Below are 230686 nucleotides of genomic sequence, written 5' to 3' on the forward strand. Positions count from 1 at the left end.
TGGAGTCGAAGGCGAACTTGCCGAAGGTCTTCGACCACAGATCGGTCGCCTCGGCCGTGGTGTCCCAGAAGAACGCCATCGGGTCCGGGTGGTTCGGGTCGCGCCCGACCAGCTTCGGGTCCACCGCGACCGTCTCGGGGATCCCGCCGGGCGTCTTACCGGTCTTGAACTGCCACTGGCCGATGTCCGCGGTGGCCAGGTAGGTGGCCATCGGGTACTTCTCGTCCCAGACCCAGGTCGACCTCTCGCCCTCGGTCCGCTGGGAGACCAGCCGCCCGTTCGCGATCACCGACCGGTCCTTGGGGACGGTGACACGGAACGTGAAGGAGGCCTTGTCGCTCGGGTGGTCGTTGCTGGGGAACCAGGTCGAGGCGGCGTTGGGCTCGTCGCCCATGAAGGCGCCGTCGTCGGTGTGCACGAACCCGTACGGGGAGCCGAACACCACCGGCGAGCCGACGATCGTCTGGGGCACGCCGCCGTACGTCACGGCCACGACGAACCGCGCGCCCCGCCGGATGCCCTTGCGAGGAGTGATCTGCAGCTCCTGGCCGTCACGGGTGAACGCGGCGGGCCGCCCGTCGACGGTGACCTTGCCGACGTCGAGCTGCTGCAGGTCCAGATCGAAGCGGGAGAGGTTCTGCGTCGCCCGCGCGGTCACCGAGGTCGTGCCGTCGAGCCGGTGCGTCGCCGGGTCGTAGGAGAAGGCGACGTCGTAGTGCTGGGCGTCGTATCCTCCGTTGCCCTCCTGCGGGAAGTACGGGTCGCCGATGCCGATGGCGCCGGGGGTGAACTGGGGTCGCGTGTTCGCGAGCGCCGCCGGGGTGAGCGCGACCAGGCTTGCGGTCGTCGTGGCGATGGCCAGCAGCGCGCGTTTTTTGCGCATGTCGGTCCCTAGGTGCAGAGGATCAACCGGAAAGGGCAACTTCTACCGCCTTGTGCCCTCTGTCGGAAACTTTGACACAAAGTAGCGTTAGTCGGAAAGTTCCCGAACAAAAAGGATCCCCCGGACCGAGCCGGGGGATCCTCCACGACCTGGACGCCTGACCGTCGTCAGTGAGCCCTAACGAACTGCTCCTCTTCGGTGGAGCCCTTCAGCGCGACCGTCGAGGAGTCCGGCGAGATCGCCGTGCTGACCAGGTCGAAGTAACCGGTACCGACCTCGCGCTGGTGCTTGGTCGCGGTGTAGCCGGACGCCTCGTCGGCGAACTCCGCCTCCTGTAGCTCCACGTAGGACGTCATGCCATCCTCGGCGTAGCCCTTGGCGAGGTGGAACATCGAATGGTTGAGCGAGTGGAAGCCGGCCAGCGTGATGAACTGGAACTTGTACCCCATGTGCCCCAGCTCCCGCTGGAACTTGGCGATCGTCGCGTCGTCGAGGTGCTTCTTCCAGTTGAACGACGGCGAGCAGTTGTAGGCGAGCATCTGGTCGGGGTACTCCGCCTTGATCGCCTCGGCGAACTGCTGGGCGACGTCGAGGTCCGGCGTGCCGGTCTCCATCCAGAGCAGGTCGGAGTACGGCGCGTAGGCCAGGCCCCGGGCGATGCAGGACGAGATGCCGTTCCGCACCCGGTAGAAGCCCTCGGCGGTGCGCTCCCCGGTGATGAACCGCTGGTCGCGCTCGTCCACGTCGCTCGTGATCAGCGTCGCGGCCTGGGCGTCGGTCCGCGCGACGATCAGCGAGGGAACGCCGGACACGTCGGCCGCGAGGCGGGCGGCGTTCAGCGTCTTGATGTGCTGGCCGGTCGGGATGAGCACCTTGCCGCCCAGGTGGCCGCACTTCTTCTCCGAGGCGAGCTGGTCCTCCCAGTGCACACCGGCGGCGCCTGCCGCGATCATGCCCTTCATCAGCTCGAAGGCGTTGAGCACACCGCCGAAGCCGGCCTCGGCGTCGGCCACGATCGGAGCGAGCCAGTACGGAGCCTTCTCGTCGCCCTCCGACCAGGAGATCTGGTCGGCACGCATGAGGGCGTTGTTGATGCGGCGCACGACGGCGGGGACCGAGTTGGCCGGGTACAGGCTCTGGTCCGGGTAGGTCTGCCCGCCGAGGTTGGCGTCGGCGGCCACCTGCCAGCCGGACAGGTAGATCGCCTTCAGGCCCGCGCGCACCTGCTGGACCGCCTGGTTCCCGGTCAGCGCGCCGAGCGCGTTGATGTACTCGTCCTCGTGCAGGAGCCGCCAGAGCCGCTCGGCGCCCAGGCGGGCCAGCGTGTGCTCCTCCTGCACCGAGCCACGCAACCGGACGACGTCCTCGGCGGTGTAGTCACGATCGATGTTCGCCCAGCGCGGGTCGGTCTCCCACTGATGCTGCAGCTCCTCGGCTGCGCCCTTGAGGCGACGGTCACTCATGTCGATGCCCTCCTATGTCGTCCCCTGGGTGCGTATGCCTCAAGTGTCTGGCCGAGGCCGGTCGTAGTGAACCGAGGAGTAACAAGAAGAACTATGAAAATTCTGTTAGGGTGAAGCTGTGACGGGCTTTCATAAAGAAGAAACGCTGAACTTGACGAATGGTCTAGACCTTGTGACGTTCGGCCAGCGGATGCGCCATCTTCGCAAGGTTCGCGGTTACACCCTCTCCGACCTGGGTGAACGCGTGGGCCGGGCGCCCTCACAGCTCTCACTCCTGGAGAACGGCCGGCGTGAGCCGAAGCTGTCACTGCTCCAGGCGCTCGCCACCGCCCTCGAGGTTCCGATCGAGGAACTTCTCCGCAAACAGCCTCCGAACCGGCGCGCCCAGCTCGAGATCGCGATCGAGGAGGCTCAGCGCGACCCGCTGTACCAGAGCCTGGGGCTGCCCCATCTCAAGATCGGTAAGCGGGTGCCCAACGACGTCCTCGAACACCTGCTCGCCATGTACGAGGAGGTCAAGCGGAGCCGCACCAAGCCGACCGCGAGCCCGGAGGACGCGCGGAAGGCCAACGCCGAGCTGCGCCGGCAGATGCACGACCGGGGCAACTACTTCGGCGAGATCGAGGAGGTCGCCGCCAAGACCCTGGAGGCCGTCGGCTACCGGGCGGGCGCGCTCTCCCAGGGGATGCTGCTCTCGCTCGTCACCAACTTCGGCTTCAGCCTCCGCTACGTGCAGGACCTGCCGCGGTCCGTACGGTCCGTCACCGACCTGCGCAACCGGAGGATCTACCTCGAACGCCAGCAGCTCGGCATGCACACGCCCCGCACGATCCTGCTGCAGACGCTCGGGCACATCGCCCTCGGGCACGCGGTGCCCAAGGACTTCGCCGACTTCCTCCGCCAGCGGGTCGAGGCCAACTACTACGCCGCCGCCACGCTCCTGCCCGAGCGGTCGGTCGTGCCGTACCTCCAGGAGGCCAAGGCCGACCGGGAGCTGTCCATCGAGGACCTGTGCGACGTCTTCTCGGTGTCGTACGAGATGGCCGCCCACCGGTTCACCAACCTGGCCACGCACCACCTCGATCTCCCGGTCCACTTCACCAAGAACGACCAGAGCGGCACGATCTACAAGGCCTACGCCAACGACGGGCTGGTCTTCCCCTCCGACGAGCACGGCGCGATCGAGGGGCAGCGGATGTGCCGTCAGTGGGCCGGGCGGCACGTCTTCAACGCCGACGACCGCTTCTCGATCTACTACCAGTACACCGACACGCCCACCGGCACGTACTGGTGCCTCTCCCACATCGACCCCAGCCACGAGAAGGAGTTCGCGATCACGCTCGGCGTGCCGTTCGAGCACTCCCGCTGGTTCCGCGGCCGCGACACCAAGCGCCGGGTGACCTCGGCCTGCCCCGACGGCGACTGCTGCCAGCTGCCCCCGGCCGCGCTGGCCCAGCGCTGGCAGGGCTACGCCTGGCCCTCGGCCCGCGCGCACTCCCACGTGCTGTCCGTCCTGCCGCCGGGCGCCTTCCCCGGCGTGGACGAGGTGGACGTCTACGAGTTCCTCGACCAGCACGCGTCCGGCTGACGTCACGGCACCGTGGCGGCCCGTGACCGCGGCGGCGGACGACCTCGGCTCGGCCGGCTGATCAGGGAGTGCTCGGCGGCGAGAGGATGCCGCCGAAGGTCGGGTCGGGGTTGGTGGAGCTCTTGGAGCTCGGGCTCCGGCCCTGCGCCGGTGCGTTGCCGCCGTACGCGTCCGCGGGCGGCGGGACGACGTCGTAGTGCGTCGTCGCCGTCGTCAACCCGGACAGATCCAGGCCGAGACTGTTGAGCGGCACGCCGAGGGCGTTGAGCGGCTTGAGCAGCGCCTCGCACTGCTTGGGCGGCGCGCCGAGGGAGTAGGCCAGCGAGCACAGCCACATGGCGATGTTCTGCGACTGCTGCAGGTTGAGGCGCGCGTGCAGCGTGCCGTCCTGCGGGTCGTAGACGTTGACCGCGTTGGAGGCGGCCACCGGCGCCTTGTCCAGGAACTGCTGCAGCGCGGCCTTCTCCTTGACCAGGACACCGGTGATCTGCGCGAGTCCCTGGACGTTCGCGGCGATCTCGGTCTTGTTCTGCTTGACGAAGCTCGCGACCTCCCGCAGCGCCACCGACAGGCTGCTGACCGCAGCCCGCAGCTCGGCCTTCTCGCCGTTGAGGGTGCTCGACACCGAGGCGAGGTTCTGGGAGAAGGAGCGGATCTGCCGGTCGCTCGCGGCCATCGCCTGGGTGATCTTGGCGAGGTTCTGCACCGTCTGGGTGGCGTTGCCGCGGTTGTCGGACAGGATCCGGCTGACGTCGGACAGGTCCTGAAGGGTCTGCTTGAAGCTCTCACCCTGCCCGTCGAGGGTCTGCGCGCTCGACTTGAGCAGCCGGGACAGCGAGCCGTTGGCGTTGGCGCCCTGCGGGCCGAGGGCCTTGGTCAGCTCGTTGACCGCCTGGTTGGCATCGTCCAGCTCGACCGGTACGGCCGTACTCGACAGCGAGAGCGTGGCGCCGTCCTTGAGTGCCGCGCCGCCGCGGTACACCGGGGTGAACTGGATGTAGCGGTCGGCGACCAGCGACGGCACGATGATCACGGCCTGGGCACTGGCCGGAATCTTGCGCTTGGCGTCGTAGGCCATCTTGACCTCGACCATGTTGCCCTTGGGCGTGACCTTGGTGACCTTGCCGACCTTCACCCCGAGGACGCGGACCTCCGTGCCGGGGTAGACACCCGTGGCGCGCTCGAAGTAGGCGGTGACATGGGTCTTGGGCCCGCCGGGCCACAGCACCGCCACGAGCGAGGCGGCCACGATGACGACGAGCAGGAGTGCGCCGTACGCGAGTACGGGAGTGCGGGCATTCCGACGACGGCCGGAGCGGAGCAGACCCACGCAAGCTCCCATTCTTCTGGAGTGACCTGGGCGGAGCGCGAAATAAGTTACCTCTTACCGCAGGCCGGGGGTACCGGTTGTTACAGCCTCGTGACTCCTCATGCACGAAGTCAACGGTCTTCTGCCGCGATTGTGACACTGGCCACGATGTTACCGGCGGTAACGTCGTCGGGTCTAGGCTTAAGAGACACCGAGTCCAATAGTCCGGCCTTTGGCCGCCCCGAGACGGAGGAAACATGTCGGACGACGGCGCCCCGGCCTTCTCGCTCGAACTGCCCGAGGACATCCAGCAGGTCAAGGAGTGGGTGCACGAGTTCGCCAAGGACGTCATCCGGCCCGCGGGCGAGGAGTGGGACGAGCGGGAGGAGACGCCGTGGCCGATCCTCCAGGAGGCGGCCAAGATCGGCCTGTACTCGCTCGACTTCTTCGCCCAGCAGTGGTTCGAGGAGTCCGGTCTCGGCATCCCGGTCGCCTTCGAGGAGCTGTTCTGGGGTGACGCGGGCATCGGCCTGTCCCTGGTCGGTTCCGGCCTGGCCGCCGTGTCGGTCGCGGCCACCGGCACGCCCGAGCAGACGGGGGAGTGGGTGCCCCAGATGTTCGGCACGCCGGACGACGTGAAGCTCGGCGCCTTCTGCGCCTCCGAGCCCGACGCCGGCTCCGACGTCGGCTCGATCCGTACCCGCGCGGAGTACGACGAGGCCAAGGACGAGTGGGTGATCAACGGCACGAAGACCTGGGCGACGAACGGCGGCATCGCGAACGTGCACGTCGTCGTCGCGTCGGTCGACCCGTCACTCGGCGCGCGCGGCCAGGCGAGCTTCATCGTCCCGCCCGGCACTCCCGGCCTGTCGCAGGGCCAGAAGTTCCGCAAGCACGGCATCCGCGCCTCCCACACCGCCGAGGTCATCCTGGACGGCGTACGCGTGCCGGGTGCGTGCCTCGTCGGCGGCAAGGAGAAACTCGACGAACGCCTCGCCCGGGTGCGCGAGGGCAAGCGCGCGGCCGGCCAGGCGGCGATGCGCACGTTCGAGGCCTCCCGTCCGACCGTCGGCGCCATGGCCGTCGGCATCGCCCGCGCCGCGTACGAGTACGCCCTGGACTACGCCCGCGACCGCGAGCAGTTCGGCCGCAAGATCGGTGACTTCCAGGCGATCGCCTTCAAGCTGGCCGACATGAAGACCTCGATCGACGCCGCCCGCCTGCTGGTCTGGCGCGCCGCGTGGATGGCCCGCAACGGCAAGGACTTCGGCAGCGCGGAGGGCTCGATGGCCAAGCTGTACGCGGGCGAGACGGCGGTGAAGGTGACCGAGGAGGCCATCCAGATCCTCGGCGGCAACGGCTACACCCGCGACTACCCGGTCGAGCGCTGGCACCGCGACAGCAAGATCTTCACCATCTTCGAGGGCACGTCGGAGATCCAGCGCCTCGTCATCGGGCGCACGGTGACGGGGCTGCCGGTTCGGTAGCGTCTCCGCAGGTCGCAAGCATCGTCTAGTGGCCGTCTCTCGCTGGTTGCGTCCGTGAAAGCGGCGTAAGGGTTTCCAGCCTGACTCTGTCGGGAATTTTGGGGATCGGCCAGTTCCATGTCCAGGGCGTATTTGAAGTCGACGTGGCAGCGGGCCCCTCGGTAGCTTGTCGGTCGCCTACCGGTCGCCTTACGTGGCGCGCCGACGATCCCAAGATTCCCGACAGAGTCAAGCCAGGTGTCGGGTTCGCCGACTCGATAGCTCTCGACGTGATCGATGGCCATATTCAACGCCAGCTCCATCAGCCCGGTGTCACGCGCGGCCTTTGCAAGGAGATAGCCGCCTTGAAGTGTCGCGATCAGGCCCGTGGCGAGTGTTTCTGGATCAACTTCCATAGAGAGGGTGCCGCCATCCTGCATTCGTCGGAAGCCGTCCGCGAGTAGCTTCTCCCAATCCTTGAATGCTTGGGAAAGAATGACTCTCGCCTTTTCGTCTCGGCTCGCGTACTCGCTGGTCATGGCACCCAAAGCACAGCCATACCTGCCGCTTTGTAGCGAATTGAGTTGCATCAATGCCTTGGCCCATCGCCGTAGGCCGGCGAGAGAATCGAGTCGCTTCAGGTACTTCTGTTCGCGATTCATTGTCATTCGTACCTGTAGCGCAATGATGTCACGCACTAGGGCATCCCTGTCGCTGAAGTAATGGTAAAGCTGCGATTCGCTGCTCTTGTTCGACCGCATAGACCCTTAATGTAGATTAAGATCGGCGGCAGCTCGGATAATGCGAACCTTCGTCGCCATCCCGTACGAGGCCGGCTGAGGTGGTCGTAGCTCGCTCGGCGGCCTGTCGTCCATCGCCGCTTTCTTGAGGAGCGTGTCCCAGATATTGGACTATATGGTCCTATCTTACCATGCTCCGCGCAGGCCTGTACGGCGCGTTGCCCACTGGGCCACCGTGCTCGTTGATGTCCACGTGAACCCTGCGCTGCTGACAGACCGCCGGCCGGGCGGTGAGATGAGAGCGAAGAATGGGAGCTGACTCAGGCCTGCCGGGGGACGATCACCACGGCGTCGATGACGGAACGTCGGTGCAGGTGAGCGGCCGGCCGGCAGCGGCGGGTGACGACACCGCCGGAGATGCGAACCATGTGCGGTCTGGCATGCCTGGTTCTCGGTAGATCCGCCTGCACCTGATCCGCAATGACGGTCCTCGGCCACGCGACCGCCGATGTCACCTGTGATGTGGTCATCGTACGAGGTCGGCTGCTGGAGAAGCGTCCTCGGAAGCTTACGGTGCCGGTGCGCCATGTGCGCTTCTCCAGGCGTCCTACTCGACGAGGTGAGCCTTGATATGGCTCAACGCCATATCAAGCGCAACTTCCATGGGCTTCATGTCACGAGTCGTCTGGGTGAGCAGATATCCGCCTTGTAGCGCCGCGATGAGGCCTATGGCAAGGTGATCCGCGTCGGCGTCCGGCTTGAGCTTGCCGTTCTCCTGCATGCGTCGGAGCCCGTTCGCGATCAGCTGCTGCCATCGCGCGAAGCCGGCCGCGACGATCGCCCGTGCTTCTTCGTCATGGTCGGCGACCTCGTTCGCCATGGAGCCGAGAGCGCACCCGTACCGGCCGTTCTGCACACTGTTGAGTTGAACCAGTACGCTACGCCAACGCTGAAGTCCACTGAACGAGTTCAGGCGTTCTAGATGTTGCTCTTCACGGTCGAGAACTCGCCTTGCCCACAATCCAACAACGGCACGGACAAGTGCATCTTTATCAGCAAAATGATGGTACAGCTGTGACTTGCTGGTGCCGCTGGCCGCTCGTACGTCATCAAGAGTGGTCGCATTGACACCTCTGATGTACATGAGGTTTGCGGCCGCCTCGACGATTCGGGTCCTCGTCGCCGCGCCACGCGCCGTCAGGCGTGGTGTCTGGGAGGTCCTCTTCATCTCGGCCACAGCACAACACTACCTTGGTGTCCATCGCTTGCTGCTACCCAGGCGAAGATCTTTCGCTGTGCGCGCGCATGTCACCCAGTCATCCGCAGGGTGTCAAATCTCGTCCAGTCCCCGTCGCGCTGACCTCACGGGAAGTCGGCAGGTCGATCGTCTGCGCCAATGGTCAGGACGCAATGCTGTCATCTGCTCACCGGACTGGCGGCGTGGACCAGCGCGGCGCCTGCCGGCGGAGCGGTGTAGGCGACCGATGTGACCGTCGGTTCGCCGACCGTGCCCGCGTCGCGGCAGAAGACGGCCGCCGGGAGAAGACGTTGATCGATATCCATGGATGACGCTGCCCGTGTAACACGAATGCCGTGAGGCAAAGGAGATTGGAGGTACCGACGACTGGCCGGCGAGGAGCGTCGGTACTTGTGCGATCTGGTTTCCATGTCTCTCAATTGACGCTTCGCCGGTAGTGTCTATTGGAAATTGCGGTGGTGCCAGGCTCTCGACGTCCGAGAGAGCCGCCGATGGCGCGGGACCGCCCTCGAAGGAACGGGTACCGGTTAGAAGTCGGGGAAGGCCGGTTCGCCGTGTTCGGCGATGATGCGGTCGAGCCGCGGGCGGGCGGCCGGCACGGAGATCTGCTGGCCGATGATCGCGCGGACCGAGATCTCGAAGCCGTCTGCGGCGCCACGCGAGCACAAGCCGGGGCGGGTGGTGACCAGGCGGGCGAGCGCGGGGTCGGTGTCGAGGCCGTGTCGATGACCGGCGGGTCGGCGTCCGGGTCAAGAAGGCGCCGGATCTTCTCGGGGTGCGCGCCTCGCTCAGGATTCTGTCGTCGAGAGCGTTCTGTAGCCCGCTCATCCGGCCGCCGTGCGTGCCAAGGTGTGGCTTGCTTGCTCACTCAATGGACCCTATAGTCCACTGCGTCCGAAGTTCGGTAGACGACGAGAGGTTCCCGATGGATAACGGCCACGTCACGCCCTCGATTCGAGGAGTGATCAGCCGGGTCACCACATCGGGCCACCTCATTTCGCGTCGCGACGGCCTCAGCGGACATTCCATCCCTCCGTGTCGGTCCGTGTCCTGTTCCGGATCTATCCGTGTTCCGCCGTCACAGTGAGAGGGCTGGGTAGCGCAAGGGCCATCCGCTTGCTCCCGGGCGGGGATCCCCGCGGTGGTCGCGCGCCGGGCCCCGCGCGCCGCCGCCGGCCGCTCGGGCGGCGGCGCGGCGCGTTGTACGACCACTGTGACACCGACTCTGCCGCTCGAATCTAGGAGCCTTCGCGTGAACTCCGACCAGCAGGACATCATCGCGTCCACCCGCGCGACGCTGCGAGAAACCAGCCGGCTCGTCACCGAACTGGCCACGCGCCAGTTCAGCCTGATCGCTGACGAGCCGCACAACGACTTGCCCGGCGATGGCCCAACGCCTACCGAGTACCTCCTCATGGCGCTGGCCTCCTGCACCGCACAGACCCTCCGCGGCTACACCGATCGCAAGTACGACTACCCCGGCGATATCACGGTGGAGGTGAGCTACCACGAACCGCGGGAAGAAGGCGCCGCACGCTATCTGCAGCGCACGATCTCTCTTTCCGAGGACGTCCCGCCCGAGCATCTGCAGTCCATGATGGAGATCGCCGAACGTACGCCGGTGACGCTTCTGCTGGCCTTCGCCTGGAGCGTCCGGACGGAGTTCGTGAACGCCGATGTCCGGTGACCAAGGAGGAGCGAGCCGCCCTCGTCTGTGAGCATCCCAACGGCGATCGTGATGGTGCTGAGCAGTTCCCGAGTCGGAAGGTGGGTGCGAAAGCTCGCCCCCCGAATGTTCCACGACGATCGGCCCGGTCATCGCGGGCACCGGCATGGGGCTGTCGCTCCTGGTGCGCAGCGACTTCAACTACTGGTGGCGGCTTCTGTCCGGAGTCGTCGTGTTCGGTATCGGTCTCGTGCTGGCGGTCAGCCCGCTGACCTCCGGCGTACTTTTGACACCCGAATCCTTGGCCACCGCTGAGGGCGTACCAACAGCATGACAACGGTCACCGGGCGCACCGGGCACGGGCCTGCGGCCATCGGACCGATCATCGCCAGCGTGGTCCGGATGGTCCAGGGACACATCTGACCCAGCGCCGCCGCCTGGTGGATGGACTGATCGACGAGCAAAGAGTCACCAGATAGGTGACGAAACTCCAGCTCAGCAGCTGAAACCGAGTATCCGGATCCCGTGGGTCGCGCATGGCTCTTTGGACTGTATAGTCCTTCTCGTACGGTGCTTCCGTGCGAAGAGATCTGGAACTCGGCGCCGAGGGAGTCATCCCTCGCAATGCAGGTCACCAGGCGCCCGGCGCAACCGGCGCCATCGGCCGGGCTCCGGACACAGCGCAGGTAAGGCCTGCGACGGTGCTCCGAAGCACTCAGAGCCCGGCTTGGGCTCGACGACGACCACTCACACCCCGACCGGAGGTCGATTCACTGTGTCACGGCTGAACGTTCCGCCTCCTGAGGAAGTACCCGCCGACTCGCAGCGGATTCTCGACAGCGTCGGTGCGCAGCTCGGCTTCGTCCCGAACATGTTCAAGACCATCGCGTCGAACCCCGCCGTTCTCGAGGTCGTCGCGACCCTGCAAGGCACCTTGAGCCGGGTTCTGGACGCGAGAACCCGGCACAGCATCGCGCTCGCCGTGTCGCAAGCCAACGGTTGCGATTACTGCCTGGCGATACACACCCACGTCGCGACCAAGTTCGCCGGCATGTCAGCCGACGACATCGAGCTCGGCCGCGTCGGGAACTCGGTCGATCCCAAGCGTGCCGCGGCCGCTCGCTTCGCGCAACGGGTGGTCGACAGCCGCGGGCAGGTGAGTGACGCCGACCTGGCGGCTGTGCGAGGTGCCGGGTACACCGACCCCCAGATCCTGGCGATCGTCGCGCTGGCGGTGCGCTTCCTGTTGACCAACTTCATCAACAACGTCAACCAGACCGACACCGACCTCCCCGCCGTCAGCTCGGTCGGTACGCCGGGATGAGCGTCGGCGTCCTCGTCGAGGCGGCGTACCTGGCCGCTCGATCCGTCACTGTCTCCAACGATCAACCGGGAAAGGTGCCTCATGCCGGGCTGCGAACTCTATGAGCGATTCATGGCACTGCACACCCGCGACGGTGGCCTCGTCATGCCGAACGCATGGGACGGCCTCTCGGCGCTGATGCTGGCCGACGCCGGCTTCGAGGCGATCGCGACATCGTCGGCGGCGCTCGCCGCCACGCTCGGCCGGTCCGACGGGCGTCACGAAGTCACCCGTGGCGAGCACCTGGAGCATGCGCGGCTGCTCGGTCGGCTCACCGGGCTGCCCGTCAACGGAGACTTCGAGGACGGCTACGGCGACACGCCCGAAGACGTCGCCGCGACCGTCGAAGCCGCCGTCGAGTTCGGCCTGGCCGGCATCGGGATCGAGGACACCTCGGGCAATCCCGATCAACCGATCCGCGACTTCGACGACGCCGTCAACCGCATGCGCAGCGCCGTCAACGCGGCCAAGAAACGCATCGTCGTCACCGGCCGCACCGACAACTTCATCCAGGGGCGGCCCGATCTCGACGACACCATCCGGCGTCTGACGGCCTTCGCCGAGGCCGGCGCGGATGTGCTCTACGCCCCTTACCCACCCGACCTCGACGCACTCGCCGCGATCGTCACCGCCGTCGCACCGACACCGGTCAACGTCCTCATCTCCCCGGCGGACAAGGTACTGACCGTCGCCGAACTACAGAAGGCCGGCGTCAAGCGCATCAGCTTGGGTCCGTTCCTCTACACCCACGCAATGGGGGCACTCGAACAGGCCACCAAGGCGCTCCTCAGGGGCGACCTCGCCTCGGCGTCGACAGGCATCAGCTTCGAGCGCATTAGCGAACTGCTCGCCCGCGGCACGAACTAGCCCAACCCTACGAACTACCGCCGCTCACCTACTGGTCGCAAGAAGAAAGCAGGTTGACATGGATCTCGACAAGCTCATGAGCAAGCACCTCACCAGGGCTTTCGACCCGAGCAAGACCATCCCGGCAGAAACCCTTCAACAGCTGCTGAGATTTCTGCGGTCCACGCCGTCGTCGACGAACATTCAGCCCAACCACTTCTATGTCCTCGCCACGGCCGAAGGCAAAGAGCGCCTCGTGGCCAACCTGGGCGAACGGTTCCAGGACAACGGCGAGAAGATCCTGAACGCCTCGCACACCATCATCCTCACCACCCGGGCGGATCTGCCCGACAGCCACATCGAAGAGGTGTTCAGCAAGGAGACCGCCGACGGTCGGTTCCCCGACCCGGCAAAGCGCGCGCTGTGGCAGTCAATGACCCGCGACTTCCTCAATCTGCGCAAGTACGGCTACAAGGACCTGAACCACTGGATGGAAAAACAGACCTACATGGCGCTGGGCATGACCATGATGGCGGCCGCCGAACTCGGCGTTGACGCCACGCCGCTGGAGGGGTTCGACCCGACCAGCGTCGACAAGGCGTTCAAGATCCGCGAAACCGGACACACCACGACCGTGCTGCTGGCCCTCGGCTACCCCGACCCGGAGAAGGCGTACACCGGCCCGACCTCGCGATTCGACGCCGACCAGCTGTTCACCTTCCTCTGAACATCCCCGGCATCGGAGCGACCGCGGCCGAAGTACGCAGGCCGCGGACGGGAGGTGGGAGAGGCCGTCATCCGCGTTCGTCCCTAAACCACCCGGCGCACCCAAACCAAGAATGAGCGGCCCCGGCCGGGAAACCAACAACCAACGAACGGACCCTCCATGACCGATCCGACTGAGCCGGCCCGATACGCCTTCGGACACCCGGACGAGGCCGGACGCCCCGACCGGAACGGCACGCTCAGTAAGGACCAGATCGTCCTTATCGACGAGGTAATCGACGATCCCCCCGTTCCTGCGTTGGACTTCGCAGTCGTCAACGACGAGAAGGCCGGCATCTACGAGGCCATCGCCGGCGACCGCGAGATCGCCGGCCTGACCTACAACGTCGCGGGCGACGACCGACTCGTGTTGCTGGCCATCTTGGTCTTTCCCGAGTTCCGCAAACAGGGCGTCGCCACCGAGCTGATAAGACGTGTTCTCGACGACGTGCGCGCGCTCGGCAAGACGGTCACCATCGTGTGCCCGATCGTGCGCACCTTCATCGAGCACAACCCCGAGTACGCCGACCTCATCGACCCTTATCACCCGGGAGTGACCAAAGGCCACCGATGACCTTGGTACTCCGTACCTGCCCGTGGTCGGCGCGCAGGCGTCGAGGACGAGCGAAATCACGACGCTGCAGTGAGACTGCGCGACGAACCGGCACAAGTCAGGTGCACGGAGGTCACTATTCGTTTGGCCTTCTCGTTTGCCGGCCGCGTGGGTCACTGTTTGACCCATTCGCGAGCTGGCTTAGTTCAGAACAAGAGAAAGATGCAGAACGTAACACCTGCGATCAACCGGGCCGGCCGGGGCGGAACGTTCCGGCCGGCGTTCCTGTCCGCGGTGACATCCCTGGCGGCCGCGTTTGTCGCGGTGGGCTCGACGATCCCGCTTTTCAACATCTACCGGGCCGAGGAGGGATTTAGTAACGCCGATATCTCGATGACCGTCGTCGCCTACTCCGCCGCCACCCTCACCACACTGTTGGTGATGGGACGGCTGTCCAATTACCTCGGCCGCCGGCCCACCTCGATCGCGAGCCTCGGACTGCTTGTGCTGGGCTGTCTGCTGCTGCTGAACGTGCACGACATCGGCACGCTGATCGCCGGTCGGCTCCTGATGGGCCTCGGGGCCGGGCTTGCCAGCACCAGCCTCACCTCCTACATCGTCGATGCCGCGCCGGCCAGGCCGGCCTGGTTGGCCTCCGTCGCCTCCAGCCAGACCGTCATGTTCGGCCTTGCCGTCGGCGCCATCGCCTCCGGAGCCTTGGTTCAGTTCGGCCCCTGGCCGCGTGAGCTCATCTACCTGGTTGCCGCCGGCCTCCTTCTCCTGTCTGCCGTGCTCATCGCCATCAGCCCGGAGACCGAAACTCCATCGCCGGGCGCTTGGCGATCACTGCGACCCCACGTCCGCGTACCGGCCCGAGCCAGGCGTCTCCTCCCTGTCGCTGCCGCGGTGTTCCTGGCCACCTGGGCGACCGGGGCCTTCTATCAAGCCTTCGTGCCCGCACTGGTCGAAGACCAACTCCACACCCGCAGCCCACTCGTTCTCGGACTGGTGTTCGCCGCCTACATGGCACCCAGCGCTCTCGGTGCTCCCCTCGAGGGCCGGTTCAGGTCCGCGGCGGCCCAGCGCATCGGCATGATCATCTTCCTGGCCGGATGGATCGGCATCATCACCGCGATCGCCACCGGCACACTGGCGCTGTTCGTCGCGGCGACCGTCGTCGCCGGCGGCGGTCAAGGCATCGGTCTCAGCGCGGCCACCCGCGGCCTGCTCTACGGCAGCGCCCTGGCCGACCGGGCACCGATCTTCAGCGTCGTTTACCTTATCTGCTACAGCGCCGCCACCTTCCCCAGCCTCATCTCCGGCCGGCTTTCCAATACCTTCTCGCTACCGCAGATCGCCCTCGGATACGGCGCACTCGCCCTTCTCGCGGCGCTGTTCACTGTTGTCGCTGCACGTGATCCGCGCGCCGAAACGACAGCGGGTCGGTAACCGCCGTGCTGGCCTGGTGCTGACTCAGCTCGCCCCGATACCGCGTTCGGAAACTGCTGTGGACAGCAAGATCTTCACCATCTTCGATCCTTTCAGGGGATCGAGTGGTGTGTCCCGGCTGTAGTGGAGGCTGTTTGCTGGATTCTTGTGCTACTCGATCTTGAAGGAGTGGCATGGGAAGACGCGGCTACCCGCCGGAGTTCCGGCGTAAGGTGCTGGACCTGATCGACGCAGGCCGGAAAGTCGCTGATGTGGCCCGGGATCTGGGGATCAGTGATCAGTCGATCTATACCTGGCGGCGGCAGGACCGCATCGACCGTGGCCTGGAACCGGGGCTGACCAGCGGCGAGAAGAGCGAGCTCGCAGCGGCCAAACGCCGGATCGCCGAGTTGGAGACCGAGCTGGCGGCAAGCCGGCGCGCGGTCGAGCTGGTGCGAGAGGTGGTGCCCCCAAAAGGAGGTTCGAGGCGGTCAAAGTAATGGCCGGCGAGGGCATCCCGGTGGAGGTGGCCTGCCGTGTGCTGGATGTGTCGGTGTCGGGCTACTACGCCTGGCTGTCACGACCGCCGTCGGCGCGCGCGATCCGTCACGCCTGGCTGACCGACCTCATCACCGACGTCCACCAGGCCTCCCGAGGGATCTACGGTGCGCGGCGGGTGCACGCGGAGCTCAGGCTCGCCCGCGGCATCCTCGTCGGGCACGGCGCGGTGGAGCTGTTGATGCGCCGTGCCGGGCTGCGCGGTGCCATGGGCCGGCCGAAATGGCGCCGCGCCAAACCGGACCAGATCGCCAAAGACCTGGTCGACCGCCAGTTCAGCCGCACCGGCCCGAACCAGTTGTGGGTCACCGACATCACTGAACATCCCACCCGGGAAGGCAAGGTGTACTGCGCCGTTGTCCTGGACGCCTACTCCCGTCGAGTGGTCGGCTGGTCCATCGACTCCTCACCCACCGCAGCGCTGGTGACCAACGCGCTCGGCATGACCATCGATGACAACGCGATGATGGAGTCCTTCTGGTCACGGATGCAGGTCGAACTGCTCGACCGGCACCGCTGGCGCACCCGCGTCGAACTCGCCAACGCCATCTTCGAGTACCTGGAGATCTGGCATAACCGCCAACGACGACACAGCAGCATCGGCATGCTCACACCGATACAGTTCGAAAACACCCCCACCGTGGCATGAGATCCAACAACGTGGCTCCACCGAACCCGGGGAAGACCAGAGCCTCCATCGGACCCGGCGCACTTTCACCGGTCATGCCAGGGCCTCGCTCAGACCGTTACCTGTCCCGCGTTGTATGGGCGATGTCACGGGAGCATCGGAATGCGGAGGACCGGAGACGATCAGCCGAATACGCGGCGCTGGATCTCCCGGCGATAGTCCTCGAGCGTGTTGTCCAGATGCACGGCGGCGGCATGGGCCGCGCCATCCGGATCGCCGTCTCGGATCGCCTGGTAGATCGCCGTGTGTTCCTGGACCGCCTCCTCGGCGTGGCCGCCGACGGTGCCGCGCAGTCCGATCGTGCTGGACTGGTGTTGCAGGCGGCGGGCCTCGCGGACCGCCGCGAGGAGGAAGGGGTTGTGGGAGGCGGTCGCGATGCCGAGGTGGAAATCGTCGTCGCCTTGGTCGAACAGCGCGGCCTGTCCGGTCACATGGCCCTGTCTACAGGTCTCGGCTGCGGCCTCGATGGCCCGGAGCTCGGTGGGCGTCGCTCGGGTCGCGGCGAGCCGGCTGGCCGCGGTCTCCTGCACGCGGCGGAACTCGAAGAGCATGTACACGTGGTCGAGGTCGGTCGGCAGGAAGAACCCCTCCCACCGCGACGAGCCGAGCATGCCCTCGTCGTCGGCCACATAGAGTCCGCGTCCCTTCTGCGCGCGCACCCGTCCGATCGCGGAGAGGATCTTGATGGCCTCCCGTACCACCGTCCGGCTCGTCCCCAGCCGTGCGGCCAGATCGTTCTCGGTGGGCATCCGGTCGCCCGGCTGCAACCGGAGTTCGGCGATGAGCTGGAGTATCTGCTCAGCCACCAGCTCATAACCGGGGCGGTATGGGCCGGTCCGTTGCGCGCCGTCTCGTTCCTGTGCCGGCGCGTCGCCCGCGGCCCGTACGGGAGTGCCATCCACCGGCTTGCCTCCTTCGTCGAGCTCCACACCGGAGAGTATGACCGATCTCCAGAGCCCTGATGAGCCTATCCAACCGTCGACGGTCCAGCCGATATGGATACTACTCATCTATGCGAAGGTCGACGCCACGCTGAGGGCGACCAGGCGAAATGTCCGCAGCGCTCAGCTCATATGCAACATGGTGGCAAAAATAGGCATACTCATCCTCTTGACTCTGTACCGCCCCGGCGCTCTGATGAAGGGCGACCAAGTCGTCCACTTCGCGGTGGTCGGAGGGTGATCGTGGCGGGCCTGTGCGCGACATGACACCGTCCGGATGGCCTCCGAAATGAGTCATACACAGACTGCACACCTTCGCCCGCCGAGTCCTCGATCGGCGGGTGCCACGACCTCAGTGGAGCAGCTCATGACAGCGAAGGTCCGCGCCGACGGCGCGAGGAGATCAGGCAAGGTCCGCGGACGCGCGGCGTTCGCCCTCGGCGGCGTTATCGCCCTCGCGGCCCTCACGGCCTGTGGTAACGGCGGCGGGACCTCGGGCACACCTCAGAGCTTCCAGCGAGCACGCCAGACGGGCGGCCCGGTGACGGTGTGGGTGGACTCCACGCGTCTGGCCGCCGCCCAGACGTACCAGAAGCAGCATCCCTCGGTGAAGATGAACATCGTCACCTACGACGGGGACGCCAACGGCTCGAACTACCTCCAGACCAAGGTGAGCCTGTTCAACCGGACCCGCAAGGGCTGGCCGGACGTGGTCTTCAGCTCCCAGAACAACGAGGTCACCTGGGCGGTGGAATCGGGCTTCACGGCGCCGTTGAACAAAGGACTGATCCCGAAGTCGACCCTGGACGGCTGGGCGCCGGGCGCCAACAGCCCGTGCACGGTGAACGGCACGCTTTACTGCCTTCGCAATGACCTGGCCCAGACCGTGCTCTGGTACAACGCGGCGCTGATGAAGAAGTGGGGCTACAAGGTCCCGGCCACCTGGCAGGACTACCAGGCCCTGGGACAAAGGGTGGCCACCGAGCATCCCGGCTACCTGGTCGGGTCGGCGGGTGACAACTTCGCCCCGGAGATCTACATGTGGGCGAGCAAATGCGGTGCCAACCAGATCACCGGCCCGAAAGCGGTCACCGTCCACACGACCGGTCCGAACTGCACCCGGATGGCCTCCCTGCTGGACGCCCTGGTCGAGAACCACAGCATGTCCACGAGCAGCGTCCTCAGCTCCGACTTCGACAAGAACCAGGCGGACAAGGTCCTCATGCTGCCCGGACCCTCGTGGTTCGGCGGCGCGCTGTTCCAGGGCACGTTCAAGACTCCCGCCCATCAGATCGCGGTCGCTCCGATGCCCCAGTGGCCGGGCGAGGCCCCCGCGGCCGGGAACGTCGGCGGCGGCACCTGGCTGCTGTCGGCGCACAGCACGAACCTGAAGGCCGCCACGGACTTCCTCACCTGGGTGACCACGGCGAGCGACTACCAGGGCGAGATCGCGCCCGGCTATCCCGCCTACGCGCCGGCGGCAAAGACCTGGCTGGCGAAACAGACCTCCTCCGGGTACTACGCCAACGACATCACCGGGCCGCTCCAGGCGGCCGCCGGTCAGGTGTGGTCCGGCTGGGGCTATGGACAGTTCAGCCAGGAGGCCATCTGGGCCGCCAAGGTCACGCCCGGCATGACCTCGGGTAAGACCATCGTCTCGATGCTCCCGGCGTGGCAGGACGCGATCACGAACTACGCGCGGTCCGACGGCTACAAGGTCAGCCAGTGAACACGCCGTCCGACGCCGGTGGCCGAGCCGGGGCGCTGCGACGCGCGCTCTGGTCCGGCCGGGCCGGCTACGGGTTCGTCGCCGCGTACGTGGTGCTGCTGCTCGCGTTCGGCGTCGTGCCGACCGTCTACGCGATCTACTTCGCCTTCACCGACACGGACGCCCGGTTCGCCGGCTTTTCGAACTTCACGGCCGCGGCGGCGGACTTCCGGTTCGCGTCGGCCGTCGGGCATGTGGCGCTGTACCTCCTGATCTGGCTCGTCGCTCTGGTGGTCCTGGTGGTAGGGCTCGCGCTGCTGCTGCACCGGCTGACCGCTTCCGCGGTCAGCAGATCCCTGCGGTTCCTGTACTACATACCGGGCGCCCTGGCCGGCGCGGCGAGCGCGATGGTCTGGCTGTTCATGCTCGACCCGACGGTCAGCCCGGCGGGCTTCCTCCTGCGCGCCGCGGGGCTCGGCACCTTCGGCCGAGTGATCGAGCCCGGTCATCTGGCGGTACTGCTCGCCCTCATCGCGTTCTGGACCGGCGCGGGCGGCTGGATCGTGGTGATGTACGGAGCGCTGAACACCATCTCCTCCGACGTGATCGAGGCGGCGCGGATCGACGGCGCGGGTCCCTGGCAGATCGCGCGGCACATCCAGATCCCGCTGCTGCGCAAGTGGATCGTCTACATGGTGATCCTCGCGTTCGCCGCCGGCACCCAGCTGTTCGTCGAGCCGCAGCTGCTGTCCCAGGCGAGCAACGGGGTGGCCGGGCGGGACTACTCGCTCAACCAGCTCTCGTACGACTTCGCCTTCCAGAACAACAACGTCAACACCGCGGCGGCCATCTCCGTGGAGCTGCTGGTGGTGGGACTCGTCGTCGCGGGGCTTTTCGTCGCCCGATCGGGGTTCTTCGATGCCGACTGACACCCGCCGGGCCGCCACGCCCGCTCGTGCCGGAGCCCCCCGGAGGCCTGCGGCCTCGGCACGGTCGGGCCGCACTTCGCGCCGCAGACCGCCGAACCCGTTGCACGCCCTGGTGCTCGTGATCTTCCTGCTCTTCTTCGTGGTCCCGGTGTTGTGGCTCGTGCTGGCCGCCACCAAGACCGACGAGCAGCTCGTCCACGACAACCCGCTGTCACCCGGGTCCTGGACCGCGCTGCGGCACAACTGGGACGCGCTCACGGCGTACCAGGGCGATGCGATCTTCCAGTGGCTGGGAAACTCCGCGCTGTACTCGTTCGTCGCGCTCGCGATCACCTTGTGCGTGACCATCCCGGCCGGTTACGCGCTCGCGATGACGGAGTTCCGCGGCCGGCGCACCCTCCTGGTGGCCACGCTCATCGTCATGCTGATGCCCAACGCGACGCTGGTGGTCCCGCTCTTCCTGGAGGTCAACGCGGTCCACCTGATCGGCTCGATGTGGTCGATCATCCTGCCGTACTCGTTCTACCCGTTCGGGGTGTACCTGACCTACATCTACTTCAGCACCGCGCTGCCCAAAGACCTCCTGGCCGCGGCCAAGATCGACGGCTGCTCGGAGTTCGGTGTCTTCCGCCGGATCGCGCTGCCGCTGGCCGCGCCGGTCGTCGCGCTGGTGGGGTTCTTCAGCTTCGTGGCCAACTGGACCAACTACTTCCTTCCCTACGTCCTGATGCCCGACAGCCGCCAGTTCCCGGTCCAGGTGGGCCTCGGCACGCTGCTGAACAACGTCCCGCAGTTCAACCCGACCGCCGGAACGGTCGAGGTGCAGCGCCCCGAACTCGCACTGGCCACGCTGCTGGCGATCATCCCCGTGCTCGCCGTCTTCCTCTTCTCCCAGCGTTTCCTCGTCACCGGAATGCTCGCCGGCGCGACCAAGGAGTGACCGGCGTCATCCGCCCACGGCGACCCACCCACGCATCGGCCCCGCCCCCGCCGGGCGCGGCCGCGCCCTGAAATGGAGAACTCCCGGATGTACCCCGTCATCACGGCCTCGGTGCCGCTACTCGAGCCGCCGGGCTGGGCGATAGCGCAGCGCGAGCTGTTCGACCTGCTCGACCACGCCTGGCGCCGGTTCGCCCGCGACTTCACCGAGCCGGACGGGCGCCTCACGTACCGGTACCCGCTCACCTCGCGTGATGGTGTGGACGACTTCTATGAGACCTTCTTCAACTGGCCCCAGCTGTACCTGCTCGGCGGCGCCGACGACCTGCTCGCCGCGTCCGAACGGCACTGGGAGGGCGTCACCCGGCAACTCACCGAGCTCGGCATGCTCCAGCAGGAGTACGAGCGCGGTTACGACTGGTTCCACCAGGGCGAGAGCCTCCTGCTGTTCTACTTCCTCTGCATGGCGGCCCCGGAGCGCTGGGCCGTCCGGGCCCTGAGGTTCGCTGACCTCTACGTCGACCCGGCGCACGGCAACTACGACCCCGAACATCGCATCATCCGCCGGGCGCACAACGGCAGCGACCCCCGGCGGGAAGGGCTTTTCGACGGCGAGTCCTATCCGTGGCTGCCCGAAGAAGCCCGGATGTACGGCTTTCCGCTGGACTGGGTGCTGCCGCCCGACAGCGGCGACCCCGCCCCCGGGCGCGACCCGCGACTGGGCGAGGAGATGCGCCGCAGGATGGGGACCGGTGATACGGCCGTCAACCTGGCCGCCTCCGGGCTCGTGCTCAACGCCCTGATCCTGTCCGGCGAGCAGCGCTACCGGGACTGGATCGCCGCGTACGTCGGCGCGTGGCGGGAGCGCGCCGCCGCCAACGGCGGCATCCTGCCGGACAACGTCGCTCCCGACGGCACGGTCGGCGGATTGCTGGAGGGCCGCTGGTACGGCGGGCACTACGGCTGGTCGTGGCCGCACGGCTGGTACAGCGTGGGGCATGCCGCGATGGTCGGGGCCCTGGCGGGGGCCGCCGCCACCGGCGACGACTCCTTCCTGGACCTGGTGCGTCCGGCGCTGGATGAGGTCATCGCCCACGGCAAGGTCATGGCCTTCACCGAGGCGGACTCCAGCCTGCGGTCCAAATGGACCGTTCAACTGGCCGAGGACGTGCACACACCGACCGTCCACTACCCGTTCCGGCACGGCGACCGGGGATGGTTCGACTACAACCCGATGCTCATGGGGGTGCCCATCGCCCTGTGGCATCACTCCGCCTCCAGCGCCGACCGGCAGCGGATCGACCGGCTGCGCGCGGCCGGCGGCCATGACTGGCGCACCGTACGGGCGTTCCGCAGCAAGGAGGAGGCCGGCCACGAGGAGCCCTGGTTCGCCTTCCTCGCCGGGGACGACCCGGGTTATCCCGAACGGATCCTCGCCGCCGCGCAGGCCCAGGTCCGGCACCGTCTGGCTCGTATGGAACGCCATCGCGGCCGGGATGTGCCGGAGGCCGACATCCACCTGTGGCAGCAGTCGAACCCGGTGGTCACCGAGGCGCTGGTCCAGCTCACGTGGGGCGGCCCGCAGGTCATCTACAACGGCGGTCTTCAGCAGGCGCGCGTTCGCCACTACGACGCCGACGCCCGGCGGCCCGGCCTCCCGCCCTCGGTGGCCGCCCTCGTCTCCGGCATCGATCCCGAAGCGACCGTCGTCGACCTGGTCAACCTCGATCCCCAGGCGGTACGCCGGGTCATCGTGCAGGCCGGGGCGTTCGCCGAGCACACCGTCCGCGAGGTCCGCCATACCGTCTGCCCCGACCCCTCATGGATCGGCGACCTGTACGACTACGGGCACGGCCGACCGGCCGTGACGTCGGAAACGACATCGGCCGACGGCCCCTGGCTCCTCGTGGAGCTTCCGGCCTCGACCAGGGTGCGCCTCACGCTACGCCTCGACCTGCGCACGCGTCCGCCGTCGTACCGCACACCGTTCGCCGCAACGTCCGCCCACGGTGGCCAGGACGTCCTCGACGCACACTCCTGAGGTGTCGAACCGATTCGTACCACGCTGGCCGGATGTCGGCGGGGAGGGGTGGGCGGCGGTGTTCACGCGCCCGAGATCCGAGATCTAAGCATTGACGCCCGTATGAGCCAGTCCTAGGGTGTGGCGAACCGATTCGCGGAATCGGTTCGACAGGGCGGATCGCCTTAGTCCTTGGAGGGAACAGCGCCATGAAAAGACCCTTGAGTCGGCGCCTGATCGCCGTGGTCGTGACCGCCGCCACTCTCGGCACCGGCGTCGCCGCGTGCGCCTCGTCAAGCCGGGGGAGCGGCGGCGCGGGGTCCGGCACGTACACGATCTGGGATCCGTACCCGCAGTTCGATGCGGACTCGGCGTGGGTGCAGCTGCTCGCGAAGTGCGGCACGACGGCGGGGGTCAAGGTCAAGCGGACCGCCTTCGACACCACCGACCTGACCAACAAGGTGCTGTTGGCGGCCCAGCAGCGCAATGCGCCCGACGTACTCATCGTCGACAACCCCGTGGTGTCGACACTGGCCGAGGCCGAACTTCTCACCACCACGACCGACGCCAAGCTGGACACCTCGGCGATCGAGCCGAACCTGCTGGCCGCCGGGCAGGAGGGCGGGAAGACCTACGGAGTGCCGATCGGTGCGAACACGCTGGCTCTCTTCTACAACAAGGCGGTGCTCAAGTCCGCCGGCGTGGACATCGCCTCGGTCAAGGACTGGGCGTCGCTGACCGCCGCGCTGGGCAAGGCCAAAGCGGCCGGCAAGAAGGGCATCACGTTCTCGGCCATCGGCACCGAGGAGGGCAGCTTCCAGTTCCTGCCGTGGTTCTGGGGATCGAGCGCACAGCTCACCCGGATCGACTCCCCGCAGGCCGTTTCCGCGCTCACGCTGTGGAAGGACTGGCTGAACAGGGGATACGCGCCGAACTCGGTGATCAACAACACCCAGACCACCAGCTGGCAGGAGTTCGCGACCGGGCAGTACGCCTTCGCTGAGAACGGTACCTGGCAGCTCGCCAACGCCGAGAAGGCCGGGTTCGACTACGGCATCATCCCGATCCCCGCGCAGAGCGGCGGTACCGCGCCGGCCCCCACCGGGGGGGAGTTCGTCACGATCCCGGTCCAGGGCAAGACCGCCCGCTACGGCGTTTCGGCCAAGCTCGCGTCCTGTCTGATCAGCGCCGACAACCTCTACAACACCGACACCACGCTGTCGTACGTCGCGCCGACCGAGGCGGTGCAGACCAAACAGGTCGCCGCCACCCCCGGTCTGAAGGTGTGGGTGGAGGCGGTGAAGGCGGCCAAGGGCCGCACCAGCGACAACCTCGGCACCAGGTATCCGAAGATCTCCCAGCAGCTGTGGACCGCGGTCCAGTCCACCCTCAGCGGATCGAAGTCACCGCAGTCGGCTCTGTCGGCGGCCCAGAACGCCGTGAAGTGACATGGTCCGAACATCGCAACGCCCCGTTCGGCAGGCCGCGGGCGAGGACCGAGCGCCGGCGGTCCTGGCCCGCGAACGACGGCGATCAGACCAGCTGGCCGCCTGGGGCTTCCTGGCCCCGGTAACGGTGTATCTCGCGGTCTTCTACGCCTATCCCCTCTACCGCAACCTCGATCTGAGCCTGCGCGACTACGGAGTCGCCTCGTTCGTGCACGGCGGCGCGCCGTTCACCGGCGTGAAGAACTACCAGACGGTCGTGCACGACCCGACGTTCGGGCCCGCGCTGGTCCATACGGTCGTGTTCACCGGCGTGTCGCTGGCCGCGCAATACTCGATCGGGCTGGCGCTGGCGGTGTTCTTCAGCAGGAACTTTCGGCTGTCGGTCACGCTGCGCGCGCTGTTCCTGGTGCCGTGGCTGTTGCCGCTCATCGTGTCGGCTTCCACGTGGTCGTGGATGCTCAACACAGAGTCCGGGGTGGTCAATGCCGGCCTGCACTGGTTCGGGGTCGGCCCGGTCGACTGGCTGACCTCGCCGGCCTGGTCGCTGGCCTCGGTGACCATCGCCAACATCTGGATCGGTGTGCCGTTCAACCTCGTGGTGCTCTACAGCGGGCTGCAGGCGATCCCCGCCAGCCTGCATGAGGCGGCCGCGCTGGACGGAGCCGGATCCTGGCAGCGGTTCTGGCGGGTCACGTTCCCGCTGCTGCGCCCGGTGTCGGCCGTCACGCTGCTGCTCGGGCTGGTTTACACCCTGAAGGTCTTCGACATCATCTGGATCATGACAAGGGGCGGCCCCGCCGACTCTTCGACGACCTTCGCCACCTGGTCCTACCGGCTCGGCTTCGGCACCCTGCTGCCGTCCTTCGGTCCCGGTGCCGCCGTGGGCAACCTGCTGGTCGTCGTCGCCCTGATCTTCGGCTTGGTGTACGTACGGACGCAGCGGAGGCGGCTGAGCCCATGAAGCGCTTGAAGGGAACGCTGCGGACGACCGTGGGCCTGGCCCTGACCGCGGTGATGCTGTTTCCCGTCTACTGGATGGTCAACGCCTCCTTCACCCGGGACCAGGACCTGCGCAAGAGCCCCCCGGCCTGGTTTCCCGTCCACGGCACGCTCGAGGGCTACCGGGCCGTGTTGCATCAGCAGCTGCCCTACCTGGGCGTGAGCCTGGTCGTGGGGCTGGGCACCGTGGCGCTGACCGTCGCGCTGTCGGCCCCGGCCGGGTACGCGCTGGCCAAGCTGCGGCCGCGCGGCGGGGGAGTGCTGTGGTTCCTGCTGCTGGTCGCCCAGATGATCCCGGGGATCATCATGGCGATGGGCTTCTACGCCATCTATCTCAGTCTGGGATTCCTCCAGTCGCTGCCCGGCCTGATCGTGGCGGACTCGACCATCGCCGTGCCGTTCGCGGTTCTGATCTTCACCGCCTTCATGTCCGGCATCCCCGAGGAACTCCTGGACGCCGCCCGTACCGACGGGGCGGGCCGGTTGCGCACCTTCTGGTCCGTCGTGCTCCCGGTCAGCCGCAACGCCGTCGTGACGGTGTCGCTGTTCGCGTTCCTGTGGGCGTGGTCGGACTTCGTCTTCGCCAGCACGCTGGACGGGGGCGGCGTCCACCAGCCGATCACCTTGGGCATCTACCACTACATCGGCAACAACAATCAGCAGTGGAACGCGATCACGGCCACCGCCGTCGTCGCCTCGCTGCCCGCCGCTCTGATCCTCGTCCTCGCCCAGCGCTACATCGCCGCCGGCGTGACGGCCGGTGCCGTCAAGGACTGAAACCCCGCGCAGAAACGAGACCTTCCTTCATGTCCCATGCCGCGACCTTCAACGTCCGCGACATCCCGTTCAGCACCTTCGGCTCCTGGCTCGACATCTCCCCGGTCATCGCCCAGAACGCCTACGCCGACGACCTGCACCTGGTCTCCCATCAGGGCGGCATGCACCCCGTGCTGTGCTTCGCCCCGCTCGGGCCGGCCACCCGCGCCGGCGTCGTGGTGCAGGCCACGCCGAGTCTGCTGAGCTGGCGGTATCCGCAGGGCAATGCCGAGGCCACCTACGAGTCGCCGGACACCATCCGGGTCCGCGGCGCCGGGCTGGAACTCCAGATCACCGCGGCGGCGTCCCGGCTGACTCCGTTCAGCGGCAGCTACTTCCACCGTGACCCCGTCGACGGCGCGTACGTCTTCACCACCTACGAGACCGGCCGCCGGTATCGCGTCAGCATCCTGAGCGGCACGGTCAGGTCCCTGGGCGACCAGGCGCTGGGAGAGGCGGAGCGGGGGCTGGTCCTCGGGGGAGGCACATGGGAGGTGGCGATCGAGGAGTACGAGAGCGCGCGTGCCCCCTATGCCGCGGCCGGTACGTTCGAGGAGACGGCCGCCGCGACCGCCGCCGCGTTCACGCGCTTCGCCGACGCCGTCGCACCGTGGCGCTCCGAACGTACGCCGGCGGCGGAGCTCGCCTGCTACGTCCTGTGGTCGGCGACGGTACGGCCGGCCGGGTTCCTGGCGCGGCCCGCGGTCCTGATGTCCAAGCACTGGATGGACAAGGTCTGGAGCTGGGACCACTGCTTCAACGCGCTCGCGCTCGCCGCCGGAGAACCGGACCTCGCCTGGGACCAGTACAAGCTGATCTTCGACCACCAGGACCCGATGGGCGGCCTCCCCGATTCCGTCACCCACTCGGAGGTGCTCTACAACTTCGTCAAACCGCCCATTCACGGCTGGGCGCTCCGCAAGCTGCGCGCCATCGTCGACCTGTCGCCCGAGCAGCTCAAAGAGACCTACGACCAACTCGCGCGCTGGACCGCATTCTGGATGGACACCCGCCGGGGCGACCGGGAAGCCCTGCCGCACTATCAGCACGGCAACGACAGCGGCTGGGACAACGCCACCCCGTTCGACACCGAACGCGTCGCGCAGACCGCCGACCTGCCCGCCTTCCTGGTCCTGCAGATGCGCGAACTCGCCGAGCTGGCGGCCCTGCTCGGCGAGCACGAGACGGCCGAGGACTGGACCAAGAACGCCGACCGGCTCCGCGACGACCTGCTCGACCAACTCTGGACGACCGACCGCTTCGCCACCCGGTCGCCCCGCAGCGGAGCGACCTGGACCAGCGCCAGCCTGCTCGACCTCATGCCCATCGTGCTGGGCGCCGAGCTGCCCGGCGAGATCACCTCCGCTCTCGCCGGCCGCATCGCCGGTCACCTCACCGCGCACGGCCTGGCCACCGAACGGCCCGACTCGCCGCGGTACCAGAGCGACGGCTACTGGCGAGGACCTGTCTGGGCCCCGGCGACCGTGCTGATCGAGGACGGGTTGCGGCGGGCCGGCCACAGCACGCTCGCCGACGACATCAGCGCCCGGTTCCGCACCTTGTGCGAGACCTCCGGTTTCGCCGAGAACTTCGACGCCCTCACCGGCGCGGGTCTGCGCGACCGCGCCTACACCTGGACCGCCAGCGGCTACCTGCTGCTCGCCGCCGCCCACGAGCGGCGGTGCTCACGATGAATCCGTCCGCCATATCGCCCGCCGGCGGCCACGACGATCAAGACGAACCCGGCGTGCGCCGCCAGAGGCCGGCATCGGACCAGCGCCTGGCGAGCGATCGAATCGGTTCGCCTCAGAACAGGCCGGTATGCTTCCCACGTCAATGGCGCGCGGAGAAGCGTCGCCGTAACCCAGGGCCGGTCCTCCGTGCGATCGATTCGACCTACGATGTGCGTGTCGGTCAGACCAGGGAGGAGCGCCGGTGAACATCGGAGAGATCGCCAGGCGGTCGGGCGTGGCGCGCAGCACCGTCTCCTACGCTCTGAGCGGCAAGCGTCCGGTGTCGGAGGCGACCCGGCAGCGCATCCAGGCCGTCATCGACGAGCTCGGCTATCGGCCCAACGCCGTCGCCCGGGCGTTGAAAGAGGGGCGGACCCGCACCATCGGCCTGGTCATCCCGCCCGCCAGCAGGCGCCTGACCGACATGCAACTCGGCTTCGTGGCCAGCGTCGTCGACGCCGCCGCACGTGCCGACCTGGACGTCCTCCTCTCACCGTCGGGCGGGGAGCACGATCGCTCGTTCGAGCGCCTGGTCGGCGGCCGGCGTGTGGACGGCGTGATCCTCATGGAGATCCGCCTGGAGGACGACCGGGTCACCCGCCTGCGCCAGAGCGGGCTGCCCTTCGTCTGCATCGGCCGTACACACCGTCCAGACGAGATGTCCTGGGTGGACATCGACTACGAAACGCTGATCGCGAACTGCCTGCATCATCTCGCGGACCTCGGCCACCGCCGCGTCGCGCTCGTCAACCGTTCCGCGGAACTGGTCGCCGCCGGTTACGGCCCGAGCCACCGGACCCGCGCCGGTTTCACCCGTACGCTGGCCGAGCGGGACCTCGACGGCGTGCACGTGTGCTGCGCCGACGACGCCCAATCCGGCGTCTCATGCGTCGCGCAGCTCCTCGCCGAGCATCCCGGCCTGACCGCCATCGCCACCATCAACGAGGCCGCGATTCCCGGCATGTACCGCGCGCTGACCCACGCGGGCCTGGCCGTGCCCGGAGACTTCTCCGTCGTCGGTGTCGCCGCCCGGCACTGGGCCGAGAATCTGCACCCGCCGTTCACCGCCGCCGACGTCCCGGCGGACGAACTCGGCGCGTGCGCCGTCGACATGCTCATCCAGCGCATCGCCGATCCCGAGGCAGCGCACCGCCACGTACTCGTCGCCCCACCCGTTTCCCTGCGTGGGACGACCGGGCCCGCACGGCCCCGCGACGGGCTCGCCTGACGGCCGCGCTCCGACGCATCGCCGCGTCAGGCGAGTCTGGATCGAGGTGGCCGATGCGTCAGCGCGCGCTTCCCGGTCAGCGGCGATCGAGGTCGGCTTCGGGGCCGCTCATGACGATGCGGACCCGGTAGGCGCCCGTGCCCGAGGCGAACCGGCCTTGACCGGTTTGACTGTGAGCGCTAACAATGACCCCATCACGGAGCGGAGGGCAATGTCGCGGACCGAGGAGAGGGCTCGGCCTCCCACCATGGCGGACGTCGCCCATCTCGCGGGCGTGTCGCACCAGACCGTCTCACGCGTCCTGAGCGCCCATCCCAACGTACGCGCCTCCACCCGGGCCGCGGTCCTCCAGGCGATCGACACGCTGGGCTACCGGCGCAACTCCTCGGCCCGTGCCCTCGTCACCCGGCGCACCCTGACCCTCGGCGTGGTCGCCTCCAACCCCACGCTGTTCGGCCCCGCGAGCACGCTCTCCGGGCTGGAGGCCGCCGCGCGCGAAGCGGGCTACATGGTCTCCACGGTCATGATGCGCCGCTACACCGCGGCGGCGCTGGAGGACGCCATCGACCACCTCAGCAACGGCGGGGTCGAGGGCATCGTCGTGATCGTGCCGCAGCGCGAGACGGTGACCGCACTGGCCGGGTTGCGGCTGCCGTTCCCGGTGGTGACGGTGGAGGGCGGGCACGACCTGCCGATTCCCAGCGTCTCCGTGGACCAGGAACTCGGCGCGCGTTTGGTCACCGACCATCTCCTCGCGGCCGGGCACCGCACCGTGTGGCACGTCGCGGGGCCGCCGGACTGGCTGGAGGCCGAGGCCCGCGTACGCGGCTGGACTGCCGCACTGGAAGAGGCCGGCGCAGAGGTGCCGCCGCCGCTGGTGGGCGACTGGACCCCCCTGTCCGGCTACCGCGCCGGACAGGAGCTCGCCGGCCGGGTCGCGTCGGGCTCGGCGCGCCGCCGTTCTGGCCAGGTGACCGCGGTGTTCGTGGCCAATGACCAGATGGCGCTGGGCGTGATGCGGGCTCTCCGTGAGGCCGGGCTGTCGATGCCGGGGCAGGTGGCCATCGCCGGGTTCGACGACATCCCCGAGGCGGACTTCTTCACCCCGCCGCTCACCACGATCCGCCAGGATTTCGCGGCGGTCGGCCAGGCCAGCATCCGGCTCCTGGTGAGCCGGCTGGAGGCCCCGGCGACGGTGGCGACGGAGAACGAGCGCGTGGTGATAGAACCGCGGCTGATCGTACGCGGCAGCAGCACGTCGTCCTGATACCCGGGACGTGCCGGCTCAGGGCGGCCGGACCGCGAGGCCCGGCCGCCCGAGGCGCCGGAGGTCCTCAGGTGCGGGACCACTTCTGGTTGCTCTGCCCGTTGCAGGTCCACAGCTCCACGCCCGTGCCGTTGGCGGTGCCCTGGCCGGTGACGTCCAGGCAGAGGCCCGACTCGATTCCGGTGACCGTGCCGTCGGAGTTCAGCCGCCACTGCTGGTTCGTCCCGCCGTTGCAGGTCCAGATCTCCACCCGGGTGCCCGAGGCCGTCGCGTGACCGGGCACGTCGAGGCACTTGGTGCCGCCGTACACGGTCAACTGCCCGGCCGACGTCAGCGTCCACTGCTGGTTCGCGTTGCCGCCGCAGTCCCAGATCTGCAGGAAAGTGCCGTCGGTCTGGCTCGCGTTCGGGACGTCCAGGCATCGGTCGGAGCCGGCGCCCCGGAGCACGCCGGTGGACCCCGAGCCCCCGCCCGACCGGATGCCCGCGGCCGCGATCACCGACTGTGCGCCCGACGGCCAGTTGCCGTTGCCGACGGCGACGTTTCCGGAGACGGTGTTACCGCGGTCCCCGTTGGAGATGTTGGTCCCGCCGTTGCCGTACCAGTTGCCGGTCAGCGTGATGGTGCCGGTGTTGTTGCCGGCGCTGGCGTTCTCGACGGCCCAGGTGCCGCCGGTGGAGGAGAACACGTTGCCGGTGGCGGTGTAGTACCGGGAGCCCTCGTCGAAGTACAGGCCGAAGTAGCCGTTGGTGCGCAGGCAGTAGTTGCCGCTGATGTTCCCGTTCGGGTTCGCCGACAGGGTGTAGATGCACCCGCCGTCGTTCATCTGCCGCATGACGTCGTGCACGTAGTTGCCGGTGACCCTGTCGCCCGACTCGGTCGTGGCGGTGCTGTAGCGCGGCTGGTAGTCGTACAGGCCGCGGTTCGCGTAGTCGTTGCTGCCGCCGGCGTCGTTGGCGCCCCAGCCATAGCCCACCGCGATGCCGGAGTACGGCATGTCGTAGACCTCGTTGTGGCTGATCGTGGCGTTGGTGACGTAGGTGGTCAGGAACGACACGATGCCCCGGTAGTCCAGGCCGACGTCGTGGACCAGGTTGTCGCTGATGGTGATGTCGTGGTCGATCATGCGCTGGTCGCCGGGGTGGTGCGCGTCGGCCTGCACGCCGCCGGCCACGATCGCGCCGGCGGCGTCGCCGGTGAAGGTGGATCCGGTGACGGTGATGGAACTCGCGCCCAGGCCGACGCCGGTGGCATGGGCGTTGGCGTCATTGCCGATGCCCAGCGCGGTCTGGCCGAGGTTGACGAACCGGTCGCCGCTGAAGGTGATGCGGGCGGCCGCGGAGACCTGTACGGCTGCGGGCATCTGGTTCCAGTGCGGCCGGGCGGCCTCGAACTGGGAGCAACCGGATTGGCAGGAGCCGAACGAGGGCCAGGACCAGTTCCCGCTGAGATAGGCGCCGGTCTGCTGGTCGGCGTACCCCTGGGAGCCGCTGGGGCCCAACCAGCTCGTCCCGGTGAAGGTGATGCCGGAGAAGGAGATGTCGTGCGCGGGGGAGTCGTAGGTGCCGCCGACGTCCACGAGGGACTGGAGCAGCGGGAACTCCACGTCGGTGCTGCTCATGTTCTGCCCGGACCGCGGGATGTAGTACAAGGCGCCGGTGGAGGTGTCGTCGTACCACTCGCCGGGCGAGTCGAGGAACTCGTAGGCGTTCTCCAGGTACAGGGGACCGGCACGGAACGGGCTGGTGAGGGTGTCGTACCCGAACGCGTTGTTGTCCCAGGCCGGTTGCTGCATCGTCAGCAGGCCGTTGCCGATGCTCTGCACCGGTGAGTACCGGTCGGTGAACGAGCCGACGCCCTCGATCTCGACGCGGTTCTGGTGCGCCAGGTTGTTCAGGTAGTTCAGGGAGGAGTCGGTGAACCTCAGCCCGGTGGCGCCGGCCGTGAAGTCCGAACGGTTCACGGTGGTACGGGCCCGCGTGGCCTCGACGCCGCCGACGTAGAGCTGCCGGGTGTCGACCCCGGCGCCGATGCTCGCCTTCCAGATGTTCTTGGAGGAGTCGGCGAGGCTCCATCCGGTGACCGCCTTCGCGCCCGTGATCACCGGATGCGCCGATGGGGCGGCCTGCCAGCTGACGGTGTGACCGCCCGAGCCGGAGTCGGCCGAGGTGAACTTGAGCGGTGCGGCCGGCCGGTACACGCCGTCGGCCAGCTGCACGATGATGTCACCGGACATCGAGGCGACCTGCGAGCGTACCGCCGCCTGCGCCGCCGACAGTGAGCACGGCTGCGCGGACGAGCAGGCGCTGCCGGTGCCGGACGGGGACGCGTAGATCGTGGTGACGGCCGCCGACGCGGAGGCCGCCGGAACGACGATGGCGGAACCGGCGGCCAGGACGACCGCGGCGGCCCGGGCCGCCGCGAGCAGCCGGTGGCCGCCGAACCGGGATGAGGACCAGGACATGGACGGGGACCTCCCTGACGGGAACGGGCGGTGTCCGTCGACCCTCCGGAGGCGATGTCGAATCGGTTCGCCCATTTCGAGCGGATGTTACGACCGGGGATGCGGACGGTCAATGTTCGCCCGTGGACGGCCTCGCCAACGCGAAGCTGTGAACGCTGTCTCTCCTGGTCATGCTGGTGCCGCCGCTCCAGGTGCCGTTGCCGTGGCACATCCGGTGTTTTCATGGCGTCGGCGTCGAATCGATTCCTAGCGAAGGGCGGCGCCGGAGCACGGCACGGGCGCCCGGTCACCTGACGGCGCCATTGGTGATCCCCGAGATGATCCTTCGCTGGGCGACGGTGAACACGGCGACCAGCGGCAGGCTCATCAGGATCACGTAGGCGAAGATGAGATGCCAGTTGTTGAGGTAGAGGCCCGCACTGGCGACCTGGAACAGGTTGAGTGGCAGCGTGTCGAGCCGCCCGCCCACGATGAAGAACGCGTAGAAGACGTCGTTCCAGACGTACAGGCAGATCAGGATCGTCGCGGTCGCCAGCACCGGCCGCAGCAGGGGGAGCACCACCCGGACGAACACGCGTACCGGCCCTGCGCCGTCGATCTGCGCGGCCTCCTCCAGCGACGGCGGGATCGTACGGACGAACCCGGTAACGAAGAAGATCACGGTGGACAGGTAGATGCCCATGTACACGCAGATCATCCCGATCGCGCTTCCGGCGAGGCCGAGTTGCCGCAGCAGCAGGACCAGCGTGACGATGGCCGGGGGCAGCACGATGCCGCTGATGGCCAGGGCGTACAGCGTCGCGGTGAGCCGGGACCTGCGGCGCGCGAGGATCCAGGCGGCCATGGACCCCACGACGAGGACCCCGATCACCGCCGGGACGACGATCAGCAGGCTGCCGAAGAACGCGGCCGGTACCCGGCCCTGGCGCCAGACCTCCTCGAGGTTGGCGAGCAGCCGCCAGTGACTCGGTGGCGACAGGTCGGGCGTCAGGGCCTCACCCCGCGACTTCCCGGCGGTCGCGACCACCAGCCACAGCGGGATGCCGATCAGGATCACGACGAGCGTCCCCGCGCAGAAGGGCTGCAGCCGGCGCCAGATCGGCGCGTCGCTGAGTCCGGTCGAGCGGGCCGGGTGCCGGCGGGACGAGGACGAGGCAGCGTTCACAGGATCTCCTCACGCTTGCGCAGGACGGTGATGACCGGGAAGGCCAGGAGGAGCACGACGAGGAAGAGCACGAGGCTCATGGTGGTGGCCTGCGCGAACAGGCCCTGGCCGAACGTCCGGTAGATGAAGACGTTGAGGATCTCGGTCGTACGGGCCGGGCCGCCGGCCGTGGTGGCCTGCACGATGTCGAACCCGTTCATCGAGCCCAGCAGGGCGGTCGCGACGTTGAAGGTGATCGCGGGGGCGAGGAACGGGAACCGTACCGACCAGAACATGCGCCAGCGGGAGGCGCCGTCGATGCGTGCCGCCTCGGTGATGTCCTCGGGCACCGTCTTGAGCCCGGCGAGGTAGATGAGCATCGACAGGCCCATCCACTTCCAGGCGTGGATCACCGCGACCGTGACGATCGTCCAGGTCGTGTCGCCGAGCCAGGCGTAGCCGACGTGGTGCCGGAGCACGGCGCTCAGCAGCCCGTTCAGGCTGCCCTCCGGCTTGAGGAGTGCCTGGAAGATGTAGCCGACCGCGAGCGCGGACATCATCACCGGGATGAGGAAGAACACCCGCGCGATCCGGTTCACGACCGTGTCGCGTTCGAGCAGGACGGCCAGGAGGAAGCCGAAGACGTTCTGGAAGGCGGCCACCAGGACCGCGTAGACGACGGTGATGCGGAGTGAGCGGAGCAGGGTGCCGTCGGAGATCAGGCTCCGGAAGTTGTCCAGACCGACCGGGTGGATCGCGCTCTTGAAGCCGGACCAGTCGGTGAAGGCGTAGATGAAGTTGAACAGAGTCGGTACGAAAAAGAAGATCAACAGCAGGATGTACGCGGGCGCCATGAACCACATCGGGTGTGTGCGGCGGTCGTTGCCGCGCCGGAGCCTTCCGGCGCGTGTCCCCGCCGGCCGCGCCGGCCGCGCCGGCCGCATGGCCCGTCCTCGCTCCGCGCTCGCTTCCACTGTGTTCACGGCCGTCTTCACCACGTGCACGTGTCGGGCTCCTTCGCGGGAGGGGCGCCGGAGTGGGGCTCCGGTGCCGCGCTCGGAGGGACGATGATCAGAATCCGGAGGCCCCGGCGGCCTTGGCGAGCTGCGCGAACTGGTGCTGGGTGGTCGAGGCCACCTTCGGCGGCGCCATCTTCCCGGCGATCATGTCGGAGAGGTTGAGATAGAGGTCGGGGTTGGCCACGGCGAGCACCTGCATCGAGCCGACCGAGGTCGCCAGGGAGGCGTGCACGGCCCGCAGTGCCTGCGGAACGCCGGGCGGGCTGGGCACCGAGGGCTCCAGCGACACGGTGTCGCGGTCGGCGATGAAGGCCCCATAGTCGGGGCCCATCCAGAACGCGAGCAACTGCCGGGCGGCGGCCTCGCGCCTGGCGTCCCCGGTCCGGAAGGCGACCAGGGCGTTGGACTGGTCGGGGATGTAGGTGCCGATGTTGCCGGACGGCGAGATCGGGAAGAACCCGATCTTCTTGTCGAGGGTCGCGGTGTCGGCACTGGCCTGCAGCTCGCCGAAGAAGGAGTTCACCTGGAGGGCCATGGCGGCCTTGCCGTCGAGCAGCGCCCTGCCCTGGTCCTCGAACGTCGCGGTCTTGATGTCGGAGTTGAACAGGCCTTCGTCGATCAGCGACTTGTACGTCTTGATGGCGTTCAGCACCACCGGACTGGAGAACGTCTCCTGGTGCTTGTTGATCTTGTCCCAGAGGCCGTTCTTCGCGGCGTCGGCCAGCTGGACCTGCACCCACCACTGGGTGGCCCACCGGTCGCCGCCCATCTCGAAGAACGGCGTGACGCCCTTTCCCTTGAGCCGGCGGGCCAGCGCCACCATGTCGCCGAAGTTCTTCGGCGGCCGGGTGATGCCGTTCGCGGCGAAGACCTGCTTGTTGTAGTAGACGCCCTCGACCGCCGGGCTGGTGATCAGCGCGGCGTAGCGGGTGCTCCCGAGGAGCCCGGTCATGTCCTTCAGCCGGGGATCGAGCTTCGGCAGCCAGGGGGCCCCGGTGAGCTGCTGGAGGTTGGCCCTGGCGTTGATCGCCGTCAGCATGGACGCGGTCGGCTGCCAGAAGGCCAGATCCGGTTTGTCGCCGGTGGCGACCTTGGTCTGCACGCCCTGCTCGTACGGGTCGGGGATGGTCACCACCTTGACGGTCGCGCCCGTCGCCCGGTGAAAGGCGTCGATCACCTGCTTGGGCACGGTGTTGCTGTTCTGGGCGGCCCAGATGGTCAGGTCGACGCCGTCGAGCTTGGCCGCAGGGTCCGCCCAGGTCGTCCGGGTGCCGTCGGCCGACGCGCCGGAGCCGGGATCGCTGCAGCCGGTGACGGTCAGGCTGACGGCGAGCGTCGCGGCCGCGCCGAGGAGGGTCCTTCGCTTCATCGGTGCTCCTTTTCGGGAGGGACCGCTCGGCCCGGGGCGGCAGAGCGGCCGGTCAACGGTTCAGAGGCTGTCCTTGCGGATGGAGCGGACGCGGAAGAGGCGGGCGGCGACCGTCTCCGGGTCCGGGCGCAGGACGGTCAGCCGCCCGGCGTCCGGGTCGAAGCGGTGGCCGAAGGGCGGGAGGTGCCGCGGGTAGAGCGTGTCGATCTCCACTTCGGCACCGGTCAGATGGGGCAGTGACAGGACGGCATCGCCGGTGGTCCCGCCGCGGTGCCAGACCGTGACGTACGTCGTGTCACCCACCCGCAGGGCCAGGCTGAGCCAGGGGTCCGACCAGCCCGGCAGGCCCAGTGGCCACAGCGGCGTGGCCGAGACGAGGCCGGCCCGCATGTCGCGGTGGACGTTGACCGCGTCCCGTACGGCGGCGAGCTGCCGGCCCGCCATCCGGTCGAGGTGGCCGGACAGGTACGGCCGGCCGAGGAGGGCGGTGCACAACGTGAAGGCGATCTCCTCGTCGCTCATGTCCGGCTGCGGGTACGCCCAGATGCCGGACTGCTCGGGAAGCAGCGACAGCGGTGCCGCCGCGGCGATGGGCGGGTAGCGCCGGAAGTCCTGCTGGTCGCTGGTGGACTGCAGCTGCATCCGGGCCAGCACGGCGTAGTCCATGCGCATCGCCCCGGACGCGCAGTTCTCCAGAATGAGCCCGGGATGCCGGTCCAGCACCTGGTCCAGCCAGGCCAGGTGGGCACGGTTGTGGGCGAGCAGGCCCGCTCCGGCGCTGTCGGCGTCCCGGTCGGTGCCGACGCCGGGGTCGATGTTGTAGTCGAGCTTGAAGTAGCCGACGCCGAGCTCCTCGACCAGCCGGTCGATCGTCTCGTCCAGGTGGGCGACGGCGAGCGGGTGCCGTAGATCCAGGTGGTAGCGGCCGTGCTCGACGACCCGGACGCCGCCGCGCTGCAGGAACGCCTCGTCGGGCAGCTTGCCGGCGACCGGGCTGCGAACGCCGACCACCTCCGGCTCCAGCCACAGGCCGGGCAGCATGCCGCGCCGGCGGATGTGGCCGAGCACCTCCTCGATGCCGCGGGGGAAGCGGGTCTGGGACGGTTCCCACGCGCCGACGGTGTCCCACCAGGCGTCATCGCCGTACCAGCCGGCGTCGACGCAGAACACCTCGGCGCCGGCGTCGGCCGCCGCGTCGATCAGCGGAAGCAGCTTCGCGGTCGTGGGATCCCCCATCAGGGTGTTCATGTAGTCGTTGAACACGACCGGCAGGGCGGCGCGGTCGGCGTGCGGGCGTACGATCGCGCGCCGGTGGGCGGTCAGCGCGGCGGCCGCGCCGTGCAGGTCGTCGCCGGACACGGCGACCGACACCGGAACGGTGGTGAACGAAGCCCCGGGCCGCAGCTCCTGCCGCCACTGGTGGTCCAGATCGGTCGGCCCGAGCAGCGTGACGTAGACCCCGTCGAGGCGTTCGCCGGTCTCCCATCGCCACGCGCCGTTGTGCTCGACCTGCCACAGCCAGGCGTCGCCGCTCTCCCGGTCGATCAGACCCCCGGTGGGCAGGTTTCCGCTGGTGGACCACGCGCCCGTGCTGACGGCCGCGAACCGGCCGCGGCCGTGCTGCCCGTGCAGCGGCAGACCGAGGTCGGGCGCGATCTCGCGGAACGGGCGCCGGCGCCACCGGCCCTCGCCCAGCCACTCGCCGGAGCCATGGACCACGTCCAGCCGCTCGACCGGCCGGCCGAAGAAGCCGGCGGCGAACGAGGACACGCCCAGCAGGAGCACCCCGCCGGTGCCGTCGTTGGTCACGCGGACCTGGCTCCGTACCGCGCTCACCCCTTCGGGCGAGCGGAGGATAACCTCGACCCGCAGGCCCGTGGGTTCGTCGCGCAACGTGATCCGCAGCCGATGCCAGAGACCGTCCCGCGACGACTCCTCACCGGCGAACACCAGGCGGCGGCCGATCGTGGTCTCGGCGAACCGCTGCGAGACCGCGGCCCGCCCCGTGCCGGGGGTGAGGATCTCCACGAGCGGCTGCGCGGGCCGTACCGGCACGTCGGCGGCGGGGCCGTCCGTCAGCTCGCGGATGCTCACCGGCCGCCCCGCGGTGACGTCGACGGTGAGGCGCAGCGCCGAGTGTCCCCACATGATGGTCGTGCTGTCGTCGAACAGGCTCAACTGCCGCTCCCTCGCTGGCCGTCCGGAGCACTGATGTGACCGGTCACATTGTGCAGTGTGAGCGCTCACATCCCGGAGGAGAAGACCCAAACGCCAATCTGTTACGAGGACCTGCCGGGCCGTTCCACGGGAGGCGGAGCGGTCGACTCCCGGATCACCAGGCTGGGGGCGGTCAGCGGGACCTCCGGACGGGGCCGCCCGTCGAGCTCGGCCGCCACGACGGCGACGCAGGCCCGGCCCAGCCCCGCGAAGTCCATGCGGATGGTGGTCAGCGCGGGGGTCCAGTACGCCGAGCCGGGAACGTCGTCGATCCCGACGAGGCTGACGTCGCCGGGAACGTCCCGGCCCGCGTCGTACAGGGCACGCCGCACGGCCATGGCGGTGTCGTCGTTGCCGCACAGGATCGCCGTCACGGCGGAGTCGGCGGCCAGTGACCGGCCGGCGGCGTAGGCGGACGGGGCGTCCCATCCGGCGACCACGACCTCCGGAACCTCCGCGCGCGCCTCGGCGAGGGCGTGCCGCCAGCCGGCCTCTCGCCCGCGCGTCCCGGCCTCGGAGGGGATCGCCACGTGGTGCACAGTACGGTGCCCGAGCGCCAGCAGATGCCGGGTGGCCTCCGCCGCCGCCTGCTGTTCGTCCAGGCAGATCGTCGGCGGTCCGTCCTGGAGGAGCACGCCGGGTTCGATCGCCGCGACCGCGGGAAGCGCGCGGGGGAGCCGCCGCAGCACCTCGGTGCCCTCGGCGTCGAAGGCGATAACGATGACTCCGCCCGCGCTCGGGTCGTTCACGTGGTCGACCGCCTGCCGGATGTCGGCGGCCGCGGCCGACTCGATGACCTGGACGCCGACGGCGAGCCCCTCCTCGCGGGCGGCCTCCTCGACACCCTGGAGCATCGCGGCGTAGCCGTAGAGCACCGTGTTGGAGGTGATGACGGTGACGGAACGGGCCCTGCCCAGCCCGAGCGCCCGAGCGGCCCGGTTGGGCCGGTATCCGAGGCGTTCGATGGCGGCCATCACCTGAAGCCGCGTCGCCGCACGCACACTCGGCGAGTGGTTGAGGACCCGTGACACGGTCTGGTACGACACGCCGGCCGCCGCCGCGACATCCCGGATGCTCGGTGTGGCGCCCCGGCGCCGGCGGCCACCGCCTCGCTCCGGAGGAGCGGAAGCGTGGCCGGGAGAGGGCTGACCCATGCCGTCATCGTCGTCGTTCCCACGGCGGCCGGTCAAAACGCAGGTTCAGTCGAACCGTTTCGTATCCGGGCGGTGTACCGCCAGGTGAGAATGCTCGGCGACCGGTTCATCCCGGTCTTGGAGTTCGCCCATCCCCGGACCCGCGACCTGGATGAAAACTCCCGTGTCGCCCGCTTTCACGGCCGGTGGTGGCGGGCCGCGCGGCTGAGCAGTACGGACGCGGCCCGCCGTGGCGTTGTCGCCGACGGCCTGTAACCCACCATTGACCGCCCCTCAATGCGGTCGTAACATCCGCTCGAACCGATTCGGCCGGTCGATTCGACAACCCCATCGGAGCCCGCCACCACCCCCGAGGTGACGAGTCCGCCCTGCCCGCCACCGCGCACGTACCGCCACGCCCGGACGCTCTCCAGCCGCGACCGACGAATCGGTCGAGGACGCGGCTGCGGTGCCCGCGAACGGCATGCCCGCGGTTCTACCTCCCATTCCCATCGCATCCGGACGACCCCGGACCGGAGGACGATCGATGAGTACGAGAGCACGGCTCGGCCGCCTGGCGGCGCTGGGCGCAATGGTCCTGGCGCTGGCGATCCCCGTGACCGCGAACGCCCCGAGCGCCTCGGCCGCCGAGTCGATGAGCGTGAACCTCGCCGCGACGCGAGGCGCGGCGACCGGAGTCGGCGAAGGTTTCCTCTACGGCATCAACCAGGACGGATCGCAGCCACCCGACCAGTACCTGTCATCGCTCCATCCCAACGCGTACCGCGGTGGCGGGCACGCGTCCCGAGGGTGGATCGGAGACGGCTACCAGTACGGCTCCGGCACCCAGACGGATGTCAACGCGGTGATCTCGCAGGCCAAACGCCTCACCAAGGCGCCGTACAACGCCGAGTACCAGGTGATCGTGAGCGATCTCTACGGCGTGGACGGGGGGCAGCCGTCGAACACGACCTACCCCTGTGACAACGGAGACTGCTCCAACTGGGTCAGCTTCATCGACGCGACGGTGGGCGCGCTCCAGGCGTCCGGACTCACCTTCGCCTACGACATCTACAACGAGCCGGACATCTCCGTTTTCTGGAAGCGCGGGATGAACAGCACGCAGTACTTCCAGATGTGGGACACCGGCTACCGGGAGATCCGGCGCATCGCGCCGAACGCCGAGATCGTGGGGCCGTCGCTCGCCTTCACGCCGCTCGGGAACCCGGGGGAGTGGCAGACGTGGCTGGCGCACGTCAAGGCCGCGGGCACGGTGCCCGACGAGATCACCAACCACGACGAGGGCGACGTCGATGACCCGGTGACCGTGTCCCAGGCCATCAACAACGCCCTGGACTCCGCCGGCATCTCGCGCCGCCCGCTGTCCGCGAACGAGTACCAGCCCGCGGACCGGCAGACCGCCGGCGTGACGGCCTGGTACCTCGCCCGCTTCGCGCAGTCCGGCTACACCAACGCGATGCGCGGCAACTGGGTCTGCTGCCTGATCCCCAACCTCACCGGAATCCTCGGCGTGAACGGCAGCAGCTACACGACCACGGGCAACTGGTGGGCGTTCCGCACCTACGCCGACCTCACCGGCACCCTGGTCTCCACGTCCGGGCAGACCGGGAGCACGGCGATCTCCGCGGCCGAGGACAGCACGAACAAGCGAGCCGTCGCCGTCATCGGGGACTCGAACGGGTACACCGGCAGTGCGTCCGTGACGTTCAACGGCCTGTCGTCGGTGCCCTGGCTGGCGAACAACGGCAGCGTCAACGTCACCGTGTACCGGATCCCGGACCAGTCGTCACTGAGCTCCCGGCAGGTCGTCTACAACCAGAACGTCAGCACCTCCGGTGGTTCCATCACGGTGCCCGTCACCTTCCAGGCCTCGCATGACGCGTTCGGCATCTACCTGACCCCCGCGCAGTCGACCGGGGGCGGCTTCCCGAGCGGCTACCACCAGCTCGTCATCGGCAACGACGGGCTGTGCCTGGACGTGTACGGCGACTCCACCGCGGCCGGTGCCGCGATCGACCAGTGGACCTGTAACGGCCAGTCGAACCAGCAGTTCCAGTACCTGGCGGGGGCGAACGGCTATGGAGAACTCCAGGCACAGAACTCCGGTCAGGTGATCGCCGTGGCGAACGGGTCCACGACGGCCGGCACGCCGGACATCGTGCAACAGGCCCGGAACGGGTCGGCGAGCAGCATGTGGAAGCCGATCCAGCAGTCCGACGGCTCCTACGCGTTCCAGAACAGCAACAGCGGCCTCTGCCTGGACGTCTACGGGAACGGCGGCAACCAGGGCCAGCAACTGGACCAGTGGCCGTGCAAGAACGCGCCGGGCACCAACCAGGACTTCACCCCTCGCTGACCCCTTCCCGACCTGAGTTTCCTCGAACGGAGGTAGTTCCATGTCCGTGGTCGTCGCCACTCGATGGCGAGCCCGACCGATCGTGCTGGGCCTGATGGCCCTGGCGCTGGCGATATTCGCCCTCGGTACACCCGCAGGCACGCCCGCCGCGTCGGCGGCGTCGTCGCTGCCCTGTGACATCTACGCGGCGGGTGGCACGCCGTGCGCGGCGGCGCACAGCATGACGCGAGCGCTCTTCACGTCCTACAACGGGCCGCTCTACCAGATCAAACGTTCCTCTGACGGGCAGTCCCGCGACATCGGCCTGCTGTCGGCCGGCGGCTACGTGGACGCGGCCCCCCAGGTGTCGTTCTGCTCGGGCACCTCCTGCACGGTCACGAAGATCTACGACCAGACCAGCAACCACAACGACCTGCCCATCTCGTGGGGCGGCTACTGGAAGGGCCCCGGCCCGAACGGCGCGGACGTCGGTGCCGACGCGATGGCGCTGCCGGTGACGGTCGGCGGGCACCCGGCGTACGGGATCAAGGTCACCCCGGGCGTTGGCTACCGGATCGACCACGCGGCCGGTGTGCCGACCGGCTCGCAGCCCGAGGGCATCTACATGGTGACCTCGTCGAACTACGTCAACCAGTGGTGCTGTTTCGACTACGGCAGTGGCGAGAACTCCCACACCGACACCGGCAACGCGACGATGAACGCGATCGAGTGGGGTACCGCGTGCTGGTTCGGCGGATGCACGGGCACCGGGCCGTGGGTGGAGGCCGATCTGGAGAACGGCATGTACCACACCGGGACCGGCTCCAACAAGGACCCGAACAACCCGGGAGTGCACTTCCCGTTCGTCAGCGCGTGGGAGAAGAACAATGGCACGAGTAATTTCACGCTGAAATATGGAAATGCCGCCGGCGGCGGGCTGACGACACCGTATTCGGGTGCCCTGCCGAACGGCTACTCCCCGATGCGCGTCGACAGTTCGATCCTGCTGGGCACCGGCGGCGACAACAGCAACAGCGGCGTCGGCGAGTTCTTCGAGGGGGCCGTGACGAAGGGCTTCCCGTCCGACTCGACCGAGAACGCGGTGCAAGGCAGTATCACGGCCGCCGGTTACGGATCCGGCGGCACCGGCACCCGCAGCGGTGAGCTGCACGCGGTGGGGTCGGGCCGGTGTCTGGACGTGCCGAATTCGAGTGCGACTCCGGGTACGCAGGTGCAGATCTATGACTGCTGGGGTGGGGCGAACCAGGTCTGGACGTACACCTCGTCGGGGCAGCTCACGGAGACCAGTGGTGGTGCGACGTTGTGTCTGGACGCCTATGACAACCAGACGTCTCCGGGGACGAAGGTGGAGACCTGGACGTGTAATGGGGCGGCCAATCAGCAGTGGAGGTTGAACTCCGACGGGACGGTCACCGGTGTGCAGTCCGGGTTGTGCCTGGATGTGACCAATGCCGCGACCGCGAACGGTTCCCTGGTGGAGCTGTGGACCTGCAACGGCGGTTCCAACCAGCAATGGACGCTCGGATGACCCTTTCCTGACCCACGCCCCCGCTCCGACCGGTCCGTGTTGCCCCCTGCCCTGAGAGGTCCCCGTCATGTCCTCCTCATCGTCACCGTTCCAGCTGAGCCGCCGCCGGCTGCTCGCCTCGGCCGGGGTGACCGCCGCCGCGAGCCTGCTGTGGGTCCGCGACGCGGACGCCACCGCCGGCCCGAGCAGCTACACCGCGAGCTGGGCGTCGGTCGACCAGCATCCACCGGCTCCCGAGTGGTACCAGGACGCCAAGTTCGGCATCTACTACCACTGGGGCGTCTTCAGCGTTCCGGCGTTCGGCAACGAGTGGTACCCGCGGAACATGTACATCTCCGGCTCGGCCGAGAACAGCCACCACATCGCGACCTACGGCGATCCGTCGGTGTGGCCGTACCACAACTTCATCAACGGAGCCAATGACAAGGCCGGCCGCTACGTGCAGTTCGCGCCGAAGCTGACCTCGGCGGGCGGCAACTGGGACCCGAACGCGTGGGCGCAGTTGTTCGCCGACGCCGGCGCGAAGTTCGCCGGACCGGTGGCCGAGCACCACGACGGCTTCTCGATGTGGAACAGCACGGCGAACGAGTGGAACTCCGTCGCCAAGGGTCCCCGGCTGGACCTGCTGCGCCTGCACGCGGACGCGATCCGGTCCAAGGGCCTGAGGCTGTACGTGTCGCTGCACCACGCGTACCACTTCAACGGCTACTACGACCACGTCCCGGCCCAGTCGACGACCACGCTCAAGAAGCTGTACGGCCAGCTGGGCGGCACCGCGGAGAACCAGCTCTGGTACGACAAGCTCAAGGAGGTCATCGACGGCTACCAGCCCGACATCATCTACCAGGACTTCGACCTGAACCTGGTGCAGGAGTCCCAGCGGCTGAACTTCCTGGCGTACTACTACAACAAGGCCGTCGCCTGGAACAAGGACGTCGTCGCCACCTACAAGGACGGCTTCGACAACAAGGGCGAGGTCTATGACTTCGAACGCGGCGGACCGGCCGGGCTCCAGTCCCCGTACTGGCAGACCGACGACAGCGTCTCCAGCTCCAGCTGGTGTTACACCGTCGGCATCGGCTACTACTCCACCAAGGCGATGCTGCACGCGCTGCTGGACCGGGTCAGCAAGAACGGCACCATGGTGCTCAACATCGCGCCGATGGCCGACGGCACGATCCCGTCCGGACAGCAGACGATCCTGCGCGGCATCGGGGACTACCTGGGGCGGTTCGGCGAGTCCGTCTACGCCACCCGGGCCTGGGCCGCCTACGGCGAGGGCCCGACGCAGATGGGCGGCGGATCGTTCACCACGCCGCGTGAGGGCACGAGCCAGGACATCCGGTTCACCCGCAGCAAGGACGACACGGTGTTGTACGCGACCGTGCTGGGCTGGCCGGGCACCACGCTGAACATCACCACCCTCGCCTCCGGCCGGATCAACCTGGGCACCCTGAGCTCGGTGCGGCTCCTGGGTGCCACGGCCGGGTCGTACATCGACCTGCCGACCCGGAGCCAGGACGGATCGGGCCTGCACATCTCGATGCCCTCGTCCGCGCCGTACAGCGCCCTGGCGTACGTGGTCAAGCTGACCTTCTCCGGTCCCATCCCCGTCCTGGGGAGCGGAGGCGGCACCCTCACCGGCTGGGTGAGGATCGCCAACGTCACGAGCGGTCTGGTCCTGGACAGCGGCGGCAACGTCGCCTCCGGGTCCGTGCTCAAGCAGTGGAACTACGACGGCAGCACCAACCTGCAGTGGCAGCTGGTCGACCTGGGCACGGGCTACTACCGCATCGTCAACCGGACCAACGGCATGGTCGCCGACAGCTGGGGCAACGCCGCCAACGGCGCGAGCTGCCTCCAGGCGGCCTGGAACGGCGGCAACAACCAGCAGTGGCGGCTGAACAGCCTCGGCAACGGGCGCTACCAGATCATCAACCGCGGCACCGGCACGGCCCTGGACGGCGCGGGCAGCACCACGGTCGGCGCGACCACCGTCCTTTGGGCGCCGAACTCCAGCACCAACAACCAGTGGACCATCACCGGGGCCTGACCGGCCGGCACGGCGTCGGCAATGGAGATTGAGACATGACGACGAGGAAGATCTCGACCAGACCGGGCAGACGCGTCGGTCTGGTCGCCGCCGCGGTGCTCGCGGTGGTCATGACGGTCTGCACGACGATGCCGGCCGGGGCGGCGACGACGCTGCGCGGGCTGGCCGAGGCGAAGGGACGTTACTTCGGCACCGCCCTGACGCGGGGCGACCTGAGCAACGGCTCCGAGACGAGCATCGCCGGGACCCAGTTCGACATGGTGACCCCGGGCAACGAGATGAAGTGGGACACCACCGAGCCGTCGAACGGCAGCTACAACTTCGGGCCCGGCGAACAGATCGTCTCCTTCGCTCAGTCGCACTCCATGCGGGTGCGCGGGCACAACCTGGTCTGGCACGCCCAGCTTCCCGGTTGGGTGAGCGGCCTGCCGCTGAACCAGGTGCAGGGCGTGATGGAGTCCCACATCACCACCGAGGCCACGCACTACCGCGGCAAGGTCTACGCCTGGGACGTGGTCAACGAGCCGTTCAACGAGGACGGCACGCTGCGCCACGACGTGTTCTACAACGCGATGGGCACGAACTACATCGCCGACGCCCTGCGTACGGCGCACGCCGCCGACCCGGACGCGAAGCTGTACCTGAACGACTACAACATCGAGGGCCAGAACGCCAAGAGCAACGGCATGTACTCACTGGCGCAGTCGCTGCTGTCCCAGGGCGTGCCGCTGAACGGCATCGGGCTGGAGAGCCACTTCATCGTCGGCCAGGTGCCCTCCTCCCTGCAGGCGAACATGCAGCGGTTCGCGGCTCTCGGACTGGACGTGGCGATCACGGAGCTGGACGACCGCATCCAGCTGCCGGCCTCCGGCTCGGCACTGCAGCAGCAGGCCACGGACTACGGCACCGTGGTCAAGGCGTGCCTGGCGGTCTCCCGCTGCGTGGGCGTCTCCCAGTGGGGCGTCGACGACGGGCACTCCTGGATCAACGGCACCTTCCCCGGGTACGGCGCCGCGACCATGTACGACAGCAACTACCAGCCCAAGCCCGCCTACAACGCCACCGTCACCGCCCTCGGCGGCTCCTCCTCCGGCGGTGGCACCACCGGTGAGCTGCACGCGGTGGGGTCGGGCCGGTGTCTGGACGTGCCGAATTCGAGTGCGACTCCGGGTACGCAGGTGCAGATCTATGACTGCTGGGGTGGGGCGAACCAGGTCTGGACGTACACCTCGTCGGGTCAGCTCACGGAGACCAGTGGTGGTGCGACGTTGTGTCTGGACGCCTATGACAACCAGACGTCTCCGGGGACGAAGGTGGAGACCTGGACGTGTAATGGGGCGGCCAATCAGCAGTGGAGGTTGAACTCCGACGGGACGGTCACCGGTGTGCAGTCCGGGTTGTGCCTGGATGTGACCAATGCCGCGACCGCGAACGGTTCCCTGGTGGAGCTGTGGACCTGCAACGGCGGTTCCAACCAGCAGTGGACCCTCGGATAAGGAGCGGGAGATGCGCTATTCACCCGTTCCCCTCGCGGGCCGGGCGGCTCGTGGCCCGAGCGTCGCGGCGGCCGTGCTGGCGATGCTCGTGGCCATGCTGACCTGGGTGACGCCGGCGTCGGCGGCGGGCACCGGCCCATGCGACATCTACGCCTCGGGCGGTACGCCCTGCGTCGCCGCGCACAGCACCGTCCGCGCGTTGTACGGCGCGTACAACGGCAACCTCTACCAGGTCCGGCGAGCCTCGGACGGCACGACCCGCGACATCGGCGTGCTGAGCGCGGGCGGCGTCGCCGACGCGGCCGTGCAGGACTCGTTCTGCGCGGGCACCACCTGCGTCATCACCGTCGTGTACGACCAGTCCGGACACGGGAACGACCTGTGGTACCAGGGTTCGGCCCAGGTGCCGGGATCGAGCCAGAGCAGCCCGGCGAAGGCGACGTCCGAGTCGCTGACGGTCGGCGGCCACAAGGCGTACTCGCTCTACATCAACCCCGGCAACAGCTACTGGCGGGACGGCCACCTGACGGGCGTCCCGACCGGCAGCGCGCCGGAGGGCGAGTACATGGTGACCAGCGGCACGCACGTCAACAGCGGCTGCTGCTTCGACTACGGCAACAGCGAGACGACCCGGAAGGCCGACGCCGCCGGCGCGATGGACGCGATCAACTTCAGCACCTCGTGCTGGTTCGGCGGTTGCTCCGGAAACGGGCCGTGGGTCCAGGCCGACCTGGAATGGGGCCTGTACCCGGGCGGCAGCCAGTCCTGGAACCCGGCTCAGCGCGCCTTCACCAACCCCTACGTCACGGCGATGCTGAAGAACAACGGCTCGACGGGATTCGCCCTCAAGGGCAGTAGCGCGCAGGCCGGTTCCCTGACCACCTTGTACAACGGCCCCCTGCCCAGCGGCTACAGCCCGATGAAGAAACAAGGAGCGATCGTCCTGGGCAGCGGCGGCGACTGCTGCAAGCCGGGCGGCGGCGCGAACCTCAGCGCCGGCACGTTCTACGAGGGCGCCATGGTCGCGGGCTACCCGTCCGACGCCACCGACAGCGCGGTCCAGGCCAACATCACCGCCGCCGGCTACGGCTCCGGCGGGAACGGCGGCGCCTTCCCCACCGATCAGCACCAGTTGGTGATCGGTAGCAACGGGTTGTGCCTGGACGTGTACGGCAACTCGTCCACGGCGGGCGCGGCGATCGACCAGTGGACCTGCAACGGCCAGGCCAACCAGCAGTTCACGTTCGTGCCCGGTTCGAACGGCTACGGCGAACTGCAGGCGCGCAACTCCGGCCAGGTCGTCGCGGTGGCGAACAACTCGACGGCCTCCGGGACGCCCGACATCGTGCAGCAGGCCCGGAACGGGTCCCCGGGCAGCATGTGGAAGCCGTTGCAGCAGTCCGACGGGTCCTGGGAGTTCCAGAACGCCAACAGCGGCCTGTGCCTGGACGTCTACGGCGCGGGGAGCAACCCGGGCCAGCAACTGGACCAGTGGCCGTGCAAGAACGCCCCCGGCACCAACCAGGACTTCTCTCCCCGCTGACCGCCAAGGAGCCGGCATGACCCGTGCCTCACGACATCGCACCCCCCTGTCCGCCGTCCTCATCCTGGTCATGGGCCTGCTGGCCGGAGTGACCCTGGCCCCTCGCGCGCACGCCGCGGTCTCGACGTCGATCACCGTTGACGGATCCGGGTCCGGCCGGGTCTTCGACGGCGTCGGCGCCATCAGCGGCGGCGGCGGGAACTCCCGGCTGCTGGCCGACTATCCCGAGCCGGAGCGCAGCCGGCTCCTGGACTACCTGTTCAAGCCGTCGTACGGCGCCGCGCTGCAGACACTGAAGATCGAGATCGGCGGTGACACGAACTCCACCGACGGCGCCGAGGCCAGCCACGAGCACACCAGGGGCGCGGTCGACTGCGGCCAGGGGTATGAGTGGTGGCTGGCCGAGCAGGCCAAGGCCCGCAACCCGAACATCAAGCTGTACGGCCTCGCCTGGGGCGCGCCCGGATGGATCGGCGGCGGCAACTTCTGGTCCCAGGACATGATCGACTACCTGATGTCATGGCTCGGCTGTGCCAAGCAGCACGGACTGACCATCGACTACCTCGGCGGCTGGAACGAACGCGGCTGGAACGCGGGCTGGTACGAGAAGCTCAAGTCCACGCTCGTCTCGGGCGGCTATTCGTCGATCAAGGTCGTCGCGGCGGACAGCGGATGGGACGTCGCCGACGCGATGGCCTCCGACTCGGCGTTCCGGAACGCGGTCGACATCGTCGGGACGCACTACCCGTGCGGGTACATGACCGCGTTCACCTCCTGCCCGAGCACCTCCAACGCCCAGAACCTCGGCAAACCCCTCTGGGCCAGTGAGAACGGGTCGGAGGACGCCGACGGCGGCGCCCCGGCGGTCGCGCGGGCGATCAACCGCGACTACATCGACGGGCGGATGACCTCCTACATCAACTGGCCGGTCATCGCGGCGCTGTACCCGAACCTGCACTACGCCACCGACGGCATGTCGGTCGCCGCGCAGCCGTGGTCGGGAAATTACTCCATCGGCCGGACGACGTGGGTCACCGCGCAGACCACCCAGTTCACCGCACCCGGCTGGCACTACATCGACTCCGGGAGCGGTTTCCTGGGCGGCAACCGCGCGAACGGCAGTTACGTGACGCTGAAGTCGACGAACAACTCCGACTACACGACCGTCATCGAGACGATGGACGCCACGGCCGCGCAGACCGCGAACTTCACCGTCGCCGGCGGGTTGTCCACGGGCCAGGTCCACGTGTGGAGCACGAAGGTGAACTCCCCGGGCTCCGCCGACTACCTCGTGCACGCCACGGACGTCACCCCGTCGGGCGGGAGGTACTCCCTTACGCTCCAGCCGGGTTACGTCTATTCCGTGACGACGACGACCGGGCAGGGCAAGGGCACCGCGACCTCGCCGGCCGCCGCCGCGATGTCGCTGCCGTACTCCGACGACTTCGAGACGGCGGCCACCACAACGTCCCCGAAGTACTTCGCGGACATGAACGGCGCCTTCCAGCGCGTGGCCTGCGGCGGTGGCCGATCCGGTTCCTGCGTACGGCAGATGGCCCCGACCAGCCCGATCCGCTGGACCGGCGAGTCCTACAACGCCCCGTACACGATCATGGGTGACGGGTCGTGGAGCAACTACACCGTCGCCGCGGACGCGATGCTGGAACAGTCCGGCAGCGTCGAGCTGCTCGGCCGCGCCAACGTGCAGGCGACCAACAACGGCGGTCTGAACGCCTACCACTTCCGGGTCAGCGACACCGGGGCGTGGTCCATCGTCAAGAGCGACACCTCGTGGCACTTCACGACGCTGGCGAGCGGCACGACGACGGCGCTGGGGCTGAACCGGTGGCACCGGCTGTCGCTGAAGCTGCAGGACACCACGCTGACCGCCGCCGTCGACGGCACGACCGTGGGAAGCGCCACCGACGCCTCCTACACCAACGGTCAGCCCGGCCTCGGCGTCACCGGCTACCAGACCGACCAGTTCGACAACTTCGCCCTGACGGCGGGCAGCGCCTCGCAACAGCACATCGGCCCCGTCAGGTCCGGCCTGAGCGGCAAGTGCCTCGATGACGACGGAGGCTCGACCACGAGCGGCACCAAGATCCAGATCTGGGACTGCAACGGCGGCGCCGCCCAGACCTGGTGGTGGGGCAACGGCCAGCTCCGGCTCGGCGGATCGAGCGGCAAGTGCGTGGACGTCACCGGCCAGGGCACGGCCAACGGCACGCTCGTCGGCCTGTGGGACTGCAACGGCGGAACCAACCAGCAGTGGACGCCGCAGGCGGACGGGACCCTGAAGGGCGTCCAGTCCGGCCGTTGCCTGGACGTCCCCAATTCCAGCACCGACAACGGCACCCAGCTGGAGATCTGGGACTGCAACGGCGGGACCAACCAGAGGTGGACCCTGCCCGGCTGATCTCCGCGACCGAGATCTGACGGGTGCGCGCGCCCGGCGTCGCCGTACGCCGGGCGCGTTCGTCGTTTTCGGGGGTGCCGGGCGCTCCCCGGCCACTGACCGTCCGCGCTCATCGGCCCGATGAAAACCGCGGTGAAAGAACGGCGTGACCCAGGCCGATCACCGGCCGCGGCACGACCCCGCTCACCAGGGCGAATAGCCGCTGCGCGCCATTCGAACCGGCTCCGCGGGCAAGCGCGGAGAAGGGAACGTTGACCGGCTTTCCCGCGAGTCATAACCTCCGAGCGAATCGATTTCGCGAATCGGTTCGACTTCGGTAACGAGACCGCCGGTCGAGCGAACCGGCAGTGGCAGGTCAACGCGGACGGCACCATCACCGGCGTCCAGTCCGGCCGGTGCCTGGACGTGACCGGCGCCTCCACCGCCGACGGCGCGCTGGTCGAGCTGTGGCGCTGCAACGGCGGCGGCAACCAGAAGGGACCCTGACCCAGCACACGACCGGTCCCCGGATGAAGGAAGGCCAGATGAGAGCCAAACTCCTCCTCTTACCCGCCATGGTCGCGGCGCTCGTCGTCCTGGGGATGGGCGGCACGGCGCTGGGCAGCGGCTACCGCGGAACCCCGTCCACGGCCGTCCGCCCCGCGGTGGCGACCGCCGGATGCGGCCACGTGCCGACGCTGGCGAGCGGTACGCACACGATTCAAAGCAGCGGCCAGAACCGCGGCTACATCCTGCGGGTGCCCGCCGGCTACGACGAGAACCACCCCTACCGGCTGGTCTTCGGGTTCCACTGGGTCGGCGGCACCGCCAACGACGTCGACTCCGGTGGCACCGACGGTTACAACTGGTCCTACTACGGGCTGCGCCGCCTGGCGGACGCCGACGGCAACGGCACGATCTTCGTCGCGCCCCAGGGCCTCAACAACGGCTGGGCCAACTCCGGTGGCCAGGACGTGACCTTCGTCGACGACATGCTCCGGCAGCTCGAGGCGGGCCTGTGCGTCGACACGACGCAGATCTTCTCCTCCGGGTTCAGCTACGGCGGCGCGATGACGTACGCGCTCGCCTGCGCCCGCCCGGCCGTCTTCCGCGCGGTCGCGGTCTACTCCGGCGCGAACCTCAGCGGATGCAGCGGCGGTACGCAGCCCGTCGCCTACATCGGCCTGCACGGCATCAGGGACAACGTCCTGCCGATCTCCTCGGGACGGGCCCTGCGCGACACGTTCGTCCGCGACAACGGCTGCACCGCGCAGAACCCGCCCGAGCCGGCCTATGGCAGCCTGACGCACATCGTGACCGCCTACTCCGGGTGCCGGGACGGCTATCCGGTCGTCTGGGCCGCGTTCGACGGAGCGGGCCATGACCCCGGCCCGATCGACGGGTGCACCTGCGACGGCTGGCACACCTGGACCTCCGGAGTGGTCTGGAGCTTCTTCACCCGGTTCGGGGGCGGCTCCTCACCGCCGCCCTCGACGTCGGCTCTGGTCAACGCCGCCGCCGGCCGCTGCCTCGACGTACCGAACTCCTCGCAGACGAACGGCACGCAGGTGGAGCTGTGGGACTGCAACGGCGGTGCGAACCAGCGGTGGACGCCGACCTCGTCCAAGCAACTGCAGGTGTACGGCGGCAAGTGCCTGGACGCCGAGGGCGCCGGTACCTCGCCCGGTACCAGGGCGATCATCTGGGACTGCAACGGCCAGTCCAACCAGCAGTGGAACGTGAACGCCGACGGCACCGTCGTCGGCGTGCAGTCCGGCCTGTGCCTCGCCGCCGGCGGCGCCGGAACCGCCAACGGCACACGGATCGTCCTGTGGACCTGCAACGGCGGAGGCGACCAGCAATGGACCCGGAGCTGACCCGCGGCTCCGGGCCGCGCCCGGCGGGTCCGGCCACGGCCGCCCGGCGAGGCGAAATCCCACCGAAAGGACGGATGATGAGTGATCATCTCTGGGGCGGCGGCCGCTGGAGGGCGGCCACCGCCGCGGTGGCCGTCGCCTGCGCGACCGTCACCGCCGGACTGTTCGGCGTCGGCGACGCCCGGGCCGGCACGCTGTCCGGAACCCTCTACCGGGATCCCACCTCGCAGGCGGCCCGATGGGTCCAGGCCAACCCGGGTGACGCGCGCACGCCCGTCATCCGCGACAAGATCGCCAGCCAGCCGCAGGCCCACTGGCTGTCGAACTTCGACCCCGGCACGGTGACCTCCGAGGTCTCCGGCGTGGTCAACGCCGCGAACGCCGCGAACCAGATCCCCGTCTTCTCGGTGTATGAGATCCCGAACCGCGACTGCGGCGGTGCGAGCGCCGGCGGGGCCCCCGACCTCGGCCAGTACCAGCAGTGGATCACCGGATTCGCCAACGGGCTGGGCGGCCGGACGGTCATCGTCATCCTGGAGACCGACGCGCTCGCCCTGCAGAGCTGCCTGAGCGGCTCGGAGGTCACGGCCCGCGACCAGGCGATCTCCCAGGCGGTGCAGACGATCAAACGCGCCGACGCGAACGTCAAGGTGTACCTCGACGGGGGCCACTCGGCCTGGAACTCCGCCGGCGAGCAGGGCAGCCGTCTGAAGGCCGCCGGCGTCCAGTACGCCGACGGATTCTTCACCGACGTGTCGAACTTCCAGCCGCTGTCGAACGAGGCGGCGTACGGCCGGGCGATCATCTCCTATCTGCAGTCCCAGGGCATCTCCGGCAAGCACCAGATCATCGACACCAGCCGCGACGGCGGCGCCGTCGGCGCGGCGGGTGACTGGTGCGGCGACGACAACACCGACCACCGCATCGGCACCTACCCCACCCTCGACACCGGCGACCAGAACATCGACGGCTACCTGTGGGTCAAACCGCCGGGTGAGGCCGACGGTTGCGTCTACGCGGCCGGAAGCTTCGTGCCCGACCTCGCCTACAACCTCGCGAGCACGGCCCCCGACCCGCCAGGGTCATCCGATCCGAACCCGCCGGGCGACCGCACCTGCGCGGCGGCGTACCAGACGACGAGTTCCTGGCAGGGCGGGTTCCAGGGGCAGATCTCCGTCACCGCCGGAAACGCGGCGATCAACGGCTGGAAGCTCACCTTCTCGCTACCCGCCGGCGTATCGATCAGCCAGCTGTGGAACGGCACGCTGACCACGAGCGGATCCACCGCGACGGTCGGCAACGCGTCGTGGAACGGCGCGCTGGCACCGGGCGCCTCCGCCCAGGTCGGTTTCACCGCCGGCGGCGCCGCCTCCTCCCTCACCGTCACCTGTTCGGCATCGTGAACGGTTCGCACGCCGGAGGCGGCCGCAAAAGGTCTGGTATCTGATGTTCCAGACCGCTGACGCCTCCTATTCGACGAACCCGGATATCGGCGATTCCAACGAAGGGAGCACGTCGAAGAACGTCCATTCTTCGATGCCAGGCGTCATGTCGTAGAAACCACAATTTGTTCGAGGCGAGCGGGCCGGCGGTGAGTCACCCGCCGGCCCGCGATCCTTCCCTCCGCTGGACGGCTCAGCCGGTCGTACAGGTCGTGCCGTTGAGCGTGAAGGCGGTCGGAACGGCGTCGTCGCTCGCCCAGGTGCCCTGGAACCCGAACGACACGGCCGCACCCGCGGCGATCGTGGCGTTGTACGTCGCGTTCTTCGCGGTCACCGCCGTTCCGGACTGTGTCACCGTGGCGTTCCAGGCGCTGGTCACCTTCGTGTCGCCGGGAAAGGCGAATCCGAGTGTCCAGCCGTTGACTGGGCTGGTCCCGGTGTTGGTGACGGTGATGCCGGCGGTGAGCCCGCCCGGCCACTCGTTCTTCGTGTAGTCGACCTTGCAGGCGCTGCCGCCGCCCCCGCCGCCCGGGTGGAGTTGGACGACGACGAGGGAGTACGCCGGAATCGTCTGGTTGGTGGCGCTGCCGGCGGTCGTGGAGGTGATGGACGTGGCGTTCTGCGCGTACGTGTAGACGGTGGGCGTGGCCGAGGACGGGGTGAAGCCGCTGTAGGACAGGTTCGCGGTGTAGGCGTTCGACGGGTCCTTGTTCACGAACAGCAGGTCGACGTCCCCGTTGCTCCGTTTGACCGCGTGTACGGTCAGCAGCGACTGGCTGCCGGTCGTGCGTACGAGCGTGTCGCCGGGCGCGCCGAGCTTGGTCAACAGCTGGATGCCGTAGTAGGGCGCGAACGGCGTCTCGGCGGCGGGCTCGCTGCCCGAGGCGTTGGAGAGCACACCCTCATCGTCGTAGTCGGTGGCGCCGTTCACGATGCTGGTGCCGTTGGAGCCGTTGTGCAGGTTCCACCAGTCGACGTTGAACGCGCCGTTCTCCAGCCAGGTGAGGTAGGCGTCCGGCGCGAACAGCGCGGCCGGATGCGTGTCCTTGTCGATGGTGGAGTTGGTCTCGGTGACGGCGATGCCGACGTTGGGCGCGTTCGCGCCGGCGTACTGGTTGATCAGTGAGCGCAGCGTGGCGGTGATGGTGCCGATCTGCGCCTGCGGCTTGGTGAGCAGGTCGGCGGGGCTGTCGCCGCCCGGATACCAGTGCACGACCACGAAGTCGATCTTCGAGCCGGCGATCGACATGACGGTGTGGTTCCAGTCGGCGCCGTCACCGGGCCCGGTGATGCCGTCCGGCCAGCTTCCCGGGGTGGTCAGCACCGCACCGATCTTGATGGTGGGGTCGGCCGCCTTCATCGCGGTGGCGTACTGCAGCAGGTTCTGGGCGTACGTGGTCGCGCTCTTGCTGGAGTGGGTGTCGTTCTCCCACGAGGAGCCGTACTCGCCGTTGCCGTAGACCTCGTTGCCGATCTCCCAGTACTTGGCGCCGTACCCCTTGGTCACGTTGGCGTAGCGCACCCAGTCCGCGGCCTCCTGCGGCGTGCCGGACCCGTAGTTCGCGATGATGACCGGCTGTGCGCCGGCCGCGCGGACCGTGCCCATGTACGAGTCGAAGTCGGTGTTCGGCGCCACGTACCCGCCGTCGGTGGTGTTGGTCTTCCAGTGGTAGATGTCGGCGTACGAGCCGCCCGGGTAGCGCACCGCGCCGATGCCGGCGCCCTTCAGCAGGCCGGGCACGGGGGAGTCGTTCATGTAGCCGTCGTACACGGCCACGTTCATGCCGACCGCGGCCGACGGTATCGAGGCCAGCGAACGGCTCGTGTCGACCGACACGTCGACGGAGGTGGCGGCCGAGGCGGGCGTCGTGCCGACCGGGACGAGGACGGCCGCGGCCAGCCCCGCGGCTCCGGCGAGCCCGCGGAGGAAAGGCCGGGACGGGCATGCGGCTCTGAGTCTTCTCACCGGCACTCCTGTCATGGGAATCCTGGTCTTCGCTTCGCTCCAATGAGCGGTATAGCGCCTTGATTATTCGTACGTCGACCCGGTAGGGCTCGCAATAGGTGTTCATTGCCGCGTCATCTTTCATTTTCTTTCATGCGCGCCATGGTCGCTACCAGCACCCGAACGGGTCACTCGGGGCGCGCAATCGACAATTCCTTGACTTCGCTCGGCCTGCCCGGATACTCCCGGCTGGAACCAATTCCAATATCTCGCATTGTGTTCGAGATGCCGAACATCAGGAGGGTTGCCGATGAGAGGACCTCGATCATGAAACCTTCGCTCCGACCCCGTCGGGTACGGGCGCTCGTCTCGGTGCTGTCGGCCGCTGTCGCGGTCGTGGGCGCGGCCGTGCTCGTGCCCTCGCCGGCGCGGGCCGCCACCACGCTGGGCGCCCAGGCCGCGGCGTCCGGGCGTTACTTCGGTACCGCGGTGGCCGCCGGCCGGCTCGGCGACTCGACGTACTCCACGATTCTCGACCGGGAATTCAACATGATCACCCCGGAGAACGAGATGAAGTGGGACACCACCGAGCCGTCCCGCGGCTCGTTCAACTTCGGCCCCGCCGACCAGATCGTCAACCACGCGCAGGCGCACGGGCAGCGCCTGCGCGGCCACACGCTCGTGTGGCACAACCAGCTGCCCGGGTGGGTCGGCTCCATCACCGACGCGAACACGCTGCGCAGCGTGATGGACAATCACATCACCACCGAGATGACCCACTTCAAGGGCAAGATCTACGCCTGGGACGTGGTGAACGAGGCGTTCGCCGACGGCAGCACCCAGCATCGCGGCTCGGTCTTCCAGAACGTGCTGGGCAACGGCTTCATCGAAGAGGCGTTCCGCACCGCGCGGGCCGCCGACCCCTCGGCCAAGCTCTGCTACAACGACTACAACATCGAGAACTGGTCCGACGCCAAGACCCAGGGCGTCTACGCCATGGTCAGGGACTTCAAGTCCCGCGGCGTGCCCATCGACTGCGTCGGTTTCCAGAGCCACTTCGGCTCGGGCGGGCCGCCGGCGAGCTTCCCGACCACCCTGAGCAACTTCGCCGCTCTCGGCGTCGACGTCCAGCTCACCGAGCTCGACATCGCCACGGCGCCGTCGACCGCCTACTCCACCACGGTCAAGGACTGCGTGAACGTCTCGCGCTGCGCCGGCATCACCGTGTGGGGCATCCGCGACAGCGACTCCTGGCGCAGCGGTGACAACCCGTTGCTCTTCGACGGCGGCGGCAACAAGAAGCCCGCCTACGACGCGGTCCTGTCGGCGCTCGGCGGCGGCGTCCCGTACGGCGGGGGAGGCTCGTCACCGCCGCCGGGCGACGGCGGGTGCTCGGTGACGTACACGGTCGGCTCGCAGTGGTCGGGCGGGTTCGGCGCGAACGTGAGCGTGACGAACCTGGGTGATCCGGTGTCGAGCTGGACGCTGACCTGGTCCTTCGGTGCGGGTCAACAGGTCACTCAGGCGTGGAACGCCACGGTGACCCAGAGCGGGTCGAACGTGACCGCCAAGAACGTCTCCTACAACGGTTCCCTGGGCACGGGCGGCAGCGCGAGCTTCGGATTCAACGGCTCCTGGAACGGCAGCAACCCGGCGCCCGCGACCTTCGCGCTCAACGGCACCGCCTGCACCGGCTGATCAGCCCACTCGCAGACGTCGGCCGGACGTGAACGATGCGTCCGGCCGGCGCCCGGCCGCCCGCTCGGCCGGGCGTACGTCACCACCATCCACGACTGACGGAGGTCCCTTTCATGCCCCCACTTCCCACCCGCCTGCGACCGATCGCCGTGTCGTTGACGGCCACGGCGGCGGCCGTGCTCGCCCTCGGCACGTCGGCGCTCACCGGCACCGCGTCGGCGGCGTCGCTGCCCTGTGACATCTACGCGGCGGGCGGCACGCCCTGCGTGGCGGCGCACAGTACGACCCGTGCGCTGTACGCCTCGTATAACGGGCCGTTGTACCAGGTCCGGCGTTCGTCGGACAACGCGACCCGGGACATCGGTGTACTGAGTGCCGGTGGGGTCGCCAACGCCGCCACGCAGGACTCGTTCTGTTCGGGGACGAGTTGTGTGATCACGATCATCTATGACCAGTCGGGGCGGGGGAACAACCTGACCCAGGCTCCCGGCGGTGGTGCGGCGGGTGGGCCGGACAACCTGGCGAACGCGACCGCGGCTCCCACCACGGTCGGCGGGCAGAAGGCGTACGGCGTCTATGTGGCTCCGGGTACCGGTTACCGCAATGACCACACCTCGGGCATCGCGACCGGGGACGCGGCCGAGGGGATGTACGCGATCTTCGATGGCACGCACTACAACGGTGGGTGTTGTTTCGATTACGGCAATGCCGAGACCAGTAACAACGACACCGGTAACGGGCACATGGAGGCCATCTACTTCGGCAACATCCGGGTCTGGGGTTATGGCACCGGCAACGGCCCGTGGATCATGGCCGACCTGGAGAACGGCCTGTTCTCCGGGGTCAACGCCGGCTATAACGCCAACGACCCCACGGTGAACCACCGCTACACCACCGCGATCATCAAGGGCCAGCCCAACCACTGGGCCATCCGCGGCGGCAACGCCCAGTCCGGGGGCCTGTCCACCTTCTACGACGGCGTCCGTCCCAACGTCTCCGGCTACAACCCCATGCACAAAGAAGGCGCCATCATTTTGGGCATCGGCGGCGACAACAGCAAAGGCTCGGCCGGCACCTTCTACGAAGGCGTCATGACCTCCGGCTATCCCACCGACGCCACCGAGAACGCCGTACAGGCCAACATCACCTCCGCCGGCTACGGGCAGGGCGGCGGCACCGGTGGTTCGTACCCGAGCGGTTACCACCAGCTGGTCGTCGGCAACAACGGCCTGTGCCTGGATGTGTTCGGCAATACGAGTACGGCGGGTGCGGCGATCGATCAGTGGTCCTGCAACGGGCAGTCCAACCAGCAGTTCCAGTTCTTGCCCGGTTCGAACGGCTACGGGGAACTGCAGGCGCAGAACTCCGGTCAGGTGGTGGCGGTCGCCGGCGGTTCGACCTCACAGGGCGTCCCGGACATCGTGCAGCAGGCGCGTAACGGCGCGGCGAGTTCGATGTGGCGGCCGGTGGCCCAGTCCGACGGGTCATGGGCGTTCCAGAACCAGAACAGCGGCCTGTGCCTGGACGTCTACGGCGCGGGCAACAACGCGGGTCAGCAACTGGACCAGTGGCCGTGCAAGAACGCGGCCGGCAACAACCAGGACTTCACCCCCCGCTGACGACAGGCCCTGACCGGCCCGAACCGGCCCTCCGTCACCGGCAGGCGAACGGACCCCGCTGCCACGTAAGGCCCGCCTGCCGACCCGGCGGCCGCCCTTCGGGGCGGCCGCCGTCCGCACGGGAACCAGGACGTCAGCGGACCGTCAGGGTCCACAGGTGGTCTGCGGTGCCGTTGTCGTCCCACTGGATCACCTGGGCGCCCGAGGCGGTGCTCATGTTGGTGACGCCCAGCAGCAGGCCGCTGTTGTGATTGATGATCTTGTAGTGGCCGCTACCGTCCGCGACCAGTTGCCACAGGTGGTCGGCCGTGCCGTTGTCGCCCCAGATCAGGGCGGTGCCGCCGTCCGAGGTGCTCATGTTCGTGATGCCCAGGAGCAGGCCGCTCGCCTGATTGGCGATCTTGTAGAGGCCGGAGCCGGCCGAGGTCAGGACCCAGGTCTGGGTGTTGCTGGACTGGTTGACCGTGGCCTGGTCCACCAGGGTGCCCTGGGCGGTTCCGGAGTTCTGGGTGTCGAGGGCCAGGCCGCTGTTGACGTTCGTGATCCGGTACGGGCCGGACGGTGAGGAGGAACCGCTGCCCGGGGTCAGGACCAGGTGGTAGCCGTAGGCGGAGTTCATCGTCACCGGCACGGTGACCGATCCGCCGGAGACGGCGTAGTCGCCTTCGGAGATGGTGGTCGGGCCGGCCACCGCCGTGGTGCGGCCGTTCGACGGGGTGTACTCCAGCTTCGCGTGGACCGTGCCGCCGAACGCCGAGCCCAGGCCGTTCACGGTGACCGCGGTCGAGCCCGAGCCGCCGCCGAAGATGACGCTGACCTGGTTACCGGCGCTGTTGATGGCGGCGGCTCCGTCCAGGCCGGTCGAGGCGGGCGGGGTGGTGGTGAGCATGTCGCCGCTCATGTCGGCGTACCACTTGTAGAGCCAGTAGGCGCCGTTCGGTGAGCCGCCCTGGCCGGTCAGGAGGTCGCCGAGCGCGCCGGACTGGTTCCAGAAGGCCAGTTCGGCGTCGTGCACGCCGAGGCGTTCGAACTTGGCGATGTAACCAATCAACGCGCCGGGGATGCCTACCTGGGACGGCGCGGCGTACTCCTCGATCGCGATGGGGCGCGGGGTGATGCCCAGGTTCCGTTCGATGGTCGTGACCGTGGAGATGTCCCCGGCGATCTTGGAGGAGTTCTCCAGCTCGTGCCAGGAGATGATGTCCGGGACCGTATTGGTGTTCACCGCGTTCTGCAGGAAGTTCTGCATGTCGCCGATGTTGTCGGAGAAGCTCGGTCCCTGGATCGGCGTCTGGGAGTCCTTGGACCGCACCTCCCGGTACGTCGTGGTCCAGAAGCTCTCGAAGCTGCCGTTGGAGGACAGCCAGGTGCCGTCGGGCTCGTTCCACAGCTCCCAGGACGCGAGGTTCGTGATCCCGGACGCCTTCACCTGGGAGATCTGCTGGTCGACGACACTCAGCCAGTTGGACCAGCTGAACTGGTAGGGCCAGCCGGCGTAGTAGTCCGACAGGCGGTCCACGACCTTCGCGCCCGCGCGGGCCGCCTTCGGCGCCACGACGAGGATGTCGCCGGACCCCTGCTGGTGGCCGCCCGCGGGCATCTGCACGAATGTGTTCGGCTTGATCTGCTGGACCAGGGTGTCGGAGGGCGTGGAGGCGTTGGCCAGACCGTACAACGAGCCGGTGGCGACGTGGGTGACCGGCCGTAGGACGGAGCCGGCGTTGACCACCAGCGTGGTGGCCGCGTGTGCGGGCGCGGCCGTCAGGGCCGGAGCCAGGGTGAGCGCGGCGGTGAGCAGGGCGAGACGGGTCCTCTTCTTCATGGGGACACTCCGGGTGGGGGGCGAGGCCGGCGGAAGATCAGTCCTTGACGGCTCCGGCGGTGACACCGGCGGTCACGTACCGCTGGGCGAGGACGAGGAGGAGCGCGGCGGGCGCCGAAGCGACCACGGCGGTGGCCATGATCGCGTTCCACTCCTGGTTGTTGTTGCCGATGTAGTGGTAGATGCCGAGCGTGATGGGGCGCAGGTCACCACCTCCGTCGAGGGTGTTGGCGAAGACGAAGTCCGACCAGGCCCACAGGAAGCTGAACAGGGAGACGGTGACCAGCGCGTTCCGGCTGACCGGGAGGACGACGGACCAGAACGTACGGAACGCTCCGGCACCGTCGATGCGCGCGGCGGCGAGGAGTTCGTCGGGGACGCCGGACATGAACGCCCGGAAGATCAGGACACCGAACGGCACGGCGATGGTGGAGTCGGCGACGATCAGTCCCCACCAGGTGTTCATCAGCCCGAGGTTCAGGAAGATCCCATAGAACCCCATGGCCATGACGATCCCCGGGATCATCTGGGCGACCAGCAACGCGAGGCCGAGCGCGCCGCCGCCGCGCGGGCGCAGTTTGGCCAGCGCGTACCCGGCCGGAGCGGCCAGGACCAGCGTGAGCGCCACGGTGCCGAGACCGATGAGCAGGCTGGTCATCAGGTACGGCAACTGGTCGTGCAGGACGGCCCGGTAGCCCTCGAACGTCGGGTGCCGCGGCAGGAGGTCCGGCGGGCTTTTACGCATGTCCCGCTGTGGCGTGAGCGAGACGTTGACCATCCAGTAGACGGGGAACAGCATCAGGGCCGTGAGCACGATGCCGATCGCGGTGACCCGGATCCCGCGCCGTCGTCCGATCATGCCTCCTGCCTCCTCTGTATGCGGATGTAGAGCAGCCCGAAGACCAGGGCGATGACGATGAGGACGTTGCCGACGGCGGCGCCGGGGCCGAACTGCGGCAGCAGAGATCCGAACCCGAGCCGGTACGACCAGGTGGCCAGCGTCGAGGAGGAGTCCCCGGGACCACCCTTCGTCATGATCCAGATGAGGTCGAAGACCTTGAGCGTGTAGACGAAGCCGAGCAGCAGCACGACCATGGTGACCGGCCGCAGCAGCGGGAACGTGAGCCGCCGGAACCGCTGCCACGCTCCCGCGCCGTCCAGCGCGGCCGCCTCGTACAGGTCGGCGGAGATGTTCTGCAGCCCGCTGTGGAGGATGACCAGGTTGAACGGGATGCCGATCCAGATGTTGGCGATGATCACCGAGGTGAGGGCCCAGTGGGGTGAGCCGAGCCAGTCGACCGGGGAGACGCCGACGAAGTGGAGGGCGTAGTTGATGACACCGCTCTCGCTGTTGAGCATCCACGCCCAGGTGGACGAGGACACGATCAGCGGCAGCAGCCAGGGGACCAGGAACAGGGCTCGCAGGAGGCCGGAGAGGCGGAAGTGGCGGTTGAAGAAGACGGCCAGGGCGAGCCCCGCTCCGTACTGGACCGCGATCGAGACCAGCGTGAACACCAGGGTGTTACGGATCGCCGGCCCGAACGTCGGGTCGTGCAGGACCTGGTCGAAGTTGGCCCAGCCGGCGAACGGCGCGTCGCCTTCGACGAAGGACCGCACCGTGTAACGGCGCATGCTGAGGTCCAGGTTCCGGTAGAGCGGATAGACGTAGAACGCGGCCAGGTAGATCACCAGGGGCAGCATGAACGCCCAGGCGGTGAGCCGGCTCTTCCGGCGGTGTACGCGGCGGTGCGGCGTCCCGGAGCCTGCGGTCGCCCGGACCGCGGCCGGTGACTGCTGCGGGTGGTCGGTTCGGGCGAGGGTCATGCAGAGCTCCTTGCTTCGGCGCCGGAAGGGTCAGCGGTGGGAGGCGGCGGCCTGCTGTGCCGCGTCGAGGGCGCCCTGCGCGGGTTTGCCGCCGGACAGCGTCGACTGGACCGCGGCCCAGAGCCGCTGGGAGATCACGGGATACCTCGTGCCAAGGCCGTTGCTCGTACGCCCGCGGGCCGCGGCCACCGCGGAGACCCACGGTTTGAGCGCCGCGTCCTGCCGAACCTGCTGCTTCTGCACCGCTGCGGTCGGCGCGATGTAGGACAGCGTGGTGTCGGTCGCCAGCAGGTTCGCCGGGCTGACCAGGCAGTTCACGATCTTCGTGCTGACGGCGTAGCGCCCGGTCCTCTTCTGCACGGGCACGGTGACGAACTCGCCGCCGGTGGGCACGGGCGCCGGGCCGCCGTGCTCGCCGGGAATGTTGATGACCCCGTACGGGAAGCCGGCCTTGGCCGCGTTGGCGAGCTGCCAGGTGCCGTTCTCCCCGAAGGCGTACTTGCCGGTGGCGAACTCCTGCCAGCTCGTGGTCTGGGTGTTCTGGAGGACGTCCTTGGGCGCGAGTCCCTGGTCCACCCAGCTCTTCCACAGCGACAGCGCCGCTACTCCGGCGGGGGCGTTCACCTTGGTCAGGTCGCCGCCGGCGCCCCAGAACCAGGGCAGGAACTGGAAGCTGCCCTCCTCGGTGCCGATGGCGGAGAAGGTGATGCCCTTCTTCCCGGCGGCCTTGATCCTTTGCAGGGCGGAGGTCAGCGTGGCCCAGTCCTTGATGCTCGCGGCTTCGACGCCGGCGGCCTTGAGGACGTTCTTGTTGTAGTAGAGGGCCAGCGTGTTGGCGCCGATCGGGACGCCGTACGCGGCGCCGTTGAGCGTTCCCGCACCGGTGATGTTCGGCTGGATCGCGGAGGTGTCCAGGCCCAGGTCGCTCGCCTTGTTGAGGATGCCGGCCTGGACGAGCGTGGAGACGACCGGGTTGTCGACCAGCATGACGTCGGGAGCGCTGCCCTGCTGGGCGGCGAGGAGAGCCTTGTTGCCCAGGTCGGTGGTGTCCATTCCGGTGCGCTTGACGCTGACACCGGCCTGCGCACCGCAGCTCGTGACCCGCTTGGCCCAGTCGGAGGAGTCGTCGAACTGCGGGTACGGGTCCCAGAAGGTGTAGGTGCCCGACGTCGAGCCGCCGGAGCCGCTCCCGCTGGAGGAGGAACACGCGGCGGCGGACGTCAGTGTGCCGGTGGCGAGTACGGCGGCGATGAGGGTGCGGTGCAGATGTCTCATGATGACCTCGTAGAGAGTGGGGAAGGCCGGTCAGGAGGCGGGCAGCCAGACGCGCATGCTGCCGACGGTGCGGTTGGCCCATGCGTGGTACGGCACGGCGACCAGCTCCAGAGGGGTGCCCGGAGCCTGGGACGAATCGGCGGGGGCGTACGGCCACCAGCCCGGCTCGGGGAGTGACCGCCGGTACCCGGTGCCGCCGATGGTGACGACCCCGCCGAGCAGGTCGGGGCGTTCCTTGACGGTGAGCGGGCCGGCAGCGTCGATCACAACGTCGTCGAGGCCCCCGCCGGGGTGGTCTGCCTGTTCGAGGCAGTAGACGAGCGGGCCGCGCTCGATCGCGACACAGCCCCGTACCGCGTCCACCCGTGGGTCGGCGGACACCAGGCGCGGAGCGAGGTCGAGGTCCAGGACGACCTCGTCACCGGTGGTCCAGGATCGGCGGATCCGCAGCCATCCGTCCTGGACCTCGGCGTCGGTGGTGACACCACCGAGGGTGTACTCGGTACACCACTGCGGGATTCGCAACGAGAGCGTCCAGGGTGTGCCGGGAGTCCGCTCGACGGTGACAGCGGTACGACCTCGCCACGGATAGTCGGTGTTAACGCTCACATTCAACGGTGCGCCATCGGCTTCGCCGTGGAAGACGCCGGAGGCGTACTGGTGGATCTGCAGCCCCCGGCCGTCGGTGGAGGCGAAGTAGTGCTCCAGGCCGGCGAGCAGGCGCATGACGTTCGGCGGGCAGCACGCGCAGCGGAACCAGCGAGTCCGGCGGGACGACTTGTCGCCGCCCCCGTCGACGTGACCGTCGCGCACCTGGAGCGGGTTGACGTAGAGCCAGCTCTCGCCGTCCAGCGACATCCCGGCGAGGAAGCCGTTGAACAGGGTGCGCTCGATCAGGTCGCTGTAGCGGGCCTGCCCGGTCAGCAGGGCCATCCGCCAGCCGAACTGGATGGAGGCGACGGCGGCGCAGGTCTCGCAGTACGCGCGCTCGGTCGGCAGCTCGTACGGGTCGCCGAAGTCCTCCTCCTCATGATGCGCGCCGACACCGCCGGTCAGGTGGGTCTTGGTGGCGGCCATGGCGTGCCACAGCCGGACGCCCGCCGCGGCGAGAGACTCGTCGCCGGTCTCGATCGCCAGGTCGGCGGCGGCGGCGAGCAGGTACAACTGGCGTACGGCGTGGCCCTCGACCGTCTCGGCCTCGCGCAGCGGCACCCTGTCCTGGCAGTACGCCTCGTGACCGTGCAGGCCGTGGCCGTGCCGGTCGACGAAGTAGCGGGCGAGGTCGAGGTAGTGCCGGTCGCCGGTCTCCCGGTACAGCTCGGCGAGCGCGGTCTCGACCTCGGGGTGGGCGTCGAACCCGTCGATCGGCCGGCCGCTGCCGGCGGGCCCGAAGACGGTGCCGATGTGGTCGGCGAACCTGCGGGCCACGTCGAGGAGTTCGGTACGCCCGGTGGCGCGGTGGTGGGCGATCGCGGCCTGGATGAGATGGCCGGCGTTGTACAGCTCATGACCCCACCGCAGGTCGCTGTACCGACCGTCGCCCCGGCCGGATTGGAACCAGGTGTTGAGGTAGCCGTCTTCCTGCTGTGCCGCGGCGACCAGCGCCGTGATGCGGTCGACCTCGGCGCTCAGCGCGCCGGTGTCCCGGCCGGCCACGGCGTCCTGGGCGAGCTGCCAGGACGCGGCCTCCAGCCACTTGTAGACGTCGGTGTCCTGGAAGGGGTAGTCGCCGCGGAAGGCGCCCTCGGTCTCACCCGCGACGAGGCGCAGGTTGTGCAGGTTGCCCGCGGACTCCAGCAACCGGGGACCCTGGGGGATGCAGACCTGGGCGTTGATCACGCGTCGGTCGTACCAGAAGCCGCCGGTCACCGCCGGTGCCTCGGTCGGGCGCAGCGCCGCTCGCGCCTGCGGTCCGAGCCGGACCGGGCCTACTCCGGCGGTGGACGAGGACATACGGGACATGGATCTCCTCGGTGCTGGCCTTCCGGCAACGGCAGGCGCGGCCGCGCAAGTGCGCAAACGTTTTCCATGCCGGAACGTATGGTTAACATGCCAGGGCGTCAAGGGTGTTATCCCAGGTTTCACGGTCTTATCGAGGATTGGCCAAGCGTGCACCGTCGGTGGCATCATGAAGTCGGCAGCGATCAGTGAGCAAAGGACTGCGCGTGTCGGGACGAAGTCGCAACACCACCCGGGCGAGAGTCACCCTGAGTGACGTGGCCGAACTCGCAGGGGTGAGCGTCGGCACGGCCTCCCGTGCCCTCAGCGGCAATGGGCGCATGCGCCCCGAGACCCGCCGGCGGGTCAAGGACGCCGCCCAGTCGCTCGACTTCCGCCCCAACCAGCAGGCGCAGAGCCTGCACACCGGCCGGAGCTGGACCGTGGGCCTGATCACCACGGACGGCATCGGCCGCTTCAGCATCCCGGTGCTCCTCGGCGCCGAGGACGCCCTGGGCGCGGGCAGGATCTCGGTCCTGCTCTGCGACACGCGCGGCGATCTCATCCGCGAACGCCACCACCTGCAGAACCTCATGGACCGGCGGGTCGACGGCATCATCGTCACCGGCCGCCGCACCGACCCACGCCCGCCGTTGCCCGGCGTCCACGACGGCGTCCCCGTCGTCTACGCCCTGTCTCCCTCCACCGACCCCCTGGACATCTCGATCGTCTCTGACGATGAGCAGGGCTGCGGACTGGCCGTCGAGCACCTCCTGAGCAGCGGCCGTGCCAGGATCGCCCACGTCACCGGTCCGGCCCACCACGCGGCGGCCGCCGACCGCGCCCGCTTCACCGAACGCCTGCTGAACGACGCCTCGCTGGGATTCGCCACCGGTCGCGCCCACTTCGGTGACTGGAGCGAAGCATGGGGCCGGCGCGTGGCGGAGACGGTGCTGCGAGCGGCGCCCGACACCGACGCGTTCTTCTGCGGCAACGACCAGATCGCCCGTGGAGTGACGGACACCCTGCGTGAGCGAGGCGTACGCGTGCCCGACCAGGTCGCCGTCGTCGGTTACGACAACTGGGACGCGATGACTCTCGCGTCCCGGCCGCCGCTGACCACCGTCGACGTGGACCTCACCGAGATCGGACGCATCGCCGCCCTGCGTCTCCTTGAAGCGATCGACGAAAAGTCGTCACCGGGCCTGCACCGGGTCCCGTGCCGGCTGATCGTCCGCGACTCCGCCTGACCGGCGCGCCCCCACGGTTATGGGCAATTCCCGGACTCGTCGATCGGAAATTGGATGAGGCTCATCAGGCGGGGGGCGCGGCCGGGGGCCGGCTGGTTCCCGGCCCGGGCCGCGAGGACGGCCCGCACCTCGCCGAGCATCTCGATCAGTTCGTCACGGCTGAGCCACACGACGCCCTGCCGGTAGCCCACCAGGTCGGCGTACGGGTCGGCGCCGGGCCGGTTGAGGTAGGCGTCGAACTCCGCGTGCAGGGCGGCCACGGCCGCGGTGAACCCCTGGCGGTGGTCGTCCGGCGACATCGACGCGCCCGCCTCCGCCTCGATCCGCGGCCGGTCCAGGCGCAGCCGGTAGTGGCGCTCCACCGCGCCGCGGACCCGCTGCTCGTCGGCGACCTCCAGCACTCCACCGTCGGCGAGCAGGCCGACATGGCGGTACACGGTGGTCTTCGGGACCTCGGGCAGGCTCGCGCACAGATCGGCGGTGGAGCGTACCCGCCCGCCGGACAGGGCGTAGACGATGCGCATGCGTACCGGATGCAGCAGCAGATCCAGGGCGTCCACTCCTCGAGTATCCCCATATTCGGTACCATTCCCAAAATTGGGAACGGTGGAAGGGGTACCGAGTGACCGACAGCACCTCGGCGGCGGCCGGCCGGCTGAGCGCCCCGGCGGTGAGGCCGCTGCGCACGCTGGACCCGGACGCGCCACTGGATGACCTGGAGTGGCTGGACGAGGCGATCGGCGCCGCGCGGGTGGTGGCGATCGGCGAGAGCGCGCACTACAACGCCGAGACCTACCGGCTCCGCCACCGCCTCCTGCGCCATCTGGTCGAGCGGCACGGGTTCGGCGCGTATGCGATGGAGTCGGGATTCGCCGAAGGGTGGCGGACCGACGACTGGGTCCGGGGCGGTGAGGACGATCTCGGACAGGTCCTGGCGAACGGCATGACGTCACTGATGGGACTGTGGACCCAGATGCGCGCCCACCTGGAGTGGATGCGCCACCACAACCGGACCGCCGCACGGCCGGTCGGCTTCTACGGCGCCGACCTGTCCGGCTCCAACGCGTCCCTGCTGCCGAGCCTGGACGCCGTCATCGCCTACCTGGCGCAGGCCGATCCCGGGTACCGGCTGGATCCGGGCATCCGGGAGACGGCCGCCGTCTTCGCCGCGTCATCGGCGTTCTCCATCCCCACGGCCATCGGCGCCTACGCGCGGCTCGAGCCCGCGGCCAAGGACGCACTGACCGCGGGCCTGGCCGAGCTGACCGTACGCATGACCGGACGCCGCCTCGACTACACCCGGCGGACCACGGCCGGCGCGTACGAGCGCGCGCTGCGCTCGCTGCACCTCACGATCACCCTGGACGCGCTCGCCCGCGCGATGGCCCGCGGCGACCGGCCGACGGTGATGTTCGACCGCGACGCCGCGATCGCGGACAACGTCGAGTGGATCCTGCGCCGCGAGGACCGGATCGTCCTGGCCGCCCACAACGGTCACATCCAGCGCCTTCCCGGCATCCTGCCCGGCATGCCGGAGACGGCGACACCCGCGGGCACGCACCTGGCCGACCGGCTCGGCGAGGACTACCTCGTCATCGGCACGACCACGGGAACCGGCCAGGCCCTCAACACCGATGCCGACTTCTACACCGGCACGCTCTTCACCCCGATGGGGCCGCCCGAGCCCGGCACCCTCGACGCGCTCATGGCCGCCAGCCACGACGGGCCCTTCGCGACCGACCTGCGGAGGCTGTCACCGGCCGACGCCGACGCCGTCCGCGCCGCCGCCCGGCAACGTTTCGGCACCTTCCACGTCGACCTGAACCCACTCGACGCCTACGACCTCATCGTCCACCTCCCCGACGTCACGGCGGCCGAGCCCGACCCGGCCGCCCTCGCCTGCTCCCCGCACGACGTACAGGAGGCGTTCTCGCACTGGAACCCGCGGTGACCCCGGCGGTTCTGCCGGTTCGGCCCCCGCTCGGCTCCGTGTGACGGTGGGAGTCGGCAGCGGTCGCGGCCGGCGGTGTAATTCCGGGGCGCCGGGGCAGGGCCCGGACCATGGCCGATGTCGACGCGGTGGTGGTCGGGGCCGGGCCGAACGGGCTGACCGCGGCGGTGACGCTCGCCCGGGCCGGGCTGGCCGTGCACGTCTACGAGGCGGAGGCGACCGCGGGCGGCGGCGCGCGGACGGCGGAGCTGACGCTGCCGGGCTTCCGGCACGACGTCTGCTCGGCGGTGCATCCCCTCGGCGCCGGCTCTCCGGCGCTTCGCGCGCTGCCGCTCGAAGCGTACGGCCTGCGCTGGGTGCATCCGGCCCTCCCGCTCGCCCACCCGTTCGACGACGGGTCGGCCGCGACACTCGCGCGGTCGGTCGAGGAGACGGCCGCGTCGCTCGGCCCCGACGCGGCCGTCTACCGGCGGCTCGTCGCGCCCTTCCTCGGGCGGTGGGACGCACTCGCCGGCGACGTGCTGCGGGCCCCGCTCGCCTCGTGGCCGGCTCACCCCCTGCTGCTGGCGAGGTTCGGCGTACGGGCCGGGGCCCCGGCCGCACTGCTGGCACGCCTGTTCCGGGGCCCGCACGCCCGTGGCCTGTTCGCCGGGCTGGCCGCCCACGCGATCGCGCCGCTGCGCACGCCGGCGACGGGCGGCGTCGCGCTGCTGTTCGCGCTGGCCGCCCACGAGGTCGGCTGGCCGTTCCCGCGGGGCGGTTCGCAGGCGCTGTCCGACGCTCTGGTGGCGTACCTGAACTCCCTCGGAGGGCGGGTCGTCACCGGGCGGCGCGTCCGAAGCCTGGAAGAGCTGCCCGCCGCCCGCGCGTACGTGCTCGACGTCATGCCCGAGCAGCTCGCGGCGATGGCCGGTGACCGGCTGCCGCGCCGGTACGCCGAACGGCTCCGGCGGTACCGGCACGGGCCCGCCGTCTTCAAGGTCGACTACGCGCTGTCCGGACCGGTGCCGTGGACCTCCGATGCCTGCCGCAGGGCCGGCACCGTGCATCTCGGCTCGTCGGTGGAGGAGATCGGCGGCGCGCTCCGGTCGGCGTACGGCGGCGGCGTCCCCGGCGTGCCGTTCCTCATCACCGCCCAGCCGACCCTGTTCGACCCCTCGCGTGCGCCGGACGGCCGGCACGTACTGTGGGCGTACGGGCACGTGCCGAACGGGTGGACGGGCGACCTGACCGCGGCGATCGAGCGGCAGATCGAGCGATTCGCGCCGGGGTTCGGACGCCTCGTCCTCGCCCGCGGCGCCGCCGGTCCCGAGCGGATCGCCGAGCACGACGCCAACAACGTCGGGGGTGACATCGCGGGCGGCGCGTGCGACCGCCTGCGGCTGCTGTTCCGCCCGACGGTCGCCCGTGTCCCGTACGCGACGCCGAACCCGGCGATCTACCTGTGTTCGTCGGCGACGCCGCCCGGACCGGGCGTGCACGGCATGGGCGGCCACCACGCGGCGCGGGCCGCGTTGAGACGTGTCTTCGGCGCCGGAGCGGGGTGAGGGGAACACGCCATGCACTGGCTCACCGACCCCGGGCACGGGCCCGGCCGGCTGGTCTTCCAGCGCGGGCTGGCCCTGACGTACCTGGTCGGGTTCGTCGTCGCGGCGAACCAGTTCCGCGCGCTGCTCGGGAGCGGCGGCCTGACGCCGATCCCCGCGTACGTGCGCCGGGTGCCGTTCCGCCTCGCGCCGAGCCTCTTCCACCTTCACTACTCGGATCGGTGCTTCGCGACGGTCGCCTGGGCGGGAGCGGCGGTGGCCGCCGCGGTCGCCGGCGGGGCGGCCGACGCGGTGCCGCTGTGGGCCTCGATGGTGCTGTGGGCCGTGCTGTGGCTCCTGTACCTGTCGATCGTCAACGTGGGCCAGGTCTGGTACGGCTTCGGCTGGGAGTCGCTGCTGCTGGAGTCGGGTCTCCTCGCCGCCTTCCTCGGCAACGCGCGGACCGCGCCGCCGACGCTGGTGCTGTGGCTGCTGCGCTGGCTGCTGTTCCGCCTGGAGTTCGGCGCGGGCCTGATCAAGATCCGCGGTGATCGCTGCTGGCGGGACCTGACGTGCCTGTACTACCACCACGAGACACAGCCGATGCCGAACCCGCTCAGCCGGTCCTTCCATCACCTGCCCCGGCCGCTCCACCGCATCGAGGTCCTGGCGAACCACGTCACGCAGCTCGTCGTCCCCTTCGGCCTGTTCACACCGCAGCCGTACGCCACGGTCGCCGCGGCGATCGTCATCGTCACCCAGCTCTGGCTGATCGTGTCGGGGAACTTCGCGTGGCTGAACTGGATCACCGTGCTCCTGGCGGCCTCCGTGGTCGACTGGCGGGCGGTCGCGCACCTCGTACACCTGTCGATCGGCCCGAGCCCGGCCGCCGAGCCGCGGTGGCACCAGGTCCTGGCCGTGGCGGTGACGCTCCTGGTCGTCTCGCTCAGCTACTGGCCGGTGCGGAACCTGGTCTCGCGACGGCAGCGGATGAACGCCAGCTTCAACGCCTTCCACCTGGTCAACACCTACGGCGCGTTCGGCTCCGTCAGCAAGAGACGGTACGAGGTGATCGTCGAGGGTACGGACGACGCGGAGCCCGGACCGCGGACCGTGTGGAAGGAGTACGAGTTCAAGGGCAAGCCCGGCGACGTCCACCGGCGTCCACCCCAGGTGGCGCCGTACCATCTGCGACTCGACTGGATGATGTGGTTCGCCGCCCTCTCCGTCGGTTACGCGGAGCCGTGGTTCGTCCGGTTCGTCGCGAAGCTGCTGGAGAACGACCGGGCGACACTGCGGCTGCTCCGCCACAACCCGTTCCCCGGCGCGCCGCCCGCCTCCGTACGCGCCCGCCTGTTCCTGTACCGCTTCACGACCCGCGAGGAACGCCGCCGGACCGGCGCCTGGTGGCACCGGGAACCGATCGTGGACTACTGCCCGCCGATCCGGCGGGACGCCCGGTGAGAATGCCCGGTGACCCGTGCCGCCGGTGAACCGGAGGTCCTGCGCGGCGAGAACGCGTGCGGCCTGGCGTCAGGAAACGCAGATGCAGAATTCGTTGCCCTCCGGGTCTCGCCAGACCTGCCAGAGGTCCTCGTGCATCTCCCCGGCCGGAGTGGCGCCGAGTTCGGCCGCCCGTACGACCGCCCGGGCGAAGTCGTCGGCGACCAGATCCAGATGGACGCGGTTCTTGGCAATCTTGGGCTCCGGCACCCGCTGAAGCGCGAGACCGGGACCGAGGCTGACCCAGTCCTCCTCCCGGCGGGTGACCCGTAGATCGAGCAACGCGCTCCAGAACCGGGCGAGCCGGTCCAGGTCGACGGCGTCGATGACGATGCCGCCCAGGCGGAGACCCGGCGAGCCCTCCCGCCCCTTGTCCGCTTTCCGCCCCGCCGACGCCGCCGCGTCCGGCGACTCGCGATCAAACCGGCTCTCACCCTGCACACCCGAATCCTCCCAGCCGGCCGGCCGGGAGGACTCACGAGGTTCAGCGGACTCCTACGCGCGAGAAGCGGACGGCTGGTTCGCCCGGTGGCGGGACAGGCGGCCCGCGGCGGTGCGCAGCGCGCCGATGACGGCGTCGATCGTGTCGGCTCGGGCCGAGTTCGACCAGCTCAGCGCGTACACCTGGTGGCGTGGCCAGTCCCGCAGCCGTCGTGTCACGAGCGTCGGCCCGCAGGTGTATCCGAGGCTGTCGACCAGGGCGATCCCGATCTCCCCGGCGACCAGGCTCCGCACGTCCAGCTGGTCCTCGACGATCGCCCCGATCCGGGGGGTGAACCCGGCCCGCGCGCAGGCGTCGAGGAGATACCGGTGGTCGCCGTCCACCACCCACGACTGCTCGGTGAGGTCGGTGAGGGTGAGCGAGTCGGCGGCGGCCAGCGGGTGCTCCGCCGGGAGCAGGATGTGCACCTCGTCGGTCAGCAGCCGGATCGCCTGTATGCCGGCGTCGTCCGGTGCCGGTTCGTTCTCCGGGACGCTCACCACGGCGATGTCGACCTCTCCGCGGCGCAGCATGTTCCCGGCGGCGTTCCCGTCGGCCCGGCGCAGCGCCACCTCCAGGTCCGGAACGGTACGGCGCGCGCTCGCCACCGCCTGCGGGATCAGCCGCGCGTGGCCGCCGTGTCCCACGGCCAGCCGTACCTGCCGTACGTCCTCGCCGGCCAGGGCGGACAGCTCGGCCTCGGCGTCCTTCAGCGCGGCCAGCACGACGTGCGCGTGCGACGCGAGGACCGCCCCGGCCCGGGTGAGCCGCACGCCGCGGCCGGCCCGGGCGACGAGCGCCGTCCCGGCGGCCCGCTCCAGCATGCGCATCTGGTAGCTGATCGCGGGCTGGGTATAGCTGAGCGCCTCGGCGGCCGCGGTGTACGAACCGGTGTGCGCGACCGCCGCGAGGACGCGGAGCTGCCGTGGATCGAACACCGTCACGTCACCCCGTGAGCGTGCGGTCGAGACCGCGGTTCGCCGCCCGCGTGACGTTGTGCAGCGCGTGCAGCACACCGTCGCGACGGTACGACGGCGGGAACATGACCGAGAGGGCGGCGACGATCCGGCCGTCGCTCACCACGGGGGCCGCCGCGCACTCCGGGCCGAGCACCAGGGGGCCGCGGGCGGACGGGACGGTTCCCGGGGTGGGCCGAGGCGGCAGTAAGAGGCGGGCGACGGTGGTACGCCGCGCCGTCTCGGTGCTGTCCGGAGCTCCGTCGCCGTGGGCCCTGGCCGGGTTGTTGCCGGCGATGTGCTCGAGGCACAGCAGCTCGCCGTGGAACGGCGCGTCGAGGAACACCGGACAGCCGGTGGCCCGCGCGAGCCGCCGCAGGTGAGGCAGCAGATGGTCGCGGAGTACCGCCAGCCGGCGGTCGAAACGCGGCGGCATCAGGGTGAGGATCGGTTCTCCGAGCCGGTAGTTCGTGCCGGAGCGTTCGACGACGCCCCGGCGGACCAGCGCGGTGAGGATGCGGTGCACCGTTGACTTGGACAGGCCCGCACGGCGGGACAGGTCGCTGAGCCCGATCTCGGCGCCACCGGGCGGCATGGCGAACACCACGTCGAACGCCTTGCCGAGCGGACCGCCTGCCGACCCCGCGTCGCTCTGCCGCGACGGGCGGGTCTCCGCCGGCGCGTTCCCTCGCGGGTCAGATGCCTCCGGAGGTGGGGTTGCCGTATGAGGACGCACCCTTCATCTCCTCGCTGCGTGGGAGGGATACATAGCGAAAGCCGCTTCCGTATGCAACCCTCTCCACCGGGTCCGCACCATGCAGAATCTTGTCGGAAATACGCACCGCTACTTCTGCCGGGTGGCGTTCCGCGCCAGGTCGGACGCGGGTGACGGCTCGGTGAGCGGGCCGGGCGAATACGGGACGTATAAGAGACGCTTATCGATGTTCCTGCGGGCTCGACCGCGTCTGCGATATTTCACTGGTGCGTGCTGCGAGCCGATCGTCGTGGGGGCGGCGGCACCCGTCCACCCCCCTGACCCTGACACTGGCGACGGCCGTGTTCCTCGGCGAGGCCGCCGGGCCGGCCGGTGCCGCGCCGACCCCGGCACCGCGGCCGTCGGCCACCGCCTCGAGCCCCGGTGCGACCGATCTGCCGCTGATGCCGGCGCAGCTCGGATTCGATGCCCCGTGCACCGGCCCCTCCCATGCCACGGTCACCCGCGTGCCGTGGCCGCAGGTGTACCTCGGCCTGGATCGGGCGTGGACGCTCAGCACCGGACGTGACGTCACCATCGGCGTCGTCGGCACCGGCGTCGACGACGCCGGAGCGCTGTCGGGGCGGGTGCGGTCCCTCGCCCCGGTGGCGGGAGGCGAGACCGAGCCCGCCGACTGTGTGGGGCACGGCACGTTCGTCGCCGCGCTGGCCGCCGCGTCCCGCCGTCCCGGCGTCGGCTTCGCCGGTGCGGCGCCCGACGCCACGCTCCTCGCGGTGCGCGCGACCGAGCCCGACGGGACGACGACCGGGAAGGAGCTCGCCCGCGGACTGCGGGCGGCCGTGGGCGGCGGTGCCCGGGTCGTCGTGGTCGCGTCGTCGGTCACCGCCGACGACCGCGACCTGGCGGCCGCGGTGGCGGATGCCGCCCGGCACGACGTCGTGGTCGTGGCCCCGGCGTCCGTGCAGGCGAGCACGGCATCGTCGGTACGCGCGTGGCCGGCCGCGTACCCGGCCGTGGTGTCGGTGGCCGGAATCGCTCCCGGCGGCGCGCTCGGCGCACCACCCGCGGACGGGGCGCGGACCGACCTGCTCGCCCCCGGCTACCAGGTCATGAGCGTCGGGCCGGGCGGCGTGGGGAACTTCGCCGGTTCCGATGACGCGTTCGCCGCCGCCTACGTCGCCGGGACGGCGGCCCTCGTCCGCTCCTACCGGCCGGGGCTGTCCGCGGTGGAGGTGGTGCGCCGGCTCGAGGAGACGGCCGCCCATCCGGGGGGAGTCCTGCCGCACCCGTCCGCCGGGTACGGCGCGGTCGACCCGTACGCGGCCGTCGCCGATGTCGTCGCCGAGCCGTACCGTCCCGGCCGGGCCGCACCGCTGCGTTTACGGCACACGAACGCGGCCGGCTCGCCCGGACGCACCGCGCTCTGGCTGACCGCGGTGCTGCTCGCGGCCGTCGCGGCGCTAGGCGCGGTGGCGGTGGCGGTACCCCGTGGGCGGGCCCGGCGGTGGCGGCCGGACGGTGTGCCCGCCGTGCGCACCGCGTCCACTCTCGAAAAGAGTGAGGAATGAGCCGGATCCTTTTTCGCCGACCGCCTCGACGGCCCGGTCCGGAGATGCCGAACGGCGAGCTGACACTGCAGGAACCCCCGACCCTGCCGGAAAAGCAGGCCAGTACGTCGACGGTGTTCACGTACCTGCCGATGGCGCTGGCCTCCACCGCGACGATCCTCATCTTCGTCCGCCCGAACGCCGGAACCGCAGCCGGCGGCTCGTCGATCCCGGGCACGTACCTCGCGGCCGGGCTGATGATGGTGTCGTCGATGGCGATGCTGGTCGGCCAGCTCGTCCGCGCCTCCGGCGACCGCAAGCGGCGGGTCCACGGAGCCCGGCGCGACTACCTGCGATACCTCTCGCAGACGCGGCGGCGGATCCGCGAGGTGGTCGTCGACCAGCGCGACGCGCAGTCGTGGCGGAACCCCGGACCCGACGTGCTGTGGTCCCTGGCCGGCACGTCCCGGCTGTGGGAGCGCAAGACCACCCACGACGATTTCGGCGAGGTGCGCATCGGAGTCGGCGAGCAGCGGCTCGGGCTGCGGCTCGCCCCGCTGCAGACCAAACCGGTGGAGGACCTGGAGCCGCTGTGCGCGCACGCGCTGCGCCGCTTCATCCGCGCGTACGGCACGGTCGCCGATCAGCCCGTCGCGGTCTACCTGAAGGGATACTCGCTGGTCGGGCTGCGCGGCGACGCCGAGGCGGCCCGCGCGATGGTACGGGCGATCCTCGGCCAGCTCGCGGTCTTCCACTCCCCGGAGGAGCTGCGCATCGGGCTGTGCGTCTCGGATGAGAACCGCGCGAAGTGGGAGTGGCTCAAGTGGTTGCCGCACGCGCTGCACCGCACCGAGCAGGACGGCGCCGGGCAGGTGCGGCTGATCGCCCGTGGCACCGTCGAACTCGAGGAACTGCTCGGCGAGGAGTTCGGGCAGCGACCGCGGTTCGACCCGCAGGCCGAGCCCACCCACGAGGAGCCGTACACGGTCATCGTGCTGGACGGCGGTGACGTGCCGCCCGGGGCCCGCGCGGCCGGCGGGGGACACCGCAACGCGGTCGTGATCGACATCGAGGGCACCTCCGGCTGGGAGCTCGCCCCGTACGTGCTCGGCCTCGACGTCGCCCCGCGGACCCTGGAGATGATCGGCGAGGACCGCAACGGGCGCGAGACCACCAGGCCGCTGGGCCGCCCGGACCGGCTCAGCCTGATGCGCGCGAGCGCACTGGCCCGGCTGCTCGCCCCGTACCGGATGAGCATGATCGCCGAGGTCACCGAGCCGCTCAACGCCGACTTCGAGCTGACGACGTTGCTGTCCATCGACGACATGCGCGAGCACGACGTGCGGGCGCTGTGGCGGCGCCGCGACCCCGGGGCGGCCCTGCGCGTGCCGATCGGGATGAGCGCGGACGGCTCGCCGGTCGAGCTGGACATCAAGGAGTCGGCGCTCGGCGGGATGGGGCCGCACGGGATGCTGATCGGCGCCACCGGGTCGGGCAAGTCCGAGCTGTTGCGCACGCTGGTGCTGGCGCTCGCCCTCACCCACTCCTCCGAGGTGCTCAACTTCGTGCTCGTCGACTTCAAGGGCGGCGCGACGTTCCTGGGCCTGGACGAGCTGCCGCACACCTCCGCGGTCATCACGAACCTCGCCGAGGAGGTCGCGCTGGTCGCCCGCATGCAGGACGCCCTGCACGGCGAGCTGATCCGCCGCCAGGAACTGCTGCGCGCCGCCGGGAACTTCTCCTCGATCCATGAGTACGAGAACGCCCGCGCCAAGGGGACGCCGCTGGCTCCGCTGCCCGCGCTGTTCGTGGTGGTCGACGAGTTCAGCGAGCTGCTCGCCGCGCACCGGGAGTTCATGGACCTGTTCGTGATGATCGGGCGGCTCGGCCGGTCGCTGGGCGTACACCTCCTGCTGGCGAGCCAGCGGCTGGACGAGGGCCGGATCCACCAGCTCGAGTCGCACCTGTCGTACCGGATCGCGCTGCGGACGTTCTCGGCGATGGAGAGCCGCAGCGTGCTCGGCTCGCCGGACGCCTACCAGCTCCCGCCCCAGCCGGGCAGCGGCTTCCTGAAGAACGACATCGACTCCCTGCTGCGGTTCAAGGCCGCCTACGTCTCCGGCCCGTACCGGCCCAAGCGCGGCGCCGCGGTCCGGACCGCCGCGACCAAGGTCGTGCCGTACACCAGCCGGTACGTCGCGCCGCAGCAACCGGTCGAGCCGGAGCCGGAGCCGCAGGAGACCGAGGAAGAGGCGGACAGCCTGCTGTCGGTGGCGATCGGACGCCTGCGCGGTGTGGGTCCGCCCGCCCACCAGGTGTGGCTGCCGCCGCTCGGCGTGCCGCCGACGCTCGACGAGCTGCTGGGCCTCGAGGCCGGCATGCCGGTCTTCTACCGATGGCCCACGCCGCTGTCGGTGCCCGTCGGCGTCGTCGACCGGCCGTTCGACCAGCGCCGCGACCCCCTCCTGGCCGACCTGTCGGGCGCCGGCGGGCACGTGGGCATCGCGGGAGGCCCGCAGTCCGGCAAGAGCACACTGCTGCGGACGCTCATCACCGCGCTGGCGGTCACCCACTCACCGCGTGACGTGCAGTTCTACTGCCTCGACTTCGGCGGGGGCACGCTCACCGCGCTCAGCGGGCTGCCGCACGTCGGCGGGGTGACGGGGCGCCTGGACATCGACCGCGTGAACCGTACGGTCGGCGACATCTTCACCCTGCTCGCCCACCGGGAGCGGCTGTTCGCCGAACGCGGCATCGACTCGATGGCGACGTTCCGGCGCATGCTGGCCGCCGGCGGGCTGCCCGGGGAGCGGCACGGCGACGTGTTCCTCGTCGTGGACGGCTGGTCGACGCTGCGTCAGGACTTCATGGATCTCTCTCAGAACGTCGCGCAGCTCGGCGCGCGTGGCCTGAACTACGGCATCCACCTCATGGTCGCGTCGCCGCGCTGGTCGGAGATACAGCCGGCGTTGCGCGACCAGATCGCCACGCGCTTCGAACTCCGTCTCGGCGACGCCGTGGACTCGATGGTGAACATGCGGGTCGCCCAGACCGTTCCGCGCATCCCCGGCCGCGGCCTGCGCGAAGACCGGCTGCACTTCCTCACCGGCCTGCCGCGGGTCGACGGCCGCGGGTCGACCGCCGATCTCTCCGACGGTACCGCCGACCTGGTCGCCCGGGTCGACGGGGCATGGGACGGCCCGCGGGCCCCCGCCGTGCGCATGCTCCCGGCGATCCTGCCCGCGGCCGGCCTGCCCGAGCCCGACGGCGACCTGCGCGTGCCGTTCGGCATCGAGGAGAACGAGCTCGGACCGGTGCGCCACGACTTCGAGGCCACGCCGCACCTGCTGGTCGTCGGGGACACCGAGAGCGGAAAGACGAACCTGCTGCGCCTGTTCACCCAGGCGATCGTCGAGCGCTACACGCCGGACGAGGCCCGGGTCATGCTCATCGACTTCCGCCGCGAGCTCTACCACGCGGTGCCGGCGGAGCAGCAGCTCGGCTACGCCGTCTCCATCGACGTGGCACGGCAGGTGATCGGCGCCGCCGCGCAGTCACTGCGGGCGCGCGTGCCGGGGCCGGAGATCACGCCCGACCGGCTGCGCCGTCGTGACTGGTGGGAAGGGCCGAAACTGTTCGTCGTCTGCGACGACTACGACATGCTGAGCGGCGGCGGGAGCGCCGCAGGGGCCTTCGACCCTCTGCTCGAAGTCCTCGCGCAGGGCGCGGAGATCGGTCTGCATCTTCTCATCGCCCGGTCCGCGGGCGGCGTGAGCCGCAGCATGAGCGACCCGCTGATCCGCCGCCTCACCGAGCTGAACACCCCCGCCCTGCTGATGTCGTGCCCGCAGAGCGAAGGCGTGCTGTTCGGGGGGCTCCGGCCGAGGACTCTGCCGCCCGGGCGCGCTCAGTGGTTCGTCCGCCGCAGGACCATCCAGGTGCAGACCGGGCTGCTGCCCGCGCCCGACCAGGAAGAGGCATGACGTGTACGAGACCACCACGAGCGACCTGTGCCATCTGCTCATTCGCGGCCCCGAGCGCGGTTTCGAGATCTCGGTCCCGACCGGCGTGCCGCTGATCGAACTGCTGCCCACCCTCATCTCGTACGCGGCGGTCGAGGGGGAGAACCTGGGCGAGGTCGGCGTCGAACACGATGGCTGGGTCCTCCAGCGGCTCGGCTCCGAGCCGCTCGACGAGGAGGGCACCGCCGGCGGCCTCGATCTGCGCGACGGCGAGACGCTCTACCTGCGGCCGCGCCGCGAGCAGCTCCCACCCGTCCACTTCGACGACCTGGTCGACGGGGTGGCCACCGGGATCCGCGAACGCCCCAGCGCCTGGCGGCCGAGCTTCACCCGCCGGATGCTGCTCGGCCTGGCGCTCGGCGCGATCGCCGCCGCCCTGGTCGTACTGACCCGCGAGCACGGCGACCCGCGCATCATCGGAGGCGTCGGCGTCGGGCTGCTCATGATGTTCGGCGCGACGGTCGCGTCGCGTGCGATCGGGGACGCCGTCGCGGGCAGCGCGCTCGGCGTCGCGACGGTCCCGTTCTTCGCGTTCGCCGGAGGACTGGCCCCGACCGGAACGGCCGGCCACGCACTGACCGGCGCGCGGCTGCTGGCGGCCGGTGCGTCCGGCGCCGCGGCGGCCGTGTTCGCGCTGGCCGGGGTGGCCGCCGCCGCGCCGGTCTTCCTCGCCGCCGCGGCGGCGGGCCTGATCGTGGCCGTCGGCGGTGCCGTCATGCTCGTCGCCGACGTGCCGCTGACCTCGACGGCGGGCGTGGCGGCGTTCCTCACGGTCGCGGTGGGCGGATTCGTGCCGGTGCTGTCGTTCCGGCTGTCCGGGTTGCGCCTGCCGCCGCTCCCCACCAACGCCGAGCAGCTCCAGGAGGGCATCGACCCGCATCCCAGCCGCGACGTGCTGTCCCGTACGACCATCGCCGACCAGCACATGACCGCCCTGTACGCGATGACCGGCCTGGTCTGCGCAGCGTGCATGACGGTGCTCGCCGGCGGGCACGGCTGGTCCCCCCGCACGTTCGGGCTCGTCCTCGCCGCGCTGCTGTTGTGCCACAGCCGCGGGCTGGCCGGCGCCTGGCAGCGACTGAGCGTCATGGTGCCCGGGGCGTACGGCGCCGTGGTGATCCCGCTCGCCATGGTCTGGAACGGGGATCCGCAGACGCGTCAGACCCTGCTCCTGTCGCTCGTCGCGGCGGCGACGGTGCTGCTCATGGCCGGGTGGACCCTGCCGGGCCGTCGGGTCGTCCCGTACTGGGGGCGCATCGCGGACATCGTCCAGTCGGGCCTGGCGATCGCGCTGATCCCGCTGCTCATCGCCGACCTCGGACTGTTCGGCTTCGCACGCGGACTGGGGGGCTGATGCACAACCGCCGTGATGAGGTCCAGGCCCACATGTTCGTGGTGTCGCGGCTGTCGTCGGGCCTGCTGCTCGCCGACCCGGACGCCACCGACCCGCCGATACGCCGGACCACGCGGGGACTCGTCATCGGGCTGGTGCTCGGCCTGATCGCCGTGATCGGCGTCGGGATCTACGGGTTCCTCATGCCGGGCGGCGCCAAAAGCTGGCGTACGGAGGGGACGATGGTCACCGAGAAGCAGACCGGCGCGCGTTACCTCTACACCGGTGGCGTGCTGCGCCCGGTGGCCAACTACACCAGCGCGCTGCTCATCATGGGGGGCAGGCTCGGCGTCCGGCGCGTGGCGGCCACGTCGCTGTCCGGTACGCCCGTCGGCGCGCCCATCGGGATCGAGGGCGCGCCCGACCGGCCACCGGCCGCGAAGGACCTGCGGAACAGCGCGTGGCAGGTCTGCTCGTCCGCCGGGGGAGACGGCACTCCGGTGTCGACCCTGGAGGTCGCGATCCCCACCGTCGCACCGGCGATGGACCGCGGCCTGCTCGTCTCCGCACCGGGGGACGTCGAGTACCTGATCTGGCACGACCGGAGGTTCCGGCTGCCGGACGGGCCGAGGACGGCGGAGCTGCTCGGGTACGCGACGGTCCACCCGTACCCGGTGGGCGCGGCCTTCGTCAACGCGATCCCCGCCGGAGCGGACCTGGCGTTTCCGCGAGTGCCCGGCGCAGGCCGGACGGGTCCCCGGCTTTCTGGGTCCTCCACCAGGATCGGGCAGGTGTTCGTCGAGCGGCGGCCGGGCTCCGCGGATCAGTACTTTCTGCTGACCCGCGACGGTCTGATGCCGCTCACCCCCACCCTCGTGGCGCTCGGGGGAGGAGGCAAGAGCGCCGATGCCATCGACACCGCCACCGCGTCGCAGCATCTGACCACCGCTCCCGGGAACGATCCGTCCTCGGGCCTGCCGCCCACCCCGCCGGCCGTGACGGACGTACCCGCGGGTGAGCAGCCGTGCGTGCGGGTGGACTCGACCACGACCACGGTCGCGTTCACGGCCGATGAGGAGGTCGGCGGCTTCCCGGTGACCGCACGCGCGCAGACCACGCCGCCCTGCTCGGCCATCGACCGCATCGGCGTGCCGCCGGGGCAGGGCGTGCTCGCGTACGCGCGTTCCGACGGCGGGCATGCCGCCACCGGCGCGACGTTCCTGGTCACGGCGGAACGCGTGAAGTACCCGCTGGACGGCGGGACGGCCCTGAAGAACCTCGGATACGACAAGGCCCAGGCGATGCCGGTGCCGGTGAGCCTGCTCGACCTGCTGCCCACCGGTCCGCGGCTCGACCCGGTCGCCGCGATGAGCGGCACCACCACGACCACGCCTCCTCCCACGGTCGGCTGCCGGGTCGAGAAGCCCGGCTCGTCCCCCGGGCAGTCCGGATGACATTCCCGCTCATAAGAAGTTCGATTGCTCCCATAAGACCTTTTTAGATTTCCTCGCTATGTTCATATGGTCGATTTTTGATGTAATTGTGCTGTCTCGTTGCATCTTCAGGAAGAGCTGATCATGCCCTCGCAGCAGTCCAAAGACGCCGATTCGATGGCCAAGGGCATCGTGTGCCTTGACGAGGCCGCGAACAAGATTCGCAGCATCGGTACGTACGTCCAGAACAATCGTGAAACGTTCGCGTCGCACTGGGTGGGAGGTGCCTCGCAGTCGTTCGACAAGGCTCTCATCATCTGGCTGGAGGACTTCCAGGAGATCCTCAAGAACATCGACAACCTGCGGGAAACGCTCGCCGGCGTCGACAAGAACTGGAGCAACACCGAGCAGGACAACTCCAGGAACGCCCTGCAATGGATCAACGGAATCCTCGACGGGACCCCCGGAGTCACCAAGACCGGCGGCAACTGAAATCGGCGAGTACTCGGAGGTAGACCAATGGGAGCCATCTCGGACGGAAGCTTCTTCGTCAACCACGCCGGCTTCAACGAGGCCGCCGACTCCCTCCAGCAGGAGTCGAAGAACATCCAGCAGGTCCTCGACGAACTCACCGCGAACCTCCGGCCGCTGGTCGAAACCTGGGTCGGCGAGGCGAAAGACGCGTACCAGATCGCGCAGACGAACTGGAACAGCGCGGTAACCGACATGGAGGGGACGCTGATACGGGCGTATCACGCTTCCCAGGAGATCCATAACAACTATATCGTCGCGGACCTTCAGGGCAGCTACTCCTTCCAGGGGCTCGCCTGACGAAAAGCGTGCTGAAGCGTTCTACCGAGAGGCGGATGCGGTAAATGGCCGAGCAGGAGAACAGTGATCTGATCGACGAGATCGGAGATGTTCTCGCGGGCATGCACGTGTCGAAGAAGGCGATCAATGCCGTGACGAACGGTCTCGGCAAGGGCGGCACGAACGCAAGGAGGTTGACCGGCGGCGGCGCGTCGCCGGGGTACTCCGATGGCCAGATGATGTCTGGCGTGCCCTTGTCGGACATGTCGCCGGGAGACGCCTCGTCCGGGAGCACGCCGGCCGAAGACGCGTTCCCCGCCGAGGGCGGGGCCTTCTCCGATGATGACCGAAGGGCGCTCCACAAGGCTCTGGCGGTGATCGGCGACGACGGCACCTCCTCATCGCACGGCGGCCGGAAGTCCCACGAGCATCTGTTGGACATCAACGATCACTCGGGGAAAGCGCATGACATCCCGAGCATGACGACGCACGATGACAAGGTCGGCGACATCGACGTCCACACCGCCAGCCTGAAGATCGACTCGGCCGACGTCGAGATCGTCTCGTTGCATCATGGCAAGAGCGAAGTCGAGATAATCGACGTCGACGCGGGCGACAAGCATTTCGAAGTGCTCGATATCAAGGACGGCAAGAAGGAGAAGGTCTTCGTCATCGACTCCGACGATGACGACGAGGACGACGACGGGCGGGGCGACGACGGGCAGGACGATCAGGGCTATCCCGACCAGTCCGATGGCGACGGGGGCCACGGCGACCAGGAGAGTGACGCCGAGGAGCCCGGGGACCAGGGTCAGCTGGACGAGGTCGGTGGAGGTTACCCGGGGTCGGGCCGGCGTGGGAGCAGCAGCCCCCCGCTCGAATCCGGCCGTGCGACTCAGGCGCCGCTGATCACCCCTGCGAACGGCGCGGTCCAGGGAACGCCCGCGGTTTCGGGTGCACCGGCGGATGAGGCGGGGCAGCCTGGCGACGGCAGTGACGGTCTCTCGCAGAAACTGGTCGAACCCGGCGACAGAGCCGGTGCCGCGGTGGCGGCTCCATCGAGCAGTGGCGGACAGCACGATGATGGGCAGTCCAACGGGGGCGAGCACCACGATGGCGACGGCACCGACCATGATGGTGACGGCGATGGGCGGTCTGGCGGCGATGGGCAGTCCGACAGCGGCGGGACCGGGCGGCCCGATGACGGTAAGACCGGCAAAGAGCACGTCGAGACCCCGCAAGAGCGGCAGCGAAATGCCGCCAATCAAGGGAACGACGATCCGGCGAACGGCAAGATCACCAAGATCGACGGCGCTTATCTGAATCTCATCCAGGCGAAGCACAAGACTCTGGCCGATACCGTTCACAACAGTACGGCGAGACAGCTCCTGGTCGGATTCGTGGGAAACGGAACGCCATATTCGGAGTCGACGAGGGGGGCGTCCAATTCGCCGCCGTCGAGCCAGGCCGGTGAGCCGTCCGCATCTTCGGGCAATGCCGACACGAAGCTTCTGGCCGGTAATACGAAATGGGCTCCGGCTCAGGCGTTCAAGACCGCGTTCGATGCGACAGCGCTCGACGTCGTCAACCAGATGAACTGGTTCTATGGCTTTCTCGAACGAATGTCAGACGACATTAAATGGCAGGCGCAGAACTTTTCCGATGCGGAAGAACATAATGGGATGACGGCGCAGGATCTGGCTGGAATATTCAGCAACATGCCGGAGATCGGAGACTCCTCGATCCCCGGAGCGAGCGATGCGGTAGGCCTGCTTCAAGACATCATCCTGAACGGTCAGACGTAAGGTCAATTCTCCCTGAAGGGAGAGGTCGCGTGGGGGAAAAGAACGAGAAGACCTATGACGCCAAGCCGCCAGAGGTCACTTTTGCCGATCCGCCTACCGCCGCAGGCCAGGATGTGCTGTGGGAGCAGGTGCTCGCGATCCTCTCCGACCCGGGCGACGGTGGTGGAACGATGCCCGCTCCACCGAGTCGTAAGGTGATTTTGCAGGCTCCGTGGTTCCAGTATGTCTTTTCCTCCTATTATAAGATTTCGCCGCCCAGAGGTCACCACCACGATCGCAACTACAAGCGAATGATAGCCGCCGGACCGGCGACGACCACGGATGGATTCGGCTTCATAGCCTCCGACTTCATCGACAGCTACAACTTCAACGCCAGAGACGAGAACGGCGTGGCCGCGGTGCCGTCGGACAGCTCGTGGTATCAGTTCCACCATAACTCGCTCCAGATCATTAACGGGCTGTATGCGAATCAGAGCAATAGCTCGGTCAGCCTCGCATCGCTGACCGACGCTTTCAACGGCCTTTCCGGTTTCACCAATGATCTCGTGACGGATCACGGATATATACCAACGGTCTCCCAGTGGAGAGATGAGATCGCCAAGCCGGATACCGAATGGGACGGGCAGGCCGCCGGAACGTACTGGCATATTCTCGATGGTCTCGTGCACTCGCTGATATCGCTTTATAACCAGATGAACAGCGGATCAACGGAAATGTTGAGCGCCGGCAGCGAGAAGACCAACCTGCAGGCCAATGCCGTGGACAAGGTGAAGCGCGGTATCACCGACGCCCTGGCGCAGTTGCGAAGTGGCTATCAGGCGTGGGTGAGCGGAAGATTCTTCTACCCGGACGAAGCTCTCGCTCATGCTATTGACACCGTCACCATCTTGAACGAGCCGGTTGCGCAAAGGCATCATGAGCGCGGCCCGGAGGTGGAGTTCACCTTCCCGGCCACCGCGACACCGGACGGACCGACGAGCACCTACCGTGGAGACGTCAATCCGGCAGGCTCGTTCTGGACCTATCTCGAGCAGGCGGGAAAGAACATTTGGTCGGCTCACCTCTCCCAGACCCTGGACAAGGCGGCGGTGCAGGCCTATCAAACGCTGAAAGACGCCTACACTTCGGCGACGACGACGCTCACCCATATCGTGCGGCCGGACGGGATCGATTGGCAGGGTGCCCACGACCCCAACATGACCACGAACAACAAGCACGCGCAGGACGATGCTAAGAACGGCGACAACGCCGGTGGATCCATCGGAGACCTCAACGGTATCCTGTCCGATTTCGGCAATGATCTCAATAATGGACTCGACAAGTTCGGCCAGGGCCTGGGCGACCTCGGCGACGGCATCAATGATGGCTTGGGCAAGTTCGGTGACGGCGTTGACAACTTCGGGGACGGTATCAATCAGGGTCTGAACAATTTCGGCAACGACTTCGGCAATGTCACGCCGCCTGGTGGAGGCCTTGACACCTCCTCCGTAGGAAATATCGCGCCGGGCGCGTACACCCCGACGTTCAGTGGCAATGACACGCCGGCCGGAGGCGGTATCTACGATCAGAACGGGGATCAGATCCCGGACGCCACGATCGATTCCAACGGCAACGTCCTCACCCCGAACGGCAGTGTCGTACCGCCGATGGCGTACGGAATGAACGGAATGCCCATCGCGGGCGCGCACTACGACAAGAACGGCAACCTCGTCGACGGCACCGGCGAGTCCATCCCGGCGGCCGCCTACAAACAGGACGGCACGCCGATCGCCGGGTCCCACTACGACGACAAGGGCCAGATCGTCGGTCCGGACGGAAAGCCGATTCCGCCGGTCGCCTACGACAAGGACGGCACGCCGATCGCCGGGTCGCACTACGACGCCAACGGCGACCTCGTCGGCGCGGACGGAATGCCGGTCTCCCCGGTCGCGTACGACCAGGACGGCATGCCGATCCAGGGGTCGCACTACGACGCGAACGGTGACCTGGTCGGTCCGGACGGGGAGCCCGTTCCTCCCGTGGCCTACGACTCCCACGGGCAGCCCGTCAGCGGGTCGCACTACGGTCCCGGCGGCACGATCGAAGCGCCGCCGGTCTACGACGCGAGCGGCCACGAGATCCCCGGAGCGCACTACGACGCCCATGGTCAGCTCGTCGACGGGAGCGGACAGCCGATCGCCCATCCGTACGACAAGAGCGGGCACGAACTCCCGAACGTCGCCTATGACAAGAACGGCCACCGGCTCACCCAGCCCGGCACGGTTCAGCCGACGCAGTTCACCCCGTCGGAGGAGGGCCCCACGTCCGCCTTCTTCAACGGGGGCTCCAGCGGCACGACGCCGAACGCCGGGGTGCAGGGCGTCTCACCGCAGATGGTCGACGCGGAGGGGAATCCGGTCGGTTCCGATCTCGGCAGCCCGTACGGCACCGGCGGCGTCAGTCCGTTGGAGAGCGCCGCCGCGGCGTCGAGCGGTCAGCCGGCCGCGTCCGGCATTCCGATGTACCCGCCCGGAATGGGGATGGGCATGGGCATGGGCGGCATGGGAGGCATGGGCGGGGGCCAGAACGGTGAGCGCGAGCGGACCACATGGGTCGCCGAGGACGAGGAGGTATGGGGCACCGAACCGGATCTGGCCCCGGCGGTCCTCGGCCGGCCTAGACGTGATTCCGACAAGAAGGGGGAGGGCCGTGGAATCCCATCTACAGGAGGAGCTGGACGCCGCGTTGGAACGTCTGGCGGAAACAAGAAGCCGAGCGGCCGAGGCGGTGGCAAGCCTCGAACGGCGGAAGGCGACCGCGACGTCCACGGATCACATGGTTAGCGCCACCGTCGACAGCCGCGGGGTACTGGTCGGGCTGAAGTTCAACACGACCAAGTACCGCACCATGGCTCCGGCGCAGCTCGCGGCGGCCATCACCGAGGTGGTGGGGGAGGCCAACGCGGAGATGTCCACCACCGTGGACGAGATCCTGGCGCCGCTGCGGGACATCGGGAACACGCGCAGGCACCGGATACCGCTGCCCCCGGACCTGGCCGATCTGTTCGAGCGGATGGGCGTGCGTGTCGGTGGGTTCGCCGGGCGATCGGATGAGACCGGAAACGAAGAGTAGGAGTTCGTCATGGGTGTGACCGGTGGTGTCCCGAACGAGATCGCCAGGTACTCATACCTGATCACTCGGCCGGCCGACAGGTTGAAGCGTTTGCATGAGACGGTGCTGAGCTCCGTTGAGTCGGCCGGTGATTTCTACGGCTCCGATGACCCCACCGGAAAAGCGTTCATGCTGTCCTTCAAGCCGGCGGTGAGCGGGCTCGGCATGAGCGTGGATCTGGTGCACAAAGGGATGAAGGACGTCGCCAAGATGACGATCGAGGTCGCTCAGCACCTCTATACCGCCGAAGAGAACAGTAAGAACCAGGCTGTTCAGCTGGGTCGTCAGGTTCCTTCCGGAGGGAAGGGGCCCCACGGCGGTGACCGTCATTAGCGTGTGATCTGACGTGTCTGCCAAGGTTTATCCAGATCCCGAGATCCCGCCGGGTTTGCGCTGGATCGTCGAACTCATCTGCGCCACCACGTTTCCGTCGTACAGCATCAGTACCGGCGCCAGGCTGGAGAATGATTTCACGGCCTTCGCCGCGACGATCGGGGAGACCTTTCCGAAGGACATACTCAACGCGATCAGCGGTGTGAGCAGCGCCGGGGCCGGTGAATGGGTCGACTACTTCACGCAGGTGATGCGCAAGCAGTTCCTTTCCGGTGAGGGGCCGCTGGAGGAGCTGAGCGCCAACGCGCTGGACATCGGCAAGATGCTCGGCGACACCAACGGGAAGGTCTCGTTCACCAAGATTCTCTTGCTGGCCCAGGCGGCGGAGCTTTTCATCGAGCTGATGGTCGCGGCGATTCTGGCGTACTTCACCGGCGGCGCCTCGGAGGCGGCGGCGGAGGAGAACGTGGCCGAGGCCCAGGCGTTCTGGCGTGTCCTCCTCAAGTGGCTGGTCGACAACGTCGGCCGTCCCGTGGCCATCAGCACCGCGATGGCGGAGGGCCTCGCCATCACCGCCGACCTGGCCTCCGGCCGGGGGGTCAACGGGGAGGACCTGCTGGAGATGGGGATCGGCGGTGCGGCCGGCGGTGCCATCTTCGGGATCGGCGACGTCATGGTGAGGAATCTCGTCAATCACTTCGTCACCGACGTCAAGTCCGTTCTCCAGAACGATCTCAAACATATCTTCGATGATCTTCCGCCCGGCGCTTTCGGAGAGGGTTCCTCTCTGGGGGACGGATTCTCGGGTGACCTCGCCGGCCTCGTGGCGGACCACGCGCCGAACCTCACGTCGATGGGTGACCACCCGCCACCCGCACTCAAGCCGGAAAAGGTGGACGCGCTCGCGAACGGCTACGGCGACCTTTTCGCCAAATATTTCGCCGATCTTGTCGACTCCGACGGAAACAGGCTCGGTAGTGATACTGCGAAGACGATCGGCTCCGATTTCGGCAAGAAGATCGGTCTGAATCTCGCTGATCTCAAAAGGGCGAATATCTCACCGCTTCTCACCGATGCTTTCACGAACCACGCGGCGTACTTCAACGAGCCGCTGCGTGACGCCCTGACCCGGCGGTACCCGATCGCGATCACGCGGTCCCTCGACGAGGCGCGGCACAGCCTGCGTCGTTATGCCACACAGGGCCTGGGAAACGCCGCCAGCGACTTCGTCAACGGCGTGTTCTCGTCGTTCGTGCAGACGGCGATCTTCGACCCCGAGAACATGTCCTTCGACTGGAAGACCGGACTTCTCAACATCGGCGCCGGCGCTACCGCCCGCTATCTGCCCCCGATGGCCGCCCGGTACATAAGGCGGCTCGGGTTGACACCGACCCTTCCCGAGATCGCCATGGGCCCGCCCAGAGAAGGCTCCGGCGACGCCCTGCGGGAACCGGGCGGCGGGGTGCACACGGCCACCCGCCCGCCGAGCGTACTGACGACGCACGGGGAGAATTCGCCGGTCACCGACGCGTCGTCGCGGACGCACGTGGACGTGCCGGACGTGGACGCGGTGTCCGTGGCGACGCTTCAGGCCGAGCACATCGGAGAGGTACTGCAGGGAGCAGGCCAGAAGGGCAAGGAAGCGGCACGCTTCGACACCGCCGCTCTGAGTCGGCCCATCGAGGAGGGGACGGCCGCCCACTCCGGCGCTGCCCGGGCGAGTGATTCCCGGACCGCGCGTCCGGCCACTTCGCCGGTGGCCGGCTCTCGCCCGGCCGCTCGGTCGGAGGGGACCGCCGATCGTACGGCGGCTTCCGTCCAGCCGTTGGCGGCGCCATCCCGACCGACGGTACCGGGTCCACCACGCCATTCGCCGCCGTCGGCGGCGGATCCGACCGTCCATTCGGGGGCGTCGACGCCTCACGATCTCGGGTGGCTGCGGCTGCGCCCTGATGAAGTCTCTTCGGAAAAGGCCGTTCAGGCGGCGCTCGACCTGGCGAAGATGCCGCCGCGGGATCGGGAGGCCGTGCCGGCTCTGATGCGGCCGTGGGAGCGGGTGCGGCTGGCGACTGATCAGGGTTTCGTGGAAACGCTGCGCAGGACGTTGCTCGGTCACGCGGGTGCCGGGACGCCGGAGAGGGCCAAGGCGCTAGGGGAGTTCGTGGCGGTGGCGACGAACCTCATGATCGATATTCCGCCAGGGATCGAACGGCCGATCGCGGCGAGATCCGCCATGCACAGGATTTTGAAGGTCGTGCTTCAGAATCCAGACGTTGCGCGGACGCTGCTCCTCAAGGGGCAACGGTTCCTCCCGGTGCCCAGGCATCAGACGCTGACATCTTTGCCGGAGTTCAGCGCTTTCGATGGCAAATTCACTAGCGGTGGTTCCCCGTACAACCATGTTCGGGGGCTTCACTATGGACTCATCACGGGCATCAGCGAGGAAAGCCTTTTTGGTGAGTTCGGTAGCGTGATGGTCCCCAAAGCGGAGGGTAAGGACACTACGGTTCATGAGGTTGCGCACTCCCTGCATGAGCACGTGCTGAGTGACGAGCAGAAGGAAGACGTGCGCGCCGCGTACCGGGAAATGCTTGTTTCCGGGGAGGGGCCTAACGGTCCACGGTACAACGCGATTGGCATGGAAAGCTATGCCTTCACAAACGAGTATGAAATGTTCGCGGAGGGGTTCGCTGCCTGGGTAGGCGGGCATGCCGGTAACGACCTAATAACTGGCCTGCCGCACAACGACCGAGAATGGGTCCGGCGTAACATGCCGAAGCTGGTGCCGATTTACGAGTCGTTGCTCCCCGGAGATGTCAAATTCTCTGCGCCGTTAAATCCGCGAGAGAGTGCACGAGCGGAAAATAACGTATTCTTGGGGCTCAGAGCATTTTGGGACCGAGTCGATGGCTCCGGCGGAGCTGAACCCGCTGCTCATGTTGGTGCTTCGCCAGGTGTGCGTACCGATGAGCACCTGTATGTGAACGACGACCCTGATGAGAAATGGGTCGGTGTGATCTACAGCTACGACGACGACCACATTCTTCGCCCCGATCGGTGGGGCGCGGTTTCGCGCAATGATCACTTCCAGTGGATGAACGATCCGGTCAACGGTCCGATAGCGGTCGCGCACATGTTGCCAAGCCAGGCTGCCGGATCGGCGCGCGTTGTCGGCGACGGACTGTCTCGTTTTGAGGTGGAGATGGCAGTGGAGGCGGCACGGTCTGAGAACTACCAGACCGTGCTGCTGGAAGCCAGCTTCGCCGAGCATTCGCTAAGAGACACAGGGCAGTGGCTACAGCGAGAAATCGCTGACCGATACGGGATCACTATTGTGCGGCCGAGGGGCCGGGTCGCCCTGACGTCAGAAGGACCGGGTACGCGTGGCATCCTCCACTTGGATGCCGATCCCAATGATGGGGAGCCGGCCGGCTGGGAGATGATCCGGCCGCGCGGGAACGGGCCGGTCCGGCTGGAGACCCACATCATCAGAGGTCCCATTCGGCGCTGGGAGGAGCAGTACCCGTCACCGGATCATTGGCTCGCTCCTTTCGAAGGTCCCCCTGCGGACTGGGCGCACGAACCCGGAAGTGTTCCACCGCCCGGGGGGAGTACTGCGCAGCCGCCGGGTCACGGTGTGCCGCCGTACTCCGCGCAGCACTCGGCGACGGGCCTGGCTCCCGGTGGGTCCGGTCATCCCGCTCCGTCCGTGCCGACCGTGCCGGCCCACGATGAGATCCTTCCGGCGGAACCGATCGTTGGGCGGCTGCCGGGCGATGGCAGGAACCCGGTCGAGCGGGCGTTGGCCAGAGAGGTGTACGGCACGGCTGCGCCGGGCGACGGTGCCGCCCGAACGCTACGGCGCATCGTTCAGATCGCACGGGAGGAGTATCTCCTCCCTGATGTCCGGAACGGAGCGGATCTGGCGCCGGTACTGACCGGCGTATTCGGTGAAGACCACGACTGGAGTGTCCGTGAGTTCGTGGACCTGGTCGGGCGGGCGATGGCCGGGACGGGACGTGAGGTCAGTGCTCACGATCTGTTCCGGTGGTCGGAAGCGGAGCGGCTTCTCTACGACTTGCAGGAACATGACGCGGAGATTCCGGAAGCTCTTACCGTTTCGGCGCGGCATGTCTTTGATCTGGTCGGGTTGCTGCGTGAGGGGTGGCCGGTGGCGGCCGAGCGGCTCGACGGGCCGGTCGGTGTCGATGATCTGTTGCCGTTGGTGCGGGAGACACTGGATCCGACGGCGGACCGGGTGACCACCGATCACCTGCGGGTCCTGCTGAGGACGGCGCAGAGGATCGACGGGTACGGCCATCGGCTGACGGTGGCGGCGCTGGAGCAGCACGCGTGGCAACCCGACGTCGGTGGGAGGTGGAACGGTCGCAGCCGGCTGGCCTTCGCCCGCCGGCTCGTGAGCGCGGATCGGCACCTCACCCCGGAGGAGGCCGACGGGAGGCTGCGGCAGGCGTACGCCGATGCGAAGCCGTGGCAGACGTACGCCAGGATGCGGGGGAAGCTCGTCAGGCGGAACCCGGCGACCCCGATGGCGGACGCCGTCGCCGACGCGGTCGTTCTGCAGCATCTGGTGGACGGCCGCGTCGACCTGGCCCGGAGCGGGCGGTTGCGTGAGCTGCACGTGCTGGGCGACCTGATCCGGCAGACGCGTGGGGACGAGGACGTTCGTTCACCGCTGACCCGGCATGACGTCGAAGCGTTCGTCGGACGCGTGCTGGGGCCGGACGCCGCCGGTGATCTGCCGGAGAAGGTGTCGGCGACCGTCGGGCTGGCCGGGCACCAGGTGCTTCCGGTGCAGGCGGTGGTGCGGCGGGGCGCGTTCGACCGGCTGGCGAAGGCGCACGGGATCGGGATCGGCGAGAAGGCGAAGGCCCGAGCGGTTCTGGGGTTCCCGCCGCGGTTGGGCAGCGGGCGTGCCACGGAGCTGCTCGCGTTGCAGGCTCAGGTGTACGGGCGGGTCGATCCGGGCCGGACGGATCAGTTGCTGGGGTTGTACCGGCTGGCCGACCTGGTGCATTCGCTCGACCAGCGGGCGTCGCGCGAGGGCCCGCTCGGCCTGGAGTCCTTCGACGGGCTGAAGCCCGCGCTCGGTTCCGCCGCGGGCGACGACCGGGCGGCGAACATCAGGGCGCTCGCCGGCGTCGCCCCGGATGCCGAGCTCACCCCCAGGGGGCGGCTGACCTTGAGCGCGTTGTGGCGCGCTTACTGGATCTCGCGGCGTCCCTCAGAGATCCCGGTCAGGACCGAGATCCGGCGCGACGCGCTGGAGACCGAGCAGCAGGCCGCGATGCAGAGGCTGTTCGGTGAGGAGATCTCCGACCCCGTCGACCTGACCGCAGGCCCCGAGGAGACGTTCCACGGGCTGGAGGCGGTGGTGGCGCTGGTCCCCGGCGAGTACGCGGATCTCGTCGCCGGGGAGCCACGTGACGGAAAGCCGTTGCCGGATGTCCAACGTGCGCACCTGCTCCCGGTGGTACGGCGCACGCTGGACCCGCAGGCCACCGAGGTCACTCTGCAACACGCGAAGGACTTGGCGCAGGCCGCCCGTGATCTGCGGGCACGGGGCCGGGAAGTCACGCTCACCAACCTGGAGGGGAGGCTGGCGCCGGACCGCGACCGGAACACGTGGGCGCGGAGCCTCATCGAGCAGGCCGCCGGGCGGGTTCCGACCGCGGGCCGGCAGCCGCGGACTCTCCAGATCGGTGTCCGGCGGATCAATCTGAGCTTCAAGGCGTCGAAACGGCTGACCCTGAGCACGGCCACCCCCGACGCGCTCGCGTTGCAGCACCTGCTGGACGGGAAGCTCGCCCTGGGACGGCGGGGCCGTATCGCCGAGCTGTACCTTCTCGGACAGCTGCTGCGGGACGGAACCCAGGACCGTACCGCCCCGCTGCCGCCGTTGCAGGCGGGTGACGTGCGTCGCATGGCCGCGGATGTTCTCGGCGCGGGCGCGCCCGTGAAGAACACCGATGCCGCCGCGGAGCTCATCAAGCTCATCCGGAAGGCCGGGGCGCCCACGGTCGCGGCGGTGAAGGCCGCGCGTGCCACGGAGTCGGTCCCGTCCGCCGACCCGTGGCGACGGTTCACCATGGTGGGCTGGAAGGGGCTGGTGCCGGGCGGGTCCCGGCGCGTACGGGATGTGTCCGCTCTGCACCGCGAGCTGAACATGAACGTGCTCGTCTCCTCGTCCGTGGAGATGACCACCTCTTCGCCCGCGGAGCCGGCGGTCGTCCGGTCCGAAGCGGTGGCGGTCGTCCAGTCCGAGGGGTCGGCGGCCGTCCAGTCCGAGGGGTCGGCGGCCGTGCGGTCCGAAGCGGTGGCGGTCGCCCGGCCCCAGGGGCCGGCGGTCGGCCGGTCCGCGGAGGTGTCGGCCGCCTCGGCCGCGGGGCGCACGGCCATTCCGTACGCGGCGCTGGGCGCGCTGGTGGACGCGTTGCGGGTCAGTGAGCCCGGGGTGCGTCCGCACGGTGATCCGGTGCGGCTGGGTGACTTCGAGCGGTTGAGCCAGGAGGTTCTGCGGCGGCCCGCGACCGTGGAGAGCGTGCGGGAACTCGCGGGGCTGGCCGGAAAGGCGGCGAGACGCGGTCCGGTGACGCCTGCCGCGATGCGTACGGTGGCGGCGTTCGACGCGCTCCGGAAGGAACTGGGCCGAGAGGACCTCGGCGAGCTGGGCGCTCAGGTCCAGGGGCTGCGCCGGGACCTCCCCGACGTCGCGGCGGCGATCCGGGCGGGCGACGGCGACCCGTTCGAGCAGATCATCGATGCGATCGGGCATCTCTACCGTGGCAAGGTGGCCAGGCTGGAGGGGCCGATCCGCCTTCCGCTGCTGCGGCGGCTGGTCGAGGACGTGACCGGCGAGACCGAGATCACCGCGCACGCGGTCACCGAGATCGGGACCCGATGGCGGGAGCTGCGCGACGCCGGGGGACCGCGGACGCTGTCGCGCCTGCGCGCAAGCTACACGCCTGCTCCCCGAACGGCGCCGGTGGACCACCCCGAGCCCGCGCGCGAGGGAAGGGTCACCCGGTACAACCGCAGACTCCGGGTCTGGGTCGCGGCGGCCGAACGCGCGGTGGCACCGCTGGCCTGGACGAAGCGCGAACAAGACCATGTTCCGGACACCGACCCCGGTACGAGGGCGCCCGGGCGGCAGAGTGACCTGGCCGAGGTCAGGCAACTTTTGATCGACGAGGGCTGGAACCGGGCGGTACGGCTCACCGACGACGGGAGCGTCCCCGCCGACGCCGAGAAGCTCACGGTCGTCGGCCTGGCGCACGACGTCTACGACGGGTTCCCGGAAGGCGTCGAAGAGGTGGTGGAGTCCGGAAGCCGGCCGTGGTCCCGGGGGATCGGTGCGTTGTCGCAGATCTTCCAGAAGGAGTTCGCGGATCGGTACCGGCAGGTGGAAGGGCGGCTACGCCTCGATGATCTCGCTCCGATGCTGGAGAGGCTGGCCGGCCCGGAGGCGGTCGACCCACAGCGCCGCGAGCGAATCGAGTCGCTGATCGCGGCGGCGTCCGGCCTCGCCGAACCGACCATGGCGACGCTCGCCGCCGCGATGCGCGAGCGAGGGGACCCGTGGCAGCAGATGGTGACGCGGATGGCGGCGCACACCGGGGGGGACCAGGGCAAGGCGGCGAAGGCCGCGGCGTTGTGGGTCCGGCTCAGGAGGGCGGATTCGGCGCTGCGGCCCGAGGACATGGCCAGGCTGGTGGAGGTCCAGGAGCGTGACCACCCGGCGAGCGGCCAACGGTCGCCGTTCGACCTGGATGGTCTGTACGCGCCGATGGTGCGTGATCTGCTCGGCGGTGCGGAGGCCACGCACGGGAACCTGCGTGCGGTGGCGGCTCAGCTCAAGGCGGTGGCCTCCTCGTCACGGGAGTTGCCGTCCCGCGTGGACCTGCGGCGCGCCGCCATGGAGAGCCGCTGGAACCCGGCTCTTCCGGGCGGCGATCCGAACCGGCGTGACCCGGCCAAGGTGGCGGATCGCAACGAGGAGATCCCGGGGCTGTCCTACTACCGGGACATGTCACCGGAGGACTTCGATGCCCTGCACCAGTGGATCAACGACCTGGTGCCGGGCGCATCGATCAGCAGGGAGACCCTGCTGAAGGTCCTGCGGTCGGGGTTCGGCGGGTTGCGGGACCGCCGGGCGCGGCTGCCGGTCGAGGTCGATGGGAAGAAGTACCTCATCGAGCCGAGCATGCACGCCGTCGAGTCGCCGGCCCGGGTGGGTGATCCCGAGGACGTCAAGCTGGAAAAGCGCGCGAACATGACCACCGACCTCGGGCCCGGGAGCACCAGAAGGAAGGGCTGGGCGGCCGGGCCGGAGGGGCGGGGAGGGCCCGTCGTCGGCGAGCACGGCTTCTCCCTCTCGTTGACCGCGGGAGGTGGCGGCAGCTACGGCAGGGAAGGGGGCAACGACTACCAGCGTTCGGTGGGTTCCTACAACTACATGAAGCCCGCGGACAAGTCCTACAACCTCGTCGTTCGTGCTTTTTGGGCAGCGAAGATCAACGAGGTCGAAACGGGGCGTTGGCGGCATGAAGAATGGCGCGTGAACGGCGATCGGAAGATCACCGATGTGCGGCTCTACACGCCCAAGCACCTCGGCGAAAAGGCCGCGGACGGGAACCTGATCGAACTCGACCGCGACGACGTCGCAGAGCTCGACCTGGCGAACAAGCATTACATCGTCGAGGGGACCACGGTCATCGGGGACCTCTCCCAGTCGCTGCGTGCAGCGCTCGGTGACAAGGAGTACCTGTTCTGGGAGCCGGAGATCGCCGCGTTCATCAACCAGGACGCGTTCGCCTCATTGGTGGTCCCCGCGCACACGGCGCCGGCCGCGGGGGACTGGCAGTCGCTTCCCCGCCTGCCCCTGCGGAAGGGGAAGCGCTGGCTCAACATCGCGCTCGGCGCCGATGCGGTCGCTGCGAAGAAGTTCGGGGCTCCGGTCAAGAACATGCAGTTCGACCAGCTCAAGCAGCTCATTGAGAAGAGCGCGTCCGGTGCCACCAAGAAGTGGACGTTCAAGTTCATCACCGTCAGTAAGCTCAAGCTCTTCTTCGGCACCGTCGCCGACCGTTCGCGGCTGAGTCTCGTCTGGACCCGGGACCGCTCCTGGTCGAATTCGCACCTGCAGACCATTCAGCGGGCGATCCGTGCCAAGGACACCTCGCAGGTGTATGCGTTGTTCTCCGACTATCACCCGTTCGTCAGCTTCGGCGACGACCGTACGGGGACGGTCACGAGCCTCGCTCTGGATCCGGTGCGCGGCAGCGCCCAGATCCGGCTCCGGGAGGCAGAGGTCAAGGGGACCAAGCTGCACTTGCTCACCGGCGAAGAGCGGCAGAGTCTCGCCGACGAAAGGCAGCAGAAGTCCTCGAAGGCGCTGCGTTACAACACCACCTGGTGGATGCGTGGTGAGTATGGGCTGGGACACGGCACACCCGTCAGGCTGACCGGGATCGAGAACCTGTACGACGACATCGTCGCGGGTGGCGTGAAGGCGGGGCTGCTGCCCCGCGCCGCGCTGGGGCCGGAGGGGCGTACGCCCTGGCAGCACCTGCAGACGCTGGACCCGACGGGTGACGCGCTGACCGTCGACGACCGGCTGCACCGGAACTGGAAGACCCTGGTCGATGAGATCGCGGAAAAACCGCTGATCAGATCGATCGACGACCTCATGGGCACCGGAACGGTCACCGAGCTCGAGGCCGCGGACGGCGCGATGCGCCCGATCCGGACCGCGTTGGTCTTCGACGCCGATGGCGAACCTCGGGCGTCGGACAAGTACATGCCGATCGACATCAACATCGGCGCGCACACCAACACGGTGTTCCACGCGAAGGCCTTCCAGAAGGAGGTCATGCCGTTCGAGGTCATCGGCACGGACTACACAGAGGGCGCGGACGGGCAGCCGAACCCGGGGGCGGAGCGGGTCCAGACCCGGAGCCGGCGGAACACCAAGAAGATCAGCGACATCACCTCGATGACGGTGATGACCTACCTCCGCAGCGAGGGGGACAGCGTCCTGTTCGACCGCTCGGGGCGGTATGTCTGGTGGCTCGATGAGCACAAGATGGGCACCGTCAAGGGCGGCGCGCACATCTGGTACGCCGAGAACCTTCTCGACCGCGACGGCGACGGAGCCACTCCGTATCGGCCGCTCGACACCACCACGGAATCGCCGCTGCTCGGGAAGGAATTCGCGGGTTCGGCCGTCCCCACCGGGCTGGACGAATTGCAGAGCAAGGTGATGGCAGGCCTCGGTCGCGGCCATGAGACGGCGACCAGAAAGGGAATGGGTAACTCGCGTTTCCGCACCGACACGTCCCGGATCTTCGCGGCGGGTACCGATGTGAGCATCGGCGGCAAGGTCGTCGGATGGTCCGCCGAGCCCATCGGCAAACCTCAGATCCTGAAGTTCCCCAAGTCGTACGCCGAGGCCAACCGCGAGGCGCAGGTCGGCCGGACGGTCGACCAGGAGAAACGTAACGAGCGGACCTCCGGTACCGGGGCGGGGCACAATCCCGACCTGTCCAGCACTTCGGAGGGTAACCTCCTCGCGACGAGGACCGCCGGAAAGGCGACCGTCGCGTTGAAGTCCGAAGGGCGCACCGACGGAAACTACCGGACGGCGACGAATACGTTGGAAATGGCGCTCGTCCGCACCGCGGTCCGCCACTCGGTCACGCTGCCGAACGGGCATGTCGTCAAGCATGATGGCGAAATGATCGCCGAGTTCTGGCCGAATAAGATCTTCGCGGACCCCGAGTGGCGGAACAAATGGGAGGACCTGACCGGCAAGGCCGAGGAGTTCGCGAAGAAGCTCAAGCAGCCCAAGATGAACCTGACTCCTCCGCCCGCCTTCCGCGATGGAATGGTGGGAGAGGCCGGTTACGGCAGCAAGCTCGGGCAGCTGAAGGACCTGGGCGATGAACTTCAGTACGTGGCGCTGAAACTGGACGGCCCCGGGCTGGCGGCCATGGTGTCGTCGGCGGTCGCGGATGCTCCGATGGCCATGGTGGAGATGAAGGACGGCGGTTGGAGCCGTAAGTTCGGAGTGGGCGCCACCGAATACACCCTCATCCTGGACGCGAGAGAGCTGACAGAGGCCGAGCTCGGCGAACTCTTCCTGAACGGCGGACTCAAGTCATACAAGCGAACCAACCACATCGACGGCCAAAAAGATGGGCTGTTGTCCAGCAGCCAATATCAGTTCACCGGTGTGACTCCGACGCCGTTGAAGGGGGCCCCGATCTCCGTGCGTGGTTACGGGGCGAGGCAGACAGCGGACGGCGAGATCGGGCGGGTGGCGGGGAACATGCTCGTCATGAAGGGCTTCCGCCCGAAGGCGCTCGCGGAGTTCGAGCAGCCGGCGCTCATCACCTACACGTTCTTGAAGAACGGAAAACCCGCCTCGTACGGCTCCGTCGTCCACAAGCACGCCGCCGCCGGAGAGGTGATCGAGGACATCTCCTACCTGCTTCCCCTGGAGGGGACGACACTCGACGGCAAGGAAACCGGAAGAGTGGACATCCCGCTCGACATCAGGCCGTCGGCCATGGACGAGATCGCTCCGGTCGACTTCCGTGTGATGAAGGCGCTCCTGCGCTCGGTGGAGAACGCCGGTGGGCGGGATGTCGCGGCGGCGTCGGACACGAACGCCCTCACCCGTGAGAAGTTGGGGCCGGATTTCTTCAATCTCGCATCGTCGAAGCACTACGACGCCGTCACGAACGGTGGCCGGACGGTTTCTCTCCCGGGCGGTGTGACGGTGAGACTCGCCTCACTCGCGGCGCGGCGGATCTACGCTTCCAAAGACGGTGAGTTCGAAAACTACGACCACGAAACTCAGACCGCCGGCAACGAGCTCTCCAAGGCATCCAGGAATACCGTCGGATTCCTCGTTAAAGGCACCGGCGAAAAGCCGGGAATCCCGGTCAAGTTCCTCGGCTATCTGGGCGGGAGCTACAGCCGTTGGAAGTCGGCCTCCGACGCCCGGGGAATGAGCAGCGAGTCACGCATCTGGAGGCGCCAGATGCGCGACTTCTTCAAGGTACTCGCCGCCTTCTCCCTCGAACTCACCTTTCCCGGGGGACGACAAGAGACGGTCGACGGCCTCACCGACATCGGCGCCACGACGGAAGGCGCCCTCAGCCTGGGAATCCCCCAGAGCGTACTGGACCAGGCCCTGGACGACCGCGACAACCTGATCGCACAGATCAAGGAGCACCTTGGGGCCGCCGCCGCGGACACGCGGCCGAAAGCCGTGACCCCGGCCCCTCCCGAGGTGATCGCGGAGAGTTCGCGGCAGAACGACCCGTCCACCGGCACGGATCCGGCGACGCGGACGGCCCCGGGCGAGGAGGCGCCCGAGGCCACGAGCCGGCCGCCCACGCCAGGCGAACCTCGGCGGACCGAGGCACCGAGCGGCGTCCGGGATACGTGGCTGTCCGCCGCGAAGACCTTCCTGAAGACGCCACTGTCGGCATCGCTGAAGTCGATCACGGCCGGGAAACCGGTTGCGGAGCCGGGCGGTGGGCGGGGTTCACGGCAGGTGCTGCCCGGAGGTCCGGCCGGCGGGTCGCGTGATGTCGGAGCCGAGCCGTTGGCGTGGGGGTGGCCGATCGGCCACGAGTTCGTGGTCACGGTTCCCCGTCGGGGCGTCGGGGGAGCGCGTCCGGGGACCGAGGACGTGGGCTCCGGTAACGGGGTGCGGCGCTGGGGCGGTCGTCCCCGCGTCGTGTCGGACGTTCCGGTCGCGGGTACCGGGATCGCCGCCGGGAAGGGGCGGCTGGAGCGGCCGGCGCCGTTGACGTACTACCGTGCCGTGACTCCGGAGCGGGGCGAGGGGTCCGGTTCGCGGCCGGTGGAGTTGACCTACCGCATCAGCGGCGACGGTGAGGTGATCTTGCCGGACGGGTCCGCCGATGGTCAGGCGTTGGATCCCGGGGGCTGGGTGCGGTTCGGTGATGATTTCTTCCATCCCGAGTCGGGCGCGTTCCTGCGCGGGGACAACGGCTGGCTCGGCCGGGTCGGCAACGCCGATGAGTTGCGCGCCGCGTTGGACGACCCGATGCTTCCGGATTTCGCGACGGTTCCCTACCGGCTTTCGGTGGACTCATCCGCCCTCTACCTGACGCCGGCCGCCGCCGGTGACGACCCGACCGTACGTATCGCGCTGTCGGAGGCCGGCCCGGCCGAGGCGTTCCACGCCGATCGTCTTGCGGCGCTGCTGGGCGAGAGCCGGGTGGACGTGGCGGCGGTCATGCGGCAGCTCCGCTACCGGCGTTCGGTCGGTGATGGCCGGTCGGCCGACTCGTTGGACGAGGCGTTCGGGGCGCGCTCGGGCGGGGTCTCGCTGGTGGGGGCGGTGCGCAGCGCCGTGGAGCAGGGGCGGGCGCCGGCGTGGCTGGTCGGGCGGGTCGAGCGCTATTTCGGTCTCGCGGGAGTCGATGCCGCCTCACCTGGACGGATCGCGGTCGCTCCGGGGGAGTCGCCGGCGTCGCATCCACGGATCGTCGAGTTCACCCGTGATCTGCACACGACGATCGCGCGCGAGGACGTCGAGGGTGCTTTCGCCCGGCTGGAACTGCTCGACGGGGACCTGCGCTCGCTGTGGGGTGTCCGCGGTGCGTACCGCAGATTGTTCGGAGCGTCGCTCGAGCAGGATCTCCGGGGTCTGTGGCAGCAGCAGGACGACGCCGCGACCTCGGACGATGACACGCTCTCAGCCGACGACCCCGAAGGCGGTGGGTTCTCCGAGCGGTGGGACGAGTTGTGGCCGGCCGGTGCCGCCGACGATCTGTTCGGCGGCTCCCGTCCGGAGCCGGTCCCGTGGGAGCAGACGGCCGCCTGGTATGACCGGCTGGCCGAGTTGGACTTCCAGCACCATGAGCTCGGCGCGGTCCGGATGCCCTACGACCACGTCTCCGACGGCTGCAACGTTCGGGCCCACCTGGCGGCGATGCGGCTGCTGGAGTGGGGCGCGCCGGTCGGCAAGATCGCAGTCAGCCGGTTGACCCCGGAGGGCGAGCCCGGCCTGGGCCTGCCGTCGGCCGACGTCCCGGGTTCCCTCCAGGCGACGGCGGCGCGGTGGGCGTATCACGTCGCCCCGGTGGTGTGGAGCAAGACGAAGAACGGGGCGCGGGGGTGGCTCGTCGTCGACCATGCGTTCGAGCGAGGAGCGGCGCGGGGATCCGGTGACGGCGAGCGGCCGGGGCTGCTCACGGTCGGTGAGTGGCTGGCGAAGATCGGGGTCGATCCCGGGAACGACCGGAACCTGTTCGTGGAAGGCCCGCTGGACGATGTCCAGGCGGCGCTGCGGGAGGAGTACGACAAGGCCCCCTCGACCTGGGAGTACAGCGAGGAGGGGCCGGACCCGCTCGGCCGGGCCGTGGCGGTCATCACGGAGGCTCGCCTCTCCGGGCACCCCATGGGGGGTTCGGCCGCCTTGGCCGACATCGACGCGAGCTATCTCGGTCAGACCGACGAGCTCGTCGAGCACGCCCGTGCCATGGGCGAGCTGCGGTACGCCCGGCGCGCGACGCGGATCCTGGAGGAGCTGCGGTCGGAGCGGAACGAGGGCCGTGTCACGGCCGAGGAGGCGGCCGGTCGGCTGACCGCCGAGCTGAGCGGTCACAGCCCGAAGTACGACACGCTGACGCTCTATCCCGAGCTGGGGGACCTCCTCCACGAGGTGCTGGGCGATCCCTACTACGAGCTGGTCGCGGGCACGCTCTTCCCCGAGCCTTCGGATCCGTTCGCGGACATGCCGGTGGAGGAGGTCCGGGAGGCGCTGGCCCGTACGTCCCTGAGCGCGGACGCGAGCCAGGCCGGCAGCCCGCTCCGGCCGCCCGAAGAGTCGCCGGTGCCGCCACGGTGGCCGCGCTGGGAGAGGCCACCGCGCGTCGCATCCGGCCTGCCGGGTGATCGGCCGACGGCCGTTCGGACGACGCCGGGTATCGTCTCGCCCGCTCAGAGCGATCCCGTCCCGCGGGTTCCGATCAGGTCGGGTGACGTTTACCGCCACGGCGACTGGCCCTCCGTACGGGACGCGTACGAGCGTGACTTCACCCGGCTCGTGGAAGCGGATTCGGCTGTGGCCGGTGCCGCTCATCGCGCCCTGCGCCGCCTCTATACGACGCTGATCCGCGGCATGTCCCCGGACGAGGCCGCCATCGGATTCTTCGCGGACCGGCCCGAGACGGCCGGTGGCTCACCGGCGAAGGAGCTGGAGCGGCTGTTCGGCGAAGGCTTCTCCGGATCGAACCTCAAGGAAATCCTGACCGTCTACGAACGGGCGGTCCGGCACCATCGCGACGCCCTGACCCGAATGTTCGGGGAGATCCGGTACAGAAGAAACCCGCGTGGTGATTCGTGGCTTTCTGAAATGCGCGACGCCCGTGGCTACTCGGTGCGCGATCTGCCGCCCAATGAGAGCGAATGGCTGTTCCGGGTTTATCGGAATCTGGAGGTCGCGCCCAAGGATCGGCCGTTGTTCTTGCGGGCGATGATGGCCTGGGGCGGTTCCATCGCGCAGCCGGTGTTCGACACCTTGCTGGCCTGGCGTTGGGCCGGGCTCGGTGAGGACGCCCCTCATTCGGTGCCCGCGGAGGTGCTCAACACCGAGGCGGCCGTTCTGTACGACTGGCTCGACCGGAGGTTCGTCCGCGATGGCGGAGCCCGCTCACCGGCGGGACCGGGCCCCCTGATACCTCCCCATCGGAGGCGGTACGAAGAATCAGATGAAGCCGATGAAAACGCGTTCGACACGAGAAATTCCCCGACGCCGGAACTCGCGTACGTCCCCCGTACCGGGTCGAACGAGCAGGGAGCGGGCGGCCTTGTCCAGCAGTTCGACGAGGTGCTCAATCCGCGCTGATGCGTCGATCGGTCCGAAATCCGGAACACGCGATGGCATGGGGCGGCACGGTCTCGGCACGATGTGACGGCCACGGGTGTGCGTCCGATTCATGGTGAACCAGTTAGGAGAGGCGCGTGAACGGCAGAGGTGACGAATCACCCGAAACATCGGCGAGCCCGGCGATGCCGCGCGGCAGGACCGGGAGGCTGGGACGAATGATCCGCAGGCCGGCGCGGAAGAAGGCCACTGCCCGGGTCGAGTACGCGCGTGCCCGCGTGGAGCACCCCCGGGCCCGGCCCTCGACGTGCGTGGTCTGCGGCGGTGCGTTGGATCTCGTCGGTTCTCACCCCGTGTCGAAGCCGGGCGACGGTGGCGCACGTGCCGACGTGGCTCTCGGGCGGCGGAACGCGGCGGCGGGCACCGGTGAGACGCTCGTCCCTCGCCAGGCCGCCGCCGACGAGAGCAGAGCGGCCTGTACCTGCCGTACGGAGGGTGGCAACGTCACCGCGCCTGGGAACGCCCGCGTCAACGAGGCCGGCTTCGTCCTGCGGCCCCCCACGCCCCGGCTCCTCCCGGATCCCGCGGAGCCGCTGGAGCCACTGTCGGGGAGGCCGGTGAAGGCGCCGGACGCCGCCGGGCCACCGTCCGAGCGGCCGGCCGGGTCCGGCGACGGCTCGGATGAGGAACCCGCATCGGCCGCCGAGGGGTCGCCTGGAATCGCCGACGGCGTGGCGACGGCCGTAGCGGAACCGGGCCCCGAGACCGATTCGGATGCCGAGGCCGAACCCGGGCCCGAAGCCGCCGGACAGCCGTACGCCGCATCGGAGGCGCAGGCCGAGCACGGGGGCCGCGATGAGCCGTACGCGCACGCCGCGGCATCGGAGGCCGGCGAGGCGTCCGCGGCTCCCGCGATCGCCGAGGTGCCGGATCCGGCGACGGATCCCGGCGAGTCGTCGGTGCTTCCCACGTCCGTCGCGGTGCCGGACCGGGAGATGGAGCCCGCCGAGTCGGCGGTGCTCCCCGCGTTCGTTGCCGTTCCGGACCCGGGGACGGGCTCCGCCGAGTCATCGGCGCCGCCCGCGGCCGCCGCGGACGGCGGAAACGACGACGTGAACGGGCCGACCGACACGGACGGGCGCCGGCCGGCACGGCCGCCCGCGCCGATGCTCGCCGCCGCGGTCCTCGTCGGGATCGTGCTCGGATCCGTTCCCTTCGTGGTCTCGCGGGTGAACGTGAGCGACGACGACGCGCAGCGGACGGCGAGTCATGACATCGCCCTGGGCGGCACGGAGTCCGCCCGTCCCGGGGCGGACGGCTTCTCCGGCAACAGCGGCTTCATCCCCCGCGTCAATCGGACGACCTCCGCCGCCGCGCCGGCGGTCGGGCGGACCGACCGATCGCCCACCCACGAGGCCCCCGGCAGGTCGTCGGGCTCTGCCCGGCCGACCGAGCACCCTTCGGCGACCACGGATCCGGACCGGACGAAATCTCCCGTGGACAGGGTTCCCCTGCTGGCCAGAACGCCGTCCGGCACGAAAACGCGCTCGGAGCCCGAAAAGTCACCGACCACCAAGAAATCGCCGGCCGCCGAAAAGTCACCGGTGGCCGGAAAGCAGAGCGACGTCCAGACGAAAGACGAGAAGAACCCGGCCGGCGATCGCGGAAACGCGGCCGCGTCCGCCGACCGGCCCGCCGTCGCCCCCGCTCCGGCTCCTTCTCCCACCCCGTCGGAGGAGCGGCCTCTGGAGCAGGTGGCCGGCCCGGGCTGCCAGAACACCGCGACGGCGTCCTACCAGGAGCACGGCCGCTACGAGGAGGGGAAGGACGGCTGGCTGGGAGGCTCCGGAGACGGGCCGGAGTGCGGCGGAGACTACGCGTCGGTGCCGATGTCCGGAGACGCCGATGTCGCGGACCCCGACATCTCCACGACGTGGACCTTCGACCCGGGCCCGAGGAGGCTCTGCACGCTCTACGTCTTCGTCCCGCGCAACACCGACGTCTCCCTGGTGGGAGGCGACCCGACGCACTACACCGTGTTCGCGGGCCCGGAGGGGAACGGCGACAAGATCACCGACTTCATCGTCGACCAGGTGAACTATCGCGGTTACTGGATCGCGCAACGGGAGTTCACCACGGACGGCGCCTTCACGATCCGGCTCGACAACCGGGGCGTGGACTACGCCGGTGACCAGCCGACCTACGCACACCACGCGGCCGCCCCGATCAAGGCGTCCTGCCACTGACGAGGAAGGAGCGCATGTCGTGGCACGCGAGGTGCTCACCGTGGCCCTGGGCGAGCCGGAGGCGTACGCCACGATCGGGGCGGCGGTGCGTGCGGCGGCCGGCGGTGCGGTGATCAGGGTCGCGCCCGGGCACTATGAGGAGAACCTCGTACTGGACGAAGTCGTGACGATCGTCGCCGAGGGTCGGCGCGGGGACGTACGGGTCGTGCCGCGTCGCGGTGTCGCGCTGTCGGTGTCCGCGGAGGTCATGCTGACCGGAGTGACCGTATGCGGCGTGGAGGATGACGAGATCCCCGCCGTCGACGTGTCCTACGGCCAGCTCGCCATGGAGCGCTGCGAGGTGATCGGCGCGGCGTGGACGGCCGTGCTGGCCCGTGGCGAGGGCTCGCTGGCGATGCGCGAGTGCCGGGTGACCAACCCGGCCGGTGCCGGCATCGTGATCACCGCGGAGGCGCCCAGCGTGGTCGCCGACTGCGTCGTCGAGAACCTCGGCACCTCCGCGGTGGTGATCGGGTCGCGCAGCGACCCGTCGGTGCGCGGATGTACGCTCCGGGCGGCCAAGGGCAACGGCGTGTGCGCCAACGGGCACGGTCGCGGCACCGTGGAGGACTGCGACGTGTCCGGCGCCGAACAGCCGGCGATCGCGCTGGATGAGAACAGCTCCACCAGGGTCCTGCGAGCCCGGGTCCACGACACGTCCGGCACCGGGATCCACATCAGGAGCCGGGCGCGCGTCACGGTCGAGGACTGCGAGGTCCGCAACACCGGCGACACCGCGGTCATCCTGGACGACGGCACCGATCCGGTCATCCGCCGGTGCCGGATCGAGGCCCCCGCCGGACACGGCATCCAGGTGAGCGGGCAGGCGCGCGGCACCGTCGAGGAGTGCACGGTCAGCGCGGCCACCTCGGCGTCCGTACGGGTCGAGGAAACGGCCTGTCCGATGTTCACCGGGCTCACCGTGCGGGACGGGAAGGCCGCGGGGATCGAGCTGACCGGCGGGAGCACCGCGGAGTTCACCGGCGTGCGGATCCACGACGCGCGCGGTGCCGGCATCACGCTCGCCGAGGAGGCCGACCCGTTCGTACGCGGACTCGTCGTGACGGGCTGCCAGGGGAACGCGATCGAGGTCACCGGGGCCAAGGGCCGGTTCGAGGACGCCGAGATCAGCGACGGACGCAAGCACGGCATCCGGATCAGCGGACGCTCCGCGGTGCACGTGTCCCGCGCCGTCGTCCGCCGTGGCGGTGGCTGCGGCGTGACGATCAAGGACGAGGCCGAGGTGACCCTCAACGACTGCGAGATCTTCGGCGCCGGCTCCGACGGCGTCGCGGTCGGTGCGTCGGCGTTCGCGCGGGTGACGCGCGGCTCGATGCACGGCGGGCGGCGCAACGGCGTCCTGATCGCGGCGGGCGGGCGCGCACGGTTGACCGGCTGCCAGCTGTTCGACAACGCCGGGGACGGGCTGCTGGCGCACGGCACCGGCCAGGTCGAGGTGTGCGACTGCCTCGCGCGGGGCAACCGGCGCGGCGGCGTGCGCCAGACCACACCCGGCGACCACCTTCTCGTCGAGAACCTGGTGAGCGAGGCCAACGAGCTGCCCGACGCGTACGGCGAGACCGCCGAGACCGGCGCCGGGAGAGAAGAGCCGGCGGAGCCGGTCGAGCCCGCCGATGCCGCGGAACGGCCGGCCGGCGAGGAGGCGGAGCCGAAACGGCCCGAGGAGCAGCACGGCCCGCTGGCCGACCTGCACGCCCTGGTCGGGCTGGCGAACGTGAAGGACGAGGTCACCGCGCTCGTCAACCGCAACGAGCTGGCGAAGCGCCGCGCCGAGGTGGGCCTTCCGGCGCCGCCGATGAGCCGCCACCTGATCTTCGCCGGGCCGCCCGGCACGGGCAAGACCACGGTCGCGCGGCTGTACGGCAGCATCCTCGCCGAACTGGACGTGCTGCGGTACGGCCACATCGTCGAGGTGTCCCGCGCGGATCTGGTGGCACGCGTCGTCGGCGGCACCGCGATCAAGACGACCGAGGCGTTCACGAAGGCCCTCGGCGGCGTGCTGTTCATCGACGAGGCGTACACCCTGGCGGGCGAGGGGGAGCGGGGCGGTACGGACTTCGGCCGGGAGGCCGTGGACACGCTGGTGAAGCTCATGGAGGACCACCGCGACGACGTCGTCGTGATCGCGGCCGGCTACTCCGAGGAGATGCGGCGCTTCCTCTCGACCAACCCGGGCCTGGCCTCGCGGTTCAGCCGGACGATCGAGTTCCCCAACTACAGCGTCGACGAGCTGGTGACGATCGTCGAGAAGCAGTGCGCCAGGCACGGCTACGAGCTGGACGACTCCGGCCGGGTCGCGCTCGCGTACCACTTCGAGACCATGACGAGGGACGCCACGTTCGGCAACGGGCGCGAGGCCCGCAGGACGTTCGAGGGGATGGTCGACCGGCAGGCGGTGCGGCTCACCCGCATGCCCGACTCCGACCCCGCCGACCTGCTCCGGCTGACCGCGGAGGACGTCGGGGAGGCCGCCGCGGAGGCGGCGCGCAACGGTTCCGGCGCGGTGGCCGGAGACAAGGGCCGGCTGGCGGCCCTGATGGCGGACCTCACCGCCATGATCGGCCTGGCCGAGGTGAAACGTCAGGTCACCGACATGGTCAATCTCGTATCGGCCACCCGCAAACGCGCGGCGGCCGGGCTTCCGGTGCCCAAGATCAGCCACCATCTCGTGTTCTCCGGCGCGCCCGGCACCGGCAAGACCACGGTGGCCCGGCTGTACGGCGAGCTGCTCTCCGCCCTCGGCGTGCTGCCGCGTGGGCAGATGGTGGAGGTCGCCCGGTCCGACCTGGTCGGCCGCTATATCGGGCACACCGCGCAGCAGACCAAGGAGGCGTTCGACAAGGCGCGCGGCGGCGTGCTGTTCATCGACGAGGCGTACGCGCTGACCCCGCCCGGGGCCGACGGCGACTTCGGCCGGGAGGCCGTGGACACGCTGGTCAAGCTCATGGAGGACCACCGAGACGACACCGTCGTGATCGTCGCGGGCTACTCCAGGCCGATGCGGCGGTTCCTGGACTCCAATCCCGGCCTGGCATCGAGGTTCTCCCGCAACGTCACCTTCGCCGACTACACCGACGAGGAGCTGGTGACGATCGTCGGCTACCAGGCCGCCGCCCAGGGGTACGAGCTCGCTCCGGAGCTGAGCGGCGCGCTGGCCGGCCACTTCGCGTCCGTGCCGCGCGACGAGTCGTTCGGCAACGCGCGGTACGCCCGCAAGGTCCTGGACGTGATGATCACCCGGCAGGCCGGGCGGCTGGCGTCGGTCGCCTCACCCACGCTCGACGATCTACGGCTGCTCACCCCGGACGACCTGGAGATGTCGTGAGCGAAGCGGCCGTCCGTCGAAGCGCATGGGGCCTCCCACCGACTCCTCCTGGCCTTCCTCCTCCTGGCGTTCGCGGGCGAACAGCCAGAGCAGGCCGGGCAGCTGGAACCAGCGAACGCTCCTGGTCACCTCGACCAGGTTGGTGTCGATGAGCTCCTCAAGGGCCTCCTCGGTCCGGTCCCGGCCGACGCCGGCCGACGCGGCGGCGAGGCCGGCGTCGAACGGGCGGTGGTCCGGGAGCAACGACAGGCACCGGAAGATCCGCTGGGTGGTCGGCGAGAGCCTCCGGTAGGAGGAGACGAAGGCGTCGCGCACGTTCAGGTCGTCGACGCTCAGGGCGGTCAGCCGGTTCTCCGCGGGCCGCAGCTGTTCGACGAGGCGGCGGATCGACAGTCCCGGGCGGTTCGCCAGCCGCCGGGCCATGATCTGCAGCGCCAGCGGCAGCAGGCCGCACAGCTGCACGAGTTCGGCGGACGCCTCCGGCTCCGCGGCCACGCGGTCGGCGCCGACCGCTTGTTCCAGCAGTGTCAGCGCCTCGCCGACCGACAGGCAGCGCAGCGGCACCGGCCGCGCCGTCTCCAGGCCGGCGAGCGTACGGCGGCTCGTGACCAGGGTCATGCAGTGCGGATCCGGGGCGATGAGCGGGCGGACCTGGCGTTCGTCGATGGCGTCGTCGAGCACCACCAGCACGCGCTTGCCGGTGAGCAGCGAGCGGTACATCGCGCTGCGCTCCTGCAGCGAGGTGGGCAGCTCTCCGGAAACGCCGAGCGATCGCAGCAGCGTGCCCAGCGCTCCGGCGGGCGAACCCGAACGCCTCCCGGCGGAGCCCAGGCAGACGAAGAGCTGCCCGTCGGGGAACCGGTCGCGCAGATCGTAAGCGGCCCGGATCGCGAGTGTGGTCTTGCCGACTCCGGGCCCACCGGAGATCGCCGCCGCCGGCGGTGCCGCCGGCTGGATGTGCGCGGCGGTGTCCGCCAGCGCCCGTATCGTCGCGATCTCGCCGTCACGGCCGGCCAGCGGGCCGGAATGGGCGGGCAGCGAGTTCAGGGTGCGGTCGAACACGTTCGAGCGCCGCCTGCCGGCCGTGGCGATCTGGTGGAACCAGTCGAGCTCGGGCCTGCTCAGCCGGAGCGCGGTGCCCAGGACCTCGGTGGAACGCGACTGGGGTCCGCGTGCCCGGCCCCGTTCCATGTCGCTGATCGCGCGCACGCTCATTCCGGATTCGGCGGAGAGTTTCTCCTGGCTCAGGCCGAGGCGCGTCCGGTGGGACCGGAGTAACGCGCCGAACATCGAACCGTGCCCCTGGGCCGTCCCCGGATCGGACGCCGGCCGTGTCGTGATCTCGGCGGCGGATGGCGGCGGGCGCCACCGCGAGCCCGGCGTCGCCTCCGTCTCCAGCTCGGTGAGGCGGTGAGCCCCCCCGGCCGCCGTCGGCCCGTTCACCGTGCCGCGGACCCGCCCGCCGGCCATGACCAGAGCACGGTCCGCCCAGGCGGCGACGGCCGGGTCGCGGGTCACCATCACCATGGTCTGGCCGAGACCGTCGACCAGGTCGCGGAGCAGGTCGAGCACCTCGCCGGCGGTGTGCGGGTCCAGGCCGCCGGTCGGTTCGTCACCGAACACGACCGTCGGCCTGGTCACCAGAGCCCGGGCTATCATCGCCCGCCGCTGCCGGCCGTCGGACAACTCGGCGGGGCGGTGGTCCAGCCAGTCGCTCAGTCCCACCCGCTCGACCAGCATCCGCAGCCAGTCCCGGTCCGGCTCCTTGCCCACCAGCCGAAGCGGCAGCCTGATGTTGTCCGCGACGGTGAGCGAGGGCACCAGGTTGTAGGGCGCGAACACGAACCCGACGCGCTCCCGGCGCAGTTCGGCACGGCGCGTCTCGCTGAGCCCGCCGGCCGCGGTGCCGTCGATGACCACATGGCCGCTGGTCGGTTCGTCCAGGCCGGCGGCGCAGTGCAGTAACGCGCTCTTGCCCGCCCCCGGCGGCCCCGTCACGACGACGAACGTGCCGCGCTCCACGGTGATCGAGACTTCGGTGAGCGCACGGACGCCGCGCGGATAGACCTTGGTGACCTGCTCCAGCACCACCGCGGGAGCCTGCAGCGCCGGCCGTGGGTGGCCGGGCGGCCGTACGACCTCGCTCAGCGGGCCCACGGGAGGTGCGGCGACAGGTTCGGCGGGCGCCTCCGGAATGTCGCGGAGATCGGTCATTCGCGTGCTCCCGCCTGCTCGCTGGTCAGCAGTCCCGGCCAGATGCTCCGTAACGGTAGGGGAGGTTCGGCGCGAATGGCCGCTTATCCGAAGTCTTTTCTTTTACTGATACATACAGGATAGGCGTTCCAGCGAGAGATTGAGGGGTTACCGGCGCGTGCGGTGCGGCCGGAGGCCGGACCGCACGGGCTCGATGTCGGCGGTTACTTCTGGGTATAGGCCTCGTCCATCCGGTTGAGGACCTCGGCCGGGTCGGCCTTGCCGGCGAACAGGTTCTGCACGCCGGTGAAGTGGGCCTGCTGGACCTTGGGGTCGGGCCACAGCTGGCCCATGAACGGGACGGTCCTGCCCGCCTTCTGGAAGTCGATGAGCGGCTGGAGAGCGGGGTCGGCGGTGAACTGGGCGTTGGGGATGCTCGGGAGGTTGCCGATGGCACCCGCGTAGAGGTTCATGGCTTCCGGGGTGGCGAGGAAGTCGATGAGAGCTGGGTGACCCAGTCGGTCTGGTCGCCGAGGGCGAAGGCGACCTTGCCCTTCGCCTTGGCCGCGTCGCAGAGCGCCAGGGTCTGCGTCAAGGGCCGCCGAGCAGCGCGGCTCCGGCTCAGGACCGGCCCACCCCGCGGTGGTGCAGGCGATGCGGCTGCTGGAGGCACGCATGGCGCATCGGTGGACGCTCACCGAACTCGCCGGCGAACTCCACCTGTCTCCCCGCCACCTGGTGAGGATCTTCAAGACCACCACCGGCCTGCCGTCGATGGCCTACCTCGCCCAGCACCGCGTCGAGACCGCGGCCTCGCTGCTGCTGCACACCGACCAATCCGTCACCCAGATCGGCCAGGCCGTCGGCTGGGCCGACCAGAACTACTTCGCCCGCCGCTTCAAGGCCTACTACGGCCTGTCGGCCACCACCTACCGGCAGCGTTTCACCCACAACGCCATCGGCCTGCGACCGTCCGCACGCGTCCCCGTACGGTCGTGACGGCCGAGGATGACCTGACGGGCGGCGTCTGACGGTCTGGACGCCGCCGGAGTCGTCGCCCGGAGCCAGAGCTCAGCGACGCTCCACCACGGTCCCGGACGCGCGTCCCGCGTGGTGGCGTCCGGACGCGGGCGTTCCGACGTCCTCGAGGCCGCGGCGGATCGCCGGCACGTTGAAGAAGCCGACCACCACGAGCGACACTCCGGTCGCGACCAGGTATCCGCCGGCGACGTCCACCGGGTAGTGCACCCCCAGGTAGACCCGGGCGAAACCCACCCCGAGCGCGAACAGCACCCCGAGAGTCGACACGAGCACCCGCAGCCGTCCGCGTACGAGGAGGAACAACAGCAGTGCGACCGCGGCCGCCACGGTGGCGTGCCCGCTGGGAAAGCTCTCCTTGTTGTCCGGCGGGATCACCCACAGCCGCTCCGGCGGCCGATGCTCGGCCACCAGGATCTTGGCGGCGAACGCGACCGCCAGCGACCCCGCCATCAGGCAGAGGGCGATCAACGCGTCCCGGCGCCGGCGCACCAGCCACAGGCCGATCGGGACGACCACGGCGACGACCGCGCCCACCGCCGCCTGGGCGACGGCCGTGGCACCCTTCGCCCCCAGGGTGAGTACGGCGTCGCGCATCGGCGCGAGATGTTCGTCCAGCCGGATGTCGATCCGGGTGAGCGTCGGTGTCTTGGCGGCGACGCCCAGCAGCGCCATGAGCACGAGAAGTAGCAGCCCACCAAGAATCTTCATCCGCTCGGTCACGTGCGCCCTTCACATGCTCATGCGGTGTTCACCGCAACTTCATGATCACGACACGTTATCGCCCCGGCGGCGTGGGGGCGCCCCGATGCCGGTCTCCGGGCGCGGTCACCGGGGAACGCGCCATGGGCCGTCCGATCGGCGCGGGCCGTTCAGTCGTCGACGTCGCCGTTGACCGTCGTCGCCGTGGGGACGCCCGAGCGGCAGGTCACCTGGACGGTGACCGTGTTGTCATGGTCGGCCTCGAACTCCACCCATGCCTGCGCGGCCGGGCCGCGGTGCGCGTCATCGGCCGCGTACCCCTGCGCGGGGGTCCAGGAGATCAGGTACGCGTCGCCGGCCGGGTCGCAGCGGGCGAGCACGCTGCCGCCCGGGGTCGACAGCCCACGAGTGATCGCGCCGGCCGGCGTGCCGCCCGCGGTGCCCGGTACCGGTGTCGCGGTCGCGGGGCTCGCCAGGGCGCGCTCGACCTGCGCGGACGTCAGCGGCCGGACGCCGTGGTCGGTGATGCCCGCGCCCAGTACGGAGATCGCCGCCACACCGACGCCGGTCGCGACGGCCGCGGTGGCGGCCCAGGCGCCGATTCCCATCAGCGTGCCTCGCGTCATGCCGTCCAGGCTCGCACGGCTGCGGCTAAGGGGCGGATAAGACGCCGACAAGGCCCCGCTATGGGCGTATCGGACGCTGAAACCGCTGGCTACGGTGGGGAGGTGCCGCAACTTCTGCTGATCGAGGACGACCCGCAGGTGCGGACCGCGCTGGTACGGGCGCTGTCCGAGCGCGGTCACGCGGTCGCCACCGCGGACACCGCGATGGCCGGGCTGGCCCAGGCCGTCGAATCCCGGCCCGACCTGGTCGTGCTGGACCTGGGGCTGCCCGACCTGGACGGGTGCCGGCTGCTACGGATGCTCCGCGGCGTCAGCCGGGTACCGGTCATCGTGGCCACCGCCCGCGACGAGGAGAGCCAGATCGTCGAGGCACTCGACGCCGGCGCCGACGACTACGTCGTCAAGCCGTTCGGCGCGAGCCAGCTGGACGCGCGGATCCGCGCGGTGCTGCGCCGCGCCGACGACCAGACCGGCCCGGAGCCGGTGACGGTCGGCGCGTTGCGCATCGACCCCGGCGCCCGCGAGGCGAGCCTGGACGGGCGGGCGCTGGTGCTGGCGCCCAAGGAGTTCGACCTGCTGCACTACCTGGCCGCCCGCGCCGGCCAGGTCATCTCCAAACGGGAACTGCTCACGCAGGTGTGGCAGACCCCGTACGGCGGGGCCGACAAGACCGTCGACGTGCACGTGGCGTGGCTGCGCCGAAAGCTCGGTGAAACCGCCAAACAGCCCCGCTACCTGCACTCCGTACGCGGTGTCGGCGTCAAGATCGTTGATCCGGGCGCATGAGAGGCCGCCTGTTCCGGCTCGTGGCCGCCACCGCCTCCCTGATGCTGATCGCGTTCCTGGTGCCGCTGGCGCTCCTTGTCCGCGACGTCGCCGCCGACCGCGCGACCGCCGCGGCCACCACCGCCGCTCAGTCGCTGGCACCGGTGGTCGCCGCCGCGGACAAGGCCACCGTCGGGCTGACCCTCGCCCAGATCCAGTCCACCAGCCGCTATCCCGTCACCGTGTTCTGGCCCGACGGCCACCTCCTCGGCACACCCGCGACCCGCAGCCACGCGGTCGAGCTGGCCGCCCGCGGGCGCAGCATCACCGTCCAGGCTCCCGGCGGGCGCGAGATCCTGATCGCCGTCCAGGGCGGCGCGGGCGGAACCTCCGTGGTCCGCACCTTCGTCACCGACGCCCAGCTCCGTGCCGGCGTGGCGCGCGCCTGGCTGATCCTGGGTCTGCTCGGGGCCGGACTGCTCGCCGTCGGCCTGGTGGTGGCCGACCGGATCGCCCGCTCCATGCTCGGCCCCGTCACCGCACTGGCGGCCCTGTCACATCGGCTGTCGGCCGGCGACCTGGACGCCCGGGTACACCCCGGCGGACCGAGCGAGATCCGCGACGTCGGCGCCGCCCTCAACCACCTGGCCGGCCGCATCGCCGATCTGCTCGCCGGCGAACGCGAAGCGGCCGCCGACCTGTCCCACCGGTTGCGCACCCCGCTGACCGCGCTGCGCCTGGAGACCGAGACACTGCGCGATCCCGCCGAGGCCGAGCGCATCACCGCCGTCGTCGACGCGCTGGAGCGCACCGTCACCCGGATCATCCACGACACCCGCCACCCCCACCACCGGGCCGGTGTGCACTGCGACGCCCGCCAGGTCCTCACCGAACGTGTCGAGTTCTGGTCCGCGCTGGCCGACGAGCAGGACCGTGCCGTCACCACCACGCTGCCCGACGGCCCGCTGCCGGTCGCCACCGGCCGCGACGAGCTGGCCGCGGCCGTCGACGCCCTGCTGGAGAACGTCTTCGCCCACACCCCGGAGGGCACCGCCTTCTCCGTCACGCTGGAGGCCGTCTCCGGCGGGGCCCGCATCGTCGTCGGCGACGACGGCCCCGGCCTGCCCGCCGGCGACCTGCCGGCCCGCGGCCGCAGCACCGCGGCCTCCACCGGCCTGGGCCTCGACATCGCCCGGCGCACCGCCGACACCGCGGGCGGAACGATCGATCTGGGCGCCTCACCCGGTGGCGGCGCGCAGATCAGCCTGACCCTGCCCGAGCCTCCCGCAACGCCTTAACCCGTCCTTAGGCTCGCCACAGCGCCTCCCTATCACCGCCCGTCCCACCCTGAGACACGTACGACCACGAACCCGATCAGGGGAGGCATCTCATGCACCGCAAGCTCGCACTCGGCGTCGGCATCGCCGCCGCGGCCGTCATCGCCACCGGCGGCATCGCGCTCGCCGCCGAGGACCACTCCCACCCGGCCACCGCCGGCGCGTACGGAGGCGACCACCACGACGACGCGCCCGGTCGCGACGATCACGGCACCGACGCCACGGCCACCCACGCCACCACCAAGATCAGCCTGGAACGAGCCGGCGAGATCGCGCGCGGAGCGGTGCCCGGAGCCACGATCACCTCGATCGAGATCGAGGATGAGCACGGCACCGCCGCCTGGGAGGTCGAACTGACACCGGCGAACGGTCCCCACCGGGAACTGACCATCGACGCCGGGACCGGCAAGATCATCGAGAACGAGATCGACCGGCCCTCAGCCCACGACGACGACGAGGACTGAACCGGCACCGGCGGGGACCAGGCGACGGCGCTCCGCCCCGTGACGGACCCCGGCGTCGCGCGACCGCCGGGCCGCGGCGCCCTCCTCCGCCCTGGTCCCCGCCGGTCGCCGGTTCGATGAGGGCGTCGAGCTCGACGGCCGCTCCGTTGGCGGGGAAGGAGGCGTGTACGTGACCTGTGTGCCTCGGCAGTTAGATAGGCAACCTATATAGGTATGTGATATAAATTGGGTCATGGACGGAGCACCCTCCGTAGGGGACCTTGACGAGGTCGCCGCGGCGCTGACCGAGGTGGCGGCGCTGATGGCGAGGCACCTGTCGAACCGTCAGGCCATGAGTCTCACCACCGCCTCGACCCTCGCCAGGGTGGAGCGGGAGGGGCCCATCCGGCTGACCGCGCTGGCCGTGGCGGAAGGCGTCGCCCAGCCATCGATGACCCAGCTGGTGCAGCGGCTCGAACGCGACGGCCTGGTCGCACGGATGAGCGACCCCGAGGACCGGCGCGTCGCTCTCGTCACGATCACCGAGACCGGGCGGGGAGTCCTGGCCGAGCGCGGACAGGCGCGGCACGCCCGGCTGGCCGGGCTCCTGGCCGCCCTCCCCGCGGAGGAGCGCGAGGCGCTGGGCTCGGCCATGCGGACGGCCTTGCCGATCGTGCGGCGGCTGATCCACGCCGCCGGGCAGCCTCCCGCCGCGGACGACGGGACGGGCTCGTGACCGACCCCTCGACCTCCCGCGTTCCGGCCCTGAGGCCGGGCTCCCTCCGCCGGCCGCGGGCCGCGACCTCGCGCTTACGCGTCCCGCCGCTGATCACGCAACGGACGCGTCGAAAGGACGGAGAACCATGAGCGCCGACTCGGTGACCACCACCACGAGCACTTCTTCGGCCGAGGTGCCGCGATTCCCGATGCCCCGGGCGACCGGCTGCCCGTTCGACCCGCCGCCGGCCCTGCGCGCGCTGCGGGCCGACGCCCCCATCACCCGGGTTCGGCTGTGGGACGGCAGCACCCCCTGGCTGATCAGCCGCTACGACGACCAGCGGGCCCTGTTGTCCGATCCCCGGGTCAGCGCCGACTCCGGCCTCCCGAACTACCCCCACACCACCCCGGGTCAGATGACGGTCCGCAAGGAGTCGCGGACCTTCATCAACATCGACGACCCGGAGCACGCGCGTCTGCGCCGGATGGTGACCGCCCCGTTCTCCATCAAGCGGGTCGAGGCGCTCCGGCCCGCCGTCCAGAAGATCGTGGACGGCCTGATCGATGACATGCTCGCCGGCCCGGCACCGGTGGACCTGGTCGAGGCGTTCGCGCTGCCCGTGCCCTCGCTGGTGATCAGCGAGCTGCTCGGCGTGCCGTACGCCGACCATGACTTCTTCCAGCGCAACAGCCGGCTGCTCGTCAACCGCGCCACCGCACCGGAGGAGGCCCTGGCGGCCCAGCACCGGCTGGTCGACTACCTCGAGCGGCTGGTCGCCGACAAACAGGCCCACCCGGGCGAGGACCTGCTGTCCCAGCTGGCCGTGCAGCGCGTCGCCACCGGGGAGCTGTCCCGGCACGAGGCGGCGATGATGGGCCGCCTGCTGCTGACCGCCGGCCACGAGACGACCGCGAACATGATCGCGCTGGGCACTCTCGCGCTGCTGCACCACCCGGACCAGCTCGCCCGGCTGCGGGAGACCGACGATCCCAAGCTGATCGCCGGCGCGGTCGAGGAGCTCCTGCGCTACCTGACCATCGTGCACAGCGGGCGGCGACGCGTCGCGCTCGAGGACATCGAGATCGGCGGCCGGACCATCCGCGCCGGCGAGGGCATCGTCCTGGCCAACGACATCGGCAACCGCGACACCACCGTCTTCGCCGACCCGGACCGCCTCGACCTCCGGCGCGACGCCCGGCGGCACATCGCCTTCGGCTTCGGCGTGCACCAGTGCCTCGGGCAGCCGCTGGCCCGGGTCGAGCTGCAGGTCGTGTACGGCACGCTCTACCGCCGGATCCCGACCCTGCGCCTGGCGGTGGACCTGGAGCAGGTGCCCTTCAAGCACGACGCACTCGTCTACGGCGTGTACGAGCTCCCCGTCGCCTGGTGACCACGGCGAACGACAACGCGAAGGAGGCCTTGATGAAGGTAACGATCGACCAGGACAAGTGTGTGGCCTCCGGCCAGTGCGTGCTCGCCGCCGCCGGCATCTTCGACCAACGCGACGAGGACGGCATCGTCGTCCTGCTCGACCCCGACGTGCCCGCCGGACGGGAGGACGACGTCCGGGAGGCCGCCATGCTCTGCCCGGCTCTGGCGATCACGGTGGAGGAGGAGTGAACCGGATCGTCATCGTCGGCGCCTCGGCGGCGGGCCTGACCGCCGCCGAGGCACTCCGCCGTCGTGGCTATGACGGAAGGCTGACGCTGATCGGTGACGAGCGGCATGCGCCGTACGACCGGCCGCCGCTGTCCAAGCAGGTCCTCGCCGGCACGTGGGAAGCCGAGCGCACCGCCCTGCGCTCGCCCGAGGCGCTCGCCGGGCTCGGCGCCGACATCCGGCTCGGCCGGGCCGCCACCGGCCTGGACGTCACCGGCCGTCAGGTGAGTACGAGCGGCGGCGATCCGATCGGTTTCGACGGCCTGGTCATCGCCACAGGTCTCACACCTCGCCGCCTTCCCGGCGGCGACCTCGCCGGGGTGCACGTGCTGCGGACCCTCGACGACGTCGTCGCCCTGCGCGCGGCGCTGCTCGCCGGGCCGCGGGTCGTCGTCGTGGGCACCGGGTTCCTGGGGACCGAGGTGGCGGCGACGGCCCGGACGATGGGCGCGGAGGTCACCGTGGCCGGCCCGCGGCCGGTGCTCCGCCCGTTCGGCGACCGGGTCGGCGCGCTCGTCGCCGCGTTGCACCGCGACCACGGCACCGTGCTGCGCTGCGGGGTGCCCGTCCGCCGTCTGCGCGGCACGGGCGGCCGGGTCACCGGGGTCGAACTGGCCGATGACACTCTGCTGCCGGCCGACGTGGTGGTCCTGGCCATCGGCTCGGACCCCGCGACCGGCTGGCTGGAGGGTTCGGGCCTGCGGCTGGGGGACGGGGTGACGTGCGATCGGTTCTGCCGCGCGGCTCCCGGTATCTATGCCGCCGGAGACGTCGTCTCCTGGTACAACCCGCACTTCGGCATGCGGATGCGGCTCGAACACCGGATGAACGCCACCGAACAGGCCATGGCCGTGGCCGGCAACCTTCTCGGTGACGCGACCCCGTTCGCGCCCGTCTCCTACTTCTGGACCGACCAGTACGCCACGAAGATCCAGGCGTACGGCATCTTCCCTCCGGACGCCGAATTCCGGATCCTGCGGGGTGACCCCGCCGACGGCCGTTTCACCGCCGCCTACGCCCGCAACGGCACGGTCGTCGGGGTCCTCGGCTGGAACCACCCGCGTGAGATGTACGGACTGCGCCGGCTCGTCGCCGAACATGCCTCCTGGGCGGCCGCCTAACCGGCCGATGCCCCGGCGGGGTCACAGGGCACCCGGAGCGGCGGCTTCGGGTGCCCTGTGCGCCGTCGTCCGTAGCCTAGGCGCGGGTCGCGAGCCCGGCCGGCCTGCCGCCGAGGGTGCGTTCCAGCGCCGCGCCGATGGCGACGACGACCACGTTCGGCACGAGCCCGATCAGTCCCACGTTGACGTGGCCCTGGTAGACGTCGCTGAAGGTCAGCCAGATCACGACCGCCTCGCCGACCACCAGGCCGGACAGGACCGGCCACAGGCCCACGATCCTGCGGGCGAACAACGCCAGGACGATCGCCGGGATCAGCTGGTCGAGCCCCGAGTAGGTCAGCAACAGCAGGTTGGCCAGGAGATCCGGGCGTACGAGCGCGGTGATCAGGGCGAAGCCGGTGACGACGACGACCGACACGTGGTTCACGGCGATCTGGCTGCGCTCGCTTCGGGTGCCGACGAGATTACGGGCGATCAGCGTGGACATCCCGACGATGAGCCCGGCCGCCGGCACCATCGCGGTCGCGGCCGTCGCCACCACCACGATGCCGACGAACCAGCCGGGAAACGCCTGACCGGCGAGCGTCAGGAGCACGCCGTTGCTGCCGGAGTTCTTCGGCAGCGCGAGGATCCCCGTGAATCCGATGATCATCGGGAGCGCCAGGGCGATCGAGTACACCGGGAGGAACACGTAGTTGCGGCGTACGGCCTTGGGCGACCTCGCCGAAAGCAGCGCCGGCCACTGGTGCGGGAGCGTCATGAACAGGACGCCGATGGTCGAGGACACCATGCTGCTGAAGAACCAGGCGGTCTCGTTCTCGTCCGCGCGGCTGAACTCGATGAGGGCCAGGACCAGGGTGAGGCCCAGGACCCAGGCGGCCGTCCAGACCATGATCGAGGGCAGGCCGAGCCACAGGGAGGAGGAGTTGACGAAGGGCAGCCAGACCGTCGCGACCAGCGCCACGACGACCACGCCGAGCAGGATCAGCTTGATGCGCATGGGGCTCCTTCCGTGGGGGTTGCAGGGAGATCACCATCTCGGCGGCTCTCGATGCCGCATCACCACCCGCGACGGCGGAGGCCGGGGGAGCGATCGCCTCGATCGACGGCGCGCGACCTCGGCCGCGCCGGTCGAGACGCGACGGCCGCCCGGGATAAGCGTCTGGTCATCGAGCCACCTCATCGCCGGCGGTGGAACGAACCCACGATCACTCGATTTGATCACTTGATGCAACCCATAACAATGGATCTTCCGTGCCGATTTTGTCGCGCATCCTCGCGGCGGGTCAGCGGGCCTGCCCCGGCCCGGCGGCGGCCGTTCGAGCACCGCCCGCTCGCTTCGGCGACCTCGGCCACCGGAGACGGGCTCGGTGGCGAGGGCGGGGAGGATTTCGGCTTATACCGAACGTAAACCGCAGGCCGCTAACGTGCCGCCTGAGCCCGGCGCCCGCATTGTCGATGCGGGGTCGGGCGGTTCGTATTGATCCGCGGAACGGGGATCCCGATGAGCGCGCGCCCGTACGGCGACGCGTCGAACGTCTTCAGGAGGACGAGTGGGCAGGTTGGTCCGGGTCGGAGCGGGAGTTTCGTCACTCGCGCTGGTGGCGGGTATCGCGACATGGGCCGCGGTGCGGGGACCCGCGTCCTCCACCGCGTCGATGCGCTCGAACGCCGACGCCGCCGCGTCGCCGGTCGCGAACGCCGTGCGCGTCGACCTGTCGCAGAGTCAGGGCGCGTTTCCGTTCCGGCCCGGCGGTGAACTGAGCGCGACGCCGAACAGCTGGAAATACGGTACGAAGACGAGCGCCGATTTGAGCGGCCTGAAGCTCGACCGGTCGCGGGTGTGGCTGGAGTTCGACCAGGCGTACGACGTGGCGAACAAGAAGCCGGACTACGCCAAGTGGTACGACTACCTGCAGGCGTACTCCTCGTGGTCGAAGTCGCTGGTGCTCAACTGGCGCTCCGACTACGACCCGCTGGTCACCAAGGGCACGTTCTCGCGCGCCGAACTCTTCGTCGCCGAGCGCGACATGCTCGCCGACTACAAGCGGCATTTCCCCACCATCGAGTACCTCGAGTCGGAGAACGAGCCGCCGGACATCGCGGCGTACTACCCGAAGTACAAGTTCACCTACCAGGTGGTCAACGCGGTGAACGCGATGAACCTGCCCGGCCCGGCGATCAAAATCGGTGGGCCGACGACCGACATCTTCACCACGAACCGGATCGGCGCCTTCCTGGACCTGTACGCCGCCGACACGGACGCGAACAAGCGGCTCGACTTCATCTCCTACCACCAGTACCTGATCAACACCACCGGCGGCGCGTGGGACAAGCTGAAGCTGGACCCGGCGGTCGTCGCCACGGAGCGTTCGCAGCTGAACTCCATGCTGTCCGCCCGGAAGCTGAAGAGTGTTCCCGCCCTGGTCACCGAGAGCGGCGTCTTCCCCGGATCCCGCGCCTCCAGCTTGGGCCTGTCGGCCGACTACCACATCCAGGCGGCGGGCCTGGCGTCACTGCACTACTACTACCTCGGCCAGACGTCGGTCACGCCGTTCCACTGGACCATCGACCACCCGGACAACGACCGCAAGGACATGTTCGCCGACACCGGCACCGGCGTACCGCGGCCCTACTTCAACATGATGCAGATGCAGTCGATGCTGCCCGCGACCCGCTACAAGGCGACGTCGGACCAGCTCAGCGCCCAGGGCATCGGCGTGTACGGGCTGGCCGCCGCCGATCCGACCAAAGTCGCGGTGATGACGTGGAACTATCAGTGGACGCAGCAGACCGGCTACAACTCGAAGATCGTCCTGTCCCACCTGCCGAGCGCGTTCGGCAAGTCGAACATCCTGGTGACCCGGTACAAAATCGGCGATGACGCGGACTCGGGCGACCTGAAGCCGGTGGAGCAGTTCGTCATCGCGCCACGCACCAGCGGCTACACGAGCCAGACCCTGTCCCTGCAACCGAACGAGCTGCGCCTGCTGGTCCTCACACCCACCACCCAACCCGTGACCCCGCGCTGACACCGCGACAACCGACGGCCCCTTGCGATGATCGCAAGGGGCCGTTATTTCGCTTGGCGTGCAAATCGCCTACGGGAACGAGGGGGATTACCGAGTTACGGAGGAGAAGTGAAGCCGCTATCCTTACAGCGCGAGCGCGGCCTGGTTCTCGTCAACGTGTGGGAGATTGGTGCCATGTCAATGTTCGCTCCCTTTCCTCGAATCGACGACGGCACGCTCGTGCTGCGGAATTTCTCCGACGGAGATGCCGGATTCATCGAAGAAGTCTCCGACGATCCGCTGATCACGTTGATCGATCCGGTGCTCGCGCAGAGCAAGGTTCAGGCGACATCCGACGGTGGTCAGATGCAGGCCTTGATCGACCTGGCCCGAAGCCACTACGTCGCGGGCGTCAGATATTACTTCGCCATCGCTGACGCGGAAACCGACCATGCCATCGGGCATATCGGACTGGGCTTGAAGGATCTGCAGGCCGGGCGGGCGAGCATCGGGTATTGGATCGCCGAACGAAAGCGCGGTCAGGGGGCGGCGGGACATGCGCTGCGCATGCTGTCGGCCTGGGCGTTCACGCCGCCCGGGATCGACCGCCTTGAGCTGTACGTGGAGCCTTCGAACGAAGCGTCCTGGCACACCGCCGAGCGGGCCGGCTACCAACGTGAAGGACTCCTTCGCCGTTGGTGGCTCGCCGAAGACGAACGCCGAGACGTGTACCTCTACTCCCTGCTGAGATCCGACCCTCGCTGAAGAACCCGGATCCTCGTACCCCCTTGTGGCCCAACGCGGGCCGGGCTCGGTCCCCGGGTCATCGCCAGGTGTCGGTCGCCCATACCGGCGTGCCGTTCTTGTCCTTGATCACCAGGTTGGCGTCGGCCTGCAGCACCATCGTCGGATGATCGTGGCCCTGGCATCCCGCGCCCCAGGCCGGCCGATCGCTCGCGGTGTAGACGACCAGGTTGCCGTCGTTCTGGAGGATGGCGTGGGCCCCGGGCCGGTGGGTCCCGGTGGACCAGATGACCTTGCCGCCCTTGTCGCGGAGCACCAGATCACCGTCGGTCTGCATGGTCAGCGCGATGCGGTTCGTCCGCACGGTCCTGCCCGAGCGGAGCACGTACGGTGCGTGCAGCACGCGGCTCGTCCACGGCGGCCCGCCCGCCAGCGGCAGTTCGTTCGAGGCGGCCTTGGTCCCGGCGCGCTTGCGGCGTGAAGCCGAGGGCATGGGGCTCGCCACGGTCATCGGCCTGCGGATCCTGCTCGGGGAGGCCGTCGGGCGCTGCTGCCGGTCACCGGGCTGCACGGAGTGGACCGTGGTCGTCACCGTTGGGGCGGCCTGTGTCGCCGCCGGTTTCAGCTTGATGGCCCCCGTGGCCGCGGCCACACCGGCCGCGAACGCGGCTACGGTGATGATGGCCGCCACCGGCAGTACCCACGCGCGGCGAGTGCGCTTTCCGTCGCCGCCTTCCTTTCCGGGCCCCTTCTCGGCGGCCGGAGGCGCCGTGTCGGTGGAGGCCGACGGTGTGCCCTCGGCCACCTGGCGGAGCCGCTCGACGACCTGAGCGCCGCTGGGCCGCCGTTCCGGGTCCTTGTCGAGCATGGCCATGATCAGCGGGGTGAGCGGTCCGCCGTGGATCGGGTCCGCCGGCCGCGCGTTCATGATCGCCTGGAAGGTCGCCTCCGGGACCTTGCGCAGGAAGGGTGAGTAGCCCTCGACCGCCGCGTACAGGACGACGCCGAGGGAGAAGAAGTCCGACGCGGGCACGGCGACCCTGCCCAGCATCCGCTCGGGTGGAAGGAACTCGGCGGAACCCATCATCATGCCCGTGGCGGTGAGCCCCTGCTCGCCGTGAATCTGGGCGAGGCCGAAGTCGGTGAGGACGACCCGGCCGTCGTCGCCGATCATGATGTTGTGCGGCTTGACGTCCCGGTGCAGCACGCCCATCGCGTGCGCGGCGACCAGCGCCTCCGCGACCGGCAGCGTGACCTTCGCCGCCTGCTGGGGCGACAGTATGCCCTCGTCCATCAGGTCGGCCAGATTCCGGCCTTCGATCAGCTCCATGACGATCAACGGCCGTCCGGAATCAGTAACCACGTCGAGGATGTCGACCACGGCCGGGTGTGAGATCTGTGCGGTGGCCCTCGCCTCCCGCTCGAGCCTCGCCACCATGACCTCGCGGCTCTCGCCTCCCAGATTCGAGGTGAGTTGAGGTTCCTTGATCGCGACGTCCTCGCCGCGAACGACGTCCCGGGCCCGCCAGACGGTGCCCATGCCTCCCTTGCCCAGCTGCGCCACCAGCCGATAGCGGCCCGCGACCATGGGCGCCGCGGCATCCCGTGGCGCCTCTTGCCCTTCCCCGGATGATTCCTTCGACATGCCTTCATCAGGGCGGTCTTGTGCGGAACTCATTGGTATTCAGGGACACAGTGCCCGCGCGGACCTGTTTCCCCGTCCCCCTTTCAATGCGGTATCCCCGTATACGGCTTACCGATGATCTTCTTGACTCGACATTGACGCGATTACGTCGCCTTCGGTCAGCGGATGGTGCGTCGCAGGCGATACATCCGTTCAGGACGGAAATGGACCCCGGCTTCCGATGTCATTCGTTGGTGTGCGGAGTCAGGCGGATGATCGGCGGGATCCGGTCGGTCTTGTCGGGGTGGGCGGCGATGTTGTGGTCCCAGGCGGGGTTACCGGCCGCGCCGGCGGCCGACGCGACGATCAGCCAGGAGCCGTCGGAGCCGGGGAACCGGCCGACCGGGGTGGTGCGCCCGGCTCCGCTTCTGGCGCCGAGGGTCGTCAGGATCAGGGCATTGAGACCCATGGCTGTGCCGGTCCTGCGGATCCGCCGGGCGAGCAGCGTGTTGAACCGGCGCATCAGCCGCCCGGACGGCTGTCGGGCGCCGCGGGTCCCCGCGGGCGTGTCGAAGCTCATGAGATCTCCAGGGATCGAGAGAACGCAGGACACACGGATGGACAGAGCGACGGTCGGCTACGGAACACGACCTGTGGCGGAGCGTACAGGCCGTGCGGTGGGGCCGGATGGGGCCGGATCGGACGCGGAACCGGCCGGGGTGCCGCCGGACCGCCCGGCCGACCGAGCCCCCGGATCGACGGCTACAGCGCCCGGACCTGCGGCGGCCCGGCTTCACCGCGTCCAGCGGTGTGATCGGCGAGCATCGACGGTATCGGCGAGTGAAAAGCCGGATCACAACCATTTCGGCTGATGATCGTCCGACGTGTCCCGTGCTTTCCTGGAACGGTTCTACCGCCTTGTTGTGACAGGTGACGGCCGTCGTGGCCGGATCCGTGTGCCGCCGTGCGACGGCACGATCCTCACCACGGACGCGCTACCAGGTACCCGGACGGTAACGCGTCAATGCCGCAACGGCGACCACGTGTTCTCGCCCTGATTCCTCGGAGGGTGTTCGAATTGACGGAAGGTCAGGCCAAGGCCCCCGTGCTCGTGGTGCTCGACGACATCGCGGGAGGTGTCCGCGATATCGATTTCAGCATGCTCACCGCCGAGGTTCTCGGCCACGGATGGGATCTGGCCAAGGCCACCGGCCGGTCCTGGCAACCCGACGCGGCGGTCTGCGAACAGGCGCTCGCGACCCTGGCGCCCGTCGTTCAGCCGGAGTACCGGGGCGAAGGCATGCCGTTCGGCCCGGAGGTCGCGGTCGCCGACGATGCCTCGCCCCTGGACCGGTTCATCGCCTTCACGGGCCGCTCACCCGAGTGGACCTCTGATCGCGCATAACGCGCGGTAGCACGGTACGCCGCCGGCCAGGTGCCGCCAGCGCAGCGGCACTTCGGCCCGCGAGGGACCAACGTGACGGTCGTCCATCCCTGGATCACCGCGACCGAGGGGGTTCGGGACCTGGTCCGGGCCGGTGCGGCCACGCGAGGGGAATGGACGTCGGGATCCCGATGTGACGGCGTGACGGGCATGTCACGCAGATAACATGCTCAGCGCTCTCGATGGAGCCGGAAGGCCCGGTGCACTACGGGGAAGCGGTTCTCGTTTCGACCGCCACGGCGGTGGGATGATCGCGGGCTGAGCCGGTGGCGATGCGCTCGAATGCGACGGACGGTAGTGCTGGCTGTACCGCGGATGTACCGCGTGCCGGATCGTGACGGCCGTCGGTCTTGGAGAAGCTACTTCGTACGAAGCGGCCGGATGCCTCCAGCCGCTTCGCGATCGGCTGGACTCCTTGGCGCCCGGGCAGGGCGCCGCCGACCTCGACCTGGGCATCGCTCGCATTCGCGGAGGAAATGCGTGGACTTCCAGTCACTTCGTTACGCGATCACGCTTGCGGAGGAGTTGCACTTCGGCCGCGCCGCGCAGCGGCACTACATCGGCGCGCAGCCGTTCGGCCGTCGAATCCACGAGCTGGAGCGTGAACTGGGCGTCCGGCTGTTCGAGCGCACCAGCCGGAGGGTCACCGTGACTCCCGCGGGCGCGCGGATCGTGGCCGAGGCACGGGCCATCGTGGACGCGGTGGACGCGCTCACCGATTCGCGCCACTGGGCCGGACCCGACGAGCCCGAAATTCCGGCCGGCTCGCGCAAGAAGTCGAAAGGACGGTCGCGGGGAAAGGTACGTGGCGGCGGGAGTGCGCGGAGCGCCGCCACGTGAATGTCAGTTGAAGTGGATTTCTTCGAACACTACACCAGTGGGGCCGAAATAAATTTCCTGGTAGTTCTTGAAGCGCACGTGCCGGCCGTCACTCGCCCGGACGAGATACCCGCTGTTGTTCCCGGCCCGGATGAGGTCGACCGCGAAGCCCATGCCGTACGTGACGTTGCTTCCCTCGAGGCACTCGCTCAGGGGCGTGCCGCCGTTGGTGCTCGAGGCGTGCAGAACGAAGAATGTGTCGGGAGTGCAGTTGACGTCCGCGTGCGCCGGGGACGCGACCATTCCCGCGGACAAGGTGGCGATACCCGCAGCGGCCAACCCGGCCGCGATCATTCGCTTGAACATTGGGCTCCTTCCAAAGCCTCAGTAGCCGTCAGTTGATAAGACGTGGGTATACGCGAGAAGGTTTACGTCGGATGACTCACTGATTTTCCGTGCCCGGCGCGCGGCTGCCGCGATCGGGCCCGTCCGTACGGCCTCGGCCCGAATGGAGGACCTCGCGTCGCACCCGTCTCAAGGTGTCGAGGAAGTGTGCGGGTTCGGCTTTTTCGATGCCCTGCCGGCGACGCGGTCGGTGAGCCAGTCATCGACCGCGGCGCGGACGGTGGTCAGGTCGTAGGCGCGCTGGTCGACGTTGTCGACCCGCAGTTCGAACACCGGGATACCCGCGCGTTCGAGAGTCTCGGTGATGAACCAGCCGCTGCGCGCGTCCTCGCCGACCAGGTGCACGACTCCGTCGACCTGGTGCAGCCTCGCCTCCTTGAGGTACCACTCGTTCGACCACGGTGGGCGGTACAGCTGGTCCGAGAAGGCCGCGAACCTCGCGGCGAGGGCGCGCATCGGGTCGTCGCCGTGGCGGATGTAGCCGTCCGCGGCGATCGCCAGGTACATCGACCAGACGAAGACGGCGCCGTGACGTTCCTCGAAGTACCGGTAGAAGTCCATGTCGTACCAGAGGCCGCGGCCGATCCACATCAACCGCAGCCGCTCGCCGGGGCAGGCGGCCTCGCCGGCGGCGACGCGCGCGGCGACCTCGTCATGGAAGCGTCTGGCGGCGTCACGGGCCCAGACGGTGCCACGGTGCCATTGCGGGACCATGACGCTGGAGATGCTGTCGTCCACGCGAAGCGGGACCGGACGCGTGCGGGCGATGAGGTCGCGGGTGCGGCGGTTCCATTCCTCCTGCTCGTTGATCAGAGCCATGACCTCGCGGAAGCGGGACTCGCGGAAGACGCGGCCGGTCGTGGTCTCCAGGAAGCGCACCAGCCCTTCCAGCTCGGCGACCATGAGGTCCAGGCGTGCGGTGCCGATGGCGGTCTCCCACTGGTCGGGCATCAGCTCCCACCAGTTGACCGGGACCGTGTCGGCGGCGGCGCTCTCCAGCGGGTAGTAGGCGATCCCGTCCTGCTCGTCCCAGATGTCGAAGACCTTGCGTGAGGCGTCGCCGGTGGTGTCGCCCAGGACGATCGTGGGCCGGGGCAGCCCGTTCCAGGGAGGGTCGGGGATCTCCGCGAAGACGGACGCGAGGGAGGTGGCGCTGTACTGCTCGGAGTAGTCGGGATAGCCGTTCTCGCGGAGCGTCCGCAGGTATTCGCCCGTACGCCGCTTGGCGGCCACGACGGACGCCCACCATTGGTTCACCACGTACGGGATGCCCATCGCCCGGAAGATCTCCTGTGGCGCGTCGGCGTTGACGAGGGCGAGTGGTGCGCCACCGGCCACGGCCTCGCGCAGCCCGGCGAACCATTCCCGCTGGTAGCGGGTGGCCTCGGTCGAAGAGGCGAGGAGCTTGTTCCGCCGGGCCATCAGCCGGTCTCTCCGTTCTGACGGGCGGTGCGCAGGGCGTCCGCGATGATCGGTAGCGCGTCCTCGCCGAGTTCTCCGTAGCGGCGGTGTTCGAGGATCACCGCCGGGACGCCGGCCGCTCTTCGCTGGGCGGGGAAGTCCCAGGCCGGTGCCTCGTCCCTGTCGCGGACGTAGCACACGAGCAGGTCGGGGTGGGAGCGTTCCACGGTGGCGGCGGTCTGGTCGGCGCGGACGCGGACCGACGACCGCGCCGCGGTCGGGGCCCGGTACTGGTAGCGCTCGGCCAGGGCGTCCAGGGTCGGCTCGCCGACGAGCGGTCCGGCGAGTGCGTCTCCCCAGTCGTGGTCGTCGGCGACGATCAGGTAACCGGCGTCTTCGATCGCACGGTAGACCTCGGGACCGTCATGGGCACTGCCGGTGAGGTAGAGGCGGGGACGGTCGTAGCGGGGCAGGTCGGCGTCGGCGAGCATGAGCCGGTCGAGCAGTGCCGTGTGCTCCTCGGGGGTCAGCACCGCGCCGGCACCGATCGCGATCAGCGCGTCCTCGCCACGCAGCGCGGGACGGTCGGCGGTGCGCAGCCGCCGCAGGGCGAGCATCCTCCGTCGCGCCTCGTCGTGCTGCCGGACGGCCTTCGCGAGCTCGCTCTCGCCGATGCGCCGGCCGGACCAGCGTTCGAGCAGTTCCTTGGTCTCCGCGAGCCGGACGCGGTTGTAGCGGGTCGTGGTGCGGTGGGGGAGATGAAGGACGTCGACGAGGTGGGTGCGCGGCAGGGCGGGTTCGACGCCGAGTCGGCGCAGTTCGCGGACGGTGTAGAAGAGCCGCAGTGAGGCGGCGCAGTCGTTGGAGATCAGCAGCAGGTCCAGCTCCGGCTCTCCGGACAGGAGACCGGCGAGGATCGAACCGGCCGCGGGATCGAGGCCGGTGCCGAGATAGCGGTCGGCGGCGTCGCGGTCGCGGGCGGGATCCCCGGCCAGCCGCACCGGTAGCGCCCCGGCCGCGGTGACGAGTTCGACGGGGACGTCGGCGCCCACGCATCCCACGACCGGGGCGCCCGCCGCGCGCCGGCGCCGGATGGCGGCGGGCCGGTCGTCGTAGGCGTCGCGCAGCTCCTTGAGCGCCGCGGGCGTGGTGCTCACAGGACGCCCTCGTCGGCGAGCGCGGCCAGGCGTTCGGCGGAGTAGCCGAGCAGCCCGCCGAGCACCGCCTGGTTGTGCTGGCCGATGTGAGGTGCCGGGCGGTCCAGGTCGGCGTCCGAGGCGGAGAACGTGATCGGGATTCCCGGGCCCAGCAGTCCGGTCGGGCCGTGGTCGGGGTGGACCAGCTCGACGACCTCCCCGCGGGCGAGGACCGTCGGGTCCCGGACGGCCTCCGCCGGGTCCCGTACCTCGGCGGCCGGGACGCCGTGGTCCGCGAGCCGCTTGATCGCCTCCGCGCGGGTCAGCCCGGACGACCAGGAACGGATCAGCTCGTGGAGTTCCGCGGCGCTCCGAACGCGCCGGTCGCGCGTGGCGAAACGCTCGTCCCCGGCCAGTTCGGGGCGGTCCATCGCGGCGAACACCCCGCGCGCGAACGCGTCGGTCGGGCCGCACAGAGCGATCCAGCCGTCGGCGGCCGGGAACACGCCGAACGGTGCGAGCCGCGGCACCAGCGCGCCGGTGCGGCCGGGCAGGCCCATCATCTCGTAGGCGTCGAACGGCTCGCAGGACAGCAGCGAGGTGAGCGCGCCGAGCATGGACACGTCGACGTGCTGGCCCTCGCCGGTGTGTTCGGCGTGCAGCACGGCGGCGAGGGTGCCGATGACGGCGTACAGCGGGGCGAGCAGGTCACCGACCGGAAGACCGAACCGGACGGGAGGGTCGCCCGGTTCGCCGGCCGTCATCATCACCCCGCTGAGCGCCTGGATGATGGTGTCCATCGCCTTGCCCGTGCCGGAGCCGCCGCCTTGCGCGCCGAAGCCGCTGATCGAGGTGTAGACGATGCGCGGGTTGACCGCACGCGCCGCCTGGTAGCCGACGCCGAGCCGGTCGGCCGTGCCGGCCGCGTAATTCTCGACCACGACGTCGGCGTGGCCGAGGAGGTCGGCGAAGACCTCCCGGCCGCGGGGCTGCTTGAGGTCGAGCGTGACGCTCATTTTGCCCCGGCCACGGGTCAGCATCGACACCGACATGTCGGTGGCGTCGCGGCGATCGGCGGCCGGGCCGTCCGCCCGCGCGTACGGAGAGTTGCCGCGGGAACTGTCCCCGCCGGTCGCCGGATTCTCGATCTTGATCACGGTGGCGCCCAGGCCGGCCAGCAGCAGCGTGGCGTACGGTCCCGCCAGCGCGGTCGTCAGGTCCAGGACGGTCTTGCCGTCCAGCGGTCGTGCCGTCATCGGGTTCCCCCGTCCACTTCGGTCAACTCGATCTCGGCGTCGCCGCGCCAGCGCGTCGCGGTGTCCAGGCCCGCGCGGCGGCCGATGCCGTCGATGTAGGCGGCGACGTCCTGGCCTCCGTCGCCGCGGCCACGCGGGACGGGGCGTCCTCGGTCGTCGATCCAGCAGGGCACGTAGCCGGCGCCGGTGAGGCCGGACGCGCCGAACCGCATCGTGGCGATGGCGGTGTTCCGGCTCTCCGGATGGAAGGGGTAGAACGGCATGTCCGGATCGGGCGCGAATCCGTACAGTTCGACGCGGCGTCGTGCCCATGCCTCGATCTCCGCGCTCTCGCCGCCGGTCGGGGTGAGGGCGCGGGTGACGGTGACGAAGTTGCCGAGGCCGTGGTAGATCGGACGGCCGCGATAGACCTCGATGCCCCGCATGATGTGGGCATGGTGGCCGACGACCGCGTCGGCGCCCGCGTCGATCGCTGCATGCGCGACGGGCCGCTCGTACATGGCGATCGCGGCCGGGGTGTGGCCGATGCCCTTGTGGAAGGCGACGAGCACGGCGTCGGCCTCGGCGCGGGCGGCGCGTACGTCGTCGGCGAGCCGGTCGAGGTCGTCGGGTTCGGCGAAGGTGTAGATGCGCGGCGGGCCGCCGGGGCTGGCGTGGTCGAGCTCGTAGTGGGTCAGGACGTGCACGTACGCGCAGCCGGCCTTGGCGGAGGTGGCCCATGACTCGCGGGGGCCGACGCAGTTGTAGCTGAGCACGGCCAGTCGCAGCCCACCGCGTTCGACGATGGCGGGGCGCCGCGCCGCGGGCAGGTTCGGCCCGGCACCGGTCGTGGCCACGCCGTTGGCCCGCAGGTGCCGGATCGTGTCCGCGATGCCGCTCGCGCCGGCGTCGTAGATGTGGTTCCCCGCGAGAGTCGCGACGCCGAACCCCGCGCCGGGCAGCGCCGCCAGAGCGGCGGGATCGGCGGGCGGGGCGGGAACGTCGGTGCTGGTCCGCTCGGTGGTGTCGGAGTGCGGCACCTCGATGTGCGCGACCGCGACGTCCGCCCCCAGCAGCGTGTCGCGTGCCGGTTCGAAGAACGAGGCGGGCTCGGGTTCGTCGAGGATGACGTCGCCGACGGCCATCACGGTGATCTCCGCGCTCATGAGTCCTCCTCCGTCGGAGGAGCGATCCCGGCGCACGTGTTCTTTGATTCGCTCGCTCCGCTCGCTCATGCTCCGGCTCCCGTCCTGGCGACGGTCCGGGGCTCGGCGACGTCGTTCAGCTCGTCGACGAACACGCGGACCTCCCGGACGAGCCGCTCCGGGCTCTCCGTGCCGATGAAATGGCCTTCGTCCTCGAAGAGCACGGACTTGGCGCCCGGGACCGAACGGGCCGCGCGCAACGCCGACTCCGGGGAGATGACCCCGTCCCGCATCGCCGCCAGGATCAGGACGGGGACACGGATGCCGCGCAACACCTCGGCCAGTTCCTCGTCGGTGCGCGCCTGCGGGAACGGCTTGCCCTGGTTGATGAGCGCCTCCCGTTCGGGCTGGGCCAGGTACCGCTCCACCCGGCGGGCGATCTCCTCCTCGCGCGCCGCCCGCCGGACGGGGTCGTCGGTCGGCCCGTACATGATCCGGAGCTGCTCGGCGACGATCTCGGGGGAGCGGCGGTTCTCGATCATCCGGCGGCGACCGGCCGACGAGTCCGTGCCGCCCGCGCGGTCGTGCGGGGTACCCACCACGGAGATCAGCGCTTTCAGCCGTTCGGGCCGTCGGGCGGCGAGATGCCAGCCGATGCCGCCGCCGTGTGAGATGCCGGTGTAGATGAACCGGTCGATGCCGAGACGGTCGGCGAAGGCGCAGACGTCGTCCGCCCACTGGTCCAGCCAGCCCTGTTCCGGCGGTACGTCCGGGTGACTGGACCTTCCGTATCCGCGCGCCTGGATCGTGTACACGTGATAGCCGGTGGGCGGTGCCGCCAGGCAGGCCGGGTAGGCATCGGGGTCGAACGCCATGGCGGACGACAGGACGACTTCGTCACCGGTGCCGTACTCGTCGTAGTGCAGCGTGGCGTCTGCCATCTCCATCAAAGGCACGGGGAGCTCTCCTCGTGGTCGGGCCGGTCGTTGGACTTCGCGTCGGTGGGGGAGAGGAAGAGGCGGATCTGGTCGATCAGCGGCTCGGGTTCCTCGTCCAGGAGCGTGCCGTGGCCGTGATCCTGGAAGAGGACCAGGCGAGCACCGGGGACGGCACTCGCGGCGCGCAGGTTGTCCTCGGGCCGGCAGAGCCGGTCCTGCATGCCTCCGGCGACGAGGACGGGGACGTCGACGCGGCGCAGTTCGCCGGCGACCTCCGCGTCGGTGCGCAGATGCGGCAGTGCGACGCCGGCCCGCGGCAGCGTCTCCGGATCGAGTGCGTCCAGGCTCTTCAGGTAGCGTTCGCGGGCCTGGGCGCGCCGGCGCAGCCGCAGCGGATCGGACGTGGGCGGGCGCATCGAGGCGAAGATCTCCTCGGCCAGCCGCCGGTCGTGGACGGCGGCCCTGCGCTGTTCCCAGCCGGACGATCGGCCCGGCCCGGCGTCGCGGCCGTGTGGCGCGCCGACCACCGACACCAGCGCCCGCAGTCCGGGCGGGCGGCCGAGTGCGAGGTGCCAGCCGACGACGGCGCCGTGCGACGCTCCGGCGTAGACGTAACTCGTCTCACCGAGGACTTCGGCGACACTGGCGACGTCCATCGCCCACCGTTCGTACCAGCGGTCGCCCAGATCCTCGTGGGCGCGTGGCGAGCCGTCGGTGCCGCGCAGCTCCAGCGACAGTACGTTGAGGCCGGGAACCTCGGCCAACATCCGCAGCCAGAGCGGACGAGGCGGCCCGCCCGGCCCCTGGTGCGCCGCGATGACCGTTCGATCGCCGTGCCCGAGCCTCCTCCACCGCAGGCCGGCACCCTCCACCGGCACCACACCGCTTCGCGAGGTCATGGGGCCAGCTCCTTCATCAGCCGGTCGCGGACGCCTTCCGCCGTGCTGTCGACCGTGGACACGATGCGGCCGAGCTTGAGAACGGCCACCCGGTCGGCGACCCGCAGGCTGAGGTCGACGTTCTGCTCCGCCATGAGCAGGGATATGCCTCGCCGCTCCCGCTCGGCCCGCAGTACGTCGCCGACCGTGTCGACGACGCTCGGCTGGAGACCGTCGCTGATCTCGTCGATGATGAGCAGCCGGGGTTCGCGCAGCAGCGCCAGCGAGAGCACGAGCATCTTCTGTTCGCCGCCGGACAGCGTCCCGGCGGTCTGCCAGAGACGGTTCGTCAGCACCGGGAAGTAGGCGAGCACCTCCTCGCGGCGCTTCGCCGTATGGCCGCGGGGCAGGTGCATGGTGGCCGCCTGGAGGTTCTCCGCGACGGTCAGGTCGGTGAAGAGGTTTCCCTCCTGAGCGGCGTAGCCGACGCCGAGCCGTACGATCCGGTGGGCGGGCCGACCGGTGACGTCGGAGTCGCCGACGCGGACCGTCCCGGTCGTCCGGCCGGCATGGCCCATGATCGCCTTGAGCAGGGTCGTCTTGCCCATGCCGTTGCGGCCGACGACGGCCAGCGCCTCGCCGGCCGCGACGTCGAACGACACCTCGCGGATGACGGTCGCCGCGCCGTACCCGGCGTCGAGAGCCCGTACGTGCAGGCCGAGGGTCTCGGTCGTGACGTTCGCGCTCATCGGACCGCCGTCCCGAGATAGGCGCTGCGTACGGCGTCCGATCCGCGGACGGCCTCGGGCGGGCCGTCCTCGATGACGCGGCCACCGTGCAGCACGACCACACGGTCGGAGACGCGGATGACGAAGTCCAGGTCGTGTTCGATGAGCACGACCGCGATCCCGATGTCGCGCAGGTGCTCCAGGACCTGGCCGATGTCATGGCGTTCATGGGCGGTGAGCCCGGCGGTCGGCTCGTCCAGGATGATCACACGGGGCCGTGCCGCGACGGCCATCGCCACCTCGAGGCCCTGCCGCAGCCCGTGCGAGAGGTCGGCCGACGGCGTGTCGGCCCGCCCGGCCAGCCCGGCGATCCGGACGATGTCGATGACGGACGGGGCGACCCCGACCGTCGCGCTGCGCCGCCACGGCGAGGGCAGCGCCCCGCGCCGGTCGGCCAGCAGCAGCGCCTCGGCGACGGTGAGGCTGGCGAAGACGGACGGGATCTGGAACTTCCGGCCCACGCCCGCGCGGGCGATCTCGTGCGGTGCCGGCCGGTCGCCGAGCCGCCGGCCCGGCAGCAGGAACTCGACCGTCCCGCGCGACCGCAACCGTCCATCGGTGATGACGTTCGTCAGTGTGGACTTGCCGGCACCGTTCGGCCCCACGACGCACAGCAGCTCGCCCGCGACGACGTCCAGGGCGACGCCGTCCAGGACGCGCAGGGAGCCGTATCCGAACACCAGGTCGCGAATGCGGATCACGGGCCCGCCGCCGTCGGCGTCCGGCGCCGGACGGCCCGGCTCAGCGGGCGCGGCGGCGATGACGCGTCCGCGCGGCGGGTGCCGGTGGGCGAGCAGCCGCCCGGCGAGCCGGACGAGCGGCCCGAGCAGCCCGCCCGGGATGAACACCACGACGGCGATCAGCAGCGCGCCCTCGATGATCGTCCATTGGGCGGGGAACTGCTCGTTCAGCTTGGCGCCGGCCAGGCTCATCACGATCGCGCCGATCATCGGGCCGACGATGGTGGCGCGGCCGCCGACGGCGACCCAGACCAGCATCGAGGTGGCCAGCGTGAAGCTGAACTGGCCGTCGTTGGCGACACCGGTCATCATCGCGAAGACCGCCCCGGCGAGTGCGGTGACGGCCGCACCCGCGGTGAACACCCAGATCTTGACGTTGACGTCGTTGTAGCCCAGGTAGCGGGCGCGCGGTGCGTTGTCGCGGACGGCGCGCATCAGCAGTCCGAAGTCGCTGCGGACGACCACCAGCGCGACGGCGACGGTCACGGCCAGCATCGCCGCGGTGATGTAATACCACCCCAGCGAGGAGACGCCGGGCAGGTTGAAGCCGAACAGCCCGTTCTCACCCCCGCCGAGACCCGGCGTCTGGTCGTAGACCGTGACGGCGGCGGTCGCCAGCGCGAGCGTCACCACGACGATGTAGAAGTCGTTCGACCGGCGGGACGACAGGCACAGCCGCGCGACGATCGCGGCGAGTACGGTCGCGGTGACCACGCCGATGACGACGCCTGCCAGATACCGGCCGGCCGAGCCGTGGACCTCGGTGACCAGCCCGACGTCGGACAGGACCGTGGTGGTGTGGCCGACCGACAGGGCACCGATGCCGAACCAGAGCGCGTGTCCGAGGTCGGGCACGCCGGCGTAGCCCCAGACGAAGTCCAGGCTCACCGCCACGATCGCGTACAGGAACGCCTGGGCGAGCAGTTGCTGGTAGTAGGTGCCGCTGAGGAAGGGAGTCACCAGCACGACCACGGCGATCGCGGCCGCGGCGGCCGTCACCGGCCTAGACATGGGCCCTCCTGAACCTTCGCAGGTCGATGCCGTCCGGGAGGACACCGAGGACGACGACGGCCACGGCGATGACGGCGACCGTCGCGTACGCCGGTTTGGACCAGTAGGCGAACCCGACCTGCACGATCGACAGGACGACGCCGGAGATGACCAGGCCGTGCAGGGTACGGCCCGACATCATCACCGCGAGGAAGGCGGGGATGAGCAGGTTCCCGGCGTAGTTCGGGCTGATCCCGGAGATCGGGCCGAGCAGAACGCCGACGAATCCGGCGAGGGCACAGCCGAGGACGAAGGTCGTCTGCCGGACGAGGGATGTGTTGATGCCGCTGTCCTCGGCCAGGTCCGGGTCGGCCATGCACATCCGCACCCGCAACCCGACCCTGGTGAAGCGGGTCAGCGCCCACATCGCCACGACCAGCAGGACGGCGGCGACCACCAGCAGCACGCGGTACTTCTGCCAGGTGGTGCCGAACAGGTGGAACGAGCCGTGCAGCGGGGTGGCCATGACGCGGCTGTCCGGCCCGTACCTCAGCTGGATGACCTGGGTCAGGACCAGCGACAGACCCCAGGTCGCCAGCATCGTCTCCAGCATCCGCTCGCGAACCCGCCGCAGCAGCAAGGTCTCGGCGGCGGCGCCCAGCAGGCCGGTGACGACCGCGGCGATCAGCGCGCCCGTCCAGAAGCCGAGGCGCGGCCCGATCTCCAGCCCGGTGTAGACACCGACGGCCATGAAGCCGGTCTGGGCGAGGTTGACGATGTGCATCAGGCCCAGCACGATCGCCAGTCCCATGAGGACGAGCAGGGTGGTCGCGCTGGTGTTGATCACGCTGATGAGGACGGTCATGTCGTCTCCCGCCCGGTCACTGCTTGCAGCCGACGGCGGGGTCGGCGGACGGGACGGTGTTCAGGACGGTGGAGGCGGAGCCGTTCGAGCCGACCTTCCAGATCCGCATCGGCATCGTGACGTACCGGTTCGCCGCGGCGGTCACCGTGCCGCTCGGCGTGTCCGCCGTGGCCGCCGAGAGGGCCGCCCCCAGCTTCGCCGATGAGGGCTTCTCGCCCTTGGCCAAGGTGTCGATCGCCTTGGTGACGAGCGTCATGCCCTGGTAGCTGAGGATGGCGTCACCGGGGTTCACGTTCGGCGCCGCCGTCTTCAGCGCGGCGAGGTAGGTGGTGTTGGCGGCGTTCTGGGCCGACTGGTCGTAGGGGCCGGCGTAGACGACGCCCGCCGCGGCGGAGCCGAGCGCTCGTGCCGTCTTGGTGACCATCTGCATGTCACCTTGAATGAGCCTGGCCGTGCCCGCGTTCGCGGCGAACTGCTTGTGGTAGGTGATGTTGTCGCCGGCGACCACGGCGCTGAACACGGTGTCGGCCCCGGAAGAGATGATCTTGGAGATGTCCGGGGAGAAGTCCGAGGTGCCCAGCGTCTCGTAGCCCGTCCCGACGACCGTTCCGCCCTTGGCCTGGATCTGGGCTTTGACGATGGCGAAGGTCGCCTTCGGTGAGGCCGAGTCGGTGCCCATCAGATAGAACTTCTTCGAGCCGTGGGCGAGCAGGTGGTCGATGAGCGGCAGCGCCGCCTGCTTGGGCGATGGCCCGTAGTTCCACATGTTGGGGAAGCAGAACTCCGTCGCGCCGGTGGAGAAGGAGATGTACGGGACCTTCCGTACGGCGGCGACGGCGCGGCACGCCTGCGCGTTGGCGGCGGGCTGGCCGGCCACGATGAGGTCGACGTGGTCCTGGTTGACGAATCGCTGGCAGACCTGCGTGGAGGTGGCCGGGTCGCTGGCGTCGTCACCCTTCGTCAGCTTGATCTTCCACCCGCCCGACCGGTCGTGGACCTTCACCGCGCTCTCGACGCCGCCGGTGAAACCGCCCGCGTAGAGCGCGGCCGTTCCCGACAGGGGCGCGATGTAGCCGACCTTGAGGGTCGAACCGCCGTCGCCCGCCTCGCTCGTCCCGCAGGCGGCGAGGGGGAGGAGCAGTGCGGCGGCGACCGCGCAGAGCACGCGGGAACGGAACGCCGGCGGGCGTTGGATGCGCGGAGGGGTGGGGGATGGGTGACTTGCCCCGATGTTGGCGAACATCCGGGTACCTCCTCGATGACACCACGCCGCATCCGGCGGCGTGAAGGAGTGTGTGGAGTGAGATGGGCGTTCCGCGGCACGGCGGTCATCGTCGTGACGGCATGCCTGGTCGCGTCAGGGCACACCGGCGGTGCGCCGTGTCGTGATGTGAGTTCGGCTGGTGGGGGATGAGGTCCGTACGGGGGCGGGCGCGTGATGCCTTCAGCGGCGGCCGGTTACCACCAGACGTCCCGGTGGGCCTTCTCGACCACCTCGACCAGGCGGGTGATCGACGGGGCTTGGAGATCGTCGAAGCGCAGTGGGCGGCCGTCGCGGTGGGCGCGGACGGTTCCGAGGGCCAGGTCGGCGAACTGGGCGGCCACGGTCTCCAGGCCGAGCGCGCCGTCGGCCTGGTACCACTGGGTGACCAGCGTGGTCGAGCGCATCAGCGCGATCCGCGCCAACGACGCCGACCCGAAGGTGAAGACGCCCTCCGCCTGTCCGCGGGCGAGGACGTCGGTCCACAGCCGGTTCGTCCGCGCGCGCTGGCGGCTGATCGATGGATGGTCGGACCAGTCGCGTGCGTGCAGTTCCTGCTGCAGCAACTGGCCCATCTGCGGATGTTTGATGGGGATGATGACCTGCACGCCGATGAGGGCGGCGAGCCGTTCCTCCGGACGGTCGACGATGGCGCAGGCGTCCTGCAGCGCCTGGCCGTGCCTGCTGAGCCCTTCGAGCACGAGGTCGCTCAAGGCCTCGTCCTTGGAGCTCAGGTAGTGGTAGATCATCGAGGTGCTCACGCCGGCGTGCGCGCCGATCTCGCGGATCCCGGTCGCGTCGAACCCTTTTCGCGAGAACAGCTCCAGCGCCGCCCGTGACAACCGGACGTTGACGGGCGTGGCGTCCGCCGCCCGGCGACCGCGCCGACCCTGTACCGGCTTGCCGGCGTCTCCGCTCATCCGGGCCTCCTCGGTAGGTCAGCTGGATTATCGATCGATCGGTCGATCAATCCATTGCCGCAGAACGTATCTTTTGATCGATCGATCGGTCAATACCTGCGGCGAACCTGCGAGCGTCGAATTTCGGCCGGTCATCGGCTCGTCAATCGCCGAAGACCGGCATTGGTCTATGCGTAATGGCGGAGGACGGCCCGCGCGGCGCAGGCGGGTTTGTCGGAGCCTTCGATCTCCACGGTGAAGGCGAGCCGCATCTCGACGCCGTTGCCGCGAACGTCGTCGACGGACTCCACGGTGCCGTGCAGGCGGATCTTGGCGCCGACCTTTACCGGCTGCGGAAAACGGACCTTGTCCAGGCCGTAGTTGATGCTCATCGAGATGCCCTCGATGGCCAGCAGTCGGGTGAAGAGAGGAATGATCAAAGACAGGGTCAGGTAACCGTGGGCGATCGTGGCACCGAACGGGCCGGTGGCGGCACGCTCGGGATCGGTGTGGATCCACTGATGGTCGTCGGTGGCGTCGGCGAACATGTTCACCCGTTCTTGGGTGATCTCCAGCCAGTCGGTACGGCCCAGGTCGGTCCCGGCGAGAGCCTTGATCTCGTCGAGGCCGGTGACGGTACGCGCGGCGGTCATGGCAGGTCTCCTTCAGAAGGGGGTACCGAATTCATCTCGAATGCGAGCCTTGATCAGCTTCCCGGCGCCGGTGCGGGGCAGAGCGTCGGTGAAGACGAGTGACTTGGGAATCTTGTAGCGTGCCAGACGTCCATCGAGGGAGGCGAGGATGTCCTCGGCCCTCGCCGTGGCATCGGGCGCGAGAACGACGACGGCGCGGGGTACCTCGCCCCACTTTTCGTCCCGGACCCCGATGACGGCGCAGTCACCGACGGCCGGATGCTCGTAGAGCAGGTTCTCGACCTCGGCCGGGTAGATGTTCTCGCCGCCTGAAATGATCATGTCTTTGGCGCGGTCGACGATGGTGACGTAGCCGTCGTCATCGGTGCGGGCGATGTCCCCGGAACGGAACCAGCCGTCGTGGAGGGCCGCGGCCGTCTCATCGGGGAGGTTCCAGTAACCGCTCATGACATTCGGGCCTTCCACGAGCAGTTCGCCGCGGGAGGAGTCGTGGCCGGCGGGGTCGACGATGCGGACGTCGTCGAAGAAGTGCGGAAGGCCGGCGCTGCCGGACTTGTCGAGGGCGTGCTCGGCGTCGAGCAGGCACACGCCGGGGGACGCCTCGGTCATGCCGTAGCCCTGGAGGAAACCCAGTCCGCGTCGCCGGTAGGTCCGGATCAGCGCTTCCGGCACCGGAGCGCCGCCACACAGCATCATCCGCACCGACGACAGATCGGCCTCGGCGAACCGGGGCTCCGCGGCGATCCGCTGGAACATGGCCGGCACGCCGAACATCACCGTGACGCGGAGGCGCTCGACCAGGTCTAGGGTGCGGGCCGGGGAGAACGACTCCTCGAGCACCAGTGTGCCGCCTTTGAGGACGGTGGGCAGGCAGGTCATGTTCAGCGCGGCCGTGTGGAACAGCGGTGCGGAGAGCAGTGCCACGTCACCGGCGGCGAACTCCCCGTCGACCAGGGTGTTGAGGCTGTTCCAGATGAGGTTGCCGTGCGTGAGCACGGCGCCTTTGGCGCGCCCCGTCGTGCCGGAGGTGTACATGATCATCGCCGTGTCGGCGTGCGTCACGCGGATGTCGATGGGATCCGGGGGACAGGCGGCGAGCGCCTGTTCGAGGCCGGCGTCCACGGCAAGGCGGCGCGGAACGTCGCAGGTGACCGCGGACTCTTCGAAGGCCGGGGTGTGCACCAGCACGCTCGCCCCGGAGTCCGTGAGGCAGTGCCGCAGCTCCGGCTCGGCGAGCCGGGTGTTGAGCGGCACGAAGATGGCTCCGAGCTGGCCGGCGGCGAACAGGGTCTCCAGGAACGAGGGATGGTTGGGGCCGAGGTACGCGACACGGTCACCGGGCCGCACGCCGAGCCGGCGCAGGTGATGGGCCAGGCGCGTGGTGCGATCGTGCAGTCGGGCGTAGGTGATCGGGACGCCCTCGTGGATGACGGCGGGGCGGTGCGGGGTTCTACGGGCGCGTCGCGCGGTCCAGGACCCGATGCCGTGGTTGCGCATGCCGTGCCTTTCAGATGGGCCGGGCTCTTCGCCGGGCGGCCGGGCTCATGGGGGCGGGAGAAGTCGTTCGGCGGCGGTCGGTCAAGCCGTGGCGGTCAGCCGGGAGTGAGGCCGAGCAGGCGGAGCGCGTTGTCCTTGAGGATGAGCGGCCGTACGTCGGGCTTGATGTCGATCTTCGCGAAGTCGCTCAGCCACCGGTCGGGGGTGATGACCGGGTAGTCCGAGCCGAACAGCACCTTTTCCTTGAGCAGCGTGTTGGCGTACCGGATGAGCTGCGGCGGGAAGTACTTCGGCGACCATCCGGACAGGTCGATGAACACGTTCGGCTTGTGCGTCGCCACGGCCAGCGCCTCGTCCTGCCAGGGGAAGGACGGGTGCGCCAGGATGATCTGCAGCTCGGGGAAGTCGGTCGCCACGTCGTCGAGCAGCAGGGGATTGGAGTACTTCAGGCGGATGCCTCCGCCGCCCGGCACACCCGCGCCGATGCCGGTCTGCCCGGTGTGGAAGAGGGCGGGCACACCGAGCTCCGCGATGGCCTCGTACAGCGGGTAGGCCATGGGATCGTCGGGCGAGAACGCCTGCAGGCTGGGGTGGAACTTGAAGCCCCGCACCCCGTACTCCTCCACCAGCCGGTGCGCCCGGCGCACCGCCGCCCGGCCTCGCCACGGGTCGAGTGAGGCGAAGGGGATGAGCGCGTCCGCGTGGGCGGCACAGTCCTCGGCGATCTCCTCGTTCGGGATGGGCGGGTGGCCCAGGGCGTGCTCGGCGTCGACGGTGAAGACGACCGCCGCCATGTTCCGCCGGCGGTAGTAGTCGGCCATCTCCTCGATCGTGGGCTGGCGGTGACCCTGCGCGGCGAAGTACTTCTCCGAGGCGGCCATGAGCTCCGGGGTGAGGGACGGATGGCCCGTCCGGGACACCTCCGCGTGCGTGTGCACGTCGATCGCGGTCAGCCGTGCCACGTCCATGCGGGCGGGGGCGGCGATGTCGGTTCGCGGCAGGTCGGTTCGTGGCCCGTCGGTTGGCGGCATGTCAGTTTCCCGTCGGCTGGGGCGCGGGGATGCCGGAGGACTCGGGCTGCGCACCGACACCCTCGGCCCAGGCGGCGGCGATCTCATCGGCGTTCCAGCCGCCGTCCCGCAGCTCTACCTTCTTCTCCTGCGGGTGGGCCCACAGCGCCAGCCGGTCCCCGCCGACGCCGATGGCCTGGCCGGTGATGGCGGCCGAGGCGTCGGAGGCGAGGAAGACGACGAGGCCGGCGACGTCCTCGACGGTGCCGAGCCCTTCGTCCTTGCGCATCCAGGCCGGCAGGGGTTCGCCGGTGCGCTCGGCCTCCGCGATGGCCGGCGCGAACGCCGGAATCGTCTTGGTCATCTCGGTGGCGGCGACGGGGATGACGGCGTTGACCGTGATCCCGGCTCGCGCCAGCTCCAGGGACCAGGTGCGCGCCATGGCCACGATGCCGGCCTTGGCCGCCGCGTAGTTGGTCTGCCCGAAGTTCCCACGCTGTCCGGCCGGCGATCCGATCACGATGATGCGTCCGCCCTCGCCCTGTTCGCGCATCCGGGTCGCGGCGGCCCTGGTGCAGGTGAAGGTGCCGCGCAGGTGGACGCGGACGACGTCGTCGAAGTCATCGTCGGTCATCTTCCACAGGACCTTGTCCCGCAGAATGCCGGCGTTGGTCACCAGGACGTCGAGCCGGCCGAAGTGCTCCACCGCCGCGGAGACCAGATCCTCGGCCGTGGCGGTGTCGCCGACCGCGGCGGTCACTCCGAACGCCCGGCCGCCCGCCGACCGTACGCTCTCCACCGCGGCGTCGACGGCCTGCCGGTCCACGTCGTTGACCACGACGGACGCCCCGGCCGCGGCCAGTGCGCGGGAGTAGGCGAGCCCGAGGCCGCGGCCACTGCCCGTGACGACGGCCACCTTTCCTGTCAGGTCCACTGGAGTCCACCCTTCATCGACAGGATTCCTGGCTATGGGGGGCAAGTCTGATGACCGACAGGAATCCTGTCAATGGGGTAGGGTCGTTCCGATGTCGCACCAGGGTGCGCCGCAGTGGCGCACCGCCTCACGAACGAAGGAGAGGGCGCCGTGGCGGAAGCGGCCGCGCGGCCGGCCGGGAGAGGCGCGAAGGCGGCCCCTTCGCTGCTGTACCTGGTCAAACGCACCGAACTCGCCGTACGGGCGCGCCTTGACGAGGTGCTCAAGCCGTCGGGGCTGACCGCCCTGCAGTACACCGCGCTGACCGTGCTGGAGCGGCATGACGGTCTCACCGCCGCTCAACTCGCCCGCGACTCGTTCGTCACCGCGCAGTCGATGGCCGACATGGTCCGCACGCTCGAGAGCCGCGGCTACGTCGTCCGGCACCCCAATCCGGCCAACCGGCGTGAGCTTCTCATCGCGCTGACCGATCTCGGGCATCGGCTCCTCGCCGACTACGAGCGGCCCGTACGCGACATCGAGCGACGCATGACCGACGGCCTCACCGACGACGACGCCGCCCGGCTGCGCAGGACTCTCGACCACGCGTGGCGCCGGCTCTCCTGACGCGGGCCGGTCCTCGCCTCAGTGCGGAGGCGAGCTCGACAGGGCGCTGCGGCAGGCGGCCACGTAGCGGCGCAGGTCGTCGACCTCGTCCGCGGCGAGCGGCGACAGCATTCGCTCCTCCACGGCGTCCACGTCCGCGCGTACGTGATCGAGGAGTTCCTGGCCCTCGGCGGTGAGCCGCAGCACCCGCCGCCGACGGTCACCCGGGTCGGGGTGCCGCAGGACGAGGCCGCGGCTCTCGAGAACGCCGACCATGTCGGCGGCGCTCTGGTCGGTCACGAAGGCGTTGCGGGCGAGCTCGGCCGTGCTGAGGTCCGACCGGCGCTCCAGAACCGTCAACGCCGTGTACTGCAACGGCGTGATGGACACCGGGCGCAGCACCTCGTCCAGCCGGGAGCGTACGGCCAGCTCCAGCTGCTTGACCAGATAGAGCAGGGACGTCCGCGCCTTGGCGCGGACGTCGCCGGAGGTGGCGGGGTCGGTCACCCGTCCATCTTCCCCGATTGCGGCGCAACGGAGAAAAACCCAGGAAACCTGTACATCAATAGTGATGCGTGACACAGTCTCTCGTTGGCAGCATCCGGGCTCCTCCGTTCCTGGAGACGCAATGAGCGATCTCACCACCGCACCGGCCAGCCGGCACGCGATCACCACCCCCTTCCTCACCCCCGGCACCCGCGTCGCCACCGCCCTCGCGGTGCTGGTGGCGCAGGTCGGGCTCGCCATCCCCGCCGTTCTGAACGGCCTGTTCCAGCAGGACCTGCACACCACCTCCGCGCAGCTCACCTGGATCTCCGACGCTTTCCTCGTGCCGGTGACCTTGCTCGAGCTGAGTTTCGGCGCCCTCGGCGACCTCTTCGGCCGCAAGCGTCTGCTGATCGGCGGCAGCCTGCTCATGGCCGTCGGTGAGTTGATCAGCGTGCTCACCCCGTCGGCCGGCACCTCGAACACCGCGGCCATCGCCACGCTGTGGACGGGGCAGGCGCTGACCGGCATCGGCGCGGCGGTCCTCTTCCCCACCTCGCTGGCGATGGTGGCCGCGGGCACCCACACGGCGAAGGACCGGGCGCGAGGCATCGCGGTCTGGTCCGCCGCGCTGTCGTCCGGAGGGTTCGTGTCCCCGCTTCTGGGCGGGCTGGTCACCAAGATGTCCTGGGGCGACGACCCGACGGCGACCTGGCGCTGGGCGTTCGTCGCGGTCTTCCTCCTCGCCCTGATCAGTGCGGCCGTCGCCCTGACCGCCCGGAACTCCTCCGCACCCGAGGGTCGCTCACTGGACTGGCCGGGGCAGATCACCGTCGCCGTCTCGTTGTTCGCCCTCCTGTTCGCCGTCATCCAGGGCGCCACGAGCGGTTGGTCGAGCCCGTGGGTGATCGGCGGTTTCGTCGTCGCCGTCGTCTTCTTCGCCGCGTTCATCGCCGCCGAGCGGCGGTCGCCGGCTCCGTTGCTGCGGCTGAGCCTGTTCGCCAACCGAGCCTTCGCGGTGAGCTCCCTCGTGACGGTGCTGGGCATGTTCGCCTTCCTGGGCACCGCCTACTCCACCAGCATCCGGCTGTCGGCGATCCAGGAGTTCTCGCCCCTGGAGACGGCCATCGCGTTCGTGCTGTTGCAGGGCTTCGCGCTGGTGCTCATGCCGGTCACCGCGAAGACGATTCACTCGTACAACCCGCGCTGGGCGCTGGGCGCCGGCTTCCTGCTGATCGCGGCCGGGGACTTCTGGATCGCCGCCCAGTCGGCGGTCGACCGATCCCTGTGGCCGATCGTCGCGCCGCTGGTCCTGGTCGGTGTCGGATTCGCGTTCGCGCTCTCCGGCGTGACCGCCGTCGCGGTCAACACCGTGCCCAACCACCTCGCCGGTATGGCCTCGGGCACGACCAGCCAGCTGCGGGACTTCGGCTTCACGCTCGGCCCCGCGGTCATCGGCGCGATCGCGTTGAGCGCGGCCGCCTCCGAGATCCAGCACAAACTGCACGCCAGTTCCGCGCTGCGGGCGGCGATGGAGAAGTTCGGCGCGAGCGCACCGCCCGAGGCCGTCGGCGCGGTGAACTCCGGCCCGCTCGGCGCCAACGCCGTCGCGGGCAACCCGATCCAGAACGTCGCCTTCCACGCTCTCGACCACGCGTACGCGATCGGCTATGTCGTTTGCGGGGTCTCCGCGCTCGTCGCCGCGCTACTGGCCGCGGGGGGAATGCTCGGTGGTGCGGCGCGCCGGCCCCTGGTCACCGAGGAGTCGCTTCATGACTGATCTGGTCGCCGAGGCCAACGCTTGTGGGACGTGAAGCGGCAGGGCGGCCCAGTGGCTGGATTTGTCATTACCGACCCGGGCGCGCTCGTTCAGCACGGATCAGTGCCGGACGATTCGCCGGCCTCATCGAGGTCGCTGACGAGCGCGTCCGGCGCACGCATGCGCCACGCGTCGGTCACGAGCTCTTCCAGACGTTCGACCTTCACCTCGGCCAGGCGCAGCATCACCAGGGGCAGGCCGTCGTAGCTCGGCGTGGTGAAGAAGAGGTCGGGCTCGCCGAGCAGGAGAGCCTGCTTTTCGGCCTCGTCCCCGACGTAGAGCACCGCGATATCGGTTCGGATCAGGCGCGGCCTCCCCGGCGTGCGCTCGGGGTAGGACCAGACGAACCCCTTGTCGGCGACCCGGAAGTCAAAGCCGTCACTGTCGATCTCCACCACGTGAGGCAGAGCCAGCGCCAACCGGCGCACATCGTCGGCGTCAGCCACCGAGATCCCTCCCAGAGCGCACGATCCGCATGTGCCGAGGCTACGCGCCGGCGACCGCATCGCGGACGAGGGGCGCCTTCGGCGGTCGCCGGCGCGATCATACGCGGCGGGAACCATCGAGGTTGCCGGGTGTGGACGGGTCGCGTCCACAGGATTTGTTGGAAGGGGGAAGCCCTTATCCCACAGTGGGGCTGCGACGTTCGATGAAAATCACGTCGCGCCATCGTCCGTGGTGGCGGCCGATGCGTTGGCGGGTTCCGACGGTGCGGAATCCGGCGCCGGCGTGGAGCCGGAGGCTGGCGGTGTTGTCGGGGAAGATGCCCGATTGGATGGTCCAGATCCCGGCGGTCTGGGTGGAGTCGATCAGGGCTTGGAGAAGGGCGGCGGCGATGCCGCGGCGGTGGTGCTCGGGGTGGACGTACACGGAGTGTTCGACGACGCCGGCGTAGACGCGGCGGTCGGAGACCGCCGCGGCGGCGATCCAGCCGAGGACCTGGCCGGTGCCGCTGTCGGTGGCCACGTGGCGGTGCGGCGGCAGCTTGGCGGCGTCGAATGCTTCCCAGGTGGGGGTCGTGGTCTCGAAGCTGGCGTTGCCGCCGTCGAGCCCGGCCTGGTAGATCGCCAGGACCTCTTCGGCGTCGCCGGGCCGCATGGGCCGGATCGCGATGCCGTCCGGCGCCGCGGGCTTACCCGCTTGAACGATCGCCGAGTGCAGACCGGGGGCGACCTGGTGGGTGGGCGTGATGGTCGCGGTGGTGAACCCGGCGGTGAGCAGCCGGTGGCGGTACTCGCTGAGGGTGAGGGTTCCGGCGGCGCAGCCGACGGCCTGTTCGGCCGTGGTGCGTTCGGCCGGGTCGAGGTCGTGGGCGGCGATGACGTCGGTGACGCCGAGGCGGCCGCCGGGGCGCAGGACGCGGAAGGCCTCGGCGAGCACGCGGGGTTTGTCGGTGGACAGGTTGATGACACAGTTGGAGATGACCACGTCGACGTGGGCGTCCGGCAGGGGGATGTCCTCGATGTGGCCACGGAGGAACTCGACGTTGCCGATCCCGGCTTCGGCCGCGTTGGCGGCCGCGAGCGTGAGCATGTCGGGGCTGGCGTCCAGGCCGTAAGCCTTGCCCGTCGGGCCGGTGCGCCGGGCCGACAGGATGACGTCGAGCCCGCCGCCCGAGCCCAGGTCGAGGATGGTCTCGCCGGAGGCGATGTCGGCGACGGCGGTGGGATCGCCGCAGCCCAGACTCGCCCGCAGCGCCGCCTCCGGAACCGCCTCATCGGCGCCGTAGCGGGCAGCGCCGAAACAGCCTTCCTCGTCGCGCTCGCTCGTCGTGCACGAGCCGGCGGGGGCCTGCCCGGCCAGGGCCTGGCGGGCCAGCCCGGAGTAGCGATCCACGATCGCCTCACGCGCATCCTCGAGGCTGCGGCCGGAGAGGTGCTCGGTCATCGGGTTCCCCCTGTCTCACAAGTGGCGGCGTCGGGCTGGGTGGGGACCGGGCGGCCCATGACCACGTCGGCGGCGGTCGGGAAGCAGCGCACGCAGTTCTCGTTGATCCGGTAGTACCGGGCGGTCCCTCGCTGCTCGACCAGCACGAACCGCACGTCGGCGAGCACCTTCAAGTGCGCCGAGACGGTCGATTGGCCGACGTCGACGGCCTGGACGATCTGGCCGACCGCCATCGGCTCACCGCGGCGGGCCAGCAGGGAGACGATCTGGATCCGGGTGGCATCGGCCAGGGCCTTGAACCAGGACGCGTACTCGACCGCCGTCGACCGGTCGAGAGGTCCGCTCTCGTCATTCATCGTTAATCGACGATAGGCGATGAAGTTTAGGGAGGGAAGAGGTCACACCGCCACGATTCACAGGCGGCGAAGCGGCATCAGTCCGAAGGGCAGCCTCGGACCGTGAGCGGCGATCTCGAGCAGCCGGTTGTACTTGGCGACGCGCTCGCCGCGGGCCGGTGCGCCGGACTTGAGCTGGCCGCAGCCGGAGCCGACGGCCAGGTCGGCGATGAAGGAGTCCTCGGTCTCCCCGGAGCGGTGGGAGACCATCGCGCCGTATCCGGCCTGGCGGCAGACCGCCATGGCCTGCAGCGTCTCGGTGACGGTGCCGATCTGGTTCAGCTTGATCAGGGACGCGTTGGCGATGCCGTCCTCGATCGCCTGGGCGATGACCGCGGGGTTGGTGACGAAGTTGTCATCGCCGACCAGCTGCACCCCCTCACCGAGCTCTTCGGTGAGCCGGATCCAGCCGTCGTGGTCGTCCTCGCCGAGACCGTCCTCGATGCTCCAGACGGGGAAGTCCTCGGTGATCTGCCGGTACCGCGCGATCATGTCCGTGCTCGTCAGCTTCTCCCCGGCCACCAGGTAGGTGCCGTCCGGCTGCCGGAACTCACTCGCCGCCGGGTCCAGAGCGATGGCGACGCCGTCCCGGCCGGGCGTGTATCCGGCGTCCCCGATCGCCTCGAGGAGCAAGGCGAGGGCGTCCTCGGGCCGGGTCAGGTCCGGGGCGAAGCCGCCCTCGTCGCCCAGACCGGCCGAATGCCCGCCGTCGGTGAGGCGACGGCGCAGCGCGGCGTACACCTCGGCGCCGGCGCGTACGGCCTCCGCCAGGCCGGGGGCGCCGAGCGGGGCGATCATGAACTCCTGGAAGTCCAGCGGGTTCGCCGCGTGCGCACCGCCGTTGAGGACGTTGAAGTGCGGCACCGGCAGGCGAGCGGGAACGCCGTCCGGGCTCAGGGACCGCCACAGCGGCACGCCCTGCCGAGCGGCGGTGGCGCGGGCGACCGCCATCGAGGTGCCGACGATGGCGTTGGCGCCGAGCCGGGACTTGTTCGGTGTGCCGTCCAGCTCGATCAGCGCCTCGTCGAGGGCGGCCTGGTCGGCGAATCGCCGGCCGCGTACGGCGTCGGCGATCTCGCCGTTGACGTGGCTCACCGCCGTACGTACTCCCTGGCCCCGGTAACGCTCAGGGTCGCCGTCGCGCAGCTCGACGGCCTCGCCGGACCCGGTCGAGGCCCCTGACGGCACTCCGGCACGGGCGACCACCCCGCCGGCGAGTTCGACGGTGACGGACAGCGTCGGACGTGCCCGGGAGTCGAGGACCTCGATGGCACGCAGCATGGTGATCTCGATCGACACGATCGGCCTTTCGTCGGTGAACAGATGAGTGATCCCGTACGGGTACGGCGCGGCATCGACCGGCAAGTGCGCCCAGGCTCCGGCGTTCGCGCGCCGGTTCGAATGCTGGACAGGGCATGGTCCTCCCACCGCTGAAGGTAGGGACCGTTGGCGGCGAACACCGCGGATGACGGCGAGCCCCTCCGCCGTACTCTCAGACTAAGGGTGGTCCCGGTGCCGGAGAAGGCGAGACGGCGACGGATCGGGGGCCGGCCGCGGGCGATTCGATCGCGGCCGGCGGCCGGCATCGCGTGGCGATCCGCTCGACGCCCGCGGACCGGCGGATCAGCGTGTCGCCGTGACCGCCGCGGCGGTCGGCTGCGAGGTCAGGCCGTCCAGGTGCGCTTGCCGCGCGTCCAGCTCTGATCTGCGCGCCTGGTCATCGGCGGCCGAGCCGGGGGCGGCGTCCAGCACCGACGCCAGGCGGTCGATCGTGGTCCCATGGCGCTGATCGATCCCACGTACCAGTGCGCGGGTGGCTTCGGCCAGGCGGTACTGCAGGTCGGCGCGGGCGCGGCCGATCTGCCGGGGAACGAGTTCGGCCGTCTCACGCAGGTGATCCCGCGCCCGGCGGCGGCCGAACCGCCCGGGCAGGTGACGGCGGACCGCACCTGCCAGCAGTTCCGTCCGGCCCGTGCTGCCGGTGAAGACGTAGAAAAAGCGAGGATCTTCGATCAGCCGTCCCTCCTCGGGCGGCACGGTCAGAACCACCTCGAGCAGCTCGGCCGCGTCATCGCGGACCGTCGCAAGCTCACGGTCTCACCGGCGACGAGAACGCGGATCCGGTCCGCGGCCGGAGCAGGGAACTCCTGACCGAGCCGTACGCCGGGTCACGGCAACCCCGGGCGACCGGTCCCCGTTCCCGCGCCGGCCGCGAACGTACGGTGACCACGTTCATGGCCACAGGTCGGACTCGGCGAGGCCGAGGTAGGCCCGGCCGTCCAGGACGGTGGGGACACGGCGCCAGGCGGTGGTCTCCCTGCCCTTGGGCTCGTGCCGCAGGTCCCACGCCTGTCTGACCGCGTCCTCGTTCAGCTCCCAGGCGTACTGGCGGAGCCGGGTCAGCAGCCGACGCAGAAACGCCTCGGCCCGTCCGGTGCGGGCCAGTTCCTCGCCGTGTCGCAGGCACAGGCCATGGCCGCGATCCAGCGCCTCCCGTACGGGTGCGTCGTCGGCGCAGGCCGCCATGAGGGCGAGGCGGCGGACCGGCACGCCCGGCAGGTGCGGTCGTCGGCTAGGCCGCCGACCGCGCGCTGGTATCGATCCACGGGACCGTCCGGTGCCGAACGGCGCAGCCGTCGCCTCAGACGGGTACCCGTGTGCCGGGCGGCCACCGCCAGTTCGGCCACCCGCGCCCGCAGGAGTTCGCGGCGGGCGCGGACCGTACGTGCCGGCCCGGCCGCGTGCCGCGCGGCGTCGTGCAGGTGGCGTGGACACAGCCGCAGGTCGTGGTCGCTCGGCTCGGTCTGCTCCAGCAGCCGGGTCAGGTAGGTGTCCTCCGCTCGTCCGGCCTGTCGGCAGCAGGGACACGAGCCGGCCTCCAGGTCCGTGGCAAGCCGTTCCGCGGGTGGTAGGTCGACCGGTCCGGGCGCCTCGGCGACGAGGGCATACCAGCGCGCTCGGTGCTCGGCGTCCGGGTCGGTCCCGGCGGCCGCGGTGATCCCGGCTTCGGCGATGGCCGCATGCACCGCGTCGGCCGCGACGCCGACCTGGGCGGGACCCGAGCCCGGGACCAGGTGCCGCAAGTGGGGATAGCAGAGTCCTCGGTGTCGCCGTAGGGCGGCGCTCACCTCGGAGGATTCCAGCGAGGCCGTCAGCAGGGCGCCGGCGGCCTGGGCGCGCCGACCCGCCGTCTCGCACACCGGGCACCGCGCCGGCGGCGGCGCCTCACCCGCCGTGATCAGCCGCTCGGTCCGGCCGACCGCGGCGCGCAGGACGAACTCCCACGGCTGCCGGAGGACGGCGGGCTCGCCGAGCGCGATCAACCGCCGGGTATGGGCGGGGCAGAACCCCAGCGAGCTCCGGAGCAGCGCTCCCGCCTCCTCGCTCAGAGCAGGAGCCATCAGCGGCGCGCACCGCGGTTTCGGTGAGCTCCATCACCGTGTCGGCCGGTCGGCCGGACCGGCAGCCGCCCTCAGCGTACGGCCGGTCACCACGCCGACCCAGGCCGCGGACGACGTGGGCGCGCGCCGAAGCCCCGGTCACTCGGCCGGCGCCGGGCGAGGCCGCTCGCGCTCGCGGGCGAACGCGGCGTTGATCTCGCACTCGGCGGCTTCCCGGTCCTGCCAGCCGCGTATGTCGGAGTCCTTGCCGGGTTCGATCTCCTTGTAGATGTTGAAGAAGTGGCCGATCTCGGCGCGGACGAAGTCCGGGACGTCCTCCAGCTCACGTATGCCGGCGTACCGCAGGTCGTGTGCGGGAACGGCGAGGATCTTCGCGTCGGGGCCGTTCTCGTCGTGCATCCAGAACACCCCGACCGGACGGGCCGCGACACCGCAGCCGGGGAACGTCGGCTCCTCCAGCCACACCATGGCGTCCAGGGGATCACCGTCCTCGGCCAGCGTGTCGGGGACATAGCCGTAGTCGGTCGGATACTGCGTCGCGGTGAACAGCAGCCGGTCCAGCCGGATGCGCCCGAGACGATGGTCCATCTCGTACTTGTTCCGCGAGCCCTTCGGGATCTCGACGACGATCTCGATCTCCATGCCGCCTCCCTAACAAGGGCATTCCCCGTGGTCGGACGGTTCCCACCGGTGAGCCGGCGCTCCTCTGCGCACCCTCCGTGGAGGGAGTGTCGCGCCGCGTTAACCTTCTCGAACCGACGGTGCGGCGCGACGTAGGTGTGTAACCGGTTCCTGATTCGGCGCGATGGAGGCCTGATGGGCGACTGTCCGCTTCGCGCTGTCAGCATCGACGGCTCGGCAGCCGGCCGGCGTCGGCCGGATACCGGATGACCGGCCGGAAGGCGTCCGCGGCGCTGAAGTTCGTGCTCCTGGTCGGCGTCATGAGCTTCTTCGCCGACCTCACCTACGAGGGCTCACGCAGCATCATCGGCCAGTACCTGAAGGTGCTGGGCGCCGGGGCGCTGGCGATCAGCGCCGTCACGGGCTTCGGCGAACTGGTGGGATACGGGCTGCGCCTGGTCTCGGGTCGCCTCGCGGACCGGACCCAGCGGTACTGGCCGATGACCATCGGTGGCTACGCGCTGCAGATGGCGGTGGTGCCGCTGCTGGCGCTGGCCGGGAACTGGCAGGTGGCCGCCGTACTGATCGTCCTCGAACGGGCCGGGAAGGCGACCCGGAACCCGCCACGCGACGCGATGCTCTCGCACGCGGCGAAGGACATCGGCTACGGCCGGGCGTTCGGCCTGCACGAGGCCCTCGACCAGTTCGGTGCGATGTTCGGCCCACTGGCGGTCGTCCTGGTGTTGCTGCTTGGCCGGCACGACTACACGATCGCGTTCGCCGCCCTGGCGATCCCGGCCGCGGTCACGCTGTCGCTGGTGGTGGTCGCCCGCCTGTTCTACCCCCGTCCGCAGGACCTCGAGGCGGGCCCTGCCGAGGTGCGTGCCGGCGGCCTGCCCCGGGTGTTCTGGATCTACCTGGCCGCAGGGGCGCTCGTGGCCGCCGGGTTCGCCGACTTCCCGCTCATCGCCTACCACTTCCAGCGGGCCGGCATCGTGTCGGCCACGCTCACGCCGCTGTTCTACGCGGTGGCCATGGCCGTCAGCGGGATCGGCTCGCTGGTCCTGGGGCGCCTGTTCGACCGGGTCGGGATCGGCGTCCTGGTCCCGCTGACGATCGTCGCGGCGTCGTTCGTTCCGCTGGTGTTCCTCGGCGGCTTCTGGGCCGGGCTCGCCGGGGTGTCACTGTGGGGTCTGGGTATGGGCGTGCACGAGTCGATCATCCCGGCGGCGGTGGCCCCGATGGTCTCCCCGGACCGGCGTGCTTCGGCGTACGGACTGTTCACCGGCGTGTACGGGACCGCGTGGTTCCTCGGCAGCCTCCTGATCGGAGCGCTGTTCGACGTCTCACCGTGGGCGGTGGTGGCGTTCTGCGTCGCCGCCGAACTCGCCGCGATCCCACTGATCCTGACCGTACGGCGTCGCACACTTCTCGCCGCGTGACGTACCCGGGCCCTCCCGGACGGCCCGGAGACCCTGTCGTGCACACCGGCGCCGGCCGCCGGGATAATCGTGTCCCGTCGGGGGAGCCGATCGAGGCCGGCGGACCGCCGGTCGGCCGCCACTGAGGAAACCGTCATGATCTGGGACGTCGTTATCGCGGTCGTGGCCGGGCTCGCCGTGCTGTGGCTCGCCGTCATCGCCGCCCTGTGGACCGTCAAAGGGCGCTTCGAGCTGGCCGCTCTGCGTGCGGGCCTGCGGGTGCTGCCCGACCTGATCCGCCTGCTCAAACGCCTGGCCGCCGACCGTACCCTGCCCCGTGGCGTACGGATCCGGCTGTGGCTGCTGCTGGCCTACCTGCTGCTCCCGATCGACCTGGTACCCGATTTCATCCCCGTCGTCGGCTACGCCGACGACGCCATCATCGTCGCCCTCGCGCTGCGCTCGGTCATCCGCCATGCGGGCCCTCGAGCGATCGAACACCACTGGCCCGGAACCGACGACGGCCTGACCGCGATCCTGCGCCTCGCCGGTACGACCCGCACGCACCATGAGAGAGGCGACAAGCGCTGACGGCCACTGTTCCGCCTGCCACCACGACCGGGCTCACGGACGGAGTGTCGCGGCGAGCGCGCGGGGGTCGAGGAGGAGATCGAGGGCACTGGTGACCGAGGTGCAGACCACGTCGGCGGCGGCCAGCGCGTGGGGCGAGGCGCCTTCCGGGCCGATCACCGCGATGCCGAGCGTCACCGCACGCAGCACCGGTTCGTCGTTGCGGCCGTTCCCGACCGCTGCGCACGTCTCGGCCGTCAGCCGCCGGGCGACGGCCGCCTTCTCCGCGCCGGACCGCACCCGCTGCGCGGTCACGCCGCCGAGCTCCGCCGCGATGTCCGGCAGCGTCCCGTACGTGTCGGCGGTCAGAAGGTGCACCTCCAGGAGCTCCCGCAGCCGGCTGATCCGGTCGGCCACGCCGTCGATGAGGCGGCCCCGGTCGGTGAGCGTCCCGTTGACGTCGGCGATGAGGTGCGTGAGCACCAGTGGTACCCGATCGGGCAGGGTGACGGTGATGGCCACAATGCGCAAGCCTACGTCCGGCCGGTGCGGGACGCCGTGCCGGCGGATTCGCTCGTCGATCAGAGTCGCTCGGAAGCCGGGTGTCGCGCTCGCGTAGGTGCGGTGAGGTCGAGCAGGACCATGGCGTCGTGGTCGGGGGAGCCCGGCTGGGCGTGGTAGGCGCTGAGGCGCTGGCCGGGAGTGCCCTCCAGCAGCATGCTCTGGTATCCGAGGGTCAGGTCGCCGACGTCGGGGTGGTGGAAGGTCTTGGTCGCTGAGCTGTGGGGTCGTACGGGGTGGAGGAAGACGTAGCAGGCCAGGTTGCGATGTCTGGAGGGCCAGTCCTCCACACCGGCGTACAGACGCAGGCCGGCGGGGTTGGCGGCCAGGATGTCCATGGTCCGGCTGAGGATAATCGCGGGGTGCGGTCGCAGGCTCTCCGGCAGGAGTTTGAGGCCGGGCTTGACGGCGCGGCTGGGTGCGGCCGGTGGGTCGGGGAGGTGGCGTGCGGCGCGGACGGAGGACTTCGACGCCGACGACAACCGCAAGAGCAACCCGCGCTTCACCGGCGAGAACTTCCAGCACAACCTGCGCAGCGTCGAAGAGGTCAAGGCCGTCGCCGCCCAGGTCGGCGCGACCCCCGCGCAGGTCGCCCTCGCCTGGCTCCTCACGCGGGGCGAGGACATCGTGCCCATTCCCGGCACCAAACGCGTCTCCCGCCTGGAAGAGAACCTCGCCGCCGACACCGTGGAACTCACCGCCGAGCAGATCGCCGCGCTGGACGCCCTGACGCCCGCCGCGGGCGAGCACCACAACGAAGCCCGAATGCGCATGATCGAACGCTAGGTGTCGGCAAATCCCTGGATAACAGGACAATCACAGCCTGCACCGAGCCTTGACGCGGGGTTCGCTCGGATATGAAATGTCACATCACATACGAAGGAGACCACTCTGAGCGCCTCCCGCAAGCCACGGCACGGCGGATCTCATGGGCATGTACGGCGGGCCATGCCGTCCTCCGCGCCTGCCGCTGATCGGGGAGCACGAGAAGGCCGTACGTGCCGCCATCGAAACGGCGGCGCATTCGGAGAGCGATGCGTGGTGCGCCGGCGGCGGCTGCCACCGCGTGCGATTTCGACCCGTTCCCCGGAGGGTTCCTCCTTTGGGCCTCCTCACCCGACCAGCGGAGTTTCCTATGAGAAAAGCAGTGTTCGGCGTCATTCTGGCGACGACCGCCCTTGCCGTCTCAGCCTGTGGCCAGGGCATCCTCGGCGGCGACAGTAAGAAGGACAAAGGTCCGATCCTGCTCGGCATGGACATCCCCCTGTCCGGCAGCAGCGCCGAAATCGGCCCGTACATGAAGAACGGTGCCCAGCTGGCGGTCGATGAGATCAACGCCAAAGGCGGTGTGCTGGGCCGCAAGCTGGAACTGCGCGCCGAAGACGACGCCTGCGACCCGAAGACCGCGGTCGCCGCCGCGAACAAGCTGGTCGCCGCGGGCGTCGCGGCGTCGGTCGGCGGCTACTGTTCCGGGGCGACGCTGCCGACTCTGCCGGTCTTCGACCGCGCCAAGATTCCCATGGTGATCCCGGCGGCGAACTCCACCGAACTCGTCGAGCAGAAGCTCAAGCACGTGTTCCTCGTCAACGGCACCGGTGACCAGCAGGCCGCCTCCGCGATGGCCTGGGTGACCAAGGTCGGCGCCAAGAAGGTCGCGCTTCTCGACGACAACACGTCGTACTCCAAGGACATCGCGGTGCGCACCGCTGCGGAGCTCGACAAGCCCGGCGGACCGGACAAGGCATCGCTGGACGCGGTGACCCCGGGTGAGAGCGACTACTCCGCCAACGTCACGAACGTCCTCAAGGACAACCCCGACTTCATCTACTGGACCGGCTATTACCAGGAGGGCGGCCTGATCCTGCGCCAGCTCCGCCAGGCCGGGTACAAGGGCAAGTTCATGGTCGCCGACGGGTCGGTGGACGCCAAGCTCGTCAAGATCGCCGGTGACAAGGCCGCCGAGGGCACCTACGCCACGATGACGCAGACGCCCGACACGCTCCAGGGCGCGAGCAGCTGGATCGCCGACTACAAGAAGAGGTTCGGTGTCGACCCCGGGCCCTACTCCCCGCAGGCCTACGACGCGGTGCGGGTCGCGGCCGAGGGCATCAAGAACGCCGGCAGCACCGACGGCGACAAGGTCGCCACGGCGCTGGAGAAGATCAACGGCTTCCCGATCTTCTCTGGACCGCTGAAGTTCACCCCGGAGCACACGCTGACCAGTGGCGGTTTCGTGATCCTCGTCGTCAAGGACGGCAAGTTCACGCTGCAGGACGCCCTGAAGTAGGCCTTTCATGTCGCAACTGATCTGGAACGGTCTGTTCGTTGGATCGTTCTATTCCCTGGTCGCGCTCGGCTACAGCATGGTGTACGGCATCATCAAGCTGCTCAACTTCGCCCACGGCGACCTGTACATGCTGGGCGCGTTCAGCGGGTTCGCGATGCTCGGCGCGATGGGCGGGCTGGTCAAGTCCTCCTCGCTCGTCGCGCTGCTGGTCGTGCTCGTCCTGACGATGATCGCGACCGGTCTCTCCGGGATCGTCATCGAACGCGTGGCCTACCGCCCGCTGCGGGGTGCGCCACGGCTCTCCCTGCTGATCACCGCGGTCGGCGCGTCGTTCGCGCTGGAGTACGGCACCCGCATCTTCGCCGGGCCGAACCCGAAGGTCTACCCGGTCCGGCTGAACGGCACGGCGCTGAACGTCCTCGGCGCCCGCATCACGTTGCAGCAGATCGCCCTGATGGCCCTGTCCGTCGCCCTCATGGTCGCGCTGAACCTGCTCATCACGCGGACGCGTGAGGGCCGGGCGATGCGGGCGATCGCGCTGGATCCGAAGGCGGCCCTGCTCATGGGTATCGACGTGGACAAGGTGATCGCACGGACGTTCTTCATCGGCTCGGCGCTCGCCGGGGCCGCGGGGGTCATGGCCGGCGGCTACTACGGAAAGATCGACTTCCTGATGGGCTTCATCATCGGGCTCAAGGCGTTCACCGCGGCCGTGATCGGCGGGATCGGCAACATCCCCGGCACGATGCTCGGCGGTCTCGTCCTCGGTCTGCTGGAGTCCTTCGGCACGCACTGGGTCGGCGGCCAGTGGCGCGACGTCTTCGCGTTCGGCTTCCTCATCCTCTTCCTGACCGTCCGGCCCACCGGCCTGCTCGGCGAACGCGTGACGGAGCGGGTCTGAATGAAGGCGGGTCTGAATGAATGACGTCATGAAGGTCGACGATCCGCCGGTCAAGCCCGTGAAGGGCCGCGGACCGACGTTCATCACCCGTTTCCTGGAGAGCCGGCACCTCGGCTGGGCGGGCCTGGCCATCGGGCTGCTCGCACCGTTCGTGATCGCGACGCCGTACGCGATAAGCGTTATGACCAGCGCGGTCATCTTCGTGATGCTCTCGGTCGGGCTGAACATCGTGGTCGGGTACTGCGGTCTGCTCGACCTCGGGTACGCCGCGTTCTTCGCGGTCGGCGCGTACACCAGCGGGGTGGCCTCCACCAAGCTGCACCTGCCGCTGCTGGCGACCGTTCCGCTGGTCGTCGTCGTCACGCTCATCGCGGGCATCGTCATCGGCGGTCCCACCCTGCGGCTGCGCAGCGACTACCTGGCGATCGTGACGCTCGGCTTCGGGGAGATCATCCGGATCATCGCCAACAACCTCGACGTCACCGGCGGACCGGACGGCATCTATGGCATCCCCGGGCTCTTCGGCGACGCCACCTCTGACCCCGTGGTCTTCTACTACGTCGTGCTGGTCATCGTGGCCGTCGCGGTACTGCTGGCCGCGCGCCTGGGCCGGTCCCGTATCGGCCGGGCGTGGCGGTTCGTCCGCGAGGACGAGGACGCCGCCGAGGCGATGGGCGTGCACACCTACAAGGTCAAGCTGGCCGCCTACATGGCCGGTGCGGTGTGGGGCGGCCTGGCCGGGGTCCTGTTCGGCGCGCAGCTGTCGGCGATCTCGCCGGCCAGCTTCACGTTCCTGCAGTCGGCGCTGGTGCTGATGGCGGTCGTGCTCGGCGGCATGGGCTCGACGCCGGGCGTGGTGATCGGCGCGATCGTGATCAGCCTCCTGCCGGAGATGCTGCGCGGCCTGGCCGACTACCGGTTCTTCGTGTTCGGCGTGCTGCTGATCATCATGATGATCGCCCGGCCGCAGGGCCTGTGGCCTCATCGGTCGAGGGAGCGGTGATGCTGGAAGTCGAGGATCTGACTCTGGCCTTCGGCGGCGTACGCGCCGTCGACGGGCTCAGCTTCCGTGTCGAGAAGGGCGAGATCGTCTCCATGATCGGCCCGAACGGTGCGGGCAAGACGTCGGCGTTCAACTGCGTCACCGGCTTCTACAAGCCGACCGGCGGCCGGATCAGGCTGGCCGGGAACGACGTGACCGGTCGCCGGCCATCGTTGATCACCGCGCTCGGCGTCGCCCGTACGTTCCAGAACCTGCGGGTGTTCGGCGAGATGTCCGTGCTCGACAACGTACGCGCCGGAACGCACGTGTGGCTCAAGCAGCGCGTCGCGGACGCGTTGCTGCACACGCCGCGATACCGCCGTACCGAGCGGGAGGCCACCGAGGAGTCGAACAAGTGGCTCGACTTCGTGGGCCTGCGCGGCGACCGGGCCGGGCTCGTGCGGAATCTGCCGTACGGTGAGCGGCGCCGGGTGGAGATCGCGCGTGCCCTGGCACGGCGGCCGCAGCTCCTGCTCCTCGACGAGCCGGCGGCCGGCCTCAACCACGGTGAGAAGGCCGAACTGCTCGACCTCATCCGCCGGATCCGCGACCTCGGCATCGCGATCGCGCTCATCGAGCACGACATGGGCCTGGTCATGGAGGTGTCGGATCGGGTCGTCGTGCTGAACTTCGGGAAGGAGATCGCCGACGGTACGCCCGATGAGGTCCGCGGCGATCCGGCGGTGGTCGAGGCGTACCTCGGGCGCGACGCCGATGAGGAAGAGGTCGAGGCGGCGCGGGAGGAGGTCGGCGGTGCTCGAGCTGAGTGATCTCGAGGTGAGCTACGGCGGAGTGCAGGCCCTGCACGGGCTGTCACTCACCGTTGGCGAGGGCGAGATCGTGGCGCTGCTCGGTAACAACGGCGCCGGGAAGACGACCACGCTGTCCGCGGTATCCGGGCTGGTGAGGCCCGATGCCGGCCGGATCGAGTACGAGGGCGCCGACATCACCCGGGAGCCTCCTCCGAAGATCGTCGCCCGCGGACTGGTGCACGTGCCGGAGGGGCGGCGGATCTTCAGCACGCTCACGGTGCACGAGAACCTGCTGCTCGGCGGGTACCTCGTGCGCGACTCCAGGGAACTGACCCGTCGGGTCGACCGGGCGTACGAGCTACTGCCCAAGCTCGCGGAGCGACGCGATCAGGACGGTGGCACGCTGTCCGGCGGCGAGCAGCAGATGCTTGCCATCGGCCGGGCGCTCGTGGCGGCGCCGAAGCTTCTCATGCTCGACGAGCCGTCGATGGGGCTGGCACCTCTGATCGTCGCGGCGGTGATGGACGTCATCGCCGACATCAACGCGGCCGGCACGGCGGTGCTCCTGGTCGAGCAGAACGCCAAGGTCGCGCTCAAGATCGCGCATCGCGGTTACGTGATCGAGAACGGCCGCTGCGTGCTGGACGGCCCGGCGGACCGCCTGGCCGCCGACACTCGGGTGGTCGAGGCGTACCTCGGGGGTGTCGCGTGATCCAGACCGTCGACTACCACAGCGCGGGCGAGCCGTTCCGGATCGTGCTGTCCGGCGTGCCGGAGATTCCCGGCGCCACCGTACGGGAACGGCGGACGGCGGTCCCCGAGGAGGCCGACACCGTACGCCGGCTGGTGTGCCACGAGCCGCGCGGCCACGCCGACATGTACGGCTGCTTCCTCGTGCCACCGGACGATGACGGAGCCCATCTCGGCGTGCTGTTCTGGCACAAGGACGGGTACTCCACGGCCTGCGGGCACGGCACCATCGCGCTCGGCACCTGGGCCGTGGAGTCCGGCCGGGTGACCGCCGCCGCGAACGGCGAGACCGACGTGATCATCGATGTGCCGTCCGGCCGGGTGACCGCCCGGGTCCGCGGCACGGAGGGCCGGGTCAAGTCCGTTGCCTTCCGCAACGTCCCGTCGTACGTGCTGGCCCGTGACGTGCCCTACCGATCGGCACGGGTGGACGTGTCCTACGCGGGAGCCGTGTACGTCTCGGTGCGCGCCGCCGACCTCGGCCTGTCCGTGACGCCGGACGCACTGCCGGAGTTGATCAGGGCGGGCCGTGAGGTCAAGGCGGCGCTCACTCCCATGGTCGATCATCCGGACGGCATCTACGGCACCATCCTGTACGACGAACTGCCGGACACGCCGGACGGCCCGCACCAGCGCAACGTCACGGTGTTCGCCGACGGGGAGGTGGACCGGTCGCCGTGCGGCTCGGGCACGTCCGCGCGGCTCGCTCTGCTCTGCCCCGATGGTGTGCTGACTCACGACTCGATCGTCGGCACCCGCTTCCTGGGCCGGGTCGTGGACCATACCGAGGCCGGCGTCATCACCGAGGTCGAGGGCACGGCCCACCTGACCGGCGAGCACCGGTTCACCCTCGACCCGGACGACGCCCTCGGGACCGGATTCGTGCTGCGATGATCAACGTCGAAACGCTGCCCGGCGAGTCCGAAGCGGCGGACGTGCTGGAGCGGGCGCTGCGGTCGGGGCTCGATCCCGAGGCCGGCCCGGAGCGGTCCGTCGCGGACGTCCCGGCCGGCCAGATCCTGCTCATGCCCGCCGCCGTGCCCGGCTACGCGGGCGTGAAGGTCGCCACCGTGGCGCCCGGTAATCGTGACCTCCCCCGTATCCAGGGGATCTACCTGCTGCTCGACGGGGAGACCCTCACACCGGTCGCACTGCTGGACGGCGTGGCGTTGACCTCCGTCCGGACTCCCGCGGTGTCCGCGGTGGCGGCCCGGCATCTCGCGGCGCCCGATGCGAGCAGCCTGGTCGTCTTCGGCACCGGGCCGCAGGCGTGGGGACATGTCCGCGCGCTGCGCGCGGTACGCCCCCTCGACCAGATCACGGTGGTGGGCCGGAGCGGCACCGAGGAGTTCGTGGCGCGATGCCGGGAGGCGGGTCTGCGCGCCTCGGCGGGGACGCCGGACGCGGTGGCCACCGCGGACGTCGTCGCCTGCTGCACGACCGCGCGCGAGCCGCTGTTTCCCGGAGCACTCGTGCCCGCGCACGCCGTCGTGATCGCGGTCGGCTCGCACGAACCCACCGCGCGGGAGGTCGACGGGAATCTCGTGGCGCGCTCGCAGGTATTCGTGGAGTCGCGGGCGGCGGCACTGCGCGAGGCCGGAGATCTGATCATCCCTGGCGCGGCCCGCGCCCCGTACAACCTCGCCGAACTGGTGTCCGGGAGGGCACCGCTCACCGAGGACCGTCCGCGGCTGTTCAAGAGCGTTGGCATGGCCTGGGAGGACCTGGTCGTCGCCGTCGCCGCCTACGAGAGGACCGGGGTGTGAGCGAGCTGAACCTGCCGTCGCTGGGCACTCGGCAGAACGTACGTGAGCAGGTCGCGGAGGCGCTCCGCGCCTCGCTGGTCGCGGGCGAGATGCGACCTGGCGTCGTGTACTCCGCGCCGGCCCTGGCCGAGCGGTTCGGCATATCTCCCACACCGGTCCGCGAGGCGATGCTGGACCTGGCCAAGGAGGGCCTGGTCACGGCGGTGCGCAACAAGGGTTTCCGGGTCACCGAGCTGTCCGACCGGGACCTCGACGAGATCACCGAGGTACGCGCGCTGATCGAGGTACCGACGGTCGCCCGGATCGCGGCATCCCCTGAGGGAGCCGAAGAACTCCGCCCGCTCGCCGAGGCCATCGTGACGGCGGCGGAGCGCCGGGACATCCTCGGCTACATCGAGGCCGACCACACCTTTCACCTGGAGCTGCTCGCACTCGCCGGTAACGCGCACCTCGTCGGGGTGGTCCGCGAACTGCGGCACCGTTCACGCCTGTACGGCGTGCCGAGCCTGGCCGAACGCGGCGAACTGCTGCCATCCGCGCGGGAGCACCTACAGCTTCTCGACTTCGTCACCGGCGGCGACGTCCAGGCGGCCGAGACGCTGATGCTCCATCACCTCCGGCACGTCCGTGGCATCTGGGCCGTCCCGCGAGAGAACTCCGAGGCTTGCTGATCCGACATCCAGCGGACGGATGAGCTCAAGGTGGGCACCCGGTCTTCGCCCGATCCGCCTGCCGGCGAGCTCGACGAGAGGCTTACCGGCCACTATCGGCCACTATCGGCCTCCCGGCTGAACGACCGGGTAAGGCCTCCCGTTGGAGCCGGAAAACCCCCACAAACAGGGCAGATACGGAGCACGAACGCCCACACGTCCGACCTTTCGATGTCTGATGACATCGACCAAAATGATAATTATCGTCGTCCTGTCCGGCGCCCTCGGTGCCTACCGCCTGCACGATCAACGGAAAGGAGGACACCGGTCTGCGAGACGACCGACCTCCCCTCTTCCCGCCAAGCCCGCAAGTCATCGGTTCAATCTCGCGGTCCCATCTCGATCCGCAAGGGGAGGTGCCAACCCGGCCGGCCGACTGCCCGCAGAGTCAGGTGTTCTGCTCGTCTCCTTGAGCCCAGGAGTACCGCATTGAAGAAGAGATCGTTCGCGGCCGGTGTGGTCGCACTCGCCGCGGCGGCGGCGCTACAGCTACCGAGCACGACGTCGGCGTTCGCCGACGCCCCGGCGAGCCTGCCCTCCGCCGGCTCGTCCCACGCCGGCCCTGCCCTCGACGACACCCACAACGTGCCCACCAACGCGGTCGCCGGCGACGTGACCTTCATCGACAACGTCAAAGGTGTCAGTGGGTACTCGGGGCTGAACTTCATCAGCTACAAGAACTACGGCTACGACTTCATGTTCGCCAACGGCACCGGTGGCCTGGCGATCTGGTCTCTCAAAGACCGCAAGCACCCGGCACTCGTCGGGAAGCTCACGGCCGCCGATCTCCGCCGGCCGGGCGACACCCAGGATCGGTTCTGGGAAGGCGAGAACATGACCGTCGACCAGAAGCGCAAACTGGTCTTTTTGAGCCGCGACCCCCGTGGCTTCGGCGGGACTCTCACCACCGGCCAGTCCGGCTTCTACATCATCGACGTGAAGAACCCCTGGAAGCCGAGGATCGCCACCTTCCAGTCGGTTCCTGCCGGTCACACGAGCACCTGCATCAACGACTGCAAGTACCTGTGGACGGTCGGCCCCTACAACACGGGCACGGCGGGTAACGACCCCAGCTGGCACGGCGTGCCGGTCTGGGTCACCGACATTCGCGACATCAACCACCCGCACACGTCCCAGCAGGCCCTGGACCTCAACCGGTTCGACCAGCTGACCGACTACGTGCACAGCGTGGACGTCGACAAGAACGGCGTCGCATGGACCTCCGGTGCCGGCGGCGTGCGCGGCTATTGGACCCAGGGTCGCCACTACGACCCGGTCAAGAAGGCCGAGCGCACCGCGACCGCGACCGATCCCGTGCCGTACGCGGGTGGCACCGTCGTGGACCCGGCACCGGTGTCGTACTTCGACCACAACTCGTACCACAACACGGAGAAGCTCGGTAAGTACGGCAAGGGCGAACTGCTCTACATCACCGAGGAGGACATCCGTACCTGCTCCGACGCCGGTCAGCTCCTGATCGCCTCGACCAAGGGCAGCTACGACGGCGAGAGCTGGAGGTCCACTCCGGAGAAGCCGTTCCGGCTCGACCTGGTCAGCAGCTGGACGGCCTGGGGACAGAAGGGCTCGGCCACGACGTCCGCCAGCTGCTCCGCGCATTGGTTCACGGTGAACGGCAACATCATCGCGCAAGGGTGGTACGCCCAGGGCACGCGCTTCATCGACGTGTCCGACCCGGCGCATCCGAAACAGGTCGGCTACTTCCGCGTCCCGTCCGGCGACCCCAATGTGACCGCCGGGTCGGCCTCGGCCGCCTACTGGCACAACGGCTACGTCTACGTCGCCGACTACAACCGCGGCGTGGACGTCCTGCATTACGACGGCAAGCTGGCCGGCAAGCCCGACAAGAAGATCTGCTGGAACTCCTGCGACAAGTGACATCACGAATGAGGACCCGCCGGTGCGACGCGCCGGCGGGTCCGTCCGGGCAGGCGACGCGTGCGGCGGCGACGGGTTCGGCTCCGTCGGCCCTCACCGTCGCCTGTTGACGGCGATGTTTCGCTTGGCGAACCGCAGCGGCCACCGCCGGCGCACCGTTCGAATACTGCTGATCGTCGCGTTCGTCCTGGGCGGCTTCGTCGTCGAGGTGACCGTCGGTGCACTGTCCCGCCCTGCGTACGCGCATGCCCAGTTGCTCCAGACCTCGCCCGTCGACGAGGCGGTCGCGGCCGCTCCTCCGAAGCGGGCATGGCTGCGCTTCGATGAGGCGGTGACGCCGACCCCGGAGTCGATCCAGTTGCTGGACCCGGACGGTCACAAGGTCAAGATCGGCCCTCCCGGGCATGCGGACGGCAAGGGGAACACGGTCGCGGCCTCGCTACCTCCCGGCCTGGGCAAGGGGACGTACACCGTGGCGTGGCGCGTCGTGTCAGCGGATTCGCACGCCATCTCGGGAGCCTTCCGGTTCAGCGTCGGCGCGCCGAGCGTTTCGGTGACCTCACTCGACCAGGGCACCAGCCCGGTGACGTCCGCGGCGCACGCCGTCGGACGCGGCCTGGCGTTCCTGGGCTTGGCGCTCGCGCTCGGCGGCACCGTCTTCTTCGGCGTGGTCTGGCCGGCCGGGGCACGAGAGCGCCGCGGTCGGCTCATCGTCTGGGCGGGGTTCGTCGCGCTGGGCCTCGGGACCGTCGTGGTCTTCCTCGCCCAAGGTCCGTACGCCACCGGGGAGTCGCCGGCGACGGCGTTCGACCCCGGTGTCCTGCGGCTGACCCTGGACGCTCGGATCGGCCGAGCGCTGTTGGCGCGTCTCGGTATCGCCCTGGCGTTCGCCGCCGTCTTCGCGAACGTCATCCGGCGCCAGGGCGGCGATGACCGTGGCGATGCCGAGGCGAAGACACCGGCGGCGGTTCTCGTCCTGGGGGCGATATGCGGTCTCGGGCTGGTGTTGACCTGGCCGCTCACGGACCATGCGCACACCGGCTCGCAGGCGTGGCTGGCCGTCCCGGCCACCAGCCTGCACCTTCTCGCCATCACGCTGTGGTTCGGCGGTCTGGTGCCGCTCACGGCGTGCGTCGTGAGCCCGGCCGCAGATCGCTCCGCTCGCGCGGATCTCCTCACACCGGCCCTCCCTCGCTTCTCCGGCCTCGCGCAGGTCTGCTTCACGGCGATCGCGGTGACCGGCCTCTACCTGGCGTGGCGGGAGGTCGGCACCTTCGGCGCCCTCGGCGGGACCGGATACGGACGGCTTCTGCTGGTGAAATTCGGCGTCGTCCTTGTCATCGTGGCGCTGGCGGCACGCGGGCGGCGGTTCGCACGGCGGTACGCGCGGGGGCCGCGAGAGGCCGCGCCCGCCGGAGCGCTGGGCCGGCTCCGCCTCTCGGTGGCGGCCGAGATCGTTCTCGGCATCGGCGTCCTGTCGCTGGCCACGGTCCTGGTCAACACGGCTCCCGCCCGTACCGGCTACGCGCCGCCGGTACACGAGAAGGTCGCGATCCCGGCCACGGCCGGAACGCATACCGGTCTGGACGGCGGTCATGTCGAGGTGAAGCTGACCCCGGCGAGGCAAGGACCCAACGTCGCCGACATCTACCTCGTGGCCAAGGACGAGTCGCTGGTCAACGTTCCCGAGGTCTCCGGCCGGCTGGAACCGCGCAACAAGAGCATCGGCACCCTTCCCGTCAAACTCTCCGCGGCGGAACCCGGTCACTATGTCGCAAGTGCGATGTCCATTCCGTACCCGGGCTCGTGGGTCCTGTGGCTGAACATCCGGACCTCTGACTTCGATGAGACACCGGTGCACATCCCGTTCACAGCGCGCTGAAAGGACGACGAACATATGGGGCAGATGGGGCTCGCGCGTCTTCGTGACCAGAGCAGCCGGCGTGTTCGGCTCGTGGCGTCATCCGCCACGACGGTCCTGCTCGCCGCCGCTGTGGCCGGTTGTGGTTCGGATTCCCCCAAGCCGCTCACCCACGCTCCGTACACCGTGAAATCCATCCAGTATGGATTCGCCACGATCAAGGACATCGGCAAAGGGGCGATCCGGGTCGATGACTCCGGACATGGTTCACACGTCATCTACACGCCGCCGGACAGCGTGCCGACCTGTTCCTACGTCCAGCGCGCCGACGACATCACGGTGAAGGTACAGCCGGCCGTTGAGCCGGTGGGCGGCAACTCCACTGGGCGCTTCATCGTGGGACCGCCCAATCCGGACAGGTCCGCGCTTCCCGTCGTCACCCAGGGCGCGGTCGTCTTCACGACCGACGCACTCGCTGACACGGGGATGAAGACCGTGACCGCTGAGGCCGCCAAGTGTCCTGACTCTTTCAGCATTCTCGGCGGGCCGCCGATCATCGTCGGCAGCTACAAGGTCAACAGCCGCGCGTTCAAATCGGCCGGATGGACGGGCTTCGCTCAGCAACTGGCGCACACCTCCCCGCCGGACCTGGGCACCGACACGTACGACGATCTCGCGACCGTTGTCGCGCACAAATCGAACGCCATTATCTACCTGCAACTCGCCCAGATCCGCAAGACCGGCCAACGCGCTGATTCCAACGAAAAACTCGAAAAATTGCTGAAGACCACGCTTGGCCGGCTCGGCTGATTCACAAGCGTTCGACGACCAATGGAGAGAGCACATGCGGCGGTATTCCACCCGAGGCGCTGTGATCGCAGTCGGGGCGGCGCTTTTCGTCGGGCTCGGGGCGGCGGGAGCCTCGGCGCACGTGACCATCGCCGCTGATAAGGCGACACAAGGTGACTACGCGGCCCTGGTCTTCCGCGTACCCAACGAGCGGGACAACGCCAATACCGTCAAAATCGACGTCCAGCTGCCACCCGATCGGCCGCTGGCATCCGTACACGTGAAGCCGCACCCCGGGTGGTCGTACGAGATCAAGAAGACCAAGCCGGCCACGTCGGTCGAGGCGGACGGTGCCAAGGTCACCGAGGTGGTCAGCGAGATCATCTGGACCGTGGACGATCCGAAGGCGGGGATCCGGCCGGACGAGTACGACGAGTTCGCCATCAGCGCGGGACCACTGCCGAAGGCCGATTCCATCACCTTCAAGACCCTGCAGTACTACGGCAACGGGGAGGTGGTGCGCTGGATCCAGGAGCCGCAGGCGAACGCCGCCGAGCCGGAGCGGCCCGCTCCAGTGCTCAAGCTCCTGCCACCGTCGAAGGGCGACGCCGGACAACCCGCGGGGCGGCCGGTGCAAGACTCCGGTGCCCGCACGCCCCCGGAGACGGAGGACACCATCGCCTACTGGGCCATTGGGCTGTCGGTGGCCGCAATGGTCGTCGCACTCGCGTCCGCCGCAATGGCGATCCGCGTATCTCGCCGATAACAGGCGGTTAGTAGCGTTCACGGTGCTGCCATATTCGTCATCGGGGACTTGAATCCCGAACCCGCGGATCTTGTGGGGCGGTGTGCGCTCGTTGGAACAAGATGAACAGCCACGCCAGGGACGGAAGCAGGATCGTCAGGCCGACGGCCGAGCTCAACGCGGTCGCCTGAAGCGTCGCGTGCGCCGATGCCGCCTGGCCGACCTCCAGCCCGGGCAGAAGTGTCGGGTATCGCCCGTATCCCCAGGCCCACAGGATGGCGGCCACCGCGAGGGCGGCGCTGACACGTACCGAAGCGTAGTTCCGGCGGGCGAGTAGTGCCAGGGAGACCGCGCCCATGAGCATTGACGAGATGACGAGTGGTAGGCCTCGGTGCGTCAGCGAATGGTAGAGGTCCGGTGCGTCATCCTGCACGACCGCCAAGGAGGCCAGGGAGAGGACGCCCATGGCGACACCGGTGACCAGGCCGTTGCGCCGGAAGTACTCGGCGAGTTCGTGGTGTCCGCCGCGTCGGGCGTCGGCGGTCAGGTAGATCGCGGACAGGTACGCGCACAGGGCTACGCCGAGAAGGCCGCAGACGGTCGACGTGGGATTCGCCCAGCTGGTGATCACGTTGCCGCGCGCGATTCCGGGCGGGACGCGTCCTGAGGCCACGCCGCCGGCGGCCGCGCCCAGGAAGTACGGCGTGAGCACCGAGGAGAGCGCGAATGCGGCACCGAACAGGCGTTGCAGCCACACATCCTCGACGACCTTGCGGAAGGCGAACGCGGATCCGCGCGCGATGATGCCGAACGCGACCGGCCGTCGCCGGACCATGTAGCGCAGGACGTAGACGGTCGCCACCGTGAGGGCGACGTACACGGCGACGAGCGCCGGGAACCCCCAGCCGATCCCGCCCGCGGGATTGACCGTGTCCTTCACCCTCAGCACGCCGTACACGATCCAGGGCTGGCGACCCACCTCGGTGGTGACCCAACCGGCCTCCATCGCGATGATCGCCGCGACGCCGGACACGGTCACGGCACGGAGGAACCAGGAAGAGCCCGGTGGCTCGCGCCGTCTCCACCAGGTCCACGCCGGCCAGGCACCGAGGGCGAGCAGGAAGAAGCCGATGCCGACCATCGTGTCGAAGGAAAGGTGGACGATGTTGACGGGCGGTCGCTGGTCGGCGGGTACTCCGTCCAGCCCGGCGGCGTACGCGTGGGTGTTCCCGTGGGTCAGCAGTGACAGGCCGCCCGGAACGCGGATCGCGCCGTGTAGTGCGTCGTGGTGGTAGAGGCCGCCGATCGACTCGGGAACGCCGTGCTCGCTGCGGTACAGGCCTTCCATCGCCGCCAGCTTGGCGGGTTGCTCGGCGGCGACGTAGCGTGCCGCCCAGTCACCGACCACGATCTGCAGGGCTGTGACGCAGCAGGCGAAGGTGAGCGGCACCAGTAGTCCGAGCCGGTGGTAACGGTTCCGGCGGCCCCGGAGCATGGCGACGGCGTAGAGCTCGCGACGGTGAATCCGGTGACCATGAACGCTGCGAGGATCATATGGGTGGTCCCCGACCAGAGCAGTCCCATTTCGAAGGACAGGATGGTGCCCGATACGGCGCCGACGGCGAACAACACGCCCATTGCGCGAGCCCAGCGCCGCGCGAGCAGCCGGTAAGCCGTCTCGCCTGTGCGATGGCCACGCCACTCGATGAAGAGGACCAGGCCCGGTAGCCCTACTCCGAGACAGGCCAGGATGATGTGCCGGCCAAGAGAGAAGCCCATCTGCGACCGGGGCGCGACGGCACTGCCGGCGGCGAGAACGGCGCTGTGCGGCACCATCATCCGGGCAACCTTTCGTCCATCGTCGTGCCGTGAGGTCCCTCAGCGGGGCATCGATGCTTCAACGGGTGGCGGCAGTACGAGAGTCGGCGAGGTGCCGCGACAGCAGGGCCGAGGCGTCGATCAATCTGCGGATGCCTTCGCGTTCGAGCAGCTCGACGAGGTCGTGTAGTCGACTCCGACCTCGGCGAGGCCGGTCAGGACCCGTTCCGCCCCGTACGCACTATCGGGTGGGTCCGAAGCGTTCGACGCGGATGCGATGGGTGTCCACGCCGAGGTCGAGGAGAAGCGTGGTGGCGCCGTCACAGAAGCCGGGAGAGCCGCAAACGTAGATCTCGCGGTCGGCGTCGAGTACCGGCTTGAGGTCGTCGGCGCTCAGTCGTCCGGCGGGCCGATGCGATCCTGCAGGGGCCTGCCGGGTGTGGACGATCGTTGTTTCGGGCCCGGTGATCTCGCCGGCGTAATACAGATCGGCCGGGGTGCGGACGGACACGACCAGGCGTACGAGATCGGGGTGTCCCTGGGCGCGGGAGTGCCGCAGCATCGACATCAGCGGAACCACACCGGACCCGCCGGCGACACCGAGGATGGGCGATTCGCCGTCCCAGGCGAAGAAACCGCCGATCGGACCGCGGACTTCCAGCTCGTCCCCGACTTCGACGATCTCGTGCAGGAACCCCGACACCTCGCCACCGGGCAGCAGCTCGACGGTCAGCTCGATGGCCCTGTCGTCCGGGGCGCTGGCCACTGAGTACGACCGCTGAGCGCGGTAACCATCAGGCGCGGTGAGTCGCACTACGTAGTGCTGGCCGGCCAGATGCCGACGGGGGTCGGCGAGTTCGAGCCGGAACGTCTTGGCGGTGCGTGTCTCGGCCCGGATATCGGTGACGGTGGCGGTCTGCCACGGGGTCGGTAGTGCCATCAGTCCCCCTGATACCGCTGCTCGAGCCACGGGTCACCGCGGTCGTGATAGCCGTTCTGCTCCCAGAAGCCGGGTTCGTCCTCGGCCATGAGCGTCAACCCCGACACCCACTTGGCGCTCTTCCAGAAGTACAGGTGCGGAACCAGCAGCCGCGCCGGCCCGCCGTGTACGGCCTCCAAGGGTGCGCCGTCGACGTCCCAGACCACCCAGGCATGGCCGTCGGTGACGTCCTCGATCGGAAGGTTCGTCGTGTAGCCGGTATGCGAGCGCGCCATCACGTACGCCGCGTCGTCCTGGAGGCCGGCGATCTCCAGCAGGGTGTCCACGGAGACGCCGTCGAAGGTCATGCCGAACTTCGACCAGGTGGTGACGCAGTGAATGTCGCCTTCGTACCGGTCGCCGGGAAGAGCGTGGATCTCATCCCAGGTCCATGTCGTCGGAGTGTCGACCAGACCGTCGACGGTGAACGTCCAGTCCTCGGTGGCGAGCGACGGGGTCGCCTCGACGTGCAGTACGGGCCAGTCCTCACCCGCGTCGAACTGGCCCGGCGGCAGCCGGGAGTCCCTCTCGGAACGCCCACGACCGGCGAAGCCTCTGGTGATAGGCATGTCGTCCTTGTAAGTCTCGATCGATGAGGGTCAGCGAACCATACATTAATCGGACTATCAGGTCCAACTAAGCCTAGTGAACCACGATCGGTGAGATCGACCCCGGGCCCTCCTGCCTCAACCCGGGCTCTGGTGTCCAGCAGGGGCTGGGCGGACCGGGCCACTCGGCGACCCGGCCGTGTGGACCCGTGTATGAACGGACTAAATAGTCCATCTCTCCTGATATCGTAGCGACGGGGAGTTGTCCGAAGGGCCAGGGGAGTGGTGCGGGTGGGACGGCTGGCCGCACGCTATCGGTAATGACGACCGTGGTGGAACTGCGTAGATGACACTTGCGATCAGGTACGCGGCCGGATCGGACGTCGGTCTTCTTCGCGAGGGCAACCAGGACTCGGCGTATGCCGGTCCCCGCCTTCTCGCGGTCGCCGACGGCCTGGGCGGGCACGCCCACGGTGAGGTGGCGAGCGCCGTCGCCATCTCCACCCTCGCGTCGCTGGACGCCGACATTCACGGCACGGACCTCACGGGCGCCCTCGAGGCGGCGATCCGCGACGCGAACGCGACCCTGCGGCAGATGGTCGGGGAGGACCCGTCTCTGGAGGGTATGGGCACGACGCTGACCGCCATGCTGTGGTCGGGCGGTCGCGTGGGTGTGGCGCACATCGGTGACTCGCGCGCGTACCTGTTGCGCGACGGTGACCTGTACCAGATCACCCGTGATCACACCTTGGTCCAGAAGCTCGTGGACGAAGGCCGCATCACCATGGACGAGGCCGCCACGCACCCGCGGCGCTCCCTGCTGCTGCGCGCGCTTGACGGCCGCGGTGAGGTGGAGCTCGAGACGAACCTGCGCGAGGCGAAGCTCGGCGATCGGTACCTGTTGTGCTCCGATGGGCTGTCCACCGTGGTCGGCGCGGACACCTTGCTGCGCACGCTGAGCACGGTTCCCGATCCTGGGCAGGCCACATGTGAGCTGATCGGTCTGGCGAACCGCGGCGGCGGCCCGGACAACATCACGTGCATCGTGGCCGACAGGGTGGAGTCGGGCACGGACCCGATACCGGACCGCCCGGTGGTGGTGGGCGCGGCGGCGAACGCCACGCGACGATCCGAGGCTCCGCCGGAGGAGAGCCCGCGCCACCGGCGCCGGCCGTGGCGTTCGGGATAAAATTCGGACTATATAGTCCGCTTAGATGAGTCTCTTCAGATTGTTCGAGTTGGGCATTCAGCAGTGTCGTGGCCACTGCCGCGACGGGCGGAGGCCGGCGTCCTACCCGATGGCAGGAGCATTCGATGGACCGTATTCCCTCAGGTAAGAACGTCGTCGACGGCCAGCCGGTCGATGCGGTGGACATGATCGCCGCGCTGACCGCCGCACCGTTCGTGTTCCAAGATGGCGCGACTCAATCGTTCACGGCGGATGGTGGAACGACCTACGTCGACAGGGGTACACCGTCGGCTGGTGAGTGGTCTGTGACCGGTGACGGGACCTTCTCTTCGTTCTGGCCGCCAACGTACCGGGCGACGTACTCGGTTCGGTGGATCGTCGAGGGCGGAGTGCGGATGGGCGTCAGCTTCACTGATACCCGGAGCGGAGTCCGCTACGACGGCCGGTACCGATGACTTGATGAGATCGGTGGCATACGTCGAACTCCGATCGGCTCGGTGCTTCTCCGGTGAGGTTGCGCGACTCCAGACGCAGGACGTTCTCCTCCGCGGTGTCGGTGGCATGACCTTTGACGGCGTAGGTCGTCGGTGGCGGGAGTGGAGCCGTCGGTCATCCCGCATCGCGTCACCCGCGGCCGGTTAAGGTCGAGGACGTGAGCGGTCGCGTCGCCGGCTCGGTCGCCGTCGAGATCGTCGGGTTGCTGGTCTCGCCGGTGCACGCCTACGAGGGCCGGCCTCAAGGCGGGCCGCGGTCCGACCCGCAGCCGCCCGCCCGCACCGAGGTCACCGTGCGGGCCGGGCTCGGGCTGGTCGGCGACCGGTACTTCGGCCGGCAGGCACACCGCAACGCCGCCGTGACGGTGTTCGACGCGGCCGCGCTGGACGAGCTCGCAGAGACGCTCGCCGGCGCGGGAGCACCGCTGGACCGTCCGCTCGATCCGTTGCTGACCAGGCGCAACATCATCCTGCGTGGCTTCCCGGTCGACGACCTCGCGGCCCGGCGGCCGGACCCGGGCGCGGTGTTCGCGCTCGACTCCGGCGCGGGACCGGTCCGGTTCCAGGCCAACCGTCCGGCCAACCCGTGCGCCTGGATGGACGTCGTGCTCGCGCCGGGGGCCTTCCGCGGCCTGCGCGGGCGCGGCGGCGTGCGGTGCACGCCCCTCGACGACGGCGTGCTGCGGCTCGGCCCGGCGATCCTCACGGTCGCCCCGCGGGACTGACACCGTCAGCCGGCCGAGGCCGGGGCCGAACGCCGGGCCGGTCCTGGTGCTCGGAACCCCGGAGTCGGCAACTCGCGACTCGGCGCGGAGCCGGCCCGGCGGCGCTACGCCGATTTCCTCCTCATCGTCCCGGCCCCGGCCGGCGCGATCCCGGCGTTACGTTTCGAAGGTCAGTTGCGGCCGGCCATGATGCCGCCGTCGACGTCGACGATGGCGCCGGTCATCCAGCTCGACTTGTCCGACAGCAGGAACGACACCGCGTTCGCGATGTCCTCCGGGCTGCCGACCCGCCCCAGCGGATGGAAGCCGCTGAAGCCGTCGACGGTTTCATCGAGCTTGTCCGCCGGGACGAAGCCCCGGTACAGAGGTGTCTTCACGACGGCGGGCGCGACCGCGTTGACCCGGATGCCGTGCGGCGCCAGCTCGATCGCGAGAGCCTTGGTGAACGAGTGCAGGCCGCCCTTCTGCACGGAGTAGCCGGAGTGCGGCGTCGCCGCGATGCCCTGGTGCGCCCACATCGAGCCGATGTTGACGATGGCGCCGCCCCGGCCTCCTGCGACCATACCCGCGACGACGGTCTGCGTTATGAAGAACAGCGCGCGGTTCAGTTCGTTGTACGAGTCGTAGAAGGCTTCGTCGTACTCGCTGAACGCCTTCGGGACGAAGAAACCGGCGGCGTTGACGAGCAGGGTCGCGTCGGCGTGCTCGGCGGCGAGCTGCTTTCGGACCTCGGGCACCTGGTCGCGGTCGGTCAGCTCCGCAGTGATGCCCCACGCCTTTCCGTTCTGCGACAACGCTTCGACCGCGGCCCGGACCTTGTCCTGGTCTCGGCCCGTGATCACGGCGGTGCCACCCCCGGCGACCACTTGGTGGGCCGTGGCCAGGCCCATGCCGCTGCTGCCGCCGACGACCACGACTTTCCGGCCCTCGAAGCTCTCACTCATGACGGTTGTTCCTTCCCCACCGAATCGCGATTCGTGTTGGCAGGACTCGCCTCCGGGAGTGGCACGACGTCGGAACTCGGCGCCGGTTGGGCCAAGCCGGACAGTTCGCCGTCACCGGAGGCATACGGACGGCCGCACTCTAGGTGCCGTAGAACTGGTCGGTCAAGTCCACTTTTGCGCCTCAAGCAGATGCTACCGAAGGAGGAACGCGCCGTGATCCGTGACTCGGCCTCGACGGCGACCGCGGCACACGAATCCCTGTAAGACCTGCGGTTATGGCGCCTCTCCCGGCGGAGCCGATCCGTGGCGGGGTCGACGGCACCGAGGCTCCTTCGGTTGGCCGCTGTTAGGATCCAAAGTGTTGATGAAGGGCCATACAGTCCAGTCTTTGCCCGCCTGACCTAAGGTGTGCACTGGAGATCACTGACGGGGCAGAGGAGACGATGTGACTACCGAGAAGGCGATCCTGGCCGGCGGCTGCTTCTGGGGCATGGAGGAGTTGTTCCGCCACCAGCCCGGCGTCGTGTCCACGCGCGTCGGCTACAGCGGCGGCGACGTCCCGAACGCCACCTATCGCAACCACGGAACCCACGCGGAGTCCATCGAGATCGTCTACGACCCCGAGAAGACCGACTTCCGCGCGCTGCTGGAGTTCTTCTTCCAGGTGCACGACCCCTCGACGAAGAACCGCCAGGGCAACGACGTCGGCACCAGCTACCGCTCGGCGATCTTCTACACCAGCGACGAGCAGAAACGGGTCGCCGAGGACACGATCGCCGACGTCGACGCCTCAGGCCTGTGGCCGGGCAAGGTCGTCACCGAGGTCACCCCGGCGGGTGACTTCTGGGAGGCCGAGCCCGAGCATCAGGACTACCTGCAGAAGTACCCCCACGGCTACACCTGCCACTTCCCCCGCCCCGGGTGGAGGCTTCCGAAGCGGAGGGTGGATCAATGACGAGAGCAGCTCGCGACCGGACCGATGCACACGCTTCCTATGCGTCATCGGCAGCGTAGGACTTGACGTGGTCAATGGCCATGTCGAGCGCGATGCCCATGGGCTCGGCGTCGTGTGCCACCTGGGCCAGAAGATATCCGCCCTGGAGCGCTGCCATCAGGCTGGTCGCCAGCTTGGCGGGGTCGGCCTCCCCGCGCAACACACCGGACTCGACCATTCGGGACAGCCCCTGCTCCAAGAGGGACTCCCACGTCCCGAAATGCTCGGCTAGCGCGACACGTGCCTCAGCGGACTGCTCGGCCAATTCGTTCGCCAGGGAACCGAGCGGACACCGGTAGGAGCCGTTGCGCAGCGTGCTACTTTGGACCATCGCGTCTCGCCACCGTTCAAGCCCTCGGAGCGAGCGGAGCCGCTGGAGCTGCTGGTGCTGGTCGGCCAGCAGCTGCTGGGCCTGCAATGCGATGACGTCGCGTACCAGGGCTTCTTTATCTGGAAAGTTGCGGTACAACTGCGACTTACTGGTGCCGCTGACAGCTCTGACGTCGTCGAGCGTTGTCGCCGCCACGCCTCGGGCGTACATCAGTTGGGCGGCCGCCTGCAGAATTCGGGCTCTGGTGGCCGCTCCCCGCCTCGTCAGCTGAGGCACTCCGGTGCCGCCCTCGTGATCCGCCACGGCATAAGGCTACAAGTGAAGGGGTAGGCGAGCCCACAACACGGAACCCTCTGGTCCATCTTCAACTACCGGTCCACCGAGTTCGGCCGGCGTGTCAGTGCCGGGTGCTGCGGATCGGTTGTTCATGGGCTGAGACTTCTTCGGAGGTCGCCGATGCTGAGGGAGCCGGCGTGGTCGGTACCGGTTACGGACGGCGTGCCGGCGGCCGGTGGCGCGGTGTCGAGCGAGAGCACGCCGATCCGCCGGATCGAGAGTCACTGGGGTTCACGTCGCGTAGAGGCCGGGTCGACAGGCCTGTGATGTATTGGGCGAGGCTGGCCGACCGCAGTTCATCGACCACTTGTCGGACAAGGGACACGTACGATCGATGCATGACAGCTCCGGGCATCACCCGGATCCTCTGTTGACCGCTCAGCTCCGGCATCTGAACTCCATCTGTGGACTCGAGCAGTGGCGGGATGCCGTCATCGCACATGCCGAACCTCATCGCGACTGGTCCTTCTCTGCCCAGCAGTGCCAGGAGTGGACGAGGACGATCACGACCGTACTCGGCCGTATGCGCGATGCCGGCGTCCTGGGCCCAGAAGCCGAGCCGGACGCCCTGGCCACGGGGCTCGTCGCCGCGTTTCAAGGAGGGCTGCTGCTCGCCCGGATGACACGGGACACCACCTCGGTGAAGATCGCCCTGGACATGGCGGTGGACCGGGTCAAGGGATTCGCCACGGGCCGCCCGGCCGACAGCGGATCCGGGAGTCTGCCGGACGGCTGACTCCCGGAGGTAATGAGGAAACCATCATGGCGAAGACCTGGTCCGCCGGACCGGGAGGCGTGACGGGATCGGCGTCCGTTTCACCGTCAGCGATCTCATCGACGCCACTACAGCCGTCACGGAAGTCCGACCTCGGTGCTTCAGCCGTCCCGCTCGTCGGTGTCAGGCACGACATGTACGGCCGCCTCTTCCGCTGAGGCCGCGCCATTGTCGATGCCCACGTCGTGGGCCCAGAAGTCCGAGCGGCTGTCGAGCTCGGCCTCCCAGGCCGTGAGCCGACCGGCGCGGCGGTCGCCGACCTGGTCGTCGATCAGTTCGCCGTCGGTGTCGGTCGTGTCGCCGAGCCCGTCGGTGTCCATGTCGGCCGGCTCAGGCTCTTCGCGGGCCAGGCGGTGGGCGAGGTCCTCGTGTGAGCCGAGTTCGCGTTCGGTGATGCCCCATGCGGTGCTGCCCAGAGGCCGGTCCGGTGGGGCGTATCCGGCATCGATGTCGCCGAGCTCGTCGTCGTCGAGACTCTCCTCGGGAGAGAGCAGAGCGGGGTCGGACACGGCGGGGTAGTCGTCGGCGGACAAGATTCTCCTCATGAGATGGCGGCGGAGATGGCGCTGGGCAACCTCATCTAAGGGGATGCGAGTGCACGCAGCGTCTACACGGCATCGATGTCGGTGCATGACCGCCGCCGGAGGAGACGCGGCAACCGCCATCTCACGTCCTCGCCGACGACTCGGCACTCCGACGCTTCTACAACTCCGGACACGCCTGCCGGCGCCCTGAAGGCGTGGCTGCGCACCCACTCCGTGCTGCCGATCCATCTCAAAGGATCACGCGATGGCGTCTCAATCGGCAGGCTCGCGTGTCCCCCTGCCGGGCTGGGGTCGCGTTGGTGCCCGATCGGCCGCGCGGTCCGGTGAGCCCTCGCGCCGGATTCCCTCGTCCGAAGGCCCGCCGTCGCGTTCGTCGGACGATGGACAAAGGCCGGATTGCGGGCGGTCCCGCCCGAAGTGAGGCCGAAGCTCGGCGAGTTCCGCGGCGTAGGCGCGCATGAAGCCGTTCATGGCGTAGCGGCCAGGCGCCCGCTCGGCGAGCAGGTGGACTCGCGCGAGCGTGTCAAGGCACGGCCCGACATGGCTCGCCGGTCGCTGTACCAGCGGTGCCACCGCTTCAACGGTGAGGTCGTCCGCGGTGAAGCCGCCAAGCGCGTGAAAGAGGTCGGCGCATTCGGGGCTGAGCACCTCGTAGGACCATGAAAGGGCGGAACGGACGTCGAGGGCCGGCTCGCCGTCGTTCGTGAACGCGTCGAGGAAACGCGCCTTGGACCGGATGTCGGCGGCGATGGACGCCACGGGCATGGAAGGACGGTAGGCCGCCTTCGCGCCGACGATGGACAGCGCCAGCGGCAGGCCCTCACACAGGTCGGCGACATCCGCGGTCGCCCCAGGCTCTGCCCGCGCTCGCGCGCTGCCGAATGCGTGGACGAGGAACCGGCGGGACTCGTCCATGCTCAAGGGCTCCAGAGAGATCGCCGCCGCCTGATGCGTCACCACCAAGCCCGGCAGCTGGACGCGGCTGGTGACCATCGCGATCGAGCCGCCCGCCCCCGGCAGAAGGTCCCGCACCTGCTCGGAGTCCCGGGCATTGTCCAGGACCACCGCCACCCGGCGGTTCGCCAGGATCCCGCGGAAGAGGACGGCTCGTCGCTGCGTGCCTGCCGGAATCTTCCCGGCAGGCACGCCGAGGGCTTCCAGGAACTCTCCCAGCACGTCCATCGGGTCCCGCGCCCGTCTCTCGGGTCCGAAGCCCTGCAGATCCACGAAGAGCTGACCATCCGGAAACCGGTCCGCCAGCCGGTGGGCCATGTGGACCATGAACGCCGTCTTGCCCACGCCCGGCATGCCGTCGACCACGACGGTGACCGCCGACGGCGGTCGCGTCGCACCGGTCACCAGCCTCGTGACCGATTCGGACTCCTCATCTCGTCCAACGAAGCAGGGGAGATCCCCCGGCAACTGGGCCGGAGGGAACGATGCCGCGCACAGATGACCAGGAGAGACCCCAAGGCCCAGATGAGGCAGCTGCAGCTGGTCCGTGAGGATGAGCTCGTGGACCTTCCTCAACCTCGGAGAAGGACTGATCCCCAGGCCCTCGCGCAGCGTGTGGGTGATCGTGTGGAAGGCGGTCAGCGCTTCGGACTGTCGTCCGGCGCCGTACAGGGCGATCATGAACAGCTCGCAGAGGCGCTCTCGCAAGGGGTGCTCGCTGACGAGTGCCGACAGCTCCGCAGCGGACTCGACGTACCGCCCGCGCTCGACGTCACAGGCGAGCCGCCCTTCGAGCGATGCGAGGCGCAACTCGCCGAGAAGGGTGCGCTGCGCTTGAGCGTGGGGCCCGGGAACCCCCGCCAACGCCGGGCCACGCCACAGCGCCAGTCCGGCCGCATAGACGGTCGACGCCAACGTCACGTCACCCGCGGCCTCGGCCGCCCTGGCCTCCGCGAGAAGGCGTTTGAACCGGTTGACGTCGAGGGCATCCGGATCAATGCGGAGAGAGTAGCCGGCTTCCGACAAGTAGATGTGGTCGTTTCCCGCCACCTTCAACGTGCGTCTGAGCCGATAGACGTACGTACGGATCGATCCGATCGCCGAAGCCGGCGCGTCCTCTCCCCACACATCGTCCACGAGCGCCGACATACTCGCCGGAGCCCCTCCCCGCAGCAACAGTGAGGCCAGCACAGCGCACTGCAGTGGTTGGCCGGGGGAGAGCTCGAGCTGACCCATGCGGACGCTTGTGGGCCCGAGCAAGGAAAACTCCGCATCCACGGACAACAGGTCAACACCGTCCAAAATGACTCTGGGATACGCATCGTCGAGGAGGCGGCGGCTCTCATCCGGTCAGCCAGGCCGCAGCGGGCGCAGCCAGGGAGCAAGACCATAGAAAGGTACACCGTCCGTTGCCTGAGTAAAGACTATATAGTCCCATTTGCCTCCACTGCAGGGCCCTAGGGGCGCCCGCAAAGCACGGGCACAGCGGCTTGCCTCCCACTGCCCACTCGATGGCTGGCGGGACGCGATGGTCCAGAAATGCCCACGTCGCTCGACGTGTGCTCACGCTGCCCGCAGCGATCTGGCACAACTCCATACGGCCGGCGGGTCAGCCGATCACCGACCGCCTGCGAGGTCGCGGGTCAGACGGCGTAGGAGTCGATGACCTGGTGGAGGTCGCCGGGGAACGCCAGGTCGAAGGCGAGGACCGGCCGGTCGGAGGCATCCATGACCGTGGCGAGCAGGCCGAGCACCGGGGTGCGCCGTGAGATGGCGAGCCCGGCGGACTCCGCGCTCGTCGGCAGGCGTGACGTTAGGCGTTCGGTGACGTTCCGGAGGGACCGCCCGGCGGAGGCCGTGAGTTCACGCAGGCTCTCGTCGAGCGGTTCCACCCGATCCAGGCCCGTGGCCAGCGCGAGTTCCGGCCTCAGCCAGAGGCTGACGAAAACAATCGGTGTGTTCTCGGTGTCCTCTCGGACGATCACTCGCTGCCGCAGGACCAGTGCTGCTCCGACCTCGACGGCCAGCAGGCCCGCGACCTCCGACCGCGCCGGACGCTGCTCGGCCAGTGTGACCCTGCCCGGGTCGTCCGCCTCGGCGCGATCGAGCAAGGACAGGACCGGACGTGCTCGCTCCGGGGGTGCCGACTCGACCATCAGCGTACGGACGGATTGCGGGAACGGGTCACTCGCAAGGGAGATTCCACGTTCGCACCCTATCCTCGCGCGGCCGTGGCCATGACGAACTCGACGGGGCCAGAATGCGGCCGCCCCCCGCATCGACAGGCGCCGGATCCAGCACATAGGTGCAACGCCGCACCACTGAAGGGTGTGTGAGAAAGAGGTCATCCGCTGTCTCAGGCGGTGCATCGCCCGTGCGGCGCGCACCTCCCGGGCCCAGGGCTCCACAGCGTGCCTGCCGGGCGCATTCGGTGCCGAATCTGGTCGGATACGACCAGTGGGCACGCTGAGAAGTTGTCGGCGACGACGAACTTTTCGGGTGGCATTGTGCCTAGCATCACCACGCATGGGCAACCTTGACGACATTCAGGCTTGGCTTGATGAGCGGCTCCCCCTGTTGCTCGAGGAGCACGATGTTCCGGGCGCGGGGTGGGCCGTCGCGCAGGGCGACCAGGTGGCCGACGGAGCGGCCGGGTTGCTCAGTAAGGCGACCGGGGTGGAGGCGACCGCGGATTCGGTCTTTCAGATCGGGTCGGTCACCAAGCTCTGGACCAGCACGCTGGTCATGCAGCTGGCCGATGAGGGCAAGATCGACCTCGACCGGCCGGTGCGTACCTATCTGACGGAGTTCCGCATCGCCGACGACGAGGCGGCCGCGCAGATCACCGTCCGGCAGCTCCTCAACCACACGGCCGGGTTCGAGGGGGACATCTTCACCGACACCGGGGTGGGCGACGACTGTCTCGAGAAGTACGTCGCGACCCTGTGCGAGGTGCCGCAGCTGTTCCCGCCCGGTGAACAGTTCTCGTACAACAACGCCGGCTACTGCGTGCTCGGCCGGCTCGTCGAGGTGCTGCGCGGGCAGCCGTACGACGTGTGCCTGCGCGAACACCTCATCGCGCCGCTGGGGCTCACGCACACCGCCACCGGGCCCTATGAGGCGATCATGTTCCGTGCCGCGGTGGGGCACATCGAGATGGAACCGGGTGCCGGTTACGTGCCGGCGCCGATGTGGGCCATGGCGCGGTCGAACGCCCCGGCCGGTTCGATGCTCGCGATGCGGCCGCGGGACCTGGTCGCCTTCGCGCGGATGCATCTCGAGGACGGCCGGGCGGCCGACGGCACCCGGGTGCTGGCCTCCGGGACCGCCGCCTGGATGCACGATCGGCAGGTCGACCTGCCCGAGCTGGGGCTCATGGGAACGTCGTGGGGCCTCGGCTTCGAACGGTTCGACACGCCGGCCGGCACCATCATCGGCCACGACGGCAACACCATCGGGCAGGCCGCCTTCCTGCGGATGGTCCCCGAGGCGGGGGTGGCCGTCGCGCTCCTGACCAACGGCGGCGATGCCATCTCGCTCTACCGCGACGTCGTCGGCCACGTCCTCGGCGAGCTCACCGGCGTCGGTCTGCCCGCCCTCCCCGTCCCGCCCGCCGAGCCCCGGCGGATCGACGCCGAGCGGTACGTCGGCACCTACTCGGCTCAGGTCTTCGACCTCACCGTCAGCCAGGACGACGATCAGCGGATCTGGATCCAGCAGACTCCCAAGGGTGCCTTCGAGGAGATGGGCGGGCGGGCCGAGCGCAGTGAACTCGTCCACTACCGCGACGACATGCTGATTCCGGTCCAGGCCGATCGCGGCATGCACATGCCGCACGCGTTCGTGGGCGACGACGGCACCGGCCACGCGCTGTATCTGCACCTCGGCCGCGCGGTCCGCCGCGCCGGCGCCTGACTACCGAACCCCGTCACGAGAAGGTACAGAACAGCCATGAAGCCGACCACTGTAGGCACTTACGGCGTTTGTCTCGCTCTGGCCGCAGCCGCGCTCGCCGGCTGCGGTGGCGCCTCGAACCGCAGCGGGAAGGCCGAGATCGTCGACGGCGGCACCTTCACCCTCGGGCTCTCCTCGGACCCGGGCGGCCTGGACCCGCAGATGGGCGCGGGCACCTCTCTCTTCACCGTCACCCAGTTCGCCTACGACTCGTTGGTCAGCGTCGACGGCAGGACCGGCGAGATCCAGCCGGCGTTGGCCAAGAGCTGGCAGGTCCAGCGAAAGTCCGTCACGCTGACGCTGGCCGACGGCATCACCTGTTCCGACGGCACTCGCCTCACCGCCTCCGCCGTGGCGAACAACCTCAACTTCGTCGCCGATCCGAAGAACAAGAGTCCCTTCCTGGGGACCTTCCTCCCCGCCGGCACCACGGCGAAGGGCGACGACACCACCCGCGCGGTGACGCTCACGCTGGCCCGGCCGGCCCCCTTCGTCCTCAACGGACTGTCCGGGTTGCCGATCGTCTGTCCGGGCGGCATGGCCAGACGGTCCTCGCTGAAGACGGCGACGGCCGGCACCGGACCCTACAAGCTGGTCGAGGCCGCGCCGGGTGACCACTACACGTACACGATCCGCGACGGTTACACGTGGGGTCCGAACGGTGCGACGACCGCGACCAAGGGACTGCCGAAGACCGTCGTGATCAAGGTGGTCGAGAACGAGACCACCGCGGCGAACCTGCTGCTTTCGGGCGGGCTGAACGCCGCTCAGGTCGCCGGGCCCGATGCGGACCGGCTGGAGAAGGCGGGCCTGTACGCCGCCAAGACCCCGGCTCTCGTCGGAGAGCAGTGGTACAACCACCGCGCCGGCCGGGTGACCGGCGACCCCAGGGTCCGGAAGGCACTGACTCAGGCACTCGACCTCGGCCAGTTGCAGAAGGTGCTCACGTCGGGCCACGGCACCGCGGCGACCACGCTGGCCGCGAACGAGCCGGTCGCCTGTCCCGGCGACTCGGTCTCCCACGCTCTGCCGGCCGGTGACCCGCAGGCGGCGGGCGCCCTGCTCGACCAAGCGGGCTGGACCAAGGGAGGCGACGGCAGACGCACCAAGGGCGGCAAGCCCCTGAAACTGACCTTCCTCTACCAGAACAACAGCGGCAGTGGCGGCGACGCCGCGGCCGAACTGGCGGTGAGGCAGTGGAAGGCGATCGGCGTGGAGGCCACCGCGCACAGCCAGAACGAGACGACGTTGACCAGCACCCTCTTCGGCGCCGGGGACTGGGACGTCGCCTGGGCCTCGGTCAACGTCAGCAGCCCGGACCAGCTCGTGCCCTTCCTCTCCGGGCCGGCGGCGCCGCAGGGGAACAACTTCGCCGCGATCTCCGACCCGGACTACGACGCGGCGGTGAAGTCGGCGATGAAGATCCAGGGCGTGGCCGGCTGCCGCGACTGGCTCGCCGCGGAGTCCGGCTTGATCGCCAAGGCGGACGTCGTACCGTTCGCCGGCAAGGTCGTGCGCACGTTCGGCAAGGCAGCGGAGTTCCAGACCCCCGGCCAGCTCATTCCGACCAGCATCCGCATGCTGGCGAAGTAGCGAAGGGTGGCAGGGGACATGTCGGCGACCTTGACCGCCCCGAGCCCGTCCGCGGACCCGGCGCGACCGCGGTTCTGGGCTCTTCCGTGGGTACGGTTCGGCGTCCGGCGCCTGGGGCGGCTGCTGGTCTCGTTGTGGGTTCTGGTGACGGCGTCCTTCGCGATGATCCACCTCATCCCCGGGGACCCGGTACGGGGAGCGCTCGGCCCCACCGCGCCGGCGGACCTGGTCGAGGCTCGCCGGCACGCCCTGGGTCTGGACGATCCGATTCTCATCCAGTACCTGCACTATCTGAAGGGGCTGGTCACCGGAGACCTCGGCACGTCGCTCGCCTCCCGGCTGCCGGTCTCCGACGTGGTCGCCCAGCGGCTGCCCGCCACGCTCTTCCTGGCCGTGCTCGCGTTCCTGGCCGCCGTGGTGCTGGCGATCCCGCTGGGCGTCGTCATGGGTGTGCTGACCCGGCGTGGTCACGGGCGGCGGACCGAGCTCGCCTTCACCACGACCAGCATCATCGTGGCGACCATTCCGGACTTCCTGATCGGTGTCGCACTGGTCTACGTCTTCGGGATCCAGCTCGGGTGGCTGCCCGTCGCCGGTGACGACACCGCGTCGGCGTACGTGCTGCCGGTGTTCTCGTTGGCGATCGGGCCGACGGCGATCCTCGCCCGCATCGTCCGCGTCGAGATGGTCGGAGTGCTGGAGGCGGACTTCGTTCGCACCGCCCGGGCCAAGCGCCTGCCCGCCCGGGCGATCTACGTGGGCCACGCTCTGCCCAACGCCGTCACCGCCGCGCTGACGGTGGGCGGGCTCCTGCTGAGCGCGCTGGTCGCCGGCACCGTCCTGGTCGAGAACGTCTTCGCCTGGCCAGGCCTCGGCAGCACGATCGTGCGGTCCATCCTCACCAAGGACTACCCGGTGGTGCAGGCGATCGTCCTCGTGTACGGCGTCGGCGTGCTGATCATCAATCTCGTCGTCGACGTCGCCCTCGCCCTGCTCGATCCCCGCTCGAAGATCCGGGAGGACTGACGGATGCAAGGACGCTGGACGCGGGTCGTCCGCACACCGCTGGGCCTCACGGCGACGGTGCTCATGGTGGCGGTCGTCGCGCCGGCCGTCCTCGGACCGGCTCTGTGGGGCTCCGGCGCCGACGCCGTCGACACCGACGCCATCTTGGCCCAGCCGTCCGCCGAACACTGGGCGGGAACGGACAACCTGGGCCGGGACATCCTCCTGCGGGTCCTCGTCGCGTCCCGGCTGTCGATCTCGCTCGCCCTGCTCGCCATCGTGATCACGGTGGTCGTCGGGCTGCTGCTCGGGTCGGCACCGTTCGTGCTCGGCCGCCGGTCCGGTCGGCTGGTGTCGGCCGGGGTGAACATCGCCGTCGCGTTCCCGGGGTTGCTGCTGGCACTGTTCTTCGCGGTCGTCTTCGGCGTCGGCGCCACCGGTGCGGTCCTGGCCATCGGGCTCGCGGGTGCTCCGGCGTTCGGGCGCCTCACCCAGACGCTCGTCGCCGGGGTCGCCGCGCGGGACTACGTCGCGGCCGCCCGCACGGTGGGGGTCGGCCGGTTCCGGATCCTCATCCGCCACGTGCTGCCCAACATCGCCGAGCCGCTGGTCATCAACGCCACCATCGGCGCCGGCACCGCACTGCTGTCCTTCGCCGGATTGTCCTTCCTCGGCCTCGGCGTCCAGTCGCCGTCCTACGACTGGGGCCGCCTGCTCTACGACGGCATCGGCACGATCTACGCGAACGCGGCGGCGGCGCTCGCCCCCGGGGCGGCGGTGCTGCTGGCCGGGCTGGCGTTCAACCTCTTCGGCGAGTCCGTCGCCAAGGGGCTCGGCATCCCCGTCGGCGTCGGCCTGCGCGCCGTGGTGCCCCGACGCGCCGGGTCGGCGAGCGGCCCTGAGCGTACGGGCCACGGCGAGGATCCCGGGGACCGGTCGTCCGATGTGGTACTCGACGTCCGCGACCTCGAGGTCACCGTGTCCGGGCCTTCGGGTCCGGTACGGCCGGTCCGCGGGGTGTCCTTCGACGTACGCCGCGGCGAGGCGGTCGGCATCGTGGGGGAGTCGGGATCCGGCAAGTCCATGACCGCACTGGCGATCACCCGGCTGCTCGCCGACCAGGGCCGCGTCGACGCCTCCCGGCTCGAGTTCCTCGGGAACGATCTGCTGGCGCCGGACACCCCGGTTCGGCGCCGGATGCTGGGCACCACGCTGGCCATGGTCTTCCAGGACCCGATGACCGCCTTCAACCCGACCCGCCGCATCGGTGCCCAGCTGGCGGAGGTGGCAACGCATCACCAGGGCATGAGCCGCCGGGAAGCGATGGCCCGCGCCGCCGCCCGGCTGACCGCGGTGCGGATCCCGGACGCGGACACGCGTGTCCGCCAGTATCCCCACGAGTTCTCCGGCGGGATGCGCCAGCGAGCGATGATCGGCATGGGACTGATGGGCGCCCCGGCGCTGATCGTCGCGGACGAGCCGACCACCGCCCTCGACGTCACCGTGCAGCAGCAGGTGCTGGACCTGCTCGCCGAGATCCGCGAGGCGGACGACGTCGCGCTGATCCTGATCAGCCACGACGTCACGGTGGTCGGCGAGGTCTGCGACCGCATCCTGGTGATGTACGCCGGCCGGATCGCCGAGGACCTGCCGGCCGCCGATCTGGCCGCCGCCCGGCACCCCTACACCCGGGCGCTGGTCGACGCGGTGCCCGACATGAACACCGACCCCGACGAGCCGCTCGCGACGATCCCCGGCCGCCCGGTCGACCCGGCCGACGTGCCGGCCGGCTGTGCCTACGCCGCTCGGTGCCCGCTCGCCGACGCCCGCTGCCAGGCCGAGGACCCGCCGCTGGTCGCCGACCCGGCGGACTCGCCACGCCACCGCGTGGCCTGCTGGCACGCGGGCGAGCCGTTGCCGGCCCCACCGGACGACCGGATCATCGACGAACTGGTGGAGTCCCCGTGAGCGAGCGAATCGGCAGGCACGCGTGCCCGGTCACTCCTCCGACGAAGGAGGGATCATGAGCGAGCTGTGCTTTGACGATGTCACGGTCCGCTACGGCCGGACGACCGCCGTCGACGGGGCCAGCCTGACGGTGCCGGAGGGGGCGGTGGTCGGTCTCGTCGGCGAGTCCGGCTCCGGCAAGTCCACGCTGGCCCGGGCCGCCGTCGGCCTGGCCCCGCTCAGCCGCGGCCGGATCACCCTCGGCGGCGCGCCGGTCCCGACCCGGGGCCGGCCGCGTCCGCTGCAGATGGTCTTCCAGGACCCCTACTCGTCGCTCGACCCGCGGATGACGGTCGGCCGATGCGTGGCCGAGGCGATCCCGCCGGGCAGCTCACGCGCCGACCGGCGAGCCGAGGTCGAGCGGCTGCTCGAGCTGGTGCACCTGAACCCGGCCTGCGTCGACGTCGTCCCGTCCCGCCTGTCCGGCGGCCAGCGGCAGCGGGTCGCGCTGGCGCGGGCACTCGCGGCACGTCCCCGCGTGATCATCGCTGACGAGATCACCTCCGCCCTGGACGTCTCGGTCCAGGGGGCCGTGCTCAACCTCGTCCGTGAGCTCCAGCGTGAACTCGGCCTGGCGATGCTGTTCATCTCCCACAACCTCGCGGTCGTCCGCTACGTCGCCTCGCACGTCGCGGTCATGCGGCACGGCCGGCTCGTCGAGCAGGGACCGGCGACACGCGTGCTCACCGAGCCCGGTCACGACTTCACCCGCGAACTGCTCGCCGCCGTACCCGGGCGAACGACACGAAGGAGCAGGCCATGAGCGAGCGAAGCGAGTGCATCAATGAACACGGCGCCCCTGGTCACTCCTCCGACGAAGAAGGATTCATGAGCCGACGACTGCGCATCGAGGACCTGACCGACCTGGCGGTGCCATCGCTTCCGGCGCTGTCGCCGGACGGAAGCCGGATCGCGTACGTGCTCCGGACCCTGGACGCGGCCGGCGACCGTACCGTCGATCAGCTCTGGCTGGTCGGCGCCGCCGGCGGCACGCCCCGCCGCCTCACCTCCGGTCCGGCCGACACCGCGCCGGCCTGGTCGCCGGACGGCCGCCGGCTCGCCTTCCTCCGCGACGGGCAGCTCGCCGTGCTCGACACCGGGGGAGGGGAGCCCGAACAGGTGACCGACCTGCCGCTCGGGGCCGGGGCTCCGTGCTGGAGCCCCGACGGCCGCCGCCTCGCCTTCACCGCGCGGGTCGACCCGACCGGCGGCGCGCGGGGACCGATGGTCTCCGACGGCCTCGACTACCAGGCCGACGGGGAGGGGATGTACGGCCCGGTGCGCCGGCAGCTGCACGTCCTCGACCTGGACAGCCGTGAGCTCCGGCAGCTCACCGACGGACCGGAGAGCGCCGGTACCCCGGCCTGGTCGCCCGACGGCACCGTCCTCGCCTTCACCCGCAGGGCCGGTGCCGACAGCGACCTGCGCCACCGCACCCCGGTGCATCTGCTGGAGGTGGGCACACCGCACGCCCGGCCACGCGTGCTCGCCTTCGCCGACGGGGTGGCCGCCACCGTCGGCTGGGCCGCCGACGGCTCGGCGCTGCTCGTGGTCGGCTGGTCCGGCGACCCGGTCGGACATGCCCACCTGTACCGGGTCGGCGTCGTCGGCGGCGAGGTCACCGACCTGTCGGACCCGCTCGACCGCAACGTGATGCCCGGCGCTCCCGCCTACCCCGGCGGCCTGCCGCACGAGCACGAGGGCCGGATCTATTTCTGCCTCCGTGACCACGGCTGCACCCACCTGTGGTCGGTCACGACCGACGGCGATGACGCGCGCCCGGTGCTGGCCGGGCCCGGCCGGGTCGTTTCGGGGCTGTCGGTCGGCGGGGGCCGCGCCACGGTCGCGCTCACCACCCCCACGTCATTCGGCGAGATCGCGGTCGTGGACCTGGTGACCGGGGCCGAAACCGTGCTGACCGACCATGGCGCCGCGCTCGTCGGCGTGGACCTGTACCCCCGCGAGGAGCGGTGGTTCACCATCTCCGACGGCACCGCGGTGCAGGCCTGGCTGATGCACGACCCCGCGCGCAGCGGCCCGCGGCCGGTACTCCTCGACGTGCACGGCGGCCCGCACAACGCGTGGAACGCGGCCGCGGACGAAATCCATCTGTACCACCAGGAGCTGGTCGACCGCGGCTGGGCGGTGCTGCTGGTCAATCCGCGCGGCAGCGACGGATACGGCGAGGCGTTCTACGACGGGGTCCGCGGTGGCTGGGGCGTCGCGGACGCCGCCGATTTCCTCGAGCCGCTCGACCGGCTCGTCGCCGAGGGCTTCGCGGACCCCGACCGGCTCGCGGTGGCGGGCTACAGCTACGGCGGCTTCATGACCTGCTGGCTGACCGGCCACGACGACCGGTTCGCGGTGGCCGTCGCCGGCGGCACGGTCAGCGACCTGGTGAGCATGGGCGGCTCCAGCGACGACTGCCACTTCCTCAGCGTCCACGAACTCGGCGGCACCCCGTGGCAGAAGCCCGCGGAGTACGCCGCCATGTCTCCGCTCACCCGAGTGGCCGACGTCCGCACGCCGACCCTGCTGCTGCACGGCGCCGCCGACCTGACCTGCCCGCTCGGGCAGGCTCAGCAGTGGCACACCGCGCTGCGCGAGCGAGGCGTCCCGACCCGGCTGGTCGTCTACCCGGATGCCGCGCACGTCTTCATCCTCCTCGGCCCGCCCTCGCAGCGGCTCGACTTCAACCACCGTGTGCTGGACTGGCTCGAACAGCACACCGGGCGGGCGGGCCGGGCTCGCATCGACGGCGCCCACTGGCAGCGGCGGCTGGCCCGGCTCGCCGAGCGGCACGACGTGCCCGGCGCGCAGCTCGGCATCCTCCGCATCGGAGCGAACGACGACGAGCTGGTCGAGGCCGCGCACGGCGTCCTCCACGTCCGCACCGGCGCACCGGTCGCCACCGACTCGCTGTTCCAGATCGGCTCGATCACCAAGGTCTGGACCGCGACCGTGGCGATGGCCCTGGTCGACGAGGGGCTGCTCGCGCTGGACACTCCGGTCGCCGAGGTTCTGCCCGAGCTGCGGCTCGCCACCGCCGAGGTCACGAAGTCGGTCACGGTGCGGCACCTGCTCACCCACACCAGCGGCATCGACGGCGACGTGTTCACCGACACCGGCCGCGGCGACGACTGCCTGGAGAAGTACGTCGACGTTCTCGGCGGGGCCGGGCAGAACCACCCGCTGGGCGCGACCTTCTCCTACTGCAACTCCGGCTACGCGCTGCTGGGCCGGGTGATCGAGAAGGTCACCGGGCAGACCTGGGACCAGGCGCTACGCGACCGGCTGTACACGCCGCTGGGCTTGACGCACACGGTGACCCTGCCGGAGGAGGCGCTGCTCTTCTCCGCCGCGGTCGGCCACGAGGAGCGCGACGGCAGGCTCGACACGGCGCCCGCCTGGATGCTGCCCCGCTCGATCGGCCCGGCCGGACTGATCACCTCGACCGTCGCCGACGTGCTGGCGTTCGCGCGGCTGCACCTGACCGGCGGGCTCGCGGCCGACGGCACGCGGATCCTCAGCACGGAGAGTGCCGCCGCCATGGCCGCGCACCAGGCCGACCTACCCGACAAACACGTCCTCGGCGACTCGTGGGGGCTCGGCTGGATCCGGTTCGGCTGGGACGGGCACCGCCTGATCGGCCACGACGGCAACACTCTCGGCCAGGCGGCCTTCCTGCGGGTGCTGCCCGAGCAGGGGCTCGCCGTCGCCCTGCTCACCAACGGCGGCCACGCCCGCGACCTCTACGAGGACCTGTACCGGGAGATCTTCGCCGAGGTCGCCGGCATCACGATGCCGGAGCCGTTCGCGCCGCCGTCCGAACCGGTGACCGCCGACGTGGCGCCCTACGTCGGCGTCTACGAGCGGACCGGCGTGCGGATGGAGGTCGAGAACGGCCCGGAGGGACCACTGCTCCGCTCCACCATCACCGGCCCGCTCGCCGAGCTGGTACCCGACCCGGTCGAGGAGCATCCGATGGTCCCGGTCGGTCCGGCGCTGTTCGCCGTCAAGCCGCCCGAGGCGGAGACCTGGGCGCCGGTCACCTTCTACGAGCTGCCGGCCGGTGAGCGATACCTGCACTTCGGTGTACGCGCCACCCCGAGGGTGGACCGATGACGGCCGCCCTTCGCGACCTGCTCGCCGACGCACGCGCCCTCATCGAGTGCGAGTCACCCTCCACCGACCTGGCGGCCGTCGCGCGCTCGGCCGAGCTCGTCGCCCGGGTCGGCGCCGCACGCCTCGGCGTCGCACCCGAGCAGATCGTGCTGGACGGCCGGACGCATCTGCGCTGGCGGCTCGGCGCGGGACCGTCACGGGTGCTGCTGCTCGGCCACCACGACACGGTCTGGCCGCTCGGAACGCTGACCGACCACCCGTGCACCGTAGAGGACGGGATCCTGCGCGGACCCGGCTGCTTCGACATGAAAGCCGGCCTGGTCATGGCGTTCCACGCGGCCGCCGGCCTCGACGGCGTCACCCTTCTCGTGACCGGCGACGAGGAGATCGGCTCGCCCAGCTCCCGCGAACTGATCGAGCGGGAGGCCAGGGCGGCGACGGCCGCCCTGGTATTCGAGGCGTCCGCCGACGGCGGCGCCCTCAAGACCGAGCGCAAGGGCGCCGCGCAGTACGAGGTGCGCGTCGCCGGGCGCGCCGCCCATGCGGGGCTCGAACCGCATCGTGGCGTGAACGCCACCCTGGAGCTGGCCCACCAGGTGCTGGCCGTCAGCGAGCTCGCCGACCGGACGGCCGGCACCACGGTCACGCCGACCCTCGCCCGTGCCGGCACCACCACCAACACCGTCCCGGCCGAGGGGGCCTTCGCCGTCGACGTACGGGCCAGGACCGTCGCGGAACAGGAACGGGTCGACCGGGCGATCCGTGCCCTGCGGGCCACGGTGCCCGGTGCCCGCGTCGAGACGGCCGCCGGCCCTAGCCGCCCTCCACTCGAGGCGGCGGCCTCGGCGCCGCTCTACGCGTTGCTGTGCCGGATCGCCACCGACCGGGGACTGCCCGAACCCGCTCGGGCCGCGGTCGGCGGCGCGTCCGACGGGAACCTCACCGCCGGCGTCGGCACGCCCACCCTGGACGGCCTCGGCGCGGTCGGCGGCGGCGCGCACGCCGCCGACGAACATGTACTGGCCGAAGAGATGCCCGCGCGGACCGCGCTGGTGCGCGCGCTGGTCGAACAGCTGCTGGCGGGCGAGCCGGACCCGCTCGCCACGTCCGCCACGGCACGACCGTGACGACCCCCGACGAAGGAGGCCCCGTGACCGATATCAGCACCGCGGCCGCGGAGCCGGTACTGGACCACGCGGCGCGGGCCGCGGAGGCCGCGGCCCGGGCGGCCGGCGTCTCGGTGCGCGAGCTCACCGACATCGCCGAGCTCACCGGTGTGGTCAGCCTGTTCGCCACCATCTGGGGCCGCTCCGCGAACCCGCCGGTGACCATCGAACTGCTGCGCGCCTTCACCAAAGCCGGTAACTACGTGGCCGGCGCGTTCGACGGCGACCGTCTGGTCGGCGCCTGCGTGGGCTTCTTCGCTCCCGCGGGCGGCGCTCTCCACAGCCACATCGCCGGTGTCTCGACGGCCGCCACCGGTCGCAGCGTCGGCTTCGCGCTCAAACTGCACCAGCGGGCATGGGCACTGCTTCGCGACGTCTCCGAGATCGCCTGGACGTTCGACCCATTGGTGGCCAGGAACGCCTACTTCAACCTCGTGAAGCTGGCCGCGCGACCGGTCGAGTACCTGCCGAACTTCTATGGCCCGATGGTGGACGCCATCAACAGCGACGGCGAGTCCGACCGGCTCCTGATCCGCTGGCGGCTCCGCGACCGCGCGGTGGCCCTCGCCAGCCTCGGGGACGGCGTCGGTGAGGTGGCCGAAGACGAGCTGAGGGCGGGCGCCGTCCTCGCACTGGGCATCGCCGAGGACGGCAGCCCGGTACCCGGCAGGCTCGACGGTGCCACCTCACTCGTCGCGGTGCCCCGGGACATCGCCGCGCTCCGCGCCACCGAACCAGGGCTGGCCCGGCGCTGGCGGCTCGCCGTGCGCGAGGCGCTCACCGACCTGACCGGCCGCGGTGGCCGGATCGACGGCTTCGACCGCACCGGCTGGTACATCGTACGGAGGGAATCATGAAACTCACCGGCGTCGAACTGCGACGGATCTCCATGCCACTGGTCGCGCCGTTCCGCACGTCGTTCGGAACCCAGACCGCCCGCGACATCCTGCTCGTGCGCGTGACGGCGGACGACGCCGAAGGCTGGGGCGAGTGCGTGGCGATGACCAGCCCTCTCTACTCCTCCGAGTACGTCGACGCGGCCGAGGACGTGCTGCGCCGGTTCCTCGTCCCGGCGGTGCTGGCCGCTGGGCCGCCTTCGGCTCACTCCGTCGCCGGGGTCCTCGCGCCGTTCAAGGGCCACCGCATGGCCAAGGCGGCGCTCGAGATGGCCGTACTGGACGCCGAACTACGCGCCGAGGGCCGCTCGTTCGGCCGCGCGCTCGGCGCCGTGCGCGAACGGGTCCCGTGCGGCGTCTCGGTCGGGATCATGGACAGCATCCCCGAGCTCCTCGAAGCCGTCGGGGGCTACCTCGCCGAGGGTTACGTCCGCATCAAGCTCAAGATCGAGCCCGGCTGGGACCTCGAGCCGGTTCGCGCCGTCCGCGAGCGGTACGGCGACGACCTCCTGCTCCAGGTGGACGCCAACACGGCCTACACTCTGGCCGATGCGCGACAGCTGGCCCGGCTGGATCCCTTCGACCTCCTACTGATCGAGCAGCCCCTCGACGAGGAGGACGTGCTCGGCCACGTGGAGCTGGCCCGGCAGATCCGGACGCCGATCTGCCTGGACGAGTCCATCGCCTCGGCCCGCGACGCCGCGGCCGCGATCCGGCTGGGCGCCTGCCAGGTGGTGAACATCAAACCCGGGCGGGTCGGCGGGTACCTCGAGGCCCGTCGGATCCATGACGTCTGCGTGGCACACGGCGTACCGGTGTGGTGTGGCGGAATGCTGGAGACCGGGCTCGGCCGGGCCGCCAACGTCGCGCTCGCCGCCATGCCCGGGTTCACGTTGCCCGGCGACACCTCGGCGTCCGGGCGGTACTACGCCTCGGACATCACCGAGCCGTTCGTGCTCGACGACGGTCACCTCGAGGTGCCCACCGGCCCGGGGCTCGGCGTGGTGCCGGTGCCGGATCGGCTCGCCGAGGTCACCACCGCAGCCGAGTGGCTCACCGCGTGAATGGTCGAATACGACAAAAAGCAGCCTCATCTGGCGGATTCGACTAGTTGACGGCGTGGGGCGCGTCTACCGTGAGACCGTGCAGCACGGCGGCACCGCGCGTCCCCGCGCGAATCTCGGACGGGTCGTCGATGACCTGGGCGCGACTCTGCTCGAGCTCGTGCACGGCGACCCCGACCGTCCCGGAGAGATCAGCGCTGTCGTCTTCCACGACCCGCTCGATCAACCCGTAATGCCGCCCCATGCGCTGGTGCTCGGTATCGGCGTGGAGGCTGGTCACGTCGCCGCGCTCCTGCGCACGCTGGGGCACCAGAACGCGGCCGCACTCGTCCTCCGTGCGCCGGTCCCGCTCACCGACGAGGTACGGGCCGCCGCCGACGAAGCCTCGGTCGCCGTGCTCGGCCTGCGCCGCGGGGCCGCGTGGGGCCACCTCGGCGAGATGCTCCGTTCTCTGCTCAACCAGGGTACGGGCGGGGGGTCCGCCGAGGAGGAGTCGCTTGGCGGACTGCCCGCGGGTGACCTGTTCGCGGTCGCCAACGCGATCGCGGCGCTTCTCGACGCACCGATCACCATCGAGGACCGCAACTCCCGCGTGCTCGCCTTCTCCGGCCGCCAGGACGAGGCCGACCCTTCCCGCGTCGAGACCATCCTCGGCCGGCAGGTGCCGGAGCGGTACGCGCGAGTCCTGCACGAGCGCGGAGTCTTCCGGGATCTGCTCCGCAGCGACCAGATGGTCTTCATCGACCCCATCCCCGACAGGATGGGCGGCTTCAGAGTGCCACGCGTCGCCATCTCCGTACGCGCGGGTGACGAGGTGCTCGGTTCCATCTGGGCAGCGGTACCCGCCCCTCTCAGCGACGAGCGCAACGAGGCGCTGCGAGAAGCGGCCAAGCTGGTCGCACTGCACATGCTCAGGGTCCGTGCCGGCGCCGACGTGCAGCGGCGGATGCGGGCAGACCTGCTGAGTACCGCGCTGGAGGGCGGCGTCGGTGCGGGTGAGGCGCTCGAGCGGCTCGGTTTGTCGGGTCAGCCGCTGCTGGTGCTCGGCGTGGCTCTCGACGAACGAGGCCTGCGCTACGACCACTCCGACAGCGCGGCCGTGGTCCACGATCGGCAGTCGCTCAGCGACGCGTTCGCCCTGCACCTGTCCGCGGTCCACCCCCGTTCCACGGCGGCGGCGATCGGTGCGGTCACCTATGGGCTGGTGCCCATGACCGGAGCCGCGGAGAAGGCCGAGACGCGCGCGGTGCGGATCCTCCAGGACTTCCTGGATCGGGTGGGGGAGCGGCTGCCGCCGATCACCGCGGTGGGCCCGGTGGCACTCGACCTGTCCGATGTGGCCCACAGTCGCTCCTGTGTCGACCGGGTCCTGCGGGTGCTCCGCGACGGACGCATCCATCGGCGGATCGGCCGTTTCGACGAACTGCAGGGCGAAGCGCTGGTCTCGGAGCTGCGCGACCTCGCCACGGCTCGGAGTGAGGAGCCGACGGGAGCGTTGGCACGGCTGCTCGACTACGACCGCCGGCACCGTGCCAACCTCGTCCAGACACTCCGCGCCTGGCTGGACGCGTTCGGTGACGTCGTCGTGGCTTCCGAATCGGTCGCCGTCCACCAGAACACCTTCCGGTACCGGCTCCGACGGGTCGCCGAGATCGGGCAGTGCGATCTCGGCGATCCCGACCAGCGCTTCGCCATGATGGTGCAGCTGAGGGTGCTCCGCGTCGACCCGCCGTCCGGCAACGGGCGCCGCCCCAGCGCCTCGTAGTGGTGCTCATGGCGCCCCAGAGAGGTACAGGCTGCTATACCGTGAACCGACCTGGCTGCACCATCGATCGTGGTGCGTCCCGTGCCTAGCGTTTCCGGCATGAGAAATCATCGCTTCCGCCGCCGTATCGTCCCCGTCGCCGCCATGGGTGGTCTGGCGGTACTGGGCAGCCTGGTGACGCCCGGCCCTGACTCCGTCGCCGACGCAATCACCTCACGGGTCCGTCCGCCGGCCGATCCCGTGCAGCAACGCCTGGACGGGCTGGTGCGCGATGACGGGTTTCCCGCCGCCCTGGCCGCCGTGCGCGATCGGAGTGGGCGTGTCCGTAACTACACGGCCGGGGTCAGCGACCTGACGACGCGGGCGAAGGTGCCGGTGGACGGGCAGGTGCGGATCGGGAGCAACACCAAGACCTTCACGTCCGTGGTCGTGCTGCAGCTCGTCGGTGAGGGCAAGGTCGGCCTCGACCAGCCGATCGAGACGTACCTGCCCAAGCTCATCCGCGGTAACGGCATCGACGGTCGGCACATCACCGTACGGCAGCTTCTCCAGCACACCAGCGGACTGCCGAACTACACGAACTTCCTGGCCAACGGATTCCTGCCCTTCCAGCACACCTACTTCGAGCCGCGCGAGCTGCTGGACATGGCCCTGGCGCAGAAGGCCGACTTCGAGCCGGGCACCAAGTGGGAGTACAGCAACACGAACTACGTCGTCCTCGGGCTGCTCATCGAGAAGATCACGAGCCGACCGCTGGTGGAGGAGATCACCCAGCGGGTGATCGACCGTGCCGGGCTGCGCCACACCTACTTCCCGAATGTCGGCGACCAGACCATCCACGAGCGGCACCCCCACGGCTACACGCGGGACAAGCCGGACCAGCCGCTCACCGACGTCACCGAGCTGGACCCCTCGTGGGGCTGGGCCGCCGGGCAGATGGTCGCCACGCCGAGCGACGTCGACCGGTTCCTCTCCGCGCTACTGGGCGGCCGGCTGCTCAAGCCCGCCCAGCTGAACGAGATGCGCAGAACCGTCGACGCCCCCGGCCTGTGGCCCGGCGCCCGGTACGGGCTCGGCCTGATCAGCACCCCGTTGAGCTGCGGCGGCCTGGCCTGGGGCCACGGCGGCGACATCGACGGCTACCACTCCAGCGACGCCGCCACCGACGACGGCCGCGCCGCAACCGTCGCCGTCACCCGACTGCCAGAGACCGACGGGCAGATCAACCACCTGCAAGCCGCCATCGACAGCGCCCTGTGCGGGTGACCCCGTCACCAACGCCGGGAATCTAAACAAAATCATTTAAGTGCCCTGGTTGCGCGCAGGTGTGACCTGCGACGATTGCGAATATCGTTACTCTCTGTTACGATCTTTAGGTAGCGTGGTAATGTCGGCTCATGTTCCTGGCGGCCTGGCCGGGGGATTTCTCGGTGGCGGCCTAGGGCGTAACATCGCCGCCTTCTCAGGTCCTGCACTGTGTCCGAGTCTCCGCACTCGGGAGCGCTGATGAGCACCACACCCATAGCCGACCTTGCGTTGGTGTCCGATCGTCATTCCGCCGGTCTGATCGGCCGCGACGGGTCGGTCGAGTGGCTGTGCTTCCCCCGGTTCGACGGCCCGTCCGTGTTCGCCCGGCTGCTGGACGACGATGCCGGGCACTGGGTGATCCGGCCGTCCGTCCCGTACAAGACGACGCGGCGTTATGTACCGCAGACGATGGTGCTGGAGACCACCTTCCGTACCGGGAACGGCACGGTCGTCCTCACCGATGCCCTGCTGACCGGCCCGGACGACGGCGGTCACCGGCTCGGTGCCGGGGTCCCGCACCTGCTCGTCCGGCGGGTGTCCGGCCTCGGTGGTGAGGTGCCGATGGAGATCGAGTACCGGCCCCGGCCAGAGTACGGTCTGATCTGCCCGATCCTGTCCATCGTCGGCGGCGGCGTGACCGCCCGTGGCGGCGCTGAGTGGCTCGTGCTGACCACGCCGGTGCCCCTCGACATCGGCGACAGCACCGGATACGGCGTGTTCACGGCGCGCACGGGCGAGACACGGCACTTCGGTATGCACCGCTCGACGCTGGAGGAGACTCCCGCGCGGATGTGGGATCAGGCGGAACTGGCGGCCCGGCTGGACGCCACGATCGTCGCCTGGCAGTCATGGTCCAGCCTCCACCAGACCTACGACGGCCCGTGGCAGGAGTTGGTGCGCCACAGCGGACGGGTGCTGCAGGCGCTGTCCTTCCAGCCCAGCGGGGCGATCGTCGCGGCCGCGACGACGTCGTTGCCCGAAGAGATCGGCGGTGAGCGCAACTGGGACTACCGGTACAGCTGGGTACGGGACGCGTCGCTGACCATGAGCGCCCTGTGGGTCGCGGCCTGTCCCGACGAGGCGAACGACTTCTTCGCCTTCCTCACCACCGCCGCCCCGTCCCTTGGCACGGACCGCGCACTGCAGATCATGTTCAGCGTCTGCGGCGAGCACGACCTGAGCGAGCGTACGCTGCCGCACCTGCGCGGCTGGCGCGACAGCCGCCCGGTCCGCGTCGGCAACGGTGCGTGGAACCAGCGGCAGATCGACGTGTACGGCGAGTTGCTCGATGCGGCCGTGCGCCTCGAACAGCAGATGGGCGACATCGACGACGATGTCCGGCGCTTCCTCATCGCCTGTGCGGACACCGCCGCCGAGCGTTGGACGGAGAAGGACCAGGGCATCTGGGAGATGCGGGCGGAGCCGCAGCACTTCCTGTATTCCAAGCTCATGTGCTGGGTTGCGCTCGACCGCGGCATCGCCCTCGCCGGCCGTCTGCGGGCGCAGCACCGCGTCGAGTCCTGGCGGCGGACCCGAGCCGAGATCCGCGACAACCTGCTGCGCGAGGGCTGGAACGACCGGGTGGGGGCATTCACGCAGGCCTTCGGTTCGGACGAGTTGGACGCCAGCGCCCTCATGGTGCCGATCGTCGGCTTCTTGCCCGCCGGTGACTCGCGGATGCTGTCCACGATCGACGCCGTCGCGGACCGGCTCACTGACGAAAGGGGGCTGGTCTACCGCTATCGCACCGTGACCGGTGTCGATGGTCTCACCGACGGGGAGGGGACCTTCCTGCTGTGCACGTTCTGGCTGGCGCAGGCGCTCGCCCTGTCCGGGCAGGTCGGCCGGGCCAGGGAGGTGTTCGAGCGGGCCGCCGCGTACGCCAATGACGTGGGCCTGCTGTCGGAAGAGGTCGGCCCGGGCCGCGGCGAGTCGCTCGGCAACTTCCCGCAGGCGTTCAGCCACATCGGGCTGGTCAACGCCGCCTGGGCCATCGACGAGGCCGAACGGGCCCGCGGGCCGGTGGGCCCGGGCCAGGGGAACGGCGATGGTCGGGTGGCGTGAGGTCGCCGTCGAGTTCGCCGGCACGGCGCTCCTGCTGCTGCTCGCCGTCAGCGCGATCGTCGTGGGTTTCGCGGCCGGCTCGCCGGTCGTCGGCGCGGTGCCGGACGAGGACCTGCGGCGGCTCATGACGGGTGCGCTGGTCGCGGCCGCGGCGGCGGGGATCGTCTACTCGCCGCTGGGCCGGATCAGTGGCGCTGCACGACAACGCTTACCGCTGTCGGTTCCTGAACTGCGCCTACACCCACTCCGCGACCGCGTCCAGCGGCTCCGTCGTCACCACTGCTCACGGAGGGAGGACCGAAGATGAAGGCGATCGCCGTATGTCCCGGGAAGGCGGGCAGCGCCCACGTCACGGACGTGCCCAAGCCCGCCGTAACCGACGTCCCGGACGGTCACGGCGTCCTTGTCCGGGTCCTACGCGTCGGTCTGGACGGCACCGACAAGGAGATCAACGCCGGCGAGTACGGCACTGCGCCGGCCGGCGAGGAAATACTGATCACCGGCCACGAGAGCCTCGGCGTCGTCGAGGAGGTCGGTCCGGCGGTGAGCGAGGTACGACCCGGCGACCTGGTCGTCGCCCGCGTCCGACGCGCCGGGAGCAGCCTGTACGACGTCATCGACACCCCGGACATGACGACCGACGAGGCCTACTTCGAGCACGGGATCAGCCGGGTGCACGGGTTCTTGAGGGAGTACTACGTCGAGGAGCCCCGCTATCTCATCCCGGTGCCCGCGGCCCTGCGGCACGTCGCCGTACTGCTGGAGCCCACGAGCGTGGCCGAGAAGGGCATCCTGCAGGCGTACGACATCCAACGCCGGCTGAAGGTGTGGCACCCGCGCCGCGCTGCGGTCCTGGGCGCCGGCACGATCGGGTTGCTCGCGACCATGATCCTGCGCAACCGGGGGCTTGAGGTCACCACCTTCGGCCTGGAGCAGGCCCCTTACCTCAACTCCGAACTGGTCGAGGCGATCGGTGCCTCATACGTCAGCACCCGGCAGACCACACTGGCGCAGGTCGCCGCGCGGGGTGGCGCGTTCGACCTGGTGTTCGAGGCGACCGGCTACTCCCCGATCGTGTTCGACGCGATGTGCGGGCTGCTCGCCAAGAACGGCGTGCTGATCCTGTCCAGCGTCACCGGCGGGATGCGGCGCAGCGAGGTGCCGTCCGACGCGATCAACCTGGACTTCGTACTGGGGAACAAGGTGATGTTCGGCACGGTGAACGCGAGCCGGGAACACTTCGAGGAGGGCGTCCGCGACCTCGCCATCACCGAGACCCGCACGCTCGGCTGGCTGTCCCGCCTGCTCACCCACCCGATCCCAGGCCTGGACCGGTACGACGACGCCCTCGCCGCGCTCGGCGAGCCCGGCGCGATCAAGGTGTACGTGGAGGTGTCCCCGGACAACGGGTGACGCCGGACCGGCGCCCACGCCTCCGCGGCCGTCGCCGACCGCGGAGCGGGTGTCGCTCATCGGTGGTGGCCCGTGAAGCTCAGCCGTTCGGCGTGAGCAGGGCACGGATGGTCTCCTGCACCGCGGTGGCGGCCAGGACGTCGTGGACCACGCGTTCCACGTCGGCTCCGCACGGCCGGTCGTCGTCGAGTGGTGGGACGACCTCCCGGATCGCGTGGTGGAGGAACTCGGGCCCGCGTCCCAGCACGGCCGGGGCCGCGAGGTCCACTGCCTGTGCCGCGGTCACCGCTTCCAGCGCGAGCAGATGGCGTAGCCGGCCCAGAAGTCTGCTCAGCCGCCGGGCTCCGAGTGCGGCGTTGGTCGAATCGTCTTCGACCGCGTCCGCGCCGTATCGGGGGTCCGTACAGACCGGCGTGGACAACACGCGGATCTCGGCGACGAGCGCCTGTGCCGTCTTGGCCAGCGGCGCCAGACCTGAGCGCTCGAGGCCGTACGGCGACAGGTTCGCGGGCAGACCGCTGATGACCGGATTGAGCAGGCGTTGCATGCGTTCGGCGGAGATCGCCGCGGTCTGGGTCAGGGCAAGTGCGAGCGTGTCGAAGGCGAGGGCCAACGCCGGGGTGTGGAAGTTGCCGGACGACAGGACCTCGCCGGTGTCGGGCAGCACCAGCGGGTTGTCGCCGCAGCCGTTGAGCTCCGGTTCTATGGCGGCGGTCGCGAAGCCGAGGGCCGCGTACAGCGCTCCGTGGACCTGGGCCGCGCTGCGTAGGCTGACCGGGTCCTGGACCCGCCGCGCCCGGCGCGGGTCGACGAGCTCACCACCATCGAGGAGGGCGAGCAGTTCACCCGCCGCGCGCGCCTGCCCGGGAGCCGAACGCATCCGTTGCACCCGCGGATCGAGCGGGCTGGTGTTGGCGCGGAAGCCCTCGAAGGTGAGCGCGGTGACCGCCTGGGCCAGAGACAGGGTGATCATCGCGTCGTGGCCGGCGAGCGCGCCATGGCCCGCCGCGAGCGGGCTCGCGCCGCACAGCACCAGCCCGTCCTTGGGGCCGAGACCGGCGGGACTCAGGCCGGCGCGTCGTAGTGCGGTGGCACCGTCGAGGATCTCTCCGGACATCTCGGCGTGCCCCTCGCCGATGGCGACGAGACCGACATGGGCCATCTGTGACAGGTCCGAGGAGCCGATGGAGCCCACCTCCGGCACGACCGGGTGCACTCTCGCGTTGAGCATGCTCACAAGTAGCCGCACAACCTCCGGCTGGACGCCGCTTCCTCCGCCCGCCATACCGTTGATCCGCGCGAGGATGGCGGCCCGCACGACCTCGGCCGGCAGCGGATCCCCGACCGCGTTGGCCCGGCCGCGGACGGTGCGAACGCTGAACTCGGCCAGTTCTTCGCGTGGCAGCGCATATGACGACCGGCTGCCCAGGCCCGTCGTCACGCCGTAGGCCGGTATCTGACGTTCGACGACATCGTCGACGACGGCTCGCTCGTGCGTCAGCCGCGGAGTCACCTCTGCCGCCATAGCGACCTCGGCGCCGTGCCGGGCGACCGCGACAACGTCCGCGCATGACAGTGTCCGCCCGTCGACGAACACGGTGTCGCCGTCGCCGTCGCCGGGGGAGGGGATGGATCCCGGACGTGTCATGCGAACCGCGGCCCCCCAATCGTCCACGTGTCAGGCCCCGACGGCGGCGAGCAGACCTTCGTAGTCGTCCAGGCAGGGGTCGCAGATCCGCAGGTGGGCGGCGACACCGGGGAAGCGTCCTTCGGGATCGCCACCCGCGAGCCGTTCTTCCACGTAGAGGTCGAGCAGATCGAAGGTACCGGCGCAGCCCGCGTCGAGTGGATCCGTTCGCAGGAACCGCTCGAGAGATGACCAGTCACTCATGATCGCTCCACCTCGCCGAGCGTCAGATACCCGTTGGCGACCAGGTTCGCGCGTATCTTACGCCGTGCGTCGAACAAGGCCTTGTAGAGAGCGTTGCGAGTCGTTCCCAGCTTGATGGCCAACGCGTCCGCCGGCACGCCGCCCAGTACGAGGGCCGAGAAGATCGTGCGCTGGTATTCGGTCAGTTCCTCGTCCACCGCGCGGCGCAGTGCCGAGACCAGGTCCCGCCACTCGGCCTGATCTTCCGGCCGGAGGCCGAACCGGTCGGGCAGCCGATCCCAGTCCTCTTGCTCGATCGGCCACGTCCGCCGCTGCCAGAAGTGACGTCCGATCTTGTTGGACACCTCGAGTACGACGAACTTGTAGGCCCACGTCGTGAACCGGCTGTCTCCTCGGAACTGGCGGACCTTCGCGGTGATCGCGACCAGCGCGTCCGCCGCGGCCTGGTGGGCCAGGTCGTCGAGTTCGGGTCCGTCGATGCCGAGGGCCGCCCGGCGTCTGAGCGCCTCCCGCCGGGCGGCTCGCAACAGCAGGCCGTGGAGGTCCGCGATCGCCTGTTCACGCGCCGATTCCGTACCGGTCAACGCGCTCACCCAGTCACGCGAGTCCCGGTACGCGGCCTGCCGGCGCGCGCGCTCGTGTTCCGCGCTGTCGGGCGGCTCCGATGGCGACATGATCCGAGCCTACGGTGCCTGGTCCGGACCGGCTCTCATCGGTCCCCGCCACGGTGGCAGCCGCCGATTGACCTTACGAAACGCGAACGCCGAACGGATTCGGCGGGATCTGAGGTAAGCCCGGCCCCCTCCGGCTGCGCTAACCGTCCGTTCGGCGCACTACTGAAAGGACACCTCACATGCCGCTCCTCAACCCGGGCGACCGGTTTCCGTCGCTGACGGTCCCATCTCTCGACGGCGGTTCGTTGGCACTGCCTGACGCTCTGCGCGGCCACTTCGGCGTCATCCTGTTCTACCGCGGGCACTGGTGCCCGTACTGCAACGCACAACTGCGGGCCTTCCAGCGTGCCCTTGACACGCTCACCGGACTCGACGCCAAGGTCGTCGCGCTCACCGTCGAGGACGAGGCCACAACGCGGGCCTTGGCCGACGAACACGGCCTTACCTTCCCGCTCGGGCACAGCGCCGACGCGGACGAGATCGCCGAGGCGACGGGCGCGTTCGTTAACCAGGACCCGAAGTACCTGCAGTCGACGGGCTTCGTACTCGACGCCGATGGCAAGATCATCGTCAGCGTGTACTCCAGCGGAGCCATCGGCCGACTCGTCCCCCAAGATGTGGCCGGCCTGATCCGTTACCTGCGGGAGCACGCGGCCGGCTAGCCACCGGCGCCCGAGACTTCGCACACGGCGCTCCAGCAGGCGGAAACGCGGCACAACGCCCGATTTCCGCCTGCCGGGCTCCGCGTCACCACACCCGCCATGCCCACGACTCGGGACAACCTGGAGGTAAGACAGACGCGCTGTGTGGCCGCCAACCATCCATGACTACTTCGCTCAACGGCCGCACAGCGCTGGTGACCGGTGCGGGACGCGGCATCGGGCGGGCGATCGCGCTCGAACTGGCCAAGACGGGCGTCAGTGTGGCACTGGTCGCGCGCTCGCACGACGAACTCGCCGCCGGCGCCGCGTCCGTCCGTGAACTCGGCGGCACGGCCGTGGTGATCACGGCGGACGTCGCGGATCCGAACCAGCTCGCCCGGTGCGCGACACGCGCCCGTGACGAACTCGGGGGCGTGGACATTCTCGTCAACAACGCCGCCGTCGTGTGGCCGCTCGGTCCGAGCGCCGAGATCGATCCCGACGACTGGGCGGCCGCGATCGGCATCAACGTCGTGGCCGTCGCCTCGCTGACCTTCGCGCTGCTACCTGCCATGATCGAGCAGAGGTGGGGCCGAATCGTCAACATCTCCAGCGGCGTCGTCGCCCGCCCCACATCCATGATCGGCGGTAACGCCTACGTCACCGGCAAGGCGGCTCTCGAGACGCACACCGTGAACCTCGCCGCCGAACTGGCCGGCAGCGGTGTCACCGCCAACGCCTTCCGACCCGGATCGGTCGACACCGCGATGCAGGCATGGATCCGCGGCCAAGACCCAGACCGGATCGGTACGAACCTGCACCAGCGGTTCAGCCGCTCGTACGCGGAAGGCTCTCTGATCGCCCCGGAGCGGTCGGCGAGGTCGCTGCTCGACCGGCTTCCGGGCGAGGAAACGGGGCGGATCTGGGATGTCACCGACCCCGTCTCCCATTCCAGCCCGTAATGGAGCCCCCTGACCGGTATCGCTCACACGAGGAGACAGGCCATGACCAAGAGGCCACTGCCGTGGTGAACGGGATGAGCTCATTGCCGGCCCATCCGGAGGTCCCCGGCGCCCTACGGCGGCTGCGCGCCACCAACCTCACGCTGGTCACCCTGACGAACCCCAAACGGTCGCCGAGGCACAACTGACCAATGCCGGGATCCGCGAGCAGTTCGACGACGTCGTCTCGGCCGACGCCGTGAAGCGGCTCAAGCCGGCTCCGGAGCCCTACCTCGCGGTCGCGCGGGCATTCGACGTCGATCCGGCGGAAGTTCGCCTGGTCGCGGCGCACTCCTGGGATGCGTCCGGAGCACTCGCCGCCGGGTGCAAGGCCGCCTTCGTCGCACGTCCCGGCATGGTGCCGAGCCCGCTCGGCGGCCGGCCCGACATCGTCGGCGCCGACATCTCCGAAGTCGTCGACCAGATCATGACGATGGACATCGAATAGCAGCGCCCCCACCACCGCGCCGCGACATGGCCGAGTAGCCTCCGTCGGCCTAGCCGAGACCTAGGCCAAGAGTCCTCACGGACGAACGCGGATGATCGTCTTCCCCTTGCGTCGCGTGGTCGGGTTGAGGGCGGTGACGGCGTTGTCGAGGGGCGCGATGTCGCCGATGTTCGTTCGTAGTCGTCCGTCTCGTACTCGCTGGATGATCTCGCCTAGTTGGGCGCGATCGGCTTCGACGACGAAGTCGATCGTCTGGCCGTTGGTGGGTCGCGCTTCGGTCGGGCCGACGACGGACACCAGGGTTCCTCCGGCTCGGATCAGGTCTGCGGACCGCCTTTGAATGTCGCCGCCGATGACGTCGAAGACCAGGTCGACGCCGTCGGCGTCTTCGAGGGTGTCGTTGTCGAGGTCGAGGAACTCGTGTGCGCCGAAGTCGAGTGCCTTTTGGCGGTCGGGGGCGCGTCCGGTGCCGATGACGTATGCGCCGGCCTCGCGTGCGAGTTGGGTCACCATGGTTCCGACCGCGCCGGCCGCGCCGTGGGCGAGGAGGGTCTGGCCGGCCTGGAGACGGCCGTGCTGGAACAGTCCCTGCCATGCGGTCAGACCTGAGATGGGCAGGGATGCGGCTACGGTGAAGTCGACGTCGCCGGGGAGCGGTGCGAGGTTGCGTGCTTCGATGGCCACGTATTCGGCAAGGGTGCCGTCGCGGTGCCAGTCGGCGAGGCCGAACACGCGTTGTCCGATGGACAGTCCGGTCGTGCCGTAGCCGAGGGCGGTGACCACTCCGGCGAGTTCGTGGCCGGGGATCGACGGTGTCTTGTCCCGGCCGGCGCGATCGGTCCAGGTCGATGGCCACTCCATCTCGGTCGGGACGAAGCCCGACGCGTGAATCTGAACGATCACGTCGTTGATCGCTGCCGGCGGCTCAGGCCGCTCCGTCAGCGTCATCCCGGCCGTTCCCGCGGCCTGGTCCGTCACCACAATCGCCTTCATCGGGAAGCTCCCTCCATCCAGTCCTCGCCGCCACACTCTGTGTACGACTCTATGGACTGTATCGTCCAGTACAGGTCCGGTACACAGCCCCCCGACGGGACGGGGGTCACCCTCGTGACCGCCAGTAGCACTGTGCTGCGCCAGGCCTGTTTGGACGTTACGGTCCAGTTAGTTGAGGGGGGCCGTAGGCTCGCAGCATCCTCGTGGGCTGACTGTTCGCCACGTTACGGCGGAATCGGGCCGGGGTTGATCCGGTTGCTAGGCGGAACGCTCGGCTGAAGGCGGACTCGGAGCGATATCCGACTTCGGTGGCGACGGCGGCGACGGGGAAGTCGGTGTCGGTGAGCAGGTCGGCGGCGGTCATCAACCGGATGTGTGCGAGGAGTGCGCCGACGGTCATGCCGGTGCACTGAGAGAAATGCCGGACGAACGTGGCCCGCGACATGTTGACGATCTGCGCGAGGCGCGCGATCGTCCAGTCGGCGCCGGGCTCGCGAAGGACGGCGTCGATGACGGCGCGGATTCGGTCGTCGTCGGCCGCGGTCCAGAGCGCGGTTTCGGTGAACCGTCGGTTCGTTTTCCGTAGCACCATCGCGAGTAGCGCACTGCAGAGGTGGGAGAGGACGGCGGCGGTGCCCGGCCCATCGTTCTCGGCCTCCTGTCGCAGGATCGTGCTCAACATGCGAAGGATCTCGCTCGCGTTGCCCGATCCGGCGAAGGAGATGTGAAGGGGGTTGGGGAGGCTTCGGAAGAACATGGTGCCCGCGCCGGCGCCGTACAAGTAGTAGCCGCAGAACAGGTCGATCGCCGCCTCACCCGCTGGGCTGCGGAAGGTGGCGAAGTTGTCGCCTGGTGTCATCACCGCTTCCTGCGCGGGCCCCTCGCCTGTTGTGTGGATCCGGTGGGCCGGCGCGCTCCACGGGAACAGGAGGACATCGCCCGGCCGTAGCTCGATGGGCCGGTTCGGGAGTTCGAGCGTGCAGGTGCCCTCGACCAGCACGTGGAAGGGCGCCTCGCCCTCGCCGCACGCGGGCATTTCCATGACGGTCGCGCCGGCAAGGAGGCAGCGCCTGTCCAGACTCGCCTGAACTCTCGCCATGCGAATGATCTCAGTGATCGTGTCCATGAGACGCTCGCGCGGAAAAATGAGACTTTCATGCCTTGTTCACTACATGCTACACATCCGAGTCTGAAGCCATGGATGTTCCGAACCGCAATCCGCGCGCCGATGGCCTCGTCACCGAAGCCATCTTTATCAACACCGTACCGAGCCGGTCATCCCTGACCTCCCGTTCATTCGATCTTCCATTGGGAGAAAGAGGATCTGAGGATGAGCGCGACCGCCGGGGGGAGGGCCGCAAGCGTGTCGGATGAGACGCGGGCACACGGCGTTGACCTGGGCCCGATGCTGGCGGCGATGAAGGCGTTGCGTGACGGCGATTTCCGGCGACGACTGCCCGTCCACGACGGGAGTGCCACGGCGGAACTCGCGCTCGCGTTCAATGAGATCGCTGACCGCGGTCAACACCTCGCGGATGAACTGAACCGGGTCCAGGGCGAGGTGGTTCGTCACGGCCGTCTCGACGAGAGACTTTCGGCCGGCTCAGGCCGAGGGTCGTGGGCCGCAAGCGTGGAACGGGCGAACACGATCATCGACGCACTGGTCCGTCCAATGCTGAACGCCCGGCGTGTCGCGGACGCGGTGGCGGACGGTGACCTCACCCAGCGCATGGATCTGTGTGACGGCGGACGCCCGCTGCGTGGTGAGCTGCGTCGGTTGGGGCTCAGGATCAATCAGATGGCCAGCGAGCTCTCGCTGTTCACCGGGGACATGACCAGGCTCGCGCGAGAGCTCGGCACCGAGGGGCGGCTGGGTGGTCACGTCCAAGTGAACGGTCTGTCGGGCGATTGGCGGGTCGTGGCTGAGGCGATCAATACGATGGTGGACCGGCTTACCGCCCAGATACGCGACATCGCAGCGGTGACCAAGGCGGTGGCTGGTGGCGACGTCACCCGGTCGGTAACCGTCGAGGCGACCGGCGAGCTCCTGGAAGTGAAGTCGACCGTCAACGCGATGGTGGATCACCTGTCGTCTTTCGCCGATGAGTTCACGCAGGTCGCCTGGGAGGTGGGCACCGAAGGACGGCTGGGCCGTCAGGCCCGGGTACTTGGTGTCTCCGGGGTCTGGCGAGACCTGACCGACAGCGTCAACTCGATGGCCGGCAATCTGGTCTCACAGGTCCGTAGCATCGCCCAGGTCGCCACCGCGGTCGCGGAAGGAGACCTCGGCAAGAAGATCGACCTGGAGGCGCGCGGAGAGATCCGCGAACTCGAGACGGCCGTCAACACCGTGGTCGACACCCTGTCTTCCTTCTCTTCCGAGGTGACGCGGGTGGCCTATGAGCTGTGCAGGGAAGGCCGGCTGGGCGGTCAGGTCCAGGTCGAGGGCGTCCACGGCACCTGGGAGCGCCTGACGACGAACGTCAACGAACTGGCCCGGACTCTGACCGATCAGGTCCGCGCGATCGCCGACGTCACGTCGGCCGTGTCGCGGGGGGACATGACCCACCAGATCACCCTCACGGCCGACGGCGAGGTATCCGCGCTGAAGGACACCGTCAACTTCATGGTCCACAACCTGCGCGCGAAGGACTGGGTGCAGTCCAATCTGACCCGATTGGCCACACTGATGCAAGGTCACCGGAATCTGACGGAAATCGCCGATCTGACGTTGCGTGAGCTCGCACCGCTGGTCGACACCCGGTACGGCGCCTTCTTCAGCGTCGGCACGGACGGCGACGGCGAGCCGATCACGCTGCCGGACGGTCAGGTGCGGCGGCTCACGCTCATCGCCGGGTACGGTCTGCCGCGAGCGGACGCCGACGCACCCAAGGTGCTCCCCAAGCGGCTGGTGCGCCAGGCCGCGCTGGAGAAAAGGCCCATCCTCGTGGAAGACGCGCCGGTCGGCTACGACCAGGCCGGCTCGGGGCCCGGCGAAAGCACCCCGGTCAGCGCTGTCATCATTCCGATCCTGTTCGAGGACCAACTGCTCGGCGTCATCGAGCTGGCCTCGCCGGCCCGCTTCTCCGACGTGCACCTGACCTTCTGTGATCAGATCGCCAACGTGATCGGATTCGCGATCAACGCCTCCCTCGCGAACACCCGTACCGAGGCGTTGCTCGCCAACTGCCGGCAGCTGACACGGCAACTGCAACAGCGATCCGACGACCTGCAGAGGCAGCAGGTCGAGCTGCGGAACTCGAACAACGAGCTGTTGGAAAAGGCGGCCTTGCTCGCCTCGGCGTCACAGTACAAGTCGGACTTCCTGGCGAAGATGTCGCACGAGCTGCGCACACCACTGACCTCGATGCTCATCTACGCCCGACTGCTCGGTGACAACCCGCACGAGAACCTCTCCGATGAAGAGGTGGACTTCGCCGCCCGCATTCACCGGACCGGTTCCGACCTGCTTCAGCTGATCAACGACAGCTTGGACCTGTCGAAGGTCGAGGCGGGGCGACTTGACGTATGGCCGAAGGAGTTTCCGCTGCGCAGGCTGATCCACAACGTGAGCAGCACGATCCATCCACTCGCCCGTGACCGTGGTCTCGATTTCCGGGTCGAGGTCTCCGACGACGCGCCCGACGAGATCTGCTCGGACGAGCAGCGAGTTCAGCAGATCCTGCGCAACCTGCTGTCCAACGCGATCAAGTGCACCCCGGCCGGTTCGGTCAGCCTGCGGGTGTGGCGCACGGGTGACCCCGACAAGATCCTGGACGGGGCCCGGGACGTCATCGCCCTCACGGTGCGGGACACCGGAGTCGGCATAGCACGCGACAAGCTCGCCATGATCTTCGATGCGTTCGAGCAAACCGATCCCGCCGGCGGGAAGCACGACGGTACGGGCCTGGGCCTGTCCATCAGCCGGGAACTCGCCACACTGCTCGGTGGCCGCATCGTCGCCGAGAGCGAACCGGGCAAGGGCAGCACGTTCACGCTGTACCTTCCCATCCTCGGTCCCGGCCAGGTGTCCGGCGGCGAACCAGAACGACAGGTCACCGAGGGGCACGCGGTCACCGAGCGGCGGTCCGTCGCCATGGGCGCGGGCGACGGCAAGCGGCCTGTCACCGTCGGCGAAGCGGCGGCCGGTCCGTCAGCGAATGTGCGCCCGTTCGATGAGCGACGACCAGAACGCGCAAGGCGCCGGCTACCGGGCAAGGTTCTCGTCGTCGACGACGACGTCGGCGTCGTCGAGGCGCTGACCGCACTCTTCGCACGAGTGGGCACTCCAGTGCTGCACGCGCCGAACGGCCAGGAGGGATTCGCACTACTGCAGCGCACGTCCGACGTGTCACTCGTCCTGATGGACATCATGATGCCCGTGATGGACGGCTATGACGCCGTTGAGGCGATCCGTCGTGTTCCTCGCTACGCCGATCTACCGATCATCGTGCTCAGCGCGGCGGCCACGCCCGGAGGGCGCGAGAAGGCGCTGGCCCGGGGCGCCAGCGAATACCTACAAAAGCCGATCGTCGACGTGGATCGGCTACTAAAGATCGCCCACGACCTCCTGGACGACGAGCCCCCGCAGCCGGCCGTCGGGGACGATGCCGGCTACCGGGCGACGAGCCAAGCGGAGCCGCCGAACCCCGCGTCCGAGGCGCCATCCCACTGAAGGCATGACCCGGTCATGCCGAGGGAATTGATCGACGGCGCCGTTTCCAGTGCTTTGCGCCTCTTTGACCGAAATAGGGGAATGGTGACTGATATGGCGGTTCGTCCTGAGGCGTTGCGGGGGACGGGAGACCGGAATGGCGGAGGGGAATGACGTCTTCGATGTGATCGTGATCGGTGCGGGCCCGGTCGGCGAGAACGCCGCCGCGCGCGTCGTGCGTGGTGGACTGACGGCGGCCGTCGTCGAGGAACGCCTGGTCGGCGGTGAGTGCAACTACTACGCGTGTGTGCCGAGCAAGGCGCTCCTGTGGCCGATGGAACTCGCCGCCGAGGTGGATCGGATGCCGGGGCTCGGGCTTCGCGGCCCGATCGAGGCGCCTGCGGTGTTCGACCGCCGGGACGAGGCGGTGTCGCACTTCGACGACGGCGGCTATGTGAACTGGCTGGAGAAACTGCCGGCGACGAAGCGGCTCATCGTGATCGGCGGCGGGCCCGTCGCGTGCGAGATGACGCAGGCGCTGCACGCCCTCGGCGCCGTCGAGAGCACCGTCCTCGTGCGCGAGGACCACCTGCTCACCCGGACCGAGCCGTTCGCCGGTGAGCCGGCGGCCCGGTCGCTCGCGGAATCGGGCATCGACCTGCACTTCGGCCGGTCACTCGCTCGGGTCGAACGCCAGGGGACCGACGGGCCGGTGATGGTCCAGACCGATGACGGCTCGCGGTTCGAGGCCGATGAGATCCTCGTCGCCACCGGCCGCCGACTGGGAGTGCACGACATCGGCCTGGAGACGGTCGGGATGCGGCCGGACGGCCCCATCGAGGTGGACGCGAGCATGCGGGCGACCGCGGTCCCCGACGGCCGGCTCTATGCGGTCGGCGATGTCAACGGACTCAACCTGCTCACCCACATGGGCAAGTACCAGGCCAGGATCTGCGGGGACGTCATCGCGGCCCGACGTTCCCGACCACCAGCGAGATCTGGCTCAACCTCCTGCAGGAGTACGGCCTCTGAGGTCCGCACGGTGCCCGCAGCCGCAAGGGCCGGTCGCGGGGGCGCCTGATACCGGGTGCGGGCGGCACGGCAAGGCCGCTTCGCCTCCGTGGCGGCGTCGATCGCACCGGGCGGGCGCAAGCACTCGACCAGGCCGGAGCCCGCGCGGTCCCTACCGATCGGAGCTGACGGAGTCATCATGATCACGAATTCGGCATTCGCCGTAGAGCCTTGGGTGGTCCGAGAGCGTGACCTGGACATGGGCACCCTCGCGCAGACGGAGTCGGTGTTCGCGCTGTCGAACGGGCATATCGGCATGCGCGGAAACCTTGACGAAGGTGAGCCGCACGGACTGCCCGGAACCTATTTGAACTCGGTGTACGAACAGCGGCCACTGCCGTACGCGGAGGCCGGCTACGGGTATCCCGAATCCGGGCAGACGGTGGTCAACGTCACCAACGGTAAGTTGATCCGGCTCTTGGTCGACGACGAGCCCTTCGAGATTCGTTACGGCCGGCTGCACGAGCACGAGCGCCTTCTCGACCTGCGCGCCGGCACGCTGACCCGCCGGGCGCACTGGAGTGCGCCGTCCGGCTGTCCGGTGCGTGTCACCTCCACGCGGCTCGTCTCGTTCACCCAGCGCGCCGTCGCGGCGATCCACTATGAGGTCGAAGCCCTCGGCAGCCCGGTGCGGATCGTCGTCCAATCGGAACTGGTCGCCAACGAGTCGCTGCCCGCACTGACAGCGGACCCGCGAGCGACCGCGGTACTGGAGTCGCCGCTGGTCATGGAGGAGAACGTCACCACAGAGGACTGCGCCATCATGATCCATCGGACCCGGGTCAGCGGGCTGTCGATCGCGGCCGCCATGCAACACGACGTCGATGCCCCCGAGGGCACCCACATGGACATGAGCGGCTCGGGTGATATCGGCCGCCTCACGGTGGTGACCAGGCTGGAACCCGGCCAGCGGCTACGACTGGTCAAGCTCCTGGCGTACGGCTGGTCGGCGGAGCGTTCACGGCCGGCCATGCACGACCAGGTCATGGCGGCGCTGGCCGGTGCACGTTCGACCGGGTGGGACGGCCTGGTGAGTGAGCAGCGTGCGTTCCTCGACGATTTCTGGTCGGGCGCGGATGTGGAGATCGACGGCGATCCGCAGGTGCAGCAGGCGGTCCGCTTCGGGCTCTTCCACCTCCTGCAGGCCGGCGCGCGGACGGAACAACGGCCCATCCCGGCGAAAGGACTGACCGGTCCGGGCTACGACGGGCACACGTTCTGGGACACCGAGACCTTCGTCCTGCCGGTCCTCAGCTACACCTATCCGAGCGCGGTCGCGGACGCGCTGGACTGGAGGCGGACCACCCTCCCGCAGGCCAAGGACCGCGCCAAGCGGCTCGGCCTCCGTGGGGCGGCCTTCCCCTGGCGGACGATTCATGGCGAAGAATGTTCGGGCTATTGGCCGGCCGGCACCGCTGCGTTCCACATAAACGCCGACATCGCATGCGCGGTAGCGCGGTACGTGGACGCGACGCACGACGTCGAGTTCGAGCGCGAGATCGGCCTGCCGCTACTCGTGGCGACGGCCCGGCTGTGGCGCAGTCTCGGTCATCACGACGTCGGCGGCCGATTTCGCATCGACGGCGTCACGGGTCCCGACGAATACAGCGCGCTGGCGGACAACAACGTCTACACCAACCTCATGGCACGGCGGAACCTGCGCGCGGCGGCCGACGCGACCGTCCGTCACCCGGACGCGGCCCAGCAGCTGGGGGTGACGGTCGACGAGACCGCGTCCTGGCGCGCCGCGGCCGACGCCATATATCTGCCGTTCGACGATCGCCTCGAGGTTCACCCGCAGAACGAGGGATTCACCGAGCACGCGCGCTGGGATTTCGCCGCCACCGAACTCGAGCAATATCCGTTGATGCTTCATTTCCCGTACTTTGAGCTTTATCGAAAGCAGGTGGTAAAGCAGGCCGACCTGGTCCTGGCCCTGTACCTTTGTGGCGAGGATTTCAGGTTCGAAGAGAAGGTGCGCGACTTCGCCTACTACGAGGCGCTCACCGTGCGCGATTCATCGCTGTCCTCGGCCGTCCAGTCCGTGATCGCCGCCGAGATCGGCCAGCTCGACCTCGCCTACGACTACCTCGGTGAAGCCGCGCTGATGGACCTCGACGACCTGGAGCACAACACCCGGGACGGAGTGCACATCGCCTCGCTCGCCGGCGCCTGGACCGCGCTCGTCGCCGGATTCGGTGGAATGCGGGCCGGCGGCGGCCGCATCAGGTTCGACCCGCGCCTGCCGGACGGCATCACGCGGCTCGCCTTCCGGTTGTGCTATCGCGGTCGCCGCTTGCAGGTCGTCGTCACCGCGGATACGACGACCTATCACCTGCTGGAGGGCGATCCGCTATCGGTGACGCACCACGGTGAGGAATTCCTGCTCGGCGAGCAGCCGGTCACGCTCCCGACACCGGCCGCGGCGACTCCGGACTGCTGGATCCGCCAGCCCCGCGGACGCGAGCCCCTGCCACGCCGCGCCGGCGCCCTGGGGCGCCCCCGACCTTAGGACTCCATCAGCCGTCACGTAGGAACCGCCCGAAGCCTGCCCTAACTGACAAGGTTGACAACATTCGTCGAATGTGCCGTTGAAAGATTTCCATTCGCCTTGACGGGATCTTTTGCTCGCACGGACTGAACCTTTCAACCATCGGTCTTCGGCGTTAACTTGACGGTCCCTCGTCGGGGAACCCGGCGCCCTCTGTCGGGTGATCTTCGACGGTGGTAGCGTCCGAATTGGGGGAAATCTATGGATGCTCTATCCATCAACACGATCCGCGGGCTGTGCCTGGACGCGGTCCAAGAGGCGGAGTCGGGGCATCCGGGCACGCCGATGGATATCGCGCCAGTCGCCTACACGCTGTGGCAACGGTTCCTGCGATTCGATCCCGCCGATCCGATTTGGCCGAACCGCGATCGTTTCGTGCTTTCGGAGGGGCACGCGTCGGCGCTGTTGTGGTCTCTGTTGCACCTCACGGGCGTGCGTGCCGTCGATCCCGATTACGAGGTGCTCGGACGGTCCGCGGTGACTCTCGAGGACCTGAAGACCTTTCGCCGGTTGGACTCCCACGCGCCGGGCCATCCGGAGTACCGGTGGACGAGCGGGGTGGAGGCGACGACCGGACCGCTCGGCCAGGGCGTGGCGATGTCGGTGGGCATGGCGATGGCCGGGCAGTGGCTGGCGGCCCGGTACAACCGGAACGGTTTTCCGATCTTCGACTTCGACGTTTACGCGCTCGCGGGGGACGGCTGCATGATGGAGGGGGTCTCGTCGGAGGCCGCCTCCTTGGCAGGTCATCAGCGGCTGACCAACCTGTGCTGGATCTACGACTCCAACCGGGTGACCATCGAGGGGCGTACCGACATCGCCTTCACCGAGGACCTGGCGGCGCGTTTCATCGCCTACGGCTGGAACGTCGCGACCGTGGCCGATGCGAACGATGTGGACCAGGTGGCCCCTGCGCTGCACTCATTCAAGGCCGAGCGCGAGCGCCCTACGCTGATCGTGGTCCACAGCCACATCGGCTACGGCTCGCCGCTGGAAGGCTCGCCGAGAGTGCACGGCGAGCCGCTGGGCGTCGAGGCGGTCAAGGCGACCAAGCGCTTCCTCGGGATGCCGGAGGACGCGGAGTTCTTCATCCCGGACGGCGTGTACGACTGGTTCGCGAAGGGAGTCGGCCGGCGCGGCGCGGATGCCCGAGCCGAATGGGAGGCGCGCTTCAAGGAGTATGCGAGTGTCCATCCGGAGCTGGCCGATGAGATCGAGCGCATGCAGCGCCGGGAGTTGCCGGATGGCTGGGAGGGCGTACTGCCGTCGTTCCCGCCCGACCCCAAGGGCACGGCGACGCGCGCGTCGTCCGGACAGGTGCTCAACGCGGTCGCGGAGGCCGTACCGTGGCTGCTGGGGGGTTCGGCGGACCTCGCGCCTTCGACCAAGACCCGCCTCACGTCCGACGGCGCCGGAGACTTCCAACCCGGCGAGCGCGGCGGACGCAACTTCCACTTCGGGGTCCGGGAGCACACCGCGGCCGCGATCGCGAACGGCATGGCGCTGACCAAGCTTCGCCCGTACTGGTCGGGATTTTTGATCTTCTCCGACTACGCCCGAGGTGCGATCCGGCTGTCCGCGCTGATGGAGATTCCGGTCGTGCACATCTTCACGCATGACTCGATCGGCGTCGGCGAGGACGGTCCGACGCATCAGCCGGTCGAGCAGCTCGCGTCGCTGCGGGCCATGCCCGGGCTCCTGGTCTTCCGGCCGGCCGACGCCAACGAGGTCGTCGAGGCCTGGCGGCTCATCGCAGGTCTCCGCCGGGAGCCCGCCGCTCTGGTCTTGTCCAGGCAGCCGCTTCCGACACTGGACCGGTCACGGCTGAACGGCGCGGACGGGGTGGCGAAGGGCGCCTACGTGCTCGCGGACGCCCCGAACGGGCGGGTCGATGTCATCCTGCTCGCCACCGGCTCGGAGGTGGCGCTGGCCGTCGCCGTGCGGGAGGAGCTGGCCGGCGAAGGCATCGGCGTGCGGGTGGTGAGCATGCCGTGCTGGGAGCTGTTCGAGCGGCAACCGCGGGAGTACCGCGACGGGGTGCTGCCGCCGGAGGTGACCGCCCGGGTGGGCATCGAGCAGGCGTCGACGCTGGGCTGGGACCGGTATGTGGGGCCTGAGGGCGCCGTCGTCGGCATGCACACCTTCGGTGCGTCGGCGCCCCTCAAACAGCTGCTCTCGAAGTTCGGCTTCACTCCCGAGAAAGTGTCCGGAATAGCTCGTGAGCTCGCGATGAGGGGAAAGGAAGCACGGTGAGACGACCCAGACCCTGCACCGACGGCGTCGACGGATGGGTGTCGTTGGAAGTGTCACCGCTCCTGCGGCTCACCCACGACTCGTCGGCGAACGCGCTGATCCGCCACCACCGGAGGTTGAAGCAGACCTGAGGACAACCGTTTGGGGGGACCATGGCAACGGACAGACCCATGCAGCTGGGCATGGTGGGCCTGGGTCGGATGGGCGCGAACCTCGTCCGCCGGCTGATGCGCGACGGGCACGACTGCGTCGTCTACGACGTCAACGAAAGCATGGTCGACGAACTCGAAGCGGAGGGCGCGACCGGCGCGAAATCGCTTCCCGACCTGGTGCGCAAGCTCCGCCCGCCCCGAGCCGTGTGGCTCATGCTTCCCGCGGGCATCGTCCAGTCCACGCTCGACCAGCTGGTCGACCTGCTCGACGCCGGCGACACGGTGATCGACGGCGGTAACTCCTACTACCGTGACGACATCACCCGAGCCCGCCTGCTCGCCGCCAAGCAACTCCACTACATCGACTGCGGCACCTCGGGCGGAGTGTGGGGACGCGAACGCGGCTACTGCCTGATGATCGGTGGCGAGGAGCAGCCTGTGCAGCGACTGGACCCGATCTTCGCCACCATCGCGCCCGGCGTCGCAACCGCGGAACCGACGCCGGGCCGGACCCGCGACGGCACCGCTCCCCACGGCTACCTGCACTGCGGCCCGAACGGAGCCGGGCACTTCGTGAAGATGGTTCACAACGGTGTCGAGTACGGAATGATGGCCGCGATCGCCGAAGGGCTCTCCATCATCAGGCACGCCGACGCGGGCAAGAAGGAACGGACCGTCGACGCCGAGACCGCGCCGCTTCGCGATCCCGAGGCCTACCAATACGACATCGACGTCGCCGAGGTGGCGGAGGTGTGGCGCCGCGGATCGGTGATCTCCTCCTGGCTGGTCGATCTGCTGGCCGACGCGCTGGCCCGATCCCCGCAACTCGACGATTTCCAGGGGCGTGTCTCCGACTCCGGCGAAGGACGCTGGACGCTGATCGCCGCGATCGAGGAAAGCGTGCCCGCACCGGCCATCAGCGCGGCGCTGCTCGAACGGTTCTCCTCACGCGGGCTCGGGCACTTCTCCGACGCGGCGCTTTCAGCGATGCGAGCCGAATTCGGCGGTCACGCGGAGCAAGCAGCCGGCCGGTGATCCATCAATCCGCGCCGGGGGAGTGGAGGCGGCGCGCTCGCCGGTGCTCGCGGACAAGGGCGCGGCGGGGCCCTGATGAGGCTTGTCACGGCAGGTCCTGCACCGCTCGCCGCTCGATCGAATCACCGCGGCCGACCAGCACGCTCGCGACGAGCCGGGGTGGAAACAGGCCGTGGCCGACGACGCCCGGCGTTGCCGACAGCCGTTCCGCCAGAGTCGCCGGGTCCTCCACCTCGCCGTGATAGTCGGCCAGAATCCCACCATCCGGGCTCCTCGGCGCCGCACGCACCGCAACGGGCTCCAGTCGGCGAAGGGTGGCGGGCAGGCCGAACTCCAGCAGCTCGAGGGGGACCGGGCCGTGTAACGCGTCGACGGGCTTTCTCGAATCAGCGATCACGATGAAGCGGCTCGCCGCAGCGGCGACGATCTTCTCCCGGGTGTGCGCTCCTCCACCGCCCTTGACCAGCCAGCCGTCCGGAGCGATCTGATCCGCGCCATCGATCGTGATGTCGAGATGATCGAGGGTGTCGAACGGCCGGACGTCAAGGCCCAACTCCGAAGCCGCCCGCATGGTACGCGGCGACGTCGCGACGCAGATGATCCGCAACCTCCGCCGGGCGAGGGCGGGCAGCAGGTAACGGACCGTCGACCCGGTGCCCAGCCCGACGGTCATTCCGTCCTCGACGAGTTCGGCCGCGGCCTCGGCGGCCAGCCGCTTCTCCTGCTCGACGTCCACGCTTTCTCATCTCCCCGCATTCCGGACGCGGACGTGCTCAGCAGGTCGTCGTGACCAGGAAAACGAAATCATGGACGGATGGTGGTGGGGATCCACCGACCCTCGGAGGTGAGCCGGTCGGCGGTGGCCGGGCCCCACCCGCCGGGTTCGTACGGCTCTGGCGGCGTCGTGAGGTCGAGGACGGGCTCGACGATGCGCCATTGCTCTTCCACGGTGTCCTCGCGGGCGAAGTGGCGCGGGTCGCCGGCGAGCGCGTCCGTGAAGATCCGTTCGTAGGCGCTCTCCACCCGACAGGGGAAATCGACCGATACGGACACCTCGCGTGTCGCGTCGACCTGTTCAGGAGCCTTGGCGAGCAACTCGAACGTCACCCCGGGGTCGGGCCCCAGCCGGAAGCGCACGATGTTGGGGCACGGCCGGCCGGCGTCGCCGTCCATGAACAGCATGCGTGGCGGCCGGCGGAGCCGGACGGCGATCTCGGTGCTGGTGACCGCGAGCGCCTTACCCGCCCTGATCAGGAACGGCACGTCCGCCCAGCGCCAGTTGTCGATCCACAGCCGCACCGCCGCGTACGTCTCGGCGGTCGACCCCGGGGCGACGCCGGGCGTGTCGAGATAGCCGGCGTACTGACCGCGCACGACGTCGCCAGGGTCGATCGGGCGTATCGCACACATCAACCGGCGCTTCTCGCTGCGTTCGGCCTCGGCGTCGTCGTCGGCCGGAGGATCCATGGCCAGGTATGCCAGGACTTGCAGAAGGTGGTTCTGGACGACGTCGCGGATGGCTCCCACCGCATCGTAAAAAGCCCCCCGGCCGGCGACGTCGAACGCCTCGACCATTGTGATCTCGACGCCGGCGACGTGATCGCGGTTCCAGATCGGTTCCAGCAGGCTGTTGGCGAAGCGGAAGATCATGAGATTCTGGACCGGGTCCTTGCCGAGGAAATGATCAACCCGGAGCAGCCGTTCCTCGGGGAAGTACCGGTGCAACGTGGCATTGAGCCGACGCGCCGAGGGCAGGTCGTGGCCGAACGGCTTCTCCACCACCAGCCGACCATGGGTGTTCAGGCCCGCGGCGCCTAGTCCTTCGGCTATCGGCCCGAACAATGTGGGTGGCACGGCCAGATAGTGGACGGCGAACGCGTCGCCGATGCGCCGCGCGAGTTCGGCATAGAGGTCCGGCCGGGTCACGTCGCCGGTCACGGGGGGCGCGAGCCGGTCGGCGAACGTGCCGAAGACGTCTTCGTCGACCGATCCGCAGGCGGTGGTGACGCTGGTCCGCGCGTGCTCGCGCAAGGTCGCCGCATCCAGCGGACCGCGATCCACGCCGATGACCTGAACATCGAGTACGCCGCGCGCGGTGAGCCGATACAGCGCTGGAATGATCATTTTCTTGGCGAGATCCCCGGCGATGCCGTACAGCACCAGGACCTGCCCCCGCGGTGTGCTCATTCTGCCCCCACTCGGCCCTCGCGGCACTGTCCAGGCCTTCTATCCTTCGAATACGCCTATGGGCGGTGCGGGTGGGTATGGACGTATCGAAGTCGTATACCGGCCGGCGGCCCAGCCGTATGCATACCCGGGACCTGGTCCGACCCATCAAGGTCGACCGCTGGGGTGGCCGACGGACGCGGGCCGGGGACGGCGCGGGGAAGGCTACGCCGGGACTCATCAGAGGCTGGTATCGGCGGGGGCGGCGGTGAATGAAGGACACAAGACGCATCGGGTGGTCGTGGTCGGCTCGGGATTCGGCGGGCTGTTCGCGGTAAGGGAGCTTCGCCGGGCGCCGGTCGAGGTGACCATGATCTCGCGCACCGCCTATCACCTGTTCCAGCCGCTGCTGTACCAGGTGGCCACGGGGATCCTGTCGGAAGGATCGATCGCGCCGGCAACGCGCGAGGTGCTGCGAAGGCAGCGCAACGCCCGCGTGCTGACCGGGGACGTCACCCGGATCGATCTCGCCGAGCGCACGGTCACGTCGGTGATGCCGGGGAAGGTGACGATCACGCCGTATGACAGTTTGATCGTCGCCGCGGGAGCCGGTCAGTCGTATTTCGGCCATGACGAGTTCGCGGAGCACGCCCCCGGTGTGAAGACGATCGATGACGCGCTCGCGCTGCGCGGATGCCTTTTCGGCGCCTTCGAGCTTGCCGAGGTGGAGACCGACCCGGCCGTGATAGAACGGTGGCAGACCTTCGTGGTGGTCGGTGGCGGCCCGACCGGGGTGGAGATCGCCGGACAGATCGCGGAGTTGACCCGCCGTACTCTGCCGGGCGAGTTTCGCAACGTCGACCCGGCCCGCAGCCGCGTCATCCTCTTCGAGGCGGGCCCGAAAGTGCTGGCCGGCTTCGGCGGGCGGCTGTCGGACAAGGCCGCGCGCGAGCTTCGGCGCGTGGGCGTGGAACTACGGGTGAACACCAAGATCGTCGGCGTGGACGGGACGGGCGTCGACGTCGTCGCCGCCGACGGCACACGGTCCCGTGTCGAAGCCATGTCCAAGGTCTGGGCGGCCGGAGTGGCCGCATCCCCGCTCGGCACCCAGTTGGCCGGCCAGTGTGGCACGCAGGTCGACCACGCGGGCCGGATCAAAGTCGAACCCGACTGCAGCCTGCCCGGTCACCCCGAGGTTTTCGTGGTCGGGGACATGATGTCGCTGAAGAATCTCCCCGGCGTGGCTCAGGTCGCCATGCAAAGCGGGCGGCACGCGGCCGCCGAGATCCTGCGAAGGCTGCAAGGAGAGCAGTCCAGACGGCCGTTCCATTACCGAGACAAGGGCAGCATGGCCACCGTCGCCAGATTCCGGGCCGTGGCCGGCGTCGGCCCACTACGATTCGCCGGGTTCCCGGCCTGGCTGATGTGGTTGGTGGTCCACCTCATCTACCTCGTCGGTTTCCGAAATCGACTCACGTCGCTGCTCGACTGGGCTGTCGCCTTCGGTACCGGCGGCCGATCCGAACGAACCGTTACGCGCTCCGACATACGGCGACTTCAAGCAGAGTCCTCGCCACGCCTGGGCTCGGACCACGGCTCGGCACAACCATCCCCCAGCGGCACGCCCGGCGGCCTCGGTTCGTCGGCGCCCCCCACGCGGCGACCACCGCAGTGAAGCTGGACGTGCGGATCATGATGGGCCCGCCAGGCCGCGAGCTCATCGGCACTCGGCCGCTCGCAGGGCGTCTGCGGCCGTCAGCAAGGCGGCTCCGAGAAGTACGACGTCCTTCACCAGGAACTGTCCCGCGAGGGACAGCTTCGGTTCCCCGCGGGTCTCCTGCCACGCCTCGGGCATTGTCGCCAAGAAGCTGAGGGTGGTGGCGAACATGCCGACGGCGGCAAGGCTGCCGAGAGCCGACGCTCTCGGCGCAATCGGTTTTGCTGCGATCAACGAACCCAGAACGATCTCGGTGACGCCGATCAATTTGGCGACCTTCTTCTCTCCCAATCTGGAGATAAGCAATGAGAACGGGGGGCTTGAGGTTACGAGGGGTCGAATATTTTCCACCTCGTAGTCTTCAAACTTTATTCGCCCGATCTCCAGCAGGTTGATCACGAGTCCATAGCGGATGGCCAAGATTCCCGCGTCTTGCACTATTCTTCTAGCGTCGTGAATTCCCATAAAAATCAATCCCCGTCCGACGTGTCGGCCATATCGATCAGTGTAGGACTCGAAACATCAACCGAGGTTGATCATCAGGTCATGCTTCACCACCGATGTTGGGGGCCATCGCGATCAAGGACGGTCTCGAAGCGGCGGTGAGCCAGGCGAGCGTTCGCCACCCCTGCCTTGCCTCGCAGCGTACGGGCGTCCTCAATGTGGATCTCGTCCAGGCGCGTGTCGACCTCCCGTCGATGCGGGCGACCGAACCGCCTTGTCCGCAGGCACGCCGCGGACCGCGAGATCCCTCAGTTGACCGTCGTAGGCGGCGGCTTCCCTCTCCTGCGCCACCGCATTCTCTCCAATAACGCGTGCGACGCTTTAAGGTGCGCGTTCCGTATTCGATGGTGGTGCCGGTCCGCCTTTCATGAGTTTTCATCGCGACCGGATCCGGCGACCAATGAACGCGCAGGTGAGAGGCCTTCCTGCGGATCGGCCGCAGAGGTCACTTGATATATCGCGGGGAAGCGTGATGCTCGGTCTGAGCGCGCTTTCGTCACCCTCTGCTGGCGGTCGAAGGGAAGAATGTTGAGGAGACAACGGAGAAGGGCGATCGCCCTCGTGCTGTCGATGCTCGTCGCGGCGCTGGTGGGCGCGAATCTGCTGACCGCCCGGCCGGCCATGGCACACGGCGCCTTCATGCAGCCGGGCAGCCGTACGTTCCTGTGCTGGGAGGACGGGCTCACCGAAACGGGCGAGATCGTCCCGCGGAACCCGGCGTGCGCGGCCGCGGTCGCGCAGAGCGGCACGAACTCGCTGTACAACTGGTTCGCGGTTCTGCGCTCGGACGGTGCCGGCCGCACTCGCGGGTTCATCCCGGACGGGCAGTTGTGCGCCGGCGGCAACCCGAACTACACCGGCTTCGACCTGCCGAGCGCGGACTGGCCGGTCACCCACCTGACGAGCGGGGCGAACTTCGACTTCCGCTACAACAAGTGGGCCGCGCATCCGGGCAGCTTCTACCTGTACGTCACGAAGGACGGCTGGGATCCGACCAAGCCGCTGACCTGGGACGAGATGGAGTCCTCCCCGTTCCTCGTCGCCGACCACCCGCCGAGCACCGGCCCGACCGGCAGCGTCGACGGCTACTACTACTGGTCCGGCAACCTGCCGGCGAACAAGACCGGACGGCACATCATCTACTCCGTCTGGCAGCGGTCCGACAGCAACGAGACCTTCTATGGATGCTCCGACGTCGTCTTCGACGGCGGTAACGGCGAGGTCACCGGCGTCGGCCAGGGAGGCGACCCCGGAGCCAGACCCTGCGACGCCACCTTCGCGGTCACGAACTCCTGGTCCGGCGGATTCCAGGCCGAGGTGACGGTGAGCAACCCGGGCGACACGGCACTGAACGGGTGGACGGTGAGCTGGCTGCCGCCGAGCGGGCAGACGGTGAACAGCGTCTGGAACGGCACCCTCACCGTCAATGGTGACCTGGCGAGCGTACGGAACGCCGACTGGAACCGGTCGGTCCCCGTGGGCGGGTCGACCACATTCGGGCTGGTCGCCGACGGCCCGGCCACGGCTCCCACCCTCACCTGCGCCAGCCCGTAGGTCCGGCCCGGTCATGAAGGGGAGAAATGCGATGCCATCCCGGCGACGACCGGTGGCCGTCCTGGCCGTCCTGGCCGTACTGGTCACTGTCCTCGCGGCGCTCACGGCACTAACGGCGCCCTCGGCCTCCGCCGCGTCGACGCTGAACCAGCTCGCCCGGGCCCAGGGCAAGTACTTCGGATCGGCCACCGACAACCCCGAACTCTCCGACAGTGCGTACACCGCGATCCTCGGCGGGGGAGAGTTCGGCTCGACCACACCCGGCAACTCGATGAAGTGGGACGCGACCGAGCCTCGGCAGAACCAGTTCAGCTACGCCCCGGGCGACGCCGTCGTCGACTTCGCCGACGCACACGACATGATGGTGCGCGCCCACACGCTGGTCTGGCACAACCAGCTCCCGAACTGGCTGACCTCCGCCAACTGGAGCGCCACCCAGCTCACCTCGATCCTTGAGAACCACATCGCCAATGTCGCGGGACACTACAAGGGCAAGGTCTACTCCTGGGACGTCGTCAACGAACCGTTCAACGAGGACGGGACGTACCGGTCCGATCTTTGGTACAACACGCTCGGCTCCGGTTACATCGCCACCGCCCTGCGCGCCGCCCGCGCGGCCGATCCGAATGCCAAGCTGTACATCAACGACTACAACACCGAAGGCAGCGGCGCGAAGAGCGACGCGATGTACAACCTGGTCAAATCGCTGAAGGCGCAGGGCGTGCCCATCGACGGCGTCGGCTTCCAGGCGCACCTCGCGGTGCAGTACGGGTTCCCACCGGGCATGCGGGCCAACCTGCAACGCTTCGCCGACCTCGGAGTGGACGTCGCCATCACCGAACTCGACGTGCGGATGGAACTGCCCGCGGACTCCGCCAAGGTGGCCACGCAGGCCGCCTACTACGCGAACGTCACCAAGGCGTGCATGGCCGTCGCCCGGTGCGTCGGGATCACCATCTGGGACTACACCGACAAGTACTCGTGGGTGCCGGGGACGTTCAACGGCCAAGGTTCGGCGCTGCCGTGGGACGAGAACCTCAACAAGAAGCCTTCCGTCTACGACGCCATCGCCACCGCCCTGGGCGGTTCCGGTGACGGCGGGGGCGGTGGCACCGCGAAGTGCGAGGTCGCCTACTCGACGAACGACTGGGGGTCCGGCTTCACCGCGAACATCACCATCACCAACCAAGGTCCGTCCATCAGCGGCTGGACCTTGAAGTACTCCTATGCCGGCGATCAGCAGCTGTCGCAGGGCTGGAACGGCACCTGGTCGCAGTCCGGAAAGGACGTCACGATCACCAACGCCGGGTGGAAAGGCACCCTCGCCACCGGTGCCTCGACCTCGATCGGCGCCAACTTCACCTACAGCGCTTCCAACACCGCGCCGACCGCGTTCACGCTCAACGGCACGGCCTGCGACTGACCACCGCCGCACCCGATCACCCAGGCCGTCCCAGGGCCGCCTGGGTGATCGCCGCGACCGTCCTCGCCGCTGATGGGCATGACGGAGGTCAGGCGCGGCGGCCGTAGGTGCGCGGATCCACGGGCTGCTCGGACTTGGGGAGCCCGCCGACCACGAGACGGTAGGAGTCGATCACGAGCTCCTTCACCAGCTTCTCGTCGACGGTGCCCCCGCCTTCCACCGTGATCCAGTGCCTCTTGTTCATGTGATAGCCGGGGGTGATGTCCGCGTACTGCTCACGCAGGGCCGCGGCGTCGTCCGGATCAGCTTTCAGGATCACGACGGGGCGCCCCGGCATGTCGGTCATGAGCATGAAGACCTTGCCGCGCACCTTGTAGAGGTGCCAGTCGGGGTCGAAACGATGCTCCAGTTCGGCGCCGGGCAGTCCCACAGTGCAGTCGCCCGCGATCTTCTGCAGCTCCTGTCCGTCCAAGGTGATCAACTCCTCTATCGATCGGGTGCCCTGACCGCCCGGCCAAGGACAAAGGTGGCGTCTCCCGCATGGCCGCCACGAACGGCGGCGCTTGATCCGCCGGCCGGGCTGTGGCCGTCCACTCCCTACGGGCGTACGCGGATGATCGTCTTCCCGCTGCGTCGCGTGGTCGGGTTGAGGGCGGTGACGGCGTTGTCGAGGGGCGCGATGTCGCCGATGTTCGTTCGTAGTCGTCCGTCTCGTACCCGCTGGATGATCTCGCCTAGTTGGGCGCGATCGGCTTCGACGACGAAGTCGATCGTCTGGCCGTTGGTGGGTCGCGCTTCGGTCGGGCCGACGACGGACACCAGGGTTCCTCCGGCTCGGATCAGGTCTGCGGACCGCCTTTGAATGTCGCCGCCGATGACGTCGAAGACCAGGTCGACGCCGTCGGCGTCTTCGAGGGTGTCGTTGTCGAGGTCGAGGAACTCGTGTGCGCCGAAGTCGAGTGCCTTTTGGCGGTCGGGGGCGCGTCCGGTGCCGATGACGTATGCGCCGGCCTCGCGTGCGAGTTGGGTCACCATGGTTCCGACCGCGCCGGCCGCGCCGTGGGCGAGGACGGTCTGGCCGGCCTGAAGACGGCCGTGCTGGAACAGTCCCTGCCATGCGGTCAGACCTGAGATGGGCAGGGATGCGGCTACGGTGAAGTCGACGTCGCCGGGGAGCGGTGCGAGGTTGCGTGCTTCGATGGCCACGTATTCGGCAAGGGTGCCGTCGCGGTGCCAGTCGGCGAGGCCGAACACGCGTTGTCCGATGGACAGTCCGGTCGTGCCGTAGCCGAGGGCGGTGACCACTCCGGCGAGTTCGTGGCCGGGGATCGACGGTGTCTTGTCCCGGCCGGCGCGATCGGTCCAGGTCGATGGCCACTCCATCTCGGTCGGGACGAAGCCCGACGCGTGAATCTGAACGATCACGTCGTTGATCGCTGCGGGCGGCTCAGGCCGCTCCACCAGTGTCATCCCGGCCGTTCCCGCGGCCTGGTCCGTCACCACAATCGCCTTCATCGGGATTGTCCCCTTCCTTGGTTTTGGTCTCCGGGTGGGTGTTCAGACGAAGGTGAACAGCTGGTC

Annotated in this window: 186 protein-coding genes, 2 pseudogenes and 1 riboswitch (2 of these 189 only partly in view); of the genes and pseudogenes, 110 read left to right on the top strand and 78 right to left on the bottom strand. The window is 69.4% G+C overall.

Annotated elements, in window-relative coordinates; genetic code table 11:
* Positions 1 to 883, bottom strand: the 5' portion of a protein-coding gene (locus OG417_RS23565; protein ID WP_329259976.1) for a M1 family metallopeptidase. It extends 563 nt beyond the left edge of the window; 883 of the gene's 1446 nt are visible here — the first part of the coding sequence; it begins with the start codon at positions 881 to 883; its stop codon lies off the left edge, out of view.
* Positions 884 to 1050: 167 nt separating this feature from the next.
* Positions 1051 to 2352 (bottom strand): isocitrate lyase, encoded by a 1302-nt coding sequence (gene aceA / locus OG417_RS23570; RefSeq protein ID WP_442875759.1) that lies wholly within the window; start codon positions 2350 to 2352, stop codon positions 1051 to 1053.
* 145 nt (positions 2353 to 2497) lie between these two features.
* On the opposite strand from aceA, the gene OG417_RS23575 reads away from it, so the two are divergent.
* Positions 2498 to 3934 carry a helix-turn-helix domain-containing protein gene (locus OG417_RS23575; protein WP_329259982.1) on the top strand — a complete coding sequence of 479 codons (1437 nt, stop codon included), beginning with the start codon at positions 2498 to 2500 and terminating at the stop codon, positions 3932 to 3934.
* Between the two features lie 61 nt (positions 3935 to 3995).
* On the opposite strand, the gene OG417_RS23580 is transcribed toward OG417_RS23575, so the two are convergent.
* Positions 3996 to 5264 (bottom strand): MCE family protein, encoded by a 1269-nt coding sequence (locus OG417_RS23580; RefSeq protein WP_329259985.1) that lies wholly within the window; start codon positions 5262 to 5264, stop codon positions 3996 to 3998.
* Positions 5265 to 5500: 236 nt separating this feature from the next.
* Between OG417_RS23580 and OG417_RS23585 the strand changes: the two genes are divergently transcribed.
* Positions 5501 to 6730: an acyl-CoA dehydrogenase family protein gene (locus OG417_RS23585; RefSeq protein WP_329259988.1), complete on the top strand. Its 1230-nt coding sequence runs from the start codon at positions 5501 to 5503 to the stop codon at positions 6728 to 6730.
* Here the strand turns inward: OG417_RS23585 and OG417_RS23590 are convergent.
* The 3 genes from OG417_RS23590 to OG417_RS23600 all read right to left on the bottom strand — a co-directional run bounded on the left by OG417_RS23590 (position 6616) and on the right by OG417_RS23600 (position 9375).
* Positions 6616 to 7470, bottom strand: a complete 855-nt coding sequence (locus OG417_RS23590; RefSeq protein ID WP_329259991.1) for a TetR family transcriptional regulator C-terminal domain-containing protein — start codon at positions 7468 to 7470, stop codon at positions 6616 to 6618. The genes OG417_RS23585 and OG417_RS23590 overlap by 115 nt on opposite strands.
* Before the next feature lie 586 nt (positions 7471 to 8056).
* Positions 8057 to 8677 (bottom strand): TetR/AcrR family transcriptional regulator, encoded by a 621-nt coding sequence (locus tag OG417_RS23595; RefSeq protein ID WP_329262493.1) that lies wholly within the window; start codon positions 8675 to 8677, stop codon positions 8057 to 8059.
* A 557-nt stretch (positions 8678 to 9234) separates the two neighbouring features.
* Positions 9235 to 9375, bottom strand: a complete 141-nt coding sequence (locus OG417_RS23600) for a hypothetical protein (protein WP_329259994.1) — start codon at positions 9373 to 9375, stop codon at positions 9235 to 9237.
* 584 nt (positions 9376 to 9959) lie between these two features.
* On the opposite strand from OG417_RS23600, the gene OG417_RS23605 reads away from it, so the two are divergent.
* The 8 genes and pseudogenes from OG417_RS23605 to OG417_RS23645 all read left to right on the top strand — a co-directional run bounded on the left by OG417_RS23605 (position 9960) and on the right by OG417_RS23645 (position 16535).
* A complete protein-coding gene (locus OG417_RS23605) occupies positions 9960 to 10394 on the top strand; it encodes an OsmC family protein (protein WP_329259998.1) in 435 nt (144 codons plus the stop codon).
* Positions 10395 to 10539: 145 nt separating this feature from the next.
* Complete coding sequence (locus OG417_RS23610; RefSeq protein WP_329260001.1) at positions 10540 to 10707, top strand: hypothetical protein; 168 nt, start codon at positions 10540 to 10542, stop codon at positions 10705 to 10707.
* Between the two features lie 441 nt (positions 10708 to 11148).
* On the top strand, positions 11149 to 11697 hold the full coding sequence (locus OG417_RS23615) for a carboxymuconolactone decarboxylase family protein (RefSeq protein ID WP_329260004.1): 549 nt from the start codon (positions 11149 to 11151) through the stop codon (positions 11695 to 11697).
* A gap of 111 nt (positions 11698 to 11808) precedes the next feature.
* The gene (locus OG417_RS23620; RefSeq protein ID WP_329260007.1) at positions 11809 to 12603 is read left to right on the top strand and encodes an isocitrate lyase/PEP mutase family protein; all 795 of its coding nucleotides are present in this window, start codon (positions 11809 to 11811) and stop codon (positions 12601 to 12603) included.
* Positions 12604 to 12661: 58 nt separating this feature from the next.
* Positions 12662 to 13309: a nitroreductase family protein gene (locus OG417_RS23625; protein ID WP_329260010.1), complete on the top strand. Its 648-nt coding sequence runs from the start codon at positions 12662 to 12664 to the stop codon at positions 13307 to 13309.
* Between the two features lie 159 nt (positions 13310 to 13468).
* Positions 13469 to 13921, top strand: coding sequence for a GNAT family N-acetyltransferase (locus OG417_RS23630; RefSeq protein WP_329260012.1), 453 nt, complete (start codon positions 13469 to 13471; stop codon positions 13919 to 13921).
* Between the two features lie 201 nt (positions 13922 to 14122).
* Positions 14123 to 15349 (top strand): MFS transporter, encoded by a 1227-nt coding sequence (locus tag OG417_RS23635; protein ID WP_329260014.1) that lies wholly within the window; start codon positions 14123 to 14125, stop codon positions 15347 to 15349.
* 173 nt (positions 15350 to 15522) lie between these two features.
* A pseudogene (locus OG417_RS23645) lies at positions 15523 to 16535 on the top strand (IS3 family transposase).
* A gap of 161 nt (positions 16536 to 16696) precedes the next feature.
* On the opposite strand, the gene OG417_RS23650 reads toward OG417_RS23645, so the two are convergent.
* Entirely contained in the window at positions 16697 to 17503 is an 807-nt protein-coding gene (locus OG417_RS23650; protein ID WP_329260023.1) for a FadR/GntR family transcriptional regulator, read from the bottom strand.
* 10 nt (positions 17504 to 17513) lie between these two features.
* Between OG417_RS23650 and OG417_RS23655 the strand changes: the two genes are divergently transcribed.
* The 11 genes from OG417_RS23655 (at position 17514) to OG417_RS23705 (ending at position 30602) form a co-directional block, all read left to right on the top strand.
* A complete protein-coding gene (locus tag OG417_RS23655) occupies positions 17514 to 17756 on the top strand; it encodes a hypothetical protein (protein WP_329260026.1) in 243 nt (80 codons plus the stop codon).
* 126 nt (positions 17757 to 17882) lie between these two features.
* Positions 17883 to 19244, top strand: coding sequence for an ABC transporter substrate-binding protein (locus OG417_RS23660; RefSeq protein ID WP_329260029.1), 1362 nt, complete (start codon positions 17883 to 17885; stop codon positions 19242 to 19244).
* Positions 19241 to 20152, top strand: coding sequence for a carbohydrate ABC transporter permease (locus tag OG417_RS23665; RefSeq protein ID WP_329260032.1), 912 nt, complete (start codon positions 19241 to 19243; stop codon positions 20150 to 20152). Before OG417_RS23660 ends, OG417_RS23665 begins: the two co-directional genes overlap by 4 nt.
* 100 nt (positions 20153 to 20252) lie before the next feature.
* Complete coding sequence (locus tag OG417_RS23670) at positions 20253 to 21092, top strand: carbohydrate ABC transporter permease (RefSeq protein ID WP_329260035.1); 840 nt, start codon at positions 20253 to 20255, stop codon at positions 21090 to 21092.
* Between the two features lie 87 nt (positions 21093 to 21179).
* Entirely contained in the window at positions 21180 to 23132 is a 1953-nt protein-coding gene (locus tag OG417_RS23675; protein ID WP_329260038.1) for a hypothetical protein, read from the top strand.
* Positions 23133 to 23332: 200 nt separating this feature from the next.
* Positions 23333 to 24559 (top strand): sugar ABC transporter substrate-binding protein, encoded by a 1227-nt coding sequence (locus tag OG417_RS23680; protein WP_329260041.1) that lies wholly within the window; start codon positions 23333 to 23335, stop codon positions 24557 to 24559.
* 1 nt (position 24560) lies between these two features.
* Positions 24561 to 25520 (top strand): carbohydrate ABC transporter permease, encoded by a 960-nt coding sequence (locus OG417_RS23685; RefSeq protein ID WP_329260044.1) that lies wholly within the window; start codon positions 24561 to 24563, stop codon positions 25518 to 25520.
* Entirely contained in the window at positions 25517 to 26335 is an 819-nt protein-coding gene (locus OG417_RS23690; RefSeq protein WP_329260047.1) for a carbohydrate ABC transporter permease, read from the top strand. The genes OG417_RS23685 and OG417_RS23690 overlap by 4 nt, the downstream gene beginning before the upstream one ends.
* A gap of 29 nt (positions 26336 to 26364) precedes the next feature.
* Positions 26365 to 28068, top strand: coding sequence for an amylo-alpha-1,6-glucosidase (locus OG417_RS23695; protein ID WP_329260052.1), 1704 nt, complete (start codon positions 26365 to 26367; stop codon positions 28066 to 28068).
* 241 nt (positions 28069 to 28309) lie between these two features.
* Entirely contained in the window at positions 28310 to 29335 is a 1026-nt protein-coding gene (locus OG417_RS23700; RefSeq protein ID WP_329260055.1) for a LacI family DNA-binding transcriptional regulator, read from the top strand.
* Between the two features lie 247 nt (positions 29336 to 29582).
* Positions 29583 to 30602 carry a LacI family DNA-binding transcriptional regulator gene (locus OG417_RS23705; RefSeq protein ID WP_329260059.1) on the top strand — a complete coding sequence of 340 codons (1020 nt, stop codon included), beginning with the start codon at positions 29583 to 29585 and terminating at the stop codon, positions 30600 to 30602.
* Between the two features lie 67 nt (positions 30603 to 30669).
* Here OG417_RS23705 and OG417_RS23710 read toward each other — a convergent pair whose 3' ends face one another.
* The 6 genes from OG417_RS23710 to OG417_RS23735 all read right to left on the bottom strand — a co-directional run bounded on the left by OG417_RS23710 (position 30670) and on the right by OG417_RS23735 (position 39969).
* Entirely contained in the window at positions 30670 to 33066 is a 2397-nt protein-coding gene (locus OG417_RS23710; protein ID WP_329260062.1) for a ricin-type beta-trefoil lectin domain protein, read from the bottom strand.
* Between the two features lie 286 nt (positions 33067 to 33352).
* Entirely contained in the window at positions 33353 to 34231 is an 879-nt protein-coding gene (locus tag OG417_RS23715) for a carbohydrate ABC transporter permease (RefSeq protein WP_329260065.1), read from the bottom strand.
* Entirely contained in the window at positions 34228 to 35154 is a 927-nt protein-coding gene (locus OG417_RS23720) for a carbohydrate ABC transporter permease (RefSeq protein WP_329260068.1), read from the bottom strand. Before OG417_RS23720 ends, OG417_RS23715 begins: the two co-directional genes overlap by 4 nt.
* A gap of 127 nt (positions 35155 to 35281) precedes the next feature.
* Positions 35282 to 36598 carry an ABC transporter substrate-binding protein gene (locus tag OG417_RS23725; protein WP_329260071.1) on the bottom strand — a complete coding sequence of 439 codons (1317 nt, stop codon included), beginning with the start codon at positions 36596 to 36598 and terminating at the stop codon, positions 35282 to 35284.
* 60 nt (positions 36599 to 36658) lie between these two features.
* Positions 36659 to 38776 (bottom strand): alpha-galactosidase, encoded by a 2118-nt coding sequence (locus OG417_RS23730; RefSeq protein WP_329260074.1) that lies wholly within the window; start codon positions 38774 to 38776, stop codon positions 36659 to 36661.
* 101 nt (positions 38777 to 38877) lie between these two features.
* On the bottom strand, positions 38878 to 39969 hold the full coding sequence (locus OG417_RS23735) for a LacI family DNA-binding transcriptional regulator (protein ID WP_329260077.1): 1092 nt from the start codon (positions 39967 to 39969) through the stop codon (positions 38878 to 38880).
* Here OG417_RS23735 and OG417_RS23740 point away from each other — a divergent pair.
* The 10 genes from OG417_RS23740 to OG417_RS23785 all read left to right on the top strand — a co-directional run bounded on the left by OG417_RS23740 (position 39946) and on the right by OG417_RS23785 (position 54623).
* The gene (locus OG417_RS23740; protein ID WP_329260081.1) at positions 39946 to 40224 is read left to right on the top strand and encodes a hypothetical protein; all 279 of its coding nucleotides are present in this window, start codon (positions 39946 to 39948) and stop codon (positions 40222 to 40224) included. The two genes, OG417_RS23735 and OG417_RS23740, sit on opposite strands and share 24 nt — an antisense overlap.
* A gap of 271 nt (positions 40225 to 40495) precedes the next feature.
* Positions 40496 to 42325: an RICIN domain-containing protein gene (locus OG417_RS23745; RefSeq protein WP_329260083.1), complete on the top strand. Its 1830-nt coding sequence runs from the start codon at positions 40496 to 40498 to the stop codon at positions 42323 to 42325.
* A 40-nt stretch (positions 42326 to 42365) separates the two neighbouring features.
* Positions 42366 to 43853, top strand: coding sequence for an arabinofuranosidase catalytic domain-containing protein (locus OG417_RS23750; RefSeq protein WP_329260086.1), 1488 nt, complete (start codon positions 42366 to 42368; stop codon positions 43851 to 43853).
* Between the two features lie 67 nt (positions 43854 to 43920).
* Positions 43921 to 45906, top strand: coding sequence for an alpha-L-fucosidase (locus tag OG417_RS23755; RefSeq protein ID WP_329260090.1), 1986 nt, complete (start codon positions 43921 to 43923; stop codon positions 45904 to 45906).
* 35 nt (positions 45907 to 45941) lie between these two features.
* Positions 45942 to 47402 (top strand): endo-1,4-beta-xylanase, encoded by a 1461-nt coding sequence (locus OG417_RS23760; protein ID WP_329260093.1) that lies wholly within the window; start codon positions 45942 to 45944, stop codon positions 47400 to 47402.
* 10 nt (positions 47403 to 47412) lie between these two features.
* Positions 47413 to 48945 (top strand): arabinofuranosidase catalytic domain-containing protein, encoded by a 1533-nt coding sequence (locus OG417_RS23765; protein ID WP_329260096.1) that lies wholly within the window; start codon positions 47413 to 47415, stop codon positions 48943 to 48945.
* A 16-nt stretch (positions 48946 to 48961) separates the two neighbouring features.
* Complete coding sequence (locus OG417_RS23770; protein ID WP_329260099.1) at positions 48962 to 51364, top strand: ricin-type beta-trefoil lectin domain protein; 2403 nt, start codon at positions 48962 to 48964, stop codon at positions 51362 to 51364.
* A gap of 288 nt (positions 51365 to 51652) precedes the next feature.
* On the top strand, positions 51653 to 51850 hold the full coding sequence (locus OG417_RS23775) for an RICIN domain-containing protein (RefSeq protein ID WP_329262496.1): 198 nt from the start codon (positions 51653 to 51655) through the stop codon (positions 51848 to 51850).
* A gap of 38 nt (positions 51851 to 51888) precedes the next feature.
* Positions 51889 to 53220, top strand: coding sequence for a ricin-type beta-trefoil lectin domain protein (locus tag OG417_RS23780; RefSeq protein ID WP_329260102.1), 1332 nt, complete (start codon positions 51889 to 51891; stop codon positions 53218 to 53220).
* Positions 53221 to 53297: 77 nt separating this feature from the next.
* On the top strand, positions 53298 to 54623 hold the full coding sequence (locus OG417_RS23785) for a glycoside hydrolase family 6 protein (RefSeq protein ID WP_329260105.1): 1326 nt from the start codon (positions 53298 to 53300) through the stop codon (positions 54621 to 54623).
* A gap of 232 nt (positions 54624 to 54855) precedes the next feature.
* On the opposite strand, the gene OG417_RS23790 is transcribed toward OG417_RS23785, so the two are convergent.
* Together OG417_RS23790 and OG417_RS23795 are read right to left on the bottom strand one after the other, a co-directional pair.
* The gene (locus tag OG417_RS23790) at positions 54856 to 56628 is read right to left on the bottom strand and encodes a cellulose binding domain-containing protein (protein ID WP_329260108.1); all 1773 of its coding nucleotides are present in this window, start codon (positions 56626 to 56628) and stop codon (positions 54856 to 54858) included.
* Positions 56629 to 56795: 167 nt separating this feature from the next.
* Positions 56796 to 56936: a hypothetical protein gene (locus OG417_RS23795; RefSeq protein ID WP_329260111.1), complete on the bottom strand. Its 141-nt coding sequence runs from the start codon at positions 56934 to 56936 to the stop codon at positions 56796 to 56798.
* On the opposite strand from OG417_RS23795, the gene OG417_RS23800 reads away from it, so the two are divergent.
* Together OG417_RS23800 and OG417_RS23805 are read left to right on the top strand one after the other, a co-directional pair.
* Complete coding sequence (locus tag OG417_RS23800; RefSeq protein ID WP_329260114.1) at positions 56935 to 58305, top strand: endo-1,4-beta-xylanase; 1371 nt, start codon at positions 56935 to 56937, stop codon at positions 58303 to 58305. The genes OG417_RS23795 and OG417_RS23800 overlap by 2 nt on opposite strands.
* A gap of 113 nt (positions 58306 to 58418) precedes the next feature.
* Entirely contained in the window at positions 58419 to 59924 is a 1506-nt protein-coding gene (locus OG417_RS23805; RefSeq protein WP_329260117.1) for an arabinofuranosidase catalytic domain-containing protein, read from the top strand.
* 133 nt (positions 59925 to 60057) lie between these two features.
* On the opposite strand, the gene OG417_RS23810 is transcribed toward OG417_RS23805, so the two are convergent.
* The 5 genes from OG417_RS23810 to OG417_RS23830 are packed head-to-tail and all read right to left on the bottom strand — an operon-like array spanning position 60058 to position 66807.
* Positions 60058 to 61746 carry an RICIN domain-containing protein gene (locus tag OG417_RS23810; protein ID WP_329260120.1) on the bottom strand — a complete coding sequence of 563 codons (1689 nt, stop codon included), beginning with the start codon at positions 61744 to 61746 and terminating at the stop codon, positions 60058 to 60060.
* A gap of 37 nt (positions 61747 to 61783) precedes the next feature.
* Entirely contained in the window at positions 61784 to 62605 is an 822-nt protein-coding gene (locus OG417_RS23815; RefSeq protein ID WP_329260123.1) for a carbohydrate ABC transporter permease, read from the bottom strand.
* The gene (locus OG417_RS23820) at positions 62602 to 63570 is read right to left on the bottom strand and encodes a carbohydrate ABC transporter permease (RefSeq protein ID WP_329260126.1); all 969 of its coding nucleotides are present in this window, start codon (positions 63568 to 63570) and stop codon (positions 62602 to 62604) included. Before OG417_RS23820 ends, OG417_RS23815 begins: the two co-directional genes overlap by 4 nt.
* Positions 63571 to 63600: 30 nt before the next feature.
* The gene (locus OG417_RS23825) at positions 63601 to 64845 is read right to left on the bottom strand and encodes a sugar ABC transporter substrate-binding protein (RefSeq protein WP_329260129.1); all 1245 of its coding nucleotides are present in this window, start codon (positions 64843 to 64845) and stop codon (positions 63601 to 63603) included.
* A 30-nt stretch (positions 64846 to 64875) separates the two neighbouring features.
* A complete protein-coding gene (locus OG417_RS23830) occupies positions 64876 to 66807 on the bottom strand; it encodes a glycoside hydrolase family 127 protein (RefSeq protein ID WP_329260132.1) in 1932 nt (643 codons plus the stop codon).
* Between the two features lie 254 nt (positions 66808 to 67061).
* On the opposite strand from OG417_RS23830, the gene OG417_RS23835 reads away from it, so the two are divergent.
* Positions 67062 to 68033 (top strand): LacI family DNA-binding transcriptional regulator, encoded by a 972-nt coding sequence (locus tag OG417_RS23835; RefSeq protein WP_329260135.1) that lies wholly within the window; start codon positions 67062 to 67064, stop codon positions 68031 to 68033.
* A gap of 17 nt (positions 68034 to 68050) precedes the next feature.
* Here OG417_RS23835 and OG417_RS23840 read toward each other — a convergent pair whose 3' ends face one another.
* Complete coding sequence (locus OG417_RS23840; protein WP_329260138.1) at positions 68051 to 68593, bottom strand: helix-turn-helix domain-containing protein; 543 nt, start codon at positions 68591 to 68593, stop codon at positions 68051 to 68053.
* Between the two features lie 62 nt (positions 68594 to 68655).
* Here OG417_RS23840 and OG417_RS23845 point away from each other — a divergent pair, with 62 nt between their 5' ends.
* From OG417_RS23845 to OG417_RS23855, 3 genes are all read left to right on the top strand, one after another.
* Complete coding sequence (locus OG417_RS23845; protein ID WP_329260140.1) at positions 68656 to 69984, top strand: erythromycin esterase family protein; 1329 nt, start codon at positions 68656 to 68658, stop codon at positions 69982 to 69984.
* A 110-nt stretch (positions 69985 to 70094) separates the two neighbouring features.
* Positions 70095 to 71531, top strand: coding sequence for a phytoene desaturase family protein (locus OG417_RS23850; protein ID WP_329260143.1), 1437 nt, complete (start codon positions 70095 to 70097; stop codon positions 71529 to 71531).
* Positions 71532 to 71543: 12 nt separating this feature from the next.
* On the top strand, positions 71544 to 72974 hold the full coding sequence (locus OG417_RS23855; RefSeq protein WP_329260146.1) for a lipase maturation factor family protein: 1431 nt from the start codon (positions 71544 to 71546) through the stop codon (positions 72972 to 72974).
* Positions 72975 to 73043: 69 nt separating this feature from the next.
* Here OG417_RS23855 and OG417_RS23860 read toward each other — a convergent pair whose 3' ends face one another.
* From OG417_RS23860 to OG417_RS23870, 3 genes are read right to left on the bottom strand one after another with little or no spacing between them, the layout of a single operon-like run.
* Positions 73044 to 73454, bottom strand: coding sequence for a VOC family protein (locus OG417_RS23860; protein WP_329260149.1), 411 nt, complete (start codon positions 73452 to 73454; stop codon positions 73044 to 73046).
* A gap of 54 nt (positions 73455 to 73508) precedes the next feature.
* Positions 73509 to 74432, bottom strand: a complete 924-nt coding sequence (locus OG417_RS23865; protein ID WP_329260152.1) for a LysR family transcriptional regulator — start codon at positions 74430 to 74432, stop codon at positions 73509 to 73511.
* Positions 74433 to 74439: 7 nt separating this feature from the next.
* The gene (locus OG417_RS23870; RefSeq protein ID WP_329260155.1) at positions 74440 to 75186 is read right to left on the bottom strand and encodes a helix-turn-helix domain-containing protein; all 747 of its coding nucleotides are present in this window, start codon (positions 75184 to 75186) and stop codon (positions 74440 to 74442) included.
* A 320-nt stretch (positions 75187 to 75506) separates the two neighbouring features.
* Here OG417_RS23870 and OG417_RS23875 point away from each other — a divergent pair, with 320 nt between their 5' ends.
* The 13 genes from OG417_RS23875 to OG417_RS23935 all read left to right on the top strand — a co-directional run bounded on the left by OG417_RS23875 (position 75507) and on the right by OG417_RS23935 (position 111121).
* Complete coding sequence (locus tag OG417_RS23875; protein ID WP_329260157.1) at positions 75507 to 76733, top strand: S8 family serine peptidase; 1227 nt, start codon at positions 75507 to 75509, stop codon at positions 76731 to 76733.
* Positions 76730 to 80695, top strand: coding sequence for a type VII secretion protein EccCa (eccCa, locus tag OG417_RS23880; RefSeq protein WP_329260160.1), 3966 nt, complete (start codon positions 76730 to 76732; stop codon positions 80693 to 80695). Before OG417_RS23875 ends, eccCa begins: the two co-directional genes overlap by 4 nt.
* Before the next feature lies 1 nt (position 80696).
* Positions 80697 to 82088: a type VII secretion integral membrane protein EccD gene (gene eccD, locus OG417_RS23885; protein ID WP_329260162.1), complete on the top strand. Its 1392-nt coding sequence runs from the start codon at positions 80697 to 80699 to the stop codon at positions 82086 to 82088.
* Positions 82088 to 83521 carry a type VII secretion protein EccB gene (gene eccB, locus OG417_RS23890; RefSeq protein WP_329260165.1) on the top strand — a complete coding sequence of 478 codons (1434 nt, stop codon included), beginning with the start codon at positions 82088 to 82090 and terminating at the stop codon, positions 83519 to 83521. The genes eccD and eccB overlap by 1 nt, the downstream gene beginning before the upstream one ends.
* A 99-nt stretch (positions 83522 to 83620) precedes the next feature.
* Positions 83621 to 83992: a WXG100 family type VII secretion target gene (locus OG417_RS23895; protein WP_329260168.1), complete on the top strand. Its 372-nt coding sequence runs from the start codon at positions 83621 to 83623 to the stop codon at positions 83990 to 83992.
* 27 nt (positions 83993 to 84019) lie between these two features.
* The gene (locus OG417_RS23900) at positions 84020 to 84331 is read left to right on the top strand and encodes a WXG100 family type VII secretion target (protein ID WP_329260170.1); all 312 of its coding nucleotides are present in this window, start codon (positions 84020 to 84022) and stop codon (positions 84329 to 84331) included.
* 44 nt (positions 84332 to 84375) lie between these two features.
* On the top strand, positions 84376 to 86115 hold the full coding sequence (locus OG417_RS23905; protein WP_329260173.1) for a hypothetical protein: 1740 nt from the start codon (positions 84376 to 84378) through the stop codon (positions 86113 to 86115).
* 29 nt (positions 86116 to 86144) lie between these two features.
* Entirely contained in the window at positions 86145 to 88937 is a 2793-nt protein-coding gene (locus tag OG417_RS23910) for a hypothetical protein (protein ID WP_329260176.1), read from the top strand.
* Positions 88882 to 89226, top strand: coding sequence for a YbaB/EbfC family nucleoid-associated protein (locus OG417_RS23915; protein ID WP_329260178.1), 345 nt, complete (start codon positions 88882 to 88884; stop codon positions 89224 to 89226). The genes OG417_RS23910 and OG417_RS23915 overlap by 56 nt, the downstream gene beginning before the upstream one ends.
* Before the next feature lie 9 nt (positions 89227 to 89235).
* Complete coding sequence (locus OG417_RS23920) at positions 89236 to 89598, top strand: hypothetical protein (protein WP_329260180.1); 363 nt, start codon at positions 89236 to 89238, stop codon at positions 89596 to 89598.
* A 13-nt stretch (positions 89599 to 89611) separates the two neighbouring features.
* A complete protein-coding gene (locus OG417_RS23925) occupies positions 89612 to 105511 on the top strand; it encodes a protein-glutamine glutaminase family protein (protein WP_329260182.1) in 15900 nt (5299 codons plus the stop codon).
* A gap of 197 nt (positions 105512 to 105708) precedes the next feature.
* Positions 105709 to 107736: a hypothetical protein gene (locus OG417_RS23930; RefSeq protein WP_329260185.1), complete on the top strand. Its 2028-nt coding sequence runs from the start codon at positions 105709 to 105711 to the stop codon at positions 107734 to 107736.
* A gap of 19 nt (positions 107737 to 107755) precedes the next feature.
* Complete coding sequence (locus tag OG417_RS23935; RefSeq protein ID WP_329260188.1) at positions 107756 to 111121, top strand: right-handed parallel beta-helix repeat-containing protein; 3366 nt, start codon at positions 107756 to 107758, stop codon at positions 111119 to 111121.
* Here OG417_RS23935 and OG417_RS23940 read toward each other — a convergent pair.
* The 3 genes from OG417_RS23940 to OG417_RS23950 all read right to left on the bottom strand — a co-directional run bounded on the left by OG417_RS23940 (position 111083) and on the right by OG417_RS23950 (position 113909).
* A complete protein-coding gene (locus OG417_RS23940; RefSeq protein ID WP_329260191.1) occupies positions 111083 to 113335 on the bottom strand; it encodes an ATP-binding cassette domain-containing protein in 2253 nt (750 codons plus the stop codon). The two genes, OG417_RS23935 and OG417_RS23940, sit on opposite strands and share 39 nt — an antisense overlap.
* Positions 113336 to 113538: 203 nt before the next feature.
* Entirely contained in the window at positions 113539 to 113787 is a 249-nt protein-coding gene (locus OG417_RS23945; protein WP_329260194.1) for a hypothetical protein, read from the bottom strand.
* Positions 113784 to 113909 carry a hypothetical protein gene (locus OG417_RS23950; RefSeq protein WP_329260197.1) on the bottom strand — a complete coding sequence of 42 codons (126 nt, stop codon included), beginning with the start codon at positions 113907 to 113909 and terminating at the stop codon, positions 113784 to 113786. The genes OG417_RS23945 and OG417_RS23950 overlap by 4 nt, the downstream gene beginning before the upstream one ends.
* Before the next feature lie 59 nt (positions 113910 to 113968).
* On the opposite strand from OG417_RS23950, the gene OG417_RS23955 reads away from it, so the two are divergent.
* Complete coding sequence (locus tag OG417_RS23955; RefSeq protein WP_329260200.1) at positions 113969 to 114313, top strand: helix-turn-helix transcriptional regulator; 345 nt, start codon at positions 113969 to 113971, stop codon at positions 114311 to 114313.
* A 72-nt stretch (positions 114314 to 114385) separates the two neighbouring features.
* Here the strand turns inward: OG417_RS23955 and OG417_RS23960 are convergent, their stop codons facing one another.
* Together OG417_RS23960 and OG417_RS23965 are read right to left on the bottom strand one after the other, a co-directional pair.
* On the bottom strand, positions 114386 to 115075 hold the full coding sequence (locus OG417_RS23960) for a phosphatase PAP2 family protein (protein ID WP_329260203.1): 690 nt from the start codon (positions 115073 to 115075) through the stop codon (positions 114386 to 114388).
* A gap of 149 nt (positions 115076 to 115224) precedes the next feature.
* The gene (locus tag OG417_RS23965) at positions 115225 to 115680 is read right to left on the bottom strand and encodes a hypothetical protein (RefSeq protein WP_329260206.1); all 456 of its coding nucleotides are present in this window, start codon (positions 115678 to 115680) and stop codon (positions 115225 to 115227) included.
* 102 nt (positions 115681 to 115782) lie between these two features.
* On the opposite strand from OG417_RS23965, the gene OG417_RS23970 reads away from it, so the two are divergent.
* From OG417_RS23970 to OG417_RS24000, 7 genes are all read left to right on the top strand, one after another.
* The gene (locus OG417_RS23970; RefSeq protein WP_329260209.1) at positions 115783 to 116466 is read left to right on the top strand and encodes a response regulator transcription factor; all 684 of its coding nucleotides are present in this window, start codon (positions 115783 to 115785) and stop codon (positions 116464 to 116466) included.
* The gene (locus OG417_RS23975; RefSeq protein WP_329260213.1) at positions 116463 to 117743 is read left to right on the top strand and encodes a sensor histidine kinase; all 1281 of its coding nucleotides are present in this window, start codon (positions 116463 to 116465) and stop codon (positions 117741 to 117743) included. Before OG417_RS23970 ends, OG417_RS23975 begins: the two co-directional genes overlap by 4 nt.
* A 92-nt stretch (positions 117744 to 117835) precedes the next feature.
* The gene (locus tag OG417_RS23980) at positions 117836 to 118246 is read left to right on the top strand and encodes a PepSY domain-containing protein (RefSeq protein ID WP_329260216.1); all 411 of its coding nucleotides are present in this window, start codon (positions 117836 to 117838) and stop codon (positions 118244 to 118246) included.
* Between the two features lie 232 nt (positions 118247 to 118478).
* Entirely contained in the window at positions 118479 to 118961 is a 483-nt protein-coding gene (locus OG417_RS23985; RefSeq protein WP_329260219.1) for a MarR family winged helix-turn-helix transcriptional regulator, read from the top strand.
* Positions 118962 to 119088: 127 nt separating this feature from the next.
* Positions 119089 to 120333 carry a cytochrome P450 gene (locus OG417_RS23990; RefSeq protein ID WP_329260222.1) on the top strand — a complete coding sequence of 415 codons (1245 nt, stop codon included), beginning with the start codon at positions 119089 to 119091 and terminating at the stop codon, positions 120331 to 120333.
* Between the two features lie 32 nt (positions 120334 to 120365).
* Positions 120366 to 120563 (top strand): ferredoxin, encoded by a 198-nt coding sequence (locus tag OG417_RS23995; protein WP_329260225.1) that lies wholly within the window; start codon positions 120366 to 120368, stop codon positions 120561 to 120563.
* Positions 120560 to 121723, top strand: a complete 1164-nt coding sequence (locus tag OG417_RS24000; RefSeq protein ID WP_329260228.1) for an NAD(P)/FAD-dependent oxidoreductase — start codon at positions 120560 to 120562, stop codon at positions 121721 to 121723. The genes OG417_RS23995 and OG417_RS24000 overlap by 4 nt, the downstream gene beginning before the upstream one ends.
* A gap of 76 nt (positions 121724 to 121799) precedes the next feature.
* Here OG417_RS24000 and OG417_RS24005 read toward each other — a convergent pair whose 3' ends face one another.
* Complete coding sequence (locus OG417_RS24005; protein WP_329260232.1) at positions 121800 to 122723, bottom strand: hypothetical protein; 924 nt, start codon at positions 122721 to 122723, stop codon at positions 121800 to 121802.
* A 553-nt stretch (positions 122724 to 123276) separates the two neighbouring features.
* Here OG417_RS24005 and OG417_RS24010 point away from each other — a divergent pair.
* Positions 123277 to 124755, top strand: a complete 1479-nt coding sequence (locus OG417_RS24010; protein WP_329260235.1) for a hypothetical protein — start codon at positions 123277 to 123279, stop codon at positions 124753 to 124755.
* Positions 124756 to 124863: 108 nt separating this feature from the next.
* Positions 124864 to 125499, top strand: coding sequence for a GNAT family N-acetyltransferase (locus OG417_RS24015; RefSeq protein ID WP_329260247.1), 636 nt, complete (start codon positions 124864 to 124866; stop codon positions 125497 to 125499).
* Between the two features lie 58 nt (positions 125500 to 125557).
* On the opposite strand, the gene OG417_RS24020 is transcribed toward OG417_RS24015, so the two are convergent.
* Both OG417_RS24020 and OG417_RS24025 read right to left on the bottom strand, forming a co-directional pair.
* The gene (locus OG417_RS24020; RefSeq protein ID WP_329260256.1) at positions 125558 to 127123 is read right to left on the bottom strand and encodes a protein kinase domain-containing protein; all 1566 of its coding nucleotides are present in this window, start codon (positions 127121 to 127123) and stop codon (positions 125558 to 125560) included.
* A gap of 223 nt (positions 127124 to 127346) precedes the next feature.
* Complete coding sequence (locus OG417_RS24025) at positions 127347 to 127682, bottom strand: nitroreductase/quinone reductase family protein (RefSeq protein ID WP_329260258.1); 336 nt, start codon at positions 127680 to 127682, stop codon at positions 127347 to 127349.
* A 525-nt stretch (positions 127683 to 128207) separates the two neighbouring features.
* On the opposite strand from OG417_RS24025, the gene OG417_RS24030 reads away from it, so the two are divergent.
* Together OG417_RS24030 and OG417_RS24035 are read left to right on the top strand one after the other, a co-directional pair.
* Entirely contained in the window at positions 128208 to 128507 is a 300-nt protein-coding gene (locus tag OG417_RS24030; RefSeq protein WP_329260260.1) for a hypothetical protein, read from the top strand.
* 519 nt (positions 128508 to 129026) lie between these two features.
* Entirely contained in the window at positions 129027 to 129386 is a 360-nt protein-coding gene (locus OG417_RS24035; RefSeq protein ID WP_329260262.1) for a LysR family transcriptional regulator, read from the top strand.
* 3 nt (positions 129387 to 129389) lie between these two features.
* On the opposite strand, the gene OG417_RS24040 is transcribed toward OG417_RS24035, so the two are convergent.
* From OG417_RS24040 to OG417_RS24115, 16 genes are all read right to left on the bottom strand, one after another.
* The gene (locus tag OG417_RS24040; protein WP_329260263.1) at positions 129390 to 129731 is read right to left on the bottom strand and encodes a hypothetical protein; all 342 of its coding nucleotides are present in this window, start codon (positions 129729 to 129731) and stop codon (positions 129390 to 129392) included.
* A 168-nt stretch (positions 129732 to 129899) separates the two neighbouring features.
* Positions 129900 to 131192, bottom strand: a complete 1293-nt coding sequence (locus OG417_RS24045; protein ID WP_329260265.1) for a 2-hydroxyacyl-CoA dehydratase family protein — start codon at positions 131190 to 131192, stop codon at positions 129900 to 129902.
* Entirely contained in the window at positions 131192 to 132328 is a 1137-nt protein-coding gene (locus OG417_RS24050) for a 2-hydroxyacyl-CoA dehydratase family protein (RefSeq protein WP_329260266.1), read from the bottom strand. The genes OG417_RS24045 and OG417_RS24050 overlap by 1 nt, the downstream gene beginning before the upstream one ends.
* Positions 132325 to 133563, bottom strand: a complete 1239-nt coding sequence (locus OG417_RS24055) for a CaiB/BaiF CoA transferase family protein (protein WP_329260267.1) — start codon at positions 133561 to 133563, stop codon at positions 132325 to 132327. The genes OG417_RS24050 and OG417_RS24055 overlap by 4 nt, the downstream gene beginning before the upstream one ends.
* Positions 133560 to 134708, bottom strand: coding sequence for a CapA family protein (locus OG417_RS24060; protein WP_329260268.1), 1149 nt, complete (start codon positions 134706 to 134708; stop codon positions 133560 to 133562). The genes OG417_RS24055 and OG417_RS24060 overlap by 4 nt, the downstream gene beginning before the upstream one ends.
* A gap of 65 nt (positions 134709 to 134773) precedes the next feature.
* Positions 134774 to 135634 carry an alpha/beta fold hydrolase gene (locus tag OG417_RS24065; RefSeq protein ID WP_329262499.1) on the bottom strand — a complete coding sequence of 287 codons (861 nt, stop codon included), beginning with the start codon at positions 135632 to 135634 and terminating at the stop codon, positions 134774 to 134776.
* Positions 135634 to 136524, bottom strand: a complete 891-nt coding sequence (locus OG417_RS24070; RefSeq protein ID WP_329260269.1) for an alpha/beta fold hydrolase — start codon at positions 136522 to 136524, stop codon at positions 135634 to 135636. Before OG417_RS24070 ends, OG417_RS24065 begins: the two co-directional genes overlap by 1 nt.
* The gene (locus OG417_RS24075) at positions 136521 to 137252 is read right to left on the bottom strand and encodes an ABC transporter ATP-binding protein (protein ID WP_329260270.1); all 732 of its coding nucleotides are present in this window, start codon (positions 137250 to 137252) and stop codon (positions 136521 to 136523) included. Before OG417_RS24075 ends, OG417_RS24070 begins: the two co-directional genes overlap by 4 nt.
* A complete protein-coding gene (locus OG417_RS24080) occupies positions 137249 to 139042 on the bottom strand; it encodes a branched-chain amino acid ABC transporter ATP-binding protein/permease (RefSeq protein ID WP_329260271.1) in 1794 nt (597 codons plus the stop codon). The genes OG417_RS24075 and OG417_RS24080 overlap by 4 nt, the downstream gene beginning before the upstream one ends.
* The gene (locus OG417_RS24085) at positions 139035 to 139886 is read right to left on the bottom strand and encodes a branched-chain amino acid ABC transporter permease (RefSeq protein ID WP_329260272.1); all 852 of its coding nucleotides are present in this window, start codon (positions 139884 to 139886) and stop codon (positions 139035 to 139037) included. The genes OG417_RS24080 and OG417_RS24085 overlap by 8 nt, the downstream gene beginning before the upstream one ends.
* Before the next feature lie 16 nt (positions 139887 to 139902).
* Positions 139903 to 141129: an ABC transporter substrate-binding protein gene (locus OG417_RS24090; RefSeq protein WP_329260273.1), complete on the bottom strand. Its 1227-nt coding sequence runs from the start codon at positions 141127 to 141129 to the stop codon at positions 139903 to 139905.
* A 215-nt stretch (positions 141130 to 141344) separates the two neighbouring features.
* Positions 141345 to 142067 (bottom strand): TetR/AcrR family transcriptional regulator, encoded by a 723-nt coding sequence (locus OG417_RS24095; protein WP_329260274.1) that lies wholly within the window; start codon positions 142065 to 142067, stop codon positions 141345 to 141347.
* A gap of 167 nt (positions 142068 to 142234) precedes the next feature.
* Entirely contained in the window at positions 142235 to 142699 is a 465-nt protein-coding gene (locus OG417_RS24100) for a MaoC family dehydratase (RefSeq protein WP_329260275.1), read from the bottom strand.
* A 12-nt stretch (positions 142700 to 142711) separates the two neighbouring features.
* Positions 142712 to 144196, bottom strand: a complete 1485-nt coding sequence (locus tag OG417_RS24105) for an acyl-CoA synthetase (RefSeq protein ID WP_329260276.1) — start codon at positions 144194 to 144196, stop codon at positions 142712 to 142714.
* Positions 144197 to 144291: 95 nt separating this feature from the next.
* Positions 144292 to 145164 (bottom strand): amidohydrolase family protein, encoded by an 873-nt coding sequence (locus OG417_RS24110; RefSeq protein WP_329262502.1) that lies wholly within the window; start codon positions 145162 to 145164, stop codon positions 144292 to 144294.
* A 64-nt stretch (positions 145165 to 145228) separates the two neighbouring features.
* A complete protein-coding gene (locus OG417_RS24115) occupies positions 145229 to 146140 on the bottom strand; it encodes an SDR family NAD(P)-dependent oxidoreductase (protein WP_329260290.1) in 912 nt (303 codons plus the stop codon).
* Between the two features lie 150 nt (positions 146141 to 146290).
* Between OG417_RS24115 and OG417_RS24120 the strand changes: the two genes are divergently transcribed.
* Complete coding sequence (locus OG417_RS24120; protein ID WP_329260291.1) at positions 146291 to 146746, top strand: MarR family winged helix-turn-helix transcriptional regulator; 456 nt, start codon at positions 146291 to 146293, stop codon at positions 146744 to 146746.
* 18 nt (positions 146747 to 146764) lie between these two features.
* Here the strand turns inward: OG417_RS24120 and OG417_RS24125 are convergent, their stop codons facing one another.
* On the bottom strand, positions 146765 to 147232 hold the full coding sequence (locus OG417_RS24125) for a MarR family winged helix-turn-helix transcriptional regulator (RefSeq protein WP_329260292.1): 468 nt from the start codon (positions 147230 to 147232) through the stop codon (positions 146765 to 146767).
* Between the two features lie 121 nt (positions 147233 to 147353).
* On the opposite strand from OG417_RS24125, the gene OG417_RS24130 reads away from it, so the two are divergent.
* A complete protein-coding gene (locus OG417_RS24130) occupies positions 147354 to 148991 on the top strand; it encodes an MFS transporter (RefSeq protein ID WP_329260293.1) in 1638 nt (545 codons plus the stop codon).
* An 89-nt stretch (positions 148992 to 149080) separates the two neighbouring features.
* Here the strand turns inward: OG417_RS24130 and OG417_RS24135 are convergent, their stop codons facing one another.
* The 7 genes from OG417_RS24135 to OG417_RS24165 all read right to left on the bottom strand — a co-directional run bounded on the left by OG417_RS24135 (position 149081) and on the right by OG417_RS24165 (position 155355).
* Entirely contained in the window at positions 149081 to 149476 is a 396-nt protein-coding gene (locus OG417_RS24135) for an MmcQ/YjbR family DNA-binding protein (RefSeq protein ID WP_329260294.1), read from the bottom strand.
* Between the two features lie 175 nt (positions 149477 to 149651).
* Positions 149652 to 150917, bottom strand: a complete 1266-nt coding sequence (locus OG417_RS24140; RefSeq protein ID WP_329260295.1) for a GNAT family N-acetyltransferase — start codon at positions 150915 to 150917, stop codon at positions 149652 to 149654.
* A complete protein-coding gene (locus tag OG417_RS24145) occupies positions 150914 to 151273 on the bottom strand; it encodes an ArsR/SmtB family transcription factor (RefSeq protein ID WP_329260297.1) in 360 nt (119 codons plus the stop codon). The genes OG417_RS24140 and OG417_RS24145 overlap by 4 nt, the downstream gene beginning before the upstream one ends.
* Positions 151274 to 151330: 57 nt before the next feature.
* On the bottom strand, positions 151331 to 152677 hold the full coding sequence (gene eno, locus OG417_RS24150; protein WP_329260299.1) for a phosphopyruvate hydratase: 1347 nt from the start codon (positions 152675 to 152677) through the stop codon (positions 151331 to 151333).
* A 258-nt stretch (positions 152678 to 152935) separates the two neighbouring features.
* Entirely contained in the window at positions 152936 to 153361 is a 426-nt protein-coding gene (locus tag OG417_RS24155; RefSeq protein WP_329260301.1) for a hypothetical protein, read from the bottom strand.
* 350 nt (positions 153362 to 153711) lie between these two features.
* Positions 153712 to 154713, bottom strand: coding sequence for a hypothetical protein (locus OG417_RS24160; RefSeq protein WP_329260304.1), 1002 nt, complete (start codon positions 154711 to 154713; stop codon positions 153712 to 153714).
* Positions 154697 to 154760, bottom strand: a riboswitch (Fluoride riboswitch). It overlaps the preceding gene by 17 nt.
* 91 nt (positions 154761 to 154851) lie before the next feature.
* Positions 154852 to 155355: an inorganic diphosphatase gene (locus OG417_RS24165; RefSeq protein ID WP_329260306.1), complete on the bottom strand. Its 504-nt coding sequence runs from the start codon at positions 155353 to 155355 to the stop codon at positions 154852 to 154854.
* A 245-nt stretch (positions 155356 to 155600) separates the two neighbouring features.
* Between OG417_RS24165 and OG417_RS24170 the strand changes: the two genes are divergently transcribed.
* Complete coding sequence (locus OG417_RS24170; protein WP_329260309.1) at positions 155601 to 156776, top strand: MFS transporter; 1176 nt, start codon at positions 155601 to 155603, stop codon at positions 156774 to 156776.
* Between the two features lie 135 nt (positions 156777 to 156911).
* Complete coding sequence (locus tag OG417_RS24175) at positions 156912 to 157346, top strand: YkvA family protein (protein ID WP_329260312.1); 435 nt, start codon at positions 156912 to 156914, stop codon at positions 157344 to 157346.
* Positions 157347 to 157379: 33 nt separating this feature from the next.
* Here OG417_RS24175 and OG417_RS24180 read toward each other — a convergent pair whose 3' ends face one another.
* Both OG417_RS24180 and OG417_RS24185 read right to left on the bottom strand, forming a co-directional pair.
* Entirely contained in the window at positions 157380 to 157847 is a 468-nt protein-coding gene (locus OG417_RS24180; protein ID WP_329260315.1) for a hypothetical protein, read from the bottom strand.
* Between the two features lie 59 nt (positions 157848 to 157906).
* Positions 157907 to 158392 carry an MmyB family transcriptional regulator gene (locus tag OG417_RS24185; RefSeq protein WP_329260318.1) on the bottom strand — a complete coding sequence of 162 codons (486 nt, stop codon included), beginning with the start codon at positions 158390 to 158392 and terminating at the stop codon, positions 157907 to 157909.
* Between OG417_RS24185 and OG417_RS24190 the strand changes: the two genes are divergently transcribed.
* The 13 genes from OG417_RS24190 (at position 158289) to OG417_RS24250 (ending at position 171406) form a co-directional block, all read left to right on the top strand.
* The gene (locus OG417_RS24190) at positions 158289 to 158672 is read left to right on the top strand and encodes an aldo/keto reductase (RefSeq protein ID WP_329260322.1); all 384 of its coding nucleotides are present in this window, start codon (positions 158289 to 158291) and stop codon (positions 158670 to 158672) included. The genes OG417_RS24185 and OG417_RS24190 overlap by 104 nt on opposite strands.
* A 349-nt stretch (positions 158673 to 159021) precedes the next feature.
* Positions 159022 to 160173, top strand: coding sequence for a branched-chain amino acid ABC transporter substrate-binding protein (locus tag OG417_RS24195; protein WP_329260324.1), 1152 nt, complete (start codon positions 159022 to 159024; stop codon positions 160171 to 160173).
* Positions 160174 to 160180: 7 nt separating this feature from the next.
* The gene (locus OG417_RS24200) at positions 160181 to 161074 is read left to right on the top strand and encodes a branched-chain amino acid ABC transporter permease (protein WP_329260327.1); all 894 of its coding nucleotides are present in this window, start codon (positions 160181 to 160183) and stop codon (positions 161072 to 161074) included.
* 16 nt (positions 161075 to 161090) lie between these two features.
* On the top strand, positions 161091 to 162077 hold the full coding sequence (locus OG417_RS24205; protein WP_329260329.1) for a branched-chain amino acid ABC transporter permease: 987 nt from the start codon (positions 161091 to 161093) through the stop codon (positions 162075 to 162077).
* Positions 162077 to 162886 carry an ABC transporter ATP-binding protein gene (locus tag OG417_RS24210; protein ID WP_329260332.1) on the top strand — a complete coding sequence of 270 codons (810 nt, stop codon included), beginning with the start codon at positions 162077 to 162079 and terminating at the stop codon, positions 162884 to 162886. The genes OG417_RS24205 and OG417_RS24210 overlap by 1 nt, the downstream gene beginning before the upstream one ends.
* A complete protein-coding gene (locus OG417_RS24215; protein WP_442875719.1) occupies positions 162870 to 163580 on the top strand; it encodes an ABC transporter ATP-binding protein in 711 nt (236 codons plus the stop codon). Before OG417_RS24210 ends, OG417_RS24215 begins: the two co-directional genes overlap by 17 nt.
* Positions 163577 to 164512 (top strand): proline racemase family protein, encoded by a 936-nt coding sequence (locus OG417_RS24220; RefSeq protein WP_329260338.1) that lies wholly within the window; start codon positions 163577 to 163579, stop codon positions 164510 to 164512. The genes OG417_RS24215 and OG417_RS24220 overlap by 4 nt, the downstream gene beginning before the upstream one ends.
* Complete coding sequence (locus tag OG417_RS24225) at positions 164509 to 165384, top strand: ornithine cyclodeaminase family protein (RefSeq protein WP_329260341.1); 876 nt, start codon at positions 164509 to 164511, stop codon at positions 165382 to 165384. Before OG417_RS24220 ends, OG417_RS24225 begins: the two co-directional genes overlap by 4 nt.
* Positions 165381 to 166055 carry a GntR family transcriptional regulator gene (locus OG417_RS24230; RefSeq protein WP_329260344.1) on the top strand — a complete coding sequence of 225 codons (675 nt, stop codon included), beginning with the start codon at positions 165381 to 165383 and terminating at the stop codon, positions 166053 to 166055. The genes OG417_RS24225 and OG417_RS24230 overlap by 4 nt, the downstream gene beginning before the upstream one ends.
* A gap of 468 nt (positions 166056 to 166523) precedes the next feature.
* Positions 166524 to 167990: an LVIVD repeat-containing protein gene (locus OG417_RS24235; protein WP_329260347.1), complete on the top strand. Its 1467-nt coding sequence runs from the start codon at positions 166524 to 166526 to the stop codon at positions 167988 to 167990.
* Positions 167991 to 168105: 115 nt separating this feature from the next.
* Positions 168106 to 169872 carry a copper resistance CopC/CopD family protein gene (locus OG417_RS24240; RefSeq protein ID WP_329262505.1) on the top strand — a complete coding sequence of 589 codons (1767 nt, stop codon included), beginning with the start codon at positions 168106 to 168108 and terminating at the stop codon, positions 169870 to 169872.
* A gap of 15 nt (positions 169873 to 169887) precedes the next feature.
* Entirely contained in the window at positions 169888 to 170661 is a 774-nt protein-coding gene (locus OG417_RS24245) for a hypothetical protein (RefSeq protein WP_329260350.1), read from the top strand.
* 34 nt (positions 170662 to 170695) lie between these two features.
* Positions 170696 to 171406: a YcnI family copper-binding membrane protein gene (locus tag OG417_RS24250; RefSeq protein ID WP_329260354.1), complete on the top strand. Its 711-nt coding sequence runs from the start codon at positions 170696 to 170698 to the stop codon at positions 171404 to 171406.
* 37 nt (positions 171407 to 171443) lie between these two features.
* On the opposite strand, the gene OG417_RS24255 is transcribed toward OG417_RS24250, so the two are convergent.
* From OG417_RS24255 to OG417_RS24270, 4 genes and pseudogenes are all read right to left on the bottom strand, one after another.
* On the bottom strand, positions 171444 to 172880 hold the full coding sequence (locus OG417_RS24255; RefSeq protein WP_329260357.1) for a cytochrome ubiquinol oxidase subunit I: 1437 nt from the start codon (positions 172878 to 172880) through the stop codon (positions 171444 to 171446).
* A gap of 122 nt (positions 172881 to 173002) precedes the next feature.
* A pseudogene (locus OG417_RS24260) lies at positions 173003 to 173224 on the bottom strand (cytochrome ubiquinol oxidase subunit I); the annotation flags it as partial.
* A gap of 220 nt (positions 173225 to 173444) precedes the next feature.
* The gene (locus OG417_RS24265) at positions 173445 to 174143 is read right to left on the bottom strand and encodes a ferredoxin reductase (RefSeq protein ID WP_329260360.1); all 699 of its coding nucleotides are present in this window, start codon (positions 174141 to 174143) and stop codon (positions 173445 to 173447) included.
* Positions 174143 to 174751 (bottom strand): sulfite oxidase-like oxidoreductase, encoded by a 609-nt coding sequence (locus OG417_RS24270; RefSeq protein WP_329260364.1) that lies wholly within the window; start codon positions 174749 to 174751, stop codon positions 174143 to 174145. Before OG417_RS24270 ends, OG417_RS24265 begins: the two co-directional genes overlap by 1 nt.
* Before the next feature lie 325 nt (positions 174752 to 175076).
* Between OG417_RS24270 and OG417_RS24275 the strand changes: the two genes are divergently transcribed.
* From OG417_RS24275 to OG417_RS24285, 3 genes are all read left to right on the top strand, one after another.
* Positions 175077 to 175919: a PP2C family protein-serine/threonine phosphatase gene (locus OG417_RS24275; RefSeq protein WP_442875720.1), complete on the top strand. Its 843-nt coding sequence runs from the start codon at positions 175077 to 175079 to the stop codon at positions 175917 to 175919.
* A 125-nt stretch (positions 175920 to 176044) separates the two neighbouring features.
* The gene (locus OG417_RS24280) at positions 176045 to 176374 is read left to right on the top strand and encodes a hypothetical protein (protein WP_329260366.1); all 330 of its coding nucleotides are present in this window, start codon (positions 176045 to 176047) and stop codon (positions 176372 to 176374) included.
* A gap of 197 nt (positions 176375 to 176571) precedes the next feature.
* On the top strand, positions 176572 to 177138 hold the full coding sequence (locus tag OG417_RS24285; RefSeq protein ID WP_329260369.1) for a hypothetical protein: 567 nt from the start codon (positions 176572 to 176574) through the stop codon (positions 177136 to 177138).
* Positions 177139 to 177308: 170 nt separating this feature from the next.
* On the opposite strand, the gene OG417_RS24290 is transcribed toward OG417_RS24285, so the two are convergent.
* The gene (locus OG417_RS24290; protein ID WP_329260372.1) at positions 177309 to 178082 is read right to left on the bottom strand and encodes an SDR family NAD(P)-dependent oxidoreductase; all 774 of its coding nucleotides are present in this window, start codon (positions 178080 to 178082) and stop codon (positions 177309 to 177311) included.
* A gap of 445 nt (positions 178083 to 178527) precedes the next feature.
* Between OG417_RS24290 and msrA the strand changes: the two genes are divergently transcribed.
* Entirely contained in the window at positions 178528 to 179037 is a 510-nt protein-coding gene (gene msrA / locus OG417_RS24295; protein ID WP_329260375.1) for a peptide-methionine (S)-S-oxide reductase MsrA, read from the top strand.
* Positions 179038 to 179074: 37 nt separating this feature from the next.
* Here msrA and OG417_RS24300 read toward each other — a convergent pair whose 3' ends face one another.
* Positions 179075 to 179710, bottom strand: a complete 636-nt coding sequence (locus tag OG417_RS24300) for a TetR/AcrR family transcriptional regulator (RefSeq protein WP_329260378.1) — start codon at positions 179708 to 179710, stop codon at positions 179075 to 179077.
* 403 nt (positions 179711 to 180113) lie between these two features.
* Here OG417_RS24300 and OG417_RS24305 point away from each other — a divergent pair, with 403 nt between their 5' ends.
* Positions 180114 to 180479: a TetR family transcriptional regulator C-terminal domain-containing protein gene (locus OG417_RS24305; RefSeq protein WP_329260381.1), complete on the top strand. Its 366-nt coding sequence runs from the start codon at positions 180114 to 180116 to the stop codon at positions 180477 to 180479.
* A gap of 140 nt (positions 180480 to 180619) precedes the next feature.
* Here the strand turns inward: OG417_RS24305 and OG417_RS24310 are convergent, their stop codons facing one another.
* The 3 genes from OG417_RS24310 to OG417_RS24320 all read right to left on the bottom strand — a co-directional run bounded on the left by OG417_RS24310 (position 180620) and on the right by OG417_RS24320 (position 184128).
* Positions 180620 to 181051: a DUF5709 domain-containing protein gene (locus OG417_RS24310; RefSeq protein WP_329260392.1), complete on the bottom strand. Its 432-nt coding sequence runs from the start codon at positions 181049 to 181051 to the stop codon at positions 180620 to 180622.
* Between the two features lie 264 nt (positions 181052 to 181315).
* Positions 181316 to 183319: an AfsR/SARP family transcriptional regulator gene (locus OG417_RS24315; RefSeq protein ID WP_329260397.1), complete on the bottom strand. Its 2004-nt coding sequence runs from the start codon at positions 183317 to 183319 to the stop codon at positions 181316 to 181318.
* Between the two features lie 341 nt (positions 183320 to 183660).
* Complete coding sequence (locus OG417_RS24320; RefSeq protein WP_329260400.1) at positions 183661 to 184128, bottom strand: UTRA domain-containing protein; 468 nt, start codon at positions 184126 to 184128, stop codon at positions 183661 to 183663.
* 415 nt (positions 184129 to 184543) lie between these two features.
* On the opposite strand from OG417_RS24320, the gene OG417_RS24325 reads away from it, so the two are divergent.
* The 14 genes from OG417_RS24325 (at position 184544) to OG417_RS24390 (ending at position 204377) form a co-directional block, all read left to right on the top strand.
* On the top strand, positions 184544 to 185932 hold the full coding sequence (locus OG417_RS24325; protein WP_329260403.1) for a serine hydrolase domain-containing protein: 1389 nt from the start codon (positions 184544 to 184546) through the stop codon (positions 185930 to 185932).
* Positions 185933 to 185968: 36 nt separating this feature from the next.
* Positions 185969 to 187564, top strand: a complete 1596-nt coding sequence (locus OG417_RS24330; RefSeq protein WP_329260406.1) for an ABC transporter substrate-binding protein — start codon at positions 185969 to 185971, stop codon at positions 187562 to 187564.
* A gap of 18 nt (positions 187565 to 187582) precedes the next feature.
* Positions 187583 to 188590 carry an ABC transporter permease gene (locus OG417_RS24335; RefSeq protein WP_329260409.1) on the top strand — a complete coding sequence of 336 codons (1008 nt, stop codon included), beginning with the start codon at positions 187583 to 187585 and terminating at the stop codon, positions 188588 to 188590.
* Positions 188591 to 188593: 3 nt separating this feature from the next.
* Positions 188594 to 190537, top strand: coding sequence for a dipeptide/oligopeptide/nickel ABC transporter permease/ATP-binding protein (locus OG417_RS24340; protein WP_329260415.1), 1944 nt, complete (start codon positions 188594 to 188596; stop codon positions 190535 to 190537).
* Positions 190538 to 190592: 55 nt separating this feature from the next.
* Positions 190593 to 191339, top strand: a complete 747-nt coding sequence (locus OG417_RS24345) for an ABC transporter ATP-binding protein (protein WP_329260418.1) — start codon at positions 190593 to 190595, stop codon at positions 191337 to 191339.
* Entirely contained in the window at positions 191336 to 194701 is a 3366-nt protein-coding gene (locus tag OG417_RS24350; RefSeq protein ID WP_329260420.1) for a serine hydrolase, read from the top strand. Before OG417_RS24345 ends, OG417_RS24350 begins: the two co-directional genes overlap by 4 nt.
* Positions 194698 to 195828, top strand: a complete 1131-nt coding sequence (locus OG417_RS24355; protein WP_329260424.1) for a M20/M25/M40 family metallo-hydrolase — start codon at positions 194698 to 194700, stop codon at positions 195826 to 195828. Before OG417_RS24350 ends, OG417_RS24355 begins: the two co-directional genes overlap by 4 nt.
* Positions 195829 to 195851: 23 nt before the next feature.
* Positions 195852 to 196724 carry a GNAT family N-acetyltransferase gene (locus OG417_RS24360; protein WP_329260428.1) on the top strand — a complete coding sequence of 291 codons (873 nt, stop codon included), beginning with the start codon at positions 195852 to 195854 and terminating at the stop codon, positions 196722 to 196724.
* On the top strand, positions 196721 to 197827 hold the full coding sequence (gene menC / locus OG417_RS24365) for an o-succinylbenzoate synthase (RefSeq protein ID WP_329260431.1): 1107 nt from the start codon (positions 196721 to 196723) through the stop codon (positions 197825 to 197827). Before OG417_RS24360 ends, menC begins: the two co-directional genes overlap by 4 nt.
* 79 nt (positions 197828 to 197906) lie before the next feature.
* Entirely contained in the window at positions 197907 to 199592 is a 1686-nt protein-coding gene (locus OG417_RS24370) for a helix-turn-helix domain-containing protein (RefSeq protein ID WP_329260434.1), read from the top strand.
* 99 nt (positions 199593 to 199691) lie between these two features.
* On the top strand, positions 199692 to 200858 hold the full coding sequence (locus tag OG417_RS24375; protein ID WP_329260437.1) for a serine hydrolase domain-containing protein: 1167 nt from the start codon (positions 199692 to 199694) through the stop codon (positions 200856 to 200858).
* A gap of 240 nt (positions 200859 to 201098) precedes the next feature.
* Positions 201099 to 202964, top strand: coding sequence for a glycoside hydrolase family 15 protein (locus OG417_RS24380; protein WP_329260440.1), 1866 nt, complete (start codon positions 201099 to 201101; stop codon positions 202962 to 202964).
* Positions 202948 to 203271: a hypothetical protein gene (locus tag OG417_RS24385; RefSeq protein WP_329260442.1), complete on the top strand. Its 324-nt coding sequence runs from the start codon at positions 202948 to 202950 to the stop codon at positions 203269 to 203271. The genes OG417_RS24380 and OG417_RS24385 overlap by 17 nt, the downstream gene beginning before the upstream one ends.
* Positions 203268 to 204377 (top strand): glucose 1-dehydrogenase, encoded by a 1110-nt coding sequence (locus OG417_RS24390; protein WP_329260445.1) that lies wholly within the window; start codon positions 203268 to 203270, stop codon positions 204375 to 204377. The genes OG417_RS24385 and OG417_RS24390 overlap by 4 nt, the downstream gene beginning before the upstream one ends.
* Before the next feature lie 79 nt (positions 204378 to 204456).
* Here OG417_RS24390 and OG417_RS24395 read toward each other — a convergent pair whose 3' ends face one another.
* From OG417_RS24395 to OG417_RS24405, 3 genes are read right to left on the bottom strand one after another with little or no spacing between them, the layout of a single operon-like run.
* Positions 204457 to 206025, bottom strand: coding sequence for an HAL/PAL/TAL family ammonia-lyase (locus OG417_RS24395; protein ID WP_329260448.1), 1569 nt, complete (start codon positions 206023 to 206025; stop codon positions 204457 to 204459).
* 30 nt (positions 206026 to 206055) lie between these two features.
* A complete protein-coding gene (locus OG417_RS24400) occupies positions 206056 to 206268 on the bottom strand; it encodes a hypothetical protein (RefSeq protein ID WP_329260450.1) in 213 nt (70 codons plus the stop codon).
* The gene (locus OG417_RS24405) at positions 206265 to 206942 is read right to left on the bottom strand and encodes a sigma-70 family RNA polymerase sigma factor (RefSeq protein ID WP_329260453.1); all 678 of its coding nucleotides are present in this window, start codon (positions 206940 to 206942) and stop codon (positions 206265 to 206267) included. The genes OG417_RS24400 and OG417_RS24405 overlap by 4 nt, the downstream gene beginning before the upstream one ends.
* Positions 206943 to 207121: 179 nt before the next feature.
* Here OG417_RS24405 and OG417_RS24410 point away from each other — a divergent pair, with 179 nt between their 5' ends.
* The 3 genes from OG417_RS24410 to OG417_RS24420 all read left to right on the top strand — a co-directional run bounded on the left by OG417_RS24410 (position 207122) and on the right by OG417_RS24420 (position 209032).
* Complete coding sequence (locus OG417_RS24410; protein WP_329260456.1) at positions 207122 to 207604, top strand: peroxiredoxin family protein; 483 nt, start codon at positions 207122 to 207124, stop codon at positions 207602 to 207604.
* A gap of 161 nt (positions 207605 to 207765) precedes the next feature.
* Positions 207766 to 208545 (top strand): SDR family NAD(P)-dependent oxidoreductase, encoded by a 780-nt coding sequence (locus OG417_RS24415; protein WP_329260459.1) that lies wholly within the window; start codon positions 207766 to 207768, stop codon positions 208543 to 208545.
* Positions 208546 to 208744: 199 nt separating this feature from the next.
* Positions 208745 to 209032, top strand: coding sequence for an HAD hydrolase-like protein (locus OG417_RS24420; RefSeq protein ID WP_329262509.1), 288 nt, complete (start codon positions 208745 to 208747; stop codon positions 209030 to 209032).
* 75 nt (positions 209033 to 209107) lie between these two features.
* Here OG417_RS24420 and OG417_RS24425 read toward each other — a convergent pair whose 3' ends face one another.
* The gene (locus tag OG417_RS24425) at positions 209108 to 210025 is read right to left on the bottom strand and encodes an NADP-dependent oxidoreductase (protein ID WP_329260463.1); all 918 of its coding nucleotides are present in this window, start codon (positions 210023 to 210025) and stop codon (positions 209108 to 209110) included.
* Positions 210026 to 210182: 157 nt separating this feature from the next.
* The gene (locus tag OG417_RS24430; RefSeq protein WP_329260467.1) at positions 210183 to 211151 is read right to left on the bottom strand and encodes an AraC family transcriptional regulator; all 969 of its coding nucleotides are present in this window, start codon (positions 211149 to 211151) and stop codon (positions 210183 to 210185) included.
* Positions 211152 to 211355: 204 nt separating this feature from the next.
* On the opposite strand from OG417_RS24430, the gene OG417_RS24435 reads away from it, so the two are divergent.
* From OG417_RS24435 to gnd, 6 genes are all read left to right on the top strand, one after another.
* Positions 211356 to 214700 carry a HAMP domain-containing protein gene (locus tag OG417_RS24435; protein ID WP_329260470.1) on the top strand — a complete coding sequence of 1115 codons (3345 nt, stop codon included), beginning with the start codon at positions 211356 to 211358 and terminating at the stop codon, positions 214698 to 214700.
* Between the two features lie 136 nt (positions 214701 to 214836).
* Positions 214837 to 215760, top strand: a complete 924-nt coding sequence (locus OG417_RS24440) for an FAD-dependent oxidoreductase (RefSeq protein ID WP_329260473.1) — start codon at positions 214837 to 214839, stop codon at positions 215758 to 215760.
* Positions 215761 to 215889: 129 nt separating this feature from the next.
* Positions 215890 to 218262: a glycoside hydrolase family 65 protein gene (locus OG417_RS24445; protein WP_329260475.1), complete on the top strand. Its 2373-nt coding sequence runs from the start codon at positions 215890 to 215892 to the stop codon at positions 218260 to 218262.
* A 240-nt stretch (positions 218263 to 218502) separates the two neighbouring features.
* Positions 218503 to 220554 (top strand): transketolase, encoded by a 2052-nt coding sequence (tkt, locus tag OG417_RS24450; RefSeq protein ID WP_329260478.1) that lies wholly within the window; start codon positions 218503 to 218505, stop codon positions 220552 to 220554.
* Entirely contained in the window at positions 220551 to 220685 is a 135-nt protein-coding gene (locus OG417_RS24455) for a hypothetical protein (protein ID WP_329260481.1), read from the top strand. Before tkt ends, OG417_RS24455 begins: the two co-directional genes overlap by 4 nt.
* Before the next feature lie 21 nt (positions 220686 to 220706).
* Positions 220707 to 221741, top strand: a complete 1035-nt coding sequence (gene gnd / locus OG417_RS24460) for a phosphogluconate dehydrogenase (NAD(+)-dependent, decarboxylating) (protein WP_329260485.1) — start codon at positions 220707 to 220709, stop codon at positions 221739 to 221741.
* Between the two features lie 85 nt (positions 221742 to 221826).
* On the opposite strand, the gene rpiA is transcribed toward gnd, so the two are convergent.
* Together rpiA and zwf are read right to left on the bottom strand one after the other, a co-directional pair.
* Positions 221827 to 222477 carry a ribose-5-phosphate isomerase RpiA gene (gene rpiA, locus OG417_RS24465; protein ID WP_329260489.1) on the bottom strand — a complete coding sequence of 217 codons (651 nt, stop codon included), beginning with the start codon at positions 222475 to 222477 and terminating at the stop codon, positions 221827 to 221829.
* 68 nt (positions 222478 to 222545) lie between these two features.
* Positions 222546 to 223901, bottom strand: coding sequence for a glucose-6-phosphate dehydrogenase (zwf, locus tag OG417_RS24470; protein WP_329260492.1), 1356 nt, complete (start codon positions 223899 to 223901; stop codon positions 222546 to 222548).
* Between the two features lie 274 nt (positions 223902 to 224175).
* On the opposite strand from zwf, the gene OG417_RS24475 reads away from it, so the two are divergent.
* Positions 224176 to 225582, top strand: coding sequence for an NAD(P)/FAD-dependent oxidoreductase (locus OG417_RS24475; protein WP_329260494.1), 1407 nt, complete (start codon positions 224176 to 224178; stop codon positions 225580 to 225582).
* A 42-nt stretch (positions 225583 to 225624) separates the two neighbouring features.
* Here OG417_RS24475 and OG417_RS24480 read toward each other — a convergent pair whose 3' ends face one another.
* Positions 225625 to 226023: a DUF417 family protein gene (locus tag OG417_RS24480; RefSeq protein ID WP_442875721.1), complete on the bottom strand. Its 399-nt coding sequence runs from the start codon at positions 226021 to 226023 to the stop codon at positions 225625 to 225627.
* A 630-nt stretch (positions 226024 to 226653) separates the two neighbouring features.
* On the opposite strand from OG417_RS24480, the gene OG417_RS24485 reads away from it, so the two are divergent.
* The gene (locus OG417_RS24485; RefSeq protein ID WP_329260499.1) at positions 226654 to 227682 is read left to right on the top strand and encodes a lytic polysaccharide monooxygenase auxiliary activity family 9 protein; all 1029 of its coding nucleotides are present in this window, start codon (positions 226654 to 226656) and stop codon (positions 227680 to 227682) included.
* A gap of 31 nt (positions 227683 to 227713) precedes the next feature.
* Positions 227714 to 229105, top strand: a complete 1392-nt coding sequence (locus OG417_RS24490; RefSeq protein ID WP_329260502.1) for an endo-1,4-beta-xylanase — start codon at positions 227714 to 227716, stop codon at positions 229103 to 229105.
* A gap of 88 nt (positions 229106 to 229193) precedes the next feature.
* Here OG417_RS24490 and OG417_RS24495 read toward each other — a convergent pair whose 3' ends face one another.
* The 3 genes from OG417_RS24495 to OG417_RS24505 form a co-directional block, all read right to left on the bottom strand.
* The gene (locus OG417_RS24495; protein WP_329260505.1) at positions 229194 to 229577 is read right to left on the bottom strand and encodes an MmcQ/YjbR family DNA-binding protein; all 384 of its coding nucleotides are present in this window, start codon (positions 229575 to 229577) and stop codon (positions 229194 to 229196) included.
* Positions 229578 to 229702: 125 nt separating this feature from the next.
* The gene (locus tag OG417_RS24500; protein WP_329260508.1) at positions 229703 to 230620 is read right to left on the bottom strand and encodes an NADP-dependent oxidoreductase; all 918 of its coding nucleotides are present in this window, start codon (positions 230618 to 230620) and stop codon (positions 229703 to 229705) included.
* A gap of 42 nt (positions 230621 to 230662) precedes the next feature.
* Positions 230663 to 230686, bottom strand: partial view of a nitroreductase family protein gene (locus tag OG417_RS24505; protein ID WP_329260511.1) — the final stretch only. Its footprint extends 624 nt past the window's final position; the window shows 24 of its 648 coding nt (coding positions 625–648); its start codon lies beyond the right edge, outside the window — the gene reads right to left on this strand; its stop codon occupies positions 230663 to 230665.

Source organism: Actinoallomurus sp. NBC_01490 (assembly GCF_036227085.1).
Taxonomy (GTDB): domain Bacteria; phylum Actinomycetota; class Actinomycetes; order Streptosporangiales; family Streptosporangiaceae; genus Actinoallomurus; species Actinoallomurus oryzae.

Excerpts from the sequence above, each read along its gene's own strand:
- OG417_RS23585 (WP_329259988.1), top strand. The coding sequence starts at position 5,501 with ATGTCGGACGACGGCGCCCCGGCCTTCTCGCTCGAACTGCCCGAGGAC.
- OG417_RS23590 (WP_329259991.1), bottom strand. The coding sequence starts at position 7,470 with ATGCGGTCGAACAAGAGCAGCGAATCGCAGCTTTACCATTACTTCAGC.
- OG417_RS23595 (WP_329262493.1), bottom strand. The coding sequence starts at position 8,677 with ATGAAGAGGACCTCCCAGACACCACGCCTGACGGCGCGTGGCGCGGCG.
- OG417_RS23610 (WP_329260001.1), top strand. The coding sequence starts at position 10,540 with ATGGGGCTGTCGCTCCTGGTGCGCAGCGACTTCAACTACTGGTGGCGG.
- OG417_RS23620 (WP_329260007.1), top strand. The coding sequence starts at position 11,809 with ATGGCACTGCACACCCGCGACGGTGGCCTCGTCATGCCGAACGCATGG.
- OG417_RS23625 (WP_329260010.1), top strand. The coding sequence starts at position 12,662 with ATGGATCTCGACAAGCTCATGAGCAAGCACCTCACCAGGGCTTTCGAC.
- OG417_RS23630 (WP_329260012.1), top strand. The coding sequence starts at position 13,469 with ATGACCGATCCGACTGAGCCGGCCCGATACGCCTTCGGACACCCGGAC.
- OG417_RS23635 (WP_329260014.1), top strand. The coding sequence starts at position 14,123 with ATGCAGAACGTAACACCTGCGATCAACCGGGCCGGCCGGGGCGGAACG.
- OG417_RS23655 (WP_329260026.1), top strand. The coding sequence starts at position 17,514 with ATGACCGATCTCCAGAGCCCTGATGAGCCTATCCAACCGTCGACGGTC.
- OG417_RS23660 (WP_329260029.1), top strand. The coding sequence starts at position 17,883 with ATGACAGCGAAGGTCCGCGCCGACGGCGCGAGGAGATCAGGCAAGGTC.
- OG417_RS23675 (WP_329260038.1), top strand. The coding sequence starts at position 21,180 with ATGTACCCCGTCATCACGGCCTCGGTGCCGCTACTCGAGCCGCCGGGC.
- OG417_RS23685 (WP_329260044.1), top strand. The coding sequence starts at position 24,561 with ATGGTCCGAACATCGCAACGCCCCGTTCGGCAGGCCGCGGGCGAGGAC.
- OG417_RS23690 (WP_329260047.1), top strand. The coding sequence starts at position 25,517 with ATGAAGCGCTTGAAGGGAACGCTGCGGACGACCGTGGGCCTGGCCCTG.
- OG417_RS23695 (WP_329260052.1), top strand. The coding sequence starts at position 26,365 with ATGTCCCATGCCGCGACCTTCAACGTCCGCGACATCCCGTTCAGCACC.
- OG417_RS23705 (WP_329260059.1), top strand. The coding sequence starts at position 29,583 with ATGGCGGACGTCGCCCATCTCGCGGGCGTGTCGCACCAGACCGTCTCA.
- OG417_RS23710 (WP_329260062.1), bottom strand. The coding sequence starts at position 33,066 with ATGTCCTGGTCCTCATCCCGGTTCGGCGGCCACCGGCTGCTCGCGGCG.
- OG417_RS23720 (WP_329260068.1), bottom strand. The coding sequence starts at position 35,154 with ATGCGGCCGGCGCGGCCGGCGCGGCCGGCGGGGACACGCGCCGGAAGG.
- OG417_RS23725 (WP_329260071.1), bottom strand. The coding sequence starts at position 36,598 with ATGAAGCGAAGGACCCTCCTCGGCGCGGCCGCGACGCTCGCCGTCAGC.
- OG417_RS23735 (WP_329260077.1), bottom strand. The coding sequence starts at position 39,969 with ATGGGTCAGCCCTCTCCCGGCCACGCTTCCGCTCCTCCGGAGCGAGGC.
- OG417_RS23745 (WP_329260083.1), top strand. The coding sequence starts at position 40,496 with ATGAGTACGAGAGCACGGCTCGGCCGCCTGGCGGCGCTGGGCGCAATG.
- OG417_RS23750 (WP_329260086.1), top strand. The coding sequence starts at position 42,366 with ATGTCCGTGGTCGTCGCCACTCGATGGCGAGCCCGACCGATCGTGCTG.
- OG417_RS23755 (WP_329260090.1), top strand. The coding sequence starts at position 43,921 with ATGTCCTCCTCATCGTCACCGTTCCAGCTGAGCCGCCGCCGGCTGCTC.
- OG417_RS23760 (WP_329260093.1), top strand. The coding sequence starts at position 45,942 with ATGACGACGAGGAAGATCTCGACCAGACCGGGCAGACGCGTCGGTCTG.
- OG417_RS23765 (WP_329260096.1), top strand. The coding sequence starts at position 47,413 with ATGCGCTATTCACCCGTTCCCCTCGCGGGCCGGGCGGCTCGTGGCCCG.
- OG417_RS23770 (WP_329260099.1), top strand. The coding sequence starts at position 48,962 with ATGACCCGTGCCTCACGACATCGCACCCCCCTGTCCGCCGTCCTCATC.
- OG417_RS23780 (WP_329260102.1), top strand. The coding sequence starts at position 51,889 with ATGAGAGCCAAACTCCTCCTCTTACCCGCCATGGTCGCGGCGCTCGTC.
- OG417_RS23785 (WP_329260105.1), top strand. The coding sequence starts at position 53,298 with ATGAGTGATCATCTCTGGGGCGGCGGCCGCTGGAGGGCGGCCACCGCC.
- OG417_RS23800 (WP_329260114.1), top strand. The coding sequence starts at position 56,935 with ATGAAACCTTCGCTCCGACCCCGTCGGGTACGGGCGCTCGTCTCGGTG.
- OG417_RS23795 (WP_329260111.1), bottom strand. The coding sequence starts at position 56,936 with ATGATCGAGGTCCTCTCATCGGCAACCCTCCTGATGTTCGGCATCTCG.
- OG417_RS23805 (WP_329260117.1), top strand. The coding sequence starts at position 58,419 with ATGCCCCCACTTCCCACCCGCCTGCGACCGATCGCCGTGTCGTTGACG.
- OG417_RS23810 (WP_329260120.1), bottom strand. The coding sequence starts at position 61,746 with ATGAAGAAGAGGACCCGTCTCGCCCTGCTCACCGCCGCGCTCACCCTG.
- OG417_RS23815 (WP_329260123.1), bottom strand. The coding sequence starts at position 62,605 with ATGATCGGACGACGGCGCGGGATCCGGGTCACCGCGATCGGCATCGTG.
- OG417_RS23820 (WP_329260126.1), bottom strand. The coding sequence starts at position 63,570 with ATGACCCTCGCCCGAACCGACCACCCGCAGCAGTCACCGGCCGCGGTC.
- OG417_RS23825 (WP_329260129.1), bottom strand. The coding sequence starts at position 64,845 with ATGAGACATCTGCACCGCACCCTCATCGCCGCCGTACTCGCCACCGGC.
- OG417_RS23830 (WP_329260132.1), bottom strand. The coding sequence starts at position 66,807 with ATGTCCCGTATGTCCTCGTCCACCGCCGGAGTAGGCCCGGTCCGGCTC.
- OG417_RS23850 (WP_329260143.1), top strand. The coding sequence starts at position 70,095 with ATGGCCGATGTCGACGCGGTGGTGGTCGGGGCCGGGCCGAACGGGCTG.
- OG417_RS23855 (WP_329260146.1), top strand. The coding sequence starts at position 71,544 with ATGCACTGGCTCACCGACCCCGGGCACGGGCCCGGCCGGCTGGTCTTC.
- eccCa (WP_329260160.1), top strand. The coding sequence starts at position 76,730 with ATGAGCCGGATCCTTTTTCGCCGACCGCCTCGACGGCCCGGTCCGGAG.
- eccB (WP_329260165.1), top strand. The coding sequence starts at position 82,088 with ATGCACAACCGCCGTGATGAGGTCCAGGCCCACATGTTCGTGGTGTCG.
- OG417_RS23900 (WP_329260170.1), top strand. The coding sequence starts at position 84,020 with ATGGGAGCCATCTCGGACGGAAGCTTCTTCGTCAACCACGCCGGCTTC.
- OG417_RS23905 (WP_329260173.1), top strand. The coding sequence starts at position 84,376 with ATGGCCGAGCAGGAGAACAGTGATCTGATCGACGAGATCGGAGATGTT.
- OG417_RS23920 (WP_329260180.1), top strand. The coding sequence starts at position 89,236 with ATGGGTGTGACCGGTGGTGTCCCGAACGAGATCGCCAGGTACTCATAC.
- OG417_RS23930 (WP_329260185.1), top strand. The coding sequence starts at position 105,709 with ATGATCCGCAGGCCGGCGCGGAAGAAGGCCACTGCCCGGGTCGAGTAC.
- OG417_RS23940 (WP_329260191.1), bottom strand. The coding sequence starts at position 113,335 with ATGACCGATCTCCGCGACATTCCGGAGGCGCCCGCCGAACCTGTCGCC.
- OG417_RS23945 (WP_329260194.1), bottom strand. The coding sequence starts at position 113,787 with ATGAACCTCTACGCGGGTGCCATCGGCAACCTCCCGAGCATCCCCAAC.
- OG417_RS23955 (WP_329260200.1), top strand. The coding sequence starts at position 113,969 with ATGCGGCTGCTGGAGGCACGCATGGCGCATCGGTGGACGCTCACCGAA.
- OG417_RS23965 (WP_329260206.1), bottom strand. The coding sequence starts at position 115,680 with ATGACGCGAGGCACGCTGATGGGAATCGGCGCCTGGGCCGCCACCGCG.
- OG417_RS23975 (WP_329260213.1), top strand. The coding sequence starts at position 116,463 with ATGAGAGGCCGCCTGTTCCGGCTCGTGGCCGCCACCGCCTCCCTGATG.
- OG417_RS23980 (WP_329260216.1), top strand. The coding sequence starts at position 117,836 with ATGCACCGCAAGCTCGCACTCGGCGTCGGCATCGCCGCCGCGGCCGTC.
- OG417_RS23985 (WP_329260219.1), top strand. The coding sequence starts at position 118,479 with ATGGACGGAGCACCCTCCGTAGGGGACCTTGACGAGGTCGCCGCGGCG.
- OG417_RS23990 (WP_329260222.1), top strand. The coding sequence starts at position 119,089 with ATGAGCGCCGACTCGGTGACCACCACCACGAGCACTTCTTCGGCCGAG.
- OG417_RS23995 (WP_329260225.1), top strand. The coding sequence starts at position 120,366 with ATGAAGGTAACGATCGACCAGGACAAGTGTGTGGCCTCCGGCCAGTGC.
- OG417_RS24005 (WP_329260232.1), bottom strand. The coding sequence starts at position 122,723 with ATGCGCATCAAGCTGATCCTGCTCGGCGTGGTCGTCGTGGCGCTGGTC.
- OG417_RS24020 (WP_329260256.1), bottom strand. The coding sequence starts at position 127,123 with ATGTCGAAGGAATCATCCGGGGAAGGGCAAGAGGCGCCACGGGATGCC.
- OG417_RS24025 (WP_329260258.1), bottom strand. The coding sequence starts at position 127,682 with ATGAGCTTCGACACGCCCGCGGGGACCCGCGGCGCCCGACAGCCGTCC.
- OG417_RS24040 (WP_329260263.1), bottom strand. The coding sequence starts at position 129,731 with ATGTTCAAGCGAATGATCGCGGCCGGGTTGGCCGCTGCGGGTATCGCC.
- OG417_RS24045 (WP_329260265.1), bottom strand. The coding sequence starts at position 131,192 with ATGGCCCGGCGGAACAAGCTCCTCGCCTCTTCGACCGAGGCCACCCGC.
- OG417_RS24055 (WP_329260267.1), bottom strand. The coding sequence starts at position 133,563 with ATGACGGCACGACCGCTGGACGGCAAGACCGTCCTGGACCTGACGACC.
- OG417_RS24060 (WP_329260268.1), bottom strand. The coding sequence starts at position 134,708 with ATGAGCGCGGAGATCACCGTGATGGCCGTCGGCGACGTCATCCTCGAC.
- OG417_RS24065 (WP_329262499.1), bottom strand. The coding sequence starts at position 135,634 with ATGGAGATGGCAGACGCCACGCTGCACTACGACGAGTACGGCACCGGT.
- OG417_RS24070 (WP_329260269.1), bottom strand. The coding sequence starts at position 136,524 with ATGACCTCGCGAAGCGGTGTGGTGCCGGTGGAGGGTGCCGGCCTGCGG.
- OG417_RS24075 (WP_329260270.1), bottom strand. The coding sequence starts at position 137,252 with ATGAGCGCGAACGTCACGACCGAGACCCTCGGCCTGCACGTACGGGCT.
- OG417_RS24080 (WP_329260271.1), bottom strand. The coding sequence starts at position 139,042 with ATGTCTAGGCCGGTGACGGCCGCCGCGGCCGCGATCGCCGTGGTCGTG.
- OG417_RS24085 (WP_329260272.1), bottom strand. The coding sequence starts at position 139,886 with ATGACCGTCCTCATCAGCGTGATCAACACCAGCGCGACCACCCTGCTC.
- OG417_RS24090 (WP_329260273.1), bottom strand. The coding sequence starts at position 141,129 with ATGTTCGCCAACATCGGGGCAAGTCACCCATCCCCCACCCCTCCGCGC.
- OG417_RS24095 (WP_329260274.1), bottom strand. The coding sequence starts at position 142,067 with ATGAGCGGAGACGCCGGCAAGCCGGTACAGGGTCGGCGCGGTCGCCGG.
- OG417_RS24100 (WP_329260275.1), bottom strand. The coding sequence starts at position 142,699 with ATGACCGCCGCGCGTACCGTCACCGGCCTCGACGAGATCAAGGCTCTC.
- OG417_RS24105 (WP_329260276.1), bottom strand. The coding sequence starts at position 144,196 with ATGCGCAACCACGGCATCGGGTCCTGGACCGCGCGACGCGCCCGTAGA.
- OG417_RS24110 (WP_329262502.1), bottom strand. The coding sequence starts at position 145,164 with ATGGACGTGGCACGGCTGACCGCGATCGACGTGCACACGCACGCGGAG.
- OG417_RS24130 (WP_329260293.1), top strand. The coding sequence starts at position 147,354 with ATGAGCGATCTCACCACCGCACCGGCCAGCCGGCACGCGATCACCACC.
- OG417_RS24140 (WP_329260295.1), bottom strand. The coding sequence starts at position 150,917 with ATGACCGAGCACCTCTCCGGCCGCAGCCTCGAGGATGCGCGTGAGGCG.
- OG417_RS24145 (WP_329260297.1), bottom strand. The coding sequence starts at position 151,273 with ATGAATGACGAGAGCGGACCTCTCGACCGGTCGACGGCGGTCGAGTAC.
- OG417_RS24160 (WP_329260304.1), bottom strand. The coding sequence starts at position 154,713 with ATGGCTCCTGCTCTGAGCGAGGAGGCGGGAGCGCTGCTCCGGAGCTCG.
- OG417_RS24165 (WP_329260306.1), bottom strand. The coding sequence starts at position 155,355 with ATGGAGATCGAGATCGTCGTCGAGATCCCGAAGGGCTCGCGGAACAAG.
- OG417_RS24170 (WP_329260309.1), top strand. The coding sequence starts at position 155,601 with ATGACCGGCCGGAAGGCGTCCGCGGCGCTGAAGTTCGTGCTCCTGGTC.
- OG417_RS24175 (WP_329260312.1), top strand. The coding sequence starts at position 156,912 with ATGATCTGGGACGTCGTTATCGCGGTCGTGGCCGGGCTCGCCGTGCTG.
- OG417_RS24195 (WP_329260324.1), top strand. The coding sequence starts at position 159,022 with ATGAGAAAAGCAGTGTTCGGCGTCATTCTGGCGACGACCGCCCTTGCC.
- OG417_RS24200 (WP_329260327.1), top strand. The coding sequence starts at position 160,181 with ATGTCGCAACTGATCTGGAACGGTCTGTTCGTTGGATCGTTCTATTCC.
- OG417_RS24205 (WP_329260329.1), top strand. The coding sequence starts at position 161,091 with ATGAATGACGTCATGAAGGTCGACGATCCGCCGGTCAAGCCCGTGAAG.
- OG417_RS24210 (WP_329260332.1), top strand. The coding sequence starts at position 162,077 with ATGCTGGAAGTCGAGGATCTGACTCTGGCCTTCGGCGGCGTACGCGCC.
- OG417_RS24225 (WP_329260341.1), top strand. The coding sequence starts at position 164,509 with ATGATCAACGTCGAAACGCTGCCCGGCGAGTCCGAAGCGGCGGACGTG.
- OG417_RS24240 (WP_329262505.1), top strand. The coding sequence starts at position 168,106 with ATGTTTCGCTTGGCGAACCGCAGCGGCCACCGCCGGCGCACCGTTCGA.
- OG417_RS24245 (WP_329260350.1), top strand. The coding sequence starts at position 169,888 with ATGGGGCAGATGGGGCTCGCGCGTCTTCGTGACCAGAGCAGCCGGCGT.
- OG417_RS24250 (WP_329260354.1), top strand. The coding sequence starts at position 170,696 with ATGCGGCGGTATTCCACCCGAGGCGCTGTGATCGCAGTCGGGGCGGCG.
- OG417_RS24255 (WP_329260357.1), bottom strand. The coding sequence starts at position 172,880 with ATGCTCCGGGGCCGCCGGAACCGTTACCACCGGCTCGGACTACTGGTG.
- OG417_RS24265 (WP_329260360.1), bottom strand. The coding sequence starts at position 174,143 with ATGGCACTACCGACCCCGTGGCAGACCGCCACCGTCACCGATATCCGG.
- OG417_RS24270 (WP_329260364.1), bottom strand. The coding sequence starts at position 174,751 with ATGCCTATCACCAGAGGCTTCGCCGGTCGTGGGCGTTCCGAGAGGGAC.
- OG417_RS24275 (WP_442875720.1), top strand. The coding sequence starts at position 175,077 with ATGACACTTGCGATCAGGTACGCGGCCGGATCGGACGTCGGTCTTCTT.
- OG417_RS24280 (WP_329260366.1), top strand. The coding sequence starts at position 176,045 with ATGGACCGTATTCCCTCAGGTAAGAACGTCGTCGACGGCCAGCCGGTC.
- OG417_RS24290 (WP_329260372.1), bottom strand. The coding sequence starts at position 178,082 with ATGAGTGAGAGCTTCGAGGGCCGGAAAGTCGTGGTCGTCGGCGGCAGC.
- OG417_RS24325 (WP_329260403.1), top strand. The coding sequence starts at position 184,544 with ATGGGCAACCTTGACGACATTCAGGCTTGGCTTGATGAGCGGCTCCCC.
- OG417_RS24330 (WP_329260406.1), top strand. The coding sequence starts at position 185,969 with ATGAAGCCGACCACTGTAGGCACTTACGGCGTTTGTCTCGCTCTGGCC.
- OG417_RS24335 (WP_329260409.1), top strand. The coding sequence starts at position 187,583 with ATGTCGGCGACCTTGACCGCCCCGAGCCCGTCCGCGGACCCGGCGCGA.
- OG417_RS24340 (WP_329260415.1), top strand. The coding sequence starts at position 188,594 with ATGCAAGGACGCTGGACGCGGGTCGTCCGCACACCGCTGGGCCTCACG.
- OG417_RS24345 (WP_329260418.1), top strand. The coding sequence starts at position 190,593 with ATGAGCGAGCTGTGCTTTGACGATGTCACGGTCCGCTACGGCCGGACG.
- OG417_RS24350 (WP_329260420.1), top strand. The coding sequence starts at position 191,336 with ATGAGCGAGCGAAGCGAGTGCATCAATGAACACGGCGCCCCTGGTCAC.
- OG417_RS24355 (WP_329260424.1), top strand. The coding sequence starts at position 194,698 with ATGACGGCCGCCCTTCGCGACCTGCTCGCCGACGCACGCGCCCTCATC.
- menC (WP_329260431.1), top strand. The coding sequence starts at position 196,721 with ATGAAACTCACCGGCGTCGAACTGCGACGGATCTCCATGCCACTGGTC.
- OG417_RS24375 (WP_329260437.1), top strand. The coding sequence starts at position 199,692 with ATGAGAAATCATCGCTTCCGCCGCCGTATCGTCCCCGTCGCCGCCATG.
- OG417_RS24380 (WP_329260440.1), top strand. The coding sequence starts at position 201,099 with ATGAGCACCACACCCATAGCCGACCTTGCGTTGGTGTCCGATCGTCAT.
- OG417_RS24385 (WP_329260442.1), top strand. The coding sequence starts at position 202,948 with ATGGTCGGGTGGCGTGAGGTCGCCGTCGAGTTCGCCGGCACGGCGCTC.
- OG417_RS24390 (WP_329260445.1), top strand. The coding sequence starts at position 203,268 with ATGAAGGCGATCGCCGTATGTCCCGGGAAGGCGGGCAGCGCCCACGTC.
- OG417_RS24395 (WP_329260448.1), bottom strand. The coding sequence starts at position 206,025 with ATGACACGTCCGGGATCCATCCCCTCCCCCGGCGACGGCGACGGCGAC.
- OG417_RS24400 (WP_329260450.1), bottom strand. The coding sequence starts at position 206,268 with ATGAGTGACTGGTCATCTCTCGAGCGGTTCCTGCGAACGGATCCACTC.
- OG417_RS24405 (WP_329260453.1), bottom strand. The coding sequence starts at position 206,942 with ATGTCGCCATCGGAGCCGCCCGACAGCGCGGAACACGAGCGCGCGCGC.
- OG417_RS24410 (WP_329260456.1), top strand. The coding sequence starts at position 207,122 with ATGCCGCTCCTCAACCCGGGCGACCGGTTTCCGTCGCTGACGGTCCCA.
- OG417_RS24415 (WP_329260459.1), top strand. The coding sequence starts at position 207,766 with ATGACTACTTCGCTCAACGGCCGCACAGCGCTGGTGACCGGTGCGGGA.
- OG417_RS24425 (WP_329260463.1), bottom strand. The coding sequence starts at position 210,025 with ATGAAGGCGATTGTGGTGACGGACCAGGCCGCGGGAACGGCCGGGATG.
- OG417_RS24430 (WP_329260467.1), bottom strand. The coding sequence starts at position 211,151 with ATGGACACGATCACTGAGATCATTCGCATGGCGAGAGTTCAGGCGAGT.
- OG417_RS24435 (WP_329260470.1), top strand. The coding sequence starts at position 211,356 with ATGAGCGCGACCGCCGGGGGGAGGGCCGCAAGCGTGTCGGATGAGACG.
- OG417_RS24440 (WP_329260473.1), top strand. The coding sequence starts at position 214,837 with ATGGCGGAGGGGAATGACGTCTTCGATGTGATCGTGATCGGTGCGGGC.
- OG417_RS24445 (WP_329260475.1), top strand. The coding sequence starts at position 215,890 with ATGATCACGAATTCGGCATTCGCCGTAGAGCCTTGGGTGGTCCGAGAG.
- tkt (WP_329260478.1), top strand. The coding sequence starts at position 218,503 with ATGGATGCTCTATCCATCAACACGATCCGCGGGCTGTGCCTGGACGCG.
- gnd (WP_329260485.1), top strand. The coding sequence starts at position 220,707 with ATGGCAACGGACAGACCCATGCAGCTGGGCATGGTGGGCCTGGGTCGG.
- OG417_RS24485 (WP_329260499.1), top strand. The coding sequence starts at position 226,654 with ATGTTGAGGAGACAACGGAGAAGGGCGATCGCCCTCGTGCTGTCGATG.
- OG417_RS24490 (WP_329260502.1), top strand. The coding sequence starts at position 227,714 with ATGCCATCCCGGCGACGACCGGTGGCCGTCCTGGCCGTCCTGGCCGTA.
- OG417_RS24500 (WP_329260508.1), bottom strand. The coding sequence starts at position 230,620 with ATGAAGGCGATTGTGGTGACGGACCAGGCCGCGGGAACGGCCGGGATG.